The organism is Microbacterium sp. TPU 3598 (assembly GCF_002356155.1).
Classification (GTDB): domain Bacteria; phylum Actinomycetota; class Actinomycetes; order Actinomycetales; family Microbacteriaceae; genus Microbacterium; species Microbacterium maritypicum_A.
Window position 1 is genome coordinate 1421245 of record NZ_AP017975.1, and the last position, 226914, is coordinate 1648158.

Below are 226914 nucleotides of genomic sequence, written 5' to 3' on the forward strand. Positions count from 1 at the left end.
GGTGGCCCTGCAGCGGCTCGGCGAGCAGAAGTACGAAGACGTCTACGCGTCGACGGTCAAGGACCGGCTCCCCACGCGCGTCACATAGGCCTCACGCGGATCTGGGTGGTACCCGCGACCACTAGGCTGGAACGCATGCTCCCGCACCACATCGAAGCCCTTGATGCATGGCGCTCGCTTCCCATCAAGCAGCAGCCGCAGTGGCCCGACGCGGACCGCGTCGCCGACGTCTCCCAGCAGATCGCGACCCTTCCGCCGCTGGTCTTCGCCGGCGAGGTCGACAACCTGCGCGACAGGCTCGCCCGTGCGGCGTCCGGCCAGGCGTTCCTCCTCCAGGGTGGTGACTGCGCCGAGACCTTCGCCGGGGCGACCGCCGAACAGATCCGCAACCGCATCAAGACGGTGCTGCAGATGGCTGTCGTGCTCACGTACGGCGCCTCGATGCCCATCGTCAAGATGGGGCGCATGGCGGGTCAGTTCGCGAAACCGCGCTCGAGCGACTCCGAGACCCGCGGTGACGTCACTCTGCCCGCCTACCGCGGTGACATCGTGAACGGCTACGACTTCACCGAGGGGTCCCGCACCGCCGACCCCGGCCGGTTGCTCCAGGGCTACCACACGGCCGCGTCGACCCTCAACCTGATCCGCGCGTTCACCCAGGGTGGTTTCGCCGATCTCCGCGAGGTGCACTCGTGGAACAAGGGCTTCGCGCAGAACCCCGCCAACCAGCGCTACGAGCGCATGGCCGCGGAGATCGACCGCGCGATCAAGTTCATGGAGGCTGCAGGAGCGGACTTCGATGAGCTCAAGCGCGTCGAGTTCTTCACAGGGCACGAGGGTCTGCTCATGGACTACGAGCGCCCGATGACGCGCATCGACTCGCGCACGGACACGCCGTACAACACCTCTGCGCACTTCCTGTGGATCGGAGAGCGCACGCGCGAGCTCGATGGCGCACACGTCGACTACTTCTCCAAGATCCGCAACCCCATCGGCGTGAAGCTCGGACCGACCACGTCGCCCGACACCGCGCTCGCGCTGATCGACAAGCTCGATCCCGAACGCGAGCCGGGACGCCTCACCTTCATCACCCGCATGGGCGCCGGAAAGATCCGCGACGCTCTGCCGCCGCTGCTCGAGGCCGTCCGTGATTCCGGCGCGCAGCCGCTGTGGGTCACCGACCCGATGCACGGCAACGGCATCACCACGCCGACCGGATACAAGACCCGTCGCTTCGACGACGTCGTCGACGAGGTGCGCGGCTTCTTCGAAGCGCACCGTGCGGTCGGGACCTTCCCCGGAGGCATCCACGTCGAGCTCACCGGTGACGACGTCACCGAGTGCCTCGGTGGGTCGGAGCAGATCGACGAGGCCGCGCTGGCCACGCGCTACGAGAGCCTGTGCGACCCGCGACTGAACCACATGCAGTCGCTGGAGCTCGCCTTCCTGGTGGCCGAGGAGCTCGAGAAGCGCTGAGACATAAGCGCTGAGACACAGACGAACAAGGCCGCCCTCCCGGAACACGGGGAGGGCGGCCTTCTCTTTGCTCATGACGTCTCGCGGAGGTTCCCCGACGGAGCGCTCAGCCGCTGAGCTGAATCGAGAGGTTCACGGTGCCTCCACGGGGGAGCGACTTGTCCGGGCCGGGATCCTGCCCCGTGACCTTGGCCATCTCCGCGAAGCCCGGCAGATCGCCCCAGGCGGCATAGGTCGACTTGAACCCCTTGTCGGAGAGGATCTTCTTTGCTTCGTTCAAGGTCTTGCCCGAGACATCCGGCACGGGGAACAGCTCCGGGCCTTTGGAGACGATGAGCTGCACGCTGTCGCCCGGCCGCCAATTGCCTTCTTCCGCACGATCGGCCACTCCGATGACCACATCCTTGGCGACGCTGTCGCTGAAGGTGTACTGCGGGTCCGCGGTCACGGTGAGGCCCTTGTCCGTGAGCGTGGAGGTGGCCTCGCCGACCGACATACCCGCGACGTCGGGGAAGTCGCCGGCGGAGACGTAGAGCTCCACCGTGTCGTCCTCGAAGACCTCGCAACCGTCCCCGCAGATGTAGGAGTCCCCGCCGGCCCGCGGTGTGACGTACGCGTTGATGACGATGCCGGCGTCGGCATCGGAGAAGAGCAGGAGAGATTTGTCCGTGACGTTGACCTTGAGGCTGGCGAGGTAGTCGCGCGCATCCTGCTCGGCGCGGCCGTTCAACGGGTCGAGCGTGTGCGTCGCCGGCCCCGCGGAGACGATCACCGTGACCGAGGCGCCCTTGTCGAGTCGCGCGCCCTCCGCCGGATCGGTCTCGATGACGGTCCCCGCGGGGATGTCGATCGAGAATTCGTCCTTCTGTGACGGCACGAATCCGGCATCCGTGAGCGTCGCCGCGGCGGCGTCGTACGTGCCTCCGGCGACCGCGGGCACGGCGATGAGAGAGCCGGGTCCGGAACCGAACCACCAGCCGACCCCGCCGGCGAGCACCGCCAGCAGCAGCACGAGAGTGAGGAGGAACGCCCCGCGCGCGCGGCGTTTGGACGCTCGTCGTCGCAGGAGGGTCGCGTTGTCGAGGGCGGCGGGTGCCGGAGCCGTGGGGTCGGCGATGACCATCGTTCCCGGCATCACCTTGGTGAGGTCACCGGAGTCGCCTTGGCTGTGCTGCGGCGCGGTGGCTCTGGCCGCAGTCGGGGCGATGCCGAGGTCTCGTTCGATCTCCCGCAGGCGCTCGAGCATCTGCTGCGCGTCGTCGGGTCGGTCGTCCGGCGACTTCTCCGTTGCCCAGAGCACGAGCTCGTCGAGCTGCTCCGGCACGGCGGGGTTGCGCACGCTCGGTCGGGGCACCGATTCCGTGGCGTGCTGGAAAGCGATCTGCATGGGCTGCTCGCCCTTGTAGGGCTGCTCACCCACGAGCATCTCGTACAGCATGATGCCGAGGGCGTAGATGTCGCTGCGGGCGTCGGCGGTTCCGCGCGTGACGAGTTCGGGGGCGAGGTAGGCGATCGTCCCGAGCAGCTGCTGTCCGGTCGCGGTGTTCGCGGTGGTCGCTCGCGCGAGCCCGAAGTCGCCGATCTTGATGCGACCGTCTTCGGCGAGGAGGACGTTCTCGGGCTTCACGTCGCGGTGCACGATCCCGGCACGATGCGCGGCCGAGAGACCGGCCAGGATCGCATCCATGATGGTGATGGTCTGCGGGATCGTGAGGCGCTTCTGCTCGCGGAGGAGCTCGCGCAGCGTGATGCCGGGCAGATACTCCATCACGAGGTAGGCGAGCTCGCCGTCCTGGCCCTGGTCGAACACGTTCACGACGTGGGGGTCCGCCAGCCGGGCAGCGGCTCTGGCCTCCTGGATGAACCGGCTCTGGAAGGCGGAGTCGTCGCTGAGGTGCGCGTGCATCACCTTGAGGGCGATGCGCCGCTCCAGGCGGAGGTCGGTTGCGACGTACACGGTCGCCATCCCGCCGCGGGCGATGCGGGCACGCACCCGGTAGCGGCCGTCGACAAGCCGCCCGATGAGGGGGTCGGCCTGCTGATTGGTCGTCACGTCAGAATTCTATGGAGAACTGCCTGAAAGACAGGGGAGCGGCTCACCCCTCGGGCCTTCGGGTTTTCCCGGATGTCGTCAGCCGTGCAGAGCGAGCCAGGCATAGGCTTGCGTTTCCCACTGGCCGTACTTGTCCGGATAGGCGGAGATCTGCACCGCCTGGGCCGCCTCGGTGAAGGGCATGCCCTCCCAGCCCGGGATGTCCAGGAGCCCGCGCGTCACCTGCCCGTTGGGGTCGGCCTGCCCTCCGTAGAACACGCGTGTGCTCCGCTCGGCGTCCATGATCTGCGCGGGCGTTCCCCAGCCGGTGCTGGGGCGCTGCTGGAAGATGCCGAGCGAGTCACGGTCGCCCCAGTCGAGGTTGCGCAGCCCGGACTCGACCATCCCCGTCGCGAGGGCGATGGCGATCGCCCGGTCCGAGACGCCGAGCTCGCGACCGACGCGGATGATGAGCGCAGCGTTCGCAGCCTGTTCCGCGGTGAGCGTCGCCGTCTGCTGGCCGCCGGCCGAGGCGGAAGTGGTGGTGGGGGCGGGAGCCGCTACCGGCGTCGCCTGCAGAGAGAGTGTCTGGCCGGGATAGATGATCGACGAGGGGCCGAGGCCGTTCGCGGCGTACAGCGTCTGCGTCGTGGTGCCGTACTTCTGCGCGATGCCGAACAGCGTGTCTCCGGCCACGACGGTGTGCGTCGCGGCGGATGCGGGAGCGACTGCGGGGACAGCTGCCGGTGTCGGCGCGGCTGCCGGTGCTGCGGTGCCGGCGACGACGAGACTCTGGCCCGGAAGGATGATCGAAGCGCGCGTGAGGCCGTTCGCCGACAGGACGGCGTCGACGGTGGTGCCGTATCGCTGCGCGATGGCGTAGACGGTGTCGCCGGCGACGACCTGATGCGTGGCCGAGGCCGGGGGCGCCGGCGCGGCGGTGGGCGTGGCTGCGGGTGTCGCTGCCGGGGCCGCAGGCAGCAGCGTCAGGGTCTGACCAGGGTAGATCACGGAACGCCAGGAGAGGCCGTTCCAGGTCAGGACATCGACCGCTCGAAGACCGAAGCGCGTGGCGATGGCGGAGACGGTGTCGCCGGGGCGGACGACGTAGCTGGGTGGAGCGGCCTCGGTGGGCACCGCGCGCGCGGGGAGAAGACGTGGACGCTCGACGGCGGCAGCATCCGACGGAGAAGCCGCGTGGGCCGGTGCCGCCGTGAGCGTGGTCGCCAGGGCTCCGAGCACCGCCGCAGGCACTCCGATAGGCAGGTATCGCGTTCGACGCGTGGCGGTCTTGACTGTCAAGGCTTGCCCCCTTTTCGAGTTTTTCACGCTGACACGGATGTAAACAGAAGTCAACAGAAGTGACGCAAGTGACGGATGTGACTGATGGGTCGATATGCGTCGGCCAGGCGGAGGTGAGATAGTGGGCAACGTGTCTGAGAACGTTGCTGGAACCCCTGCCGCTGCCGATGTCGAGTGGTTGACGATGCCCGACCTCGTCGAGGTGCTCGACGAGCCCCTCGGCCGAGTGCGTCGTCTGATCGATGAGCACTACCTCGTGGGGTCGCGTCGCAACGGGACGTTCGCCGTGCCCTCGGTGTTCATCGTCGACGGCCACCCGCTGAGTTCTCTGCGCGGAACAGTTATCGTCCTGCAGGACGCCGGTTTCACCGACGACGAGCTGATCGACTGGCTGCTCGCGGAAGAGGAGAGCCTGGGGCGCTCGCCGATCGCCGCCCTGCTGGCCGGGCACAAGAGCTCGGTCCGGCGTCTCGCGCGCACTCTCGCCTGACGAAGCCCGTCAGGACGCGCGCACGGTGGCCGCGCGTGCGAGATCACGCAACTCGCCGACGGCGGCGTTGTCGAGCCGGGCGCCTGAGAGCGCACGGTCGGCCTCGAGGGCATAGTCGGCGATCATCGCCTCGACCTGGTCCAGCGCGCCCGAAGCAGTGATCGTGGCTTGCAGGGACGACACCTGCGGCGATGTCAGAGCGGGGTCGCCGAGCATCTCGTCCAGGAGATTCCGTGCGGAGGCGTCGAGAGCCTGTCGGGTGAGGGCGATCAACACCGTGCGCTTGCCCTCCCGAAGGTCGTCGCCCGCCGGCTTGCCGGTGACGGATGCGTCGCCGAACACGCCGAGCACGTCGTCGCGGAGCTGGAATGCCAGGCCGATCGGATGGCCGAAGCGCCGCAGTGCGGCGACCTGGTCCTCGTGGGCTCCGCCGAAAGCGCCACCCAGGACGAGCGGCTGCTCGATGCTGTATCTGGCGGACTTGAGGGATGCCACGCGCAGCGCCCTCTCGGCGTGGAGACTTCCGTCGTTCACGCTCCAGGCCGATTCCTCTGCGATGTCCAGGAACTGGCCGGTGGTCACATCCCTTCGCATCCGCGCGTACTCGGCGCGCACGGCTCGCGCATGCGGCTGGCCCTCGAGTGCGTATTCCAGAAGGTCATCGCTCCATGCGACGAGCAGGTCGCCGAGGAGGATCGCGGATGCCCTGCCGAACTGCTCTGCATCTCCGGACCACCCGGCCGCGCGATGAGACGTCTCGAGCGCACGATGCGCGGCGGGGCGACCACGGCGGGTATCGGAGTTGTCGATCAGATCGTCGTGGACGAGCGCGGCCGACTGGAAGATCTCCAGCGCGGTGCACATGTCCCACAGCGCATCGGTCTCCGCCGCGTCGCGGTCATCGAACTTCGCGACGGCACGCCACCCCGCATGGCAGAAGCGGGCTCGAAGGCGCTTGCCGCCGTCGAGCGTGCCGGCGGCGGCGTCCAGGAATGCTGCCGCGTCAGGGCCGTAGTCCGAGGCTTCCTCACGCATCCGCGCGAGGAAGCGTGCGAGGTGCGTGGCGACGGCGTCGGGGACGGGGGAGGATGACGGCACGACTCCCAGCATACGTAAAGCAAGGGGACGTCGAACTGCTAGCCCCGGACGCCTCGGCGCGCGTAGAATGGGAGGCACGATACCCGAGGGGGACGAAATGCCACTCTCCGAACAGGAGCAGCGTCTGCTCGACGAGATGGAACGCCATCTCCTCCACAACGATGCCGACGTCGTGACCGCGCCGTCCGGCGATCGAGCATTGAGCTACCGAAATCTCGTCTACGGAGCACTCCTCCTGCTCGCCGGTGTCGGCGGTCTGGTCGCCGGAGTCATTCTCGGTGGCGTCTGGGGCATCGTCGTCGGTGTCGTCGGATTCGCCGCGATGCTCGCCGGTGTCATGGTCGCCGTCACGCCAGTGCGACGCACCACCGCGACTACGCCCCGTGAGCGTTCCGCCCCGAAGCGGCAGGAATCGGCCTCCTTCATGGATCGGATGAACGATCGATGGGATCGCCGCCAGGACGGTCACTGACCTCCCCACACACTTCACGACAGAAGCCCGGATGCTGAGCATCCGGGCTTCTGTCGTTTGACCGCGTTCGCCGCCGGCCGGCTCGCCGCGTCCGTCCCCCACTCGCCCTCCACTCACCCTCCACCTTCCTCCACCCCGGAATTCCGGGGTTGTTCGGCGTACTTGTCGGCATAGACCCTGATTTCCGAAGGATTGGTCGTAGGCATGTGGAGGAAAGTGGAGTAAAGTGGGGCGCACCTCGAGTTGGCCGGACGCAGAGGGGGTGGTGGCCGATGTTGCTGGGTACGCACTCACCGAAGCTGGACGACAAAGGACGGGTCATCCTTCCTGCGAAGTTCCGCGAAGACCTCGGCGGCGGCATCGTCGTCACCCGAGGCCAGGAACGGTGCCTCTACGTGTTCAGCACGGCCGAGTTCGAGGCGATGCACGAGCGGATCCGTCAGGCGCCGCTCGCGAACAAACAGGCGCGTGACTTCATGCGACTGTTCCTCTCCGGAGCCAGCGCGGAGATGCCAGACAGCCAGAACCGCATCACCATCCCGGCGCACCTGCGTCAGTACGCAGGTCTGCAGAAGGAACTCATCGTCACCGGAGTCGGCGCCCACGCCGAGATCTGGGATGCCGAGAGCTGGAACGCCTACCTCGCCGCCGGCGAGGAGACCTACTCCGACCTCGAGCAGGAGGTGATTCCGGGACTCTTCTGACCACGGCTGTGATGCCCCGCCGCTCCCGCCCCGACACACTTCCCCGGTGCCGGGTCGAGAAGCGGAGGGGGATCAGAGCCGAAGGTCACCCCGAGAAAGATCATGAACCTCCGAGACATCCACACCCCCGTACTGCTCGACCGCTGCGTCGAGCTGCTCGCTCCCGCCCTCCAGGCGGACGGAGCGGTGCTCGTCGATGCCACCCTCGGCATGGGCGGTCACTCCGAGGCGCTGCTCGAACGCTTCCCGAACATCCGTCTGGTCGGACTCGACCGCGACACCGATGCGCTGCGCATCGCGGGGGAGCGGCTCGCCCGCTTCACGGACCGCGTCACGCTCGTGCACACGGTGTACGACGAGATCGGACTGCACGCCCAGGGCGCAGCCGGCATCCTCTTCGATCTCGGCGTCTCGTCTCTGCAGTTGGACGAAGCCGACCGCGGCTTCGCCTATTCGAAGGATGCCCCGCTGGACATGCGGATGGATCAGACCAAGGGCGTCACGGCCGCAGAGGTCATCGCGACCTACAGCGAAGGCAATCTCCGCCGCATCTTCGAGCGCTACGGCGAGGAGAAACTCGCCGGTCGGTATGCACGGTTCATCATCGACGCGCGGCAGAAGCAGCCGATCACGCGGTCGGGTGAACTCGTCGAGATCCTGATCGCCGCCACACCCGCGGCTGCCCAGCGCGCGGGTCACCCGGCCAAGCGCGTGTTCCAGGCGCTGCGCATCGAGGTGAACACCGAGCTCAACGTGCTCGCCGACGCGATCCCGTCGGCGATGGACGCGCTCGCAGTCGGCGGGCGCATCGTCGTGATGTCGTACCAGTCGCTGGAGGATCGTCTCGTGAAGCAGGCGTTCGCTGCGGCCTCCGCCTCGACCGCTCCTGCCGGGCTCCCGGTCGAGCTCCCCGAACACGCTCCGCGTTTCCGCATCCTGACCAAAGGCGCCGAGCTGGCCGACGACGAAGAACGCGCGCGCAACCCGCGGGCGATCCCGGTGCGCCTGCGCGCCGCCGAGAAGCTGCGGGAGAGCGCATGAGCCTGAATGCCGTCGTCCGGAAGCCGGTGCAGCCGGTCGCCCCGGAGAGGACGCCCCAGCGGAAGCTGCAGCCCGTCACCCGCCCTGCAGTCCGCCGCAAGCCGAAGCTCGCCTACGCCCTCATCGCGCTCGGCGGAGCACTCGCGATCGGAGCCGCGCAGATCGGGCTGTCGCTCGCCATCACCCAGGACTCGTTCACTCTCGCGAGTCTCTCGTCACAGCAGCGCGAGCTCAACCTGAAGACGCACGCCCTCCAGGAAGAACTCACCGGCGTCAGCTCGCCCCAGGTGCTCGCCAGCAGCGCAGCCGGACTCGGGATGGTCGTCGCCGGATCGCCGTCGTATCTGCGTCTCAGCGACGGTGCCGTCTTCGGCACCGGTGCGGGGGCCGACTGGACATCGACCGTCAATCCCGCCGGTGTCGGCGCCGTGAGCAACTCCCTCATCGTGGAACCGCCGCCCCCTCCGGCGGAGACCGAGGAGGGGACGGCGACCGATCAGCCCACCCAGGACCTTCCGCCGTCGATCACCGACGGCCTCCCCAGCCCCACGACGCACTGACACCCACGAGCGACGGAGAGATCCCATGACGACACGAGCCACCCGCGGTCCGCGGCGACGCACCGTCGTCGCTCTCGCCGTCATCCTCTCGGTGCTGGTCGCGTTCGTGGTGCGCCTCGTCGACATCCAGGTGGTCAGCGCTGACGAGCACGTCTCCGAGTCCCTCGAGCACCTCGGTGCGAGTTCGGCGATCCCGGGCCAGCGCGGGTCGATCGTCGACTCCGGCGGCACGGTGCTCGCTTCCAGTGTGATGGTCTACGACGCGCAGCTCAGCCCGCAGGTCATCATGCTCGTCGAGGAGAAGAAGCCGAAGCTGCCGTGGGCCGAGGCCTCCGACAAGATCGCCGCCATCACCGGCCAGACCGGCGACGAGGTGCGGGCTCTGGTCTCGAACGCCCTCGCCGAGAACCCCGACAGCCAGTACGCGCCTCTCAAGAAGGGCTTGAACACGGAGCAGTACATGGCTCTGCGGGATCTCGGAGTCGGTTCGTACCTGTCGCTGAAGGCGCGAGAGACACGCGTATACCCGAACGGCGCGGTCGCCGGAAACATCCTCGGCTTCCTCGACAACTCTGGTGAGGCGCAGGCCGGTGTGGAGAAGCTCGACGACTCCTGCCTGGCGCCCATCGACGGCGAGGAGACCTACCGCAAGGGCAAGGACGGCGTCGTGATCCCCGGCAGCGAGCGTACGGTCGATGCCGTGAACGGCGGATCCGTGCAGCTGACCATCAACAGCGACCTCAACTGGTACCTGCAGCAGATGATCGCCGAAGAGGCACAGGCGCAGGGCGCCAAGGGCGGGACAGTCACGGTCGTCGAGGTCAAGACGGGCAAGATCCGCGCCGCGGCCGAGTGGCCCGCGCTGGACCCGAACGATCTCGATGCGTCGACACCGGCGACCAGGGCCAGTCAGATCTTCCACCACGACTTCGAGCCCGGATCGACGTTCAAGGCCGTCACCGCGGCTGCCGCCATCGAAGGAGCGGGCCTGACCCCGCTCAGCACGGTGAGCGCGGCCTCTCGGGAGAAGTTCCCGAACGGCGCCGTCGTGAACGACGCGTTCACCCACCCGGCGTACAACTACACGCTCGCCGGGGGCCTCATCGACTCGTCGAACGTCGCCCTGTCGAAGTTCGGGACCATGGTGAGCCCCGATGTGCGCTACGACTACCTCCAGCGCTTCGGGGTGGGGGACAAGACGCTCGACTTCCCCTCGGAGGTCGGAGGGATCCTGCACCCGGTCAGCGACTGGGACAACCAGTCGCTCTACACGACGACGTTCGGGCAGTACTTCACCGTGACGGCCGCCCAGCTCGCCGGTGCCTACCAGGCGATCGCGAACGGCGGCGAGAAGATCGACCTCTCGCTCGTCGAGTCGTGCACCGCCGCGGACGGCACCGTGACCGCGCCAGCCGACCCGAAGCGCGAGCAGATCATCAAGGAGCAGACCGCAGCGGAGCTGACACGCATGCTGGAGAACGTCGCAGTACAGGGCGGCAACGCCGAGCGCATCCAGGTCCCCGGCTACCGCGTGACCAGCAAGACGGGTACGGCGCAGGTGTCGGACGGCAACGGCGGCTACAAGGCCGGGGTCTACTACACCAGCATGGTGGGCTTCGCGCCGGTCGACGATCCGCAGTACGTCGTCGTGGTCACCCTCGACGAGCCGACTAAGGTTGTATCGTCCGCGGCCACCGCATCCGCCTTCCAGAAGGCGATGACGCAGGTGATGAAAACGTATCGCGTGATGCCGTCCTCTGTCCCGATGGACGAGCTCCTCCCCAAGTTCGGATAGTCGGCGAGAGCCGCGCATGGAGATGACATGATCGCCCTGACGCTCGCTGAGATCGCCGCTGCACTCGGCGGTGATCTGCGCGTGGCCGGTGAAGACACGGCCGAGACCGTGGTCGACGGAATCGTCGACACCGATTCACGCACGATGGGGCCTGGATCGATCTTCGTGGCCAAGCCCGGAGCCGAGACCGATGGACACCGCTTCGTCGGGTCGGCTGTCGCCGCGGGAGCGGCCCTGGCGATCGTCGAGCACCCGGTGGACGTCGCCGTGAGCCAGATCGTGGTTCCGGACGCTGTCGCCGCCCTCGGTGCACTCGCGAGGGAGGTCGTCGCGCGTGTCCGTGCCGACGGCGCGCTCCGGATCGTCGGCATCACCGGGTCGAACGGCAAGACCACCACCAAGAACTTCCTCGCGCGCATCCTCGAGGGGGAAGGCGAGACCGTCGCCCCCGTGAAGTCGTTCAACAACGAGGTCGGCGCCCCCGTCACCATGCTCCGGGTGACGGAGAGCACCCGCTTCCTCGTGAGCGAGTTCGGTGCCGCGGCTCCGGGGAGCATCGCTCACCTCGCAGGACTCGTCGAGCCGGACGTCGCCGTCGTGCTGATGGTCGGCATGGCGCACGCCGGCGGATTCGGCGGCATCGAGGAGACGGCGAAGGCGAAGGCCGAGCTCGTCGCCGCCGCCCGCGTGCCCGGGACCGCCGTGCTCAACGTCGACGACCCGCGTGTCGCGGCCATGCGCGAACTCGCGGACGCTCGCGGACTCCGCACCGTCGGCTTCGGTCAGGGGCCCACAGCGGACGTGCGCGCGCATGAGATCGAGGTATCCGCTTCCGGCACGTCCTGCGTCATCGAGGTCGACGCCGAACGGATTCCCCTGCGGCTGCGCGTGCTCGGGGCGCACCACATCTCCAACGCTCTGGCGGCCATCGCCGCAGCACGCGTGCTCGGGGTCTCGGCGGCCGACGCCGTGGCCCGGTTGGAGACGGTCGAGATCGCCGAACGCTGGCGCATGCAGCCCCTGGGCAGCGATCGGGTGCGGATCATCAACGACGCCTACAACGCCAGCCCGGATTCCATGGCGGCGGCCCTGCGCACGCTCGCACAGATCACCGGTCCCGACGAGCGCACCGTCGCGGTCCTCGGAGCCATGAGCGAACTCGGTGAGAGCGCGGGGGAGGAGCACGACAGGATCGGGCTGCTCGCCGTGCGTCTGAACATCCAGCGGATCGTCGTCGTCGGCCCCGAGGCGAGGCGCCTCTACCTCGCCGCGGTCGGGGAGGGCTCCTGGGACAGCGAGGCAGTCCATCTGCCCGACCAGGACGCCGCGTTCGAGTATCTCCGCACCGAGCTCCGCGACGGCGACCGCGTGCTCGTGAAGTCATCCAATTCCGTGGGCCTCCGGCATCTCGGCGATCGTCTGGGAGAATTGTTCTCGTGAGGTCTCTCATCATGTCGGCGGCGATCTCGCTCGCCTTCACCCTGTTCCTGACCCCCGTCTTCCTGCGGCTCTTCCGGAAGTGGGGCTGGGGGCAGGTCATCCGTACCCCGGAGTCCGTCCACAACCCGAGTCACGAGGCCAAGCGCGGCACTCCCACGATGGGCGGCGTCATCTTCATCGTCGGCTCGATGGTCGGTTACTTCACCGGTGTGCTGGTGAGCGGTGAAGTCCCCGCACTCTCCGCGCTGCTCGTGATCTGGCTGATGGTCGGATTCGGCGCCGTCGGATTCATCGACGACTACATGAAGGTGCGCAGCCAGCGCAGCCTCGGGCTCTCGGGCTGGCGGAAGGTGATCGGCCAGCTGCTGGTCATCATCCCCTTCGGCATCGTCGCGCTGAACTTCCCGAACAAGTGGGGCCAGACACCGGCGAGCTCCGCGATCTCGCTGTTCCGCGACATCACCTGGCTCAACCTGTTCGCCTTCGGCGTGGTGCTCGGATGGATCCTCTATCTCGTCTGGATCTCGATCATCGGGGTCGCGACCTCGAACAGTGTGAACCTCACGGACGGACTCGACGGGCTCGCTGCCGGAGCCGGCGTCATCGTCGTCGGCGCCTACAGCGTGATCGCGTTCTGGCAGTTCAAGCAGCCGTGCATCGGCGGCGATCCCGATGCCCTCGGCGGCTGCTACGAAGTGCGCGACCCGTTCAACCTCGCCATCATCGCGGCGTCGTTCGCGGCGAGCCTCATCGGATTCCTCTGGTGGAACGCGCCCAAGGCGAAGGTCTTCATGGGGGACGTCGGGTCGATGGCGATCGGCGGCGTCATCACCGCGATGGCGATCCTGACCCGCACCGAGCTCCTCCTGCTCGTGATCGCCGGCGTCTTCGTGCTTTCGTCGGGTTCGGTCATCCTGCAGCGCGCGTACTTCAAGATCACTCGTGGCAAGCGGCTGTTCCTCATGAGCCCGTTCCACCACCATCTCGAGATGCGCGGGTGGTCCGAGGTCACGATCGTGGTGCGCATGTGGATCATCGCCGGGCTGCTCGCCGTCTCGGCGGTCGGACTCTTCTACGTCGAATGGCTCACTCGTGTCGACTGATCGTCTCGCCGGACTGACGAGCTGGAACGCCGACTGGAGCGGTCTACGGGTCGCCGTGCTCGGCCTCTCGATGACAGGATTCTCGGTGGCGGACACGCTCGCCGAACTGGGCGCCGACGTTCTCGTGCTGAGCGAGTCGGCTGAGGATGAGTACGAGCGACTGCTCCCGGTGATCGGCGCCCGACTCGAATTGGGCCCGCTCGCCGAGGTTCCGCCCGTGCTCGTCGAGTTCGACCCCGAGGTGGTCATCGCCTCGCCGGGATTCTCGCCGTCGCATCCACTTATCCGGTGGGCGCAGGAATCCGCTGTCACGATCTGGGGTGACGTCGAGCTCGCCTGGCGCGTGCGCGACAAGGTCGTCCGTGCCGACGGCACGCCGGCGGACTGGGTGCTCATCACCGGGACGAACGGCAAGACGACGACCACCCAGTTGACCGCCACGCTGCTCGTGGAAGGCGGACTGCGGGCGGCCCCCTGCGGGAACATCGGCGTGCCGGTGCTCGACGCCGTACGCGACCCCGCGGGGTTCGATGTCCTCGTGGTCGAGCTCTCCAGCCATCAGCTCTGGTATCTGGGACAGTCGAGGCCCGAAGGGGAGCTGTTCCCCTACGCCTCCGTGTGCCTGAACCTCGCCGACGATCACCTCGTCTGGCATGGGAGCGCGGACGCCTACCGGGACGCGAAGGCCGTCGTATACCGGAACACCCGGATCGCCTGCGTCTACAACAAGGCGGACGAGGCCACGCGTCGCATGGTGGAAGAGGCGGAGGTGGTCGAGGGAGCCCGTGCGATCGGCTTCGATCTCGGCATCCCCGGCCCGAGCGATCTCGGCGTGGTCGAGGGACTGCTCGTCGACAGGGCCTTCCTCGACGATCGCTCGCGCAGCGCCCTCGAGCTGACGACGGTCGCCGATCTCGATGCGGCGGGTCTCGCCGCTCCTCACATCGTGCAGAACATCCTCGCCGCGAGTGCCCTGGCACGCTCGCTCGGCGTCGAGCCGGAGGCCATCCACACGGCCCTGCAGTCCTTCCGCCTCGATCCGCACCGCATCCAGGTGATCGCCCGGCATCGCGGCATCACCTGGGTCGACGACTCCAAGGCGACGAACCCGCACGCCGCGGCGTCGTCGCTGCGCGCGTACCCCGGTGCCGTGTGGGTGCTCGGCGGGGATCTGAAGGGGGTCGACATCTCCGACCTGGTCGCCGAGGTCGGCACGACGGCGCGTGCAGCCGTCGTGATCGGGGTCGAACGCTCCGTGGTGGTCGCGGCATTCCGACGACACGCGCCCGGGGTGCCGGTGTTCGAGGTGGATGCTGGCGAGACTGGACAGGTCATGAACCGTGTCGTGGAGATCGCCGCGGGAATCGTCGACGACGAGGGCACAGTCCTGCTGGCCCCGGCGGCGGCATCCTTCGATCAGTTCTCCGGCTACGCGGAACGAGGCCATCGCTTCGCCGAGGCGGTGCGGGACTGGATCGACCGGGGGAGCGCCGATGACACAGGTATCCCGCCCTCCGCGCTCTGAGTCCGGCGGTCTCGCGGCCAGGGTCTCGCTCGGTCGCAGATTCACCCCGGTGTCGACCGAGTTCCTGCTCATCGCCTCGACCGCGCTGCTCCTCACCCTCTTCGGTCTCGTCATGGTGCTGTCTGCGACCAGCGCGACAGCCGTCTCCAAGGGGGTCAACCCGATGGATGGCGTGCTGCGCCAGGGCGTGTTCGCGCTGCTCGGCATCCCGCTGATGTTCCTGATCAGCCGTCTGCCGGTGGACTTCCTGAAGAGGATGGCGTGGCCCGCACTGTTCGGGGCCGTGGCGCTGCAGATGCTCGTGTTCACTCCGCTGGGTATCGAGGACGGCGGTAACCGGAACTGGGTCAAGATCGCGGGCTTCACCCTGCAGCCTTCCGAGTTCCTCAAACTGGCCCTCGCGCTCTGGATCGCTGCGGTGCTGCTGCGCAAGCGCACGATGCTCGGCACCTGGCATCATGTGTTCATCCCCGTGATCCCGGTCGGTGCACTCGCGATCGGCACCGTGCTCGCGGGCAAGGACCTCGGTACCGCGATGGTGCTGGTGCTCATCCTCCTCGGGTGCCTCTTCTTCTCGGGCGTCAAGCTCCGGCTGTTCATCATCCCGCTGATCCTCGGCGTCATCGCGGTGCTCGCCTACGCGCTGTCGAGCGAGGACCGCATGCGGCGCATCACCGCGACCTGCGACAACATGGCGCTCTACTACACGGACTGCTACCAGTCGATCCACGGGATCTGGGGTATGGCCACCGGAGGCATCTTCGGCCTCGGCCTCGGCAACTCCCAGGAGAAGTACGGGTGGCTTCCCGCCGCGGGCAATGACTTCATCTTCGCGATCGTCGGCGAGGAGCTCGGCCTGATCGGCTGCATCGTCGTGCTCGCCCTGTTCACGTTCTTCACGATCGGCGCCTTCCACATCATCCGCAAGACACCGGATCCGTTCATCCGCGTGGCAGCCGGCGGCATCACCGTGTGGATCGTCGGCCAGGCCGTCATGAACGTCGGCGTCGTGATCGGCGTCTTCCCGGTGATGGGCGTCCCGCTTCCGTTCATGTCCCAGGGCGGCACGGCCCTGCTCGCGGTGCTCATCGCCTGTGGCGTGCTGCTGGCGTTCGCACGGACGATCCCTGTGACCGAGAAGCAGTCAGCCGAGCGGGGTAGGGTCACCAGGTGACTTCGTATCTCCTCGCCGGCGGTGGCACCGCCGGTCATGTCAACCCCCTGCTCGCCGTCGCGGACGGTCTCCGCGCACGTGATGCCGAAGCCTCCGTGCTCGTGCTCGGCACGGCCGAGGGACTGGAGTCCCGTCTCGTCCCCGCGCGCGGCTACGAACTGCTGATCGTCGACAAGGTGCCCTTCCCGCGGCGGCCGAACAGGCAGGCCCTGTCGTTCCCGGGGCGGTTCCGTCGGGCCATCGCCCAGGTGCGCGACCACATCCGTCGGCACGGCATCGACGTGGTGGTGGGCTTCGGTGGATACGCGTCTGCGCCGGCATACGTCGCCGCGCGCCGTGAGGGCGTGCCGTTCGTGGTGCACGAGGCCAACGCGAAGCCAGGGCTGGCGAACGTGCTCGGGGCACGCCGTGCGGCCGCGGTGGGGGTTGCCTTCGAGGGCACTCCGCTCCGTGGTGGCGAGGTCGTCGGAATGCCCCTGCGGCGGGAGGTGATCGCCCTCGACCGCGCGGCTTCGCGCGCGGAGGCGGCGGAGTACTTCGGCCTCGACGCCGACCGCCCCGTCCTTCTCGTGTTCGGCGGCTCGCTGGGAGCGCAGCGGCTCAACGAGGCGCTCGCGGACTCGTGGCGCGACGTCCTGGGCACCGGTTGGCAGCTGCTGCACGTGACGGGTGAGCGCAGCGACCTCGCCGATCCGGGCGTCGACGGCTACGCGCTGCACCGCTACGTCGACCGCATGGATCTCGCGTTCGCTCTGGCCGATCTGATCGTCTCCCGTTCCGGGGCGGCGACCGTGAGCGAGATCAGTGCTCTGGGGATCCCCGCGCTGTATGTCCCGTATTCCGTGGGCAACGGCGAGCAGCGTCTGAACGCCGCCTCGGCCGTCGCTGCAGGGGCCGCAGAGCTGCTCGACGATGCGTCCTTTGACGGTGACGCGGTGCGGCGCATCGTCGTCCCTCTGCTCGGAGACGGAGAGCGCATCGCACGGATGGCCGCCGCTGCAGAGACCGCCGGAACCCGCGCCGGAACCGAGAACGTCATCACCCTCATCGACCGCGCACTCGTCGCCGTCTGACGCGGTCGACGAGACCGAAGAAAAGTAGACTGAAGCGGAAATGATCAGACCCGACCTCTCCCTCCCCATTCCCGAGACGATCACCTCCGCGCACTTCATCGGCATCGGCGGTTCCGGTATGAGCGGTCTCGCGAAGATGTTCCTCGACGCCGGCATCCGCGTCTCCGGTAGCGACCGCGCGGACAGCGACAATCTGCGCGCGCTGGCGGCCGCCGGCGCGACGGTGCACGTGGGTCACGACGCCGCTCACCTCGGTGACGCCGACACCGTCGTGCACACCGGAGCGATCTGGCCGGAGAATCCCGAGTTCGTGACCGCGAAGGCCCGTGGACTCCACGTGATCCACCGGTCGCAGGCCCTGCACTGGCTGATCGGCACACGCCGTCTCGTCTCCGTCGCCGGCGCCCACGGAAAGACGACGTCGACGGGCATGATCGTGACCGCCCTGCGTGAGCTCGGCGCGGATCCGCACTTCGTCAACGGCGGCGTGATCGAGCAGCTCGGCACATCCAGCGCGACTGGATCGGGAGAGCTGTTCGTCATCGAAGCCGACGAGTCCGATGGCACGTTCCTGCTGTACGACACCGCTGTCGCATTGATCACCAACGTCGATCCCGACCACCTCGATCACTACGGCTCGGATGAGGCCTTCCACCAGGCATTCGTGCAGTTCGCGGACGCCGCGACGGAGGCGGTCGTGATCTCCAGCGACGACGCGGGTGCGCTGCGGGTCGGTGCCGGTCTCTCTCACCCGAACGTGCTGACGTTCGGTCAGGCCGAAGGAGCGGATGTACGCGTCACCGACATCGTCGCCGCGGGTCCGGTCGCCGCCACGCTGACGCACGGTGAGGAACAGGCGCGTATGCAGCTCGCCGTTCCCGGTGTGCACAACGCGATCAATGCGGCGGGGGCCGTGACGGTGTTGCGTGCGCTCGGCTACTCGCTCGCGGAGGCCGTTCGCGCCGTCGAAGGCTTCGCGGGAACCGTGCGTCGACTGGAGCAGCACGGTGTCGAGCGCGGCGTGACCGTGTACGACGACTATTCGCACCACCCCACGGAGGTGCGGGCTGCACTCGAGGCGATGCGCAGCATCGCAGGAGCGGGACGGATCATCGCGATTCAGCAGCCCCACACCTACTCGCGCACTCAGCACATGTACCAGGAGTTCGCCGACGTCCTCGAGGAGTTCGCCGATCACACCGTGATGCTCGACGTGTACGGCGCCAGGGAGGACCCCGTGCCCGGTGTCACCGGCGAGTTGGTGAGCGGCGCGTTCCAGGACCCGTCGCACGTGCACTACGTCGCGGATTGGCAGCAGGCCGCCGACTACACCGCTGCCGTCGCACGGGAAGGTGACTTCATCGTCACGCTCGGCTGCGGAAACGTCTACCAGATCATCCCGCAGGTCCTGGATTCGCTGCGTCGGACCGACGGGGCATAGCCGATGCGTCGGCCTGCACCGCTTCCGACGACCCCGGAGAGTCCGGGGGAGAAGGACGCCGCGCCGGGGGCGAAGCCCCGCAGGCGGCGACGCGATGCTGAAGCGGAGGTGGAGTTCTCGGCCTCCGATGACGTGACGCCCGATGACGTGACGAGCGAAGAGCACAGGGGTGAAGCGTCGACGGACGATCCGCAGCCGACGTCGACGAGGGACGTCTGGCGCGCAGCCCGCGCACGACGCAAGGCGCTTCGCGCCGAGATCCGTCGTTTCACGCAGCGCTCCAGACGGCGCAGGATCGTGTGGCTGAGCAGCATCGGCGCCGCACTCCTGCTCGTCGGGGGCAGTGTCGCCGCGGCCTACAGTCCGCTCTTCGCCGTTCAGAAGATCAGCGTCGCCGGGGCCACGACTCTCGACCCCGCAGCCATCGAGGCCGCGCTCGGCGACCAGCTCGGAACCCCGCTCGCGCTCGTCGACTCCAGCAAGGTGAAGGCCGCGTTGCTGGCCTTCCCCCTCATCGAGACCTATTCCCTCGAAGCACGTCCACCACATGACCTGACCGTGCGCATCGTGGAACGCACTCCGGTCGGCGTCATCCGTTCGGACGCCGGGTACACGCTGGTCGATGCCGCCGGTGTCGCCCTCTCCACCACCTCGGATCAGCCTGCGGGGCAGCCGGTGATCGACGTCCCGGGCGGCGTCGACTCGGCGGCGTTCCGCAGCGCAGGTCTCGTGGTGCGCTCGCTCCCGGCCGACATCCGTGCGGCGCTGACGGGGATCAGCGCGCGCACCGCCGATGACGTGACTCTCACGCTCGACAGCGGGTTGAGTGTGGTCTGGGGGAGCGCGGAGGAGTCCGCGCTGAAGGCCGTCGTCCTCTCGAAGGCGATGGCCTCGAACCCCGAAGCCGCGTCGATCGACGTCACTTCCCCCGAAGTCGCCGTCGTCGGCTGATCCCTTTCGCGGGGAATGGGGCGACACGCCCGTGTCTTCGCGCGAACGCGGCCGGGCGGCGCTTACCTTCGATCAAAGAGAACGCAATACCGGGAAATACTTTACACCTCTACTTGAGGTTTAAGGTTCACCCACTTCCAGGCTCGAATAATCGGAGGCCGGCCATGAGCCAGAACCAGAACTACCTCGCCGTGATCAAGGTCGTCGGCGTCGGCGGTGGCGGCGTCAACGCCGTGAACCGCATGATCGATCTCGGCCTTCGCGGAGTCGAGTTCATCGCCGTGAACACCGACGCGCAGGCGCTGCTCATGAGCGACGCCGACGTCAAGCTCGACGTGGGTCGCGAACTCACCCGCGGCCTCGGTGCCGGCGCCGACCCCGAGGTGGGCCGACGTGCCGCAGAGGACCATGCCGAGGAGATCGAGCAGGCTCTGACCGGTGCGGACATGGTCTTCGTGACGGCCGGCGAGGGCGGTGGCACCGGAACCGGTGGCGCGCCCGTCGTGGCACGCATCGCGAAGTCCATCGGCGCCCTCACCATCGGTGTCGTGACGAAGCCGTTCTCCTTCGAGGGTCGCCGCCGCCAGAGCCAGGCCGAAGCCGGTGTCTCCAAGCTCAAGGAAGAGGTCGACACCCTCATCGTGGTGCCGAATGACCGCCTCCTCGAGATCAGCGACCGCGGCATCTCGATGATCGAGGCCTTCGCCACGGCCGACCAGGTGCTCCTCGCCGGTGTGCAGGGAATCACCGACCTGATCACGACTCCGGGTCTCATCAACCTCGACTTCGCCGACGTGAAGTCGGTCATGCAGGGTGCGGGATCCGCGCTCATGGGCATCGGCTCCGCTCGTGGGGCCGACCGTGCCATCAAAGCCGCAGAGCTGGCCGTGGAGTCTCCGCTCCTGGAAGCGAGCATCGAAGGTGCGCACGGCGTGCTGCTCTCGATCCAGGGCGGCTCGAACCTCGGGATCTTCGAGATCCACGATGCGGCCGACCTCGTCAAGGAAGCCGCCCACCCCGAAGCCAACATCATCTTCGGTACGGTCATCGACGACACGCTCGGCGATGAAGTGCGGGTGACGGTGATCGCGGCCGGCTTCGACGGCGGCGAACCCTCCCTCCGGCTGGACCCGATGGTCGTTTCGCGGCCGTCCACGACGTCGCTTCCCGAGGTCGCGCTCACAGACGAACCCGAGAGCAAGAGCGAGACGGCTCAGCCTGAGCCCGTGCAGCAGCGCGTTCCGGCCACCAGCATCGAGCCGGCATTCGCCGATGACGACATCGACATCCCCGAATTCCTGAAGTGACGTCCTCGGTCGACGCGGCCGAGCCTTCCGGCCTGGCTGCGCGGCTGTCGGCGATCGACGAGAAGATCGCCGCCGCCGCGCAGGCAGCCGGACGGAGCTCCGAGGAGATCACCCGGATCGTGGTGACGAAGTTCCACCCGGCGTCATTGGTCCGTGCCCTGCACGGGCTGGGCGTGAAGGACGTCGGCGAGAACCGCCAGCAGGAGTTGTCGGCGAAGGAAGCAGAAGTCGCAGCACCCGATCTGCGCTGGCACTTCATCGGCCAGGGGCAGACGAACAAGGCGGCGGCGATCCGCCGGAGTGCGGACGTCGTGCACTCGGTCGATCGAGACCGGTTCGCGGATGCTCTGCACCGCGCAGCGGACGATGACGGTCGGCTCGATGTTCTCGTCCAGGTCAATCTCACCGACGACCCCGGTCGTGGCGGAGCCGTGCCGGCTCAGGCAGTCGCCCTCGCGGAGCATGTCCTGGCCTTGCCGTCGTTGCGGCTGCGCGGCGTCATGGCCGTGGCGCCCCTCGATGAGGAACCCGCTTCCGCTTTCGCTCGCCTGCACGACATCGCCGACAGCGTGCGTGCGGTCGACCCATCCGCGTCGTGGATCTCAGCCGGGATGACCGGAGACTTCGCCGAGGCGATCGCCGCCGGCGCGACACACCTGCGGATCGGTTCCGCAATCACCGGCCCCCGGCCCGACCGGGGTTAACCTGTGAAAAGACCAGCCCGACACGTTCGAACCGGAGGACACGATGGGTAACCCACTGAAGAAGACCATGGTGTATCTCGGCCTCGCCGATGAAGAAGAGGTCTACGAGGAAGAGACGCAGGCGCCGGCCCGCGCTCACCGCGAGCGTGACCGTGACCGCGAGGAGCCGGCACCGGCCCCCGTCACGCCGTTGCGCCGCCCCGTCGCCGTCCGCCAGCCGTCTGCAGGAGCCGTGAACGAGATTCTCACCGTCCACCCGAAGCAGTACCGCGACGCCCAGCTGATCGCGGAGAGCTTCCGCGAGGGTGTCCCGGTCATCATCAACCTCTCCCAGATGAGCGATGCCGACGCGCGCCGCCTCATCGACTTCGCGAGCGGGCTCTCCCTCGGCCTCTACGGCCGGATCGAGCGCGTGACCTCGAAGGTGTTCCTGCTGTCGCCGGAGAACATCGCCGTATCGGGTCACGGGGGCATCGCACACGCAGACGCCGAGTCTGCGGGCTTCGACCAGTCGTAGCCCGTGCAGCTGGTCTCCGTCCTCGCGAGCATCGTCCATCTGGTGCTCCTGCTGTACGTCTTCGTGCTGTTCGCGCGCCTGATCCTGGACTACATTCCGATGTTCAATCGCGAATGGCGTCCGAAGGGATTCGGGCTCGTGCTCGCCGAGGCCGTCTACACCCTCACCGATCCGCCCATCCGGTTCTTCCGGCGGATCATCCCGCCACTGCGGATCGGCTCGCTCTCGCTCGACTTCGGCTTCGCGCTGACTCTGCTGATCGTCCTGATTCTGATGAACGTCGTCGGGCTGTTCATCCGCTGAAATCCCGGCGTGTCCCCTGATTCGGTGGCTGCGACTTCTCCCACTCTGGGTGTCGTGACATCGCGGCGCCAATGCTCGGGGGCTATGCTGGCACCCAGGTGCGCGCCCCGGGTTCGCGCCACATCACGACCACGCCATACATCGATACTGGCAATCGAACTCATCGAAAGAGGAGCCACCCATGGCACTTACCCCGGATGACGTCGTCACCAAGCAGTTCCAGCACGTCCGCTTCAAGGACGGCTTCGACCCGGACGAGGTGGACGACTTCCTCGACGAGATCGTCATCGAGTGGCGCAAGGCTCTCGAGGAGAACGTGGAGCTGAAGGCCAAGCTGGCCGCGTACGAGTCCGGTGCTGCTCCTGAAGCCGCCGCGCCCGCCGCTGTCGAGGCTCCCGCCCCCGTGGCCGAGGTCCCGGCGGAGCCCGCTCCGACCGGTTCCGCGACCGCGACCGCTGGCATCATCGAACTCGCACAGCGTCTGCACGACGAGCATGTCGCCGAGGGCGAGGCGAAGCGGAACGCGCTCATCGCGGAGGCCGAGACCGAGGTCGCCCGCATCCGCACCGAGGCCGAGGCCAAGCAGCGCGAGGAGTCCGCACGACTCGAGCGCGAGCGCAACACTCTCGAGGCTCGTATCACCGAACTCCGCAACTTCGAGCGCGACTACCGCTCGCAGCTGCGCGGCTACATCGAGGGTCAGCTCCGCGAGCTCGACGAGAAGTCGACCTCCACGGACTCGACACCCGTTTCCGCGATCGGTCTGTAAGGCGCCCTCTTGTCAGGACGCCGTCCCCTTCGTCGGTCGGCGGCCGGTGCGGTCGTTGCGATTCTCGCAGCGCTCGTACTGGCCGCCGATCAGTTTGTGAAGTACCTCACGATCGAGAACCTCCCCTACCAGGAGCCGGTTCCGGTCCTGGGGGAGTTCCTTCAGCTGTACTACGTTCGCAACCCCGGGGCGGCGTTCTCCCTGGGATCCGAGGTCACCTGGATCTTCACGATCGCCCTCGCGGTCGTAGCGTGCGTGATCGTCTGGAAGGCGTTCGGGCTCAAGTCCCGCCTGTGGGCGGTCGTGCTCGGCTGTCTCCTCGGCGGAGTCCTCGGCAACCTCAGTGATCGTCTGTTTCGTGAGCCCGGTTTTCCGGTGGGGCACGTCGTCGACATGATCTCGATGCCGTGGATGATGCCGGCGATCTTCAACGTCGCCGACATCTTCATCGTGACCGGGATGATCTCGGTCGCGTTGCTCGTGGTCTTCGGCCTGCGCTTCGACGGTACGCGCGAACGCGATCACGAGATCGTCGAGACCGAGGAAGAAGCCGAAGCCGCCGCGACGGCGGCTGTCCTGGCGACAGACACCGATGACGACATGCTCGACGCCGATGCTCCCGTGCCGGTGCGTTCGACCGATGACGATTCTCCCTCGGAGGATGCGGCTCCCGCATCGGAAGGACGTTGACCGTGGAATCGCGGTCCCTGCCGGTTCCGGACGGTTTGGACGGTACCCGCGTCGATGCAGCCTTGGCGAAGCTGATGGGGTTCTCCCGCACCTTCGCTGCTGACGTCGCCGCAGCAGGGGGAGTACGACTCGACGGCGTGACACTCGACAAGTCCGACCGCCTGCGCGCGGGCGGCTGGCTCGATGTCGAATGGCAGCCGAAAGAGGCGCCGAAGATCGTTCCCATCGCCGTGCCGGAGCTCGGCATCGTGTACGACGACGATGACATCATCGTGGTGGACAAGCCGACGGGGGTCGCCGCCCATCCATCGGTCGGCTGGGAGGGCCCGACGGTCGTCGGAGCGCTGGAGGCCGCCGGCTTCCGCGTCGCGACGAGCGGAGCTTCCGAGCGTCAGGGGATCGTGCACCGGCTGGACGTCGGCACCAGCGGCCTCATGGTCGTCGCCAAGTCCGAGCACGCGTACACGGTCCTGAAGCAGGCGTTCAAGGACCGTACCGTCGAGAAGATCTATCACGCCGTCGTCCAAGGTCACCCCGATCCGCTTGCCGGGACCATCGATGCGCCGATCGGGCGTCACCCCAACCACTCCTGGAAGTTCGCCGTCGTGCCCGACGGGAAGCCGTCTGTCACGCACTATGAGACGCTCGAGGCGTTTCCTGGCGCGTCGCTGCTCGAGATCCACCTCGAGACGGGCCGCACGCATCAGATCCGCGTGCACATGGCTGCGCACCGCCACCCCTGTGTCGGCGACCCGCTCTACGGAGCAGACCCGACGATGTCCGCGCGGCTGGGGCTCACCCGCCAGTGGCTGCACGCGCATCAGCTCGCCTTCGCGCACCCGACGACGGGGGACTGGGTGACGTTCGAGTCCCCGTATCCCGAGGACTTCCGGCACGCACTGGACGTGCTGCGCGGAGAGTAGCCCGCGCTTCGATCGCGCGATGTCGGCCCTGTGCGCCACACTGAACCCATGACCATCGAGGTTCTGCCCGCGACGGATTTCGACGATGTCGCGACTCTCGTCGGGCCGAAGAAGCCGACGTCGAACGTGTGCTTCTGCCTGAGCTACCGCATCGGCAGCAAAGAGAACGTGGCACTGAAAGGGCAGGAGCGTTCCGATCGGGTCCGGGAACTGTGCCACCAGGATCCACCTCCTGGCGTGATCGCGTACCTCGATGACGAACCGGTGGGATGGGCGGCGCTGCATCCGCGTCGCGGCACCAGTTTCGCGCGGAATCGGCTGATCCCACACGTCGACGACCTCGACGTGTGGTCGCTGTGGTGCTTCCGCGTGCGACCGGGGTTCCGCATGCAGGGGGTCTCGCACGCGCTGATCGATGGCGCGATCGCGTACGCGCGGGAGCGAGGAGCGCCGGCGATCGAGGGGTATCCGGTCGACAACGGCGGGGAGAAGGTGAATCTGACGATGGCGTACGTCGGCACGCGGGCTCTGTTCGAGAGCGCGGGGTTCGTGAAGGCGGCAGACACCGGATCGGTTCTCGACGGATTTCCGCGGGTGCTGATGCGGCTCGATCTGGGTGCATCGCAGAAGTCGTCAAAGAAAGCGTGAACCGCTCGACGGCGCCCGGCAAATACATATTCACGCTGACGATCGAGATGTCAACCGGGATCATCACCGAGAGCACGACCACGCGCGAGGTCGGAGACGGGCTGATCCCGGGTGACGTTCCGGACACGCGCATGACCTTCGGCATGAGCGTTGTCGACACCTGCCATGACTAGTTTCGAACCGTCCTCGCGTTCTGGGGCAATACATAGTGTGAGCACAGACAGCGAGATCATTCAGCGCTCGCTCGGGCAACCCCGAGCCTTCGCCGAATTGTTCGATCGGCATGCCAGAACGGTGGGCGGCTACGCCGCCCGCCGTCTCGGCCCCGATGCGGGCGAGGACATCCTCAGTGAGACGTTCCTGGTCGCGTTCGCACGACGGAAGTCGTTCGATGCGGCCTGGGACTCGGCGCTTCCCTGGTTGTACGGGATCGCTTCTCGTCTGATCAAGAAGCATCGGGCGCGCGAAGCCAAGCATCTGCGGTCGAGTGCGGCATCGGCCGCGCGGGACGAGCACATATCCCACGGAGATCTCGACAAGACCATCGCCAGGCTCGATGCCGAGATCTCCACACGCGAACTGGCGCCCTCGATCGCTTCGCTCTCTGCGAAGGATCGCGAGACTCTGCTCCTCTACGCGTGGGGCGACCTCACCTATGAGGAGATCGCCATCGCCCTCGGTGTCCCGGTGGGGACCGTCCGATCGCGCATCAACCGCGTGCGGACGCGGTTGAACCCGGGCCGTGTGAGCAGCCGGGAACGAGTCGTGAATGAGAAGGAAGGAGAGGTCGATGGACGTTTTCGAACAAGTGCGTGAGGTCCATGCGGGAGTGAGCCTGACGGAGGAGCGGATCTCCGGCGCTCGTGTCCGGCTTCTGGATGGGATCGACGCAGATCGCGGACGAAAGCGTAGAAGACTCGCCCGTCGATCACTGGTGATCGTGGGTGCGCTGGCCGGAGCGGCCGCGGCGACAGTGGCAGTCGTGGTCCTCGACCACCCAACCACTCCGCCGCCGCGCGTCGAGGCGGTGCCGCCAGTCGCGACGAAGGAACCCATCGCTCCAGAACCGACAGCGCCTGCCCCCATGACCGCATCTTCTGTGCTGAGCGCCGCAGCGCGAGCGTCGGGCGCGAACACAGCTCCAGCGCCCCAGCAGGGCCAGTACCTGAAGATCGAACGCGAGGTCAACGATCTCGTCCTGTATGGAACCACGAACCCTTCCTCCATGTTCGATGCTTCTCGCGCAGATGCCACCGCCGCGTGGATAGCGCAAGGACATTGGACGATCTACGTTCCTGCCGATAGATCAGCGGAGTGGGTCCAGGAGTTCGCGAATCAGTCTCAGTTGACGGCGTTCTACGGGGTCGACGCCGAGGCACACGCTCAGGAGTGGCTCGGCGGCGATCGCCAACCGTTCTATAACCGGACCCCGGGCGGGCTAGGGGAGTCCGGACCCGGTGAGTTGTCCCGAGCGTCGGATGCCTACTACGCGGCGTTTCCCCGCGACCCGCAGGCACTCCTGGAATGGATTCGTGTGAAAAACGGGGCGACAGACGGTTCCGAGTGGTCGAACGGCACGGTTACGGAAGTGCTGCTCGAAGAGCTTCAGTACAACACGGCGCCCGCCGACTTGCGAGCTTCGATGTACCAAGTGCTGGCACTCCTCCCGAACGGGACGATCGCCGCTGTGGACGGAGACATCACCACCATCTCGTTCGCGTCGAACGCGGGTCGATGGGTGACCAACGGCATCTCGATCGATATGTCGACAGGGTTGGTCGTCGGATCCGCAATCCGGCAGGACGCAGGCGCGGGGATAGTGCCGGAGGACGTCCCGGATTCGTGGATGACCATCACTGTGAGCGTGGTCGACTCCGCGCCGTAGCGAGTTGCCGGAGCCCCGACACCGGCCTCCGGTGTCGGGGCTCCGCCGTAGAATCGGAGGCATGGCATCCGACTCCTTCGTCCACCTGCACGTGCACAGCGAGTATTCGATGCTCGACGGAGCGGCGAAGATCAACGCGATGACCCAGGCGGCCGCCGACTACAAGATGCCGGCCATCGCCGTGACCGATCACGGCAACACTTTCGCGGCTTTCGAGTTCTACAAGGCGGCCAATGCCGCGGGTGTCAAGCCGATCATCGGACTCGAGGCCTACGTCACCCCGGGAACTCACCGCAGCGACAAGACCCGCGTGCAGTGGGGCTCTCCCGATCAGAAGAGCGACGACGTCTCGGGTTCCGGTGCGTACACCCACATGACCATGTGGAGTCAGAGCACCGAGGGCATGCACAACCTGTTCCGGCTCAGCTCCCGGTCGAGCATGGAGGGCTACTACTTCAAGCCGCGCATGGACCGCGAGCTGCTGCAGACCTATTCCAAAGGACTGATCGCGACCACCGGATGCCCGTCAGGCGAGATCCAGACGCGCCTGCGTCTCGGACAGTACGACGCTGCGCGCGCGGCCGCAGCCGAGTTCCAGGACCTGTTCGGCAAGGAGAACTACTTCGCCGAGATCATGGACCACGGTCTGTCGATCGAGCGGCGCGTGATGACCGATCTCCTCCGTCTCTCGAAGGACCTGAACATCCCGCTGGTCGCCACCAACGACTCGCACTACACGCATCAGCACGAGGCCGACGCGCACGAGGCGCTCCTGTGCGTGCAGTCGGGATCGACGATGGACGACCCGAACCGGTTCAAGTTCGACGGCGACGGGTACTACATCAAGACCGCGGCCGAGATGCGCCAACTGTTCCGCGACCACCCCGAAGCCTGTGACAACACCCTGCTGATCGCCGAGCGCTGCGAGGTCGAGTTCAACACCTCGGCCAACTACATGCCGCGCTTCCCTGTGCCCGACGGCGAGACCGAGGACAGCTGGCTCATCAAGGAGGTGGAGGCCGGCCTGCACTACCGATATCCCGGCGGCATCCCCGACAAGGTGCGCAAGCAGGCCGAGTACGAGACCGGCATCATCCTGCAGATGGGCTTCCCGGGGTACTTCCTCGTCGTCGCCGACTTCATCAACTGGGCCAAGGACAACGGCATCCGCGTGGGGCCGGGCCGTGGCTCGGGTGCCGGGTCGATGGTCGCGTACGCGATGAAGATCACCGACCTCGACCCACTCGAACACGGCCTGATCTTCGAGCGCTTCCTCAACCCCGACCGTGTCTCCATGCCCGACTTCGACGTCGACTTCGATGACCGGCGCCGCGGCGAGGTCATCGACTACGTCACGGAGAAGTACGGATCCGAGCGCGTCGCGCAGATCGTCACGTACGGAACGATCAAGTCCAAGCAGGCGTTGAAGGACGCCGGCCGCGTGCTCGGCTTCCCGTTCAGCATGGGGGAGCGCCTCACCAAGGCGATGCCGCCGCCCGTGATGGGCAAGGACATGCCGCTCGACGGCATGTTCGACTCCGCGCACCCGAGGTACAAGGAGGCGAGCGAGTTCAGGACCCTGATCGAGACGGATCCCGAGGCGAAGACGGTCTTCGACCGCGCGCTGGGTCTCGAAGGGCTGAAGCGCCAGTGGGGCGTGCACGCCGCCGGCGTGATCATGTCGTCCGATCCGCTCCTCGACATCATCCCGATCATGCGCCGCGAGCAGGACGGGCAGATCGTCACGCAGTTCGACTACCCGTCGTGCGAGTCCCTCGGTTTGATCAAGATGGACTTCCTGGGGCTCCGGAACCTCACGATCATCTCGGATGCGCTCGACAACATCCGCACGAACCGTGGCGAAGAGCTCGACCTCGAACATCTCGGTCTCGACGACCCCGGCGTGTACCAGCTGCTCGCGCGCGGCGACACCCTGGGCGTCTTCCAGCTCGACAGCCCGCCGCTGCGTTCGCTCATGCGTCTGATGAAGCCCGACAACTTCGGTGACATCTCGGCCCTCATCGCCCTGTATCGGCCGGGTCCCATGGGAGCCAACTCGCACACGAACTATGCGCTGCGCAAGAACGGGGTGCAGGAGATCACGCCGATCCACCCCGAGCTGGAGGCGCCGCTCGCCGAGATCCTGGAGGAGTCCTACGGGCTCATCATCTACCAGGAGCAGGTCATGGCCATCGCCCAGGCGGTCGCGGGGTTCAGCCTCGGACAGGCAGACATCCTGCGTCGAGCGATGGGCAAGAAGAAGAAGTCCGAGCTCGACAAGCAGTACGAAGGCTTCGCGGGCGGTATGACCGAGCGCGGATTCGGCGAGGCGGCCATCAAGGCGCTGTGGGACATCCTGCTGCCCTTCTCGGACTACGCCTTCAACAAGGCCCACTCCGCCGCATACGGTCTCGTCTCGTATTGGACCGCATACCTCAAGGCGCACTACCCCGCCGAGTACATGGCGGCGCTGCTCACCAGCGTCGGCGACTCCAAGGACAAGATGGCGCTCTACCTGAACGAGTGCCGCCGCATGGGCATCAAGGTCCTTCCGCCCGATGTCTCCGACTCGATCAACTTCTTCGCGGCCGTCGGCGACGACATCCGCTTCGGCCTCGGCGCCGTCCGCAACGTCGGCAGCAACGTCGTCGAGGGGATCGTGCAGGCCCGCAAGGACGAGCGCTTCACCTCGTTCCATCATTTCCTCGAGAAGGTTCCGCTGCACGTCTCGAACAAGCGCACGGTCGAGTCGCTGATCAAGGCCGGCGCCTTCGACTCGATGGGCGACTCCCGTCGAGCGCTCATGGAGGTGCATGAAGACGCGGTGGAGGCCGCCGTCGATCGCAAGCGCAACGAGGCACAGGGCGCCATCGGGTTCGACTTCGACAGCCTCTACGACGGCATGGACGAGGTCGCTCCCGCCAAGGTCCCCGCCCGCCCCGAGTGGATCAAGAAGGACAAGCTCGCTTTCGAACGCGAGATGCTCGGTCTCTACGTGTCCGACCACCCCTTGGCCGGGCTCGAGGTGCCTCTCGCGAAGCATGCATCGATCTCGATCCACGACCTCAACAACTCCGAAGACCTGCAGGACGGCGACCAGGTGACGGTGGCCGGGCTCGTCACCAGCGTGCAACACCGCGTCGCCAAGGCGAGCGGAAATCCCTACGGCATGATCACCGTCGAGGATTTCAACGGTGAGGTCACCGTGATGTTCATGGGAAAGACCTACACCGAGTTCCAGCACACGCTGCAGCAGGATGCGATTCTCGCAGTCCGCGGGCGCGTGTCCCGGCGCGATGACGGGCTCAACCTGCACGCGCAGTCGGCTTTCGCGCCGGATGTGGGGTCCTTCGACGCGGCGGGTCCCTTGGCCCTCGTCCTCGCCGAGCAGCGCGCGACAGAGCGGGTGATGATGGAGCTCGCAGAGGTGCTGCGACGGCACAACGGCGACACCGAAGTGCTGCTTCGGGTGCATCGCGGAGGCACCGCGAAGGTGTTCGAGGTGCCCATGCCGGTCAAGGTGTCCGCAGACCTGTTCGGTGACCTCAAGTCACTGCTCGGACCCACCTGTCTGGGGTGAGCGGGTAGGATCGTGAGCCGTCGGCAGCACGACGAATCCACCCGTCGAGCCCTGTGACGAAAGGACCACGCATGAGCACGGATCTCCCCGGATCGGACACCGAGGACATCGTCTTCGGCGACGATGACGGCGTCCTCTACGACGAAGAGGTCACGCCGGAGTTCGGCATCCTCGGCTTCACACTGCGTGAGCTGCTGATCGTGGGCGTCTGGTTGCTGTCCTTCGTCTTCTCCTTCTTCCCGCTGATCGGCGACCTCTCGCTGTGGGGCGTCGGCATCCAATGGATACTCCCGATCGCGCTCCCGACTGTCGCCGTCTTCCTTCTCGTGCTGCGCCGCTTCTCGCCCGACGGCATCCGCAGGGTCGGTTCGCTGGGCATCGATCAGTTCGCCTCGGTCGCGTTCTCCGTGTCAGCGGTGGTCTGGGCCGGCAGCCTGTGGCTCGCGATCTCCGCACTCGTCTCCGGAGGCACGTGGAGCCTTCCGTGGAACGGGGTCGCCATGGTGATCACCTCTCTGGCCCTCGTCGTCCTCACCGTCTTCGCTCCGATCATCCCGGGGCTGAAGGAAGACTTCCACGGTCGTCTGGTGACTCTCGCGCACCGCAACGCGAATCCGGTGCGTCCGGTCATCGCGCGGCCGCGTCCTGAGCCTGCGCCGGCAGCGGAAGAACCGTCCGGCGAGTCGGCCGAGGCATCGCCTGCGGGGTCCGACTCGTCCGCATCCCTCGAGGGGGCAGAGGCGCAGGCCGACGGCCGGACAGATGTCATCGTCGATGGTGCGACACCAGCGCTCGTGATCCCGATCGATGTCGAGCCCTCCGGGAGGCAGGCGACCGACGAGATCGCCCGATTCGACCTCGCCGAGCAGGTGCCGCTCACTGCCCACGCCTCGGGCGGCGGCATCGGTACCGAGCAGGAGTCCTCGGATGAGGATTACGTGCCCGCCTACTCGCGTCGTTCGCGCGGTCAGGAACCCGAGATCGTCTCGGACACCGGGAGCATCGAGTCGCTTCTGGAGACGGCGGCGACGTATGAGACCGACGTCGTTGCGGAAGAGCTGGCGCCGCTGGTGTTGGAGGGCGTCTCCGACGCCGACCTCGAAGCGACCAACCCTCGCGAGGCAGCCCCCGCCGCTCAACCGTTCTGGATCCTCGCTCCCTCGGAGCGCGATGTCCACGACGAGCGTGGTGAACCGCTGTTCCGCATCGGCCCGAGCGCGTGGGCACTGGTGATCGAAGATCGTGGGGGTGCGTTCGTCGTGCGACATGACGACGGACGGATCGGCTACCTCCACGACATCTCCGACATCACGAAGGGCTGAAATGCGCACCATAGACCTGCGAGGGCGCGAGCTCTCGCCCGCAGGCATGCTCGCCGCGGTACCCCGGGCCACCCAGGCGCGTGCCGAAGCGCTCGAAACCGCTGCGCGGATCGTCGAGGACGTGCGCGACCGTGGCGAGGACGCTCTTCGCGAGCAGGCCGAACGATTCGACGCCGTCACGGATCACGCCGTACGAGTGCCCGCCGGACACATCACCGCAGCGCTGGCTGAACTCGCTCCCGAGGTCAGGGGCGCGCTCGAAGAGGCGATCCGCCGAGTGCGTCTGGCCTCCGCCGCGCAGGTTCCGGCAACACAGGTCACCCGGATCGGGGACGGGGCCGTGATCACGCAGCGGTGGCAGCCGGTGCACCGCGTGGGGGTCTACATCCCCGGCGGCAAGGCCGTCTACCCGTCCAGCGTGATCATGAACGTCGTGCCCGCGCAGATCGCCGGGGTCGAGCAGATCGCATTGGCATCCCCGCCGCAGGCGGATCAGGGCGGGCGGATTCACCCGACCATCCTCGCGGCGGCGGCTCTGCTGGGGGTGACGGAGGTATACGCGATGGGCGGTGCCGGAGCGATCGGCGCCCTGGCCTACGGTGTGCCGTCACTGGATCTCGATCCCGTCGATGTCGTCTCCGGTCCCGGCAACAACTACGTCGCGTCCGCGAAGCGCGCGGTCGCCGGTGTGGTCGGCACGGACTCGGAGGCCGGGGCGACCGAGATCCTCGTCGTCGCGGATTCCCACGCGGATCCGCGACTCATCGCCGCCGATCTCGTGAGCCAGGCTGAGCACGACGAGCAGGCGTCCGCGGTGCTGGTCACCGATGCGGACGAGCTCGCCGAGCAGGTCGCCGTCGAGGTGGAGCGCATGGCCGCGAGGACCCGCCACAGTGAGCGTGTCGCCGCCGCTCTCTCGGGACCGCAGTCCGCGATCGTCCTCGTGGATGACAGGGCCATGGCCACGGCGTTCAGCAACGCCTACGCGCCGGAGCACCTCGAGCTGCACCTCGTCGACGCCGAGGATGCCGCCGCCGACTTCACCAGTGCCGGTGCCGTGTTCGTCGGCGACCAGACGCCGGTCAGCCTCGGAGACTACATGGCGGGCAGCAACCACGTGCTGCCGACCGGGGGACAGGCGCGTTACGCCCCGGGTCTCGGGTCGTACACGTTCCTCCGTCCGCAGCAGGTCATCTCTTACGACAGGGCTGCGCTGGCTGCCGTGCGTGCCGGAGTCGTCGCCCTCGCCGACACCGAGGTGCTCCCCGCGCACGGTGAAGCGATCGAGGCCCGTTTCACCGCGTAGGATCGGTCAGATGCACTGCCCCTTCTGTCGACACCCCGACTCCCGCGTCATCGATTCACGCACCAGCGACGACGGGCTCTCGATCAGGCGCCGTCGACAGTGCCCGGAGTGCGGTGGCCGTTTCACGACGACCGAGACCGCGAGCCTCAACGTGATCAAGCGTTCCGGCGTGATGGAGCCGTTCAGTCGCGAGAAGGTCATCACGGGCGTGCGGAAGGCATGCCAGGGCCGTCCGGTCACGGAGGGCGACCTCGCCGTGCTCGCACAGCGCGTGGAAGAGGCCGTGCGCCAGACCGGTGTCTCGCAGCTCGACACCAACGAGATCGGTCTCGCGATCCTCGGCCCGCTGCGTGAACTCGATGAGGTCGCGTTCCTGCGCTTCGCCAGCGTCTACCAGGCGTTCGACTCCCTCGAGGACTTCGAGGCCGCGATCACCGATCTGCGTGCCGACCACACGAAGAGGGAGTCCGAGGAGCGGTAATCTGGCAGGGATGTATCCGCTGCTCTTCCGCGCTGTCCTCTCGCGCTTCGATCCCGAGTTCGCCCACCACGCCGGCATGGCGGTGATCCGCGTTCTCGGCGTGCCCCCGTTCTCGTGGGCCACGCGTGCGATCACCCATCCCGACCCGTCGCTGCGCGTCGAAGCGCTCGGTCTCACGTTCCCGTCACCGTTCGGCGTCGCCGCAGGTTTCGACAAGAACGCGGTGGGTGTGCGGGGACTCGCGGCTCTCGGCTTCGGGCACGTGGAAGTCGGCACCGTGACCGCGATACCGCAGGATGGCAACCCGAAGCCGCGGCTCTTCCGTCTCATCGCGGACCGTGCCGTGATCAATCGGATGGGCTTCAACAACGCGGGTGCGGATGCAGCGGCACGTCGTCTCGCACGCCTGCGTCGCGGGGCTCCCGACACGATCATCGGCGTCAACATCGGCAAGAGCCGAGTCGTCGAGGTAGAGGATGCGACGGCCGACTACGTGGCCTCGGCGGCGCGGCTGGCTCCGCTCGCCGACTATCTGGCCGTGAACGTGTCGTCTCCGAACACCCCGGGCCTTCGGGGACTGCAGGCCGTCGAAACGCTCGCGCCGCTGTTGCGTGCCGTGCGCGAGGCAGCCGGGGCCACTCCGCTGCTCGTCAAGATCGCACCGGACCTCTCTGACGAGGAGATCACGGCGATCGCGCAGATGGCGGTAGCCGAGGGGCTCGCAGGAATCATCGCTCACAACACCACGATCAGCCGAGACGGGCTGCTCACGGATGCCGCCACAGTCGAGGCTGCCGGAGCGGGAGGTCTGTCCGGAGCGCCGTTGAAGAAGCGCTCGCTCGAAGTGCTCCGCGTGGTGCGCGAAGCGGTTCCTTCCGACTTCTGCGTGATCGCCGTCGGGGGAGTAGAGACGCCGTCCGACGTGCAGGAGCGCCTCGATGCGGGGGCGACCCTCGTGCAGGGCTACACCGCTTTCCTGTACCGCGGTCCGTTCTGGGGCCGCGAGATCAACAGGGGACTGCTCAGTCGGGGTACTGGCCGCGCTTGACCTGCGGCTTCGGCAGACGCATGAAGCGCATCTGGAGCGCGCGCATCGCGGCGTACCATCCGAGGCCGCGCTCGAGGCGATCCTTGCCGAACTTCGCCGCGGCCTTGCGCTTGACCCGCATGCCGAGCAGGACCATGCCGCCGATGGCGATGACGAGGTAGCCCATCATGACGATGTAGGCGTAGAACGAGATGACCGTGTTGGCCGGAACGAGCGAGGCGAGGATGACCAGCACCATCACTCCCATCACGAACTCGGCCGGGTGCCAGCCGGCGTCCACGTAGTCGCGCGCCCAACGGCGCTGCGGGCCCTTGTCGCGGACGGGGAGGTACTTCTCCTCGCCGGCGGCCATGCCGGCCTGGGCGCGGGCACGACGTTCGTTGAGGTCCGCCTTCGCGGCCGCCTTCGCTTCCTTGGTGTTGGCGACCAGGGGGCGGCGACGTGCTGCCTCTTGCTCCGCACGGGTCGGCGTCGCGCGCCCCTTGCCGACGGCAGTCGTCTCGGGGGCGTCGTCGTTCGTGGAAGGGGAGGTAGGGGTAGTGGACACGGAGTTCCTCGGTTCGCCGGCGGGGGATCACCTTAAGATTACTCGCATGACCTCTCCTGTTCCTCCCCGTGAGTCCGATGCCGCCGTCCTCGAGGCGGTGGCGACCGGAATCCCCGCAGCGCTGTCGGATCTCGGTCACCTCGTTCGCATTCCGGGTATGGCCTGGCCCGCGTTCGATCAGACCCAGCTGCAACGCAGTGCGGATGCCGTGGCGGCCCTGGCATCGGACACGGGGGTCTTCGACGAGGTGCGCGTGCTCCGCGCAGCGATCCCGGGCACCGAGGAGCAGGGACAGCCGGCCGTCCTCGCCACCCGCGCGGCACGCAACGGCAAGCCCACCATCCTGCTCTATGCGCACCACGACGTGCAGCCTCCTGGGGATGACGCCCTGTGGGAGACGCCGCCGTTCGAGCCGACCGTACGCGACGGGCGTCTCTACGGGCGTGGAGCGGCAGACGACAAGGCCGGGATCATGTCGCACATCGCCTCGATCCGTGCGGTGAGCGAGGTGCTCGGCGATGACCTCGAGCTCGGTATCGCGATGTTCATCGAGGGCGAAGAGGAGTATGGATCCCGTTCATTCGCCCAGTTCCTCTCCGACAACAAGGATGCGCTCCGCGCTGATGCCATCGTGGTCGCCGATTCCGGCAACTGGGATTCCGTGACTCCTGGTCTCACCGTCTCCCTCCGCGGCAACGCGCGCTTCACGATGCGCGTGCGCACCCTGGACCACGCCTCGCACTCCGGGATGTTCGGTGGCGCGGTGCCCGACGCGATGATGGCGACCGTCACGCTGCTGTCCACGCTGTGGAACGCCGACGGCTCGGTGGCGGTCGAGGGGATGACGGAGCGCGATGCGCCGACGCCGGACTACACCGAGGCGACTCTGCGCGATGAGGCCGGACTTCTGCCCGGCACCACTCCGATCGGTGACGGGACGATCCTCAGCCGCATCTGGAACAAGCCGTCGGTCACGGTGATCGGTATCGATGCCACGAGCGTCGCGGCGGCGTCCAACACGTTGCTCCCCGAGGTGACCGTCGTGATCAGCGCTCGCGTCGCCCCCGGGCAGACCGGTCAGGAAGCCTACGACGCACTCGAGGGTCATCTTCGCGCGCATGCGCCGTTCGGAGCAGAGCTCACGTTCTCGGATGTCGATCTCGGCGACGGCTTCCTGGTGGACACGAGCGGCTGGGCGGTCGCTCTGACCCGCGACGCCATGCGTGACGGCTACGGAGTCGCTCCGGTCGATCTGGGCGTGGGGGGATCGATCCCCTTCATCGCCGATCTGGTGCGAGAGTTCCCGGCCGCACAGATCCTGGTCACCGGTGTCGAAGATCCCCATTCGCGGGCACACAGCCCGAACGAGTCGCTGCACCTCGACACGTTCCGTCATGCGGTCGCGACCGAGGCGCTGCTGCTGGCCCGCATGAATGAGGCGGAACTCTGAGCCTCACAGCATCTGCGGCGGTAGAATCATCCGAGAAGCCGTGCATCTGCGGCCCGTCACAAGGAGCGACATGAGCGACACCACACTCTCCCCAGAGACCACCCGCGCACACGGCGTCACCCTGACCGACGCTGCTGCCACGAAGGTGAAGAACCTCCTCGAGCAGGAAGGCCGCGACGACCTGCGTCTGCGTGTCGCCGTGCAGCCGGGCGGATGCTCGGGCCTGATCTACCAGCTGTACTTCGACGAGCGCTATCTGGAGGGCGACGAGACGGTCGACTTCGACGGCGTCGAGGTGATCATCGACAACATGAGCGTCCCGTACCTCGACGGTGCGGCGATCGACTTCAAGGACACGATCTCCGAGCAGGGGTTCACGATCGACAACCCCAATGCAGCGGGCAGCTGCGCCTGCGGCGACAGCTTCCACTGATCCTCGCTCTGCCGACTCGGCCGCCGTCACCATCGGTGACGGCGGCCGTTCTGGTTCCACAACCTGCGTGGATGGCATGAATCAGGTGTGAGGTTGCCCTAGACTTGGGTGTGCTCTGTTCGCGATCTGAAAGGTGCATCGTGCCCTCGAAACGCAGCCTTCGTTGGGCCGCCCTCCCTGTGGGAGTTGCGGCAGCCTTGGCCCTGGCGGGATGCTCTCCCACCGAGCTGAACGGCTTTCTTCCGGGCTTCGTGGAGGGTGGACCCGCTGCCACCAACCAGACCGAGCGTGTCTCGTCGCTCTGGGTCAACTCGTGGATCGTGCTTCTCGCCGTCGGCATCATCACCTGGGGCCTGATGGCTTGGGCGGCGATCGCCTACCGCCGTCGCAAGGGCCAGACTGGTCTCCCGGTGCAGATGCGCTACAACATGCCGATCGAGATCTTCTACACGATCGTGCCGCTCATCCTGGTTCTGGGCATGTTCTTCTTCACCGCCCGCGATCAGACGGAGATCGAGGCCAAGTGGGACGAGCCCGACGTCGAGATCACCGCCATCGCGAAGCAGTGGGCGTGGGACTTCCAGTACGACGGTGACGAGAAGGACAACTCCGACGCCGTGTGGACCATGGGCATCCAGGCCCAGCCCGACAAGGACGGCAACATCGATCAGGCGCAGCTGCCGACACTGGTGCTGCCGGTCGACAAGAAGGTCACGATCAACCTTCAGTCGCGCGACGTCATCCACTCCTTCTGGATCATCGACTTCCTGTACAAGAAGGACATGTTCATCGGGAAGGACAACTCCTGGTCGTTCATCCCCACCCGTGAGGGCGAGTACGCCGGCAAGTGCGCCGAGCTCTGCGGTGAGTACCACTCGATGATGCTCTTCAACGTGAAGGTCGTCTCGCAGAGCGAGTACGACTCCTACCTCGCGTCGCTCGAGGAGCAGGGCAACACCGGTGACATCACCGGCGCCTACGACCGTCTCTCGAACCTTCCGGGGACCACCCCGAAGACCGACACCGAGGAAGGAGGGGAGTAAGCCATGTCGACCACAGAAGCTCCCCGTACCGACGAGTCTCCCCGCTCGCGTCCCCAGACTCTGCCCGCACGCCAGGCCGCTCTCATGAGCTCCTCGCGCGTCGAGCAGAAGGGCAACATCGTCGTCAAGTGGATCACCTCCACCGACCACAAGACCATCGGGTACATGTACCTGATCGCGTCGGTGATGTTCTTCCTCCTCGGCGGTGTGATGGCACTCGTCATCCGTGCCGAGCTGTTCGCGCCGGGTATGCAGATCATCCCGACCAAGGAGCAGTACAACCAGCTGTTCACGATGCACGGCACGATCATGCTGCTGATGTTCGCGACGCCGCTGTTCGCCGGCTTCGCCAACGCGATCCTGCCCTTGCAGATCGGCGCCCCTGACGTCGCCTTCCCGCGTCTGAACGCCTTCGCCTTCTGGCTCTTCCTGTTCGGCTCCACGATCGCGGTGGCCGGCTTCCTCACCCCGCAGGGCGCGGCATCCTTCGGGTGGTTCGCCTATCAGCCGTTGGCAGGGGCATCGTTCTCGCCGGGTGCGGGTGGAAACCTCTGGATGGTGGGTCTCGGCATCTCCGGATTCGGAACGATCCTCGGTGCCGTCAACTTCATCACCACGATCATCACGATGCGTGCCCCCGGCATGACGATGTGGCGCATGCCGATCTTCTCGTGGAACACGCTCATCACGAGCCTCCTGATCCTGATGGCGTTCCCGGTGCTTGCCGCAGCCATCTTCGCCGCGGCAGCCGACCGCATCCTCGGTGCTCACATCTACGACCCGGCCAACGGCGGCGTTCTGCTCTGGCAGCACCTGTTCTGGTTCTTCGGTCACCCCGAGGTGTACATCATCGCGCTGCCGTTCTTCGGTATCGTCTCCGAGATCTTCCCGGTCTTCAGCCGCAAGCCGATCTTCGGATACAAGACCCTCGTCTACGCGACGATCGCCATCGCCGCTCTCTCGGTCGCGGTGTGGGCTCACCACATGTACGTGACGGGCTCGGTCCTGCTGCCGTTCTTCGCGCTCATGACGATGCTGATCGCCGTGCCGACGGGTGTGAAGATCTTCAACTGGATCGGTACCCTCTGGCGAGGGTCGGTCACCTTCGAGACTCCGATGGTCTTCGCTCTCGGGTTCCTCGTGTCGTTCGTCTTCGGTGGTCTGACCGGTGTCATCCTCGCGGCTCCGCCGCTGGACTTCGCCCTCTCCGACTCGTACTTCGTGGTCGCCCACTTCCACTACGTGGTGTTCGGAACCGTGGTGTTCGCCATGTTCGCCGGTTTCTACTTCTGGTGGCCGAAGTGGACCGGACGCATGCTGAACGAGCGTCTCGGCTACGTGCACTTCTGGCTTCTGTTCATCGGTTTCCACATGACCTTCCTCATCCAGCACTGGCTGGGCGTCGACGGCATGGTGCGTCGTTACGCCGACTACTCGGAGGCCGACGGATGGACCTGGCAGAACCAGGTCTCGACGATCGGTGCCATCATCCTGGGCGCTTCGATGCTGCCGTTCTTCCTGAACGTCTGGATCACCGCCCGCAAGGCGCCGAAGGTCACGGTCAACGACCCGTGGGGCTACGGCGGATCGCTCGAGTGGGCGACGTCCTGCCCGCCCCCGCGTCACAACTTCACGTCGATCCCGCGCATCCGCAGCGAGCGGCCTGCGTTCGACCTGAATCACCCGGAGGCTGCGGAGTTCGCCACGACGGCTCCCGGCGAGCGAGAGGCCCACTAAGTCATGCGCGACAACGTCATTCTCTGGTGGATCCTGACGGCGTTCTTCGCTCTCGTCGGAGTCGTCTACACCGGTTGGCACATCCTGGCCACACCGAACGACAACTTCGCGATGCGAATCGAGTGGGTCGGTACGGTCGCCCTGTTCTTCGCCGCCTTCATGGCAGCGATGATCGCGTTCTATCTCGATCGCACTCACAAGGCGCAGCGTGGTGAGCTGCCCGAAGACATCCTGACCTCCGACATCGACGACGGTGACCCGGAGCTCGGCGAGTTCAGCCCGTGGTCCTGGTGGCCCATCGTCCTCGCTGCCTCGGCGGGAGTCTTCGTGGTGGGGCTCGCGGTCGGGCACTTCCTCCTGCCCATCGGCCTCGCGATCTTCGTCGTCGCGATCGTCGGCTGGGTGTACGAGTACTACCGCGGCAACTTCGCCCGCTGACCCAGCTGCACGGAAGAAGGCCCCCGGAGGAATCCGGGGGCCTTCTTCGTGCGCCGGGGCCGTGATCAGGCGTGGGCGCGGATGCGTGCGATGCCGGTCAACGGATCCACGGGGCGGTGGTGGACGCCATCGCTGTCTTCGACCGCGTAACCCTCCCGGACCCAGTACTCGAAACCGCCGATCATCTCGCGTACGGCGTATCCGAGGCGGGCGAACTCGAGCGCGCCCTTGGCGCCGGCGTTGCAGCCGGGGCTCCAGCAGTAGACGACCACGTCCGTACCCTCGGGGATCTCGGCGGCAGCACGCGAGGCGATCTCGCTGTAGTGCATGTGCACGGCACCAGCGATCCGCCCCTGGGCCCACGCCTCGTCGGAGCGGACGTCGACGACGACGATGTTCTCGCCGGCCTTGAGCGCCGCGTGCACATCGCTGGGGTCTGTCTCATAGGTCAACTTGGCTGCGTAGAACTCGGCACGATCGATCATGATTCCAGCCTACGGAGACACGCGAGAACCATCCGGTGGAATCCAGCCGCTCAGCGACGGATTGCGGTCAATGCCGGAGCCGGGGGTATACGCCAGCCAGGGCGGCCCGGCGAAGTCAGCGGCAGAAGTGCCGTCGTCGATCGCGGCGCGTTCGACGATCGACGTACTGCTACCGATCAGAGCACATCCGTGGATCAGAGCACAGCCGTGAATCAGAGCACAGCCGTCATCTGCGTGCGCGGTCCGTGCTCGAAGAGGCCCAGCGCGGATTCGACCTGGACCAGATCTCGGAGCAGTGGGGTGTCCGGCTCGCTCACGACGAAGCCGCAGGACGTGTAGAAGGGGGCGTTCCAGGGCACGTCGATGTAGGTGCGAAGGGTGATCTCGGTATGACCCCGGTGGCGCGATTCCGTGAGCGCGGCCGTGACCAGCTCACGACCGATGCCCTGGCGTCCGTAAGAGGGAAGCACCGAGAGCTGCTCGAGATGCGCGTGGCCGTCGAGCTCCAGCACGTGCACGAAGCCCACGACGACCGGCGTCGTGGTGGTCCCGTCGTCGTGTTCGGCGACGAGGACGAAGCCCGGCATCGATGCGCGCTCCTGCGGGGGCGTCGGGGGAGGCCAGTCGACGGCTCCGAACCGTTCGATGAGGAGGGCATCGGCGGCCACTTCGATCTGTTCCGTCGCCGCGTCATCGTCGGGCGCGGCCGGGCGGACGACGACGTTGATGCTCATTCGGCGACAGCCGCGATCGCTTCGATCTCGACCAGCTGGTCGTCGTAGCCGAGCACCGTCACGCCCAGGAGCGTGCTGGGCACGTCGTGCGCGCCGAAAGCCGCATGGATGACATCCCAGGCCGCGACGAGGTCGGCCTGCGATGAGGAGGCCACGAGTACCCGCGTGCTGATGACGTCGGTGATGGTCGCGCCGGCGATCTCGAGTGCCCCCTGGAGGGTCTCTACGCACTTGGCAGCCTGAGCGGCGTAGTCACCGGGTGCAGTAGTCGTGCCATCGTCGTTCAGCGGGCACGCGCCGGCGAGGAAGATCAGGCGTGAGCCGGCCGGTGCGGTCGCGGCGTAGGCGTAGGGGACTTCGGCGAGGGCGGTGCCGCGGATCAGCTGGACGACGGACGACATGGATCGATCCTCTCATTAGGGGATTAACGATGAAGGCCCCGTCCGCAGGGACGAGGCCTTCATCAGTGGGGGAGTGGCGACTACTCGCCATCCTCCGACTTCTTGCGAGGCTTCTTCACCGGCTCGGTCGCGATGACCGTGCTCGGCGTGTTCGGCGTCTCGTCGACGTGGGTCTCATCGACCGTGAGCGGGGCGTCAGGGAATCCTGCGCGCTCGTGGGCGCCCTGGATCTCTGCAGCCTCGGTCTCGTCGTTGTGAGCCGTGACGTGGTGCTGGTGAGCATCCGCCGCCTCGACCTCGGCCTGCGTGAGCGGGGCGAGACGGTCCTCGAAGAACCAACGGGAGATCGAGGAACGGAGGTTCTCGGTCCACGGGATGCGGCCCTTGTCATTGGGGCGCACCACGAGGGGCTCGTAAGTGTCGACGTCGATCAGCTTCCAGCGGTCGTACTTGTCGACCGGCTGGTGCACCTCGATGAACTCGCCACCGGGGAGGCGGACGATGCGACCGGACTCGAAACCGTGCAGCACGATCTCGCGGTCCTTCTTCTGCAGCGCGATGCAGATGCGCTTCGTGACGAAGTAACCCAGGATCGGCCCGAGGAAGAGCAGGGCCTGCAGCGTGTGGATCACGCCCTCCATCGTGAGCATGAAGTGCGTCGCGATGAGGTCGGACGATGCCGCAGCCCAGAGGACGGCGTAGAAGATGACGCCGGCCACACCGATCGCCGTGCGCGTCGCGGCGTTGCGCGGGCGCTGTGCGATGTGGTGCTCGCGCTTGTCTCCGGTGACCCACGCCTCGATGAAGGGGTAGATCGCCACCGCCACGATGAACAGGCCGAGGACCAGAACCGGGGCGATGATGCCGAACGACCAGGTGTGGTCGAGGAAGACGATGTCCCAGTTCGACGGTGCCAGACGCAGGGCGCCGTCGGCGAAGCCGATGTACCAGTCGGGCTGGGTGCCGGCAGAGACAGGGGACGGGTCGTACGGACCGTAGTTCCAGATCGGGTTGATCTGGAAGAACGTCGCGATCAACACGATGGTGCCGAAGACGATGAACAGGTATCCGCCCATCTTGGACATGTACACCGGCATCATCGGGTAGCCCACGACGTTGTCGTTCGTGCGGCCCGGGCCGGCGAACTGCGTGTGCTTGTTGATGATCATGAGCATCAGGTGCACCACGATCAGCGCGATGACGAGCATCGGCAGCAGCAGGATGTGCAGCGTGTACAGGCGTCCGACGATGTCGGTACCCGGGAACTCGCCACCGAAGAGGAGGAACGAGGTCCAGGTGCCGATCAGGGGGAGACCCTTGATCATGCCGTCGATGATGCGGAGGCCGTTGCCCGAGAGCAGGTCGTCGGGAAGCGAGTATCCGGTGAAGCCCTCGGCCATCGCGAGGATGAAGAGGATGAAGCCGATCACCCAGTTGAGCTCACGCGGCTTGCGGAAGGCACCGGTGAAGAACACGCGGAGCATGTGCACGCCGATGCCGGCGATGAACACGAGGGCGGCCCAGTGGTGGATCTGCCGGACCAGGAGTCCACCGCGCAGATCGAAGGAGATGTGCAGCGACGACTCGAGCGCCGCGGACATCTCGATACCCCGCATCGGAGCGTAGGCGCCGGTGTAGTGGGTCTCGACCATGGACGCCTGGAAGAAGAACGTCAGGAAGGTTCCGGAGAGGAACACCACGACGAAGCTCCAGAGCGCGATCTCGCCGAGCATGAACGACCAGTGGTCGGGGAAGATCTTGCGTCCGAGCTCCTTGACGAAGCCGGAGAGGCTGGTGCGCTCATCGATGTAGTTCGACGCGGCACCGACGAAGCGACCGCCGAGGGGCGCCTTGGTGTCCTTGTCCTCTTTGGACAGCGTTGCGGTGCTCAATGGCGCTCCCAGAAGCTCGGGCCGACGGGTTCCTTGAAGTCGCTGCGTGCGACCAGGTAGCCCTCGTCATCGACGGTGATGGGCAGCTGCGGCAGCGGACGAGCCGCCGGGCCGAAGATGACCTTTGCATGGTCCGTGACGTCGAACTGCGACTGGTGGCACGGGCACAGCAGGTGGTGGGTCTGCTGCTCGTACAGAGCCACAGGGCATCCGACGTGCGTGCAGACCTTGGAGTACGCGACGATGCCGTCGTAGGACCAGTCCTTGCGGTCCTCGGCCTCGATCAGCTGCTCGGGGCGCAGACGCATCATCAGCACGATGGCCTTGGCCTTCTCTTCGAGGTAGCCGTCGCTGTGGCTGAGGGTGGCGAGTTCCTCCGGGATCACGTGGAACGCCGAACCCAGGGTGACGTCAGCCGCGCGGATCGGGGTGCCGTCGGGATCGCGCACCAGGCGCGCGCCCTCTTCCCACATGGTGTGCTTGAGCAGCACGACCGGGTCGCCCGCGGTGGGGTCTTCCGGAGTGGAGTGCGGCGCCAGGCCACGGAACAGCGTCACGCCGGGGATGATCGAGGCGACGATCGCGGCGAAAAGCGAGTTGCGGATCATCGAGCGACGGCCGAAGCCCGACTCTTCATTCGCGTCGGAGAAGGCCTTGATGGCCGCTTCGCGCGTGGAGTCCTTGCCACGGGTGGGGTGGCGGTGCTCGATGAACTCCTTGTCGGACATGAGGGCCTTGGACCAGTGGATGGCACCGATGCCGAGGGCCAGCAGCGCGAGCGCGATGCCGAGACCGATGAAGAGGTTGTTCTGCCGGATGTCGATGAGCGCGCCGCTCTCGATCGGGAACAGCATGTAGGCGGCGACCGCCCAGATGCTGCCGGCGAGCGAGAGATAGAACAGCGTGTAGACAGTGCGGACAGCGGCCTTCTCGGCGCGCGGGTCCTTATCGGTCATCCGCTCGCGGTGCGGCGGAAGCCCGGGGTTCTGCACGGGATCGCTGACTGCGACACCCAGCCCCGGAGAGGGCTGGTAGGCCCTGTCAAGAGCCTGCGAGTCGTCGTCGTGTGCCATGGTGCTCCTCGTACGTTCCTCTTCGATGATTAAGCGTCAGTTGGACTTCGCCGTGATCCACACGGTGACGGCGACGAGCGCGCCGATACCGAAGATCCACACGAACAGGCCTTCGGAGACCGGACCGAGCGAGCCCAGCGAGAAGCCACCGATCTGCACGGACTGCTGCTGGAAGAGCAGCGCCGAGATGATGTCTCGCTTGTCCTCGTCGGACAGGTTCATGTCGCCGAAGACCGGCATGTTCTGGGGGCCGGTGACCATGGCGGCATACATGTGCAGCGCGCTGGTCTCGCTGAGTCCGGGGGCGTACTTGCCCTCGGTGAGCGCTCCACCCGCGGCGGCCACGTTGTGGCACATCGCGCAGTTGACGCGGAACAGCTCGGCGCCGTTGGAGACATCGCCCTTGCCGTCGAGGATGTGGTCCGACGGGAACGTCGGGCCGGGAGCCTCGGACTGGACGAAGGACGAGATCGCGAGGATCTGGTCCTCGGTGAACTGCGGGGCCTTCTGCGGCGCCTGGGGGCCCTGCATCTGCAGAGGCATGCGGCCGGTCGAGAGCTGGAACTCGGTCGCCAGCTCACCCACGCCGTAGAGGCTGGGGCCGTTGGCGGTTCCCTGCAGGTCGAGACCGTGGCAGGTGGCGCAGTTGGCCGTGAACAGCTTCTTGCCGTCCTCCACGGTCAACTGCGAGGTCGCCGCGGACTGGGTGTCGGTCGCGGCGAACGCAGCGGTCGCGCCGGCGTACACGGCGCCGGTGATCATGAGGCCTGCGCCGATGAGCGCGGCCGCCGCCAAAGGGCTGCGACGACCGCTGGAACGGCGCTTCTTCTCTCGTGCCATCTCGGGGATCAGCTCCGCTCTTATTTCAGGAAGTAGATAACGAGGAACAGCACGATCCAGACGACGTCGACGAAGTGCCAGTAGTAGGACACCACGATCGAGGAGGTCGCCTCCTTGTGCCGGAAGTTCTTGACGGCGTATGCGCGTCCGATGACGAGCAGGAACGCGACCAGTCCGCCGGTGACGTGCAGGGCGTGGAAGCCCGTCGTCAGGTAGAACGCGGAAGCGTACGAGTCAGCGCTGATGGGCATGCCCTCGGCAACGAGCTGGGCATACTCCCAGACCTGGCCGGAGACGAAGATCGCGCCGAGGGCGAAGGTGAGGAAGAACCACTCGACCATCCCCCATCCGAACAGGCGACGGCGTCCGGCGCCGTTCTTCTGTCCCTTGCCGATCTTGTAGGGCTGCAGGTCCTCTGCCGCGAACACGCCCATCTGGCACGTGAACGAGGAGAGTACGAGGATCGCAGTGTTCACTGCGGCGAACGGGACGTTCAGCAGCTCGGTCCGGGCCGCCCACAGCTCCGGGGAGGTGCTGCGGAGGGTGAAGTAGATCGCGAAGAGTCCCGCGAAGAACATCACCTCACTGCCGAGCCACACAATGGTGCCGACAGCTACCGGGTTGGGCCGCTTAATCGTTCTCGCCGCCGGGGCATACGTCGCTGAGGTCGTCACCCCTCCATTATGGCCGATCCGCGGGCGTGATTCTTGCACCGGCGACCTTCGAGTTGCCGGTCGACGACTTAGGAGACCCTAAGAAAACACTGCGAATACCCGGTGAATCCGCGGGAAACAAGGGGTGGGGGTGGGGTGCACGTGTGTTCGGAAGCATCTGCATGTTTTCTCTGCGCCGATAGGATCGCACACATGGCTGATTCCCTGACCTGGTCCGACGTGCTCACCTCTCTTCTGGAGCGTCGCGATCTCAGCGTGTGGGAGTCGACGTGGGCTATGCGGCAGATCATGCAGGGCAGCGTCACGGAGGCCCAGCTGGCAGGATTCCTCGTCGCTCTTCGTGCCAAGGGGGAGACGATCGACGAGATCGTCGGCTTCCGCGACGCGATCCTCGAGGCCGCGGTCCCTCTTCCCGTCTCTCCTGATGTGCTCGACATCGTCGGGACGGGCGGCGACCGCGTCGGCACGGTGAACGTCTCGACCACGGCGGCGATCATCATCGGCGCCACCGGCGTGCCCGTCGTCAAGCACGGCAACCGTGCGGCGAGTTCGGCTTCCGGCTCCTCAGACGTGCTCGGTGCTCTCGGCCTCGAGCTGTCACTCGACCCCGCCGCCGTCGCTTCCATCCTCGACCGCACCGGGATCACCTTCGCGTGGGCGGGCGCGTTCCACCCCGGCTTCAAGCACGCAGGATCCGTCCGCGCGGAGCTCGGGGTTCCCACCGTCTTCAACATGCTCGGGCCGCTGTGCAACCCTGCGCGCGCCGAAGCCAACGCCGTGGGTGTCGCGCAGATCGAGCGCGTACCGCTGATCACCGGCGTCTTCCGGACCCGCGGCGCGACCGCGCTGGTGTTCCGAGGCGACGACGGACTCGACGAGCTCACCACGACCGGCCACAGCCGCATCTGGGAGGTCACCCGCGGGGACATCCACGAGCACGACCTCGACCCCCGTGACCTCGACATCCCGATCGCCGACCTGGCCGACCTGATCGGCGGATCGCCGCAGCACAACGCGGAGGTGCTGCGACGGACGCTGGCGGGGGAGACCGGGGCGGTGCGCGACATCGTGCTGCTCAATGCGGCGGCGGGCATCGTCGCGTTCGAACTCTCCCAGGACGCCATGCAGGTGCAGCGCCCGATCCTCGAACGACTGCGCGAGGGGTACGACAAGGCATCGGCGGCCGTCGACGACGGCCGTGCCCTGGCCAAGCTCGACCAGTGGATCTCCGTCAGTCGCGAGCTGGCGGCCCCGAAGGAGTGACCGTGGATCCCGTCGACGCCCTGCTGGAGATCGCCTCTCTTCTGGAGCGCGAGCGGGCCTCACGGTACCGAGCGAAGGCTTTTCGTCAGGCTGCCGCGACCCTGCAGGATCTTCCGGACGACGTCCGGGCCGATCCCACCCGCCTGAGAGCGGCGAAGGGCATCGGAGAATCCACCTTCGCGGTGATCCGTCAGGCGCAGGCCGGGCAGGTGCCGGACTACCTCGTCGAGCTGCGTGGCGACGTCGAACCTGAGCGTGTCTCGCTGCTGCGCACGAAGCTGCGCGGCGACCTGCACGCTCACACCGACTGGTCCGACGGCACTACTCCCATCTCTGTCATGGCAGCGGCAGCTCGCGCGTTGGGCCATGAGTATCAGGCGATAACGGATCACTCGCCGCGTCTTCGGGTGGCCAGAGGGCTCTCGGCCGAGCGGCTTCGGGAGCAGATGCCCTTGGTGCGTGCGGAGTCCGGTGACGGTTTCACCCTGCTCGCCGGCATCGAGGTCGACATCCTCGAGGATGGCGCTCTCGACCAGGAGGACTCCCTGCTCCGCGAACTGGACATCGTCGTGGCATCGGTGCATTCGAAGTTGCGGATGGACTCGCGTCCGATGACCGCACGCATGATCGCCGCGGTGTCGCACCCCAGGGTGAACGTGCTCGGGCACTGCACCGGGCGCCTGGTGCAGGGGGAACGAGGGACCCGCCCGGAGTCGGCGTTCGACGCGGCTGCGGTTTTCGCCGCCTGCGCGGACAACGGGGTGGCGGTCGAGATCAACTCGCGCCCCGAGCGTCAGGATCCGCCGGACGAACTGATCGCTATCGCGCTCGAAGCCGGATGCCTGTTCTCCATCGACTCGGATGCGCATGCTCCCGGTCAGCTCTCGTTGCTGGATCACGGCGCGGAGCGAGCCGAGCGCGCGGGGATTCCTGCCTCCCGGATCGTGACGACCTGGGGACTCTCCCGGCTTCTCGCCTGGGCGGAATAGGTGCAGCTGCGGTTGACCGGGGGTCAGCCGGACGCGAGGGCGGCCTTCGACACCGCTGCCACCGCGCGCGTCATCGAGCCGCCGAGGTTCCACTTCTCGGCGAGAGCCGTCGCCGCATCGACCTCCGCGGGATCGAGCACCCGCAACGGGATATCGGGCGTCGTGATGGGAAGCGACGTGGCGACCGCGACCACGGTGGGGGCCACATCGAGGTAGGCGGATGCGGCCAGCACCTTCGCCCGCACCCCGGCGCTCATGCCCTCTCCGGCCTCGGCGGCCGCGCGGATGCCCTCGAGATCGGCGTGGGTCTGCAGCAGCGTCGCGGCGGTCTTCTCACCGACCCCGGCCACACCGGGAAGACCGTCTGAGGCGTCGCCGCGCATGGTGGCGAAGTCGGCATACTGCGAGGGGAGCACCCCGTACTTCGCGACCACGGTCGCATCGGTCACGACCTCGAGATTGCTCATGCCGCGCGCGGTGTAGATGACCCGCACATCGCGGGAGTCGTCGACGAGCTGGAACAGATCGCGGTCTCCGGTGACGATGTCGACCGGCATCGTCGCTCCGGTCGCGAGCGTGCCGATGACGTCGTCGGCCTCGTGCTCCGCCACCCCGATGATCGGGATCCCGATCGCGGCGAGCGTCTCCCGGATGAGGGGGATCTGCGCTTCGAGGGGGTCGGGGACCTCTTCGATGTCAGGTCCGACCTCGACGACCTCGACGACACGGTGCGTCTTGTAGCTGGGGATCAGATCGACGCGCCATTGCGGGCGCCAGTCGTCATCCCAGCAGGCGATGACATGGGTGGGCTCGTAGAGCGTGACGAGCTTCGCGATGATGTCGAGCAGACCGCGCGCCGCGTTGATCGGAGCGCCGTCGGGCGCCGTCACCTTGTCGGGGACGCCGTAGAAGGCGCGGAAGTAGAGGCTGGCGGTGTCGAGCAGCATGAGGCGATCGGTCACCAGCACAGTCTGGCACGGGCGTGCGACACGGGCCGGTGGTCGCGCGCCGGAGAGTGAGACGATCCGCGCGGTTGCGACACTCACGGGTATGACAGCTTCTCTTCGCACGTTCTCGTCCCTCGCCCTGGGCGGGGTGGTGCTCGCTGCGGCACTGAGCGGATGCGCCATGTCGGCGGGGACCTCTCCTGTCCCGGAATCGACGTCCGCTCCGGACACCTCCGACACGACGTACGCACCGCAGGCGGCATGGCTGGATGCGACGTCGTTCGTCGTGAAGACGTGGGGCGATGCGTGCGCTCCGCAGATCGGGGACGTCGTCGCGGGGGACCAATCGCTCGAGCTCGTTCTCGTCGACGGCACGGATGAGGTGTGCGCGGCAGTGCAGACCGCTCACGGAATGTACGTCGGGCTGCCGGCGGCGTTCGATTCCTCGCGACCTGTCGAACTGACAGTGACGGATCCCGGGGGAGAGACCACGGAACTGACGCTTCCCGGACTTGTCTCAGGGGAGATCATCCCGGCCGATCGGATGCCCGAGCAGACACCCGCAGCGGCATGGATCGACGCGCATGAACTCGCGGTCCTCACCTGGGGATCGTCGACCTGCATGCCTGCCTCCGGGGCCGTCGAGGCCGTCAGCGAGAACGAGGCGATCGTTCGGCTCGAGGAGAGTGCGAACGAGGTCTGCACGATGGATCTGGTTCCGCAGATCACGTTCGTGACGGCGGAGGGCATCGACCAGGACGCGAGACTGACGCTCGCCGGGTACGTCGATGCGGACGGCGCCCCGGTCGTCGTGACCGTCGCGCGCTAGCCCTTCTTCGATGTCGCTCAGCAGCCTGGGGCCGATGGGCGCTGTTCGCAGGTGAAGGCCACGAGTGCGGTGTGAGCCTCGAAGATGCGTATTTCCCGCGCGGGACCCGGGATCGCGAGTGTGCCGGCGACCGGGAACCAGCCGCCGCCGAGGTCGACCTCCGCGGCGTAGCGGACGCTGACATGCGCCTGGTACGTGCCGCGCTCGCGATAGACGTGGCTCGTCGCGGTCGGGGTGAACGGCGCCTGACCGAGCGCCGACCATGTCTGTCCGCCGGTGGTCGATGTCGCAGAGGTGCCGTCGCCGTGCACGAACTCATAGTCGACAGGTGTGAACCGCACCGAGAGAGGGGCGCCGAGAAGGGTGCCCGAGCGCGTGTGCGCGGACGCCGCCGCGACGAAGTTCGTCGGCATCCCGGCCACACCGACGTTGTCGGGCTCGCCGACGTTCGCGACCGGATCGGGAGCGAATTGTGCGAGGTCGTCGATCGTGATCGCCGGGGCGGCGGGCTCATCCGTCGCCGGTGGCCGGGGTGACGTCGGTTTCTCGTCGACCGCGGCGCGAAAGCAGCTGCGGGAGCTGTTCCAGTCGTCGAGACACGAATCGAAGTCGAACTCGTGCACCGGGAAAGCCGGAGAGGTCGGGGTGGACGGGGACCCTCCGCCCGGGACGTTGTTGTGTGGGCTGCCGGAAGAGGGCTGGGTCTGGGTGCCGGAGATTACAACCGTATTCCCGTCCGTGCCTGTTAGTAGATCACTTCCGCCATCGCTGCTGCCAGAGCTCGCCGAGGTATACAAGGCAAGGCCCACGGACACCGTTGCTAAAGCCCGGAGCATGTAGTGCCCTCGACACTCTCGACTTCGTCGACCCGAAAGTGGTCACCATCCCATTTGAAGGTTGTCTCGATCTCGTACATGTCAGGGCGGTCGGAATTGACTACGGAGGTGCCAGTTGCGTCGACTACCGTGACGCCGCTGACATCGACACAAATGATTGCCTCTACGACCTCAAGCGCCTCCCTGGCGGCTTGTCCAACAAAACGGGTCACCACCGCGTCGCCGCTGATCGAATAACCTTCGGCGTGCATCGTCGAGAAGTTCTCTCGGTCAGCTCTTTGGACTCCGCCACTTGAAAAGGCGTACGTGTCGTCGAACGTGTCAGGGTTTGCGGGTTCCACAGCGTTCAATGCGTCCGTGTAGGCCCGGTACGTCGCCTCCGCGGCGGCGAAGGCTTCTTCTTCCGAGGCGAAGGCTGCGGTCGGCGTGGGCGTCGGAGCCGGAGTCGGCGCGCAGCCCGCGAGTGTTATGGCAACGGCGACCATCATGAGAGCGCCGAGGCGACGGGAAGTGGCGAGGGGAGGAGTCGGCGAGATCACCCCGTCACGGTAGCCCGGAGCGCGTCGGGCCCGGGGGAGTTATCCACAGGTCGGCGCCCATCGGAATCCGACTCCTGCAGTATCCGAACTTCTGATAGCCTTAACCGTCACTCGTGGCATGCATGCGCGTGCCCTCGTGACGAGAAAACCAAAATCCAACTGCTGTGAAGCATGCAGTCGGCCGTGCGCGGTCGTTGCCTCCCAGCCCGAGTCTCCATTCAACAAGGACAACCCACTACATGACTACCGCAACGACCGCCCCGGCCACCAAGCAGGTCGCCATCAACGACATCGGATCTGCTGAGGACTTCCTGGCCGCGGTCGAGAAGACCCTGAAGTTCTTCAACGACGGCGACATCATCGAAGGCACGATCGTCAAGATCGACCGCGATGAGGTACTCCTCGATGTCGGCTACAAGACCGAGGGTGTCATCCCCTCTCGCGAGCTCTCGATCAAGCACGACGTCGACCCCAACGAGGTCGTCGCTGTCGGCGATCTGGTCGAGGCCCTCGTTCTCCAGAAGGAGGACAAGGAAGGCCGTCTGATCCTCTCCAAGAAGCGCGCACAGTACGAGCGTGCCTGGGGAGACGTCGAGAAGATCAAGGAGAACGACGGCGTCGTCACCGGTACGGTCATCGAGGTCGTCAAGGGTGGACTCATCGTCGACATCGGCCTCCGTGGCTTCCTGCCGGCTTCGCTCATCGAGCTGCGCCGCGTCCGCGACCTCACGCCGTACCTCGGCCAGGAGATCGAGGCCAAGATCCTCGAGCTCGACAAGAACCGCAACAACGTCGTCCTGAGCCGCCGTGCGCTGCTCGAGCAGACGCAGTCGGAGTCGCGCACCACGTTCCTGAACAACCTGCACAAGGGTCAGGTCCGCAAGGGTGTCGTCTCGTCGATCGTCAACTTCGGTGCGTTCGTCGACCTGGGCGGCGTGGACGGCCTCGTGCACGTCTCCGAGCTGTCCTGGAAGCACATCGAGCACGCCTCCGAGGTCGTCGAGGTGGGCCAGGAGGTCACCGTCGAGATCCTCGAGGTCGACCTCGACCGCGAGCGCGTCTCCCTGTCGCTGAAGGCGACGCAGGAGGACCCGTGGCAGGTCTTCGCCCGTACCCACGCGATCGGACAGGTCACGCCGGGTAAGGTCACCAAGCTCGTCCCGTTCGGTGCGTTCGTCCGCGTCGCAGACGGCATCGAGGGCCTCGTCCACATCTCCGAGCTCTCCAGCAAGCACGTCGAGCTGGCTGAGCAGGTCGTGTCGGTCGGCGAAGAGGTCTTCGTCAAGGTCATCGACATCGACCTCGAGCGTCGTCGCATCTCGCTGTCGCTGAAGCAGGCCAACGAGTCGGTCGACCCCAACGGCACCGAGTTCGACCCGGCCCTGTACGGCATGCTCGCCGAGTACGACGAGAACGGCGAGTACAAGTACCCGGAGGGCTTCGACGCCGAGACCGGTGCGTGGAAGGAAGGCTTCGACGCCCAGCGCGAGGCATGGGAGCAGGAGTACGCTGCAGCCCAGGCTCGCTGGGAAGCGCACAAGGCTCAGGTCGTCAAGGCGGCCGAGGCCGAGGCTGCGGCCGGAGACGACTTCGGTGGTCAGACCTTCACCAGCGAGGCTGCCGGCGCCGGCACCCTCGCGGACGACGAGGCTCTCGCCGCTCTGCGCGAGAAGCTCTCGGGCGGCAACGCTTAAGCAGCATTCGGGAACGGGTCGTCACCTCGCCTTCGGGCGGGTGTGGCGGCCCGTTTCGCATATCCACACCACGGAATCCCGCTCGTGACGCAACATTACGACGGCATTCGTGACAACCGATCCGCTCGGCCAGCATGGGCGTATGACCACCCTGCTGCCCGCACCGCGCACCACCGTCGCTCCGACGACGGTGGGTACGGCACAGGCCGTTCGGCTCGAAGGCATCGAACGATCGTTTCCTCTGCCGCACGGCCACCGCGAGGTGCTGCGGGGCGTCGACGTCGACATAGCCGCCGGTGAGATCGTGGCCGTCGTCGGGCCCTCCGGCTGCGGCAAGTCGACCCTGCTGCGCCTCGTCGGAGGTCTGGACGCGCCGACACGAGGCGGCATCCGACTCGACGATACGCCCGTCGCCGACGTGGACGAGCGCACGGCCGTGGCGTTCCAGGAGCCGAGGCTGCTCCCGTGGCGCACGATCGCACAGAACGTCGAACTCGGCCTCCCGCGGGGCACCGCACGCCGCCTCGGCCGCGAACGCGTCCGTGAGCTGCTGCAGCTGGTCGGCCTCGATCATGCGGCGGATCAGCGTCCTCGCGAGGTGTCCGGCGGCATGGCCCAGCGCGCATCCCTTGCCAGGGCTCTCGCCCGGAACCCCGGCGTGCTCCTCCTCGACGAGCCTTTCGGAGCGCTCGACGCGCTCACGCGCCTGCGCATGCACGATCTGCTGCTGAAGATCCACTCCGCGGAGCCCACCACGATCCTCCTCGTCACGCACGATGTGGAAGAAGCCCTCTATCTCGCCGACCGTGTCCTCCTGCTGCGCACGCTGGGCGCGGCCGACGGCGACGAGTCCTCCATCGCCCGCACGATCACCGTTCCGGGCACCCGCCCCAGAGACCGCGCCGATCGCGGTCTCGCCGACCTGCGCGCCGACCTTCTCGAGGGCCTCGGCGTCGACACCCACCACCGCACCGCCGAGGAGACCCGATGAGCATCACCACCCGCCGAATCGTCCCCGCGATCGCGATCGCCGGGACGATGATGCTCGTCGCGACCGGTTGCGTCGCGGGAGAGAACGCCGCGGCCACCGACACGAAGCCCACCTCCGGGACCACCGAGTGGTCGTCCGACACGCTGTCGATCGACTTCGCGACGTACAACCCGCTGAGCCTCGTGATCCGTGACCAGGGCATCCTCGAAGACATCCTCGGCGATGACGTCGCCGTCGAGTGGGTGCAGTCCGCCGGCTCCAACAAGGCCAACGAACTGCTGCGCTCCGGCTCGGTCGACGTCGGCTCGACCGCGGGATCCGCGGCGCTCCTTGCCCGTGCCAACGGCTCGCCCATCCAGGTCATCGACATCTTCTCGCAGCCGGAGTGGGCGGCCATCGTCGTCGGACCGGACAGCGACATCACGTCGATCGAAGATCTGAAGGGCGCCTCCGTAGCTGCCACCAAGGGCACCGATCCCTACTTCTTCCTGCTGCAGGCGCTCGAAGAGGGCGGCCTGTCGCTCTCGGACGTCGAGGTGCAGAACCTGCAGCACGCCGACGGCCGGGCGGCTCTCGACGGCGGTTCGGTCGATGCGTGGTCGGGTCTCGATCCGATCATGGCCGCGGCCGAGGCAGAGTCGGGTGACAAGCTCGTCTACCGCAACGTCGACTTCAACACGTACGGCTTTCTCAACGCCACCGAGGACTTCATCACGAACCACCCCGACCTCGCGCAGGCGGTCGTCGACGCCTACGAGCAGGCACGCGAGTGGGCGCTGGAGAACCCCGACAAGACTGCGGCGCTCCTGGCCGAGGTCGCCGGCATCGACCTCGGCGTCGCCACCACCGTGATCGAGGAGCGCTCGAACCTCGACGTGAGCGGCGTCCCCGGCGACGACCAGATCGCCGTGCTCGAGAAGATCGCCCCCGTGCTCGTGGAGTCCGGCGACGTGCAGGGCGGCAAGGACTCCGTCGACAAGGCGCTCTCCTCGATCGTGAACGCGACCTTCGCCGAGAAGGCGGTCGACGGCGAGTGAGTGAACTCGACCAGCGCGTGATCGCGCCCGCCGACTCGCGGGACGCGCTCGACTTCGCGAAAGGCGACCTCAGGCGGCCCGATGCCGCTGCCCGGCGCACCTGGGACCGTCCGGTCGTTCGCATCGTCGCCGGCCTCCTCCTCCCGGCGATCATCCTGATCGTCTGGCAGGTCGTCACGACGAACGGGCTCATCCCGCCCTACCGCCTGCCCACGCCCGCCTCGGTCTTCCAGGCCGGTGTCGAGCTCGCAGAGAGCGGTCAGCTCTGGACCCACATCGCCATCTCCGTGCAGCGCGTGCTGCTCGGATTCGCGATCGGCTCCCTGATCGGTCTCGCCGCGGCGGGAGTGGTGGGGCTGTCCCGGCTCGGCGACGTGCTGCTGAGCCCGACGCTCGCCGCCATCCGCGCCGTGCCGTCGCTGGCCTGGGTGCCGCTGCTGATCCTCTGGATGCAGATCGGGGAGGAGTCCAAGGTCACGCTCATCGCGATCGGGGCGTTCTTCCCCGTCTACACCACGGTCGCCTCCGCACTCCGGCACGTCGACCCGCAGCTCGTCGAGGCCGGACGCTCGTTCAGCCTGCGCGGATGGTCGTTGTTCCGCATCGTGCAGCTGCCCGCGGTCGTGCCGTCCGTCGTCTCCGGCCTCCGTCTCGCGCTGGCCCAGGCGTGGTTGTTCCTGGTCGCCGCTGAGCTCATCGCTTCGTCCATGGGGCTCGGCTTCCTGCTCACGGATTCTCAGAACAGCGGTCGAGTGGACCGCATCCTCCTCTCGATCGTGCTGTTGGCTCTGCTCGGCACCATCACCAACGGCATTCTCGTGCTGGTGGAGAAGTACCTGCTCCGTCGGTGGGTGTGAGCATGGCCGAGGTGCGATTGCAGGAGGCTCGTGTCTACGAGCCGTCGGACCACTTCCCACACGCGAACGTGACGGCGGAGGCGTACGCGCGCGCCGCGGCGGACCCCATCGCCTTCTGGGAGGAGGCGGCTCGACGGCTCGACTGGGCGAAGCCCTGGCACACACCCCATGAGTGGGAGCCGCCGAGCGGAGATGCGGTGCCTGCGGCGCGCTGGTTCACCGGAGGCACGCTCAACGTGGCCGTCAATTGCGTCGACCGGCACGTGGAGTCCGGCCGAGGCGACAAGATCGCCCTGCACTTCGAGGCGGAGCCGGGCGACCGTGTCGCGGTGACGTACTCCGACCTGCGGCAGCGCGTGTGCCGCGCCGCCAATGCCCTCGTGGCGCTCGGCGTCGAGGCGGGCGACCGTGTCGTGATCTACCTTCCCGTGCTCGTCGAGACGATCGTGATCACGCTGGCCTGCGCGCGGATCGGCGCCGTGCACTCGCTGGTCTTCGGGGGCTTCTCCGCCGAAGCCGTGCGCTTCCGCCTCGAAGACACCGGTGCGAAGCTGCTGGTCACGAGCGACGGGCAGTACCGACGCGGCGCTGCCACCGAGATCAAGTCCACGGCCGATGTCGCCGCCTCCGGTCTTCCCGCCCTCGAGCACGTGCTGGTGCTCCGGCGCACGGGCCAGGACGTGCCGTGGACGGACGGGCGCGATGTCTGGTGGCACGACGTCGTCGATACTGCGTCGCCCGTGCACGACGCGCAGCCGTTCGATGCCGAGCATCCGCTCTTCATCATCTACACCTCCGGCACCACCGGGAAGCCGAAGGGCCTCGTGCACACGTCGGGCGGCTATCTCACGCAGGCGAGCTGGGCGCACTGGGCGCACTTCGATGCGAAGCCCGACGACGTGCACTGGTGCACCGCAGACCTCGCCTGGGTCACCGCGCACACGTACGAGATCTACGGACCGCTCTCGAACGGGCTCACCCAGGTCATCTACGAGGGGACCCCGGATTCCCCGCATCGGGAACGCCACCTCGAGATCATCGAACGCTACGGGGTGACCGTGTACTACACGGCCCCCACCCTCATCCGCACCTTCATGACCTGGTTCGGCACGCAGCTCCCCACTAGGCACGACCTCTCGGCCCTTCGTCTGCTCGGCACGGTCGGCGAGGCGATCAACCCCGAGGCCTGGGTGTGGTTCCGGCGGAACTTCGGCCGTGACGAGCTGCCGGTGATCGACACCTGGTGGCAATCGGAGACCGGCGCCGCGATGATCGCGCCGCTGCCCGGGGTCACACGACTCAAGCCGGGCTCGGCGTCGGTGCCCCTGCCGGGGATCGACGTCGCGGTGGTCGACGAGGACGGACGCGAGGTCGAACCCGGCCGCTCCGGAACGCTCGTGGTCCGCCGCCCGTGGCCCGGGATGGCTCGCACGGTGTGGGGTGACCCGAAGCGCTACCGCGACGCCTACTGGTCGGCGTATGCCGGTCACGGCGAGTTCGGTGGCTTCTACGTCGCCGGAGACGGTGCGACCCGAGACGTCGACGGGTACATCTGGATCCTCGGCCGACTCGACGACGTCGTCAACGTCTCCGGACACCGGCTCTCCACCATCGAGATCGAATCGGCTCTCGTCGCGCATGCCACCGTCGGTGAAGCCGGCTCCGCCGGTGTCTCCGACCCGATCACCGGGCAGGCCGTCGTGGCGTTCGTGACGCCGTCGGGCCGCGCAGAAGTGACGCCGGCCGACCTGCGTGCGCAGGTCGCGCAGTCGATCGGACCTGTCGCCAAGCCGAAGCACATCGTGGTGGTACCGGACCTCCCCAAGACACGCTCGGGCAAGATCATGCGGCGACTCCTGGCGCAGCTGTGGGAGGCCGAGCAGGACCGCCGGGCAGGTCGCGATGCCCAGCCGCTCGGAGACACCACCTCGCTGCAGAATCCCTGGGCCGTCGATGACATCGCCGACGTGCTCGCCGCGTCCGAACTCGCGCCACCCCTGAACTGCCACCCCGCTGAACTGAGGACAACATGACGGAAGAACACCGCTTCGGGTTTCGCACCAGAGCACTGCACGCCGGCGGAACCCCTGACGCCTCGACCGGCGCGCGGGCGGTGCCGATCTATCAGACGACATCGTTCGTGTTCGACGACGCGGCGGATGCCGGCAACCTCTTCGCGCTGCAGAAGTACGGCAACATCTACTCCCGGATAGGCAACCCCACGGTCGCGGCCCTCGAGGAGCGTCTGGCGTCACTCGAAGGCGGGATCGGCGCCGTCGCCACCGCATCCGGGATGAGCGCGGAGTTCATCACGTTCGCAGCCCTCGTCGGAGTGGGTGACCACGTCGTCGCCGCTGCGCAGTTGTACGGCGGCACCGTGACTCAGCTGGACGTGACGCTGCGCCGCTTCGGTGTGGAGACCACATTCGTCGCCTCGACCGATCCTGCCGACTTCGCCGCCGCTATCCGTCCGGAGACGAAGGTCGTCTACGTCGAGATGATCGGCAACCCCTCGGGAGAGATCGCCGACGTCGAACGACTGGCGGCCGTCGCCCATGCGGCCGGTGTGCCGCTCGTGGTCGATGCGACGCTGGCGACCCCGTACCTCGCGCGTCCCCTCGAGCACGGCGCCGACATCGTCATCCACTCCGTGACGAAGTTCCTCGGCGGACACGGCACCACGCTCGGCGGCGTCGTCATCGAGAAGGGCACGTTCGACTGGGGGAACGGCAAGTTCCCGCAGATGACCGAACCCGTCGACTCGTACGGCGGCATCAAGTGGTGGGACAACTTCGGGGAGTACGGCTTCCTCACCAAGCTCCGATCCGAACAGCTGCGCGACATCGGCCCCGCGCTCAGCCCGCAGTCGGCATTCAATCTGCTCCAGGGGATCGAGACCCTGCCACAGCGCATCGACGCCCACCTCGCGAACGCCCGCATCGTCGCCGACTGGCTCGCCTCCGACCCGCGAGTGGCGTACGTCACCTGGGCCGGACTCGAAGGGCACCCGCATCATGAGCGCGCAGCCAAGTACCTGCCGCTCGGCCCCGGGTCGGTGTTCGCCTTCGGAGTCGCAGCAGACGACGGGCGGGCGGCGGGGGAGACGCTGATCGAGAACCTGCAGCTGGCCTCCCACCTCGCGAACATCGGGGACGCCCGCACCCTGGTCATCCACCCGGCGTCGACGACACATCGCCAACTCACCGAGGAGCAGCTGGTCGCGGCAGGCGTGCGTGCGGATCTGATCCGTATTTCGGTCGGGCTGGAAGACGCCGATGACATCATCTGGGACCTCGACCATGCCCTCACCACGGCGACAGGAGTGAACCGATGAGCGCGACCACCCCGGGCGATGCGTGCGCGCTGCCCACCGTGACGGATGCTGCGGCCTGTGCGCTGCCCGGCTCGACGGCGACCATCCCCGGGCGCACCTGGATCGGGCCGAGCCAGCAAGAGCGCTTCGGTCTGCTGCGACGCGCGAAATCCATCGCGATCGTCGGCGCCTCGAACAATCCTGCACGCGCGTCGTACTTCGTGGCGACATACCTGCTCTCCAGCACGGCCTACGACGTCTACCTCGTGAACCCTCGAGAGACCCAGATCCTGGGACAGCCCGTGTACGCGACGCTGAGCGACCTCCCCGTGGTGCCCGACATCGTGGACGTGTTCCGTCGGCATGATGACCTTCCCGGCATCGCTCAGGAGGCGATCGAGGTGGGTGCCCAGACGCTGTGGCTGCAGCTGGGGTCCTGGAACGAGGACGCGGCGGCCATCGCGGAAGGTGCAGGTCTCTCGGTGGTCATGGACCGGTGCATCAAGATCGAGCACGCGCGGTTCCACGGCGGCCTGCATCTGGCGGGCTTCGACACGGGCGTGATCAGCTCGCGCCGTCAGCTGCTCGCGAGGTGAGGAGCGGCCGCAGCGAACCTTAGACTGGCGGCATGCCCCTCATCGCGCTCACCGGCGGCATCGCCTCCGGGAAGTCGACCATCGCCCGGCGTCTGGCGGAGCACGGCGCCATCGTCGTCGATGCCGATCAGATCGTGCGTGACGTGCAGTCGCCCGGGTCGCCTGTGCTCGTGCGGATCGCCGAGACCTTCGGTGCCGATGTCATCGCGCCCGACGGCTCTCTCGACAGGGCGGCGCTGGGTGCGAAGGTCTTCGGCGACGCCGACCTCCTCGCGCAGCTGAACGCGATCGTGCATCCGGCGGTGCGCGAAGAGTCGCAGCGCCGCTTCGACGCGGCCTTCGCCGACGATGCCGACGCGGTCGTCGTCTACGACGTGCCCCTTCTGGTCGAAGCACGGGTGGACGACCCCTGGGACCTCATCGTGGTCGCGCATGCCCCGGCTGCTGTGCGTCGGCAGCGACTCGTCGAGCTGCGCGGGATGGACGAGCGCGCGGCGCAGGATCGGATCGACGCCCAGGTCTCCGATGAACGACGTCTCGCGATCGCCGATGTGGTGATCGACACGTCCGACTCTCTCGAGCGCACACGCGCGCAGACGGATTCCCTCTGGGAGCGGATCAGCGCACGGTGACCTTCTCCGGTCACGCCCCGGGCTCCCGCGAGTATCGGCGTCTCATCGTCGGTCTGTTCTTCGCGGGGATCGCGACGTTCGCACAGCTCTACTCGGCCCAGGCCGTGCTGCCGCAGATCTCCTCCGATCTCGCGGTCGCCCCGGCGACGGCAGCCCTGAGCGTGTCTGCCGCGACGCTCGGCCTCGCGCTCGCGGTCATCCCCTGGTCGGTGGTCGCTGATCGCATCGGTCGTGTGCCCGCCATGGCCACGGGCGTGCTCACAGCCACGGTGTTCGGTCTCACCGCCCCGTTGAGCGGCGAGATCGGGATGCTTCTCGTCCTGCGTTTCGCGGAAGGGGTGGCGCTGGGAGCTGTGCCGGCTGTGGCGCTCGCCTATCTCAGCGAGGAGGTGGAGGCCCGCCACGCCGCCGCTGCGGCGGGAAGCTACATCGCCGGGACCACGGTCGGTGGTCTGCTCGGCCGCATCGCGTCGGGGATCGTCGGGGAGGCCGGCGGATGGCGCGCCGGCATCCTGTCGGTCGCCGTGATGTGCGCGGTCGCCGCCGCGCTGTTCCTCTGGCTCACTCCGCGCGCCAGGGGGTTCGTCCCCGGTCGTCTGCGCGTCGATCGCGGGCCCGGCATCCTGGAGAAGCTGCGTGCGCCGTTGCGCTCGCCCTTGCAGTGGGCGCTGTACGCGCAGGGATTCCTGCTGATGGGCGCTTTCGTGGCGGTCTACAACTACCTCGGCTTCCATCTGTCGGCCGAACCGTTCGTGCTGCCCGCCTGGGTGGTCACGCTGCTCTTCCTCGCCTACCTGGCCGGCACGGTCTCGTCTCCCTGGGCCGGGGCGCTCGCCTCGCGGGTCGGGCGCTTCCCCGTGCTGCTCGCCTCGATCGCTGTGATGGCCGCGGGCGCCGGCCTGCTGCTCGTGCCGGTGGCGACGATCGTGCTGGGCGGTCTCGTGCTCTTCACGGCCGGGTTCTTCGGAGCCCATGCCGTCGCCTCCGGATGGACGCCGGTCGCGGCAGGCCCCGCGAGTCGGGCCCAGGCGTCGTCGCTGTACTACTTCGCCTACTACGCCGGGTCGAGCCTGTTCGGGTGGATGCTCGGCCTCGTGTTCGGCGCCGCGAACTGGGGCTGGTTCGTCGCCGTCATCGTCGCGATGTGCGGCGTGGCTGCTCTCGCGGCCGTCTCGGCTCTGCGCGGCGCACCCACCGGGCAGTCGTCTTCCTGAAAGGAACTCCTCATGCTGTCGCGGCGGGCGACGCCGTGCGCATGGATGCGACCGGGGCGGATCCCTCTCGACGGCCTCGATGTCGGAGGGGCGGCATACGCTGGAGGTATGCAACCCACGCGCAGTGTCCGACCTTTCGAGGTCATCAGCGAGTATGAGCCCGCGGGCGACCAGCCGAAGGCCATCGCCGACCTGGCGGCGCGCATCAACGCGGGAGAGACCGACGTCGTGCTGCTCGGTGCGACCGGTACCGGAAAGTCCGCGACGACGGCGTGGTTGGTCGAGCAGGTGCAGCGCCCGACGCTCGTTCTCGCACACAACAAGACGCTCGCCGCACAGCTCGCGAACGAGTTCCGCGAGCTCATGCCGAACAACGCCGTCGAGTACTTCGTGTCGTACTACGACTACTACCAGCCCGAGGCCTACGTGCCCCAGACCGACACCTTCATCGAGAAGGACTCCTCGATCAACTCCGAGGTCGAGCGACTGCGCCACTCCACGACGAACTCGCTGCTGAGTCGCCGCGACGTCGTCGTCGTCTCGACCGTGTCCTGCATCTACGGACTCGGGGCTCCCGAAGAGTACCTGCGCGCCATGGTCGCCCTTCAGGTGGGGGAGCGCTACGACCGTGACGCCCTCATCCGCCAGTTCATCGCGATGCAGTACAACCGCAATGACGTCGACTTCTCGCGAGGCAACTTCCGGGTGCGCGGCGACACCATCGAGATCATCCCCGTCTACGAAGAGCATGCGATCCGCATCGAGCTGTTCGGCGACGAGATCGAGGCTCTGTATTCGCTCCACCCGCTCACGGGAGAGGTCATCGAGAAGCTCGACGCCGTGCCGATCTTCCCCGCCTCGCACTACGTTGCCGGCACCGATGTCATCCAGCGTTCTATCGGCACCATCGAGACCGAGCTGGAAGAGCGCCTGGCCGAGTTCGAGCGGCAGGGCAAGCTCCTCGAGGCGCAGCGTCTGCGCATGCGCACCACTTTCGACCTCGAGATGCTGCAGCAGTTGGGCTTCTGCTCCGGCATCGAGAACTACTCGCGCCATATGGATGGACGCGCGCCCGGCGAGCCGCCGCACACCCTGCTCGACTTCTTCCCCGACGACTTCCTGCTGGTGATCGACGAGTCGCACGTGACCGTCCCGCAGATCGGAGCGATGTACGAGGGTGATGCATCGCGCAAGCGCACACTCGTCGACCACGGGTTCCGGCTGCCGAGCGCCATGGACAACCGCCCGCTGCGCTGGGACGAGTTCAAGAACCGCATCGGTCAGACCGTCTACCTGTCCGCCACTCCCGGCAAGTACGAGATGGGCATCGCCGATGGCATCGTCGAGCAGATCATCCGCCCGACCGGTCTCGTCGACCCGGAGATCGTGGTGAAGCCGTCGAAGGGGCAGATCGACGACCTGCTCGAGGAGATCAGGGTACGGGTCGAGCGCGACGAGCGCGTCCTCGTCACGACTCTCACCAAGAAGATGGCGGAGGAGCTCACCGACTTCCTCGGTGAGCACGGGGTGCGGGTGCGCTATCTGCACTCCGACGTCGACACCCTGCGTCGCGTGGAGCTGCTCAGCGAGCTGCGCGCCGGCGTGTACGACGTCCTCGTGGGCATCAACCTCCTGCGTGAGGGACTCGACCTTCCCGAGGTCTCCCTCGTCGCGATCCTCGACGCCGACAAGGAGGGGTTCCTGCGTTCGGGGACCTCGCTGATCCAGACCATCGGTCGTGCGGCCCGAAACGTGTCCGGCGAGGTGCACATGTACGCCGACAAGATGACCGACTCGATGACGAAGGCGATCGAGGAGACCGACCGGCGTCGCGAGAAGCAGGTCGCGTACAACAAAGAGCACGGCATCGACCCGCAGCCGCTCCGCAAGCGCATCGCCGACATCACTGAGGTGCTGGCGCGTGAGGGTGCCGACACGGCAGAGATGTTGTCCGGTCGCGGTCGCGCCACCGGCAAGGGCAAGTCGCCCACGCCGAACCTGCGCCGCACGGGCATCGCGGCCGAGGGGGCGCAGCAGCTCGAAGCCACGATCCAGGATCTGTCCGATCAGATGCTCGCGGCAGCGGCCGAGTTGAAGTTCGAGCTCGCCGGGCGCCTGCGTGACGAAGTGCAGGACCTCAAGAAAGAGCTCCGTGCCATGGAGCGCGCCGGGCACGCGTAGGAGGCGGGCTGATGGACGCTGCGGGGAACGAACTCGCCGATCGGGTGCGTGCGTTGCTGGGCGTGGACACCGAGATCGAAGAGCGTCGGATGTTCGGTACCAGGGCGTTCCTCGACGACGGCCGCATCCTCGTCGGCGCGCGTCCGGGTGGCGTCCTTCTGGTGCGCATCGATGACGAGAACGGTGCCGCGCTGCTCACGGAGCCCGGAGCAGCGCGGGCCGTCATGGGTGCGCGCACGATGAGCTCCGGCTGGCTCGACGTGGCGGCCGGGGCCATCGAGGACGACACCGCGCTCATGTTCTGGCTCGACGTCGCTCGGGAGTCGACGGGTTCGGCGAACGAGGCTCCAGAGGAGAACTGACGCGACGGGCGGGACCGTCGCCAAGGTCGAGGCCGCTACGGGCAGTGCACCAGGGTCTTCGGCCCGGTGCGGTCGATCTCGTGCTCCGTCATCGGTGCGCCGCAGAGAGGGCAGGCGCGCTCGGCGCGCTCTGCGGCGCTCGGGGGCGGAGTCTTCTCGTAGGGGCCGACGGATGCGGGTCCCGCGAACCGGATGAGGTTCGTGTTCACCCAGGAATACAGCCCTCCGGCGTCGCGGATGCGAGTACGGAGGGGCGGGCGATCGGAATCCTGTGCCATGTTCATTAGTGTACTAACTATTAGTGCAGATGTATAGTCTCCCTTGTGACAGCATCCGATGACCTGCTCCGGCTCGAGAACCAGCTCTGCTTCGCCCTGGTGACCGCGGCGCGCAATGTCGTCGCCCTGTACCGTCCCATCCTCGAGCCGCTGGGGCTGACTCATCCCCAATACCTCGTCATGCTGGCACTGTGGGAGCGGTCGCCGCGGACTCTCAACGACCTGGCGATCGATCTCGCCATGGAGCCGGCGACGGCTTCGCCGCTCGTGAAGAGGCTGGAGACGGAGGGGCTGGTCGTGCGTCAGCGCAGCAGCGAGGACGAGCGGCGCCTGGAGATCACGCTCACGCCGGCGGGAACGGCGTTGCGTGACCGGGCGGTCGACGTTCCGCACCAGGTCATGGCGGCGGTCGGCATGGGCGTCGACGAGATCGCGGCGCTTCGGGACGGTCTCGGACCTTTCGCGGGGCGTCGTCCTGACCTCGGCTGACGCGTCGTGCGCTCACGGCTCGCGGGAATCGACGACCACGAGGTGGGGGAGCAGCCCCCTAGGGTGGAGGCATGTCGCGCCCCGAGCCCTCGATCCCGGGGCGGGAGCGTGCCGGGACAGACCGGCCGCGGGGGCTTCTGCTCCCGCTGATCGCGATAGCCGGCTTCTTCGCGACGATCATGTTCGCTGCCTCGGCACAGGGCCTTCCGCAGTTCGGAGGATGGTTCACCGCTACCGAGGAACGGGCAGGTGACGACGTCCTGCCGACGGCGCCGACGGAGACCGCGCCACCGCCGTTGGATCCCCCTGAGGATTCGCCGTTGCTCGCGATCATCGGCTACGTCCTCGCGGCGGTCGTCGTCGCCGTCGTGCTCGCGATGGTGTACCTCGGTCTTCGACTCCTGATCCGCTACCTCGTGGGTCTCTGGCGTGACCGTCCGCTCGCGCGTCGCGAGGCGGCGCGGGTCGATGCCCGGGTCGTCATCGCACCCGCGGCCCACGTCGAACCGGACGAGGCGACGATCCTGCGTGGAATCGCGGAGGCGCTGAGGACGATCGACGGTCGGACTCTGCCCGGCGACAGCATCGTGGCGGCGTGGGTGGGCCTGGAGGAATCGGCGGCGGATGCCGGCGCCGGCCGCGGCGTCAACGAGACGCCGTCGGAGTTCACCGTTCGCATCATCGGCCGACGTGCGGGGATCGCCGACGATGTCGTCGCCCTGCTGGGCCTCTACGAACAGGTGCGCTTCGGCGGGCACGACGCCGACGAGCGCGATCGGGCCCGAGCCGCCGAGTGCCTCCGCGGCATCCAGAAGGGCTGGCGATGAAGAGACGGATCCTGGTCCTGGGCGTCGGTGCCGCCGTCGCTGTGATCGTCCTGCTCCTGCTCGGCCAGGTGGGCTTTCCGGTTCCGTTCGTCTTCGCCTGGATGATCCTCGCCATCGCGGTGGTGTGCGCCTGCCGACAGGAGTTCATCGAGGTCGGGCCTGTCTGGCCCCCCGAGAAGCCGAGCCGCAAGACGCGCGGCTCGGAGGTATCCCGCATGGCCTGGGCGATCAACACGCGCACGGGAGTCGCCGGGCACGTCGTCGTGCGCCGGGTGCAGAGCGTGTTGAGACGACGACTCGCCCTGCGTGGACTCGACCTCGACGATCCCACGCATCACGCGCGCATCGACGCGCTGCTCGGCGGGGGAGTGCGCGACGCCCTGCACGGTCGTGAAGTGCGGAGCACTGACATCGAGATCGTGCTCGACGCGATCGAACGAATCCCGAATGACACGGAGGAGACCGGATGAGCAGCCAGGAGACCACGCAGATCGCCGCCACGGGGCGTCGAGTGCTCGACAGCGTACGCGGCGCCGTCGTCGGGATGGACGAGCCCCTCACGATCGCCCTCGCTGCGATCCTCGCGGGTGGCCACGTGCTCTTCGAAGACGTTCCGGGGTTGGGGAAGACTCTCGCGGCGAGGAGCCTGGCGTCCGCGCTCGGCCTCGGTTTCCGTCGCCTGCAGTGCACGCCGGACATGCTCCCGGGCGACGTCACCGGCTCCTACGTGTATGCACCGGCCTCCGGTGAGTTCGTGTTCCGACCCGGCCCCATCTTCACCGGCCTGCTCCTGGCCGATGAGGTGAACCGCACCACTCCCAAGACCCAGTCGGCGATGTTGGAGGCGATGGCCGAGCATCAGGTCACGGTCGAGGGCAACAGCTTCGCCCTACCGCGTCCGTTCCACGTGATCGCGACCTCGAATCCGATCGAGTACGAGGGCACGTACGCGCTTCCCGAGGCGCAGCTCGACCGGTTCATGGTACGGCTCGCCGTCGGCTACCCCGGGCCGGACGATGAGACGCGCATCATCCTCGACCGCGTACGCCGACAGAGCCCCGATGCGTCCGTCGATCCGGTCATCGACGAACGGGGGCTCCTCGCGATCCAGGAAGCCGTCGAGAGGATCCACGTCGATGCCGATGTCGCCCGGTACTGCGTGGAGCTCACGAGGTCGACGCGGGATGCGACGCATGTCGCGGTCGGCGCCTCGCCGCGCGGATCGCAGGCTCTCGTCCTGCTCGGCCGCGCACTCGCGGCGCTGGACGGTCGCGATTACGTGCGGCCGGACGACATCAAGCGCATCGCGGAACCCGTGCTCGCGCACCGGCTGACCCTGACGCCGCAGGCCTGGGCGCAAGGAGTGGATCCCCGGTCCGTCGTGGCGACGGTGGTCGAGGCCACGCCGGTGCCGCCGACCGTGGCCGCGGTGCGATGACCGAGCAGGTCCGTGTCACGGCACGTGCCCCCGTGCACTGGAGTCGGACGCCCGTGATCGCGATCGGACTCGCCGGCTCGACGATCCTCGCTGCCGTGGGGCTCGTCTTCTCGCGACCCGACGTGATCGGCATCGGGCTTCCGCTCGCGCTCGCGACGGCATGGATGCTGCTGCGTCGGCCCGGTGACGATGTGCTGTCGATCGAGCTGCGTGCACGTCCGGAGCGCTCGGACGGCTCATCGGAGGTCATCGCCGCGGCAGATGCGGTCCTCGACGGCGACTGGCTCCAGATCGCGGTCGATCAGGAGGAGCAGCGGTCGGGGGTCGCCGACGTGAAGGTCGGGAGCTCCGTCCTCACGTCGCGCAACCGCCTGCAGCACTCCGGTCCTCTGGAGCTGCTCGGAGTGACCGTGCGCGGGGTCGCTCTCGACGGCGCGTGGGTCACCGAGGCTGCTCCTCGCGTCGCACTGGGGTGGAACACACCGCCGCGGCATGTCCGGATCGGGCGTCTCCCGGTCGCGCCGCGATTGAGGGGTCTGCACGGTGCCCATGAGGGATCGCGGCCCGGCCAGGGCGGAGACTTCCGTGACATCCATCCGTTCGCCCCCGGCGACGAACTGCGCCGCGTCGACTGGCGGGCGACCGCGCGCGCCGCTCGCCGACCGGGTGAACTGCTCGTGCGACGCACTGCCACCCTCAGCGATTCCTCGGTGGTGATCGCGGTCGACACCGCGGAGGATCTCGGGACCGTCGTCGCCGCCTGGGGAGCGCACGATGCCGACCGGACAGGCGTCACCTCGCTGGACCTCGCGCGGGAGGCCGCGCTGTCCATCGCCACTTCGGCGGTCGGCGTCGGTGATCGGGTGGCGTACCACGCGCTGTCGCCCGGAGGTCTCAGCCTTCCCTCCGGTGGAGGTGCACGTCATCTCGCGCGGGTGCGGGACGTGATCGCGGCGACGGGTCAGAGTGACGAGGACTCCCGGTACCGCCGGTCGCCGGTCGTGCCTGCGGGATCCATCGTCTTCGTGCTCTCCACGTTCTTCGACGGTGTCGCCGCCCAGCTCGCCATCCGTTGGCGGGCGGCGGGGCACGCCGTGGTCGCCGTCGACGTGCTCCCGGCTCCGGACGAGAGCCGGCTCAGCCGTGAGCAGCGCATCGCGCTCCGGACCTTGCTCGCGGAACGCGCGGACATCCTCGTCGAGCTCCGGCATGCCGGCGTAGAGGTCGTCGCGTGGACGGATCAGGACGTCGACGTCGCGATGCGGCTCGCGGCGCTCCGTCAGCAGCGGGTGCGGACGGTGCGGCGGTGAGACGCGGTCTCCGTTCGTTCCGGGTGCGGGCGGCTGTTCCCGGCGTCACGGTGCGGCTCCTGCTCGTCGCGATGGTGTGGGCAGGGGCGGTCGTGCTCGTTCCATTCCCGTTGTGGCAGGGCGTGGCGGTGATCGCCGCGGTCCTCGCTGTCGTGCTCCCGCGGTCCCTGGCGGCGTGGTTCGCGGCGGCGTGCCTGGTGTTCGGAGTCCTCCTGACCCCACCCGATCCGGGACGCACAGCCCTCGCCGTCCTGCTCGTCCACGCGATCCACGTGCTCGCATCGTTGAGCCTCGTGATCCCGATCTCCTCGCGTGTCGCCCTCGCCGTCCTGGGGCCGAGCCTGTCGCGCTTCTGCATCATCCAGCTGCTGGCGCAGCCCGTCGTCCTCGCGGCATGGTTGCTGGCGCCGTCGAACGTCGAGCAGGGGATCACGGTGCTCGCCCCGCTCGCCGCAGTGATGCTCGTGCTCGGTGTCGGGCTGGCGTTGAGAGCCGTCCGGAGCTCGGATGTGCCGCGGCCGGCACGATCGGCGGGAGAGGAATCGGTCGCTGAGCGTCCTCGCGGAGCCAATGTCCGTGGCCCCTCGTAGACTTGTTCGGTGCCCATCGTCCCCGTTGCCTCCTCCGGAAAACTCAGTGTCCGCGGTGCCCGCGTCCACAACCTCAAGAACGTCGACATCGACATTCCCCGCGACTCCCTCGTCGTGTTCACCGGCCTGTCCGGATCGGGGAAGTCCAGCCTCGCGTTCGACACGATCTTCGCCGAGGGGCAGCGTCGCTACGTCGAATCGCTGAGCGCGTACGCGCGCCAGTTCCTCGGCCAGGTCGACCGACCGGACGTCGATTTCATCGAGGGCCTCAGCCCTGCCGTCTCGATCGACCAGAAGTCGACCAACCGCAACCCGCGATCGACCGTCGGCACGATCACCGAGATCTACGACTACATGCGCCTGCTCTGGGCGCGTATCGGTATTCCGCATTGTCCTGAATGCGGCGAACGCATCCAGCGTCAGACGGTGCAGCAGATCGCCGATCAGTTGATGGAGCTCCCCGAGCGCACGCGCTATCAGGTCGTCGCGCCGATCGTCTCGCAGAAGAAGGGCGAGTTCGTCGACCTGTTCCGCGAGCTCGGTGCCAAGGGATACTCGAGGGCCATCGTCGACGGCGATCTCATCCAGCTCGCCGAGCCGCCCACGCTGAAGAAGAGCTACAAGCACGACATCGCGGTGGTGGTCGACCGTCTGGTCGCGTCCGACGACATCCTCGGGCGCGTCACAGATTCGGTCGAGACCGCGCTCGGGCTCGCGGGCGGCGTGGTGCAGATCAACTACGTCGACGGCGAGGGCGACGACGCGTGGCAGACCTTCTCCGAGAAGCTGGCCTGCCCGAACGGGCACGCCCTCACTCTCACCGAGATCGAACCGCGCACGTTCTCGTTCAATGCGCCGTTCGGCGCCTGCCCTGCATGCTCGGGGCTCGGCACGCGCATGTCCGTCGACGTCGATCTGATGCTCGGCGACGAAGACCTCTCGATCCGCGAGGGCGTCATCATCCCGTGGACGACTCAGGGAAAGGGCCTGTTCCAGTACTACGAGCGTCTGCTCGAAGGTCTTTCCAATGATCTCGACTTCTCCTTGGACACCCCCTGGCGCGAACTCCACTCCGACGTGCAGAACGCCGTGCTGCGCGGCGAGAACTACAAGGTCTCCGTCAAGTGGAAGAACCGCTACGGACGCGAGATGCGATACACCTCCGGTTTCGAGGGTGTGGTTCCGTACATCGAGCGGCAGTACCTGCAAGCCGAGTCCGACAACCAGCGCAACCGCTGGGGTGAGTACCTCCGCGAGGTGCCCTGCCCCGTGTGCGATGGCAACCGACTCAAGCCCGAGGTCCTGGCCGTGCAGGTGCACGGTCATTCCATCGCCGAGGTCTCGCATCTGAGCCTCGCCGACGCGCGCGCTTTCATGGAGACCCTCACCCTCACCGACCGTGAAGCGAAGATCGCGGCCCAGGTGCTCCGCGAGATCCGCCTCCGCCTCGACTTCCTTCTGCAGGTCGGTCTCTCGTACCTGAACCTCAGCCGTTCGGCGGGCTCCCTCTCCGGTGGAGAGGCGCAGCGCATCCGGCTGGCGACGCAGATCGGCTCGGGGCTGACCGGCGTGCTCTACGTGCTCGATGAGCCGTCGATCGGACTGCACCAGCGCGACAACCGCCGCCTGATCGAGACGCTGCTCACCCTGCGCGACCTCGGCAACACCCTGATCGTGGTGGAGCACGATGAAGAGACCATCGAGGCAGCGGACTGGGTCGTCGACATCGGTCCCGGTGCCGGAGTCAACGGTGGCGAGGTCGTGCATTCGGGTCCGTATTCGGCGCTGCTCAATGACAGCGCATCGATGACGGGGGAGTACCTCTCCGGTCGCCGCGAGATCCCGATGCCGACGAAGCGGCGGAAGATCGACAAGAAGCGGATGCTCAGCGTGGTCGGGGCCCGTGCGAACAACCTCCGCAACGTCACCGCCGACTTCCCGCTCGGCGTCCTGACCGCGGTCACGGGGGTCAGCGGCTCCGGCAAGTCGTCGCTCGTCAATGACATCCTCTACCAGGTGCTGGCGTCGCGCTTGAACGGTGCACGCACCGTTCCCGGCAAGCACACGCGGGTGACCGGGCTCGACAACCTCGACAAGGTCGTGCACGTCGATCAGGCACCGATCGGCCGCACCCCGCGATCGAACCCGGCCACCTACACGGGGGTGTTCGACCGCATCCGCACGCTTTTCAGCGAGACACCGGAGGCGAAGGTCCGTGGATACCAGCCCGGCCGATTCAGCTTCAACGTCAAGGGCGGCCGATGCGAGGCATGCTCCGGTGATGGCACGATCAAGATCGAGATGAACTTCCTGCCCGACGTGTACGTCGACTGCGAGGTCTGCCACGGCAAGCGCTACAACCGCGACACGCTCGCCGTGCACTACAAGGGCAAGAACATCGCCGAAGTGCTCGAGATGCCGATCGAGGAGGCAGCCGATTTCTTCGAGCCCATCCAGGCGATCCACCGCTACATGAAGACGCTCGTCGACGTCGGGCTCGGGTACGTGCGGCTGGGCCAGTCGGCGACGACGCTCTCCGGCGGCGAGGCGCAGCGCGTCAAGCTGGCGACCGAGCTCCAGCGTCGCAGCAACGGGCGCAGCATCTACGTGCTCGATGAGCCGACCACGGGTCTGCACTTCGAAGACGTCCGCAAGCTCCTCGAGGTGCTCAACGGCCTGGTCGACAAGGGCAACACGGTGATCGTCATCGAGCACAACCTCGACGTGATCAAGTCGGCGGACTGGGTGATCGACCTCGGGCCCGAAGGCGGTTCCGGCGGTGGCCAGATCGTCGCCACGGGCACTCCGGAGCAGATCGCCCGCGTCGAGGCGAGCCACACCGGGCTGTTCCTCGGCGAGATCCTGGGTGAGGGGCGCTCCGCGCGGAAGGCCAGCTGATGGCCGATGTGCTGTCGTACAAGCCGAGGCCGGGGGAGATTCCCACCGACCCCGGCGTGTACCGCTTCCGCGACTCTGCCGGCCGGGTGCTCTACGTGGGCAAGGCGAAGAACCTGCGTCAGCGTCTGTCGAACTACTTCGCACCGCTGCGCACGCTGCATGAGCGCACCCGTCGTATGGTCACCACCGCGTCGTCCGTCGAGTGGACGGTCGTCCCCACCGATGTCGATTCGCTGCAGCTCGAATACATGTGGATCAAGGAGTTCGATCCGCCCTTCAACGTGCGCTACAAGGACGACAAGTCCTACCCGTTCATGGCCGTGACCCTCGCGGACGAAGCACCCCGAGTGATCGTCACCCGCAACCGCAAGATCCCCGGCGCACGGTACTTCGGTCCGTTCCCGAAGGTCTGGGCGGTGCACGAGACCATCGACCTGATGATCAAGGCCTTCCCGATCCGCACGTGCAGCGACTCCAGCTACCGGCGTGCCATGCAGACAGGCCGTCCGTGCTTCCCCGGGCAGATCGGCAAGTGCGGGGGCCCCTGCTCGATGACAGTGAGCATCGAGGAGCACCGTGCCATGGTCGACGACTTCGTCGCCTTCATGGCAGGTGGCGACGAGCGTTTCACCCGCGAGCTCACGAAACGGATGCTGGCGGCATCCGCGGCGATGGACTATGAAGCAGCGGCCAAGTACCGTGACAAGCTCTCGGCGATCGAAGCCGTGCTGGGCAAGAGCGCACTGGTCCTCCCCAGCGACGAGGACGCCGATCTGTTCGGGATCGCGGAAGACGAACTCGCCGCCGCAGTCCAGCACTTCGTGATCCGTGGCGGCAGGGTGCGTGGTGTGCGCGCCCTGACCATCGAGAAGGAGATCGACATCTCCAGCGGCGAGCTCGTCGAGCAGGTGCTGCAGCAGGCCTACGGAGAGGCGCAGGACGTTCCGCGTCGGATCCTGGTTCCGACACTGCCCGATGACGCCGCGGAACTCGAGGTGTGGCTGCGTGAGCGCCGCGGCAAGAAGGTCGAGATCGCGGTCGCGCAGCGCGGCCAGCGTGCCGACCTCATGCGGACCGCCACGCTCAACGCGCAGCAGGCACTGATCCGGCACAAGACGCGACGCACGACCGACTATGTCGCTCGAACCCAGGCGCTGACCGACCTGCAGGAGGCGCTCGGCATGGACGAAGCACCGCTGCGCATCGAGTGCTTCGACATCTCCCACCTCGGTGGCACGAATGTCGTCGCGTCGATGGTGGTGTTCGAAGACGGGCTTCCCCGTAAAGACCAGTACCGGTCGTTCAACATCGCCGAGACGACCGATGACACCGATTCCATGTACCAGGTGCTCCGTCGCCGTCTGGCCTACCTCGATCGTCCCGAAGAGCCCGAGGCCATCGACCCGACGACCGACGAGGTCGTGGCGGAAGACGTCGGGGAGGCGACGGTGCGACGCAAGCCCCGATTCGCCTATCCGCCGCAGCTGCTCCTCGTCGATGGGGGACAGCCGCAGGTGGAGGCCGCGGCCCGAGCGCTCCGCGACGCCGGACACACTGAGATCGCGGTCTGCGGCATCGCCAAGCGTCTCGAGGAGGTCTGGCTCCCCGGAGAGGACTTCCCCGTGATCCTGCCCCGTACGAGCGAAGCCCTGTACCTTCTGCAGCGCCTGCGCGACGAGGCGCACCGGTTCGCGATCACGCATCAGCGCAAGAGGCGGCGCAACGACATCGGCTCGGTGCTCGCCGAGGTACCGGGACTCGGGGCCTCCCGCATCAAGGTGCTGCTCAAGCACTTCGGTTCGGTGACCGCTCTCCGCGCCGCCGAGCCGGAACAGATCGAGGAAGTCCAGGGAATCGGTCCCGTGCTCGCTCAGAACATCCACACGCACCTGTCCACTCGCTAGGCTGGAGGCCGAGGGGGAGAGGGAGCACTGAGCAATGAATGACGGGGAGAAGGGCGAGTTCCTCATCGTCACGGGAATGTCCGGCGCAGGTCGGACGACGGTGGCGAACGCACTCGAGGATCTCGGCTGGTACGTCGTCGACAACCTGCCCCCGCAGATCCTGCGTCCGCTGCTCGATCTGACCGATATGGGCGGCACTGCTCTGCCGAAGGTCGCGGCGGTCGTCGATGTGCGCGGACGCAACCTCTTCGACGACTTCCCCGGGGTGGCGCGCGCACTGCGCTCCCGCGGTTCCGTTCGCGTGCTCTTCCTCGACGCGTCCGACGACGTCCTGGTGCGTCGGTTCGAGTCCGTGCGGAGACCGCACCCTCTGCAGGGCGAAGGCACACTGCTCGACGGCATCCGCATCGAGCGCGCCCGGCTCGCGCCGATCCGCGAAGCGGCCGACCTGGTGATCGACACGTCGACGCTCAACATCCACCAGCTCGCCACCCAGGTCTCCGACATCTTCTCCGAGGAGGGGGAGGCGCGACACCGGGTCACGCTGCTCAGCTTCGGGTTCAAGTACGGCCTGCCGACGGATGTCGACATCGTCGCGGACATGCGATTCCTGCCGAACCCGTTCTGGAACGAGGAGCTGCGGGGTCTGACGGGGAAGGACGAGACTGTTCGCGAGTACGTGCTCTCCCGGGATGGCGCGATGGAATTCCTGGACGCCTACTCCGCGGCGCTGGTGCCGGTGCTCGAGGGATATCAGCGCGAGAACAAGAGTCACTCGACGATCGCGATCGGCTGCACGGGGGGAAAGCACCGCTCCGTCGCCATGTCGGAGGAGCTGTCGCGCCGCCTCGCCGCGATCCCGGGCGTCGCCGTGAACGTCCGTCACCGGGACCTGGGCCGAGAGTAGCGGGCCGTCCGGCCGAGTAAGCTGGACGTTTGCGTCGCGATCCGGCGCGTGAACGTGAAGGAGTGTCGTGGCACTAACCACCGACGTCAAGGCCGAGCTGGTCAGCATCCGCAATGCACCCCCGACGGTGCGAGTCGCGGAAGTGACCGCCATCCTCCGGTTCGCCGGTGGTCTGCATTCGATCGCCGGTCGCGTGGCCGTGGAGGCCGAGGTCGACGCGGAGACCCTTGCGCGCCGCGTCGCTCGTGACCTCGCCGAGATCTACGGTGTGCGACCCGAGATCGCCCAGGTCCAGTCGAGCACCGCGAACGACGGCGCACGCTGGGCGGTGCGCGTGATCGCGCAGGGGGAGACCCTCGCCCGTCAGACCGGGCTGCTCGACCAGCGTCGGCGCCCCGTGCGCGGATTGCCCAACCGGCTCACCACCGGCTCGCGGGCCGAGGTCGCCGGACTGTGGCGCGGTGCCTTCCTCGCCGCAGGATCCCTGAGCGAGCCCGGACGCTCGGCCATGCTCGAGGTCGTCTGCCCCTCGTCGGAGGCCGCGATGGCCCTCGTCGGTGCGGCGCACCGCCTCGGAGTCGCCGCCAAGGCGCGCGAGGTGCGCGGGATGCCCCGCGTGGTCGTGCGCGAGGGCGAGGCGATCCGCACCATCCTCAACGAGATGGGTGCACAGAAGACCGCCATCGCGTGGGAGGAGCTCCGCCAGCGCCGCGAGGTGCGGGCCGGCGTCAACCGTCTCGTGAACTTCGACGACGCGAACCTTCGCCGTTCCGCACAGGCCGCCGTCGCGGCGTGCGCACGTGTCGAGCGCGCACTGGAGATCCTGGCCGACGAAGTCCCCGATCATCTCAAGGTGGCCGGCGAACTCCGTCTGGCGCACCGCGACGCCAGCCTCGATGAGCTCGGCCACCACGCCGACCCGCCCCTGACGAAGGACGCCGTCGCCGGCCGCATCCGCCGTCTGCTCGCGATGGCCGACAAGCGCGCGCAGCAGGAGGGCATCCCCGGAACGGAAGCCGCGGTCCCCGTCGGACTCGACGTCTGATCCACCTCTCGACCAAGACCCGCCGACCGGCACCCGGACGGCGGGTCTTTCGTCATACGACGGAAGGATCGGGGGCGCCGCCGCGTTGTCGTCAGTAGGATGAATCACGTCCGCTCTACGCCGCACATCGGCGGCGCGGAGGATCGGCAAGCGCCGCGGCGCGGCGCGGATTGGATGAAAGCGATATGGCGACCTACACGCTCCCCGACCTTCCCTACGACTTCGCAGCCCTGGAGCCGCACATCAGCGGCAAGATCATGGAGCTGCACCACGACAAGCACCACCAGGCATACGTGACGGGTGCGAACACCGCGCTCGACCAGCTCGCCGAGGCGCGCGAGAGCGGAAACCTCGCGAACGTCAACAAGCTCGAGAAGGACCTCGCGTTCAACCTCGGCGGTCACGTGAACCACTCGATCTTCTGGACGAACCTGTCGCCGAACGGCGGCGGTCAGCCCGAGGGCGAGCTGAAGGCGGCGATCGACGAGTACTTCGGCTCGTTCGAGAAGTTCCAGGCGCACTTCACGGCAGCGGCGACCGGCATCCAGGGATCCGGGTGGGCGGTCCTCAGCTGGGATTCGATCGGCTCGCGTCTGATCATTCAGCAGCTGTTCGACCAGCAGTCGAACACCGCGCAGGGCACGATCCCGCTGTTCCAGCTCGACATGTGGGAGCACGCCTTCTACCTCGACTACCTCAACGTGAAGGCTGACTACGTCAAGGCCGCGTGGAACATCGCGAACTGGGAGAACGTCGCCCAGCGCCTCGAAGTCGCCCGCAAGCAGACGAACGGCCTGCTGGTACTGTCGTAATCGGGTCGCGTCCCGACGGGCCACGGCTCGTCGGGACGCCCTCTCAGCCAAAAAACCCCGCGCTTCACGCGTGCTGGAAAGCAGCGTGCAGTGCACGAGAAACAGGGAGACCTGAGTGTCTGTCAAGATCGGTATCAACGGCTTCGGCCGCATCGGACGCAACTACTTCCGCGCGGCTCTCGCGCAGGGAGCGGACCTTGAGATCGTCGCCGTCAACGACCTCACCGACAACAAGACCCTGGCGCACCTGCTGAAGTACGACTCGGTGGGCGGCGTCCTCGACGCCGAGATCAGCTACGACGATGAGAGCATCACCGTCAACGGCAAGACGATCAAGGCGTTCGCCGAGCGCGACCCCGCCAACCTCCCCTGGGGTGAGCTGGGCGTCGACATCGTCATCGAGTCCACCGGCTTCTTCACCAAGGCTGAACTCGCCAAGAAGCACATCGAGGCCGGCGCGAAGAAGGTCCTCATCTCGGCCCCGGGCACCGGTGTCGACGGCACGTTCGTCATGGGCGTGAACGAGGACACGTACAACCCGGAGACCGATCACATCATCTCCAACGCCTCCTGCACGACGAACTGCCTCGCGCCGCTCGCCCAGGTCTTCAACGACGCTTTCGGCATCGACCGCGGCTTCATGATGACGGCTCACGCGTACACCGCGGACCAGAACCTGCAGGACGGCCCGCACAGCGACCTGCGTCGTGCACGTGCTGCCGCGATCAACATCACGCCGGCGTCGACCGGTGCTGCCAAGGCCATCGGCGAGGTGCTCCCGGAGCTGCAGGGCAAGCTCAGCGGCTCGTCGTACCGCGTTCCGGTTCCGACCGGCTCGATCGTCGACCTCACCCTCATCACCGACCGTGAGAACCTGACGGTCGACGAGGTCAACGAGGCGTACAAGAAGGCCGCTGCCGAGGGTCGCCTCGCCGGCTACCTCCAGTACAACGAGGACCCGATCGTCTCGAGCGACATCGTGCACAACCCGCACTCGTCGATCTTCGACTCGACGCTCACCAACGTGAGCGGCAACCTGATCAAGGTCTCCAGCTGGTACGACAACGAGTGGGGCTACTCCAACCGTCTCGTCGACCTGACCGAGTACGTGGCCGAGCGCCTCTAAGCTCAGACACATGACTCTGCGCACCCTGGACACTCTGGGGTCGCTCGAGGGCAAGCGCGTCATCGTCCGTTGTGATCTCAACGTCCCCTTGCGGGATGGGATCATCACGGACGATGGCCGTGTCCGCGCCTCGTTGCCGACCCTCAACGCACTCATCAATGCGGGCGCCCGCGTCGTCGTGTGCTCTCACCTCGGGCGGCCGGACGGCGCGCCCGACCCGAAGTACAGCCTGGAGCCGGTGGCCCAGCGCCTGTCCGAGCTGCTCGGTGCCCCGGTCGCGTTCGCACGCGACACGGTCGGCGAGTCGGCGAAGGACGCCGTGGAGTCCCTCGAGGACGGCGGAGTCGTCGTCATCGAGAACCTGCGGTTCAACCCGGGGGAGACCTCGAAGGACGACGCCACCCGTGCGGCTTTCGCGGCCGAACTCGCGGAGCTCGGCGATGTGCTGGTCTCCGATGGGTTCGGGGTCGTGCACCGCAAGCAGGCGAGCGTCTACGAGCTCGCCGAGCTGCTCCCGTCCGCGGCCGGTCTGCTGATCGCGACCGAACTCGACGTGCTCGACCGTCTGACCGAGAATCCCGAGCGTCCGTACGCGGTCGTGCTCGGCGGCTCCAAGGTCAGCGACAAGCTCGGCGTCATCTCGCACCTGCTGCCGCGCGTCGACAAGATCCTCGTCGGCGGCGGCATGCTGTTCACCTTCCTCAAGGCACAGGGTCACGCCGTGGCGTCGAGTCTCCTGGAAGAGGACCAGCTCGAGACCGTTCGCGGCTACATCGCGGAGGCGGCGGAGCGTGGCGTGGAGCTCGTGCTCCCCACCGACGTCGTCGTCGCCGCATCCTTCGGCGCCGATGCCGCGCATGAAGTCGCTGCAGCCGATGCCATCGAGTCCACGCCGTTCGGTGCCTCCGGCATCGGCCTCGACATCGGCCCGGAGACGGCGGCACGTTTCGCCGAGGTCATCCGCGAGTCGAAGACCGTGTTCTGGAACGGCCCGATGGGCGTGTTCGAGTTCCCGGCGTTCGCGGCGGGTACCAAGACCGTGGCGCAGGCGCTCACCGAGGTCGACGGCCTCAGCGTCGTCGGCGGTGGCGACTCCGCGGCAGCCGTGCGGCAGCTGGGCTTCTCCGACGACCAGTTCGGTCACATCTCGACCGGCGGCGGCGCGAGCCTCGAATTCCTCGAGGGCAAGAAACTACCTGGGCTGGAGGTCCTCGGATGGGCGTGAACTCCCGTACCCCGCTGATCGCGGGAAACTGGAAGATGAATCTCGACCACCTGCAGGCGGTCGCGTTCGTGCAGAAGCTGCACTGGACGTTGAAGGACGCGAAGCACGAAGACGGATCGGTCGAGGTGGCGGTCTTCCCGCCGTTCACGGACATCCGCAGCGTGCAGACGCTCATCGACGCGGACAAGATCCCGTTCGCGCTCGGAGCGCAGGACGTCTCGGCACACGACTCCGGTGCGTACACCGGTGAGGTGTCGGGGGCATTCCTGGCGAAGCTCGACGCGAAGTACGTCATCATCGGTCACTCCGAACGCCGTGAGTACCACTCCGAGGGCGACGACATCGTGGCTGCCAAGGTGAAGGCCTCGCTCAAGCACGGACTGGTCCCGGTGATCTGCGTCGGCGAGACAGCGGGCGACCTCGAGAAGTTCGGCGCCAGTGCGGTCCCGGTGTCCCAGCTCGAGGCCGCGCTCGAGGGCGTCTCGCCGAAGGCGGACATCGTCGTGGCGTACGAGCCCGTGTGGGCGATCGGCTCCGGCCAGGCAGCGACCCCGCAGCAGGCACAGGATGTCTGCGCCGCACTGCGAGCCGTCATCGCGAAGGTCCTGGGCGACGAAGCGGCTGCGCGCACGCGCATCCTCTACGGCGGCTCGGTGAAGTCGGGCAACATCGCCAGCTTCATGCGCGAACCCGATGTGGACGGCGCTCTGGTCGGCGGGGCGAGCCTCGTCGTGGACGAGTTCGCCGCGATCATCCGCTTCGAGAAGCACGTCGGCGTGTGAGTGCAGCGGGGCTTCGGCCCCGCTGCACCGTATACTTGACCGTTACGGGGGCGCTCCGGCCCCAGCGAAAGGCTCTTTCTCGTGGCAATTCTCGAGTTCGTCCTGCAGGTCGTGCTGGGCATCACCAGCGTTCTGCTGACCCTCCTCATCCTCTTGCACAAAGGCCGCGGCGGTGGCCTGTCCGACATGTTCGGTGGAGGCATGACCTCAGCGGTCGGCTCTTCCGGGCTCGCGGAGCGGAACCTGAACCGCTTCACCGTCGTCCTGGCTCTGACGTGGTTCGTCTCCATCGTCGCGCTGGGCCTCATCACGAAATTCGAGGTCATCTGATGGCTACCGGTGGAAACGCGATCCGCGGCACCCGTGTCGGCTCGGGCCCCATGGGCGAGCAGGACCACGGTTATCACGCCGACCGCATCGCAGTCTCGTACTGGGACGGTCTCGGCAACGAGACCGTGCGCTACTTCGCCGCCGGTCTCCCCGAAGAGGAGATCCCGGAAACGATCGATCACCCGCAGTCGGGTCTTCCTGCCGGCCGCGACAAGGAGAATCCTCCTGCGCTCGCGAAGGCGGAGCCGTACAAGACGCACCTCGCCTACGTGAAGGAGCGTCGTACCGACGAGGAAGCCGTCCAGCTTCTGGACGACGCACTCACGCAGCTGCGCGAGCGCAGGGGCCAGTGACCTCGGTCTGACATCGAAGAAGCCGCCGCGAGTAATCGCGGCGGCTTCTTCCGTACCCTGACACCGTCTTCAGCGGCAGCCCGCTGCGGCGTCGATGTAGTTCTGCGGGGGATAGCCGTACGCCCACACCCCGTTGGCGTCGTCGGTGTAGCCCATGCTGATGGCCCACGCGGTCGCCCACTTCTCGATGCTGTCCTGAGTGGACGAGTCGTACATGCTCTGGCACTTCACGCTGATCGCGTGCCCCACCTCATGGGCGACGAGCGCCTTGCTTCGGATGCCCGGCCACTGCTCGGCGACCGAGTTCGAGAGCTCGATCGTTGCGCGCCCGGACTCGCCCCACCACCAGGTCGTGTACCCGCCCATGCTGCCGTTGTAGCCGGCGCCGCTCACGACCGGCGACCAGTCGAAGTCGAGGAGCACGCCGGGCGCGAGGGATCGGGCGAACGCCTCGATCTCGAGCCGGGCGTTCAGCAGCGGCCCCGCTTTCTCCGCCAGCTCTTCGCTCTCGGTGGCGACGACTTGCGCGGCCGCGTCCTGCAGCGAGAGGTAGGAGGTTGCCTCGCTGTCATCCATGGTCGTCGCGGCGGTCGCATCGGCGGCTGCTGCGCGCAGGGCGATCACGGCCTCGTTGCGGGCGGAGAGGTGCGCGGCCTCGAACGCCGGAGCGGCCGCGCCGGCGGCGTTGATCACGGCCACCCCACTCTCCGCCACAGCCTCATGCGCGTCTGCCGTCTCGGTGGAGGCGACGGCGAGCTCATCGGACAGCACGTCGAGATCGTGCCGTCGCTGTTCCAGCTCCGACGTGGCGCCGAACAGTTCCCAGAACCAGCCCGGCTTCGTGCCCACCCCGGCGATCTCCGTCGCGACCACGGCGTCGGCCTCCGAGGCGGCGGTGGTGCCGTCGGCGAGCGCTGAGGCGAGCCCTGCCTGGACCTCCTCGGGCACCGCGATCGGCTGGTTTCCTCCGGCGAGGATCTGTTCCGCCGCGCCGGTGACCGCGCGGAGGTCCGCGATCGCCTCACGGACCTGCGTCTTCGTGGTCGACGTCGCCTCGGCGGTGCTCTCGTATCGCGACAGCGCGTTGTCGTACCCGAGGTTCGCCGTCACCTGAGTGAGTGCCAGCCCTGCGATCACGGCCGCTCCGCCGATCAGACCGACGCCGATGCCCGTGCGTCTCATCCGACGTGGCGTCGCCGCTGCAGCAACGGCGGGATCAGCGGAGAACACGACGGGCAATACGTGCCCACCGGGGAGCGGCGCCGTGCGCGTGTCGGCGTCCGGCCGGGACTGGTCGGTCACGTCGTGCCCATTCGATGATGCCTTCCGGTCGGAGACTGCGTGCAGCGATGCTCACAGCGTATTCGACGGGCGGACGCGAGCCGGAGAAGGTCACGGGGAATGAGAGAAGGCCCCCACCGATGGTGGGGGCCTTCTCGAGCGGAGGGGCTGACGGGAATCGAACCCGCATCATTAGTTTGGAAGACTAAGGCTTTACCACTAAGCTACAGCCCCGGATCCGGACCTTCGGAAAGGTTCGGTACCGACTCATCGACTATACCGGACTCTGGCGCATGCTCCGGTCCGTTAGACTCGGTGGGGCTGAATCCGCGTGCGGATTCCCCGGGGCGTAGCTCAGTTTGGTAGAGCGCCCGCTTTGGGAGCGGGAGGTCGCAGGTTCAACTCCTGTCGCCCCGACACAGCCCCCACGGACCTTACAGCCGCGAATCGAAGCGGAAATCACAAGGAGAACACACCAGCATGGCGAACAGCACCGTCGAGAAGCTGACCCCGACCCGGGTCAAGCTCACCATCACGGTCACCCCGGACGACCTCAAGCCCAGCATCGCTCACGCGTACGAGCACATCGCTCAAGACGTGCAGATCCCCGGCTTCCGCAAGGGCAAGGTCCCGGCTCCGATCATCGACCAGCGCATCGGTCGTGGCGCCGTCATCGAGCACGCCGTCAACGAGGGCCTGGACAAGTTCTTCCGCGAGGCGACGGTCGAGCACAAGCTGCGCGTCGTCGGCCGTCCGGCTGCCGACATCACGCAGTGGCCGAACGAGAAGGATTTCTCGGGTGACCTGCTCGTCGACATCGAGGTGGATGTCCGCCCCGAGATCGAGCTGCCCTCCTACGACGGCATCACCGTGACGGTCGACGCCGTCGAGGCCGATGACGCCGCGCTCGACGCCGAGCTCGACAACATGCGCGCGCGCTTCGGCACGCTGGTCCCGGTCGACCGTCCGGCCGCCAAGGGCGACTTCGTCGAGCTCGACCTCGTCGCCACGATCGACGGTGCCGAGATCGACCGCGCCGAGGGCGTCTCCTACGAGATCGGCTCCGGCGAGCTGCTCGAGGGCATCGACGACGCGATCGAGTCGCTCACCGCCGGCGAGGACACCACCTTCCGCTCCGCTCTCGTCGGTGGCGACCACGCCGGCTCCGAGGCCGAGGTCTCCGTGACCGTCAAGGCCGTCAAGGAGCGCGAGCTCCCCGAGGCCGACGACGACTTCGCGCAGATCGCGAGCGAGTTCGACACGATCGCCGAGCTCCGCGAGAGCCTGGCCGAGCGCGTCGCTCAGCAGGGCGTCTTCACGCAGGGCTCCGCCGCGCGCGACAAGCTCGTCGAGGTGCTGCTCGAGCAGATCGAGATCCCCGTTCCGCCGCAGCTCATCGAGGACGAGGTGCACAACCACCTCGAGGGCGAAGGCCGTCTCGAGGACGAGGTGCACCGCGCCGAGGTCACCGAGGCGAGCGAGAAGCAGTTCCGCACGCAGGTGCTGCTCGACACGATCGCCGAGCAGGCCGATGTGCAGGTCTCGCAGGAAGAGCTCAGCCAGTACCTCATCCAGTCGGCTGCGCAGTACGGCATGGCTCCGCAGGAGTTCGTCGAGGCGCTGCAGTCCTCGAACCAGCTCCCGGCGCTCGTCGGAGAGGTCGCGCGCAACAAGGCCCTCGCGATCGCGCTCGGCAAGGTGAAGGTCGTCGACAGCAACGGCAAGGCCGTCGATCTGTCCGACTTCATCGTCACCGACGACGAGGCGGAGTCCACCGACGCCGAGTCCGCCGAGGCCGAGGAGAAGCCGGCCAAGAAGGCTCCGGCCAAGAAGCCCGCCGCCAAGAAGGCTCCGGCCAAGAAGGCCGATGACGCTGACGAGGCCGAGAAGCCGGCTGCCAAGAAGCCCGCCGCCAAGAAGGCTCCGGCTGAGAAGGCTCCGGCTGAGAAGGCTCCGGCCAAGAAGGCTCCGGCGAAGAAGGCGGCCGACAAGGCCGAGTGATCGGACACGATCCAGTGAAGAGGGCGGGTGCTGCGGCATCCGCCCTCTTTTCCATCCAGGGAGGGCAATCATGAAGACGTGGGATGAGCGCATCGACGAGGTGTGGGACGACGCGACGGGTGAGGAGGTCGGTGACGACACCATCGCCCGCATCGACGCCCTCGCCGCCGAGCGCGGAGCAGGTGACGCCCGCGCCGAGTTCGAACGCGCGGGCGCGCGGGATTCCGCGGGAAGGCCCGCGGAAGCCATCGTTCTGTATCGGCGCGCGCTGGCATTGGGGTTGGATGCTGAGCATCGCCCGCAATGCGTGATCCAGATGGCGAGCTCGCTGCGGAATCTGGGCGAATACGACGAGGCCCTCGCCGTGATCCGCGCCGAGGAGCAGCTGTCGGCCGACGGTCCCTACCGTGACGCCATCGCGTGCGTGCACGCCCTCATCCTCGCAAGCGCGGGGCGACCAGCGCAGGGTCTCTCGGTGGCGCTGCTCGCCCTGGTCCCGCATCTGCCGCGCTACCACCGGTCGATGACGGCGTATGCCCGCGAGATCGCGGACGCCGACACCTGATATGCCGACGGCGAACACGGCCTGGGTGCCGCGTTGTCGCCGGTAGATTCGAATCACTGAAACACGGAATCAGGAGCTGACATGGCTGCAGAACCCCTCCTCGCAACGAGCGTCTTCGACAGGTTGCTGAAGGACCGCATCATCTGGCTGGGGTCGGAGGTGCGCGACGAGAACGCGAACGAGATCTGCGCGAAGATCCTTCTTCTCGCCGCAGAAGACTCCGAGCGAGACATCTACCTCTACGTGAACTCGCCCGGCGGTTCGATCACCGCGGGCATGGCGATCTACGACACGATGCAGTTCGTGCCGAACGACATCGTCACGGTCGGCATCGGAATGGCCGCATCGATGGGTCAGCTGCTGCTGACCGCCGGCACCAAGGGCAAGCGCTACATCACGCCCAACGCCCGGGTGCTGCTGCATCAGCCGCACGGCGGCTTCGGCGGCACGTCGAGCGACATCCAGACCCAGGCGCAGCTCATCATGTCGATGAAGAACCGCCTCGCGGAGATCACGGCGGCGCAGACCGGCAAGTCGGTCGAGCAGATCAACGCCGATGGTGACCGCGACCGCTGGTTCACCGCCGAGGAAGCCCTCGAGTACGGCTTCGTCGACCACATCCGCGAATCGGCCTCCGACGTCATCGGCGGCGGCGGAACCGACCAGGACACCGAGTAACGGAAAGCGAAAGGACGCTCATGTACACACCCACCTTCCGCTCAGCCGGTGACCTGCCTTCCAGCCGCTACGTGCTCCCGCAGTTCGAGGAGCGCACCGCCTACGGATTCAAGCGCCAGGACCCGTACAACAAGCTGTTCGAAGACCGCGTGATCTTCCTGGGCGTGCAGGTCGACGACGCGTCGGCCGACGATGTCATGGCGCAGCTCCTCGTCCTGGAGAGCCAGGATGCCGAGCGCGACATCACCATGTACATCAACTCGCCCGGTGGCTCGTTCACCGCTATGACGGCGATCTACGACACGATGCAGTACGTCGCGCCGCAGATCCAGACCGTCGTGCTCGGCCAGGCGGCCTCCGCTGCGGCCGTGCTGCTCGCGGCCGGCGCGCCGGGCAAGCGCCTCGCGCTCCCGAACGCCCGCGTGCTGATCCACCAGCCCGCGATGGGTGAGGCGGGCCACGGCCAGGCCTCCGACATCGAGATCCAGGCCGCGGAGATCCTCCGCATGCGGACCTGGCTCGAGGAGACCCTCGCCGGCCACACGAAGCGCACGCCGGAGCAGGTGAACCGCGACATCGATCGCGACAACATCCTCTCCGCCGCACAGGCGCTGGAGTACGGCATCGTCGACCAGGTCCTGACGACGCGCAAGCGCGTCTGACCCGATCGATCCCGAAGGGCGTCCGTCATCACGACGGGCGCCCTTCGTCGTGCCCGGCGGATGTGCAGAGCCCCCACGCTCGAGTGCGCATATGAGCATCATGATGCGCGAACGCTGATGAGGGCCTACTCTGGGAGAGGAAGGAGGATGCCGTGGAAGAAGATCTGCTCATGGTTCGCGTCGCCGAGCTGTACTACGACGAGGACAAGACCCAGGACGAGATCGGCGGACTCCTCAAGATCTCCCGCTGGAAGGTCGGCCGCCTGCTGACGCAGGCTCGCGAACGCGGAATCGTGCGCATCGAGATCGTGCATCCCCGCGCCCGCAGGCTCGGCCTCGAGCGGCTTCTGGTCGACCGGTTCGGACTGACGGACGCCGTCGTCGTGCCGGCCCCGGAGGGCGATGACGGCACGCTCGAGCGGGTGGCGCAGGCCGCGGCCGACTTCCTGACCGCACTGCGGCCGGTGCCCCGCACGCTCGGGGTGAGCTGGGGGCGCACGCTCCGCGCCGTCGCCGAGGCCCTCCCGGATGGATGGGCGAACGGCGTGACGGTCGTGCAGCTCAACGGGGGAGTGAGCCTGAATCGGCGCTCCGGCGGGGCGGCAGGCCTCGCTGTCACGATCGCTCAGCGCGCGTCTGGCCAGGTCTCGCTGCTGCCGAGCCCGGCCATCCTCGAGCGTGTGGAGACGAAGCAGGCGATCGAGTCCGACCGCACCGTCGCTGCCGTGCTCGAAGAAGCAGCGGAGGCGCAGGCATTCCTGTTCACCGCAGGGCCGTGCGACGCTTCATCCGCGCACGTCGAGAACGGCTACCTCAGCGCTGAGGACGTGGAAGAGCTCGCGCGTCGCGGCGCCGTCGGAGACGTTCTCGGCCGCTACGTCGACGCCGAGGGGAACATCGTCGACTCGCAGCTCGATGCGCGAACGGTCGGCGTCTCGCTCGATCGTCTGCGCGGAGCCGCCCGCGCGATCTTCGTCACGGCGGGCCCCGCCAAGCACGACATCGCACGAACCGTGGTCACCAGCGGCCTGTGCGGCGTTCTGGTGACCGATGAGACCACAGCACGAGCATTGTTGGAGGAACAGTGACGACCAAAGAACTCAGCCGCAGGACGGCGGTGGACGTTCTGGGCGGAGAGCCCGACGACGCCACCCTCCGACGTTTCCTGCACGGACTCCCCGGTGTGGATGCCGTCGGTCTCGAGCAGCGCGCTGCCGGGCTCGGCACCCGCTCCATCAAGACCACCTCGAAGGCGTGGGCCCTCGACACGATCATCAAGCTGATCGACCTCACGACGCTCGAGGGTGCGGACACCCCCGGCAAGGTGCGCTCGCTCGTCGCCAAGGCGAAGACCCCCGACGCCGCAGACCCCTCGACTCCACGGGTCGCCGCGGTCTGCGTCTATGGCGACATGGTCGGCGACGCCGTCGCCGCGCTCGGCGGCCTGCACGGCGACCCCGACGACGGAATGATCTCCGTCGCCGCGGTGGCCACGGCGTTCCCGAGCGGGCGCTCGTCTCTCGCGATCAAGCTCGCCGACACCGCTGAGGCGGTCGCCGCCGGAGCCGACGAGATCGACATGGTCATCGACCGTGGGGCGTTCCTCTCCGGCCGCTACGGCCTCGTGTTCGACCAGATCGCCCAGGTCAAGGAAGCATGCCGCCGCGAGGACGGTTCGTACGCCTCGCTCAAGGTGATCCTGGAGACCGGCGAGCTGAACACGTACGACAACATCAAGCGCGCCTCGTGGCTGGGCATCCTGGCGGGAGGGGACTTCATCAAGACCTCGACCGGAAAGGTGCAACCCGCCGCGACGCTTCCGACGACTCTTCTCATGCTGGAGACCGTGCGCGACTGGCACCGCGGCACCGGCGAGAAGATCGGCGTGAAGCCGGCCGGTGGCATCCGCTCCTCGAAGGACGCGGTGAAGTACCTGGTGACCGTCGCCGAGACGGTGGGCGAGGAGTGGCTGCAGCCGCACCTCTTCCGGTTCGGCGCATCCAGCCTCCTCAACGATGTGCTCCTGCAGCGTCAGAAGCTCAGCTCCGGCCACTACTCGGGCCCCGACTACGTCACGATCGACTGACGGGAAGACGAACATGTCATTTCTGGAATACGCTCCCGCACCGGAGTCCACCGCGATCCTGAACCTCAAGGACAGCTACGGCCTGTTCATCGACGGCGAGTTCGTCGACGGTTCCGGCACCCCGTTCCACACGATCTCGCCGGCGACGGAGAAGCACATCGCCGAGATCGCCTCGGCCAGCGACGAGGATGTCGACCGCGCGGTCGCCGCCGCCCGTCGTGCCTACGAGAAGACCTGGTCGAAGATGAGCGGTCGCGACCGTGGGAAGTACCTCTTCCGCATCGCCCGCCTCGTGCAGGAGCGCGCTCGCGAGCTCGCCGTCGCCGAGAGCCTCGACAACGGCAAGCCGATCAAGGAGAGCCGTGACGTCGACGTGCCGCTCGTCGCCTCCTGGTTCTTCTACTACGCGGGTTGGGCGGACAAGCTCGACCATGCGGGTCTCGGCGCCGACCCCCGCGCGCTCGGCGTCGCCGGTCAGATCATCCCCTGGAACTTCCCTCTGCTGATGCTGGCGTGGAAGATCGCTCCCGCCCTCGCCGCGGGCAACACGGTCGTGCTCAAGCCCGCAGAGACCACGCCCCTCACGGCGCTGATCTTCGCGGAGATCCTGCAGCAGGCCGACCTGCCGGCGGGTGTCGTGAACATCGTGACGGGTGCCGGAGCCACCGGTTCCACCCTCGTGCGCCACCCGGACGTCGACAAGGTCGCCTTCACCGGTTCGACCGGTGTCGGCCGTGACATCGCACGGGCCGTGGCGGGCACCCACAAGAAGCTGACGCTGGAGCTCGGCGGGAAAGCGGCGAACATCGTCTTCGACGACGCCCCCATCGACCAGGCGGTCGAAGGCATCGTGAACGGGATCTTCTTCAACCAGGGTCACGTGTGCTGCGCCGGCAGTCGTCTGCTCGTGCAGGAGTCGATCCACGACGAGGTCGTCGACAGGCTCAAGACGCGTCTGTCGACCCTGCGTCTGGGCGACCCCCTCGACAAGAACACCGACATCGGTGCGATCAACTCCGCTGCGCAGCTGGCCCGTATCCGCGAGCTCAGCGACATCGGCGAGGCCGAGGGCGCCGAGCGCTGGACCGCCGACTGCGCCATTCCGGAGCAGGGTTTCTGGTTCGCACCCACCATCTTCACCGGTGTCGAGGCATCGCATCGCATCGCCCGCGACGAGGTCTTCGGCCCGGTGCTCTCGGTGCTCACCTTCCGCACGCCCGCCGAGGCGATCGCGAAGGCGAACAACACGCCCTACGGTCTCTCCGCCGGGATCTGGTCCGACAAGGGATCGCGCATCCTCGCTGTGGCTGACCGCCTGCGTGCCGGCGTGATCTGGGCCAACACCTTCAACCGCTTCGACCCGTCGAGCCCGTTCGGCGGGTACAAGGAGTCCGGATTCGGCCGCGAGGGCGGTCGCCAGGGTCTCACCGCCTACCTCAAGGGAGCCGCAGCATGAGCAAGCGACTGACTGTTCCGAAGACGTACAAGCTGGCGATCGGCGGGGCCTTCCCGCGGAGCGAGTCCGGCCGCACGTACGAGGTGCTCACGCCGAAGGGGGCCTTCCTCGCGAACGCCGCGAAGGGCTCCCGCAAGGACGCCCGCGACGCCGTGGTCGCCGCCCGATCCGCCGTCAAGGGCTGGTCCGGTGCGACCGCCTACAACCGCGGCCAGGTTCTGTACCGCGTCGCGGAGGTGCTGGAGGGGCGTCGTGCGCAGTTCATCGACGAGATCGCGGCCCAGGAGGGCGTGTCGTCCGCGGCCGCGGCCTCGCAGGTCGATGAAGCAATCGACCTCTGGGTCTGGTACGCCGGATGGTGCGACAAGTACGCACAGGTGGCGGGCAACGCGAACCCCGTGTCGGGGCCGTACTTCAACATCTCCGTGCCGGAGCCGACCGGTGTCGTGGCGATCGTCGCCCCGCAGGACTCGGCGCTGCTCGGTCTGGTGTCGGTCGTGGCTCCGGCTCTCGTCGCCGGGAACACGGTTGTCGTCGTCGCGAGCGAGCAGCACCCGCTCTCGGCCATCAGCCTCGCCGAGGTCCTCGCCACCAGCGACGTCCCGGGCGGAGTCGTGAACGTGCTGACGGGTTCGCCCGCGGAGATCGCTCCGTGGCTGGCTTCGCACCAGGACGTGAACGCTCTCGACCTGGCCGGAGCCGGCGCTCTCGACTGGGTCGACATGCAGATCGCCGCGGCGGAGACGCTCAAGCGGGTGCTCCCCCCCGGAGACGTCGTCGCCTCGCCGGAGCGGATCGGCGCCTTCACAGAGGTGAAGACCGTCTGGCACACCAAGAGCATGGTCTGACCGTCCTGACGACCTCATGAAGGGGGTCGGGAGCCTTCGCCCACGACCGGGCAGCTGAAGGCTCCCGGCCCCTTCATCGTTTCGCGATCCGATGTCGAATGCCCTCAATGCGGCCCGGTGTCGTATGCAGAGGTTAGGCTCGAAGAACGATCTCTGATCCCCCCTAGGAGGACGCGCATGGCCCGCATCGGTGAAAGCGCTGACCTGTTCAAATGCTCTTTCTGCGGAAAGAGTCAGAAGCAGGTCCAGCAGCTCATCGCCGGCCCCGGCGTGTACATCTGCGACGAGTGCGTCGAGCTGTGCAACGAGATCATCGAAGAGCGGATGGCCGAGTCGTCCGCAGACGGGGTCGCCGAGTTCGAGCTCCCGAAGCCGCGTGAGATCTTCGCCTTCCTCGAGGAGTACGTGGTCGGGCAGGAGCCCGCCAAGCGCGCTCTCGCCGTCGCCGTCTACAACCACTACAAGCGGGTGCGGGCACACGGCACCCTGCAGACGGCCGAGCAGAAGGCCGAAGAGGTCGAGATCGCCAAGAGCAACATCCTGCTCATCGGGCCGACCGGCTGCGGCAAGACCTACCTCGCGCAGACGCTCGCGAAGCGTCTCAACGTCCCCTTCGCGGTCGCCGACGCCACGGCGCTGACCGAGGCCGGCTACGTCGGAGAAGACGTCGAGAACATCCTCCTCAAGCTCATCCAGGCCGCGGACTACGACGTCAAGCGCGCCGAGCAGGGCATCATCTACATCGACGAGGTCGACAAGATCGCCCGCAAGGCCGAGAACCCGTCGATCACCCGCGACGTCTCGGGCGAGGGCGTGCAGCAGGCCCTCCTGAAGATCATCGAGGGCACGGTCGCCTCGGTCCCTCCGCAGGGCGGTCGCAAGCACCCGCATCAGGAGTTCCTGCAGATCGATACGTCCAACGTGCTGTTCATCGTCGCCGGGGCCTTCGCCGGTCTCGAAGACATCGTGTCGGCGCGCGTCGGCAAGCACGGCATCGGCTTCGGTGCCCCGCTGCACGACAAGGGCAAGGACCTCGACCTGTTCAGCGAGGTGCTCCCGGAAGACCTGCACAAGTTCGGGCTGATCCCCGAGTTCATCGGGCGTCTGCCGGTCGTCACCAATGTGTCGCCGCTCGACCAGGATGCACTGATCGACATCCTCACCGGGCCGCGCAATGCGCTGGTGAAGCAGTACCAGCGCATGTTCGAGATCGACGGCGTGCAGCTCGAGTTCGAAGAAGATGCGCTGCGATCCATCGCCGACCTGGCCGTCGAACGCAAGACCGGTGCCCGTGGACTCCGGGCGATCCTGGAGGACGTGCTCGGACCCATCATGTTCGAGATCCCCTCGGCGGAGGACGTCGCCAAGGTCATCGTCACCCGTGCAGCCGTCGATGAAGGCGCACCGCCCACGATCGTGATGGAGCGCAAGCGCAAGAGCGCATGAGCGCGGAGCCGGTTCCCTGGAAGACGGTGGCGAGGAAGACTCTCGTCGCCGACCGATGGATCCGACTGCATGAGGACAGCTGCGAAGACGTGAGCGGGCGCTCGATAGCCCCGTACTACGTGCTGGAGTACGGCGACTGGATCTCGGTCCTCGCCCTCGACCGGAACGACGATGCCATCCTGGTGGAGGAATATCGGCACGGTGCCCGCGTCGTGGCGCTCGGCACGATCGGCGGGGGAGTAGAGCCTGGCGAGGCTCCGGAGGATGCGGCCGCCCGCGAACTCCTGGAGGAGACGGGCTTCGTGGCAGATGAGCTCATCGACCTCGGTGCGACGTGGGCGAACTTCGGCAACCACACCAACCGCGTGCATCACTTCCTCGCTCGCGGATGCACGCGCATCGCGGAGCAGTCGCTCGACGACAGCGAGTCGATCGCCGTGCACGTGCTGTCACTGGACGGACTCGGCGACCGCCTCTCGCAGAGCTACCACCAGCTCACCTGGTACAAAGCGATGGAGCAGCTCGGACGATGCGTCCCGCCGATCCCGTAGACGTCTGATGACCTCAGGCGGTCGGCATGACGAGATCGGTGCGCAGCTCTGACGGGGTGGTGCTCGGGTCGGACACGTAGATCTCGATCCAGACGCCGCCGGGACGGAGCCCCTGGGCGCCTGCACGCTCGACGAGACCACCCCAGGCGCCGCCGAGCTCCTCGTAGGAGCCGAACAGGGTCGTCGCGACCGCAGGGCCTGCGGGCAGCCTTGAGGCGACGATGACGCGCCCGCTGGCCGTGGGGATCGGGTTCTCCGGGGGAGTCTGCACGGGGAAGCCGAGTTCGAGGTCGAAGACGTCCATCGGATCTCCGTGATAGATCGCGAGCGCGGGGCCGGTCGGGACCAGCACGTCTCCGGCGAAGGTGAGCGCGATCGCCGAGTAGCCGGCGTCGAATGCCTCCTGGATGTCGGCCAGACGGATGCCGTTGTGGCGGATCACCGCGAGGGGGACGGCGTCGAGGTCGAGGCGGTCCGCGGGACCGAATGGGGACTCAGGGAATGCGTTCATGCGCTCAGAGTCTCACGACTCCGTCGCCCAGTCCACGGCGCTTCAGGAGCGGTTCGATCTCGGCATCGCGGCCACGGAAGTCGCGGTAGGCGTCGAGCGGATCCTTCGAGCCGCCCACCCCGAGCAGACGCCGACGGAACCGGTCGCCGTTGCCCCGGGTGAGGCCGCCGTTCGTGCGGAACCACTCGACCGTGTCGGCGTCGAGCACCTCGCTCCAGATGTACGAGTAGTAGCCCGCGCTGTACCCGCCGGAGAAGACGTGGGCGAAGTACGTCGACGAGTACCGTGTCGGGACGGCAGGGTCGTCCAGGCCGATGTCCGCCAATGCGGCAGCCTCGAACGCGGCGACGTCGGTGACCTGCACGTCGGTGCCGAGGCGATGCCAGGCCTGATCCAACCAGGCCGCCGCCAGATACTCGCTGGTGGCATGCCCCTGGTCGAACGTCTCGGTCGCTCGCAGGCGCTCCACGATCGCGGGGTCGAGCGGCGCACCGGTCTCTTGGTGGCGTGCGTAGTTGTCGAGCACCTCAGGCCACAGGATCCACATCTCGTTGACCTGGCTCGGGAACTCCACGAAGTCGCGGAACACATTCGTCCCGGCGAAGTGTGGGTAGGTCACGGTCGCGAAGAGTCCGTGCAGCGCATGCCCGAACTCGTGGAACAGCGTGGTCACCTCATCGAGAGTCAGCAACGTCGGCTCGCCATCTCCCGGAAGCGGCACGTTCAGGTTGTTGACGACGACGGGAGCCGTGCCGCGCAGGCGCGATTGGCTCACGATCGCGTTCATCCACGCGCCGCCACGCTTCGAGTCCCGGGTGTACAGATCGAGCACGTACAGGCCGACCGCGGTGCCGTCCTCATCGCGCACCTCGAACACGCGTGCGCCGGGATGGTACGCGGCGAGGTCGTCTCGCTCGGAGAAGGTGACGCCGTAGAGTCGGGTCGCCGCGAAGAAGACACCTTCCTGCAGGACGCGCTCTGCCTCGAACCAGGGGCGCAGCGCACTGGAGTCGATGTCGTACCTGGCTGTACGCACTCGTTCGGTGTAAAAAGCCCAGTCATGCGCCTCGACCGGGAAGGGTGCTGCCTCGGTCTCGTCGACGATCGCCTGGAGGGCCGCGTGCTCGGCACGGGCGTTGCGCGCGGACGGGGCTGCGAGGCGACGGAGCATCTCTTCGACGGCATCCGGAGTTCCAGCGGTCTCGTCGGCGGTGATGTAGGCGGCGTGCGAGTCGTAGCCGAGCAGTGTGGCGCGTTCCGCCCGCAACCGCACGATCTCGAGGAGCACCCCTCGGTTGTCGTTGGCATTGTCCCTGGATCCGCGCGCGAGCGAGGCGGCCATGATGCGCCGCCTCGAATCCCGTACGCGCAGCTGTGCCAGTGCAGGATGCCCGGTGAAGAGCGGCAGGGTGATCAGGTACCTGCCGTCGAGGCCCCTGTCCGCTGCCGCGCGCGCGGCGGCTGACAGCTCTCCCGCGCTCAGCCCGTCGAGCTCGTCGGCGGTGTCGAAGACCACGGCGAGGTCGTTGGTGTCGTTCAGGAGGTTGCGTTCGAACGTGTTCGTCAGCGTCGAGAGCTTCTGGTTCAGTGCGGTCAGCTGCGCCTTGGCCTCGTCGTCGAGACCCGCACCCGCGTGGGTCATCTCGCGGTGGTGGCGCTCCACCAGGTAGCGCTGCTCAGGGTCGAGATCCAGGGAGTCACGCTGGTCGTACACGTGCTGCACCCGCCAGTAGAGCTGGCCGTCGAGCGTGATCGCGTCCTGATGCGCGGCCATGAGCGGTGCCAGCTGCTCATCGATCGCCTGGATCTCGGGCGTCGCATCGGCCGAACTCACGGTATAGAAGGTGTGCGCCACGCGGTCGAGGAGCTCGCCGGATCGTTCCAGCGCCTCAAGCGTGTTCTCGAACGTCGGCATCGAGCGCACCATGGTGATGCGCGCGATCTCGCGACGCTGCTCCTCGAAACCCGCCTGGAACGCGGGGAGGTAGTGCTCGGGCCGGATCGCGCCGTAGTCCGGGAGGCCGTAGGGGAGCGTCGACGGCTGCAGCAGCGGATTCGTGGCGTCGGTCATCTTCCGAGCCTATCCACCCCGGCTGTCCAGGCTCAGGAACCGTCCTCGCTCAGGCGCGTCATCACTCCGCGCAGCGCTTCCACCACCACGCGGACCGATCGACGACGCAGGGTCTCCGGGCGGGCGAGCAGATCGATCATCCGGTGCGTGCTCACCCCCTCGAGCGGGATCCGCACGATCTCGCGATCATCGACGCTCCGTGAGGTGAAGCGCGGCAGCATCCCGATCACCCCACCTGCCGCCACGACCGCCGACACCGCGCCGTAGTCGTTGATGCGGTGCTGGATGTCGACAGGGTGGTGGGCTACGGCCGACACCGCACGAAGGACATCGTCGGGGGAGTAGCCGATGCGACTGGTGACCCATCTCTGTCCTGCGACGTCGGCCGGAGTGAGGCTGGCGCGGCCGGCGAGAGGGTGGGAGATCGAGACGGCGACATCGAGGGGCTCACGTATGAGGGTGAGACTGCGCACGCCTTGCGTGGGCCAGGGGTCGGAGTGCTCCATGCGGTGCGCGAGCACGAGGTCGTAGCGGGCGGTGAGCGCGGGGAACTCGCTCTGCGCGACATCCTCGTCGGTGAGCTGGACCGTCGGCGCATCCTCTGCGGACGCCAGTACCCGCACCAGTGCGCCGAACAGGGCCTGCCCGACGCTGTGGAATCCGCTGATGCTCACGACTCCCGTCGCGGCTCCCTCGAACTCGTCGAGGGCATGCCGTGCTGCGGCCATCGCGTCGATCGCCTCGGCGCCGGCCGTCGCCAGCACTTCACCGGCGGGCGTGAGGGCGAGGGTCCGGCCGATCCGGCGTGTCAGCGGTGTCGGAACACCCCTCTGCAGGGCTGCGAGTTGCTGGGACACCGCAGACGGAGTGACTCTGAGCGCGTCGGCCACGGCGGTCACGCTGCCGAGGGCGCCGAGCTCCCTCAGGATCTGCAGTTGATGGAGTTCCACGACCACAGTGTAGCTCTCGCTACATCGACGGTGCAGACGATGCCGATTGTTCTACAACGTCAGGTGCGGTGTGATCGAGATCATGAAGGCACTGTTCAAAGCCGCAGCCGGTGCGGGACTCGAGCTCGTCGAGCGCCCCGACCCGACCGCCGGAACTGACGACGTCGTCATCCGCGTGCTGCGCACGGGGATCTGCGGCACCGATCTGCACATCCTCCGCTGGGACGAATGGGCGGCGTCCGCGATCGCCGCACCGCTGATCCCCGGTCACGAGTTCTACGGGGAGGTCGTGGAGGTCGGCCCTGGCGTGCGCGACATCGCCGTCGGCGATCGGGTCTCCGGCGAAGGACACATCGTCTGCGGCACCTGTCGCAACTGTCGAGCGGGTCGCCGCCAGATGTGCATCCGCACGATCGGTCTCGGTCTGCAGCGCGACGGCGCCTTCGCGGAGTACCTCGTGCTGCCCGCGGCGAACGTCTGGGTCCATCACTCGGAAGTGACCCCCGAGCTGGGGGCCATCTTCGATCCCCTGGGCAATGCCGTGCACACAGCGCTCACCTACCCACTCGTCGGAGAGGACGTGCTCGTCACCGGCTGCGGACCCATCGGGCTGATGGCGATCGCCGTCGCCCGGCATGCGGGAGCACGGTTCATCACGGCGACGGACGTCAGCGCGCCGCGTCTGGAGATGGCCCGCCGGATGGGCGCCGACGAGGTCGTCGACGTCTCGGTCCGCGACATCCGCGAAGCGCAACAGGCGCTCGGCATGCGGGAGGGCTTCGACATCGGATTCGAGATGAGCGGTGCGCCGTCGGCCCTCCCCGCCATGATCGACAACATGAACCACGGCGGTCGCATCGCGATGCTGGGTCTGCCGAGCGCGGGATTCGGCATCGACTGGGGCAAGCTCGTCACCCACATGCTCACGATCAAGGGCATCTACGGGCGCGAGATGTTCGAGACGTGGAACGCGATGGGGGCGATGCTGCAGACCAGCGCGACCCTGCGGGACGCCATCGGCCGCGTGATCGCGGAGCTCGTCCCCGTTCGCGACTGGGAACGCGGATTCGCCGCGGCCGAGTCTGCGGGAACAGGCAAGATCATCCTCGATTGGACGGAGCTGTGATGTACGGGACTTTTCAGAAGCATGTGTCGGATGAGCTGGCGGGCATCGAGGAGGCCGGGCTCACCAAGCATGAGCGCGGCATCCGCGGCCCCCAGAACGCGGAGATCACCGCCGATGGCGCAGAGGTGCTGAACTTCTGTGCCAACAACTACCTCGGGCTCGCCGACGACCCGCGCATCCTCGACGCGGCGACGACGGCCTTGCAGGAATGGGGCTATGGGCTTGCGAGCGTGCGCTTCATCTGCGGCACCCAGGAGCAGCACCTCGAGCTGGAGCGTCGGCTCGCCGACTTCCTCGGCGCGGACGAAGCCATCCTGTACTCTTCATGCTTCGATGCCAATGGCGGCGTGTTCGAGACGCTCTTCTCCGCCGAGGACGCGATCATCTCGGACGAACTGAACCATGCGTCGATCATCGACGGGATCCGGCTCTCGAAGGCGCAGAGGCTTCGCTATCGAAACCGCGACATGAGCGATCTCGAAGAGCAGCTGAAGGCGGCGGAGAAGGCCCGATTCCGGGTGATCGTGACGGACGGCGTGTTCTCGATGGACGGGTACATCGCGCCGCTCGCCGAGATCTGCGACTTGGCCGAGCGCTATGACGCACTGGTCTTCGTCGACGACTCGCATGCCGTCGGCTTCGTGGGGGAGAACGGTCGGGGGACGCCGGAGCTGTGCGGGGTCGCCGATCGCGTCGACATCTACACCGGGACGTTCGGCAAGGCGCTGGGCGGTGCATCGGGCGGGTACGTCGCCTCGCACGCCGAGATCGTGGCCCTGCTGCGTCAGCGCTCTCGTCCCTATCTGTTCTCGAACACACTCGCTCCCGCGATCGTGGCAGGAACCCTGACCGCCCTCGATCTCGTCGAGGGGTCCGCCGACCTTCGTGCGCGTCTGCGACGCAATGCCTCCCTGTTCCGCGAGCGCATGACCGCCGAGGGATTCGACCTGCTCCCCGGGGAGCACCCCATCGTGCCCGTCATGTTCGGCGATGCGGCGAAGACGGCGAGGATCGCCAGGGAGATGCAGGAGCGCGGCGTGTACGTGACCGCATTCAGCTTCCCCGTCGTGCCGCGCGGGCTGGCGCGGATCCGCGTGCAGCTGTCGGCGGCTCACACACCCGAGCAGGTCGAGCGCTGCGTGGAGGCCTTCGTCGCCGCGCGCGCTGTCGTCGACTGACCCTGCAACTGACCCTGCAACTGACCCTGCGACGGGCCCTGCACCTGACCCTGCGACAGAACCGGGACTCGTTGCAAAGTAACCCTTGCAAAGAAATCTTTGCAAGGGTATCTTTGCATGCATGACGAACGAGACGCAGGTCAGGACTCTCGATGCCAGCGCCCTGAAGGCGCTGGCGCACCCGCTCCGGGTGAAGATCTTCGACATCCTCGCCGCGCGCGGTCCGCAGACCGCCAGTTCGCTCGCTGCACTCGTAGGGGAGACATCGGGGTCGACCAGCTATCACCTCCGCGCGTTGGCTGCTCACGATCTCATCCGCGAAGTCGAGGGGCGGGGCACGGCGCGTGAGCGGTGGTGGGAACGCCCCAAGGGGCGCATCGACGTGCCCGGTCCTGACGAGATGACTTCGCCGTCGAATCGGGCGGCTGCCCAGATCGTGACGTCGGAGTTCTTCCGTCTGCGGCACGAGACCTTGATGTCGTACCTCAACCGACCCCAGTCCGAGGTCCCGGAGGCGTGGCGCGATGTGGGGATCACCATCACCACGCACCTCGATATGACGCCGGAGCAGGCCATGTCGCTCCGCGAGGAGCTCGAGACCATCGTCGAGAGGGCCATCGAGCGCTACCGGGGCCAGACCGGACCCGATGTGCGACGCGTCTCGCTCCGCACCGAACTCTTCGACCTGCCGACGCCGCAGCACGCGACGCACGGATCCGGCGACGACATCCTGGAGGAATCATGACCAGCGCGACGCTTCACCTGGTGGCTCCGACGCAGACCGAACGCGGGCTGCTGCGACTCGCCGACCATCTCACCGCGTACGTCGAGCACCGCATCTCCCGACGTGCCGAGCGACGTGAGATCGCCCTCGACCTGCTGCGCGAGCAGCACACCCGCAGGCAGGATCCGCGCGCAGTCGATCACGCACTCGCACAGCTCGGCCTGACGCGGCGCTGAGGCGCAGCGCGGTCCCGGCCGGGACTCAGTCCTGGAAGGGACGGGCGACGATCTCGCCGGTCGCGGTCTGGAAGACCTCCCAGCCCGCGTCGAGCTCCGCGATCGCACGACCCTCCAGCCACGTGAGCGTCCAGTGGCCCGTGAGGCCCCGGGACTCGACCTCGGCGATCGCCGGCCGGAGGGATGCCGGGACGGAGGCCGGAGCCTCGGACCCGGCCGCCCAGCGCGTGCCCAGCTGCATCAGGAGGCCTCGACCGGGGCGAGCTCGATCGCGGTGACCGCGAACGCCTCGGCCTCGGTGAACTCGAGCTCGGCGATGCGGCCGACGGCGCGGAGGTCATCGGCTGCGGCACGGAGGGCATCGAGCTTCGCTGCGGGGGCGGCGATCGCCGCACGTGAGACCGGAGTCTTCTGCGAGGCCTTCGCCTCGGTCTTCGCGCGACGGATGCCGATCAGCGCCTCGCTGGCCGCGGCGAGCACGGCCGGGTCACCGTCGATACCGAGAGGCGTCGGCCACGCGGCGGTGTGCACGGACCCCTCCTCGAACCAGGACCACGACTCCTCTGCCGCGAAGGACAGCACGGGAGCCAGCAGGCGCAGCAGCGTCGACAGGGCCAGACGCAGCGAGAGCGCCGCGGATGCCTGCCCCACATCGGCCTGGTTGTAGGCGCGTTCCTTCACGAGCTCGAGGTAGTCGTCGCAGAACGTCCAGAAGAAGGCCTCGGTGAGCTCCAGAGCACGAGCGGCGTCATACCGCTCGAATGCCTTGGTCGCCTCGACCACGACGCCGTCGAGGGCTGTCAGCATCGACGCATCGAGGGCGTGCGTGACCTGTGCGCCGTCGGGCACGGGGAACGACAGCACGAACTTGGCGGCGTTGAGCACCTTGATGGCCAGACGACGACCGATCTTCACCTGCGTGGGGTTCTGCGGGTCGAATGCCGCGTCCATGCCGAGGCGGCTCGATGCGGCCCAGTAACGCACCGCGTCCGAGCCGTGGGCGTCGAGCACGTCGGCCGGGGTGACCACGTTGCCCTTCGACTTCGACATCTTCTTGCGGTCGGGGTCGACGATGAAGCCCGAGATCGCGGCGTTGCGCCACGGCGTCCTGTCGTCTTCGAGCGTCGAACGCAGCATGGTGGAGAACAGCCAGGTGCGGATGATGTCCTGGCCCTGCGGGCGCAGGTCGAACGGAGCGGTGAGCTGCCACAGCTCCTCATCACGTTGCCAGCCGCCCGCGAGCTGCGGTGTGAGGGACGAGGTCGCCCAGGTGTCGAGGATGTCGGCCTCGGCGTCGAAGCCACCCGGCACGCCGCGCTGGTCCTCGGTGTACCCGGCGGGCACGTCGGTGGTCGGATCGATCGGGAGTGACGCCGCATCCGGGGTGAGCACGCGGTCATAATCGCGCTCGCCGTTCTCGTCGAGGGCATACCACAGGGGGATCGGCACACCGAAGAAGCGCTGACGCGACACGAGCCAGTCGCCTGTGAGACCGCCCACCCAGTTCTCGTAGCGCACGCGCATGAATTCGGGGTGCCAGGAGAGTTCCTCGCCGTGGGCGATGAGCTTGTCGCGCAGTTCGCCGTCGCGGGCACCGTTGCGGATGTACCACTGGCGCGTGGAGACGATCTCGAGCGGACGGTCTCCCTTTTCGAAGAACTTCACGGCGTGGTTGAAGGGCTTGCCGACCGCGGTCATGTCGCCGGTCGCCTGCAGCTTCTCGACGATGGCCTTGCGCGCGCTGAAGACGGTCTTGCCCGCGATCTCCTCGGCGTACCAGGTCGCGGCCTCGGGATTCTCGACGGACGCCGGAGCCTCGGGCAGGAATCGCCCGTCCAGACCGATCGCCGTCATGTTCGGCAGGGACTCGCCGGCGGTGGTGCGCAGCTCGCGCCACCAGATGATGTCGGTCACATCGCCGAAGGTGCAGACCATCGCCGCACCGGTGCCCTTGTCGGGCTGGGCGAGGTGGTGGCCGTGGATCTCGATCTCGGCGCCGAAGTACGGCGTGCGCACCTTGGTGCCGATGAGGTGCTTGTGCGGCCCCTCGGGGTGGGTCACGATCGCGATGCACGCCGGGAGGAGCTCCGGGCGCGTGGTGTCGATCGCGATGGAGCCGGAGCCGTCAGCGAAGCGGAACTCGATCGTGTGGTACGCGGCCTGCTGGTCGCGGTCCTCGAGCTCGGCCTGCGCGATCGCGGAGCGGAAGTCGATGTCCCACAGCGTCGGCGCGAGGGCCTGGTATGCCTCGCCGCGCTCGATGTTGCGGAGGAACGCGAGCTGGCTCTGCCGGATCGTGTCGTCGGAGATGGTGCGGTAGGTCTGCGTCCAATCGACGCTCAACCCGAGCTGACGGAACAGGGCCTCGAACTGCTTCTCGTCCTCGATCGTGAGGCGCTCGCACAGCTCGATGAAGTTGCGGCGGCTGATCGGCCGCTGGTCGGCAGCCCGGCTCGACTTGTTGTCGCCGCCCTCGAAGGGAGGGGTGAAGTCGGCGTCGTAGGGGAGCGAGGGGTCGCACCGCACGCCGTAGTAGTTCTGCACCCGTCGCTCGGTCGGCAGGCCGTTGTCGTCCCAACCCATCGGGTAGAACACGGTCTTTCCGCGCATGCGCTCGAACCGGGCCTTCACATCGGTGTGCGTGTAGGAGAACACGTGCCCGATGTGCAGGCTGCCCGATGCCGTCGGAGGCGGGGTGTCGATCGAGTACACGCCCTCGCGGCCGGACTGCGCCGCGCGAAGACGGTCGAACAGGTACGTGCCCTGCTCGGCCCAGGCGGCGTCCCACTTCGCTTCGAGGCCTTCGAGTGCGGGCTTGTCGGGAATCTGGTTCTGCGACGGTTCGGAAGCAGGCATGAAGGTCTCCTCGAGCGATGTATGCGGCACTGTGTGAGCGTGCCTGAGTGTGGGTTGTGCCGAACAGTCTACCGAGCATCGGGGCATCGGCAGGCCGTCGCAGATCGACCCCGTCCAACAATCGGCCGTAGGATGGGATGTCCCGACCCGTTCGTCCAGAGGAACCGTCATGCCCGCAAGACCTGTGCGTCGTCTCCTGCCCTTCGCGGCGCTCGCCGCTGCCACTGCGCTGGTGCTCAGCGCATGCGCGGCTCCCGGCTCGGACGGCGAGGGCGGAGAGCTCGTGTGGTCCATCGAGGGCGCGAACCTCTCGGCCGGGCACATGGACCCGCAGGTGAGCCAGCTCGACGTCTCCGGCATGGTGCAGCGGGCGGTGCTCGACTCGCTGGTGTTCCAGGAGGCGGATGGAACGTTCAGCCCGTGGCTCGCGAAGAGCTGGGAGGTCTCGCCGGACAGCACGGAGTACACGTTCGTGCTCCGTGACGACGTGACCTTCACCGACGGCGAGAAGTTCGACGCCGCCGCGGTCAAGGCGAACTTCGACCGCATCGTCGATCCGGAGACGGCATCCGCGCAGGCGGCCAGCATGCTCGGCGCCGACTTCTACGAGGGCACCGAAGTCGTCGACGACTCCACGGTCACGGTGACCTTCACGCAGCCGTACGCACCGTTCCTGCAGGCGGCGAGCACGCCGCAGCTCGGCTTCTACTCGCCGGCCGTCCTCGCGAAGTCCGCGGACAAGCTCAAGGCGGGGGGACCCGACGTCACCGTCGGTACCGGTCCGTTCGAGCTCACCGAGTACACGCCGGACCAGGAGATCGTGTACACCCGCAACGACGACTACGCGTGGGGTCCGCATGATGCGAAGGCCCCGAAGTTCGAGACGCTGCGTGTGGAGATCCAGCCGGAGGCCTCGGTCCGCACGGGCGTGGTGACGAGCGGGGAGGCCGACCTGGCCAGCAACATCCCGCCGAACCTCGCGAAGGATCTCGGCGACGGCATCACGGTCGATTCGATCGAGTACCCGGGTCTGCCGTACTCGCTGTACCTGAACGAGAAGTACGGGGTGTTCGCGGACGAGAAGGTGCGTCAGGCCTTCGCGCGCGGCGTCGACATCGACGCGGCGGTGGAGGAGATCTACTTCGGCCAGTTCCCGCGCGCATGGAGCATCCTCGGCTCGACGACCCCGGGCTACGACGCGTCGCTCGAGGGCAGCTGGCCGTTCGACCAGGACGCCGCGAACGCGCTCCTCGACGAGGCGGGATGGACCGCACGCGACACCGACGGCATCCGTATGAAGGACGGCAAGCGGCTCTCGGCGCGATGGATCGCCTGGACTCCCGTTCCGGATGACCGCGCCGCTCTCGCGAACGCGATCCAGTCCGACCTCAAGGAGATCGGGTTCGAGGTCCAGCGCGAGGTGCTCGAACCCGGGGCCTACAACGAGCAGTACGAGCCCAAGACGTTCGATCTGACGGACTGGGGCTTCTCCGGCGTCGACCCCGATCTGCTGCGCAGCCACCTGCACACCGACGGGTTCCAGAACGCGTCGCAGGTGAGCGATCCCGAGATCGACGCATTGCTGGAGAAGGCCGTCGCGACCAGCGACCAGGACGAGCGCAACGAGCTCTACACCCAGCTGCAGCAGTGGAACGCGACGTATACGGCGATCGTGCCGCTCTACAGCCCGTCGGCGATCACCGCCGTCGGCGATCGCGTCGAGGGGCTGCAGTACGACCTGTACGGTCGACCGCTGTTCTACGATGTGACCGTCGGCTGAGCCGCCGGCTGAGCGGAGGGCAGGGGTGGTGAGGGCTGCTCTCGTCCGTATCGCCGGCCTCGCCGCGTCCGTCGTGATCGTCCTCTGGGGCGCGGCGACCGTCGCCTTCCTCGCCTTCCGGGTGATCCCGGGGGATCCGGTATCGGTGATGCTGGGGCCCCAGGCGCAGGTGAGCGAGGCGGTCAAAGAAGGAATCAGAGCCGATCTCGGGCTCGATCGCCCGCCGTTCGAGCAGTACCTCGGTTTCATCGGTCAGCTCGCCCGGGGAGACCTGGGAGAGTCGTACCAGCTGCGGATGCCCGTGACCGAGGTGATCGGGCGTCAACTCGGTGCGACGGTCCAGCTTTCGGTGCTCGCGCTCGTGATCGCCCTGGTGCTCGCGCTGTCCGTGGCGGTGCTCGTTCGCGGCAAGGCGGGTCGGACGGTCGCGGCGGCGGTCGAACTGGTGGTGCTCTCCTCCCCGGTCTTCTGGATCGGGCTCGTCCTGCTGAGCGTCTTCGCGTTCGGTCTGGGCTGGTTCCCGGTGTCGGGTGCTCGCAACCCCGCCACGATCGTGCTGCCGGCGATCACGCTCGCGCTTCCGGTGGCGGCGCTGCTCAGCCAAGTGCTGCGCGACGGGCTGATCCAGGCGGAGCGGATGCCCTTCGCCGAGACGGTGCGGGCTCGTGGGGCCAGTCCCTCGTGGTTCACGCTGCGGCATGGGCTGCGCCACGGCGCCGCCTCTGCTGTCACGCTCGCCGCCTACCTGACCGGATCCGTCCTCGGTGGGGCGGTGCTCGTGGAGACGGTGTTCGCCCGTCCTGGCCTCGGCCGGGTCACACTCGCCGCGATCAGCGACCGCGACCTTCCGGTGATCACGGGGATCATCCTCTTGAGCGCCCTGGTCTTCGTGGCGGTGAACCTCGTCGTCGAACTCGTCCATCCGCTGATCGACCCGCGCATCAGGGCTTCGCGATCGGGAGGTGTCCGATGAGGCGCGCGCAGCGGATGCTGCTGTGGGTCGCGATCCTGGTCCTCGCGGTGATCGCGTTCGCGGCGCTCTGGCCCGGTGTCCTCGCCACGCACGATCCGCTGCAGACGGATGTCCGCTCCGCCCTGCTTCCCCCGAGCGCCGAGCATCTGTTCGGCACCGACCAGAGCGGACGCGACGTGTACTCGCGGGTCGTCTACGGTGCGGCGCGCTCGCTGGGCATCGGGCTCCTCGCCACCGGGGTGGCGCTCGTCGGCGGACTCGTCATCGGCGCGCTCGCCGGGGTCGCGCCGAGGAGCGTCGACACCACGGTGATGCGGGTGAACGACGTGCTGATGGCTTTCCCCGAGTTTCTCGTCGCACTCGTCGTCGTCGCCGTGCTGGGCCCGGGACCGGTGAACATCGCGATCGCGGTGACGCTGGCCGCCGTGCCCGTCTACGTCCGGCTGGCCCGAGTGCAGACGCAGACTCTCCGCGTCGCCGAGCACGTCGAGGCGGCGCGCATCCTCGGGGTGCCACGGATGCGCGCATTCACCCGGCACGTGGTTCCGGGAGTCCTCGGCGCGCTGAGCGTGCTCGCCACCATCGGCATCGGCTCCAGCATCCTGGCAGCGGCCGGGCTCAGCTTCCTGGGGCTCGGCCCGTCGGAGCCGACTCCCGAGTGGGGACTGATGCTCGCCGGTGGGCGCAACGTCCTCGGGCAGGCCTGGTGGATCTCGCTGTTCCCCGGCATCGCGATCACGCTCACCGTGGTGGCGGCGACCGTCGTGGGGCGTATCCTGCGCGCTCGCGGAGACGGGAGGATCGCATGAGCGTCGCCCTGGAAGTGCGCGGGCTGCGGATCGCATTCGACGGGAACCCGGTCGTCGATGACGTGTCCTTCGCCGTCGACCGCGGAGAGTGCATCGCGATCGTGGGGGAGTCCGGCGCCGGCAAGTCGCTCTCGGCTCGTGCGCTGCTGGGACTGACTCCCACGGACGCCGACGTCTCGCTGGACGGGCTGGTCGTGGACGGGACGGATGCGGCCGGGCTGTCCGAGCGCGCGTGGCGCGAGCTGCGCGGGGCCGGGATCGCGCTCGTCTCCCAGGACGCCCTGGTCTCGCTCGATCCCCTGCGACGGATCGGGGCAGAGATCGCCGAGCCGCTGCTCTTGCACCAGATCGTCCGAGGACGGGCGGCGCGGGCGGAGCGGGTGCGGGAGCTCCTGGCACGGGTATGGATGCCCGACCCCGAACGCCGCTCCCGACAGCACCCGCACGAGCTCTCCGGCGGACTCCGACAGCGAGCACTCATCGCCTCCGCGCTCGCCGCGGATCCCGCCGTGCTGGTGGCGGACGAGCCGACGACCGCTCTCGACGCGACCGTGCAGGCACGGATCCTCGGTCTGCTGCGCGAGATCGTCGATGCAGGTACCGCGCTGGTATTCATCAGCCACGACTTCGCGGCGGTGCGTCGGATCGCCGACCGCGTCCTGGTGATGAAGGACGGGATCGTGGTGGAGTCCGGCCCCGTGGCTGCGGTCCTGGAGAGCCCTCAGCACGACTACACGAAGCGGCTCATCGCGGCGACGATCCACGAACCACGGGCCTCAGCTCCTGCCGATTCCTCGGCGCTGCTGATCGCCGACGAGGTCTCCAGGAGCTTCGATGCCGTGCCCGCGGTCGTCGATGCCTCCTTCGCCCTGAAAGACGGACGGACGCTCGGCATCGTCGGGGAGTCGGGGTCCGGTAAGACGACGCTGGCGCGCATGATCGTCGGAGTCGACGCTCCGGACGCCGGTACGCTGCGGTGGACATCGCAGCGCCGGGTGCAGCTCGTGCACCAGAATCCGCTCGGAGCGTTCGACCCGCGATGGACGATCGGCCGTTCGTTGCGAGAGGGGCTGGAAGCGGGCGGGGTGCCTCGCGCTCAGCGGGCTGCGGGCGTCGCCCGACTCCTCGCCGAGGTCGACCTCGCCCCGGAGCTCGCCGACCGGCGTCCGAGCGCGCTCTCCGGCGGACAGCGGCAGCGGGCGGCCATCGCCCGCGCGCTCGCCGCCGACCCGGAGGTGCTGGTCCTCGACGAACCTGTCTCGGCCCTCGACCCCTCGGTGCGGGAGCGGGTGCTGCGGCTGCTCGCGCGGGTGCAGCAGGAGCGGCAGTTGACGATGATCCTCGTCTCCCACGACCTCGATGTGGTCGGAGCGGTCGCCGACGAGGTGCTCGTGATGCAGGACGGACGGATCGTCGAGCAGGGCACCACTGCAGAGGTGTTCGGGGCGCCGCAGCATGCGTTCACCCGTGAGCTGCTCGCCGCGAGCGGCCCTGCCGAGCTCTGATCAGATGTCAGTCCTTGATCTGGATGCCGATGCCCGCCGCGATGACCGGCGCGAGCTGCTGCACCTGGAATGACGTGAGAGTCGCTCCGCGGAGGCTGTTGGCATCGAGGAAGGCGACAGTGTCGAGGCCACGCAGGTCGAGGTCCTTCGCCCGCATACCCCGCGAATCGACCTCGTCGGTCGACGTGGCGGTGAATCTCGCGCGCGTCAGCTCGGCCTGCGGCATGTCGATCGTGCGGATGGCGCAGCCGGAGATCCCGAGATCGGTGACCTTCGCCGCACCGAGGTTCAGGTAGTCGATGCGCACGTCGCGCAGCTCGAGCTCCGAGATGCGCGACTCGCTCAGGTCGAGCGTGCCGATACGGCCACCGCTGATCCGCACCCGCCGCACGCCGGCATCGCGCATGCGGAGCGAGGCGATGCGCACACCCGGCATGTCGACGTCGACGACCGTCGCTCCGGTGAGATCGACCGTGTCGGCGTCAGCGCTCACCACGCACTGCTCGAGCGTCGAGTAGGCGAGATCGACGGTGCCGCTCAGGTCGAGCCGGGCGGCGATCAGGTCGGCGCTGCGTCGGGGAACAGCGGGCTCGAGCACGGGCGGGAGGTCGGGGTCGGTGATGCGGGGAGGAGCGGGGGACTCGGGGGTGCGGGCCATGGTCCGAGCGTAGGGCGCGCCGACGACATCGCGAACCGGGAGCGGGGCGCCGGGCGCCGGAGAGGAGAGCGGCGTCCTGAGGGGATGCGCACGCGTACACTGGGGGGAAGAGCATCGATCCGGCCATCACCGGGGAGCTCTCGGAAGAACGGCGCGGCCCTCGGGCGGTGCTCAGTAGAACCGAGCGGGGCAGGCCCGTCACAGCCGCAGTGAGAGTGGTCGCGTCGCAAGGCGCGGCACGCGAGGTGGTACCGCGGTCCGTGAGGGTCGTCCTCGCAGGAGCATCCGCCACGACGACCACTGCGAGACACGATGACCTACCCCCGTTCCTCCTTCGGCCCCGCCGCCGACTCCGTCGCGCCCAGCCCCCGCTTCCCGCAGATCGAGGAGGAGGTGCTCGCGTTCTGGAAGACGGACGACACCTTCCGCGCCTCGATCGCGCAGCGTGAGGGCGCGCCCGAGTGGGTGTTCTACGACGGCCCTCCCTTCGCGAACGGCCTGCCGCACTACGGCCACCTGCTCACCGGATACGCGAAAGACGTGTTCCCGCGCTTCCAGACCATGACGGGTCATAAGGTCGACCGTGTCTTCGGCTGGGACACGCACGGCCTGCCTGCAGAGCTCGAGGCGATGAAGCAGCTCGGCATCACCGAGAAGGCCGAGATCGAGGAGATGGGCATCGACGTCTTCAACGCGAAGGCGAAGAGCTCGGTGCTCGCCTACACGCACGAGTGGCAGGACTACGTCACCCGTCAGGCGCGCTGGGTCGACTTCGACCGCGGCTACAAGACGCTCGACCTCGGCTACATGGAGAGCGTCCTCTGGGCGTTCAAGACCCTGTACGACAAGGGCCTCGCTTACGAGGGATACCGCGTCCTCCCGTACTGCTGGCGCGACGAGACCCCGCTCTCGGCGCACGAGCTGCGCATGGACGACGACGTCTACCAGATGCGCCAGGACCCCTCCGTGACAGTGACCTTCCCGCTCACAGGCGCCAAGGCCGAGGCGCTCGGCCTCACCGGTGTGCGCGCCCTCGCATGGACCACCACGCCCTGGACCCTGCCGACCAACCTCGCGCTCGCCGTCGGTCCCGACATCGAGTACGTGGTGCTGCCGGCCGGACCCCACGGTGCGGCGGACGTGCATCAGGCCGCGGGGACGACGGACGCCGCCGTCGAGGCGTCGGCCCACCGATACCTGCTCGCAAAGCAGCTCATCGGAGGCTATGCCAAGGACCTCGGCTACGAGAGTGCCGATGACGCGCTGGCCGCCGTCGATGCGACCGTGCGCGGTGCCGAGCTGCAGGACGTCACCTACGACCGGCTGTTCGACTACTACGCCGACACCGAGACGTACGGCACCGAGAACGCCTGGCGCATCCTGGTCGACGACTACGTCACGGTCAGCGACGGCACCGGCATCGTCCACCAGGCTCCGGCCTACGGTGAGGACGACCAGCGGGTTGCCGGTGCTGCCGGAATCCCGACGATCCTGTCGCTCGACGACGGCGGCAAGTTCCTCCCGAACGTCACCGACGTCGCGGGTCAGCTCTGGATGGACGCGAACACGCCGCTCGTGCGCCTGGTCCGCGAGAACGGTCGGCTGATCCGCCTGCAGAGCTACGAGCACTCGTACCCGCACTGCTGGCGCTGCCGCAACCCCCTGATCTACAAGGCCGTGTCGAGCTGGTTCATCCGCGTCACGGACATCAAGGACGACATGCTCGCGAACAACGAGCAGATCACGTGGGTGCCGGAGAACGTCAAGCACGGACAGTTCGGCAAGTGGCTCGAGGGCGCGCGCGACTGGTCGATCAGCCGCAACCGCTACTGGGGCTCGCCCATCCCGATCTGGAAGAGCGACGACCCCGCGTACCCGCGCGTGGACGCGTACGGGTCGCTGGAGGATCTGGAGCGCGACTTCGGCACGCTGCCGCGCAACCCCGAGGGCGAGGTCGACCTGCACCGGCCGTACATCGACGACCTCACGCGTCCGAATCCGGACGACCCCACGGGGAAGAGCACGATGCGCCGCATCGAGGACGTCTTCGACGTGTGGTTCGACTCGGGCTCGATGCCCTACGCGCAGGTGCACTACCCGTTCGAGAACCAGGAGTGGTTCGACTCGCACGCGCCGGCGGACTTCATCGTCGAGTACATCGGCCAGACCCGCGGCTGGTTCTACGTCATGCACGTGCTGTCGACCGCGTTGTTCGATCGTCCGGCCTTCACCGGCGTCAGCTGCCACGGCATCGTGCTGGGCAGCGACGGCTATAAGATGTCGAAGTCGCTGCGCAACTACCCGGACGTGTCCGAGGTGCTCGACCGCGACGGCTCCGACGCGATGCGCTGGTTCCTGATGTCGAGCTCGGTGCTGCGCGGTGGGAACCTCGCGGTCACGGAAGAGGGCATCCGCTCGGGGGTCCGCGAGTTCCTGCTGCCGCTGTGGAACTCGTGGTACTTCTTCGCCACGTACGCCAACGCCTCGGGTGCCGAGGGCTACCAGGCCGAATGGCGCACGGATTCCACCGACGTGCTCGACCGCTACATCCTGGCGCGTCTGGGTGACCTGGTCCGGGAGGTGCGCGCCGATCTCGAGGGGCTCGACTCCACCACCGCGTCCGCGCGGCTGCGCGACTTCGCCGAGGTGCTGACGAACTGGTACATCCGTCGCTCGCGCGACCGCTTCTGGACGGGCGTGACGGAAGACCCGAAGAGCCGCGAGGCCTTCGACACCCTCTACACCGTGCTCGAGACGCTCACCCGTGTGGCGGCGCCTCTCGTGCCGCTCGTCAGCGAGCGCGTGTGGCAGGGCCTGACCGGCGGTCGCAGCGTGCACCTGACCGACTGGCCGGACGACACGCAGTTCCCGGCAGCGGACGAGATCCGTGACGCGATGGACGCGGTGCGCGAGCTGTCGAGCGTCGGCAACGCGCTGCGCAAGAAGGAGAAGCTGCGCGTGCGCCTGCCCCTCGCCCGCTTCACGGTGGTCTCACCGCTCGCGGCGTCGCTCGGACAGTTCGAGGACATCCTCCGTGAGGAGCTCAACGTGAAGTCGGTGGAGCTCGTCACACTCGCCGATGACACGGCGGCGGAGTACGGCATCGCGCACCGCTTGAGCGTCAACGCCCGTGCGGCGGGTCCGCGCCTCGGCAAGGAGGTGCAGAAGGCGATCCAGGCGGCGCGCTCCGGTGACTGGAGTGAGGTCTCCGGTGTCGTGACGGCAGGTGGCATCGTCCTCGAGCCGTCGGAGTACGAGCTCGTGCTCGAGACGACCGGCCGCCCGGAGGGGGAGGCCCTGGCCATCGTCCCGACCGGTGGCTTCGTGCTGCTCGACACCAGGACGACACCGGAGCTCGAGGCCGAGGGACTCGCACGCGATGTCATCCGCGCCGTGCAGGAGACGCGCAAGAACGCCGACTTCGACGTCAGCGACCGCATCCAGCTGGTCCTCCGGTTCCAGGACGACGTGGACACCCAGGCTGTCGTCTCGGCCTTCGACCTGGCCGGCATCGCGGCAGAGACCCTCGCCGAGGAGTACTACGTGATCGACGCGCAGGGAGACTCGATCTTCGGACACGGAGCGGTCCTGGCCGCGGCTGCGGGAGTGACGCCCGAGTTCTCCGCGGTCATCCCCGCCGGGACATATGCCAATGCCGGCGACTTCACGATCGCCGTCACCAGGATGGGAGCGGGAGCATGAGTGACAAGGACAGGGCGGATGCCGTCTACGAGGCCCTGCTGAGCCGCGCCGGAGAGCGCTGGGTGCAGCCGCGCAAGGAGCGCACCGCCCGCATCCTCGCGTTCCTCGATGACCCGCAGCGCACGTATCGCGTCGTACACATCACGGGTACGAACGGCAAGACGTCGACCGCGCGGATGATCGAGAGCCTCCTGCGGGCGCACGATCTGCGCACGGGACTGTTCACGAGCCCACATCTGGAGCGCTTCACCGAGCGGATCATGATCGACGGCGAGCCCATCGCCGATGAGGCCGTCGCGGATGCGTGGGACGAGATCGAGCCGTTCGTCGACATCGTCGATGCCGAGCTCGACGCCGCGGGTGATGCTCCGCTGACGTTCTTCGAACTGCTGACCGTGCTGGCGTTCGTCGCCGTGGCCGATGCGCCGATCGACGTGCTCGTGCTCGAGGTGGGCATGGGTGGGGAGTGGGACTCCACGAACACCGCCGACGGCGACGTCGCGGTGTTCGCGCCGATCGACATCGACCACGCCGACCGTCTCGGCAGCACGATCGCCGAGATCGCCGAGGTCAAGGCCGGCATCATCAAGGAGGGCGCGGCCGTGGTGTCCGCCCAGCAGCCCGCGGAGGCGGCCGAGGTGCTGCGTCGCGTGGCGGCGGAGCGCAACGCGACCATCGCGTTCGAGGGCGAGGAGTTCGGTCTCACCGAGCAGAAGCTCGCCGTCGGCGGCCAGTTGCTCACGATCCGTGGCCTGGCGGGGGAGTACACCGAGGAGTACCTGCCGCTGTACGGCGCTCACCAGGGGCATAACGCCGCTCTCGCAGTGGCCGCCGTCGAGTCGCTGATCGGCGGTGCCACCCAGCGCATCGCCGCGGACATCGTGACGGCGGGTCTGCAGGAGAGCACGTCACCGGGCCGGCTGCAGTTGCTCGGCATCGCCCCGACCGTGATCGTCGACGCGGCTCACAACCCGCACGGCGCCAAGGCACTCGCGCAGGCTCTGGACGACAGCTTCGACTTCGACGAATGGGGCCTGGTGCTCGGTGTGCTCGCCGACAAGGACGCCGCCGGCATCGTCGCCGAACTGGCACCGGGAGCGGCGCACGTGTTCGCCACCGCTCCGGATTCGGATCGCGCGAGCGATGCGGATGCGATCGCCGACCTCGTCGAGCAGGCCGGACAGCGGGCGACCGTGCACCACTCGCTGGCCGACGCCGCCGACGCCGCGCGCGAGTGGGCCGCATCCTCCGATCGACGCGCGGTCATCATCGCGGGCTCCGTGGTGCTCGCCGGAGAGGCGATCGCCCTGGCGCAGGACGAGGACTGGAAGGCGGGGTGGCGCGCATGAGCGCCGACGCGACACCGGCTCGCCGTACCCGCCGGCCGCGCCCGCCGCGCACGCTCGTGCAGAAGCTCGCACCTGTCGTGCTGGGTTTCGAGGCCATCGTGGTCTTCCTCGTGGGCCTGACGATCTTCGGGCTGCGGCAGCTTCCCGACGGTATCGAGCAGTGGTGGGCGATCGTCGCCGGGGCGGTGGTCGCGCTCGCCTGCATCGCGATCGCCGGGATGATCACGAAGCCCTGGGCGATCACCGCCGGGTGGGTCGTGCAGGCACTCGTCGCCCTATCGGCGTTCTTCGTTCCCTCCATCCTGCTCGTCGTCCTGATTTTCGGCGGCATGTGGGCGTATGCGACCATCGGAGGGGCCCGATTGGACGCACGACGCCCGGCCGGACCCACGACCGAGACTCAGACCACGCAGATCTCAGACACAGAGAGTGAATGACATGGCCACCGAAGAAACCCTCGTCCTCGTCAAGCCCGATGGCGTCGCTCGCGGCCTCACCGGCGCGATCCTCGCCCGCATCGAGGCGAAGGGCTACGCCCTCGTCGATATCCGTCTGGTGGAGCCCGACCGCGACCTGCTGGCCGAGCACTACGCCGAGCACGAGGGCAAGCCGTTCTACGAGCCGCTGCTCGAGTTCATGCTCTCCGGCCCCTCGGTCGCCATCCGTCTCGCGGGCAACCGCGTGATCGAGGGCTTCCGCTCGCTCGCCGGCACCACCGACCCGACGACCGCTGCGCCCGGCACGATCCGTGGCGACTTCGGTCGCGACTGGGGCCTCAAGGTGCAGCAGAACCTCGTGCACGGCTCGGACAGCCCCGAGTCGGCCGCGCGCGAGCTCGGCATCTGGTTCGACTGAGAACCCGTCCGCACGCGAAAAGCCCGCACGCCGAGTCTCGGCGGGCGGGCTTTCCTCGTCTCCGCCGTCGGCGGAGCGGAGGATCAGAAGATCATGCCGATGACCTCGCCGAGGAGATCGAGGCCACGCAGCTGAGCGAGCAGGATGACGACGGCGTACGCGAGGATCGTCGCGAGCGGGACCCAGGCCATCAGCCTCTCGGCGCGGGCCTTCGTCTTCTCGTTGCTGGTGAAGGTGCCGTTGCGGGTGAGGTGCAGCATCGTCGCGAAGAATGTGGGGATGGTGACCGACCAGGTGAGCATGCACCAGGGGCAGAGAACGCCGAGGTTGGGGGCGTAGATGCTCTGCCAGATCAGCCAGCACACGAGGCCGAAGGCGAAGGTGACCCCGGCACCGAAGGTCAGCCAGAACCACCGCGGGAAGCGGGATCCCGCGAGCAGGGCGACGCCGACGAACAGCGGCGCCATCCAGCCGGCGATACCGAGAATCGGGTTGGGGAAGCCGAAGACCTCGCCCTGCCAGGATTCGAGGTTCTTCCCGCACTGGATCATCACGCTCACGTTGCAGCTGAGGACGGCGTCAGGGTTGGCCGCCAGGACGAACTTCTCGACAGTGAGCTGGAAGGCGGCGAACCAGCCCACCACACTCGCGATGATCAGCCAGACGGCGTAGATGACGGGGCGGGTGCGCTGCTCGCTCATACTGGGGATTATCCCAGCGACTGCTATGGATGCGGCGAGAACAGGCCGGAGAAATGTCCGGCCCGGATGACGGGATGCCGCGAACGGAGCCACTTGGTGCGATAATGGCCTGTGATGCGATGAACGGCGTTGCCGCGACACGCGTCGAGCAGACTTCGGGGTCCAATGCCCCACGCGATCAGAGCTATGAGCCGGTCGCAGACCGAGTGAGTTCGCGGCACCTGCGGGTACCGCATGAGATTTCACGGAACACCGAGTGTCCCGTGCAGGGAGTAAGCCAGAGATGGCCGATGAGAACAATGACAACAACGCCCCTACCCTCGACTTCCCGGCTGACGCCGCGGGAGAGCTGACGGAGCCCACGGCTCCCGGCGCGGACGACCGCGCGGGGTCTTCGGGCGAGGGCGAAGAGCCGTCCACTGCTGCAGAAGCCGCCGAGGCTGCTGAAGTGGCTGAGGCTGCAGAGGTGGCCGAGGACGCGGCCGCCGATGACGTCGCGGCCGGGTACGCGGCGGCGGATGACGCTGCTGCGGCTGCCGACGACGCCGCTGCTGCGGCCGAGTCGATCGCAGAGGCCGTCGCCGAGGCGAAATCGGAGGCGGAGAACGAGGCCGCTGACGAAGAGCCGGCTACGGACGAAGCCCCCGTCGCGGACGAAGCTCCCGTCGCGGACGAAGCTCCCGCTGCGGACGATGCCCCCGCGGTCGAAGAGGCTCCTTCTGCTCCCGAGGCTCCGGCACCGGTGACCGCCGTGTCGCTCGGTCTGCTCCCTGAGGTGTTCGTCTCCCAGGTCTCCACGCAACTGCACTTCTATGCGCCGGAGATCGTGCCGCTGCCCGCACGTCCGGGTCGCGAGCGCATCTTCGACCGCATCGCCGAGCGCGACCAGCCGCAGGACGATGCAGCCGGCCGAGGCCGCGGTCGTCGTCGCCGGGGCGGTTCCGAGGGTGACGACCAGCGCGAAGAGCCGCGTCAGCGTCAGCGCGTCGTCGAGTACATCACCGAGCCGAAGGCGATCAAGGGTTCGACCCGTCTCGAGGCGAAGAAGCAGCGTCGCCGCGACGGTCGTGACGCCGGCCGCCGTCGCCCTGTCGTCACCGAGGCCGAGTTCCTCGCACGCCGTGAGTCCGTCGACCGCAAGATGGTCGTCCGTTCCAAGAACGGCCGCACTCAGATCGGCGTCCTCGAGGACGGCGTGCTCGTCGAGCACTACGTCGCCCGCAACCAGGACGCGTCGCTCATCGGAAACGTCTACCTGGGGCGCGTGCAGAACGTCCTCCCCAGCATGGAGGCCGCGTTCGTCGACATCGGGCGCGGGCGCAACGCCGTGCTCTACTCCGGTGAGGTCGACTGGGACGGCGTCGAGACCGGCAACCAGCCGCGTCGCATCGAGCTGGCGCTCAAGCCCGGCGACCGTGTTCTCGTGCAGGTCACGAAGGACCCCGTCGGCCACAAGGGTGCCCGTCTCACGAGCCAGATCTCGCTTCCCGGCCGCTACCTGGTCTACGTGCCGGGCGGGTCGATGAACGGCATCAGCCGCAAGCTCCCCGACAACGAGCGGGCGCGCCTCAAGCGCATCCTCAAAGAGGTGCTGCCGGAGTCCTCCGGCGTGATCGTCCGCACCGCGGCAGAGGGTGCGACCGAGGACCAGCTCACGCGCGACGTGCAGCGGCTCACCTCGCAGTGGGAGCACATCCAGAAGCAGGTCGAGAACCAGCAGGCGCCCGCGCTCCTGCACGCCGAACCCGACCTTCTCGTCAAGATCGTCCGCGATGTCTTCAACGAGGACTTCACGAAGATGCTCATCCAGGGCGAGGACGCGCAGCAGACCATCCGGGCCTACCTCGAGAGCGTCGCCCCCGACCTCCTCGAGCGCGTCGAGGCCTACGAGGACGAGACCGATCCGTTCGATGCATTCCGTATCACGGAGCAGATCGAGAAGGCTCTCGACCGCAAGGTATGGCTGCCCTCCGGCGGCTCGCTCGTGATCGACCGCACCGAGGCCATGACGGTCGTCGACGTCAACACCGGCAAGTTCGTCGGCTCCGGCGGAAACCTCGAGGAGACCGTCACCAAGAACAACCTCGAGGCGGCGGAGGAGATCGTCCGCCAGCTGCGTCTGCGCGACATCGGCGGCATCATCGTCGTCGACTTCATCGACATGGTGCTCGAGTCGAACCGCGACCTCGTGCTGCGTCGACTGATCGAGTGCCTGAGCCGCGACCGCACCAAGCACCAGGTGGCCGAGGTCACCTCGCTCGGCCTGGTGCAGATGACGCGCAAGAAGCTCGGTCTCGGCCTGCTCGAGACCTTCAGCGAGGCGTGTGAGGTCTGCGCCGGTCGCGGTGTCATCGTGCACCACGACCCCGTGGTGAAGCACCGTTCCAGCAGCAACGGCGGCGGCAGCAACGGTGGCAACGGGCAGAGCGGTCGTCGTCAGCGCGGCAACGGCGGCAACGGGAACGGACAGAGCCAGAGTGCTCCCTCCGCTCCTCCGGTCACCCACAGCATCACCGAGGGCGCGAAGTCGGCCCTCGCGCAGATCGCCGCCTCCACCATCGCCCCGGCGGCGGATGGCGCGCCCGCAGTCGAGTCGGTCGATGTCGCGGCTGAGGCGCCCGTGGCTTCCGAACGTCCGAAGAAGGCCCGCAAGAAGCGCGGCGACCGCAAGGGGCCGAAGTCTCCGGCCGAGCAGCTCCTCGACTCGGTCCTCGACGCTCTTCCGGAGCCGAAAGCTCCCGGTCAGGGGCGAGGGCGCCGTCGGGTGAGCACTGCTGCGCTCACCGGCACTCCCGTCTCGGTGAACAACGAGCCGTCAGCGCCGGTCGCGGCTGCGGATTCGGAGTCCTGAGGCGATCAGCCGGCGCACCAGTTCCTTGCCCTGCACGTGGTGGGCGCCGGCGGCGACGAGCCGGGGGATGATCTCCTCCGGCACGTCGTAGTGGTCGAGGTCGAACGCGCGTGCGGGGACGTCGTTCGCGCGCGCGAACACGTGCAGCTCGTCGAGGCTCTCATCGCTGACCAGGTGCGCCCAGAGGCGTCCGTGGGCGGGCCAGAGGGGTTCGTCGACGAGTACGGTCACCCGGTCAGCCTACGACCGCCTCGACAGGGCAGGGCGGGAGCGGGATGTGAGACGCCTCGGAGCCGCGCCGCTTTGCGACACCGACCCGCATCCGGTAAAGTAGTCCCTTGGTGCGTATGCCGCGTCGTCCTCGTTGGTCGAAGCGGAGAGTCTTGCGTTCGCGCCCGCCGTTCTGCGGCGCATGCAAGCAACAGTCTTCCCGTGAGATCTCGGAGCCGCGAGCTCCCCAACGAAACAGGTATGAAGTGGTTTACGCAGTAGTGCGCGCCGGTGGGCGGCAGGAGAAGGTCGAGGTCGGCACGATCGTTCAGCTCGACCGTGTCAAGGCTGCCCAGGGCGAGAAGATCGAGCTGGCCGCCGTGCTGCTCGTCGACGGCGCCACGGTGACCACCGACGCTGACTCGCTGGCGAAGGTCAAGGTCACGGCAGAGGTCATCGGCAACCTCCGCGGCCCGAAGATCATCATCCAGAAGTACAAGAACAAGACCGGCTACAAGAAGCGTCAGGGCCACCGCCAGGAGCTCACGCGCGTCAAGATCACCGGCATCAAGTAAGCCCGAGGGGACTAGGACATGGCACACAAAAAGGGCGCAAGCTCAACCCGTAACGGTCGTGACTCCAACGCTCAGCGCCTCGGCGTGAAGCGCTTCGGCGGTCAGCAGGTCCTCGCCGGCGAGATCATCGTTCGCCAGCGCGGCACGCACTTCCACCCCGGCGTCAACGTCGGTCGTGGTGGCGACGACACGCTGTTCGCTCTGGCCGCCGGTGCGGTCCAGTTCGGCGCGAAGGGCGGCCGCAAGGTCGTCAACATCGTCGCCGCAGCTGAGTGATCACAGCGCGACACTAGATATCCGGTTCGGGGCGGGCTTCGGCTCGCCCCGTCCGTGTATCTACCCTCCGAAAACGCACAGCAACCCTGAGGACTAGCAAATGGTCACGTTCGTCGACACCGTCACACTGCACCTGCGTGCGGGTAAGGGCGGCAACGGCTGCGTCTCCGTGCACCGCGAGAAGTTCAAGCCGCTCGGTGGTCCCGACGGCGGCAACGGTGGCGACGGCGGCGATGTCGTGCTCGTCGCCGACCCGCAGACCGGCACGCTGCTCTCGTACCACCACTCGCCGCATCGTTCCTCCGGCAACGGTGGGCCGGGCATGGGCGATCACCGCTCCGGATTCCTCGGCGAGACGCTCGAGCTGCCCGTTCCGGTCGGCACGGTGGTGAAGAACACCGCGGGCGACGTCCTCATCGACATGATCATCCCCGGCGAGCGGTTCGTCGTCGCCAAGGGCGGTATGGGCGGGCTCGGCAACGCCGCTCTCGCCACCCCCAAGCGCAAGGCGCCCGGTTTCGCTCTGCTCGGCACGCCCGGCCACGAGGGCGACATCGTCCTCGAGCTGAAGACCGTCGCCGACATCGCCCTCGTGGGGTACCCGTCGGCCGGCAAGTCGAGCCTGATCGGCGCGATCTCCGCCGCCCGCCCCAAGATCGCCGACTATCCGTTCACGACGCTGCACCCGAACCTGGGTGTGGTGCAGGTCGGTGACTTTCGCTACACGGTCGCCGACGTGCCCGGTCTCATCGAGGGTGCGAGCGAGGGCCGAGGGCTCGGCCTCGAGTTCCTCCGCCACGTCGAGCGCTGTTCCGCGCTGCTGCATGTGCTCGACTGCGCGACGTTGGAGCCCGGACGCGACCCGATCTCCGACCTCGACGTCATCCTCGCGGAACTCGGCGCCTACGAGGTGCCCGAGGGACAGACGCCGCTCCTCGAGCGCCCGCAGTTCATCGCTCTGAACAAGATCGACGTCCCCGAGGCACGCGACCTCGCTGAGCTCGTGCGTCCCGATCTCGAGGCTCGCGGCTTCCGGGTGTTCGAGATCTCCACGGTCTCGCACGAGGGTCTGCGTCCCCTCACCTTCGCGCTGGGCGAGCTCGTCGAGAAGGCTCGCGCCGAAGCCGCGCTCGAGACGCCGCCGGAGCGCGTCGTCATCCGCCCGCGAGGCTCCAAGAAGGACTTCACCATCCGGGTCGAGGGTGGCACGTACGGCAACGTCTATCGCATCATGGGCGAGAAGCCGGTGCGCTGGGTGCAGCAGACCGACTTCCAGAACGAAGAAGCCGTCGGGTATCTCGCCGATCGTCTCGAAAAGCTCGGCGTCGAGGACGAGCTCTTCCGCCTCGGTGCGGTGCAGGGGTCGACCGTCGTGATCGGCGAGGGCGACAGCATCGTCTTCGACTGGGAGCCCACCATGACCTCGGCGGCAGAGTTGATGAGCGCGCCTCGGGGTACGGACCCCCGTCTGGCGCCGAATTCGCGCCGCACGACGTCGGAGCGACGCGAGCAGTATTACGAGCGAATGGATGCCAAGGCCGAGGCTCGCGCCGAGGTGGAGACGCAGCGTCTCGCCGCGTACCGCGAGGACGGCGAGTGACAGCACGCACACGCGCGGATCTGGCCACCGCGTCCCGCATCGTCGTCAAAGTCGGATCCTCCTCGATCAGCGGAGACTCGTCGTGGCGGATCCCCGTCATCGTCGAAGCTCTGGCCGCGGCGCATGCACGCGGAGCCGAGGTGGTCCTGGTGTCGTCTGGTGCGATCGCGTCCGGAATCCCGTTCCTGCGGCTCGACGCCCGCCCGACCGACCTCGCGACCCAGCAGGCCGCGGCGGCCGTTGGTCAGAACATCCTGATGTATCGCTACCAGGAGTCGCTTCGTCCCTTCGATATCGTCGCGGGGCAGGTGCTCCTCACCACCGGCGACCTCGAGAACCCGACATCGCGCTCCAACGCCCGTCGCGCGATGGAGCGGCTGCTCGGGCTTCGCACCCTGCCGATCGTGAACGAGAACGACACCGTCGCGACGCAGGAGATCCGCTTCGGCGACAACGACCGGCTCGGCGCGCTCGTCGCCCAGCTGATCGAAGCCGACGCGCTCATCCTTCTCAGCGATATCGAATCGCTGTACACGCGACCTCCGACGGACCCCGGCGCCGAACCGATCGATGTCGTGGCTCCCGATGCCGACCTGACCGGCCTCGAGTTCGGGGCGACCGTCGTCAACAGCGTCGGCACGGGAGGAGCGGCCACGAAGGTCTCGGCCGCGCGTCTCGCGGCGGCATCCGGCATCGGCGTCCTGGTCACCAGCGCCGACCTCGTCGAACAGGCCCTCGCCGGTGCGGAAATAGGAACCTGGTTCGAGCCGGCCACCTCATAAACTGGGCGGATGACCGACCAGACCCCACAGGTGCGCCTGGAGCGCGCCAAAGAGGCCTCCCGCGCCGCTGCCGCGCTCACGAGCGACGACAAGGCGCGGGTGCTCGAAGCGATCGCCGTCGCCCTTCTCGACGCCGCGCCGCGCATCATCGAGGCGAACGCCCGCGACATCGTCCGTGGGCGTGACGAGGGCATCGGGGAGTCGCTCATCGACCGGCTGCGTCTCGACGAGAAGCGCGTGGCGGCCCTCGCCGCCGCTGTGCGCGAAGTCGCGGCCCTCGCCGACCCGGTGGGCCGCGTCGTCGGCGGGCACAGGATGCCCAACGGTGTCGCCCTCGAGCAGGTGCGCGTGCCGTTCGGAGTGGTCGGCGCCATCTACGAAGCCCGGCCGAACGTGACGGTCGACATCGCCGCGCTCGCGCTGCGTGCGGGCAATGCCGTCGTGCTGCGCGGGGGGAGTGCCGCGCGCGAGTCGAACACCGTGCTCGTCGACGTCATGCGGCGGGCGGTGGAGAGCGCGGGACTCACGAGCGAGGCGATCCAGACCGTCGATGACTTCGGTCGCGAGGGCGCGAAGGCGCTCATGCACGGTCGCGGCTTCATCGACGTGCTGGTGCCACGGGGGAGTGCCGGTCTCATCGAAGCCGTCGTCACGGAGTCGACCGTGCCTGTCATCGAGACCGGAGCGGGCAACGTCCACATCTTCCTCGACGAGACGGCCCCGGACGATTGGGCGAGCGACATCGTCGTGAACGCCAAGGTGCAGCGCCCCAGCGTGTGCAACGCGGTGGAGACGGTGCTGGTGCATCGTCAGGCGGCTCCGCGTCTGATCCCGCTCGTGGCCAGCGCTCTGCAGAGTGAGGGCGTCGCGATCCACGGTGACGACATGGTCGCCGGCATGGTGTCGAACGTGATCCCGGCGGTCGAGGAGGACTGGGAGACCGAGTATCTGAGTCTCGACATCGCGATCAAGGTCGTCGACTCCCTCGACGAGGCCCTCGACCATATTCGTCGCTACAGCACGGGACACACGGAGTCGATCATCACGACCGACTCGCGCAACGCGGAACGCTTCCTCGCCGAGGTGGATTCCGCCGTCGTGATGGTGAACACGTCGACGCGCTTCACCGACGGCGGCGAATTCGGATTCGGCGCGGAGGTCGGCATCTCGACCCAGAAGCTGCACGCTCGCGGGCCCATGGGGCTGTCCGAGTTGACCAGCACGAAATGGCTCGCGCGTGGGTCGGGGCAGACCCGCGGCTGAGGGCTAGACTGGGGGACGCTGTACCTCACAGGATCCCGAACAGCACGCCACGAAACGGAGTCAGGATGAACCTCGTCGCACAGATCGCGATGGCCGCTGCCGAAACCGAGCACCACGGCAACGTCGCGCTCGAAACGGTGATCTTCGGAGCCATCGCTGCGGTCGTGTTCGCCTTCCTCGGGCTGGTGACCTTCTCGTACAAGAACGTCGCCAACCGTCACTCGGCGAAGGCCGAGGCATGGGCAGCGCAGCACGGCAAGGACGGCCACGAGGCGGGACACGGCCACTAGGCCCCCATGAACGACGCTGCGACCACGCGCCCCCCGCGCATCGGCGTGATGGGCGGTACGTTCGACCCCATCCATCACGGCCACCTCGTCGCAGCCAGCGAGGTCGCGAACTCCTTCGGGCTCGACGAGGTCGTCTTCGTGCCGACCGGTCACCCGTGGCAGAAGTCGGGAGTCTCGCCGAGCGAGCACCGCTACCTCATGACGGTCATCGCCACCGCCTCGAACCCGCAGTTCACGGTGAGCCGGGTCGACATCGACCGCGAGGGCCCCACCTACACGATCGACACACTGCGCGACCTGAAGCGTGATCGACCGGATGCCGACCTCTTCTTCATCACCGGAGCCGACGCCGTAGCGCAAATTCTCAGTTGGAGGGACCATGATGAGTTGTGGGAGTTGGCACACTTCGTCGCGGTCTCACGCCCTGGACATGTCCTGAGCACAGACGGCCTCCCGAGCGACAACGTCAGCCAACTGGAAGTGCCGGCGCTGTCGATCTCGTCGACGGACTGCCGTGAACGCGTTCGCGACGATCAGCCGGTCTGGTATCTGGTCCCTGATGGGGTCGTTCAGTACATCGCGAAGCATCATCTGTATCGGAGCAAGGCATGAGTACATCGGATCAGCAGGAGCAGGGTCCGCTGACGCGAAAGCAGCTGCGGGAGATTCGATTGACGGGTTCGACCCCGGTCATCTCCAGCGAGGAGGCTGCCGCGGCGGCTGAGGCGGCACCGCCCGCACCGCCGCTGCCCCGTGCCGCCGAGCCCGTGGAGATCCCGCCCGCGCCGACTTCCGTGCCTGACGACGTCAGCGGCGATGCGCCGTTGACGCGCCGCCAGGCGCGCGAGCTCGAGAAGGTGCGCACGGCCTCGGTGCCCGTGATCGCCGGAGAGCAGTCCGAAGAGGCGGAGGTCGAGCAGCCAGCCCCCGACGCGCCGGCGGAACCGACCGACGAGGAGTCCGCCGCGACGCACGACCCCGCGGAGATCGTGTCGGGGGTCCCGAACTTCACACGGAACGAAGAGCCGGGCGACGCCGACGATGATGACGTCGACGACGAGGTCGCCGTCGCTCCCGTGCGTGCATCCGTCGTCGCGGATTCCGTGGGAGATGTTCCGCTGGAGTCCGTCGATGGTGCCGGTGACGAGTCCGACGAGGACGATGTTGACGTGGCTTCGGCTCTGGGCCTTCCGGCCGAGAGCACCGGTGACTCCGAGACCGACGGTGACGACGTGCTGGCAGATGTCGGTGACGCCGATGATGACGATGACGACGCCGCAGCCCGCCCCACCGTCAACCCCGCGTTCGGTGAGGGGATCCTCGCCGATGCTCCCGACCCGCACACCCCCTTCCGCCCGTCGTTCGACGAGCTGCTCTCCGTCGGTGACTCGACCGGGTCGCAGCACTCCGCACCGAACGCCCTGATCTTCACGCCGTCCCCGGGCGAGGGCTCGCTCTCCGGCCCTGTCGCTTCCACCGGTGAGATCCTCGTCACCGGGTCTTATGAACTGCCTCAGGGCATGGGCTCGCAGGGCCACGCCCTGGGAACCGCCGACGGCAAGGACGTCGACGCCGTTCTCATCGACGGCGAGCTTCCCCCCGCGTCGTCGCCTACGCCGATCGCCGCCAGCTCGGCGGTCAGCACCATCAAGCCCGCCGGCGAGGTGATCCGTCCGCCGGCGCCCGAGAAGGGCAACCGGCTGATGATCACCCTGGCGATCGTCGCCGGAGGCCTCGCCCTCGCTGTCGGTGTCGTCGTCATCATCGCCATCACCACGAATGTGTTCTGATGCAATCACCTGAAACTGCCGAAGAGATGCTGCGTCTCGCAGCACAAGCCGCCATCGACAAGGGCGGTGAAGATCTCGTCGCACTGAACGTGTCCGAGCCTCTTCCGCTCGTCGACATCTTCCTGCTCGTCACCGGAAACAGCGAGCGCAACGTCGCCGCCATCGCCGATGAGATCGAGGACCGGCTGATCGAGTCGGGCCACAAGCGCGTGCGGCGCGAGGGGCGCGCGGAGGCCCGATGGGTGCTCCTCGACTTCGGCGACCTGATCGTGCACGTCTTCCATCAGGAGGAGCGCGTCTACTACGGCCTCGAGCGACTGTGGAAGGACTGCCCCGTCGTTCCGATCGACGTGGCAGAGCCCGCCACCACAGACCCGAGCTGACATGCCCACGCACCTGATCACCGGTGCGGGTTCCGGCATCGGTGCAGTCCTCGCGCGCCGTCTGCTGGACCGTGGCGATGACGTGGTGGTGCTTGCCCGCGACGCCGGACGCGCCAGGCAGATCGCAGAGAGCCTTCCGGGAGCATCCGTCCTGGTCGCTGATCTGGCTCAGCCGGGTCGTCTGTCGTGGGCGCTGTCGAAGCAGCACCTGCCCGACCGGATCGACTCGCTCGTGCACGTCGCCGGGGTCGTCGACCTCGGTGACGTGGCCGACCTCGCTCCCGCGTTGTGGGAACAGCAGCTGGCCGTGAACCTCGTGGCTCCTGCCGAGCTCACGCGCCTTCTGCTGCCCGTTCTGCGCGTGTCGCAAGGGCAGGTCGTATTCGTGAACTCGGGGGCGGGACTGCGTGCCAACGCCGGGTGGGCGGCATATGCGGCGTCGAAGCACGGTCTCCGGGCCCTCGCCGATGCGTTGCGGGCCGAGGAGGCGCCGCACGGCGTGCGCGTGACGTCGATCTATCCGGGTCGCACCGCCACCCCGATGCAGGAGCGTGTGCACCAGCAGGAGGGGCAGGACTACGACGCCGGTCGCTTCATCACGCCCGATGCCGTCGTCACGACCATCCTCACCGCCCTCGATCTTCCGCGCGACGCGGAGATCACCGACCTCACGGTGCGGCCGGGTCGCTGATCCGGCCTCGTCGTACCGGACGGTCAGGCGGTCACACGCGTTCGGCGTGCGAGCATGCCGCGCTCCGCGCGCGTCTGCGGCGGAATCGCGGACAGCAGCGACCGCGTATAGGGATGTTCGGGGTGGCGGTAAACGTCTTCCGTCTCCCCGATCTCGACCATGTTCCCCAGGTACATGACCGCCACGCGATCGGCGATGTGACGCACGAGGGACAGGTCGTGCGCGATGAAGACGATCGACATGCCCAGCCGTTCGCGCAGGTCGCACAGCAGGTCGATGATCTGTGCGCGGATCGACACGTCGAGCGCCGAGACAGGCTCGTCGCACACCAGAACGTCCGGATCGAGCGCGAGCGCCCTGGCGATGCCGATGCGCTGGCGCTGGCCGCCCGAGAACTGGTGCGGGAAGCGCGAGCCCATCTCGGGGGTGAGGCCGACGAGATCGAGCAGATCGGCGACGCGCTCCCGTCGCGTCGCCGGCGTTCCGGAGTGGGTCGCGGCGAGCGGTTCGGAGATGATCTGCTGCACGGTCATCCGCGGGTTCAACGACATATACGGGTCTTGGAAGACCATCTGCACGCCACGACGCAGGATCTTCCGATCGCGGAGCCGACCGCGCGTCACGTCCTGATCGCGGTAGCGCAGGGTGCCGGCATCGGGTGAGTCGAGTCCGACCAGCATCCGCGCCAGCGTCGATTTGCCGCTGCCCGATTCGCCGACGATCGCCAGGATCTCGCCCTGGCGGAGCTCGAGATCGACACCCGCGACGGCGGCGACTCGGTGCGCTCGTCGCCCGCTCCCGGAACGGAACGTGCGCTTCAGGCCGCGGCCTTCGAGGATGGGCACCGTCCCGTCGTTCTCCGCGGCGGCGCTCACATCTCGCGGCATGGAGTTCAGCAGACGCATGGTGTAAGCGTGCTGCGGCTTCGTGAGCACCTCGTCGGCGGGCCCTGACTCCACGATGCGGCCAGAGCGCATGACGGCGACCTGATCGGCGACCTCCATCACCACGCCCAGATCATGCGTGATGAGCAGGATTCCCATGCCCAGCCGGTCGCGCAGGGACAGCAGCAGGTCGAGGATCTGCGCCTGCACCGTCACATCGAGCGCGGTGGTCGGCTCATCCGCGATGATGAGATCAGGATCCAGCGCGATCGCCATGGCGATCAGGATGCGCTGGCGCTGACCGCCGGAGAACTGGTGCGGATAGTCGTGCACGCGCTTGTCGGGGGTGGGGATACCGACGAGGGTCAGCAGCTCGACCGCGCGCGCTTCGGCGGCTCGGCGGCCGATGCTGCCATGAGCGCGGATGAGGTCGATGATCTGGTCGCCGATGCTGAGGACCGGGTTCAACGCGGAAAGGGCATCTTGCATGACCAGGCTGACGCGCACGCCTCGCAGGCGTCGATGCTGCTCGGGGGAGAGGGCGAGGAGGTCGGTTCCGCTCAGTGACATCGTCTCCGCCTCGACGTCTCCTTCGTCGATCAGACCCATGATCGCGCGGGCGGTCATCGACTTGCCCGAGCCTGATTCGCCGAGCAGCGCGAAGACTTCGCCGCGGCGAACGGCGAGATCGATGCCGTCGACCACGCGGCTGCGGCGTCCATCGCCGGTGAGGGTGACGGTGAGTCCCTTGACGTCCAGGACGACGGCGTTCCGGGGGGCGGATGTGTTCTCCATGGATGCCATCATGCCAGCTTCTTTGTTCTGAATTGTTTCGAACAGGAAACATTTCAGCCGAAGATAATCACAATGGTTGACATCTGCGCCGAAATCCTCCAGATTCGAGGAATCTCCCGCTCGTCGACCGGGAGGGGCACCCGCATCATCGAACCGAAGGAGCGCATCCGTGCTCGAACAAGCTGGCCGGTACACCGGCTACACCGCGTACGACTACCTGGAAGCCGGCAAGGACTACCGCGAGTTTCGCTACGCCAAGCAGATCGGCCGTGTGCCGGCCTACGACCTCGGGCTCAGTGCCGCGCAGCAGGAACGCACCGAACGTCTGCTTCGCGAAGAGACCGTGATCTCCCTGCACGAGCACGTGCAGGTCTTTCCCGAGGACATGGGCGAGCTGCGCGACCACATCCGCCAGGGCCGCGAACCCACCGGCTACCAGGGCCTCGCCCGCTCCGGGTTGACCGCCGTGTTCGACAACGGCATGGATGGCACCTGCTGCATCTCGAGCGATGCCGGCTGGAAGTACCAGGACGTGCTGTTCGACCTCGGCGTGCGCATGGCCGACCTCGCACACCAGGATTACGTGATCAAGGCCGAGTCGATCAAGGACATCCGTCACGCCGCCGAGACCGGACGGGTCGCGCACATCTTCGCGCTCGAAGCCTCGACCATGATCGAGAACGAGGTCGACCGCCTCGACGTCCTGTACGGCTTCGGCGTGCGGCAGATGGGCATCGCATACTCCGAGGCGAACATGCTCGGCGGCGGTCTCAAAGAGCGCGGAGACGGCGGGTTGACCTACTTCGGCGAGCGCGCGGTCGAGCGTATGAACAAGCTCGGCATCGCGATCGACATCTCCCACTCCGGTGACCAGACCTGTCTCGATGTGATCGCCCACTCGACCAAGCCGGTATTCATCACGCACGCCGGTGCGCGCGGCCTGTGGCCGACGAACCGCATGAAGACGGATGAGACGATCATCGAATGCGCCAAGCGCGGCGGCGTGATCGGAATCGAGGCCGCCCCTCACACGACGATCTCCCCCCAGCACCCGAAGCACTCCCTGGAATCGGTCATGGACCACTTCCAGTACTGCGTGGACCTGGTGGGACTCGAGCACGTCAGCTTCGGTCCTGACACGCTGTTCGGCGATCACGTCGGCCTGCACGACGCGTTCTCGTCGAACCTGTCGCTCGGGCAGGCACATGCGAACGTCGACTACGAGAAGCAGCCGTACGTCGACGGCATCGAGAACCCGGCCGAGGCCTTCTACAACATCATCGGCTGGCTCGTGAAGCACGACTACTCCGACGACGAGATTCGCGCCGTCGTCGGAGGGAACACCATGCGCGTACTCGAGGAGGTTTGGGTCTGATGAAGTACAGCAAGTTCCTCGCCCTCGGTGCGGCCGCGGCTCTCGCCGTCGGCCTCGCCGCGTGCGCCCCGTCCGCGCCGGAACCGGGGGAGTCATCCGGCTCCACCGGCCCGAGCGACGAGACGATCAGCATCGGCACGACGACAGATGTCGTGAACTTCAATCCGGTCCTCGGCAACAGCCGCACGGACTCGTGGATCACGAACCTGATGTATCCGCATCTGCTGAGCATCAGCGACGACGGCACCAAGGAAGCCCACGTGGCCACCGACTGGGGCTACGTGGACGACACCACCGGCTTCTACGAGATCCGCGACGATCTCACCTGGAGCGATGGTGAGCCCCTCACCGCCGAGGACGTCGCCTGGACGCTGAACGCCGTCAAGCGCGATCAGGCTCCCGGCACGTTCTACGGGCAGCTGGGCAACCTCGACACCGCGACCGCGGTGTCGGAAACCCGCGTCGAGCTCGCCCTCACCCAGCCCGACTCCTCGATCGTCGAAGAGATCGGCTTCTGGGGCGTCGTCGTTCCGAAGCACGTGTTCGAGCCGCAGGGGTCGATCGCCGAGTTCGCGAACGACGGCAGCGCCGGAGGCTGGGTGGGCATGGGGCCGTTCATCATGAGCGACTTCCAGGTCGGTCAGCACTACACGCTGAAGCGCGTCGAGGACTACCCGCTCGTCAAGGGCGGCGTCCCCGGGCCCGCCGAGGTCGTGTACCGCGTGTACCCGGACGTGAACACCGAGATCCTGGCGCTGCAGAGCGGCGAGATCGACGTGATCGCGAACGCGCTGCCACCCGCACAGGTCGATCAGCTCAGCAGCACCGACGGCCTCCAGGTCGTCGAGGCGCCCGGGCTCGGCTACGCGCACCTGGTCTACAACATGGACAAGCCCGACCTCGCGAAGACCGAGGTGCGACAGGCTCTGGCCCATGCGGTCGACTATGACGCGATCCGCACCGTCGTGCTGCAGGGGCAGGCCGTCTCGACAGGTTCCAGCGCTCTGATGCCGGTGCTCGCGAAGTACTACGACAAGTCGGTGAAGGAGTACGAGTTCGATCCCGAGAAGTCGCGCTCCCTCATGGAGAAGGCCGGTTACACGGCAGACGCGAACGGGAATTTCCCCGTCTCGTTCCGGCTGATCTACTCGCTGCAGGACAGCGTGACCAGCCAATGGGCGCAGATGGTGAAGGACAGCGCGGCGGAGGCCGGCATCACGATCGAGCTGCAGGGCACCGAGCGCAACACATACCTCTCGATGACCAGCGAGGGCGACTACGACATCTACGCGGGCAACTTCGCGATCATGGACGATCCGGTGACGAACTTCTCGCTGTCGTACCTTCCCGGCGGTGCGATCAACTACACCCATGTCGACGACGCCGACCTGAACGCGCTGATCGAGGAGGGCATGGTCACGTTCGACGAGGACGAGAAGATCTCGATCATGCGCGAGGCGAACAAGATCGTGCACGAGCAGGTCTACGACAACATCATGTACACGCAGAACCTGTTCTTCGCGGCCAGCGACGAATGGGCCGGCTTCATCTCGAAGCCGAGCGAGCTGCTCTCGATCGTGAACCCGCTCTCGCTCGCGAGCGCGCACCCGGTCGAGTAACAACCACTGAAATCTCGAGGAAGGTCGCCCGGGTGTCCCGAGCATCGTTCATTCTCCGTCGCGTGGGTCGAGGTCTCCTCACGATCTGGTTCGCCGTGACCGTGACGTTCCTGCTCCTGCGTCTGCTTCCCGGCGACCCGGCCCTGGCGCTGGCGAGTCCGAACATGACGGACGACATCCGGGCGACCATCCTCGAGCAGTACGGGCTGGACCAGCCCCTGATCGTGCAATACGGGCTCTACATGTGGCAGCTGCTGCAGGGCAACCTCGGCATCTCGTTCACGCAGTCGATCCCGGTCACCGATGTCCTCATGCAGCGGCTGCCGTGGACCCTTCTCCTGACGATCACGGCACTGGTGCTCACGATCCTCATCGGCGTTCCACTCGGCGTCGCGGCTGCGTCCCACAAGGGGCGCTTCATCGACAGGGCGGTGCAGGTGGTCGGCGTGACGGGGCAGTCCCTGTTCGTCCCGAGCGTCGCCATCCTCCTGCTCTTCGTGTTCGGGTTGAACCTCGGATGGTTCCCGATCGGAGGTGCCTACACCAACAACACCTACGGCTTCGAGTGGTACCTCAGCGTCGCGCAGCACCTCGTCCTCCCGGCGGTGTCGCTCATGCTCATCCAGGTCGGCTCCTACGTGCTCACGATGCGTTCGACGCTGATCGAGACGCTCGGCGAGGACTACATCCTCCTGGCGAAGGCGAACGGCATCCGTGGCAGCCGCATCCTCTGGAAGCACGCCCTGCGCAACGCCCTGCTCCCCACCACGACCCTGATCGGCCTGCAACTCGGATTCCTGGTCGGCGGTGCAGTACTCACCGAGACCGTGTTTGCCTATCCGGGCATCGGGCGCGGGATCTACGAGGCCGTCACACAGCTCGACTTCCCCGTGCTGCAGGGCGCCTTCCTCATGCTCGCCATCACCGTCGTGGTCGCCAACACGATCACCGACATCATCTACGGCTACCTGGACCCGAGAGTGAAGACCTCATGACCGCTCCGATGCCCGCCTCAGAGACCCTCGCTCCGAGCGAGCCGACCGCCGCCGGCAGCGAGCGGGCGAGCGCGCACACCTGGCGCGCTTTCCGCCGGGACCCGCTCGGCATGATCTCGCTCGGGCTGCTGATCCTGCTGGTGATCGTGGCTCTCGCGGCGCCGCTGATCGCGCCCTATCCCGCCAGCTACGGACCGGACGTCCTGCGTCCGCCGAGCGGCGACCACTGGTTCGGTACCGACGCACTGGGCCGCGATGTCTTCTCCGAGGTGATCTGGGGAACGCAGCAGAGTGTGCTCGTCGCGGTGGCCGCCTCGCTGATCGCGATCGTCTTCGGCACGATCATCGCTGTTCTCGGCGCCTACTTCCGCAAGCTCGACAGCTTCATCAGCGTGATCGTCGACATGACGCTCTCGCTGCCGGTGCTCCCGCTCATGATCCTGATCGCCGCGCTCGTGGGGCCGAGCACGTCGACGATCATCTTCGTGGTCGCCGCGTTCTCCTGGCCGGAGGTCACCCGTCTCGTGCGCTCGCAGGCGCTGACCGTGGTCGGGCTGCCCTATGTCGATGCCTCGCGCCTGATGACCACCTCTCCGGTCTGGATCATCACGAAACACGTCCTCCCCGCCGTCACGCCGGTGGTCGTGGTGTCCGTGGTCGTGACGGCCTCGCGGGCCGTGCTCTCGGCCGCCGGACTCGCCTTCCTCGGCCTCGGCGACCCGACGACCTGGTCCTGGGGTCGCATCCTCTACGAGGCGCAGCAGGCCGGCGCGATGGTCAGTGCCTGGTGGCTGACACTGTTCCCCTCGATCGCGATCCTCATCCTGGTGCTGTCCGCGACCCTGTTGTCGATCGCCTACAACGATGCGCGCAACCCGCGCCACCTCGCCCGATAGGAGCCGGAGATGACCGAGTTCGATCAGCGGCTCGCGCCCGAGTTCTTCGATCGCGTGCAGACCGGTGTCCGCGACCGGATGGGGGCGCAGGGCTTCGACGCCTTCCTCACCGACCATCCGGAGGACATCGCGTACCTCACCGGCTTCTTCCACCACCCTTCCGAGCGTCCGGTGGCGATCTGGATCGAGGCGAACGGCAGGGTGGTGATGCTGTTGCCCGAACTGGAACGCGAGTACGCAGAGTCGCAGTCCGCGAGGGCAGAACTGGTGGCGTTCTTCGAGTTCCCCGGAGTCGTTGCACCGTTCGAGGCTCTGGCTCGCGCGGTCTCGCCGCGGGGGCGGGTCGGGTTCGCGTCGTCCATGCCGTTCTCCCGTCTCTCGGCGGTGAGGGAGGCGATGCCCGGAGCCGATCTCGTCGCCTCGGATCTGTTGACCCGCGCCCGTTTCGTGAAGTTCCCCGAGGAGGTGACCCTGCACCGCGAGGCCGCCCGCGTGACGGATCGGATGCTCGAGGCCGGGGTTTCGCTGGTGGTCGAGGCCGTCGCAGCCGGGGGAGAGCTCCCCACCGAGGCCGAGCTCGAGCGTCACGTCACGGCGACGGGTACCGGCATCATGTACGCAGAGCACCGCAACGTGGTGGTGGCCTCCCTGCTCGCCGGCGGGCTGGTCTACTCCGGCGCGAACTCCGCCTTCCCGCACGGGCTCCCTTCGGTGAACCGCCTCAAAGCCGGCGACACCTTCATGCTGTCGTTGGGCTGCGCGGTGGGCGGTCGCTTCATCGAGGGCGAGCGCACCTTCGTGCTGGGCGAGCCCACGGCGGAGCAGCGGCGCTACCACGACACGATCAACGCGGCGCAGCAGCTCGGGCGTGAGACCATCCGCGCCGGGCTCGAGTGTCGCGAAGCCAACCGCCTCTGTCTCGACGTGATCCGCGGTGCCGGACTCGGCGCGTTCATCCGGCATCGTCAAGGACACGGAATCGGTCTCGGCATGCACGAGGCGCCCTGGCTGGAAGACGGCGATGCGACGCTGCTGGAGGCGGGCATGGTCGTCTCGAACGAGCCGGGCATCTACGTCCCACGGCACGCGGGGTACCGCATCAGCGACAGCATGCTCGTGACGGACACCGGCGCCGAACCTCTGACCACCTACCCCCGCAGTCTCGACGACTGCATCATCGCGCTCTGACGCCCCGGAATCCGAGAGAGAGAAGAGAACATGACATCGACACCGCCGGTATCGCCGGAGTTCGCCGCAGCCACCAGCACCCACGAGTGGGTCGAGATCAACGGCAACCACCTGGCCGTCGAGGTGCTCGGTCCTGAGGGGGCGCCCGTCATCATCACCCACCACGGTGCTCCTGGTCTCGGTTCCCGTGCGGAACCGCGTGCCAGCTTCGGGCGCCTGGCCGACGAGTACCGCGTCGTGGTGTTCGATGCGCGCGGGAGCGGCCAGAGCGACGGGGAAGGCGTCTACAGCCACGAGCAGTGGGCGGCGGACATCGATGGTCTGCGGGAATGGATCGGCGCCGAGAAGATCGTGATGGCGGGGGGCTCGTACGGCGGCTTCATGGCCATGGAGTACGCGCTGCGATACCCGGAGCGGGTGGCGGCCATCGTGCTGCGCGACACTTCGCCGGACAACTCCAACGCCCATCTGGCTCGCGAGAACGCGCTCGCCTCCGACCGCGTGACGATCGACATGGAGAAGTTCGATCGCATCGACGTGGGACAGGTCCACGACGACGAAGACCTCAAGGACTGCTGGCGCGAGATCCTGCCTCTGTACGACTTCGTCTACGATCCGGAGGCGACCGAGCGCAAGGTGCAGGCCACGCCGTACCGCTACCGCGCGCACAACTACGCCTTCTCGGTGAACCTTCCGAATTATGACCTCAAGCCACGGCTGCACGAGATCGGTGTGCCGACACTCATCACCGTGGGCCGGACGGACTGGATCACGCCAGTATCGTGTAGCCAGACGATCGCCGATCTCATCCCGGACTCCGAGATGGTGGTGTTCGAGAAATCGGGGCACTCCCCGCAGATCGAGGAGGCAGAGGCGTGGACGAAGACCGTGCGCACGTTCCTGCACCGGGTGTACCCGCCGACCCGATGAGCAGTGTTCACCTGACGAGAGAAGTGAACGACCTCGACCGACGGATCGTCGTAGCGCTGCAGCAGGACGGGCGCGCAAGCTGGACATCGATCGCGGAGTTCGCCGGAGCATCGGTCTCGACCGTCACGCGACGCGGCCAGCAGCTGCTGGCGGAAGGGCTGGTGCGTGTAGGGATCGTGCCGACCCTGGGCAGCGAAGGGCACGTGGAGACCTTCTTCGTGCGCATCAACTGCACACCGGGGTCGCAGTTGAGTGTCGCGCAGGCGCTGATCGGCTCGCCCTACGTGCGCTTCGTGACCTTGGTGACCGGCAAGTTCGACGTGTTCGCCGAGGTCGTCATCCCGGGCGACTCCGCGACGTATGCGCATGTCCTCACCGATCTGCAGGCGATCCCGGGCGTCGAACGGTGGCGCAGCGACCTGGTCGTGCACACGTACAAGGTGAGCTTCGACTGGGGGCGGCAGCTCTACGACGCCCATGCCGAGGCTGCAAGCGACCCGCAGTCGTACATGCCCGCGCCGAACACTTGCGATCCCACGCACTTCGATGACGCCGACCGGGCCATCGTCGAAGAGCTGCGTCACAACGGCCGTGCGTCGTTCCAGTCGATCGGCGACACGCTCGACATGAACGAGAGCAGCGTGCGCCGTCGCTACGAGCGGATGCGCAACGCCGGATGCCTGACCACCGTGACGATGGTGCCGGCATCGGCACTGGGGATGAGTGCCGAGACACTGTTGATCCTGCGGGTAGAACCGTCGCGGATCGCCTCCGTCGCCCAGACGCTCGCCCATCACGTGTCGGTGCGATTCCTCGCCGCGGCGTTGGAGGAGAACTCGCTCTATTGCGAGATCATCCTTCCGAGCACCGAGACCCTGCACGACTTCCTCACCGGGACCATCGCGCACCTCAAGGGAGTTCGCGGATGGAATGCGGCGATGGAGCTCGTCTTCATGAAGCGCGGCTTCATCGAGACGCCGTGGTGGCGGGCCCAGGTGGCCTCGGCAGGGGCTGTGGACGCCGGGTCGTAGCCCCGGGTTTCCGTGACGGCACCCTCCGCGCGTGGTGTCAAGGGGCTTTCCCGGGCGCGGTCTGTGTCGCACTCTCTAGGGAGAGAGAGTCCTGGAGGGCCCCACATGTCTGAACTTCCGGATCCGCGTTTCATGCTGAATCGCATCACGGCGTCGGAATGGGTGATCAACGACCTTCGATACTCGCCCAACGACCCGCGCCATGTCGTCGCGTGCGTGTACGAACTCGCCGAGACCGAGGTCGAGGTGACCTGGCTGCGTGACCTGCCGCTCGCCACGCGTTATGGAACCGCATTCGAGGTGCTCGAGGATGTCGAGAGGATGCGTGGTTCGAGCAGGGCCACACGTCCGATCTCCATCCCCCATCGGCCGCCGCTGCTGGCGACCTAGTCGTCCCGCGGCACGGACAGCGAACGAAGAAGCGCACCTCCTCGATCTCCGAGGGGGTGCGCTTCCTCCATGCCGCGTTGCGGAGCTCAGGCGGCCACGTGCGGGATCACAGCAGCTGCAGATCGGTCACGCACGTGCGATCGTCCGGCGACGTGGTCGACAGCGGCACGGTGCCCGTCAGGCCGGCGCTCTCGACGGTCAGCGTCGCCTCGATTCCCCGAGGCACCCAGACGCCGGTGAACCCGTTGTCGTGGGTGCGGCGCATCTCGTCGATGAGCACCGTCCCGTCGTCGGCGGTGAGGACGATGCGCATCTCGGTGTCGGAGAGCTCGCCGACGCACGTCGTGAGGCTGTGGAAGTGGCACTCATGGGTCTGTTCGCGGAATGGTGCGACCGAGATGTACACCGCGTCGTCGGGCATCGGCAGCCTACTCTCCCGGCCGGTGGTGTCACGCAGCAGGAGCGCGTCGGGTTCGACGGATGCGAGGAGATCGTCCGGGCGGTCCGCCACGGGCATCGCGTCGAGTCGTTCGATCACCTCGCCGACGTCGAGCCCCACGAGATCGTGCGCGGCGAGCAGGTCCCGCGCCGACGCCACCGAGTCGACGTCGGCGGGGGAGACGGCGGGCGCGCACCCGGACAGGGCGATTCCGGCGACGGCCAACGCGGCGAGCCCTGCGGACAGCCTCCGTCGTCGGGGTGATGCGGAGACCGACGGAGAGGCGGGAGACGTGGTGGAGGGGAGGGGATGGTTCATGGGGACGGTCCTTCGTGCGAGGTGGGGCCGGTGTGGGCGGGGATACGCCGACACCGACCCCGAAATGGGTTCAGAGGGTGGAGAGGAGGTCCTTCATCTCCTGGATCTCCTCGGTCTGCGCGTCGATGATCGTCTGGGCGAGTTCGATCGCTTCCGGATCGCTCCCGCCGTCGACCTCCGCCCGCGCCATCTCGACGGCTCCCTCGTGGTGCACGATCATCTGGTCGAGGAACAGGCGCGACGCTTCGGGACCGTCGGCGGAGCGGAGCGCGGCGAGGTCGTCGTCGCTCATCATCCCGTCGCCGTGGTCCATCCCGTTCGCGTCGCGGTCGTCGGAGCCGATGCCCCAATCGTCCAACCAGCCCTCGAGCTGTTCGATCTCCGGGCCCTGCGCGGCCTTGATCCGCTGGGCGAGTTCGGCCACCTCGGGGTCGATCCCCTCCACTCCGAGCACGATGTCGCTCATCTCGATCGCCTGCTCGTGGTGCACGATCATCATCGAGGCGAACATGACGTCGGCATCGTTGACGTCGGCATCGCTCATGCCGGCCGATGGTGACGACGAGCTGTGGTCCATGCCGGGCATGGAAGCGTCGTCGGTGCCGGTCGCGCAGCCGGACAGCAGCAGAACGGCGGACAGGGTGAGTGCGGCGGTTGCCGCAGCACGAATCTTCATGGGTGTGTTCTCCAAATACGCATAGTCGTTGCGCACACGCCGGACGGCGGCGCGCGAGGGTGAGAGGCCTGGAGCCGTGGCGCGAGAGCGCGGGCTCGACGGCTGCTCAGGTGCGACTGATGCAGAGAACGTGCAGAGAAGGGGCGCGGGGGAGGACCCGCGCGGCCAGGACCTCGAGAAGGGGCGAGCGGAGGAGCATCGCCGTCCAGCCGCGAAGCACTCCGGGCGCGATGAGGAGCACGAGGGCGAGGAGGAGCGCGAGGACGCACATCATCGCCATGCCGGCGTGATCATCGGTGCCGCAGCCTGCGCAGGACATCGCGGTCGTGCCGGACGGGTCTTCGGACGGGTGCGCCTGCGCCTCTGCGGTGCCGTGATGCGCGGATACCGGCTCGGACACGGTCATCGCCGCCGAAATCGCCGCCGCCGGAGTGTCGGCCGCCGCAGTGCCGTGCAGATTCAGGGTGTGCATCCCCAGCAGCCCCAGGATGACCGCGGCGACGAGGAGCGCGCCCGACAGCACACCCCGGAAGACGCTCGATGAGCCTCTTCCGGACCACGTCGCCGCCACCGGTGCCATGAGAGCAAGTCTACGGGGCGCGGGTGGCGGCGACCGGTGCGCTGCGGGCCGGCGAGGGTGTGCGGTCAGGCGTCGGGGCCGTCGTCGTGCTCGTCCGCGCCGGCAGCGACGCGGTCGGCCTCGGCGCTGTCGACGAGCGCGTCATCGACATCCGGATCGAGAACACGCTCGCCGTCGACCTCCCTCGTCGGCACACCCGTCGGGTCGGTCGGGTCGTCGTCATGGGGGAGCGGGGGAACCGGGGGAATGATCGGGTTCGACATGATCGCATCCTTTCGTCGAGATGGGTTCACGGTAGAACGCGGGGCGTGCGGTCGGAATCGGGTTGACGCTCGTGCAGACGCGCGCTAGCGAGCCGACGCGACGCGGTCATCCGGCGGATCGAGGGTGATAGACCGATTGGGCCTCTACGGCTGCGGTGCCGAAATCACCGTCTGCATTGATGACGTGGCCGCGAGCCAGCGCGAGTCCGGTGGCCCGGCCTCGTCCTTTGAGCACGGCGCCGCGCAGGTCAGGATCGGGGTCGCGGTGGCTCCCGCCGCTCGTGAGCGCGACGTTCACCGCCGTGACATCGCCGAGGATCTGCGATCCATCGCCCAGAGTGGAAGCGCCGGCGAGGTCGATCCTCCCGATCAGACGCACCCGGCTGCCGATCGTGATCACGGAATCGGAACGGTTCGCGAGCAGAGCCACCGCATGCGGGCCGAACTCGTTGTCGGTGCCGATGCTCACGCGTCCGCCGCCGGTCGCCTCGATTCGGGTGCCCTCGAAGAAGCGGTTGTCGTCACCGATGAGGAGAGTGCCGGGGTCGGCGTCGATGCGGACGTTCGGACAGAACACATTGCCGGTCCCGATCTCGGCGTGCGCGGAGAGGAGGGCGGAGAAAGGGTCGAGGAAGACGTTGAGGTCGTCCGCGATGAGCTGGCTCACCGTCCGATATCCCCGCGACGCACGCACACGATCCGCGTAGCCCAGGGGCGTGTGCGTCATCGTGCCTCCTGGTCACTACCGCGTGAAACGAAGAAAGCCCCCGGAGAACCGGGGGCTTCTTCTGTGGACCTGAGGGGACTCGAACCCCTGACCCCCTGCATGCCATGCAGGTGCGCTACCAGCTGCGCCACAGGCCCAGACGCTGTTCCGGACCAGCCGGAGCAACTTGAAAAGAGTACTACACGAATCGACGCGAACACCAATCGGGGAGGGCATCCCGGGCGCGTCACCGTGGAGTGCGGAGGGGAGGAACAAGCGCGCGGCGCCGGGCGTTGAAACCGGCGTGAGCATCCTCGACAGTCTGGTGATCGGCGCAGGGCAGGCCGGCCTCTCGGCATCCTTCCACCTCTCGAGGCTGGGTATCTCGCATGTGGTTCTCGACGCCGACGGACAGCCCGGCGGCGCCTGGCAGCACCGGTGGGACGCGCTGACGATGCGCGATGTGCACGGCGTCGCCGAACTGCCCGGCGACACGCCGCCGCCCCGCGACGGTGCACGCGCCAACGAGGCCGTGCCCGCATACTTCGCGCGATACGAGAAGACGCACGAACTCCCTGTGCTCCGCCCCGTGCACGTCGAGCGCGTCGAGGACCACGACGGTCTTCTCGTCGTGCGGGCGCGTGAGGGGGAGTGGACGACCCGCACCCTCGTGAATGCGACCGGCACCTGGACGCATCCGTTCCTCCCGCACTTCCCCGGCATGGAGACGTTCGTCGGTGAACAGCTGCACACCGTGGACTACCCGGGGCCCGAGCACTTCATCGGCAAGCGGGTGCTCGTCGTGGGCGGGGGAGCGTCGGCCGTGCAGTTCCTCGGGGCACTGGCGCCGATCACCGACACCCTGTGGGTGACCCGGCGCGAACCGGTGTGGCGCCATGACGACTTCACGCCGGAAGCGGGAGCCGCAGCCGTCGCCCTCGTCGAGCGGCGCGTCGCCGCCGGTCTCCCTCCCGAGAGCGTGGTCAGCGTCACCGGACTCATGCTCCGCCCGCAGGAGCGGGAGGCCGAGCGTCTGGGTGCCTACGCCGACCGGCGCCCCCTGTTCGAACGGATCGAACCCGACGGCGTGCGCTGGGCAGACGGCAGCTTCGAGCAGGTCGACGTCATCCTGTGGGCCACCGGCTTCCGCCCCGCGATCAGTCACCTCGCACCTCTGCACCTGCGCAGTGCGGCCGGGGGCATCCAGCTCGACCGGAACGGTCGAGGTACGACGGCGGTCGCAGACCCCCGCGTGCAGTTGGTCGGCTACGGGCCGTCGGCGAGCACGATCGGCGCCAATCGTGCTGGTCGCTCGGCGGCGAAGGGAGTGCAGCGCGCGCTGCAGTCTGCAGGCGTGCGCATCACCAGCGGTTGAGCACCTCCTCCGCGAATCCCTCGATGCCGTCGACGCGCACCCGCGTTCCGTTCTCGTCGCGCACCCAGCCGGTCCAGACACCGAACAGTTGATCGGTCCGGCTCGAGATCACCAGCGCGTTCGTGTGCGAGTGCTTGTCGTAGAACGGGGTGAACACGAGGTCGGCGCTCGTCCCGTGCACGTGCCACGGACGCATGAACTGCTCGGAGTCGTAATCCCACACGAGCTCTTCACTGATCTTCGACAGCCGCCCGTCGACGAGCAGCGCGTTCTCCGTGGCACCCGAGCCGTCGGTCCACTTCGCACCGAGCTGCAACCCGATGACGCGGCCGTCGACGACACCGCTGGCCGCAGCCCAGTTCCAGCGCACGCGATACGGCCAGCGCCCGCGACCGTGGTCCAGTACGGCCCAGCTTCCGGTCGGCACCTCGTGCGCCGCTCCGTCCACCGTCACTGTTCCGGTGGCCGGGCGTGCGACATCTTTGACCGTGTACTGGAAACGGGGGATCTCGTCGCCGAGGCGCCACGGCACGACGACACCGAGCGACTCGTGTGCCTCCGGACGACCGGCCAGCAGGTCGATCGAGACGCGGGGGGTGGAGGCGCGCAGGCGTGTTCCGTCGAAGGTCTCGTCGATGTCGACGGTGATCCGACGCGTGCGCGCTCGGGTGGGCCCCGCGCCGAGAGACGACGGGAGCGTCGCGCTGCGCCCTCCCGGCGAGATCACCGTCGTGTCGATGTCGTCACCGGTCGCGCGATCGAGCACCCACAACTCGTGCAGAGCCATGTAGTCGACGCACGAGACCGTGACGGCGACGATGTGCGACGGCGTCATCACGTTCCAGTACTCCCACCGCTTGTTGCGCCCCCAGTGGCCGCGGCCGGGGATACCCGAGGTGTCGTGAACCGGTGTGCGCGACCAGCCGAGAGCCTCCCGGTTCAGCATCCCGGTGGGCGTGGTGAGAGATACGTGCGCGGTGATCTCGCGCTCGATCAGCGGTGTGGGCATCGTCGTCCTGCTGTCCGGAGGAACACCGTCTCGGGTCGGTGTCGTTGCCCTGAGTGTAGAGGACCGGGTGCGGAGGACCGAGCGCAGAGCACCGAGTGTCGAACAGGGGAGACCGCCGCGGATCGGTATGTCGTGGTGCTCGTCTTGGCGTTCGTCCGTGCTGAGACACCCGGTTGGGTAGTCGATCACGCCGGACGACAACCAGAGCACGACCAGCGTGAGCGTGCCGTCGAGGTGGCCGGACCCGAGTGCCTTCCCCATACGGGGCCCAGCGAGATGAAGCGGGCCGTCCGGCGCACCGCCGGCTCGAAGCTGAGACGGCGAGAGGAGGTGAGGCGCCGGGGCGGCGCCTCACCTCCTCACGATGCGCCGGCTTCAGCGCTTCTGCGCGGATACGGTGCTTTCCCCGGAGAAATCGTCCTCGTCGTTGTACTTGCGCCCCCTGGGGACGGTCGTGACGATCGAAACGATCGCGATCACCAGGAAGATCAGGTTCACCCCGCAGGCCACCATTGCGGCCTCACGCACGGCGACGTTCCCCTGCTCGCCGTGGAAGCTGATCAGATCCCGCAGCCAGGGGACGCCACCCGCCTCTGTGATCGATGTGAAGATCGTCAGTGAGATCGCGGCGCCGATGGCGGCGCCGAGCGACGATGCCATCTTGTAGATGCCCGCACCAGAGCCGGCCTGGCTCGCAGGCAGATTCGAAAGCGCCGCATCGGTCGACGGCGTGGCATAGAAGGCCAGGCCCACGCCGAACAATGTGTACGCGATCACGGCGAGAATCTCATATTGGCCGAGCATAAGGTTGGTCGGCATCAAGAGAACTGCGGTGAGAGCGACGACGAGGGTGCCCCAGACCATCGGCTTGCGTGGGCCGAAGCGACGCAGCATCTTTTCGCCCACGCGGATCAGAGCGATGATCGAGACCGCGTAGCCGAGAGTGAGCAAGCTGGCTTGGAGCGAGCCCAGCCCATTCGGTTCGGCAGCACGAAACAGCTGCTGCGAGACGAGGAGCAGGCCGATGGTCATATTCAGGATGAAGTTGGACAGCGTCGCACCTGTGAACGTAATGTTCTTGAACAGCGCCAAGTCGATGAACGGATTGTCGGTGTTACGTCGCTCGATGAGGATGAATGCCACAGCGGAAACTGCCACCACCGCCATGAGCGCCAGCGTTACCGGCGCGGTCCAGCCGATCTGACGGCCGAACGTGATGATGATCATCAGGGCCAGCGTCATCACCATGAAGGCCACGAGTCCGGGGACGTCGAACTTCCGGTGTCCTGTGGTCGGCGCCTTGCTCTCTGGCGTTCCCCAGATGAGAACGGTCGAAGCCAGCGAGACGACGATCGATGCGATGAAGATCCAGCGCCAGTTCTGCTCGGCCAGAAGCCCTCCGACGATCGCGGAGAGTCCTGAACCGCCCCACGAGCCGATCGACCACATCGAAACGGCGCGCTGCCGTCCTGGACCTTCCCAGTACGTTCGAACGAGGGCCATCGTGGCCGGCATGACAAGGGCGGCTGAGAAGCCCTGCAGTGCACGTCCGCCGAGCATCAGCGGAAGCGCGACGGGACCAGCTGCGGATACGACCAAGACCGAACCGACAATCCCGATGATGTTTCCGATGATCGCGATCCTCACCCGCCCTACCCGATCTGCCACTCCGCCCATGAGGACGATGAACAGCCCCGAGAACAGGGCAGTGATCGATACGGCAAGGTTCATCTGATCGGCGGTGATGTAGGTCTGATCGACGTTGATGTCTGCCAAGACCTCCTGCGCGACCGTTCCAAGGGACCCGGCGAACAGCCAGAAGGTGAAGACGCCGAGGACGATACCGATGAGCAGTTTCGGTGTGCCGCGGTAGTCGGGCGCCGCGGTGGCGCTGGTGCTGGCGCTCATCGTGTCGCCTCCGAGTTCTCACCGAGGTATGCCAGGGCCGCAGTCACCAACGCCTCAGTGCCCGTTCTCAGCGTCGGCTGCATCTGGGGAGCGAAGAGAGGGGAGTGGTTCGGCGGTGCGACGACCCCCGATGGGAACCCGCCGAGTCCCCAGTACGTGTAGGGAATGCCGAAGGCCTCCGGAATCCGAGAGAAATCCTCGCTCGCGGCCAATGGTGTGAGGGCACCCACCCGCGTGTCGCCGAGGCGAAGGCGCATCGCATTGGCCACTCGTTGCGTCGTGGCAGGGTCGTTGTCAGTGAGCGGGAATTGATCGTAGTACTCGAACTCCGGCTCTCGAGGGCAGGCGGACGCTGCGCATTCCGCACGTACGATCCGTTCGATCGCTGCGACGATCTGATCGCGGATATCGGACGAATACGCGCGGGTGTTCACCAGGAGCTCCGCGTGATCGGAGATGACGTTGCTCTTCGAGCCTGCGTGCACAGCGCCGACGGTGACGACGGCTCGCTCGCCGGGTGGCAACTCACGGGACACGATGCTCTGCAGCCGTTGGATCACGGCCGCGGCGACGATCACGGGGTCGACGCCGAGATTCGGCATCGCACCGTGGGAACCCTGACCGTGGATCATGATGCGGATGCTGTCCGCGCAGGCCAGGCTCGGCCCAGCGACCACTGCGATGGTGCCCGTCTCGATTCCGAGCACATGCTGGGCGAGAGCGACATCCGGGCGAGGGATCGCGTCGAGCAGCCCGGCGTCGATCATCGCCTGTGCTCCAGCGGCAGTCTCCTCCGCCGGCTGGAACACGACGATGAGTGAGCCATTCCACGCATTCTGCCGTTCGGCCATCAGCCGCGCCGCACCGAGCAGAGCAGCGACATGTATGTCGTGCCCGCACGCGTGCATGACGCCGACGGCATTCCCGTCCCCATCCTGAGCCGTCACCGTGGACGCGTAGGGCAACCCGGTCTGCTCCGTCACCGGGAGCGCGTCCATATCGGCACGCAGCAGCACTCGCGGCCCGTCCCCATTTGCAAGAACTCCGACGACCCCACCACCGATGTGATGCACGTCGTAACCGAAGCCGTCGAGGTGGTGTGCGGTCACCCCGACTGTGCGCTCTTCGTGGGAGCTCAGTTCAGGGTGGCGGTGAAGATCGAGGTAGATCAGTTCCTGCCAGTCTCGTATCGCATCGAGTTCGACGAGAACTCTGTCCGCGGATGTCATCGTTCGTGACCTTTCATCGTGGGATTCTGGACAGTCATCACGGTAGATATTCACGGGCTTGCGGCCGTCCCGGATGTCGAGTTCGACGTCAGACTGGGGTCACGATGAAGAATGATGCCCTCGACGCCCTGGACTTACGGTTGATCAGCGCACTCCAGGCACGCCCCCGGGCGTCGTGGTCGTCACTCGCGCAGGCACTGGGATCAAGCGATGCAACGCTCGCGCGCCGGTGGGAGACGCTGAAGGACGAAGGCGTCGCATGGATGACCGTCGCACCGAACCTCTCGCTCGGGCATGGCTCGCTGGCGATGGGGATGGCACTCGTCGAGGTGCGTGTCAAGAGCGGATGCCTGACGAGCACCGCAGCCTCACTTGCCGCGCACCCCGAGATCGCGACGATCGAGGTCACCGCTGGGGCGCGGAGTCTGATGCTCACCGTGATAGCCGGAAGCCCTCAGGCGTTATCCGACTTCCTCCTCGATTCGCTCGACGCGCATCCCTTCGTCGATGGCATCCGCTCGTACCCTGCGAGCTGGACATACCGAGATGCGAGCAGATGGCGCGTCTTCGCCGGCGCCGCCGGCGACCAGCACGACAGGCGTGCGAGGCCAGGTGCCCGCACCCGTCCCCGACTCCCGCACCGCGATCTTGCCGAGTCCATCGCGGCGGTGCTTGCGCAGGATGGTCGCGCCACGGCGGATCATGTCGCCAAGGCGTTGGATATTGGCATCCGCACCGCGCGGACTGGTCTCGCACAGCTCACCGCATCCGGGGAGATCCGCTTCCGCACAGAGGTGTCGCGGGCTTTGGCCGGCTGGCCTGTATGCGCGTGGTTCCTTGTCTCGTCGTCAGCGGCCCACAGGGAGAGAGACGTTCGCACGCTGGCCGCTATGCCGGAGTGCCGGGCGGTGATGCACACCATCGGCCCGTTCGACCTCGCCGCGGTGACCTGGATGCGCGAGCTCGCAGACGTGGACGTCATCGAGGCAGCAATCGAGGACAACGTGCCGCCGGCGCGGATTCACGATCGAGTTCTCGTGCTCCGCACCGTGAAGTTGATGGGGCGTGTACTGGACACCGTAGGCCGCAGCGAGAAGCACATTCCGCTCCCCGTGTACTTGAATCTACGCGGCTGAGCACCAAAAATGCTCGCCGGAGCAACCGTGAGCAGGAACACGAGCGTAGCCAGCCACCTGCCTGTGGTGGCTGGCTACTCGGCCAATGCGACCTCGCACGGGTGCGATGACGTGGAGGACGGGCCGCTCGCCTGGAAACTCCCATCCGGGCGCTAGCAAAGCGTCAGGTCGTTGCAGTGCTCCTCGCAACGGAGAGGGCCCGCAGTGCCCACCCGAACAGTGCCGACAGCGCGCCGATGCCTATGGCGAAGGCCGCGACGCCGAAAGAGACGACGGAGGTGAACAGCGACGCACGCAAGAACGAGGCGTTCATCACGGTCGCTCGGACCGGATCATCGGTGGCCAGCTCTGAGTAGGTGCTACCGTCCGACGCTGCAAGCGCGTGGTGCTGGATGATGTCGGCTTGAACGAATGCGGTGAAAGGGCCAGCGACAGTCTGCCCCTGGAACGCGATCGCGTCGTCTGGAATCGTGATGTTCTCGGCACGCAGTTGCACGGAGACCATGACCCACACCACTACGCCGACGATGATGAGCGCGATGCCCCCGATGATGCCTAGCGTTCCGATGAGCTTCACGCCCTTCATCGCGCGACCTGATGGTGCGACAGAGCCTTCGGACTGTTGTGCGTGTTGCGACACGACGAACTCCTTCTCATTCGGAACGTACATCCTCACGCTAGATCCGTCCGCGATCGAGTGCCGGGTCGGTAGGCCAGAAATAAGCGGGTTCTGAGAGTCGACGTCAGCTCGGACCCACCTCACCAGCATCACCGAGCATCGGTGCGTCCGCTTCATACGCATCAGCCGTCGACTTGCCTCGCGGTCTCGCGACTGGTCATACCTAATCCACCGCGTCTCTCCCCCCAAGTCGAGACGAAACGACACATCCCTGTCGGGTGACTTCCTTAGCGTGGACGGCGAAGCCGACCGTCGGCCCCCGCTCAATGTTCAGGACCGCATCATCAGACCCGCCGTCAACACCCCATGCGAAGTGCCCTCTACCGTCCGCATCTCGGACATCGTCGTGAGCGGATGCGGGCGGGTCTACGCATTCCCTCCGGATCTGCCCCAAGCGGCCCGCGTGGCGGGCCTCGGCCACCCACGCTACAGAGTCGGCTATGTGGATCGCGTCGGCGCCGGCTGGCTCCCGCGGGACTTGGGTAACCGTATCGCCGGACACCGGACACGGTCGCGCTTGCACGCTGTCTGCTCGGTCGTAGCGAAGGCTGGCGTATCGATCAGTACCCGATCCGATCTCCGGAAAGCTGCTGTCTTCAGAGTGGGCGTCGCTGACGCGAATGAGAGCTCCTTCGTGATCCATTTGGATCCCCTCGGAACCGTCAAGCTCGGCCACCGGACCCCGGATGATCGCATCCGATTCGACAGGGAGCTGGGAGCCGTGTGGGCCACAGGGACTCAGTATGCGGCGCTCGGCTTGGGCCAGTACAGCGACACCCGAACGCTGCACCGAACGATCGGTGCAGCGGTCCATGCACTCCGACGACTCGACACCGCTACAGGTGCTCTTACCCACGCCGAGCCGTGACGTCCCGTTTCCGCAGCCCGCGAGCAAACGGTCCGGACCGGCGAGAAGGACAAGGATTCACACCATCATGGACGTCTTCTCCCGCCGCACGCGGCCCTCGAACGCACACTGCGTGACTGAGGTCACCCTGGCGCCTCGCGAGGTCGATGAGAAGGAACTCGACTTCCTGTTCGGACGGCCAGCACAGTTGCCAAAGCGCCGCTCGACCCGCCGCACCGCGAAGCAGGCGCCGGAGGTCCACGCCGTGACGCAGAGCACGTCGGTGAGCCTGGGCAAGGTGGTGCCTTTTCGTGTTTCTGGCGCCGCTGCCGTCGTGAGCATCGCTCGAACGGCCGATGCGCTCTATGCATTCGCGGAACAGTGTCCTCATGACCGGGCGCCGCTCTCGGACGGCCTGCTCACCAGGCGTTTCATCATGTGTCCTGCCGAGGGATCGCTGTTCGACTTGGCGTCTGGGGCCGTCGTTGCGGGGCCAGCATCGACCTCACTCGTCGTATTCGAGGTGTGGGAACGAGATGGCACGATCTTCATCCGCGACAACCAGCGGGTGCTCGCGAACGCCTGACGGTGAGAAGATCGCGTCCGCTTCGCGTCTGCTGTTCAACTGATGGGTTCCGCAATCGAAGAGGGGCTGTCACACTGAGGACCGCGACGCAGTCGGTCGTGCCGAGTTCGATCGAGAACTGCATGTGCTGGAGGAACGATGAACGTCTCCGCAATCCAAGAGCAAGAGCCGGCCCGATTCCGCCGCGGGATCGTCAGCGTCGTCGTGTTATCACTGGCCGCTGCAGCAAGCCTGTTCGGTGCTGCTCCGGCTTCGGCAGCACCTGGTGTCCTGACAAGCGTCGCGCTCTCCGTGACATCCGATGGAACAGCCCCTTTCTCGGCATCGGACGGTCCGGGTCTGGATTCGTCAGCCTCGAACGGTGTGGTGCGAACGAACGACTCGGTCACCTACCGGTGGGAGTACGCGATCGCCACGGCAGGTGATGTGACATTCATTCAAGCGCTTCCTGCCGGCATGCGTTGGGAGCCGAGTTCCACGGCCTCATGCCTCGAAGGGGCAGGTGCGATCGACACGTCCGGGTCAACGCTCACATGCACGCTCCCCGAGCTGGCGTCCGGTACCGGCGCGTACCCCGTGACGGCGACCGTCCTGACCGTCCCGGATTCATCCCTCCTGGAATCCGTTGTCACCTCTGGAGCCTTCCAGTCGGCCCCCGCCATCGTCACAGCGTCCGCGGCGCCGCGACTGGCACCCGATCTGCAGACCTCCGGTGCCACGGCGGCGGCCAACGGTCCGGGGGATTCCAGCGACATCGCGGGATACAACATCGCGATGACGGCGGATTTGTTCATGCCGATCGACTCTGCGACGGGAACCCGCGGTCTCGAACCCGGTGCGACGCCCTTGACGTTCCAGATCGTGCTTCCGGGTAACTTCGCCGGCGGGCTGCTTGCGGCGGGGACGAATTGCACCACGAACACAGGTGAAGCGCCGCTGGGTGGTGGAGGTGGTAGTTCCGCTGTCGTGGACTCCGGGGCAGTCGTATGCGCCCAGGCCGGGGGCGCCGGCTCGCCGATCACCGTCACGTTCGAGAGCCCGGACCAGACTCTCTCCAGCTACCCCACGAACATCGGATCCCATAATCCCGGCGCGTACTTCGCCGCGTCCCGGATCGTGGTGTGGTTCCCGGCCTCATCGTTCCCCGTGGGCGTCGTGACGACCGGGACGTTCCAACTGACGGGCTTTGCGCCGCTCGGCGCCACAGGAGCTGCGAACTACGGTGGCTTCGCGCCCGGACAGGAACCTGGGGCTGCTTGTGAGACGGTGCCCGCTCGGAACTGCGTCTCCGTGAATGTCCTGCGGGCGGGAACTCCGCAGCTCTCAGGCGGGACTGCTTTGACGACGAGTTCCACCGCCTTCTCGGCTCCGCTCCCCGACGCTTCCAGCGCTACCTCGAATGATGGTCCCATCTATTTCGGCCAGGACTACTACGGGGTCGCGGCGATGAACACCACAGCGGCGAGCCCGGACGCGTTCAATGCGCGAAGCTGCATCACCTGGGATCCCGCGCTTCACACAATCGACGCGGAACGTGCTCCGAACGCGACGCGCAACGGCGGCTCGACGACCAACGTGGTTCTCGAGTACGGCAACACGGCCTACCCGGATGATGCGGCGCGTCGGGGACCGAACTGCGGCTCAGCCGGTGATGCCGCGGCGGGCTGGTTCGCGAACATCGCCGAGGCGGGAGGACCCGGCGCTGTCACGGCAGTGCGAGTGCGTTTCCTGGACCCTGCCCCGGGAAGCACGGGAATGAACCTGTTCGTGCCTTTCACCCGGACAGAGATCGACACTGCCCCCGGGACGCCGATACCGATCTTCAGCAACTTCACCGCAGATGATGCCCCTATCGCCAACTCGTCGTGCAACCCCGCGACGAAGACGGGAGCGAACGGAGCCCGCGGCCTTGCCGCTGACGCCAAGGTCCGTGCAAACACGACCTGGGACACCGAATCGGCCCAACCGGGCGAAGCGCACGAGATCACCATCACGCCCACTGTCACCAATGACTACGTGGTGCGCACCGCCGTCGACGTCGTGATCACCACCACTCTCAGTACTCCGTGCGCATCATTCCAGACGGGATCCGCATCCCGCCCTCCCTCGTCGATCACACCTGCGACGGTGAACTGCGCCGGCGGCGGGGTCGGCCAAACCATCACCTGGAACCTCGGACCTGTCCCCACAGGGACAGCGCTGGCGCCCATCACTTTCACGGCAGTCCTCGATCCGGCCACCCCGTTCCCGGCAAGCGGTGATGCCACCACCGTGATCGCGAGCCCCTCCGACCCGGCCAGAGAAGCTGTACGCACGAGCAACGATGAGCTCATCGTCAACGCCGTCGCAGAGTTCACCGTAACGAAGACGGCATCCGTCGCCGCCGTCGCACCAGGAGTGCCGTTCACCTACACGATCGGCTGGGCGAACAGGCTCGCGACTTCTGTAGGGACTGCATCCTTCGTGGACGTCCTCCCCTTTGCCGGCGATATCCGAGGCACCGCGGGGCTGGGAGACCTCTCTGTCGAGTCGGTCGAACCACGTGACGGCACCACTGGCGTGGCCGTCACATACACCGAAGACCCCTCAGCGAATGTCGAAGCCGCTATCGCCGTCGATCCATCCGGGGCAACCGGCATCAACTGGGTATCAGCTCAACCTCCTACCGTCACAGCCATCCGCTTCATAACCCCGGAGCTGACGCCCGGTACGGTCCAGGCGATGGACATAACGCTCACCGCTGTGGCGCTCTCACGCAGCGGTGTCATGGTCAACGACGTGTGGGGCGAAGTCACCGAGATCCCGATCCCCATCACCGCCGCCGCCGCAATCGAACTGGAGTCCGCAGCATCAGAGGTATCCGGATTCGTGTTCCACGACATCGATCGCTCAGGAGACCTCTCCGCAGGCGACACGCCCGTCGTGAGCCCTGTCGTCCAGATCATTGACGGATACTCCTACGGCGCCAACGGAATCGACGACGGCGGAGGCGGGGATGACATCGCCCTCGCGTCGGTGTTGACCGCCGACTCCAGCGCTGACGGCACCTACCTGTTTCCAAGCGTGTCGGCCGGAAGCTACGCGGTCACCGTCGTGCCGCCCACCGGTACGAGCCTCGCAATACTCCCACCGCTGCCGGTGCGGGTCGCCCCGAACACCAGCATCACGGATGTCGATTTCGGCGTCCGCGCGAACGCGGATGCGGGGTCGTCGAGGATTGTCGCGGATCCTGTCGTGATCATCGCGGATGGGGTGTCGACCTCGACTATCACGGTGAGCTTGCTCGACGAGAACGGGAACCCGGTGACCGACGCGGGGGATGTCGTGACGATGTCTACGGACGCTGGCACGCTCGGTCCCGTGACCGACAACGGAGACGGCACCTACACGGCCACGCTGACCTCCTCGACGACCGTCGAGACCGCGACGATCGGCTTTGCCGTGGATGAGGTCGCTGGTGACGCGACGGCGACCGTCGACTTCATCGCCGGACCGCCGGCACCTCCGAACCCACCAGCACCCCCGGGACCGCCCCTCCCTGCGACCGGTATCGAGATCGGGGGAGGTTTCGTCACCGCGCTTGCTCTCGTACTGCTCGGACTCGTCTTCTTGCTCCGTCGCCGAAACCTCCGCGTGGGAACCGGGGATCTGGTGTTCGTGCCCTCCCTGACCGAACTGATTCCAGGTGATGGTGATCAGCGCTAGGTGCGAAGAGCACACCGGAAACCATGCACGGGAGCAGATCGGCTCCTGGCTACGCTGAGGGCATGCTCCGCATCCTGTTCTTCGTCGTCTGGCTGCTGCTGTCCGCCTGGCTCGTGGTCTGGGTCGGGGAGGGGCTGTTCGGCATCGATCAGAGACAGTCGATCCTTCCGTTCTCGGGAGAGGACACACTGGGCGCTCCGATCATCATCGGCGTGGCGTGGGGTCTGCTGCTGACCTTCGGCGGGATCCTGTCGGGGCTCGGGCGCCGTAAGCGGGTGCGCGGAGAGACGCAGATCGGAGTGGGCACGATCGTCGAGGTCGCCCGCACCGGTCTCACCGTCAACGACGTGCCGCAGTACGACCTGTTCATCCGGGTGACACCGAGCACCGCAGAGGAGTTCATCGCGCAGCTGCGCACGCTGGTCGACGCCTCTGATCTCGCCGGCCTGCAGGTCGGGCTCCCGGTACCCGTGCGGTACAGCCTCACGGACCAGGACACGGTGGAGCTCGCCGACCTGAACGACCCCACGGTGCGGGACGCGATGCTGCAATGGCGGATCGAACGGGGGCTGATCGATCCGCGGCAGGTGCGGGCGCGCACGAGCGGCACCCCGGTGACGGCATCCGTGCTCGAGGTGCGACCGACGGGGCGGCGTCGTGAGGGGCAGAGCGAGCTCGCCCTGCGCGTGCTGATGGCGCCGGAGGGGGCGGCGACCTGGGAAGCGGACACCACGGTCTTCGTGTACCCGCAGGCCATTCCGCACCTGCAGGTCGGAGCCCCGGTCTGGGCGTTCTATCGGCGTGAGGACCCGCAGACCGTCGCCGTGACGATCGAGAAGGAGGAGGGGCGATGAACCCGATGGACACGCTCATCTGGCTCGTGAACTTCCCGGCGTCGCACGGATACGCGATGGTGTTCATCGCCGGTTTCTCGATCCTCGGCCTGTTCGCGCTGTCGGCGCGGGGAGCGATGCCCGGCGGGGAGCTGCGGGCCATCCGCGAGCGGGAGGGACTGCTGCGTGCGGATCAGCGTCCGCGAGGCCGCGTCGGGGGAGGAATCGTGCGCATCGGCGCGCGCATCCTCGCTTTCCTCATGCTCGCCTCCCTGGTGATCGGCATCCTCAGCCTCGCCGGCGTGCCCCTCACCCGTGCGTACATCTATGACAACGGTCGACCGACGGCGGCGACTCTGGATGGTGACTGGGTGACGTTCACGACGGCCGAAGGCGTCGAATACACGCTGGAGAGCAACTTCTTCACCCCCGCTGTGTACCCCGACCGCGACGCGTACATACCCGGCGGTCAGCTGATCGTCGTGCGCTACCTTTCGAGCCATCCACAGGCGTTCGTGATCGACAGCGACCAGACCCCGCGCTGAGTGCGGAGGGGGCGCGTAGGGTGAAGGCATGTCGCGAATCATCGTCTTCGGCGGCCACGGCCGCATCGCCCTCCTGCTCGCGCCGCTCCTCGTCGCACGGGGAGACGAGGTGACCGGGGTGATCCGCAACCCTGACCATTCCTCCGATGTCGAAGCCGGCGGTGCGAAAGCGCTCGTCGCCGACATCGAGAACATGGATGTCGAGGCGCTCGCCGAGATCATCCGCGGTCATGACGCCGTCGTCTGGTCGGCCGGCGCCGGTGGCGGATCGGCCGAACGCACCTACGCGGTCGACCGCGACGCCGCGCAGCGTTCCATGGACGCGGCAGAACGCGCGGGCGTCCGACGGTACGTGATGGTGTCATGGCTCGGGTCCACCGCTGATCACGGTGTGCCGGAAGGCGACTCCTTCTTCCCCTATGCAGACGCGAAGTGGGCTGCCGACGAGCACCTGCGTGGCACCGGTCTGGAGGGCACGATCCTCGCGCCGGGCACGCTCACCTTCGACGATCCCACCGGTCGGATCCAGCTCGATCCGGACGGTCGTGGAGCTGTCGCGCGTGCCGACGTCGCTGCCGTGATCGCTGCGTCCCTGCACGAACCGTGCACGGTCGGCCGGACCATCCGCTTCGGGAACGGCGACGCCGACTCGGCGGTGCCGATCGCCGAGGCGCTGTCCTGCTGAGACACGCCACTTCGCGCGACATGGAGAATCGGCGCCGGGGACGGACGGCGAGCGCACTCGCGCTCGCCGCGGTGATGGGGCTCTTCGTCTCGTCGGCCGCCTCAGCGTCGGCGGTGGGCGCACCCTCGACGTCGGGCATCCCCGAGTCCACGGTGTCGACCAGCGGATCTGACCTGCTCACCGCACGTGCGAAGGCGCGGGTGCAGGAGATGTCCGTGGCGGAACAGGCAGCGACGGTGGTCATGGGGCACGTGGCAGGAACGGACCCGTCCGCCCTTCGGTCGTACATGGAGTCCGGACTGGGAGGATTCATCCTCATGGGGGCCAATATCCCCGCGACCGAAGCGGAGTTGCAGGCGCTCACGACGGCGCTGACGGTCGATCCCGGTCTGCCACCGCTCATCGCCGTGGACCAGGAGGGCGGCTTCGTCTCCCGACTGCACGGTGACGGCTTCCCTGCCTCCCCCTCCCTGAAGAGGCTTCCGGTCGCCGAGACGTCCGCGGCGTTCACCGCGCGGGGCTCTCTGGTGGCGCGAGCGGGCATCACCGTGAACTTCGGAACGGTCGCCGACTACACGGACGATCCCGGCTCGTTCATCCACGGTCGCGCGCTCGGCACAGACCCTGCCGCGGCGGCGGAGCGCGTGGCGGCGGCAACCGTCGCGCAGGAGCAGTTCGTCGCCTCGACCCTCAAACATTTCCCCGGCCACGGCGCGGCTCCGGGTGACTCTCATCACGTGATCCCGAGCACCACGATGGGAATCGAGGAATGGCGCGCCACCGCGGCCGTGCCGTTCGCCGCCGGTATCGACGCCGGGGCCTCGCTGCTGATGTACGGGCATCTCGCCTACGCGGCGGTCGATCCGCTGCCGGCATCCCTCTCGCCGCGGTGGCATGAGATCGCGAGAGACGAGCTCGGCTTCACCGGGGTGGCGGTGACCGACGACCTCGGCATGCTGCTGTCTTCGGGAGATCCGGCCTATGCCGACCCGGTCACGAACGCGGTGGTGGCGATCGCTGCGGGGAACGACCTCGTGTTGATGATCGCGGGGTCCGACGCGCAGACAGCCGGATCGATGGTCGCCGGCATCGCAGCGGCGGTCGAAGCGGGGACGCTTCCGCCCGAGCGGCTCGAGGAGGCGGCGACACGCGTGATCGCGCTCCGGATGCAGAGCGCCGCGGCCACCGCCCGCTGGTCGATCTGCGAGGACTGCGAACCGGTGGGCTGACGCTCAGGCCGCCTCGCGAGCTCCGTCGCCGAGCCAGGCGTTCAGCAGCGCTGCGCGCAGAGCGGCACCCCGGTCCGCGAACCCTCGCTGCCGACGGACGTACTCGGCCTTGCCCTCGGTCGTCTCGATGCGGACCGGGGCCACGTCCCATGCCGAGAGATCGTACGGCGCGGCCTGCATGTCGAGCAGTCGGATGTCGCGGGCGAGCTCGAACGAATCCAGGAGGAGTTCGCCGGGGATGAGGGGCCCGAGTTTCGTCGCCCACTTGTACAGGTCCATCCCCGCGTGCAGGCAACCGGGCTGCTCGAACAGGGGCTGGTCGTCGCGGCTCAACGGCGTGCGGTTGCGGGGGACCGCTTCGGGGGTGAAGAAGCGGAATGCGTCGAAATGGGTGCAACGCAGCTCATGATTCTCGACGACGGCATCCGTGCCCGCCTGCCCGAGTCGCAACGGCACCGCGTGGCGATGCTCGTCCGCGCGGTACACCATCGCCCACTCGTGCAGGCCGAAGCAGCCGAACTGTCCGGGGCGGGATGCGGTGCGGCGGAGCATGCGCTCGATGAGCGCGGCCAACTCCGTCTTCTCTGCGCCGAAAGTCGCCGCATCCGGCACGACGCTGCCGGGCGATCGCCCGGGGGAGTACCACCGCCAGTCGCGGCGTTCCGGCGCATCGGCGAGTTCGACACCGGCCCCCGGATGCCATCGACGCAGGTGCGCGGGCTTGTACGAGTAGTAGGTGAAGAGGAAGTCCCACACCGGATGCTTCTCCGCCCGCGTCGCCCGTTCGCGGTGCGCCGCGGTGAGGGCGTCGGCTCGTTCACGATGCGCCTCCTCGCGGAGGGTCCAGTCCGGGCGGGCGATGGTCATGTCAGTGCAGGATGCCGGCTTCGCCGAGCAGATCGCGAAGACCGGCGCCGTCCTCGGCGCTCACCCACGGGGCGGCATCTTCGGAGTGCGGTTCGTGACCGGCGCGTCCACCGGCGAGCACGGCCTCGGCGGGAAGCAGACGACGGATCGCGACGCCGGCGACGGAATCGGGGTACTCGTCCATGAACTGGCTGTAGATCGACTCGTCGTGCTGGCCGTCGTCTCCGATCAACAGCCATTTCACGTCGGGGAACTCGGTCGCGAGGCGACGCAGGTTCGTGAGCTTGTGTTCACGCCCGCTGCGGAACCACCGTTCGTGAGTGGGACCCCAGTCGGTCAGGAGCATGGAGCCGGCGGGGAAGAGGTGGCGACCGAGGAAGCGCCACAGAGTGGGGGCGACATTCCACGCACCGGTGGAGAGGTACACCATGGGTGCACCCGGGTGCTGGCGGAGCAGCTGGTCGAGGAGGACGGCCATCCCCGGGACGGGAAGGCGTGCGTGCTCGTCGAGCACGAAGGAGTTCCAGAAGGCGATGAAGGGACGAGGCAGCGCCGTCACCATCACGGTGTCGTCGACATCCGACACCACGCCGAACGAGGTGCCCTCGGCCACGATGAATGCGCGAGCCTCCACCGGCGCCTGACCCTCGACGGAGAACGTGAACGTCTGCCAGCCGGGTTCCAGATCGACACGGATCATGGCATCGACCACGCCGCCGCGGTCGGCGGCCACCTGGTGGGTGGTCTCGCCGAAGTGCACGCTCACAGCGGCGAATCCCACCGGGATGCCGACGAAGCTGCGCCATCCGCGGACGCTGGCCGGTTCACCGTCTCGGGTGCGACGCTGCGGCGGGACGATCAGCACCCGGCCGACGACGCGGACCCAGCCCGGACCACCGTAACCGGGGAAGGGAAGGATCGTCGCGACACGGCCACGACGGCGCGCACGACCTTCGCGCCAGACATGGAAGCGGTGTTCGAGTCGGGCGAACCAGTGGATCCGGGGGGCTGGGGGAGCCGATGCCATTGCCTCAGTCTTTCACGTCGGCGTCGGCCTCTGCCTCCGGGGACTCCAGGTGACGGGCTTCGATGCGCTGCAGCAGCTTCTTGCCCAGGAAAGCCAGAAGCAGGAACAGGGCGATCACGCCGACGAAGATGTACCCGGCGAAGTGCACGCGATCGACCAGCTCGCGGAAGCTGCCGGCGGCAAGCGACGTGACACTCACATAGGCGGTGGCCCAGAGGACACAGGCGGGAGCCGTCCATGCCAGGAACTTGCGGTACGGGTACTCGCTCATCCCGACGGTGAGGGGAACCAGAGAATGCAGCACGGGGAGGAAGCGGGAGAGGAAGATCGCGATCCCCCCGCGGCGCTCGAGATAGTTCTCGGCACGCACCCAGTTGTGCTCGCCGATCCGCCGCCCCAACCAGGAGACGCGGATGTGCGGGCCCAGCCAGCGTCCCAGCCAGAACCCGATGCTCTCCCCGATCAGCGCCCCGATCACGACCGCGACACCCATCGCGATGCCCTCCAGGGGAGTGGCGACACCCATGGACGCGATGATCACGATCGTGTCGCCGGGAACGATGAGGCCGATCAGGATGCTCGTCTCCAGCATCACGGCGAGCCCGGCGATGAGCGTGCGGGCGACCGGATCGATCGACTGCACGGTGTCGAGGAGCCAGATCAGGAGGTCGTCCACCCCATGAGGATACGGGAGCCACCCGGTCCTAGGCTGGAAAGGTGCCCGAACAGCTGAGTGCTCGTCCGCTTCCCGACTGGGTGGAGCCGTCGTCGGTGTTCGGGATGCTGGAAGCCGTGACCGCCGATGTGTTCTGGCTCGACGCCGGGGCTGACGCGCTCACCGGATGGAGCTTCGTCGGGACGGGGGAGCGGTCGACGCTTCCGCGCGAGGTGCGCGTCGACGTCGTCGCTGCCGACCCTGAGCTGCCGCCGTTCACAGGGGGCTGGGTGGGGTGGCTCGACTATGAGAGCGGTGCCGCCGCCGCCGGTGCACCGGTCGCGGGTCCGGAAGACGGCTCGGGCGGTTCCTGGCTGCGTGCCACCCGCGTCGTCGCCTTCGACCACGACATGCAGCGCGTCTGGGCGCTCGGGGTGGAGAGCGACGTCGCGGACTGGGCGGCAGTTGTCCGGGCACTGGTGGGGGTCCCGGAAGCCGTGCCCTCCGCGATGAGCGACCCCGAACACCCGCCGCGTATCGCCGTCGCCCGACACGACCCCGGCGAGTACGCCGCACTCATCGAACGCTGCCGCGATCTCATCCGTGCGGGCATCGCCTACCAGCTGTGCCTCACCACGCGCTTCACCGTGGCGGGCGCCCACGACCCGGTCGAGGTCTATCGTCGGCTCCGCGCCGCCACGCCCGCCCATCATGGCGGATTCCTGCGCATCGGCGATCGCACCCTGTTGAGTGCCAGTCCCGAGCAGTTCCTCCATGCCGCGGGCGGAGTCATCCGTACCCGTCCCATCAAAGGCACCAGGCCCCGAAGCATCGATCCGGTCGAAGACGCCGCGCTCGCCGCAGAACTGGCGACGGACCGCAAGGAGCGCGCCGAGAACGTCATGATCGTCGACCTGATGCGCAACGACCTCTCGCGGGTGTGCGAGCCCGGGAGCATACGTGTGGAGGGTCTCTGGGTGGTCGAGAGCTATCCCGCCGTGCACCAGCTGGTGAGTACCGTGAGTGGGCGGGCGGCCGAGGGGACAACGGTCGAGGCCCTGCTCGAGGCGGCCTTTCCAGCCGGCAGCATGACCGGGGCTCCGAAGCTGTCGGCGATGACCCGGCTGCACGAGCTGGAGGGCGGGCCTCGCGGCGTGTACGCCGGATGCTTCGGGTACATCGGTGACGACGGAACCCTGGATCTGGCGATGGTGATCCGCAGCATCGTGATCGAAGGGGAACAGGCTGTGGTCGGCGCCGGCGGAGGGATCACCTGGGGGTCGATCGCGACCTCAGAGGTCGCCGAGGTCGCGACCAAGGCGAGGGCACCGCTCATGGCGCTCGGTGCCGGAATGCCCGGGCCCTGGCGTTCCGATATCCTGAACTGATCCCGCTTTTTCCATCAGATTGGTCGTGCGTTCGTTGTCTGAGAACCTGTCCACCGCTCCTGCCGACGACGAGACCCCGTCGGCGCACGCCATCCAGAACAAGTGGCAGAAGTACTGGGCGGAGAACGGCACGTTCCTCACGGGTGGCGACGACGACACCCGCCCGCGTCGGTATGTGCTCGCGATGTTCCCGTACCCGTCCGGCGACCTGCACATGGGGCACGCCGAGAACTACCTCTACTCCGACATCGTGGCCCGTTTCTGGCGCCACCGCGGACACAACGTCCTGAACCCGATCGGTTGGGACTCCTTCGGGCTGCCCGCCGAGAACGCCGCGATCCGGCAGGGTGCCGACCCTCGGGACTGGACGTATCAGAACATCGCGCAGCAGAAGGTCGGCTTCGAACAGTACGGCGTCTCGTTCGACTGGAGCCGGGTCCTGCACACGTCCGACCCCGAGTACTACCACTGGAATCAGTGGCTGTTCCTGAAGCTGTACGAGCGGGGCCTGGCGTATCGCAAGAAGAGCCCGGTGAACTGGTGCCCGAACGACCAGACGGTGCTGGCGAACGAGCAGGTCGTCGACGGACGCTGCGATCGCTGTGGTGCGGAGGTCATCAAGAAGAAGCTCACGCAGTGGTACTTCCGGATCACCGACTACGCGGACCGTCTGCTCGACGATCTGAACCAGCTCGAGGGATTCTGGCCGCACAAGGTGCTGCAGATGCAGCGCAACTGGATCGGACGCTCCGTGGGCGCCGACGTCGACTTCCTGATCGAGGGGCGTGAGGAGCCGGTCACGGTGTTCTCGACGCGCCCTGACACGCTGCACGGCGCGACGTTCTTCGTGGTCGCACCCGATTCCGACCTGGCGTCCGAACTCGCTGCCGGTGCTTCCGATGACGTGCGTCAGCGCTTCCAGACGTACCTGGAGCAGGTGCAGAAGGAGACCGATATCGATCGGCAGTCCACGGACCGCCCGAAGACCGGTGTGTTCCTCGAGCGCTATGCGATCAACCCCGTGAACGGCGAGAAGCTGCCGGTGTGGGCGGCGGACTATGTGCTGGCCGACTACGGTCACGGTGCAGTCATGGCGGTTCCTGCGCACGACCAGCGCGACCTGGACTTCGCTCGTGCGTTCGACCTGCCCGTCAAGGTGGTCGTCGACACGACGGCTCCCGTCACGGGCGCGATGCCGGTGATCGAGGTCGACGACGAGGGCGTGCCGATCGACACGGGCGCCGCGCTCGAGGAGCAGAGCCCCGCCACCACGGGCGTTGCACTCACCGGCGAAGGCCGCATGATCAACTCCGGTGCACTCAACGGGCTCTCCAAGCGCAACGCCATCGCGCGTGCGATCGAGCAGTTGGAAGCGACCGGCACGGGTCGTGCCGCCAAGAACTACCGTCTGCGTGACTGGCTGATCTCGCGTCAGCGCTTCTGGGGCACGCCGATCCCGATGCTGCACGCCGAAGACGGCAGCATCATCCCGGTTCCCGAGGACAAGCTCCCCGTGAAGCTGCCGAGCGTCGAAGGACTCGACCTCAAGCCCAAGGGCACCTCGCCGCTGGGCGGTGCCGAGAGCTGGGTGCGCACGACCGACCCGCAGACGGGCGACCCCGTGCTGCGCGACCCCGACACGATGGACACGTTCGTCGACAGCTCGTGGTATTTCCTGCGTTTCCTCTCGCCGAACAGCGACACGGTGGCTTTCGATCCGGCGCAGGCGGCGCGCTGGGCACCGGTGGACTCGTACATCGGTGGTGTCGAGCACGCGATCCTGCATCTGCTGTACGCGCGCTTCATCACGAAGGTCCTGTTCGACATGGGGCTGATCGACTTCACCGAGCCGTTCTCGAACCTCATCAACCAGGGCATGGTGCTGCTCGACGGGCAGAAGATGTCCAAGAGCAAGGGCAACCTGGTGCTCTTCCAGGAGGAGCTCGACGCCCACGGCGCCGACGCCCTGCGTGTGGGGCTGGCGTTCGCCGGTCCCGTGGAGGACGACAAGGACTGGGCCGACGTCTCGACGACCGGCGCCCAGAAGTTCCTGGCGCGCGCGATGCGCATCGCCGGCGAGGTGTCGAGCCCGGTCGACGTGGTGTTCGACGGCGGTGACTCCGCGCTGCGACGTGCGACGCACAAGCTGCTCGCCGAAGCGCCCGCTCTGGTCGAGCAGACGAAGTTCAACGTGCTGGTCGCGCGCCTGATGGAGCTCGTGAACATCACTCGCAAGACGATCGACGGTGCCGCCGGCGCGGCTGACCCTGCCGTCCGCGAAGCCGCGGAGACGATCGCCGTGATGCTCGACCTCATCGCTCCGCACACGGCGGAGGAGATGTGGGAGATCCTCGGACACGAGCCTTCCGTCGGCCTGGTGACGTGGCGTTCCGCTGACCCGGCACTGCTGATCGAGGACACGATCACCGCCGTCGTGCAGGTGGGCGGCAAGGTGCGCGCCCAGCTCGAGGTCTCGGCGCGTATCGGCGAGTCGGAGCTCGAGGCTCTGGCCCGCGCCGACGAGCGCGTGATCCGGTCGATCGGCGACCGCGAGATCGTGAAGGTCGTCGTGCGTGCTCCGAAGATCGTGAGCTTCGTCGTCAAGGGCTGATCGACGTACGGGCTGATCGCCTGTCCTCCACGGAAGTCTCCTTTCACGGGGTTGTCCCCGGCAGGGGCGAATGCCGCCCGGCCGGAGGATCGACCGCGCCTAGCGTGGCCGGATGGAATCTCCGCAGGCACCCCTCCCACCTCGGCGCCGACTGCGTCTGAGCATCGGAGCGGCGGTGGTGCTGGCTCTCGTCGTGCTGTCGGCTGCCGTGGGGCTCGGGATCATGCGGGGGCAGGCCGCGCCTGTCGAATCGGTGCCGCTCGAAGACACGAGTACGGGAACAGGCGCAGGCCCCGAAGCGACCGATGACCTTTACGTGCACGTTCTCGGCGCTGTCGAGAAGCCCGGACTCTATGTGCTCGATCGTGACGCACGGCTCGTCGATGCGCTGGCGGCTGCAGGGGGAACGACCGTCGAGGCCGATCTGGCCGCGGTCAACCTCGCTCGAATGCTCGAAGACGGAGAGCAGGTCGTCGTGCCGGCAGCCGGAGCCATGGCGGGTGGGCCCGGCGAAGTCGCACCGCCACCGGACGATGACCGGATCGACCTCAACACCGCGGATCAGGCGGCGTTGGAGACGCTCCCGCGTATCGGTCCGGCACTCGCGGAGCGGATCATCTCCTGGCGGGAGGAGAACGGCCGGTTCGCCTCGGTGGACGACCTCCTGGCGGTTCCCGGCATCGGGGAGAAGCTGGTCGCAGGCCTGCGCGACGGGGTCAGGGTGTGAGGGGACGAGACCTCCGGCTCGTGCCGCTCGCGGTGGCGGTGTGGTGCGTCGCGCTGCTGTGTGTGATGTTCCCTGCGGTCGCGTGGGGGTGCGCCGCCGTGTGCGGACTCGGGGCGGTAGGCGTGCTGGCATCGGTCGTGCACCGTCGAAACCGCCATGGAGAGTCCTGGGCGCTCGGGGGCCTCGCCGTCGTCGTGCTGGCCGCGATGGCGGCTGCGGCGGTATCGGTCGGGTTCGCCGTGCCCGAGCGGGAAGCGGCGAAGGGGTGGGACGCTCGCGTGGTCGAGATCACGGCCGAGGTGACGTCCTCCGCATCGATCGGACGCGATGGGCGGCTGTGGTTCGAGGCGGTGACATCGACGCTCGGGCCGCCGGGCCGTGCGGTGGCGTCCGCCGCCCCGGTGCGCCTGGGGGTCGCCCCCGCCGAGGGCTTCGACCTCGGCGCGACGGTTCGGGTCGTGGGCGAGTCATCGGCGACGGATGCCGTGGAGCGCTCAGCGTTGGTCGTCTTCGCGAGCGACGCCGAGGTCATCTCGCCCGCGCCTGGTGTCTTCGGTGCGGCGGCGACGATCAAGAGCGTGTTCGTCGAACGGTCTCTACGCCTGCCGGAACCGGGCAACGGGCTGCTTCCCGGACTCGCGGTCGGCGACACGCGCGCCGTCACCGCCGAGCTGAACGACGACATGCGCACCAGCGGGCTCAGTCACCTCACCGCGGTCAGCGGAGCGAACTGCGCGATCGTGGTCGGCGCGATCTTCTGGCTGACGGCACTGTGCGGAGGCGGCCGCCGGTTGCGTGTCGTCCTGTCACTCGTGGGCCTGGCCGGGTTCGTGGTTCTGGTGACTCCCGAGCCGAGTGTGATCCGGGCGGGGGTGATGGCGGCCGTGGGGATGCTCTCCGTGCTGTCGGGGAAGCCGAGCGCCGGGGCCGGGATGCTGTCGCTGTGCGCCACAATCATTCTGGTTGCGGACCCCTGGCTCGCGGCGACGCCGGGGTTCGCGCTGTCGGTCGTCGCCTCGGGTGCGTTGATCCTGCTCGCCCCGCCTCTTGCGCGCGGCTTGGCTCGGGGGATGCCGCGCCCCGTCGCGCTCGCTGTCGCGGTCCCGCTCTCCGCGCAGCTCGCGTGCGGCCCGATCATCGCCCTGTTCGCGGAACAGCAGTCGTTGGTCGGTATCGCCGCGAACCTGATCGCGGGGCCCGCAGCCCCGGTCGCGACGGTGATCGGGCTCCTCTCCTGCCTCGCCGCTCCGTTGCCGGTGCTCGCTGACCTGCTGACGGCCTCGGCGTGGCTTCCCGCGGCGTGGATCGCGACGACCGCGACCACCACGGCCCAGCTGCCGGGCGCGCAGGTCCTGGTACCGCCTGGCCTCGGCAGTGCCCTGGTGGTGGCGGTGGTGAGTGCGGCGATCGCCATCGTGCTGATGCGTGCTCCCGCGTATCAGCCGGGCTCACGTGTGGAGCGGGCGGCTGCCTGGGGACGTCGCGGTGCGGCGGTGATCGTCGTCGTGGTACTGTCGCTCGCCGGTTCTCGTGCGCTTCTCGACGGCCCCCTCGCCACGGCGACGACCCCCGACGCCTGGGCCGTCGCGGCGTGCGATGTCGGGCAGGGTGACGCGGTGCTCGTGCGCTCGGCGACTCAGGTCGCTTTGATCGACACGGGGCCGGAGCCCCAGCCACTGGCCTCATGTCTGCGGTCGCTCGGCGTCGAGCGCATCGACCTTCTCGTCCTCACCCACTTCGACCTCGATCACGTCGGCGGGGCTGAGGCGGTGCGCGGTCGTGTCGACGTGGTCATGCACGGTCCGATCGCCGAGGACGCCGATCGACGTCTCCTCGATGACCTCGTCGATGGAGGCGCACGCGTCCACGCGGCGTCGGAAGGTCAGCAGGGGATGCTCGGCGAGGCGGCGTGGCGTGTGCTCTGGCCGCTGCGCCGATCCGCTGCCTTTCCCGATGGCAACGATGCGAGTGTGGTGATGGAGTTCGACGGGGGAGAGGTGCCCCGCTCGATCTACCTCGGCGACCTCTCGGCCGCGCCCCAGCGCATGCTGCAGCGCACGGCGAGGATGATGCCGTACGCCGTGGTCAAGGTGGCGCACCACGGCAGCGCCGACCAGGATCCCGGTCTGTACGAGGCGATGCGGCCCCGGGTGGCGCTGTTCAGCGTCGGAGCGGACAACGACTACGGGCACCCACGTTCCGAGACCCTCGATCTCCTGGCGGCGACCGGTGCACATGTGCTGCGCACCGACGAACGGGGGCGCATTCTGCTCGGTCTTCGCGACGGCGAACTGCAGGTCTGGACGGAGAAGCCTGCCGGATGAGCCGCTCGGATCAGCCTCGAAGGAGCGGAACCATGTCGGCGACCGCCGGTAGGCTGGATCCATGGCAGCTTCGCGAACCCCTTCCCGCGGCGGCGCGAAGCCCACCAAGATCCCGCAGGTCTCCTGGCGTGAGCCGCACCCCGCTCCGATCGTGCTCGTGTCGGGCCCGGAAGAGGTCTGCGCCGAGCGCGCGATCGCCGGCGTTCGCGACTACCTCCGTGCCGAGGACCCCGCGCTCGAAGTGAGTGACGTACGGGCCGATGATTACGCACCCGGAACGCTGCTCTCCCTCACATCGCCGTCCTTGTTCGGGGAACCACGTCTCGTCCGCGTCTCCGGCGTGGAGAAGTGCTCCGATGCCTTCATCCAGGAGGCGGTGTCGTATCTCGACAACCCGCAGGAGGGCGCGACCGTCATCCTTCGCCACACGGGCGCCAGCGTGCGAGGCAAGAAGCTGCTCGACGCTGTCCGTGCCGGGAACGGCGGCGGTATCGAGATCGCCTGCCCTGCCATCAAGCGCGACAGCGACCGAGTCGACTTCGCCGCCGGCGAGTTCCGCGCGGCGAAGAAGCGCATCGCGCCTCCGGCTCTTCGAGCCCTGGTCTCGGCCTTCGCCGACGACCTCACCGAGCTCGCCGCGGCCTGCCAGCAGCTCATCGGAGACGTCGAGGGCGACATCTCCGAAGACATCGTCACCAAGTACTACGGAGGTCGGGTCGAGGTGTCGGCGTTCGTCGTCGCCGACACGGCCATCGCCGGACGCTACGGCGAGGCCCTCATCGCCCTCCGTCATGCTCTCTCGTCGGGCGCCGACCCGGTTCCGATGGTCGCGGCCTTCGCCATGAAGCTCCGCACCATGGCACGAGTCGCCGGCAACCGCGAGCCGAGCCGCCAGCTCGCTCAGCGTCTGGGAATGAAGGATTGGCAGGTTGACCGCGCACGCCGCGATCTCGCCGGCTGGAACGAGCGGTCACTCGGAATGGCGATCCAGGCCACTGCCAGGGCCGATGGCGAGGTCAAGGGTGCGGCACGCGACCCGATCTTCGCGCTGGAGCGCATGGTCACCGTCATCGCCACTCGCCAGCCGTTCGGCGAGTGATCGAGCGAGAGTGGCCAGTCGGATTCGACTGCCGGGACGCTCCGAGGCAATGAAGAAGGCCCGCCCCGAGGAACGGGACGGGCCTTTCTCAGAAGCTTCGGCTCAGAGGGAAGCGACCTGCTTGGCGAGAGCCGACTTGCGGTTCGACGCCTGGTTCTTGTGCAGGACACCCTTGCTGACGGCCTTGTCGAGCTTGACGGCAGCCTTCTTCAGGGCGGCCTCTGCGGCGGCCTTGTCACCGGCGGAGACGGCCGTGCGAGTGGTGCGGATGACCGTCTTGAGCTCGCTCTTCACGGCCTTGTTGCGCTCGCGCGCCTTCTCGTTGGTCTTGTTGCGCTTGATCTGCGACTTGATGTTTGCCACGTGTGGACGCTTTCTGTACAGGAGTGTTCGGAATGCCGGCAGCAGAAGAGGGCTGCTGCACAGCGGTCGTGAGGGAAGAACCCACACGCAAGCCAAGAGTCGAGTCTACCAGCAGAGGGGCTGTTGACGCGAAACGACGAGGAGAATGCGAGACGCAGTCGCGCATTCGATGGTACTGGGTGCAGAATCATCACTATCTCGACACTGATGTCAAGGAGCCCCATGACCCCCGCGTTCCCTCGCCTGTCTGCGCCTGCCGGGCTCCGCTGGTCCGCCGCGACCTCAGCGTTCCAGATCGAGGGGTCGCGCCCCACCGGGATATCCGGTCGTTCCATCTGGGATGACTTCCTCGAGAGACCGGGAGCGATTGTCGACGCATCGACGGCGGATCCCGCGTGCGACAGCTACCGGCGCTCCGAGGATGATGTCGCCCTTGCGGCGGGCCTGGGTCTCGACCGCTACAGGTTCTCGATCCCGTGGGCTCGCGTGCAGCCCGACGGCCTCGGCCGCGGTGACGCGTCGGCCCTCGATCACTACTCGCGCCTGGTCGATCTCCTCCTCGATGCCGGGGTCGTCCCGTTCCCCACCCTGTTCCACTGGGAGATGCCGAGTCTCATCGAAGCAGGCGGCGGCTGGCTCGAGCGCGATGCCGCGGAGCGCTTCGCCGACTATGCGGCCATCGTGGCTGATCGTCTCGGCGACCGGGTGCAGCACTGGTACACCCTGAACGAGCCCGCCATGATGACGCTTCAGGGATACGCGGTCGGCGCGCTGGCGCCCGGGAAGCAGCTCCTCTTCGGCGCGCTGCCGACCGCTCACCATCAACTGCTCGCCCATGCTCGCGCGGCAGCCGCTCTGCGGGAGCGTGGTGCCGCATCGGTCGGACTGGTCAACAACCACACTCGGGTCCTGCCGCTGGGCGACACCGCTGAAGACCACCAGGCCGCAGCGGTCTACGATCTGATCCACAACCGGATCTTCAGCGAACCCCTCCTCGCCGGAACATACCCCGACCTGGAATCACTCGGCCTGCCCCCGATGCCTGTGCAGGACGGCGACCTCGAGGCCATAGGACGCTCGATCGACTTCTACGGCATCAACTTCTACAACCCGACCACGGTGACCGCCGCCGAGCAGGAGAGCCCGATCCCGTTCGACATCGTGCCCACTCCGGGAGTCCCGGTCACCGGGTTCGGTCCGGAATGGCCGATCATGCCGAGCGCGCTGCGCGATCTCCTGATCGACCTGCACACCCGGCATCCGCAGATGCCGCCCGTGATCATCGGCGAGAACGGTGCGTCGTTCCCGGAACCCGAGCGCGCCCTCCGCGTGGATGACGCCGATCGGATCGCCTATCTGGCGGAACACATCGCCGCGGTAGGGGAGGCGATCGATGCGGGGGTGCCGGTGGAGGAGTACACGGTGTGGTCGCTGCTCGACAACTGGGAGTGGGCTGACGGCTACACTCAGCGCTTCGGACTCGTCCACGTCGACTTCGAGACGGGGGAACGGACCCCCAAGGCGTCGTACGACTGGTACCGCGGGATCATCGAGAGCGCGCGGACGGATGCGACCGCTGCCACGACGGAGGCGGCGAGATGACCGAAGCGACCGGAACGCGCCCGGTCCGCGCGGGTGCGCGCTGGATGTCGCTGTTCACGCTCGCGTGGCTGGCGATCTGGACCGTGCAGCTCACGCCGGTGCAGCTGCTCCTGCCGCTGCAGCTCGACACCCCGCAGGACGACTGGATCCGGGGCGTCGTCTCCTCGGGACTGGTTCTCGGAATCGGCGGGCTCGCCGGGATCATCGCGGGACCGGCGGCCGGCGCGCTCTCGGACCGCGCGGCTGCGGGCCGCCACCGTCGGCGTCCGTGGGCGCTGGGCGGTGTGCTGTTCACCGCGGTCTGCCTCGTCCTCACCGGCTACGCGCAAGGGCCATGGGCCGTGGGCGCCGGTTGGGTCGGGGTGTCGATCGGCGTGGCGGTGTCGTCCGCCGCCTTCACCGCGCTGATCGCCGACCAGCTGCCGACGACACAGCGCGGGGCCGCCTCCGCCGCGGTCGGGTCCAGCCAGGCTGTCGGCATCGTGGTCGGGGTCGGCCTCGTTGTCCTGCTCGGTCTCGAGCTCCGGGAAGGCTATCTCCTGCTCGCCGGGATCATCGCGGTGGTCGGTACGACGGCGGCGCTGCTGCTGCCCGATCCACCGACCACGGAGGCGATGCGGCCGAAACGGATCGGACGCCGCCACCTGGACTCACTGCGCGATCGCGACTTCGCCTGGATGCTGTCCGGGCGCCTGGTGACGAACGTCGGCAACGCACTCGGGACCGCGCTGTTCCTGTTCTTCCTGCTGCACGGCCTCGGTCAGCCCAGCGCCATCGCCCAGGACAACCTGCTGCTGCTGATCGTCGTCTACACGGTGTTCGTCGTCATCGCCTCGGTGATCACGGGGATCGTCTCCGACCGGACAGGGAATCGCCGGACGCTCACGGTGGCGGCGACGGTCGTGCAGGCGGCCTCGGGGGTGGCGATCGCGCTGGTACCGACGTTCGAGATGACGATGGTCGCTGCCGCGCTGATGGGCCTCGGCTATGGCGCGTTCTCGACGGTGGGCCTCGCATTCGCCGCCGACCTGCTGCCGGACGAGCAGGACCATGCGAGGGACCTCGGGATCGTGAACGTCACAGCCGCGCTCGGGCAGCTCATCGGCCCTGTGCTGGGGGCGGGACTGGTCGCGCTGGTCGGCGGCTTCTGGCTCGTGTTCGTCGCGGCGGCGGTTCTCTCCCTCGTCGGCGGGCTGCTCACGGCGTTCGCGCGGCAGCCGGCCAGGGCGTCATGAACTCGAGGGGTCAGGCGCCACTCCCTGCGCGGCGTCACGCTCCACGGTCGCGATGGCGAGCTGCAGCACGGCGTTGAAGATCTGCGGCCGCATCGCGGTGACGAGGTGCGTCGTGCGTGGCACGATGATGAGCTCGGCATGCGGGGCGAGCCGTTGGAACAGTGACTCGTTGAGCCGCAGCTGGTCGTACTGCCCGTTCACGAACCAGAGCGGAATCGTGATGCGAGGGATCGCCGCGGCGATGTCGAGCGCGGCCAGACTGCGCAGCGCGGCGTCCTGGGTGTCGAGCGCGTAGCCGCCGGCGGCGAAGTCGGACCGGGTCTCCACAGGCACGGTGGCTTCGAGGATCCGGCCGGTCAGCCACATCCCGCGGTCGGGAAGGGCATCGACGGCTCGAGTGAAGAGACGGTAGGCCGCGAGCCCGGCACCGTGGGGGATCGAGGTGCAGGACGCCGCGATCAGCCCCGCGACGGGAGGTTGCTCCGCGCCCCCGACATACGCGAGGCAGAGCAATCCGCCCATCGAATGCCCCACCAGCAGGACGGGGCCCTTCTCGGCCGCGGCGCGCACCGCCTCATCTATGGTGTGCAGCGCCTCGTGGAGGGTGAAGTCCTCCTGCATCCGCGTACCGTGCCCCGGGAGGTCGACGGCGGTGAAGGCGTAGCCGCGCTCCTCGAGGTAGGCCGCCTGGGACCGCCACATGGTGGCGGACGTGCGGATACCGTGCACGAAGACGATCTGGACACTCACGGGTTCAGCATAAGGAAAGCGGGGCCGGTGGATGAACCACCGACCCCGCTTCGACACCATGTGTGTCAGAGAGTGTTACTTCTCCCAGCCGACGTTCTCGACCGGCTGGATGTTCGAATTCTTGGTGAGCGCACTATCTCGGGCAGATGTACGCCTGGCCCCCGGGGTGTAGCACCGACTGAATCCGCCTGTCGCGGCGCCGGTATGTCCTCCAGGGTTCTCGATCTCCCAACTCGCTGAGGCTGAAGCAGCCGTCGCGAACGAAATCATGAACGCGAGACTGACTCCGCTCACGGTGATCCCGATGTTCTTCTTGGCCTTCGACATGACACTCCGATCTGCTCGATCCATGAACTGAGTACATAGAACATTGCATTCGCGACGATCCGTACGGAAGTCTCCCGGCAACGGTGTATTGAGATACCAATAGAGCGGGTGTGAAGTCCTGGTTCGTCGTCGGAGGGGGCCGTCTACGCAACTGAAGCGGGGCCGGTGGATGAACCACCGACCCCGCTTCGACACCATGTGTGTCAGAGAGTGTTACTTCTCCCAGCCGACGTTCTCGACCGGGGTGATACCGAACAGGTCCAGACCGACGTAGGGCTCGGGCGTGAGGTTCGCCAGGCCTTCCTTGACGGTGTAGATCTGCGGGCCGTTGTACAGCGGGATGAGGCCCCAGCGCTTGTAGATCTCCGGCTCGAGCTTCATCGCGGCAGCGGTCTGTGCCTCGGGGTCGGTCTGCGACTCGACCTTGTCCTTGATCTCGGCGTCAAGTTCGGCATCGCCGACACCCGACAGGTTGAGACCGGAGTCCGAGCAGTACAGCTGGCAGAACCATGCCGCACCGAACGGGTCGGAGGCGGTGAAGCGGAGCCCGGAGACATCCCAGTTCTTCGACGTGTAGTCGTCGGAGAACTGGCTGGAGGGCCGCACCTCGACCTTGACGTCGATGCCGATCGCCTTCTCCTGAGCCTGCAGCGACTGCGCGAGGGCCTTCTGCGTGGCGGAGTCACTCCAGATCGGGTACACGACGGAGAGCTTGACGCCGTCCTTCTCGCGGATGCCGTCGGAGCCTTCCTTCCAGCCGGCCTCGTCGAGCAGCTTCTTGGCGCCCTCGACGTCGAACTTCCAGCCGGCCTCCTTCATGGAGTCGCTGTAGCCGGGCTGGAACGAGTACAGGGTCAGCGAGCCGGCCGGGTCCTCGGAGTAGCCGAGACCGTTCCAGGCGATCTGCTTCTGCTGATCGATGTTGACGGCCTTGAAGAACGCCTCGCGAACCTTGACGTCCTCGAACTGCGGCTTGGTCGAGTCGACCTGCAGGATCGTGTTGGCGGTCTGCTGCGCGCGGTATACCTTCGCACCGTCGACGTCCTTGACCTGGTCGATGAGCTCCTGGGAACCCGTCTCGACCATGTCGACCTCGCCGTTCTTGAAGGCGTTGACGCCGGCCTGGGCGTCCATGCCGGTCATCGTGACCTTGTCCAGCAGCGGTGCATCGCCCCACCACTCGGGGTTCGGCTTGAACGAGATGTAGTCCTTATTGGCATCGAACTCGTCCACGGTGTACGGACCTGCGCCCCACTCAGGGTGCGGGTTGTCGATCATCGCTTCGTTGAAGTTCGTCGGGTCGGCGAGAGCCGGGTGCAGGACGCCGCTGTTGAACGGCATCTGCGGCCACGCGAACTCGCCCTTGAAGGTGACGATGGCCGTCTTGGGGGTGTCACCCTGCTCCACGGACTCGATGTCCTTGTAGCCGTCGGTCGCGTTGGGGTTGAAGCCCTCGTCGTAGGAGCGGTTCGCCTTCCACGTGGCGTCGATGGCGGTCCAATCCATGTCGGTGCCATCGTTCCAGTGCGCCTCATCGGTGAACGTGAACGTCAGAACGGTCTTGCCGTCCTTCACTTCGTTCTTCCACTCGGAGAGGTAGTTGTCGTTCTTGTACTGCGTGCCGTCCGGCTTCATCAGGATGATCTGCGGCGTGTACCAGGCGGCGACGCGAGCCGTGTCGGCGCTGCCGTCGCTGTTGAACGCGTTGAGCTGGTCCGGAACCTCGCGGATGGCGAAGTTGACGTCACCGCCCTCCTTGAGGTTCTCGCGGGGCTGCGGGTTGTAGTTCGCCATCTCGACCTCGGCTGCTTCGCCGTTGTCGCCCTTGTCGCTACTGCCGGTGTTGCCGGTAGCGCACCCGCTGAGCGCGAGTGCGAAAGCGCCGGTGAGTGCCAGCGCTCCCATCAGCTTGTACTGCTTCATGGTGCTCCTTTCGCCTTGCGGCGTGTCATAAGGGGAGAATAGTTCGCCGGATCCTCGAATGTCCGGGCGGCGAGTGAATATCGGCTAACCGTTATCGGACGGTGATCCGTGGTCTGCTCATGAGGCCGCAGGCCGCGCTGTCACCGTGGCGGGATCGAACACGATCCGTTCACGCGTGCGCTCGATGTCGGGGTCCGGGACCGGGATCGCGGACAGCAGCGCCTTCGTGTAGGGGTGCTGCGGGTTGTCGAAGACGTCGTCGACGTCGCCGTGCTCGACGAAGTCGCCGAGGTACATCACGGCGACCCGGTCGGCGATGTGACGGACGACCGACAGGTCGTGCGCCACGAAGAGGTAGGACAGTCCGAGCTTGACCTTCAGATCGTCGAGCAGGTTGATTACACCGGCCTGGATCGACACGTCGAGCGCCGAGACCGGCTCATCGAGCACCAGGATCTTCGGGTTCGTCGACAGCGCCCTGGCGATGCCGATGCGCTGACGCTGGCCTCCGGAGAACGCCTGCGGGAAGCGATCACTGTGCGCCGGGTTGAGTCCGACGAGGTCCATCAGCTCCTTCACACGGCGGTGCGCCTCGGCCTTCGGGGTGCCGATGGCCGAGAGCGGCTCCGAGATGATGTCCGCGACCGTCATACGCGGGTCGAGGGCTCCCATCGGGTCCTGGAACACGATCTGGATGTCGCGGCGCAGTGCCCGCTCCACCTTGTGGCTGTGGATGTCGTTGACGCTTGTTCCCGCGATGACGATGTCGCCGTCGGTCTGCTTCACCATGTCCATGATCTGCAGCAGCGTCGTCGTCTTGCCGGAGCCGGATTCACCGACGATGGCCAGGGTCTCACCTTCGCGCACGTCGAAGCTGATGCCCTTGATCGCGTGCACCTCGCCGACCTTGCGCTTCAGGAAAGCCCCCTTGAGCAGAGGGAACGTCTTGGTGAGGTTCTTCACCTCGAGCGTGATCGGTCGTTCTTCGCGGGGGAGTCGAGTCAGTTCGCTCTCCGGTGCCTCGCGCACCGGGTACACCGGGAGACCACCGAGCAGGCCGCCGTCGGTGATCTCGTTCGCGCGGATGCACGCGGCACGGTGCTCTTCGCCGCCACCGGTGAGCACGGGCAGCAGCTCGGGCTCACGGGTGCGGCACGCGTCCATGACGATGGGGCAGCGGTCCGCGAACGGGCACGCGTCCGGAAGGTTGATCAGCAGCGGCGGGTTGCCCTTGATAGGGGTGAGCGGTTCCTTCTCGGCCTTGTCCACGCGAGGGATCGCGCCGAGGAGACCGATCGAGTACGGCATCCGGGTCTGGTGGAACAGCTCGCGGACGGGCGCCTGCTCGACGGGCTTGCCGGCATACATGACCATCACGTCGTCGGCCGTTCGGGCGACGACACCCATGTCGTGGGTGATCATCATGACGGCGGCACCCGTCTCGGCCTGCGCCTTCTCGATGAGGTCGAGGATCTGCGCCTGGATCGTGACGTCGAGAGCCGTGGTGGGCTCGTCGGCGATGATCAGCTTCGGATCGTTCGCCATCGCGATCGCGATCACGACGCGCTGGCGCATGCCGCCCGAGAACTCGTGCGGGAACGACTTCATCCGCTTCTCGGGCTCGGTGATGCCCACCAGCTTGAGAAGGTCGATCGAACGTGCGGTCGCCTCCTTGATGCTGAGATTGCGGTGCACCGTCAGCGCCTCGATCAGCTGGGCGCCGATCGTGTAGACCGGGGTGAGCGAGGTGAGCGGATCCTGGAAGACCATCGAGATGCCGTTGCCGCGGATGGCGGAGAGCTGCGTGTCGGTCTTGCCGAGAAGCTCCTGGCCGTCGAACACGATGGAGCCGGTGACCTTGGCGTTCTCGTCGAGCAGACCCATCACAGCGAGAGAGGTGACGGACTTTCCGGAGCCGGACTCGCCGACGATGCCGAGGGTCTTTCCCGCTTCCAGGTCGAAGGAGACGCCGCGGACGGCGTCGACACGGCCGGCCTCGGACGCGAAGCTGACCCTGAGGTCGCGGACGGACAGTACAGGGCTCATGCGCGGCCTCCTGCAGCCGAGGTGGGATCGAGAGCATCGCGCAGTCCATCGGCGATGAGCGCCATCGAGACGGTCAGCAAGGTGAGGACCAATGCGGGGAAGTAGAACAGCCATGGTGCGCTGACGATGGACGAGCTGCCCTCGCCGATCAGCGAGCCGAGCGACACGTCGGGAATCTTCACGCCGAAGCCGATGAACGACAGGCCTGTCTCGGTCGTCACAGCGGCGACGATGCCGAGGGTGAAGTTGATCACCAGCAGCGAGCCGATGTTCGGGATGAGATGACGCGTCACGATGCGCAGTCCCCGGACACCCATGTACCGAGCGGCCTGTACGTACTCGCGTTCACGCAGCGACAGGGTCATGGTCCAGATGATCCTCGCGGGGAAGAACCAGCTGACGAAGATCATCACGAACGCGATGACCCACCACACTCCGCCGGAGTCGTTCGAGACGATCGACAGCAGGAGGAAGGTGGGGACCACCATCATGAAGTGGATCACCAGGAGAGCGATGCGCTCGAACCAGCCGCCGAAGTACGCGGCCGCGGTCCCGACGAGCGCCGAGAGGATCGTCGTGCCCACCGAGACGGTGATCGCGATCATGAGGGATCGCTGCAAGCCGACGGCGGTCTGCACGTAGGTGTCGTTGCCGGCGCCGTTGGTGCCGAACCAGTGCGCAGCGGACGGCGGCTGGCTCAGGGCGAGGAAGTCCATGCTGTCGACCTGGTACTGCGAGAGGAGCGGTCCGAGCGTGGAGAAGAGGATCAGCACGAGCAGGACGACGACGCCACCCACGGCCGGTTTGTTGCGCATGAACCGGCGGGTGTAGAGCGTCCACTTGGACAACGACTTGCCCGAGGCGCGGTCGGCGGTCGGCGGCGCGGCCGGCGGCTCGACGAGGGGGTCGATCATATCGGTGGTCATAATCAGCTCACCCTCACTCGCGGGTCGAGAACGACGACGACGATGTCGGCGAGCACCGCGCCGATCGCCGTCAGCACGGCGCCGAAGGCGGCGACGGCGACGACGCCGTTGATGTCGTTGTTGTTGATGGTGTCGAGGAAGTACCGTCCCATGCCCTGCCAGGCGAAGATCCGCTCCGTCAGGATCGCGCCGGTGAAGATCGTCGGGATGGTGAAGGCGACCTGCGTCGCGACCGGGATGAGCGACGTCCGCAGGGCGTGCTTGCGCACGGCCTGCGCCTTCGTGAGACCCTTCGCGCGTGCGGTGCGCACATAGTCGGCGTTGATGTTGTCGAGCAGGAGCGAACGCTGCAGGAAGTGGTACTGGGCGTAGCCCACGATCACGAGGGCGATGGTCGGCAGCGTGAGGTGCTGCAGGGTGTCCACCAGCACCGGGAAGAAGCCGGTGACGCCCGGGCTCGAGGAGCCGGTGACGTAGAAGATGCGGACCCCGGTCCACTCGTTGAGGGCGATCGCGAGAAGAACCACGGCGAGACCCGCGACGATGATGTTCACGTTCATCGTGATGATCGAGGTCGCCTGACCGATGCGGTCGGCGAGCTTGTACTGGCGGGAGGCGGTGTAGACACCGAGCCAGATGCCCAGCACTGCGGCGATGATCGTCGCGCCGAGGACGAGCTCCGCGCTGACCCACATGCGATACGAGACCTGCTCGTTGACGGACTGACCCGTGGGACTCACGCCCCAGTCCCAACGGAACAGGATGCTGCTGAACCAGTTCCACCACCGCTCGATCAGGGGAACGGTGTCGCTGAGGTTGCGCGGGGTGAGGACGTTGTCGATCTGCTCGGGGGAGAGCGGGGGACGCCGTCCCACGTAGTTGCTGCGCGGATCGAGGAAGCCCCACGCCAGGAAGAACGTGAGATTCGTGGCGACCACGATCATCAGCAGCCAGCCGAGTGCTCGGCGCAGGAGGTACTTGATCAAAAGGGGTCAGTCTTTCTCTTCTACAGACGCGCTCGGGATCTGCCGACGCAACGCTGAGTCAGTTGGATACACAATCGCCATCCACCGAACTCTGCGATGCGACGACCATCACGGGGTATGTGACGGAGTCTTATCGCTTGCGGGATCCGGTGTCACGGATTTTCCCTGGCAACTTCGGGAGACTATCACCGGTATGGCCGAATCGGGGATTAGCCTCCCCTGACCGTACAATCGAGTGGACATGTCCCCACGCGCTCTCACCCCTCTTCAGCCTGCTGCGACGCCGGCTGCGCAGATCCGTAATTTCTGCATCATCGCCCACATCGACCACGGCAAGTCGACGCTCGCCGATCGCATGCTCCAGATCACCGGAGTCGTCTCCGATCGCGACATGCGTGCGCAGTACCTCGACCGCATGGACATCGAGCGTGAGCGCGGCATCACCATCAAGAGCCAGGCGGTCAGGATGCCATGGGAACTCGATGGCCAGACCGTCGCGCTGAACATGATCGACACCCCCGGCCACGTCGACTTCACGTACGAGGTCTCGCGTTCGCTCGCGGCCTGCGAGGGAGCGATCCTGCTCGTCGACGCGGCACAGGGCATCGAGGCGCAGACGCTCGCGAACCTCTACCTCGCGCTCGAGAACGACCTCCACATCATCCCGGTGCTGAACAAGATCGATCTGCCGGCCGCCGACCCGGAGAAGTACGCGAAGGAGTTGGCCTCGCTCATCGGCGGCAAACCCGAGGATGTCCTTCGCGTCTCCGGCAAGACCGGCGTCGGCGTCGAGGATCTGCTCGACCGACTGGTGCAGGAGATCCCCGCCCCGACCGGAGACGCGGATGCTCCGGCCCGCGCGATGATCTTCGACTCCGTGTACGACGCCTACCGCGGAGTGGTCACGTACGTACGCATGGTGGACGGCAGCCTCTCGCCGCGCGAGCGCATCCAGATGATGTCGACCGGCGCGAACCACGAGGCCCTCGAGGTGGGCGTGTCGAGCCCCGAGCCGACCCCGACCAAGGGACTCGGCGTCGGCGAGGTGGGCTATCTCATCACCGGTGTGAAGGACGTGCGTCAGTCGAAGGTCGGTGACACGATCACCACGTCCCGGAAGCCGGCCTCCGAGGCCCTTCCCGGTTACACCGACCCGAAGCCGATGGTCTTCTCGGGCCTGTACCCGATCGACGGCAGCGACTATGCGGAGCTGCGCGAGGCGCTCGACAAGCTGAAGCTCTCCGACGCCTCGCTCGTCTACGAGCCGGAGACCTCGGTCGCGCTCGGCTTCGGCTTCCGTTGCGGGTTCCTCGGGCTGCTGCACCTCGAGATCATCACCGAGCGTCTGGCCCGCGAGTTCAACCTCGACCTCATCACGACAGCGCCCAGCGTGATCTACGAGGTGCTCACGAGCGACACCGGCGAGACGGTCACCGTCACCAACCCCAGCGAGTACCCGGACGGGCGCATCGGCTCGGTGTCGGAGCCGATGGTCAAGGCCGCGATCCTGCTGCCGAAGGACTACGTCGGCACCGTGATGGAGCTGTGCCAGTCGCGCCGCGGAACGCTGCTCGGCATGGAGTACTTCTCGGAGGAGCGCGTCGAGCTGCGCTACAACATGCCCCTCGGCGAGATCGTGTTCGACTTCTTCGACCAGCTGAAGTCGAAGACCCAGGGCTACGCGTCGCTCGACTACGAACCGTCCGGTCAGCAGGAGGCCGACCTCGTCAAGGTCGACATCCTTCTCCAGGGCGAGAAGGTCGACGCCTTCAGCTCGATCGTGCACCGCGACAAGGCCTACGCCTACGGCACGATGATGGCAGAGCGCCTGCGCAAGCTCATCCCTCGCCAGCAGTTCGAGGTGCCGATCCAGGCGGCGATCGGTGCGCGCATCATCGCCCGCGAGACCATCCGTGCGATCCGCAAGGATGTGCTCGCCAAGTGCTACGGCGGTGACATCACCCGCAAGCGCAAGCTTCTCGAGAAGCAGAAGGAGGGCAAGAAGCGCATGAAGATGGTCGGCCGCGTCGAGGTCCCTCAGGAGGCGTTCATCGCCGCGCTCTCGGGCGACGTCGAAGGCAAGGACAAGAAGTAGCGACGTCTGATCGCGCCCGGGGATGTGACGTCCCGCGGCGCGTGGGGGGTGTTCGCTCAGGTAACGCGAAGTAGGGTGGAAGTCATGCGGCGCGGGACTTTCCGAGACGACACGGTGGACTATGCGGCCGTGGGTGCGACCCATGCGCCCGACCTGATGCAGTACCCACCGGAGCGCAGCATCCCGGCGGAGGAATCCTGGCGCATCGGCAGTGGGGTCGAACGGTTCCAGACGGCTGGCGAAGCGCTTCTGTCGTGGACGGCGCAGCGTGCGGCCGGCCTCTCGGTCGAGGACGTGCGACCCGCGCCGGGACCTGCCTACGCCGGAGTGAGCTTCGACGCGGAAGGCAACCCGATCGCTCCGAGCAAGCGAGACGTCGAGCCGCGGTACGACGCCGAGGGGATGCCGTTCGTCGGGGCGGGGATGACCCTGCACCTTCGCGGACGCGTCGCCGGCATGCGCGCCGATTCCGAGCTGCGCGTGATCTCCGTCACCGAGGAGACCCGACGTGTCGGGTTCGTCCTGGGCACGGTCGGCGGATCGGTCGTCAGCGGCGAGGAGTCGTTCGACGTGGACTGGCGTGAAGACAACGACGAGGTGTGGTTCACCGTCCGGGCCTTCGATGCGCCCAACGGTCTTCTCTACCGCACGATTCCCGCGCTCGTGAAGCGTCGTCGTCGTGAGCTCTTCGCACGCTACCTCCGGGCGATCTCTCCGCTCTACGCGACCCCGCTCTGATGGCGGGACCGCTTCCCCTCGGAGATCCCGCGCCAGCGGACGGGCGCCTGCCGTCCGACCTCGCGATCGACACGGCCGTTCCGTTCTCGGCATACCTGCACATTCCGTTCTGCACGGTGCGCTGCGGGTACTGCGACTTCAACACGTACACATCCACCGAGCTGCGCGGGGCGAAGCAGGAGGACTACGCGTCCACGTTGATCTCCGAGATCGCCCTCGCCCGTCGCGTGCTGGACGACGCCGGGGCACGGCGGCCGATGGACACGGTCTTCTTCGGTGGAGGTACGCCCACCCTTCTTCCCGCGGGTGACCTCGCACGCATGCTCGACGCGGCGACCGACGCGTTCGGCCTGGCCGAGGGTGCGGAGGTCACGGTGGAGGCGAACCCCGACACCGTGACACCTGAGGTGGCCCGCATTCTCGCGGATGCCGGGGTGACGAGGATGTCGGTGGGGATGCAGTCCGCCGTTCCCCACGTGCTCGCCGCGCTCGATCGCACCCATCGCCCCGAGAACGTGCGCACCGCTGTCGCCGCCGCGAAGGATGCAGGTCTCGCCGTGAGCGTCGATCTGATCTACGGCGCACCGGGGGAGTCGCTCTCCGACTGGGAGGCCTCTCTCGATGCTGCCCTCGCGCTCGAACCCGATCACATCTCCGCGTACGCGCTCATCATCGAGGACGGTACGAAGCTGGCCCGCCAGATCCGTCGCGGCGAGGTGCCGACGCCGGACGACGACCTGCAGGCCGACATGTACGAGCTCGCCGATGCGCGCCTGGCCGACGGTGGCTTCGACTGGTACGAGGTGAGCAACTGGGCGCGCACGCCTGATCGCCGGTCGCGGCACAACCTCGCGTACTGGCGGGGGAGCGACTGGTGGGGCTTCGGTCCTGGTGCGCACAGCCACGTCGCCGGCCTGCGGTGGTGGAACGTGAAGCACCCGGCCGCGTACGCGCAGCGTCTCTCGGCATCCGAGTCTCCGGCAGCCGGCACCGAGCGCCCGGACGAGGAGTCGCGCACGCTCGAGCGCATCCTGCTGCTCAGTCGTATCCGTGAGGGCATCGCCGTCGACGACGTGCCGAGTGCGAACCGGAGCAGGGTCGCCGGGCTCATGGCCGACGGGCTCGTCGACCCCGTTGCAGCGCTGCAGGGGCGCATCCAGCTGACACTGCGGGGCCGTCTTCTCGCGGATGCCGTGGTCCGCCAGCTGACCGACTGATTCCTTCTCGGAATCATTCGGGAAGCAGATCCATGCCCGCTGTCCGCCGCTGCGTCACCGTCGCGCTGTCCGCATCGAAGACACGCGTCCGGCGGTCCGGCCCATAGGCGGGCCACCCGGGGTCTCCGGCGGTCGCGAACCCGACCCAGGCGGCGTTCATCTCGGCGGCGAGCCGGCGCGGAGCATCGGGACCCGCCAGTCGCTCGGCCTCGGCATCATCGAGCCGGTCGAACACGAACTCGAGCTCGAGTGCGTGGGCCGCCCGCAGGTCTCGCACCGGACTCGGCCAGGCGAACTCGTAGACGTAGGTCGTGTCCGGGCGGGCCGCCGCCACGCGGCTGAGGGGCGCACGCAGCATCATGTCCGTGACGAGCTGCCCGAAGATCTCCCCGGTGCTCGCGTCGGGGAATGCGGATCGGTACGCGGTCACCGCGCGCCGGGGGATGCGTGACAGCAGCCGTGCGGCCTGCAGCTTCATCCCGCCGATGGCGGCCAGCGCCTCCGGCGGGAACCAGAGCCGATACTCGTCGGTGTTGCTGCCGATGACGAGCGGGGTGTCGATCTCCCCGAGCACCTCATGCGGCGAGCGGGGAAGGCTCTCGGCGTCGATCGCGAACTGGAACCCCGGTGCCCCGCCGAGGGGTGACGATCCCGCCGATTGCGCCGTGCGTGCGTCCAGCAGCTGGTCGGGTGTCAGCGCGGCGAAGGCCTCACGGTCGGCCCGCACACCGAGTCGCTTCGCGATCTGCGCGGTCACTCTTCCTGCCTTCCGCGCGGTCTGGGCGCGAAGTGGGCCGGACTCGATGATCGCGCGGCCGATCAATTCACGGGAGGTGTCCCGCGCGAGGAGACCGGCCACGATCGCGCCACCGGCCGACTCGCCCATGGCGGTGATCTGCGCCGGGTCGCCGCCGAACGCCTGGACCTCTCGGTGCACCCACTCCAAAGCGGCGGCGGCATCGCGCAGGCCGAGATTCCGCGGGGCGCCGTCCAGCACCGAGAAGCCCTCCGAACCGAGTCGGTAGTTGATCGAGACGAAGACGAGGCCTGCCGCGGCGAACACGGTGCCGTCGTACAGCGGTAGCGCGGCGGTCCCTCGCTCGAGCGCGCCGCCGTGGATCCAGAGCAGGACGGGCGCGCCAGAGGCATCAGCGGGAGCCCACACGTTCGCGGTGAGGATGTCGTCGCCGTCGATGCGCACAGATCCCAGCAGCTCGCCGATCGCTCCGGCGTAGGGGACCTGGGGTGGTGTCGGCCCGAACTGCGTCGCCTCTCGCACGCCCTCCCAGGCCGGGACGGGTTGCGGTGCGCGGAAGCGGTTCTCCCCGAACGGAGCCTGGGCATAGGGAATGCCGAGGTAGCGGACCACCCCGGCCTCCTCGGTGCCGCGGACGAGGCCGTTCGACAGGGTGGCCTGGGGCGAGGTGGTCATGAGCGTCATCCTAGGGTCGTGCGCCCGCGGTACGGAGAATCCCGAGCTGCACGGGGTAGGATTGGCACTCTGAACGTCCGAGTGCCAGCGGAAGGGAAGGGCGATGGTCACAGAGCGAGGACTCCAGGTTCTCCGAGCGATCGTGCAGGACTACGTCGAGACCCACGAACCCGTCGGCAGCCGCTCCATCGTCGACCGGCACTCGTTCGGCGTCTCGGCGGCGACGATCCGCAACGACATGGCGCTGCTCGAGGACGAAGAGCTCATCACGGCTCCGCACACCTCGTCCGGCCGTGTGCCCACCGACAAGGGCTATCGCGTCTTCGTGAACCACCTCGCCCAGCTGCGACCGCTCTCGTCGGCTCAGCGCTCGGCGATCGAGTCCTTCCTCGGCGAGCCGGCCGACCTCGACGACCTGATGGCGCGAACGGTGCGGGTGCTGACACAGCTGACCGGCCAGGTCGCGCTCGCCCAGTACCCCTCGTTCGCCCGCGCGCATGTCACGCACGTCGAGCTGGTCGCGCTCGCGCCGAACCGGCTTCTGATCGTGCTCGTGACCGATGCCGGCGGGGTCTCGCAGCGTATGGCCGTCCTCCCGGAGCCGATCGACGACGCTGACATGGCTGTGCTGCGCGCACGGCTGTCCGCGTCGATCACCGGTCAGGGCATCGGGGAGGCATCCGATCGGCTGCAGGCGTTGCTGGTCGCCGAGGAGAAGCCCCAGGATGCCGTGCTGCGCACGCTTGCTGCGGTGATCGTCGACGAACTCGGCGGCTTCCGCCAGGAGCGACTGGTGATGGCGGGAGCGGCGACCCTCGCGCGCCGGGAGCAGGACTTCCGCGGCAGCATCCACCCCCTCCTCGAAGCCATCGAGGAACAGGTGACGCTCCTGCGTCTGATGAGCGAGATGGTGACCGACGAGCACGGACTCGCCGCGAGCATCGGCACGGAGAACGCCCCGTTCGGCCTGGGCGAGGCGTCGATCGTCGCCAGCAACTACGCCGCCCCGAGCGGCACGGCGCGCGTCGGAGTGATGGGACCGACGCGCATGGACTACCCGAGCAACCTCGCCGCAGCGCGGGCCGTGGCCCGCTACCTGTCGCGGATGCTCGATGAAGACGAGGCCGGCCGCTGACGCGGTCGCCACCGAGACACACGCAAGAAAGGCGATTGTGGCGGACCACTATGAGGTTCTCGGGGTGTCCCGAGACGCTTCCACCGATGAGATCAAGAAGGCGTACCGGCGCCTCGCCCGGCAGCTGCACCCGGATGTGAACCCGGGAGAGGACGCGGCGGAGAAGTTCAAGCTCGTCACGCATGCGTACGACGTGCTCAGCGACGACGACTCCCGCCGGCGCTATGACATGGGCGGCGGAGACGGTGCGGCAGGGAACTTCGGCGGCTTCGGCGGTTTCGGCGACATCTTCGAGACGTTCTTCGGGGCCTCGCAGGGCGGCGGACGTGGCGCGCGTCCGCGTTCGCGTCGCGAGCGTGGCCAGGACGCCCTCGTCCGCGTGACCCTCGACCTCGGCGATGTGGTGTTCGGTGCGCACCGCGACATCGACGTCGACACCGCGGTGCTGTGCGAGACGTGTCAGGGATCCTGCTGCCAGGAGGGCACCTCTCCGGTCACCTGCGACATCTGCGGTGGCTCCGGTCACGTGCAGCGTCAGGTGCGCAGCCTGCTCGGCAACGTCGTGACCTCTCAGCCCTGCGGCACGTGCGAGGGCTACGGCACGACGATCCCTTACCCCTGCGGCACGTGCGGTGGCCAGGGCCGCGTGCGTTCGCGCCGTACCGTGTCGCTCGACATCCCGGCCGGCGTCGAGACGGGGCTCCGTCTGCAGCTTCCCGGTTCCGGCGAGGTCGGCAAGGCGGGCGGACCGAACGGAGACCTGTACGTCGAGGTGACGGTCAACCCGCACGCGGCGTTCAGCCGTGAGGGCGACGACCTGCTCGCCACGCTCGAGGTGTCGATGACGGATGCGATCCTCGGCACGGAGACGAAGATCCAGGGACTGGACGGTGAGGTGGACCTCGAGATCCGTGCCGGTGTGCAGTCCGGCGACGTGCTCACGATCAAGGGTCGCGGCATCACGCCGCTCCGAGGGACGCAGCGCGGCGATCTGCGGGTCGGCGTGCAGGTGCTGACCCCGACCAGGTTGGACTCCGCGCAGCGGGCCCTGATCGAGGACTTCGCCAAGAAGACGAAGTCGCCGGAGCCCCAGCTCGCGCAGTTCCAACAGGGACTGTTCTCGAAGCTCCGCGACCGCTTCCGCAGCCACTGACCATGGCCCTGCATTTCCTCGTCGACTCGTCGACCGATGCCGGAGTCGGCGACATCGTGTCGTTGACCGGAGCCGAAGCCAAGCACGCGGCCGTCGTACGACGGCTTCGCGTCGGCGAGGCCGTCACGGTCGGCGACGGTGCCGGAGTGTGGTTGGCCGGTGTCGCCGAGGAGGTGTCGCCCGCTCGCGTCGACGTGCGCATCGCAGAGCGCGTCGAGCGTCCCGCGCCCCGTCCGCGGATCGTCCTGGTGCAGGCGCTCGCGAAGGGCGATCGCGATGAGCTCGCCGTACAGGCCGCGTGCGAGCTCGGCGTCGACGAGATCGTGCCCTGGCAGGCGAGTCGCAGCGTGTCGCGCTGGGAAGGTCCGAAGGCGGTGAAGGGGAGGGAGCGCTGGGCGAGCATCGTGCGCGAGGCCGCGAAGCAGGCGCACCGCGCGTGGGTCCCGGAGGTGGCCGCGCCGGTCTCGACGAAGCAGCTCGCCGAGCGCGTCAGCTCGCAGCGTGTTCTGCTCCTCGACCCGACGGCCCCCGAGCGGTTGTCCGAGATCGTGACGGACGGCCGAGACCTGGTGCTCGTCGTTGGGCCGGAAGGCGGGATCTCCGAAGAGGAGCTCCACCGCCTGACGGAGGCGGGGGCCGAGCGCGTGCTCCTGGGCGACACCGTGCTGCGCACCTCGACGGCAGGGCCTGCCGCGATCGCCGTGCTGTCGGTCGCACTCGGCCGATGGTGAACGCGACTCGCCCGCCTGCCCACGCGCACCGGGCTGCGAGCGCGCTGTGGTCAGTAGACTTGACGGCATGACGGAACCCTCGATCTTCACGCGCATTCTGAACGGGGAGATCCCTGCCGAGATCATCGGCGAGACCGACCGCCTCTTCGCTCTGCGCGACATCGCGCCGCAGGCACCCGTGCATCTGCTCGTGGTGCCGAAGACCGAGGAGTACCGCGACGTGACCGAGCTCGCTGCCGGGGATGCCACTCTGCTGGCCGACATGATCGCCTTCGCGGGGGAGCTCGCCGCGGAGCACACCGAAGACGGCGACTTCCGCCTCGTCTTCAACACCGGCGCGAACGCCGGGCAGACCGTGTTCCACGTCCACGCGCATGTGCTGGGCGGCGGATTGACCGAGAAGAGCGTCGGTGCCTGAGAACCACGAACCCCAGGAGCGCAGCCGGGGAGGTCAGCCTCCCGAGGCCGTCGAGAAGATCTACGCCGACGGCGTCGCGATGGTGCAGCTGCTCGGGCCCCAGGACCGGCTTCTGCGGATGCTCGAGAAGGAGCACCCCGGTGTCCAGGTGCTCGTGCGCGGCAACGAGATCACTCTCGGCGGCAGCACCGATGCGGTCGCGAAGGCGAAAGCGCTGGTCGACGAGCTCCTCGCCATGACGAGGGCGGGGCACGACCTGGCCCCGAGCGATGTGTCGAGCTCCGCGCGCATGCTGCGTCAGGAGGGCGGACCGCGTCCGAGCGAGGTGCTGGGCGAGGCGATCCTGACCACCCGCGGCAAGGTGATCCGTCCGAAGACCCTCGGTCAGAAGGAGTACGTCGACGCGATCGAGGAGAACACGATCGTGTTCGGCATCGGTCCCGCCGGCACGGGCAAGACCTATCTCGCGATGGCGAAGGCGGTGCAGGCCCTGCAGCGCAAGGAAGTGACCCGCATCATCCTCACCCGTCCCGCCGTCGAGGCGGGGGAGCGGCTCGGGTTCCTCCCCGGCACCCTCACGGACAAGATCGATCCGTACCTGCGCCCGCTGTACGACGCGCTGAACGAGATGATGGACCCCGAGATCGTGCCGCGACTGATGGCGACGGGCACGATCGAAGTCGCCCCGCTCGCCTACATGCGCGGCCGCACCCTCAACGACTCCTTCGTGGTGCTCGATGAGGCGCAGAACACGACTCCCGAGCAGATGAAGATGTTCCTCACGCGCCTCGGCTTCGGCACGCGGATGGTCGTCACCGGCGACATCACGCAGGTCGATCTTCCGCAGGGTGCATCCGGTCTCCGTCTGGTCACCCGTGTGCTCGACGGAATCGACGACATCCATTTCTCCCGCCTCACCAGCGATGACGTGGTGCGCCACTCGCTCGTCGGCCGCATCGTCGACGCGTACAGCGAGTACGACGAGAAGCGCACCGCGCAGCGGTTCGAGCGCGAACAGGCGGCCGAGTTCGCCAATCGTGCCGAGCGCCGAGGAGCGCAACGACCAGGACCGCGTGATCGCGCCCCGAAACGAGGACTCTCATGATCGAGATCAACAACGAGTCGGCCATCGACGTCGATGAGACCGTGCTGCAGCGACTGACCGACTTCAACCTCGCACAGCTCCACGTGAGCCCGGACGCCGAGGTGGCGATCGTTCTCGTCGACGAGGGCGCCATGGAGGCTCTTCACGTGCAGTGGATGGATGAGCCCGGTCCCACGGACGTGCTGAGCTTCCCGATGGACGAGCTGCGCCCCGGTACCGAGGATCGCCCGACCGCTCCCGGTCTGCTCGGCGACATCGTCCTCTGCCCGCAGGTCGCGGAAGCGCAGGCGCAGGCCGCAGGACACACTCTGATGGACGAGCTGATCCTGCTGACCACGCACGGGTTGCTTCACCTTCTCGGATTCGATCATGCCGAACCTGACGAGGAGCGTGAGATGTTCGGGCTGCAGAAGGAACTGATCCAGGGCTTCGCCGCAGCTGAACGCCGGCGATGACCGCGGCTCTCCTGCTGATCGCCGCCGTGCTGCTGGTGGCCTTCGGCGGTCTCATGTCCGCGATCGATGCGGCATACGGTGTCACGTCACGGGCGGGTCTGGCCGACATGGCGACGGAAGGGCGCAGGGCCAAGGCGCTGGGTCGCATCGCCGCGGACCTCGATGCGCACGTGAACGCCGTGGCGTTCATCCGCGTGCTGGCAGAGGTCACAGCCGCCGTGCTCGTGACGGTGGCGTTCACCATCCTGATCGAGAACAACTGGTGGGCGATGCTCGCCGCCGCCCTGTTGATGACCGCGATCACCTTCGTTCTCGTGGGGGCGAGCCCGCGCTCGTTCGGGCGCCAGCACGCTGAGGGCATGATCCGCGGCACGGCCTCGGTCGTGCGTGGACTCCGTATCTTCCTGGGCCCCCTCGCCCAGGGACTCGTCGTGCTCGGCAACCGCGTCACGCCGGGTACCGGCCGCAGCTCCTTCACCAGTGAGGACCAGCTGCTCAGCATGGTCGACGAGGCGGCGTCGAACGACCTCATCGAGGAGGACGACCGCGATCTCATCCACTCGGTGTTCGACTTCACCGATCAGTTCGTCCGCGCCGTGATGGTGCCCCGCACCGAGATGGTGACCGTCGATGCCACGGCGACGACGGATGAGGCCATGTCGCTGTTCCTGAACCGGGGTGTGTCGCGCATGCCCGTCGTCGATGACGATGCGGACGACGTCGTCGGCGTGCTCTATCTCAAGGACCTCGTGCAGTTCGCCTATCGTGACGACAGCGCGTGGCGCGCGGCCTCGATCCGGCCGATCGCGCGCCCGGCGACCTTCGTCCCCGAGTCGATGCGCGCCGAGACCCTTCTCCAGCAGATGAAGCGCGACGCCGTGCATGTGTGTCTGGTGATCGACGAGCACGGCGGGATCTCGGGCTTGGTGACGCTGGAGGACTTGATCGAGGAACTCGTCGGCGAGATCTCCGACGAGTACGATCAGGTGTCGGCGGAGTTCGTCGATCTCGGTCACGGACGATACCGCGTGAGCTCCCGTCTCTCGCTCGAGGACGTCGGCGATCTCTTCGGTCTCGAGCTCGAGGACGAGGATGTCGACTCGATCGGTGGGCTGCTCGGCAAAGCGCTGGGACAGGTTCCGCAGCCCGGTGCAACGGCCACCGTGGAAGGTTTGGTTCTCACGGGTGGCGCATCGCGCGGCCGTGGCAGAGGTATCGCGACGGTGTTCGTGGAACGTGCGGCGGGGGAACCCGACGCTTCGCAGGATGAAGGAGATCGAGACGATGACTGACGACACTCGAAGCGGGTTCGTGACATTCGTCGGCCGCCCCAACGTCGGGAAGTCGACGCTGACGAACGCCCTCGTCGGCGAGAAGATCGCCATCACCAGCGAGAAGCCGCAGACCACGCGTCGGGCGATCCGCGGCATCGTGAACCGTCCCGAGGGTCAGCTCGTCATCGTGGACACCCCTGGAATCCACAAGCCGCGCACGCTGCTCGGCGAGCGGCTGAACGATCTCGTCGAGCAGGTGCTGGGCGACGTCGACGTCATCGGCTTCTGCGTGCCCGCGAACGAGAAGGTCGGTCCGGGGGATCGACGGATCGCCGCCTCGCTCGATGGCTACCCGCGTGCGAAGAAGATCGCGATCGTGACGAAGATGGACGCTGCCGCTCGTGATGAGGTCACCGAGCGGCTCCTGGAGGTCGATTCGCTGCGTGAGGACTGGGCCGCTGTCATCCCGCTGTCCGCCCTGACGCGCGAGCAGCTCGACGTGCTCTCGGACGAGATCCTGACGCTGATGCCCAAGGGGCCGGCACTCTATCCGGAGGGCATCACGACGGACGAGTCGCAGGAGGATCGGATCGCCGAGATGATCCGAGAGGCCGCCCTGGAGGGGGTGCGTGACGAGCTCCCGCACTCGATCGCCGTCGTCATCGACGACATCGCGCCCCGTGAGGGCACGGACCTCACCGACGTGCACGCCTCGATCGTGGTCGAGCGCGACAGTCAGAAGGCGATCATCATCGGGCATAAGGGCAAGCGACTCAGCGAGGTGGGGGCGCGAGCGCGCGTCGGCATCGAGGAGCTGCTCGGCACGCGCGTCTTCCTGGGGCTGCATGTGAAGGTCGCGAAGGAATGGCAGCGCGATCCGAAGCAGCTCGGCAGGCTCGGATTCTGAGATGACATCCGGTATCACGTCGATGGCGGCGGGCAGGCCGCCGACCCCGGCGACATGAGTGGTCGCAGCGAAGACCCGAATCCGCTGCGCAACGAGGTCTTCACCCGAGTGTTCGATGAGCACTGGGCAGCAGTGCGGCATCACATCGAGGGCGTCGTCGGCGCGGAGGACGAGGTCACCGAGATCGTCTCCGAGGTGTTCCTGCTCGCCTGGACCAAGCTCAGACCTGCACGACCGCCGAGCCGTGTCTGGCTGTTGCGGGCGACGGATCGGCGGCTGCGGGCTCGTTCCGGCCGGGCGTCCACGCCCTACGGTGCGCTCGACGCTGTGCATCTGGGGCTCTCCGGCGAAGACGGCGGACCGGATCAGCACAGTCGCGTCGCGGTCCTGCGGGCTTTGGCTGTCCTCACTCCAGGTCAGAGGCGTATCATCATGCTCACGTACTGGGACGGACTCACGGTGGGGGAGATCGCGGAGTTGTTGCGCGCTTCCGAGTTGCGAGTGCGGAAGACGCTGGGACGCGCGCAGGATCGCCTGTGTGCGGAGCTGGGCCTGGAGGGGCGGACGACGGGTGATGACTGACAACGCCGTGCTCGAACGGATGCTGAGCGATGCCGATCCCGCACCGACTCCGCGAGACGCTGCGCCCGACGCGCGGGCCCTCGCGACTCGCGACCGCATCCTCCGCACGAGCACCGCACCGAGGCGTCGCCGTCGGCGTGCACTCGGCTGGGCCTCCGGCCTGACCGCGGTCGCAGCCTCGACGGCTCTGGCCTTCGCCGTGCTCTCCCCGCAGGGGGCGGCGGTGGCCGGGATGCCGTCACCGCTCGAGTTCGACGGCTCGGTCACTGTCGCTCAGGTCGTCGACGGGGCCGAAGCGAGCCTCGCCGAGAGCCCCGGTCCCGGTGAGCCGGTGCGATCGGTCAGGACCGCCTCCTGGGGGTTCAACGTCGAGGTCGATTCGAAGACCACGACCGTCGTTCCCCAGCTTTCGACGCTCACGTGGGAACCGGACGGTTCCGGACGTGCGACCACCATCGACGGTGTTCCGTACGACCCCTCGGACGCGGCGGCGAGCAATGCTGCAGAGGTCACCAGCAGCGGAAGAGTGGTCAACGATCTGGTGATGGCACCGGGGGACTTCACCACTCCCTGGACCGCTGTGCCCGGCGAGACGCACGACGACATGGTGGCGATGCTCCGTGCGTTCGGCATGCCGGACGACCCGACGGCATTCGACGTGGAGACCGCATTCACCTCCGTCCTCGGCCAATGGACGTTGACGAATGCGCAGCACCGCGAGCTGCTGCTCCTCCTCGAGGAGGCCGGCGGCGGTCAGGCGCTCGGAACGACGACGGATCGGCTGGGGCGACCCGTCGACGGCATCCGTGTGCAGTCGCCCGATGGGGCGGTGAGCGACGTGGTGCTGGTGTCCCGCGACACGGGAAGGATCGTCGGAGTGGAGCGCACCGTGCTGATCGCCGACGAGCTCTTCGCTGCGGGCTCGATCATCTCGTATCAGATGTGGGACGTGGAGGAGGATGTGTTCCGATGAAGCGCTCGACTGCTCTCGCGGCGATCGTCCTCGGGCTGCTCGTCGCCTTCGGAGCGACTCCGGCGATGGCCGCAGACCCGGGCGATCGTGAGGTCGATCCTGCCGTCACCGCGATGCTCGAAGAGGTGCCGGGCGGCATCGTCATCGATGCGACGCGAGCGGTGTGGCCCGACCTCGGCATGGAGCTGCAGATCCGCGGCGCGTCCAGCATCTCCGCGCGCACAGTCGGCGGCTGCGCGACCGGCAAGACCTGCGCATTCAATCTCGCGTCACTCGGCGGGAGCATTCTGAGCTTCAGTTCGTGCACCGTCAACGCCGTGCCAGCGAGCTTCGTGACCAGGTCAGCCGCGAATGCACGGACCTCCGGCTACATGCAGGCGCGAAACGGATCATCGGTGCTCGCCACCATCTACGCGGGCAACTGGTCCAACGTATCGGGCACCGTCACGAACCTGCGTTGCGTCCTCTGAGAAGCATCGCGCACCGTGGCCTCGACTGATCCGTTCCGCGCGTGGCAGTGGACCGCGCCGGTGTGGGGCCCGCCCGAGACCTGGGCGTTCGTCGAGCATGAGCTGCGCACTCCCGAACCCGGCGAGGTCACGATCCGTGTCCGCGCCGCGGGGGTGAACCCCGCAGACGCGAAGCATGTCGCGGCTCCCCGCACGGGCATCGAGCTGCCCGTCCCGATCGGGTATGAGGTCTCGGGGGAGATCTCGGCCATCGGCGCGGACACCAGGACAGGCTCGGGGGCCGTCGACATCGGCGACGAGGTCATCGCCTTCCGCGTGCGCGGGGGCTACGCGACCGAGATCACCGTGCCCGCCGAGAAGGTGTTCGCCAAGCCGTCGACGCTCACGCACCCCGAGGCCGCGAATCTGCTGCTCGTCGGCACCACGGCCGCAGAGATGCTCGCCGTCACCGCTGCGGCACCAGGGGAGACGATCCTTCTCCACGGCGCGTCCGGCGCCGTCGGCGTGAGCGTGCTGCAGCAGGCGCGGCTCCGCGGCATCCGCGTCATCGGAACGGCGAGCCCAGCCCGCTTCGGCGAAGTCCGAAGGTTCGGGGGCGTCCCTGTGGAGTACGGCCCCGGGCTCTCCGGCCGAGTCCGCGACCTTGCGGATGTTCCGATCGCTGCGGCCTTGGACACGGCGGGAACGCGGGAAGCCGTGGACGCGTCCCTCGAACTCGTCACCGACCGTCGACGGATCGTCACGATAGCCGCCGCGGGTCGCGCGGAGGGTGACGGCATCCGCTTCATCGCCGGGTCGATGCCTCAGAGCGCCCGCTTCCGCGACGAGGTGCGGGGAGAGTTGGTCGCGCTGGCGCAGAACGGCGATCTCGTGGTCCCTCTGGCCCGCACCTTCCCCCTGGCCGACGCACCGGCGGCGCATCGGCTTCTCGCCACCGGCCATCCCGGCGGCAAGATCGCTCTGATCCCCTAGTGCAGGGGCGTTGTCTGTCCGATGTGTGTCCGCTGCTTCAGCGTCCTCCGGCTCAGGCCCGCAGGTAGAAGATGATCCCGGCCGCAGAAATCAATGCGGAGACGACGAAGATCCAGATAGCGAACGTCAACACGATCATGCGGGCACTCCTCTCCGCTTGATCGCCCTCATAGATCTCAGCACCATTCACCTTCAACCGTTCGGCGGCAAGGGCGGTGAGGCGGCGTCGTGAGGCGAGGACGCCGAGCCCGAAGGCTCCCAGAACACCCGAGGACACGAGCGGCAGGATGAGCTCCCACTGCTCAGCAGGAGCGGGGCGGGGACCAGGCGCGTCATCGACGCCGTACACCACGAGGGCTGCTCCGACGATCACGAAAACGATGCCGATCAGTCGTGTCATCCATGGTCGTTGCGTGGCATTCGCCACGGATCCGCGATGTGATCCGATCACGTAGTTCCCCGCGACGATGAGCTCGGTGGTCTGCCGGGACAGGATCGACGCGAGGATGCCGATGAGGATGGCGAACCCGCCGATGAGCAACTCGATTCTCATCGCATCGCGACCGGAGGTCTATGCATGTGGAAATGATCGCACACGACGGCGGGCGCTCAGTCGATCTCCCGGAGCGCGGACGTCACGATCACGACACCGTCTCCGTACTCCGCGTCCGCGGCATCCTGGATCGTCCCGTCATCCCAGACGACATCGAGCCACACGTAACCGCGATCGGTGCGGAGCGTGACCGCCTCATCCCCGAGGCGGGCCGAGATGTCGTCCTGGATGCGGCTGAGTTCTCCGGGCGGCGTCGTGCCGTCGACACCGTCCGTCGGATCCTCCGGGGCGATCGGGTCGAAGAGTGCGAGCATGATCGGCGGATCGGTGTTCGTGAGTCGCTCGCCGTCGTAGGTGGCATACACGGCGTATGCACCCCACGTCGTCTCCCCGCTGGACTCGCGACCCTCCACGTCGTCCCAGGACCAGCCGTCGACGGGGACGCCGTCGCATTGCGGAGGAGACGACTCCATGATCGCTCCCATGCACAGCTGCACGTCGCCACCCACGTCCAGCACCGTACCCACCCCGATCACGCGCCCTTCGGGGAGATCGGGCCGGGCGTCCTCGATGCGCTGCTCGGATGACGCCGTCGTGCTCGTCGGAGCCGGCGAGGTGCCGGGGCCCGTCGTGCATGCGCTCAGGAACAGGAGGGCGACGCCTGAGGCGGCGGCGATGGACAGGCGACGCTGCGATGTGCTCATACCGACGAGTGTCGGTGGGATCCGGATCGTCTCAGACACGTCGGTACCGCGATCGCATCCCTGCTAGCATGACCTCATGCCTTTCGGCGGTCTGCTTCTTCTTAGCTGCCGCGACGAGTCCTAAAGCTAGGGCCTTCCTCGTCGCGGCGCTTGTGTTGGCCCGTTCATCTTGACGAAGAGAAGAAGCCCCATCATGCAGAACACTCAGCGCCCGTCCGCTATGCCGATCCACAAGTACCGGCCGTTCCACGAGCAGATCAACGTCCACCTGCCTGACCGCACCTGGCCCGACGCCCGCATCACCAAGGCGCCCCGTTGGTGCGCGGTCGACCTCCGTGACGGCAACCAGGCCCTGATCGACCCGATGTCGCCCGAGCGCAAGCGCGTGATGTTCGAGCTGCTCGTCAGCATGGGGTACAAGGAGATCGAGGTCGGCTTCCCCTCGGCGAGCCAGACCGACTTCGACTTCGTCCGTCAGCTCATCGAAGAGGACCTGATCCCGGACGACGTCACCATCCAGGTGCTGACGCAGGCGCGTGAGCACCTCATCGCGCGCACCTATGAGTCGATCGCCGGCGCCAAGCAGGCCATCGTTCACCTGTACAACTCGACGAGCGTGCTGCAGCGCGAGGTCGTCTTCCGCACCGACAAACAGGGCATCATCGACATCGCGCTCGAGGGGGCGCGCCTGTGCCGGCAGTTCGAGAAGACCATCCCCGACACGAAGGTCTACTACGAGTACTCGCCCGAGAGCTACACCGGCACGGAGCTCGAGTTCGCCGTCGACATCTGCAACCAGGTGATCGAGGTCTTCGAGCCCACTCCCGACCGCAAGGTGATCATCAACCTGCCCGCCACGGTCGAGATGGCCTCGCCCAATGTCTACGCCGATTCGATCGAGTGGATGAGCCGTCACCTCGCGCACCGCGAGAACGTGATCCTGTCGCTGCACCCGCACAACGACCGCGGTACCGCGATCGCAGCGGCTGAGCTCGGCTACATGGCCGGCGCCGATCGCATCGAGGGATGCCTGTTCGGCAACGGCGAGCGCACGGGCAACGTCGATATCGTCGCGCTGGGCATCAACCTCTTCACGCAGGGTATCGACCCGCAGATCGACTTCAGCGACATCGACCAGGTCAAGCGCACGGTCGAGTACTGCAACCAGCTGCCGGTGCCGGAGCGCAGCCCGTGGGCGGGCGACCTCGTCTTCACCGCTTTCAGCGGATCGCATCAGGACGCGATCAAGAAGGGCTTCGAAGCCATGGCCGTGCGTGCCGAGGCCGAGGGTGTGACGGTCGACGACATCGAGTGGGCCGTACCGTACCTGCCCGTCGACCCGAAGGACCTCGGTCGCTCCTACGAGGCCGTCATCCGCGTGAATTCGCAGTCCGGCAAGGGCGGTGTCGCCTACCTGCTGAAGGCCGACCACGCGATCGATCTGCCCCGCAAGCTCCAGATCGAGTTCTCGGGCGTCGTGCAGGCGAAGACGGATGCCGAGGGTGGAGAGGTCACGAGCGAGCAGATCTGGTCGATCTTCAACGACGAGTACCTTCCGGCGGTCGACACGGCGGCGAAGTGGGGACGCTTCGAGCTCCTCGCCACGCAGACCCGCAGTGACATGTCCGGCGACGTCGCCCTCGACGTGGTCCTGCGCGACGACGATCAGCAGGTGTCCGTCACCGGCAACGGCAACGGGCCTGTCGCCGCTTTCGTCGAGGTGCTGCGTGGGCAGGGCTTCGACATCACGGTGTACGACTACGTCGAGCATGCGCTCAGCGCCGGTGGCGACGCGCAGGCGGCAGCCTACGTCGAGCTGCAGGTCGGCGATCAGCGTCTGTGGGGCGTCGGCATCGACGGCGACATCTCGACCGCGTCCCTCAAGGCGATCGTGTCGGGTGTGAACCGTTCGATCCGCACGCGTCAGCAGGAGCTCGCGGCGGTCTGATCGACGCGTCTCGACGACGGCGGCCGGAATCCCCCGAGGACCCCGGCCGCCGTCGTCTGTGTGTGCACCTCTGGTCAGGGGGCTATGCGACCCATTGCACCAGCTGCCAGACGAGACCGTTCGGATCGGCGAACTGGCAGTAGCGCTCACCCCACGGCTCGGTCTCCGGGGGAGTGATGACCCGCGCTCCGGCGTCGGAGATGCGCGCGAACTCCCGGTCGATGTCGTCGACGACGAACACGACCAGGGTGCCTTCCCCTGCGGAGCCGGAGATCTCCTGCGGGCGGAACGTGCTCAGTCCGGTCTCGAGGAAGATGATGTTCGGTGGCGAGTCCGGGTGCTGCAGGGAGACGAATCCCTCGGCGGACATCGCCTCCTCGAAGCCGAAGTGGGTCTTGGCGAAGGACGCCGAGGCGGCGACGTCGGGAACGTTGAGCGAGATGGCGGTCTGAGTGATGTTCACAGTTCTCCTGTCATAAACTACGTACAACGTATAGAGTTAAGTCGTCGACGCGGGAGGGTATTCCGAAATGGCCAAGAATCTCGTGGACCTGCTCTGGCGCAAGGACGCGTCCGAGCGAGCGGACGGGCATCGCGGGCCGCGTTCTCGCGTATCCGTCGACGCCGTGGTCTCCGGGGCGATCGAACTCGCGGACGCCGGTGGGGCCGAGGCGATGACGATCCGTGCGCTGGCGCAGTCGCTCGACCTCACGGCGATGTCCGTCTACACGCACGTCAACAGTCGGGCGGACCTGCTCGTCCTGATGGTCGACGAGGCGCACGCGAGGATGGCGACGTCGCCGGCGGACGGAGCGGGGTGGCGAGCCCGCGTGCGTCGCGTGGCCGATGAGAATCTCGCCCTGTTCCGCGCCCATGCGTGGTTGCTGGACGTCGATGATGCTCGAGTCGTCGTGGGTCCGGGAACGATAGCGAAGTACGACCGCGAGTTGCGGGCATTCGATGACGCCGGACTGTCTGCTGTCGAGCGTGACGCGGCGTTGTCCTTCGTCCTCGACTTCGTGAGGGCGACGGCGGCGAGAATGCGCGGGAGTGCAGAGCGGGAGCGCTTCGGGCCGTTCTGGGCCGACGCCGCGCCGCGCGTGACGGGATATCTCGGCGCGGACTTCCCCCTTGCTCAGGCGGTCGGTCAAGCAGCCGGCGAAGCGATGGACGGCCCCTACGACGCCGACGTCGCATGGGACTTCGGTGTGGCACGGGTGATCGACGGGCTCGCCGGCATCGTCTCGGATTCCTCGCCGCGCTGAGAGCGTGTCGTGCTGGTTCTCAGAGGTCGGCGCTGGGCTTGACGATCGCGATCGCGCCGGTCTCTGCGGCCACCTTGCGGCGGTAGATGCGCCGCTGCTCGGGCAGGGAGACGTCGAACGTGACGGCGAGGACCCGGATGACGGCGGTGACGGCGATGCCGATGACCGCCGCGAGAGTGATCGGCATTCCGAGGGCGACGGCGATCACGATGAAGGTGCATCCTGCCCCCGCGGCGACCGCGTAGAGCGAACCGACGTGCATGATCGCGGTCGGAAGCCCCATGAGCATGTCGCGGAGCACGCTGCCACCGACCGCGGCGCAGACGCCGATGAAGACCGCCGGGACTTCGGGGATCCCGAATGCGAGGGCCTTGCTCGTCCCGAAGGCGCCGAACATGCCGATCACCACGGCATCGAGGACCACGATCACGGTGTTCAGCCGGGTGAAGAGGCCCGCGAGCAGCATGCCGAGCAGGGCCGCCCCGCCGGCGGTGACCAGATACCACTGATTCTGCAGGGTGGCGGGCGTCTGTCCCAGCAGGATGTCGCGGATGAGACCGCCACCCATCCCGATCATGATGCCGATGATCGAGACGCCGAGCCAGTCGAGTCGACGCTGCCCCTGGAACCCCGATGCGAACATCGCGCCCTGGACGCCACCGAGGCCGACGCCGAGGAGGTCCGCCCACAGCGGAATGGTGAAGAGCGGTTCGGTCACGCCTCCATTCTCGCGCACGGAGGATAATCGGAGGGTGCCCACCTATCGAGACGAAGCGGTGATCCTGCGCACCCACAAGCTCGGTGAGGCGGATCGCATCGTCATCATGCTCTCGCGGCGTCATGGCAAGGTTCGCGCGGTCGCGAAGGGCGTGCGCCGGACCTCGTCGAAGTTCGGGGCCAGACTCGAGCCGTTCATGGTCGCCGACGTGCAGCTGTATCAAGGCCGCTCGCTCGACATCGTGCAGCAGGCCGAGTCGCTCGGTTCCTACGGAACGGACATCGCCGCGCACTACGACCGGTTCACGGCGGCCAACGCGATGGTCGAGACGGCCGATCGCCTGAGCGACTCGGAGGCGACGCCCGACCAGTACCTGCTCCTCGTCGGCGGGCTGCGTGCGCTGTCCCGCGGAGAGCATGTCGCCCGCAGCATCCTCGACTCGTATCTGCTGCGGGTGATGTCCCTCTCCGGATGGGCGCCCTCCCTCGACGAATGCGCGCGCTGCGGCACTCCGGGTCCGCACTCCCGGTTCGTCGCGCAGCTGGGCGGACTGGTCTGCCAGAACTGCGCCCCTGCCGGGAGCCCCCGCGTCGCCGAGAAGACCCTGGCGCTGCTCCGGGCGCTGATCGCCGGCGAGTGGGACGTCATCGACGGGTCTTCGCCCGCCGACACGGCCGCTGCGTCCGGCCTGGTCTCCGCCTACGCTCAATGGCATCTGGAACGCGGGATCCGCTCCCTCGCCCACGTGTCCGACATCCCTTCGGAAGGAGAACGGTGAGCCCGAAGCCGTATACGCACAAGGACGCCGTGGCCTATCGCCCGCTGGACTGGACCGGCGTGCATCCCCCTGCGTTCCGGGCCGTGCCGGAGCACGTGGCGATCGTCATGGACGGCAACGGCCGCTGGGCCAACCGCCGGGGTCTCAACCGGATCGAAGGTCACAAGGCAGGGGAGGAGGTGCTTCTCGATGTGGTCGCCGGCGCGATCCAGGCCGGGGTGAAGCATCTCTCCGTGTACGCGTTCTCGACCGAGAACTGGGCGCGCTCTCCCGAGGAGGTCCGCTTCCTGATGGGATACAACCGCGACGTGCTGCACCGACGCCGTGATCAGCTCAACGAATGGGGCGTGCGGATCCGCTGGGCCGGACGCAAGCCGCGTCTGTGGGGAAGCGTCATCAAGGAGCTCCAGCACGCCGAGCAGCTCACTCGTGGCAACGACGTGCTCACCCTCACCATGTGTGTGAACTACGGCGGCAGGGTGGAGCTCGTCGATGCGATGCGGGCGATCGCCGAGGATGTCGCCGCCGGGCGGGTGAAGCCGAAGGCGATCACCGAGAAGATGATCCGCCGGAACCTGTATGTGCCCGACATGCCGGACGTCGACCTGTTCCTGCGCAGCTCGGGGGAGCAACGCACCTCGAACTTCCTGTTGTGGGAGTCGGCCTACGCCGAGATGGTGTTCCTCGACACCCTCTGGCCCGATTTCTCGCGTGAGGAGCTGTGGCGCGCCATCGGTATCTACCTGTCGCGCGATCGTCGTTTCGGCGGCGCGATCGACACGCCGGAGGCCTCGGCCTGAGCCCGGAGCCACCTCTCGGCTTCCCGCGGATGGCGCAGCCTCACGACGACGAGGTGGGGGAAGTGTTCCTGCAGGGCCGGAAACCGCTCGCTCCATTTGTGGAGCGTCGCCGTCTGCCACGCGAGGATGTTCTCCTCGGGATCGCGGTTCAGCAGGTTCCACGGTCCCTTCTCGCGGTTCCCGTTCCAGAGCTCGAGTCGCAGGATGCCGCGGGCGAGCGTGCGCCGGATCAGACGGGCGCGCACGACGCGGTGGGGATAGTCCAGCCAGACGGCGAGCTGCGCGCGCGGCGTGAGGATCGCATCCGTGCCCTTGCTCGTGTACTGCCACTCGGTGACCCAACGGTCGTCGGACGCGAAGGCGCGCACGTCGTCGAGGAACTCGGGGCGAGGAGTCCAGTTCGGTCCGTGGAACAGACCGTCGATCTCGACGTGGCGCAGGCTCCACATCGTGCCGATACGCCGCGACAGGGTCGTCTTCCCCGAGCCGGAGACGCCCGCCACCAGAACCCGCTCCGGCCGGAGCGGCAGCGGGTCGTCGGCGGAGAGCATCCGAGAAGCCTACCCGCGAGCTGTGGCTGCCTCGGAATAGCTCATAGGCGCATGCGGTTGCATGAGAGTGTGACTGAACCCATCTCCATCGACATCTGGTCCGACATCGCCTGCCCCTGGTGCTACATCGGCAAGCGCAACCTCGAGAAGGGTCTCGAAGCGGTCGCCGCCGACGAGGACGCACCGCAGGTCAACATCACCTTCCACTCCTTCGAGCTCTCGCCCGACACCCCCGTCGACTTCGACGGCGACGAGATCGACTTCCTCGCCGGGCACAAGGGAATGCCGCGCGAGCAGGTCGAGCAGATGCTGTCGAATGTGACCGGTGTCGCCGCGAACGCGGGACTCGAGTACCGCTTCGACCTGCTGCAGCACACCAACACGGTCAAGGCTCATGAGCTGCTGCATTTCGCGAAGGCCGAGGGCCTGCAGCACGAGCTGGAGGAGCGGCTCATGTCCGCCTACTTCACCGAAGGCAAGCACGTCGGCCGTATCGACGACCTGGTCGAGCTCGCGACCGAGGTCGGCCTCGACGCAGATCGCGCTCGCGCGGCGCTCGAGAGCGAGCAGTACCTGCCGGCGGTTCGTCAGGATCAGGCCCAGGCCCGCGCCTACGGCATCCAGGGTGTGCCGTTCTTCGTCGTCGACGGCCAGTACGGCATCAGCGGGGCGCAGCCACCGGCGGCGTTCGAGAACGTCCTCCGCGACCTCTGGTCGAAGCGCGGAGAAGCCGAGACGGAGACGGCAGCCGTCTGACCGTTCGGCGCCGGTCCGACCGCTCGGCTCGATCTAGCGGGTCAGCGCGGCTTCGATGGCGCTGACGATCTCGGGGGCGTCCGGCTTCTGCTTCGGGCGGAAGCGCAGGACGTCCCCATCCGGCAGCACGAGGAACTTCTCGAAGTTCCACTCGACCCGTCCGGCTTTTCCGCCGGCGTCCGGGGTCTCCTTGAGTGCCTTGTAGAGCTCCGCGGCGTTCTTGCCGTTCACCTTGACCTTGTCGTTGACCGGGAACGTGACGCCGTACGTCGTCGAGCAGAACTCGAGGATGTCGTCCACCGAGCCGGGCTCCTGGCCGAAGAACTGGTTGCACGGGAAGCCGACGACCGTGAACCCGCGGTCGCCGTACAGACGCTGCAGCTCCTCGAGCTGCTCGTACTGCGGCGTCAGGCCGCACTTGGAGGCGACGTTCACGACCAGCACCACGTCGGCACCGAGATCGTCGAGCGTCTTCTCCTCGCCCTTCGCGTCGGTGAACGGGATCGTGCGGAGCGCGGATTCGGTCATATTCACAGCTTAGATCGCCGCATCCCCGTGGGCTCCGCGTCTGGGAGAATAGAGGGGACATGACTCTCGCCACCGCACCTGCCCGCCCCCTTCGCATCGGTCCGATCGATCTCGACGTGCCGGTCGTCCTCGCACCCATGGCGGGGATCACCAACACCGCCTTCCGGCGACTGTGTCGTGAGTACGGCGCCGGGCTGTACGTCAGCGAGATGATCACCTCGCGCGCTCTCGTCGAGCGCAACGAGACCACCATGCGACTGATCCGCCACCACGAGTCGGAGACGCCGCGGTCCATCCAGCTGTACGGCGTCGACCCGAAGACCATCGCCGAGGCCGTCCGCATCATCGTCGCCGAGGACCACGCCGACCACATCGACCTCAACTTCGGGTGCCCGGTGCCGAAGGTCACGCGCCGCGGCGGGGGAGCGGCGCTGCCGTGGAAGTCGAAGCTGTTCGCCGACATCGTCGACCAGGCGGTGAAAGCCGCAGGCGACATCCCGCTCACGGTGAAGATGCGCAAGGGCATCGATAAAGACCACCTCACCTTCCTCGATGCCGGGCGAGCGGCTGAAGATGCAGGGGCGGCCGCGGTCGCGCTGCACGCCAGGACCGCTGGCGAGTTCTACTCGGGGTTCGCGGACTGGAACGCGATCGGCGAGCTGAAGCAGGCGGTCACGAGCATCCCGGTGCTCGGCAACGGCGACATCTGGTCGGCCGACGACGCCGTGCGCATGATGGCGCAGACCGACTGCGACGGTGTCGTGGTCGGGCGTGGCTGCCTCGGACGCCCGTGGCTGTTCGGCGAGCTGGCCACGGCCTTCGGTGGGGAGGGGAAGACCGTCGATGCGACACTCGGCTTCGTCGCGAACGCCTTCCGTCGCCACGCCGAGCTGCTGGTCGAGTTCTTCGAGGATGAGGACCGCGGGTGCCGGGATATCCGCAAGCACGTGTCCTGGTACTTCAAGGGCTACCCGGTCGGGGGCGACATCCGCACCGGACTCGCCACGGCATCCAGCCTCGCCGAGATCGACGACCTCCTCGGCCGGCTCGATCACACGGCGCCCTATCCCGGTGCGGACGCCGAGGGGCAGCGCGGTCGAGCGGGACACCCGAAGCGCACCGCCCTGCCGGAGAAGTGGTTGGAGTCGCGGGAGATCGCATCCGACACCTCGGAGATGATGCGTGGAGCGGAGATCGAGAACAGTGGCGGTTGACCCCAAGGCAGGCCTGCGCGCCGACGGCTACGACGCGCGAGACGCCGAACGCTTCTTCGCCGAAACCCATCGTTCCGAGCGCAACGATTTCGCTCGCGATCGTGCCCGTGTTCTGCACTCCGCCGCGCTGCGCCGACTCGCCGCGAAGACGCAGGTGCTCAGTCCCGCCAGCACCGCGGATTTCGCCCGCAACCGGCTGACGCATTCCCTCGAGGTGGCTCAGGTCGGGCGCGAGCTCGCTGTCGCCCTCGGCGTCTCGGCGGATGTCGTCGACACGGCGTGCCTGAGCCACGACCTGGGGCATCCTCCCTTCGGTCACAACGGCGAACGAGCTCTCAACGAGTGGGCAGAGCCCATCGGGGGCTTCGAGGGGAACGCCCAGTCCCTGCGCATCCTCTCGCGGCTGGAGGCGAAGGTCCTCGACGACGACGACCGTTCCGTGGGGTTGAATCTGACCCGTGCCAGCCTCGACGCCACGTGCAAGTACCCGTGGACGGTCGACAGTCCGGTGCCGGACCCGGGTGGTCGGCTGAAGTTCGGGGTGTACCCCGAGGACGAGGCTGTCTTCCGTTGGATGCGCGAAGGGGCGCCGGGGCGTCTCCGCTGCATCGAAGCCGAGATCATGGATCTCTCCGACGATATCGCGTACTCGGTCCACGACTTCGAGGACGCCATCGTGAACGGCTATGTCGACGTCGCTCAGCTCGCCGATCCCCGTCAGCACGACGCTCTCGTCGGACGGATCCAGCAGTGGGTGGGATACGACTTCACTCGCGATGAACTCGCCGATGCGCTCTACCGCCTCGCGTCGCAGCCGATGTGGCTCTCGTCCTTCGACCGCTCTCGCCAGGCACTGGCCCGTCTCAAGAACCTCACGAGCGATCTGATCGGACGCTTCGCCCGAGCCTCGGTCTCCGCGACCACGGAGGCCTACGGCACGACAGCACTCGTCCGCTACAACGCCCATGTCGTCGTCCCGCGAGTGATCGAGGTCGAGATCGCCGTGCTCAAGGGCATCATGGGGCAGGCGATCGTCACGATCGAAGCCCGCAAGGGCGTCTACAAGGAGCAGCGGCGGGTGCTGAAGAGACTCGCCGACGCCCTCTGGTCGACCGACGCGCTGTGGTCCGCCGGGTCCGATGTGCTCGAGCCCGCGTTCGCCGCGGACTTCGTCGCGGCGGAGAACGACGCCGAACGCGCCAGAGTCGTGGTGGACCAGATCGCGAGCCTCACCGACCAGAGCGCGATCGACTGGCACAACCGCCTCGTCGGCGAGATCGATCCGGCCGAGGTCGGGATCTGGACTCCCCGTCACGCCCGCCCTGGAGCCCAGGCGCACGCCGAGCGGCTGCCCGTCGCCGAAAGGGCGCACTGATGCCGCGGATCCGGCAGGCCGATGTCGATGAGGTGAAGGCGCGTACGAACATCGCCGACATCATCGGGGAGCGTGTCGCTCTCAAGTCGGCGGGTGTCGGGTCGCTCAAGGGGCTGTGTCCTTTCCACGATGAGAAGAGCCCGAGCTTCCATGTGCGCCAGCAGGTGGGGTACTACCACTGCTTCGGATGCGGGGAGTCGGGGGACGTCTACTCCTTCCTGCGGGAGATGGATCACGTCAGCTTCACGGAAGCGGTCGAGCGTCTCGCCGGGCGTATCGGGTACACACTGCACTATGAAGACGGGGGAGCAGCCCCCGAGACGAGCGGCCGCAGCCGGCTGTACGCGGCGAACACCGCGGCGGCGGAGTTCTTCCGTGCGCAGCTGCTCACCCCCGATGCGGAGGCAGGACGGCGCTTTCTCGGTGAGAGAGGATTCGACGCCGGAGCTGCGGCGCATTTCGGAGTCGGCTTCGCTCCGCGCGGCTGGGACGGGATGCTCAAGGCGCTGACCGCACAGGGGTTCACCCGTGAGGAGCTGAGCAATGCGGGTCTCGTCTCCACGGGGCAGCGCGGGGTCTACGACCGCTTCCGCGGGCGTCTGGTGTGGCCGATCCGGGATGTCTCGGGGCAGACCATCGGATTCGGCGCGCGCAAGCTCTTCGACGACGACCAGGGACCCAAGTACCTGAACACCCCGGAGACGCCCATCTACAAGAAGGCGCAGGTGCTGTACGGACTCGACCTCGCCAAGCGCGACATCGCTCGCGGCGACCCTCGCCGTGTGGTCGTGGTCGAGGGATACACCGACGTGATGGCCTGTCACCTCGCCGGTCTCACGACGGCGATCGCGACATGTGGCACGGCCTTCGGCACCGATCACATCAAGGTGCTGCGCCGGGTGATGGGTGACGACAACGCATCCGGTGAGGTCGTCTTCACGTTCGACGGTGACGAGGCGGGGCAGAAGGCCGCGCTGCGTGCCTTCACGGAGGACGACCGTTTCAACGCGCAGACCTTCGTCGCCGTCGCGCCCGACGGCCTCGACCCGTGCGATCTGCGTCTTCAGCGCGGAGACGCCGCGGTTCGCGGACTGATGGACGCGAAGCAGCCGATGTTCGAGTTCGCGATCGACCGCAAGCTGAGTGGCTTCGACCTCTCGACGGTCGAGGGTCGGGTCGGGGCTCTGCGGGCCGCCGCTCCGATCGTGGCCGAGATCCGTGACCAGCTCCTCCGGCCGGGATACGAGCGTGTGCTGGCGCGTCGGCTCGGGATGGATCCCACCGAGGTGCGCAGTGAAGTCGAACGCGCGGCTCGTGGGGGACCTGCACCGCATCAGGTGCGTCGGGAGGCTCCGCAGATCGACTCGGTGACCGGCGCTCCCCTCGTCGCTCCGGTCACTCTCGCGACCCTGCCCCGCAGCCCCGACGTCGCGGTCGAACGCGATGCGCTGATGGGAGCCCTGCAGTACGGGCATCAGGTTGATCAGGCCCTCCTCAACAGGGCTCTGGAGGCGCCGTTCCGCACCCCGGCACTGGATGCCGTGCGCGAGGCCGTCGCCGCGGCTCCCGACCGCACCAGGGCCGGCTGGGTGACCGAGGCCGTGAACGGCGTCCGCGAGCCCTACCGCTCGCTCGCGGGGGAGCTGCTGATGACGCCGTTCCCGGAGCGGACGGAAGAGCGGGCCGTCGCCACCGTGGCCGACCTCGCCCGCAGGCTCGTGCTCCGCCAGCTCGAGCACGAGAAGCAGGAGCTCCTCGGTGCGGTGCAGCGCGTGCCCGCCGATTCCGACGGTGGTCGCGCGCTGCGGATGCGTCTGCGCGACATCGACGCAGAGCGTCAGCGCTTCGCCGAGTCGTAACGCGTACCGGCATCGCCCAGAGGGCAGGATGGAGTCATGTCCCGCAGGCCCGTATCCACGAACGCGATCGATTGCTCCGATCTGGTGATCGACCGCATCGGCCACGGGATCCCGACTCGGGCAGTCGACGGCGTCACCTTCTCCCTTGCCCCGGGCGGACTCATCTGCGTCGCGGGCCCCACGGGTTCGGGCAAATCGACATTGGTCGCCGCTCTCGCCGGTTCCACCGATCCCTCGGTCAAGGTCGTCGGCGGGCGCGCCGAGGTGTGCGGGGTGGATGTGCGTCGCCCGGGTCGCAAGCATCGGATCCTCACCTACCGCACCGGATTCGTACCGCAGGGCGCCGGCGCTGATCTGCCGCCGCGACTCACCGTGAACGAGGTGATCGCGGAGCCCATCCTCATGCGCGAGCGGCGGGTGAACACGAAGGCGCTCTCGATCCGCGTCGCCACTCTGCTCGACGAGCTGCACCTTCCTCTCGGAACAGCCGCGAAGTTCCCCTACGAGCTCAGTGCGGGCATGCGTCAGCGCGTGGCGATCGCGCGGTCGTTCGTCCTGGAGCCGAAGGTGCTCATCGCCGACGAGGTGCTCGCGAATCTCGACCTCGAGGTGCGGCCGGTCGTGTTCGATGCGATCACCCGTCGTCGCAAGGAGCAGTCGATGGCGGCTCTCCTCGTCACCAATGACGCCGACTTCATCCGCGAGCTGAACGCCGAGACGCTCATGCTCCGCAACGGACATGTCGTCGCGCGCGGCGTGGGCAAGGACCTGCTGTGGGTGCCGAACGCGGAGTCGGATTCGCGCCACTGACCCCGACACGCCCGGCATCCGCGAACGGCGCCCCGGTGTCGTGAACAGGTCCGGGAGTTTGCTAAGCTTGTCGAGTTGCCCGCTCAGCGGTGCACATTCCTCGGTAGCTCAATTGGCAGAGCAGCCGGCTGTTAACCGGCAGGTTCTTGGTTCGAGTCCAAGCCGGGGAGCCAACGAGAGAAGCCCCCTCCACGGAGGGGGCTTCTCTCGTTTTCCCGTGCACCGAGCGGGCACCGTCGAGCAGGCACCGTCGAGCAGGCACCGTCGAGCAGGCACCGTCGAGCAGGCACCGTCGAGCAGGCACCGTCGAAGAGCCGACGTCGATCAGCCGAGGGACGAGAAGAGCCCCTTCATCGGAAGGGGCTCTTCTCGTCCGAGGAGGTCGGATCAGCCGACGCCCTCCATCGCGCTCGTCTCGGTGTTGCCGATGCGGGCGATGACGTCGGGCCGACGGCGGGCCAGGTAGGCGTACCGGGTGAGGGCCAGGGCGACCGTCACGAGGAACACGTAGGGGATCACGTTGTAGGGGAAGACCGGTACCGGCCAGACGTTCGCGAAGAAGACGTAGGCCATGGTGACGACGGCGACCGTCGCGCAGACCCTCACGAGTCCATTGCGCATCTTCGCGCGCTGCGTGTAGACGACACAGGCGATCGCGACGAGTGCGTAGGCGACCATGTAGCCGTAGGTGCCCCAGGTGTTCACCCAGACGAGGATCTCGCCGGTCGCCGCGCCCGAGAGCAGCAGCACGATGTCCACTGCCACGGCTGCAGCGCCGGCGATGATCAGGACGCGGTGAGGCGTCAGATGCTGCTCGTGGGTGCGTCCGAATCGTTCGGCGACGACGCCCTCCTTGCCCATCACGTACACGATGCGACCGATCACGTTGAGCGGAGCGACGACCACGGCGAAGAACGACGCGGAGACACCGAACGTGAGCACGGCCGCGAACCAGCCGGGCATCCCGATCAGTGCGGACATGCTCTCCAGGGGACTGGACGAGGTGGCGAGGTCGTCACCGAGTACCGTGATCTGGGTGTAGGCGGCGAACACGTACAGCACCCCCACACCGAGGGCGCTCCACATGATCGCGCGGGGGATGGCCTTGTACGGCTCCTTGGCCTCGCGACCGAGCGCGTCGGCGGAGGAGAAGCCGACGAAACCGAGGATGCCGAGGACCATGCCGGACGCGACCCCCTGGAACGACGATCCGGAAGCGAGCACCTGCGCGGGGTCCCACGCGGCGGGGCCGGCCCACACGAGCGCGGCGACCAGGAGAACGAGGATGATTCCCACCGAGACGAGCTCCAGCACGAGCGAGACCCGGGCGGACAGGCGGATCCCGCGGATCGTGAACAGCGTCGCCAGGCCGCCGAGGACGACGGCGAGGCCGATGTCCCACCCGAGGCCCTGGGCGGGGAGGCCCAGCATGGTGAGGAACTGCGCCATGTAGCTGACGGAGCCGCTGAGCGAAGCCGCAGCGATGCCGAAGCAGCCGATCAGCAGTGTGACGCCGGCGAGGAATGCGCCGAACGGACCGAGCCCCTTGGAGACATAGGTGTAGAGCGATCCCGCAGAGGCGTGCTTGCGGGCGAACACGACAACGCAGTAGCCGACGCACAGGATGACGATGGTCGCGAGTGCGAAGGCGTAGATGGTGCCGTTGCCGGCACCGAGGAAGATGGCCGCAGCGGTGAACGCGATGACGGCGCTGGGGGCGATGTTCGCGATGGCCTGGGCGGCGAGTTCCGGTCCGCTCATGACGCCGGTGCGAAGACCGGCATCGGTGGGCGTGCCGGGTGGGGCGACGACGGTGTCTGACATGGTTCTCCTGGATTCGGGTTTCCGGGGATGGGGTGAAGGCTGCGGGTGGCGTGCGGTCAGGGGATGAGAAGCGTGCGGAGCGCGGAGCCGGTCTCGAGATCGTCGAGCGCCGCAGCGGCCTCGGCGAGCGGGCGTCGACCGGAGATGAGCGGATCGATCTTGAGCTGGCCGTCCATGTAGCGGTCCACCAGCGCCGGGACATCGATCGAGGGACGCACGGAGCCGTAGTTGGATCCCAGGATGCGCTGGTCGGCCTCGGCGAGGACGAGGGGTTCGAACGAGGCACGGGCACCCGTGGGAGGGAGGCCGACGATCACGGCGGCACCGCCGAGGCCGAGCATCTGGATCGACTGCTCGGTCGTCGATGTGCGGCCGATCGCGTCGAACGCGTAGTCCACGCCGTCCAGGATGAGTTCGCGCAGCTGGGCGACGGGGTCGCCCAGCGAGGCATCGATGCGATCCGTCGCGCCGAACTGCAGCGCCATCTGCGTCTTCTCCGGACGCACGTCGATCGCGATGATGCGTTCGGCGCCGGCCAGGCGCGCGCCCTGCACGACATTGAGGCCGACGCCGCCGCAGCCGATCACGACGACGGTGGAACCTGGCTCGACCGCCGCCGTGTTGAGAACGGCGCCGACGCCCGTGGCCACCGCGCAGCCGACGACGGCGATGACATCGAGCGGCGCATCGTCACGGACCTTGACGGCCCCCGAGGCGGGAACGACGACCTCCTCCGCGAACGAGGAGACTCCGAGATAGTGGTGCAGCGGTTCGCCGTCGAGGCTGAGGCGCGAGGTGCCATCGAACAGCACGCCGAGGGGAGCGACCACGGTCGCGACCTTCTGGCAGCGGGCCTCGTGGCCGGCGCGACAGTAGCGGCACTCTCCGCACGGGGGCACCCAGCTCAGGACGACGTGATCGCCGACGGCCAGTGTGGTGACACCTTCACCGAGTTCGGTCACGACACCGGAACCCTCGTGTCCCATGACCAGGGGAGCGGCCGCATCCCATTCACCGCGCTTGACGTGGAGGTCGGAGTGGCACACGCCGGCAGCGGCGATGCGTACTCGAACCTCACCTGCACGCGGCGGGGCGAGGTCGACGTCGACGAACTCGATCGGGGACTGCGGATCGCGGAAGACAACAGCTTTCATGACATCCTTCGGGTGGAGGGGGCTGCCGACGATGCTAGGAGAGTGCGGGACCGCAGGCATCCGACAAATATGTGGATTGCAGAGCACGTGTTCACACTTTGTATGATCAGGAGGTGGCTCGTGATGTCGCCTCCGTGGCGCGATACCTCCAAGGGGAGCTGCTGCACGGGCGCGTTCCGAGTTCGCGACATGTGAATTCCATCGTCGCGCTCGAAGTGTTCGGCGCCCCGACCGACAGTCTCTTCACCACTCTCGTCACCGTCGACGCTTGGCAACTGGACCGGCTCGCCGACGATGCGGAGCGGGTCGCCCTGCTCCGGGACGTGGTCGTCGTGACGGATGCGGACACGCCCTCTGTCCGACGTCTGCTCGAGGACGGAGGCATCACGGCGATCGTCGGGGCAGGAACGTCGCGCGAGCTGCTGACGCCGATGCTGACGGCCCTGCTCGCTGTCGACCAGGCAGCCGAGGCCCGAGCGATCACTTCGGCGATGCGGGTGCTGACCCTGGCCGCACGCCGCAGCGGCATCACGGGGGTCATCGCCGAGCTCGCGCATCGGATCGATGGATGGGCGGTGCTCCTCGACCGCCACGGGGAGGTGATCACGACGGCGGGAGCGGGAAGCCTGCACATCGACGACGCCGTGGCGGTCGCCGTGGGGCGCCCGGTTCGCGTGCGCCATCGCGCGCTCCAGGTGCATCCGGTCGGCCCGGGGCAGGACATCACCGCCCAACTCGTCACCGCACCCCGCAACGACAGCTCGGGTCGGGGGAGGGAGCTCAGCTCGCAGGCCGCGGCACTGCTCGATCTTCTGATGCGCACGCGGGACAGCAGCCACCTCGAGCGTCTCGGCCGATCCATGATGCTGGAGACCGTGCTCGAGGGAGGGGAGGAGGCGACGCGTCTCCTGCGTCGCTGGGGCGTGCACGAACGAAGCCTGGTGGGATTCGTCCTGACCTCGCGCACCAGTGGCGTGGACGTGGAGCATCTGCTGGCGCTGTGGCTGGATGAGCTCGGGGCGGAGCATGTCTTCGCCGCGCAGCGTGGTCTGATCCGCGGCGTCGTGCGCGAGGAACATGCGGAGGAGATCGCGCATCGGGCGCGGTCCTTCGCCTCGACGCTCTATCTCGGGCTCGGTCGGCCCGCCACGACGGATGCGCTCGCCCGCAGTGTCGATGAAGCCCGTCAAGCCTGCGAGACGGCTCGCGCGGGAGGGGAGCGCGTCGTCCGCTATGCGTCGATCCCGACGGTGTCGTTCGTGCTCGGGCAGTTGGATGCGGACCAGACGCAGAGGATCGCGCGGCTTCTCGATCCGCTGAGGGCCGTCGAGCAGCGGACCGAGCTCATCGAGACCCTGCGCGTGTTCCTCGCCACGAACGGCGCCTGGGGCGAGAGCGCCACGCGGTTGCGGATCCACCGGCAGACTCTGGCAGCGCGCATCCGACGGATCGAAGACCTGATCGGGCTGTCATTCGCCGATCCCGATGATCGGGTGGCCGCCTGGCTTGCGATACGTGCCTCTGACGACTGATGCGCGCGTGCACGAAGGAGGGCCCCGCCGATTGGCGAGACCCTCCTTGATGGCTGTCGGTCAGCGTGCGGCGCCGGCCAGCGATCCGGTGGTCTGTCCGGCCGGATCGAAGATGATGCACTGGATCACGCGGTCGTTGTTCTGCTCCCAGGAGTCCTTGGTGGGAACGAGCGTGGTGACGTCGAGGGCCGAGTCCTGGTAGGCCACACCGACGAAGGTCGTGTAGGCATCGCCGATGCACTCCTGCGTCGCCGCGTCGACGTCGGAGTCGGAGAACTCGCCGTCGGGCATGGTGATCTCGTAGTACACCTCCTGGTCGTGCGGGTCGGTGCACGGGAGGACGTTGGCGTCCGTGAGCATGCCGGAGCCGGTGTCGAGCATGCAGTCGCCCAGCTTCACCGAGAAGACGCCGACGTTCGCGCTCTCCGTGACCTGGCCGGTCTCCTCATCGCGGTTGGCGTCGCCGGAGCCGCTGCCGAGAAGGCTGTTGAGAGCACTGCAGCCGCTCAGGGCGACTGAGAGTGCCACTGCGGATCCTGCGAGCATCAGAGCGCGTCGCGTGCGCATCTTCATCATGATTGGTTCCCCTCCGAAGCGTGATGTGGAGGCATGCGAAAAGCCCCCGCCGCGAACACGCTAGCCGTTCGCGAGTCTGTGATGCAACTTCGAGGAGCCTGTGGTTCGGCTGAGAGCGGTTCAGCCTTCGAGGTCGTCGACGCCGGGCATCCAGCTCGATCCCGGGCGGCCCCAACCGCGCTTGCGGGCGACCTTCTGGGCTGTCTTCCAGTCGCCGTCGGAGAGGCGATCGACGTAGAGGATGCCGTCGAGATGATCGAACTCATGCTGCATGATGCGTGCGCGCCAGCCGTCGACGTCGATCGAGACCGGCTGGCCTTCCAGGTCGGTCGCCGTCACGCGGACCCGCTCCGACCGCCGCAGCGGGAACCGCTCGCCCGGGAAGGAGAGGCAGCCTTCGGACTCGAGGTCGGGGTCCGGATCGCCGGGCTCGAGGGGCACCATCCAGAGCACGGGGTTGATGAGAACGCCACGCCAGGGCTGGTCGTCGTCATCGACGTACGCGTAGGTGTAGATCCGCAGGGGAACGCCCACCTGCGGAGCGGCGAGGCCGACTCCAGGCGCCGTGTCCATCGTCTCGAACATGTCGGCCACGAGGGTGCGGATGTCCTCCGTGATCTCGTCTACGGGGGAAGCAGGGGAGTGCAGGACGGGGTCGCCCATGATGCGAATCGGAAGTACAGCCACGTCACAACCCTAGTCGGCGGCAGTCGGCAGGTAGGGTCGTACTGTGAATGCCGGGGTATGGATGAACGCGGTCGAGGATGTCGGCGATCAGCTCGTCGGCGCCTTCCAGAACCCGGGCCTTCTGCTCGGAATCCCCCTCGCTCTCGCCGGTGCCGTCTTCATGTCGCTCGGAGCGCAGTACCAGCACCGCGGGGTCGAGAAGGTCGAGCGTCTCAGCGGTGCCAACGGCGCGTCGGGCTTGAGCTTCGATCAGCTCAAACGGCTTCTCACCCGCCCATCATGGCTCATCGGCACACTCATGCTCGGGCTCGCCGTGATCTGCCAGCTCGCCGCGCTCGTGAAGGCGCCGCTCATCGTGGTGCAGCCGCTGGGCGCCATTGCGCTCGTCATCACTACTCTGCTCAACGCCCGCGTCTCCGGTCATACGCCCACCAAGCAGTCGCTCACCGCGATCGTGGCCTGTGTGGGCGGCATCTTCCTCTTCGTCTTCTTCGCGGCGATCTACGCGACCGAGCAGGACGTCACCGATCGCGAGCTGTTCGTGATCCTGGCGCTCATCCTGGTCGTGATCATCGTGCTCGGCGCGTGCTGGCTCATCCTGCGCCATCGCATGCGCGCGCTCTTCTACGTGATCGGCGCCGGCATCCTCTACGGATTCGTCGCCACGCTCGCGAAGGTGGTCATCAAGCGCATCGAAGCCGGTCAGTTCGAGTGGATCACCGGCATCTGCGTGCTCGCGCTCGTCTCGGCAGCCGCGGTCGGTGCGTACTTCGTGCAGACGGCGTACAGCTCAGGTCCACCCGACCTCGTGATCGCCGGGCTCACGGTCGTCGACCCTCTCGTCGCGGTGCTCATCGGCATGGTCGTGCTGGGCGAGGCCGCTGCGGCACCGTGGTGGGTGCTCGTGATCTTCGCGGTCGCCGGAGCCATCGCCGTGTGGGGTGTGGTCGGCCTGGCCCGCTACCATCCTCAGGTGCTCAGCGACAGCCAGGACTTGGGCATCCAACGCGGCAGCACCCCGGGCGGAGCTGGGCAGGGCGGGACGGAGGGCGCAGCATCATCGAGTTCCTCCTCCACGGCTGCGCCTGAGCGCTCGAGCGGGTCGGTGAGCCCGGAGACTCCGCCGCCGTACGACGGCTCCGCTGACCGGCCCTAGCGCCGCTCCGCTCGTCCGTGGAGGTGTGCCGGTCGCCCGTGGCGATACGGACTCAGTACGCCTGATCGATCAGGTCGACCGACACCTCGGCGGCCGCAGCCTCGTCCACGAAGAACACCGTGCGCTTGCGCCCCTTGGCCCCGGCAGCGGGCACGCTCGTGTAGCTCGCTCCCGCGAGAGCGAGCCCCAGGGCTGATGCCTTGTCCGCACCCGTCAGCACGAGCCACACGCGCTTCGACGAGTTGAGCACGGGGCGGGTCAGCGTGACGCGCTCGGGCGGCGGCTTCGGTGAGTCGCGGACGGCGAGGACGGCCGCATCCGTCACCGTGACCTCTTCCCGATCGGGGAAGAGCGACGCGATGTGGCCGTCGGGACCGACGCCGAGGAAGCACACGGCGAACGAAGGCCAGGCATGCTCCTCGGTGCCGAACCGCGCGAGTTCGGCGGCGTAGGCCGCCGCGGATTCGTCCAATGTCAGACCGCTGTCTGGCCCCGCGACCTCATGCACGTTCTCGACGGGCACCGGGATGTGGTCGAGGAGGGCCTGTCGTGACTGCAGCGAGTTGCGGTCGACGTCGTCGCGCGGCACGAACCTCTCGTCACCCCACCAGAAATGCACGAGTGACCAGTCGATCTCCGTCGCCCGCGGGTGCTCGGACGCCGCACGCAGCACCGCTCCACCCATCGAACCGCCGGTGAGGGCGATGTGTGCGATCCGACCGTTGCGGGTGCGCGCGCGCACCCGCGTGAGGAATCGGTCGGCCACACGGGTGGCGAGGGCGGCGGGCGTGGCTTCCACCACGACCCGCTTCTCGGCGGACGATGTCGTCATCGACGTCACTCTCCTGTCTCGGGCGGACCCAACTTCTCCCAGCCCTCGGTGATGACTCGACCGTACAGGACGTCGGGGTCGAGTCGACGCAGCTCCTCCGCCAGGCACTCGCGAAGAGTGCGTCGCGGCAGGTGCAGATCGTGGTTCGGCTGCCCGGGCTGCGTGAGCACGGCCACGCCGGGAGTCGGACGCTCCAGGAGGATGTCCCCGGACTCGCGCGTCAGGCGCACCGATTTGATGCCCTCCGCCCAGTGCTCGGGGTCTTCGTACGACCAGCGCACCGGAACGTCGAGGGCCATCTGCAGCCAGGCGGCCAGCAGAGCGGTCGACGGCGATGCCGCGGCTCCGCGCACCTCGACGCCGGTGATCGGCTCGTACGGCGGCTGGTCGAGCACGGCCGCGAGCTGTTCGCGCCAATGGGTCAGACGGGTCCACGCCAGATCGGTGTCGCCAGGGGCGTGGGTCTCGCCGAGCAGGGCGAGCCGGTCGCGGACGTCGGTCGCCGTCGCGGCATCGGTGATGCGGCGCTGGGCGATCTTGCCCAGCGGTGACTGGGCGGGTGCCACGGGGGCGGCTTCGGGCCACCAGGCGACCACGGGAGCATCCGGCAGCAGGAGTCCGGTGATCAGGCTCTCCTCGTTGCTGGCGGCGTCCCCGAAGGCGCGGAGGACCACGACCTCGCTGGCGCCGGCGTCTCCGCCGACGCGGATCTGCGCGTCGAGACGAGAGTCGCCCTCGCCCGTCGTGATCACGATCACGCGCATCGGGTGCTCTCGTGAGGCGTCGTTCGCCGCGTCGATCGCCGCTTCGGCGACGCCGTTGCGTGCGGCGATCACAAGGGTGAGCACACGCCCGAGGGCAACGGCGCCGCCCTCTTCGCGCACCTTGACCAGCTGCTTCGCGACCTGGCTGACGGTGGTGTCGGGAAGGTCGATGATCACGGGCGTCTCCAGACTCGTCCATCGCGGGCCAGCAGGTCGTCGGCGGATGCCGGTCCCCACGAGCCGGGCGCGTACTGCTCGACCGGACCGCCCTCGGCTGCCCAGTACTTCTCCACGGGGTCGAGGATCTTCCAGGAGAGCTCGACCTCCTCGTGCCGCGGGAACAGCGGCGGATCGCCCAGGAGGACGTCGAGGATCAGGCGTTCGTAGGCCTCGGGGCTCGCCTCGGTGAAGGCGTGACCGTATCCGAAGTCCATGGTCACGTCGCGCACGTTCGTGCCGTTGCCCGGCACCTTGGAGCCGAAGCGGATCGTCACGCCCTCATCCGGCTGCACGCGGATGACCAGAGCGTTCTGTCCGAGCTCCGAGGCGTTGCCGCGCCCGAAGAGGTGCTGCGGTGCGCGCTTGAAGACGACGGCGATCTCGGTCACGCGCCGTCCGAGGCGCTTGCCCGTGCGCAGATAGAACGGCACGTCCGCCCAGCGGCGCGTATCGATCTCGAGCTTGATCGCGGCATACGTCTCCGTGGTCGACTCGGGGTTCATCCCCTCCTCTTCCAGGAAACCGGTGACCTTCTCGCCGCCCTGCCACCCACCCGCGTACTGACCGCGCGCGGTCGCGAGGGAGAGGTCGTCCGGAACGTGGACTGCGGCGAGGACCTTCTCCTTCTCGGCGCGCAGGTGCTCCGCCGAGAGACTGATCGGCTCTTCCATCGCGGTGAGGGCCAGCAGCTGCAGAAGGTGATTCTGGATCACGTCGCGTGCCGCGCCGATGCCGTCGTAGTAGCCCGCGCGTCCACCCACACCGATGTCCTCGGCCATGGTGATCTGCACGTGGTCGACGTAGTTGCGGTTCCAGATCGGCTCGTACAGCTCGTTCGCGAAGCGCAGCGCCAGGATGTTCTGGACCGTCTCCTTGCCGAGGTAGTGATCGATGCGGAAGATCGAGTCGGCCGGGAAGGCCACCTCGAGCGCGGCGTTGAGTGCGCGCGCCGATTCGAGGTCGTGCCCGAAGGGCTTCTCGATCACGACACGGCGCCAGCGCTCGTCGTCGTCGCTGTTCTCGCCGACGAGGCCGGAGTCCTTCAGCTGCTTGGCGACCAGCGGGAAGTCCTTGGGCGGGATCGACAGGTAGAACGCATGGTTGCCCATCGTCCCGCGTTCGACATCGAGCTTCTCGATGGTCTCGCGGAGCTTGCGGAACGAGTCCGGATTGTCGAACTCACCCGAGACGAACCGGATGCCCTGCAGCAGCTGGGTCCACGTCTCCTCACGGAACGGCGTGCGAGCGTGCTCCTTGACCGCATCGTAGACGACCTGCGCGAAATCCTGGTCCTCCCAGTCTCGGCGGGCGAATCCGACCAGGGCGAACCCGGGAGGGAGAAGGCCGCGGTTCGCGAGGTCGTAGACCGCGGGCATCAGCTTCTTGCGTGACAGGTCTCCGGTGACGCCGAAGATCACCAGGGCGCTGGGCCCGGCGATCCTGTTGAGACGGCGGTCATCGGGGTCACGCAGCGGGTTGTGCCCGCGCGAGATGGGAACAGACATCGGTGGGGGATTCTCCTGCTGTTACTTCTGTGCGGCTTCGAAGAGGGCGAGCACGTCGTCGGAGGACTCCGTGATCGTCAGCGTGACGACGGGGCGGCCGTGCTCGGCGAGCACAGCAGCGTCACCGGCGGCCTGGGCCTGGATGAGCTGCCCGAAGGTGAAGGGACGGTCCGGGATCTCGAGGTCGACCTCGGTGCGCTCCAGGATCTGCAGGAACACGCCCTGCGCGGGGCCGCCCTTGTGATACTGGCCGGTCGAGTGCAGGAACCGCGGCCCCCATCCGAACGTGGTGGGTCTTCCGGAGTCTGCCGCGACCAGCTCGCGCAGGCCCTGGAGCTGCGGCACCTCGAGACGGTTGACGTAGGCCTGGATCGACACGTAGCCGTCTGCCGGAAGCTGGGCCCAGAGAGCATCGAGCACGCCCTCGACGTTGCCGGACACGGCGAGAGCCGGATCCGACACGCGGACCTCGACGCCGTTCTCGACGAATGCGGGAGCGGTCGGCTCCGGACGCGCGTCGAGGAGGCCGCGAGCAGCGACCTTGGCCGACTCGACGTCGGGCTGGTCGAACGGGTTGATGCGCAGCAGATGTCCCGCGATCGCCGTGGCGTATTCCCACACGATCAGCTGCGCGCCCAGCGTTCCGCTGACGAGGATCTCGCCCTCGTGACGCTCGTGCAGGTGGAACTCGTTGGCGTCATCGACCAGTCGGACGATCTGCAGGTCGGCGGGCACGGGATCGAGCTCGGGGGAGACCGGGAGCAGGACGACCGGGAGGATGCCCGTGCCTTCCTTGCCGGTGGATTCGGCGATGAGCTGCTCGATCCAGTCCGGGAGACCCTTGATGTGCGTGCCGTCGGTGATCAGCCCGAGCTTGTCGCGGCGGGGGTTCGTCGCGGCGATCGCCGCGCCCAGGCGCAGGGCGGGATTCTCGGCCGAGTCGACGGCGACCTCGAGCAGCGAGGCCTCGGCCTCGTTCAGCAGCTCATCGATGTCGACTCCCGCGAGCCCGGACGGCACCAGGCCGAAGGCGGTGAGCGCCGAGTAGCGTCCGCCGACGTTCGGGTCCGCGTTGAAGACGCGGTAACCCGCCTCGCGAGCCGAGGCGTCGAGCGGTGAGCCGGGATCGGTGACGACCACGATGCGCTCGACGGGGTCGATGCCGAGGTCGCGGAACGCCGCCTCGAACGTGCGCCGCTGCGAGTCGGTCTCGACCGTGGAGCCGGACTTCGACGAGACGACGAGCACGGTGTCGGCGAGGCCCTCGTCGAGAGCGGCGAGCACCTGTCCCGGAGCCGTGGAGTCGAGGATCGTGAGGGGGACGCCCGCGGTCTGCGCGATGACCTCGGGCGCGAGCGACGAACCGCCCATGCCCGCCAGCACGACGCGGGTGACGCCCTTGGCCTCGAGATCGGCGCGCAGGGCGACGATCTCGGCGACGAGCGGACGGGAGACCGAGACGGCCTCCACCCATCCGAGGCGCACGGAGGCCTCGGCTTCGGCCGCGGGGCCCCAGAGAGTCGCGTCTCCGCCGGTGATGCGCGAGGCGATCAGATCATGGACGAGGCTGGGTACCGTCTCATCGATCGCGGCGCGGGGCGCGCCGGATGTGTGGATCGAGAACGTCATCGCTGCGACTCCAGTCCTTCGGCGACCTGCGTCAGCAGATCGTGCCACGAGTCGATGAACTTCGATACACCCTCGTCTTCCAGCACCTGGGTGACATCGGCGAAGTCGATGCCGACCTCGGCGAGCCCGGCGAACACGGCGCGGGCCTCTTCGTAGCCACCGGTGATGGTGTCGCCCGTGACGACACCGTGGTCGAACGTGGCCTCGAGCGTCTTCTCGGGCATCGTGTTGACGACACCCTGGGCGACGAGCTCGGTGACGTAGAGCGTGTCGGGCAGGGCCGGGTCCTTGACGCCGGTGGACGCCCACAGCGGACGCTGCAGGTTCGCGCCCGCGTCGAGGAGAGCCGTGGCACGCTCGCCGGCGAACGACTTCTCGAACAACTCGTAGGCGAGGCGTGCGTTGGCGAGCCCAGCCTTGCTCTTGAGGGCCTTTGCAGCCTCCGTGCCGATCGCGGTGAGGCGCTTGTCGGTCTCGGTGTCGACGCGCGACACGAAGAACGAGGCGACGGAGTGGATCGTCGACAGATCGATGCCCGCGGCCTTGGCGGTCTCGAGGCCGGTCAGGTATGCCTCGATGACCTCGGCGTAGCGCTCCAGGCTGAAGATCAGCGTGACGTTGACGCTGATGCCCGCCCCGATCGCCTCGGCGATGGCGGGGAGACCGGCCTTGGTCGCCGGGATCTTGACGAGCAGGTTCGGGCGGTCGACCTTGGCCCACAGCTCCTTGGCCTGTGCCACGGTGCCGGCGGTGTCATGCGCCAGGTCGGGGGAGACCTCGATGGAGACGCGGCCGTCGACGTGGTTCGATGCCTCCCAGACCGGGCGGAACACGTCGAGGGCGGCAGCGACGTCCTGGGTGGTCGCGGCGAAGACCGCTTCCTCCGCAGTGGCGCCGGAGGCGGCGAGCTCGGTGACCTGAGCGTCGTACGACGTGTCGTTCTTGTCGGTGATCGCGTTCGCGAAGATCGTCGGGTTGGTCGTCACGCCCACGACGTTGCGCGACGAGATCAGGTCGGCGAGGTTACCCGAGGAGATGCGCGTGCGGGAGAGGTCGTCGAGCCAGATGCTGACGCCGGCGGCGGCGAGCTGTGCGGTGGGGGTGCTCATGCGTTCTCCTTGGTGCTGTTGGCCGCGATGGTCTCGCGGGCGGCCGCGATGACGGCCTCGGTGGTGATGCCGAACTTCTCGAAGAGGGTCTTGTAGTCGGCGGAGGCGCCGAAGTGGTCGATGCCGACCGAACGGCCGCGGTCGCCGACGATGCCGCGCCAGCTGAGCACGGATCCCGCCTCGACCGAGACACGGGCGGTGACGGAGGCGGGAAGCACGCTCTCGCGGTACTCCGCATCCTGCTCGTCGAACCACTCCAACGACGGAGCGGAGACGACCCGCACGTTCACGCCTTCCGCGGCGAGTGCCTCGCGGGCGTTCACCGCGAGCTGCACCTCCGAGCCGGTGGCCACGATGATGACGTCCGGGGTGCCGTTGGGGGCCTCGGCGAGGACGTAGGCGCCCTTGGCGGCGTTGTCGGCCGACGCGAAGGTGTCGCCGGAGGCTGCGCCCTCGCCGCGTTCGAACACCGGGATGTTCTGGCGAGTCAGGGCGATGCCGGCGGGTCCTTCGTGGCGGCGGAGGATCTCCAGCCACGTCGCTGCCGTCTCGTTCGCGTCCGCGGGGCGCACGACCGTGAAGTTCGGGATCGCGCGGAGCGTCGCGAGCTGCTCGACGGGCTGGTGGGTCGGACCGTCTTCGCCGAGGGCGACCGAGTCGTGGGTCCAGACGAAGATGCTGGGCACGTTCATGAGCGCCGCGAGACGCACGGGCGGGCGCATGTAGTCGCTGAAGATCAGGAAGGTCCCGCCGAAGGCGCGCGTCGGGCCGTGGAGCACGATGCCGTTGATGATCGCGCCCATGGCGTGCTCGCGGATGCCGAAGTGGAGCACTCGACCGTAGGGGTTGCCCGACCACTCGTGGGTCGACCACTCCGCCGGGATGAACGAGGGCACGCCCTTGATCGTGGTGAGGTTCGACTCGGCGAGGTCGGCCGAACCGCCCCACAGCTCGGGGAGCTCGGCAGCGAGGGCGTTGATGACCTGGCCGGACGCGGCGCGGGTCGACACCTCCTTGCCGGCTTCGAAGACGGGCAGCGCGCTCGTGATGTCGCCGGGCAGCTGGTGCGCCTCCAGGCGGTCGAGCAGGGCCTTCTTCTCGGGGTTCGCGGCGGCCCAGGCATCGAACGACTCCTGCCAGGCGGCACGGACATCGGCGGCGCGAGCTGCGAGTCCACGGGTGTGTGCGAGCACGTCATCAGCGACCACGAAGTTCTGCTCGGGGTCGAAGCCGAGCACCTTCTTGGTCGCGGCGAGCTCGTCGGCGCCGAGAGCGGAGCCGTGGATCTTGCCGGAGTTCTGCTTGCCAGGCGACGGCCAGCCGATGATGGTCTTGAGGATGATCAGCGACGGCTTCGAGGTCTCGCCCTTGGCGGCTTCGATCGCAGCGAACAGCTCGGCGACGTCTTCGACGTATTCGCCGGTCTTCTTCCAGTCCACGACCTGCACCTGCCAGCCGTAGGACTCGTAGCGCTTCGCGACGTCTTCGGTGAAGGCGACGTTCGTGTCGTCCTCGATGGAGATCTGGTTGGAGTCGTAGATCGCGATCAGGTTGCCGAGCTGCTGGTGGCCCGCGAGCGAGGAGGCCTCGCTGGTCACGCCCTCCTGCAGGTCGCCGTCACCGGCGATCACGTACACGAAGTGGTCGAAGGGGCTCGTGCCGGCCGCAGCCTCGGGGTCGAAGAGACCGCGCTCGTACCGGGCGGCGTACGCGAAGCCCACGGCCGATGCGAGGCCCTGGCCGAGGGGGCCGGTGGTGATCTCCACACCCTTGGTGTGGCCGTACTCCGGGTGGCCCGGCGTCAGCGAGCCCCAGGTGCGCAGCGCCTTGAGGTCGTCCAGCTCGAGACCGAAGCCGCCGAGGTACAGCTCGACGTACTGGGTGAGGGAGGAGTGCCCGGCCGAAAGGATGAACCGGTCGCGACCGAGCCAGTCGACATCGGTCGGGTCGTGACGCAGCACCCGCTGGTAGAGGAGATACGCGGCCGGAGCGAGGCTCATGGCTGTGCCGGGGTGACCGTTACCGACCTTCTCCACGGCATCGGCCGCCAGGATTCGAGCGGTGTCCACCGCGCGTCGATCGATCTCATCCCACTGCAATTCCGACACGTTCATGCCCTTTCCGACAGTTTCGAGGGCGCCCGTATTCCCTGGCGCATCCGCATCATCACGGAGAAGTGTGCACATCGCCGGGCGCGCGAGTGTTTTCAGCATAGCGGTGACGTGCCTTGCGCTACGCGGGCCCGCGAGCCGGAACACGTCATCCCGTGTCATACACTGGACAGGTTGTCCGGTCACACGTGCGGAGGAGGCGATCGAGATCTCGACGATGTCTGATCAGACCGTGAGGAAGTCGTCCATCGGTCGCACGGTGAAGGCCTACGTCACGCTGACCAAGCCGCGTGTCCTCGAGCTGCTGCTCGTGTCGACCGTGCCGGTGATGTTCCTGGCGCAGGGCGGACTCCCGAACCTGTGGCTCGTGCTGGCCACCGTCATCGGCGGCTCGCTGAGCGCCGGTTCCGCGGCGTCCTTCAACATGTACCTCGACCGCGACATCGATGCGCACATGCACCGCACCGAGAACCGCCCGCTGGTGACCGGCGAGGTCAGCCCGCGCGGCGCCCTGATCTTCTCGTGGACACTCGCCGTCGCCTCGACCGTCTGGCTCCTCGTCACGACGAACTGGCTCACGGCGGCCCTCTCGGCGACGGCCATCTTCTTCTACGTCGTGATCTACACGATGATCCTCAAGCGCCGCACCGAGCAGAACATCATCTGGGGCGGGATCGCCGGTTGCTTCCCGGTGCTCATCGGATGGTCCGCGGTCACCGGTTCGCTCGACTGGCCGGCGTTCATCCTGTTCCTCCTCGTCTTCCTGTGGACGCCGCCGCACTACTGGCCGCTGTCGATGAAGTACAAGGACGACTACGAAGACGTCGACGTTCCGATGCTGGGCGTCACGCGCAACGCCTCGCAGGTCGGCCTCCAGGTCATCCTCTACGCGTGGGCCACCGTCGCCTGCTCGCTTCTCCTCATCCCGATCGCGAACATGGGGCTGGTGTACACCGTGTCTGCGACGGTGTTCGGCGGATGGTTCATCTACGAGTCGCACCGCCTCTACAACCGTGCGGTCCACGGAACCGAACCGCGTCCGATGCGTGTCTTCCACGCGTCGATCACTTACCTCACGCTGATCTTCGTGGCGGTTGCGGTCGACCCGCTGCTGCCGTTCTGACCCGGGTTACGTCTGAGACGACGGAGCGGCGCCGAGGAATTCCTCGGCGCCGCTCCGTCGTCATCCGTTCCGACGATCAGCGGGTGATCGGCGGAGTGCTGTCCGGCTCGGCGTCGGTCGCGGGCGCGCCGTTCGTGGCCGCGTCATTCGTGGCGGTGTCGTTCGTGGCCGTGTCGTTCGTGGCCGCGGTCTCGGGAACGGCGTCGGTCGCCACGTCCTCGGACACAGGAGTGGCGTCGGTCGGCGGCGTGGTGCCGACCGAAGGGGCGACCGCGACAGGGGCGGGCGTCTCGTCGGTCTCGACGGTCCAGTCGATCGCTTCGACGACGGCCGGGGCGGGCGTGGGGACGAGTGAACGTGCAGCGACGAGTCCGAGGGTCAGCAGGATGCCGACGATTCCGGCTGCGAGCACGCCGGCACCCACCACGACGAGCGACTGACCGACGTATACCTCGACGCCGGTGGCGGTGCCATCGAGCAGCGTGGTCGTCATCGTGCCGATCTGACCGGAGATCAGCCAGGCGCCGACCGCCGTCGTGGCGAGGGACACGACCAGGAGGAGCCAGAATCCGATGCTTCGTGTGAGTGACTTGTTCATGCGGACCATCATCGCCGACATCCTGATGAGTCGACGATGCGCCGCCTGTGGATCGCCTGTGCGGGGTCAGTCCGCGGCTGCGGCCGTGCGCTTGAGGTGCAGCACGACCACGGTGTAGGTCGCGGCGGAGAGCGAGGCCAAGACCATGTGGATGCCGACGAGGAGAGGCGGGAGGCCCTCTCTGGCCTGCCAGACGCCGACGCCGACCTGCACGAGGATCGCGAGGACGAGGACGAGCAGCCACCGGCGCGGCTCGAGTCGCAGCACCCACGCCGCGACCGTGAGGAACAGCACTAGCGCCGCCAGGATGTAGCCCGGCCACGAGTGCACGTGTGCCAGCACGGTCGCGTCGAACCCGTGACGCAGCACATCGGCGTCGCCCGAGTGCGGGCCGGAACCGGTGGTCAGCACGCCGAAGACGATCGTGACGGCCAGAGCCAGGCCGGTCACGTGCGTGACGACGGCGAACCAGGAGGGCACCGCACGCTCGCGCGGTCCGGGGGAGGTCTTCAACCGCACGAGGAAGGCCGCGGTGATGCACACGAGCAGCAGCGACGAGGTGTAGTGGAAGCCCACGATGAACGGGTTGAGTCCGGTGAGGACCGTGATGCCGCCGACGAGCGCCTGCGCGACCACGCCGATCAGCGTGAGCCAGGCGAGCAGGACGAGGTCCCGTCTCGCGGGAGTCGTGCGCACGGATCGGACAGCCGCGGCGATGACCGCGATGAGCAGGACACCGGAGGCGATCGGGAAGGCGGGGATGTGGAACGGAGCGGCGATGGCGTAGGCGACACCCGCGGCGACGAGGCCGCCGGCCGCGAACCAGAGCGCGTTGACGAGGCCGCGCTTCCCGCTGAACAGACGCAGCACCAGCAGCACCACGACCAGCGCGATGATCCCGACCACGCCGGTCATCAGACGGTTGCCGAACTCGATGATCCCGTGGATGCCCTGCACCTCGAGGATCGGCACCAGTGAGTCCGGCGTGCACAGGGGCCAGTCCGAGCATCCCAGGCCCGATCCGGTGAGACGGACGGCGCCGCCGGTGCCGATGATGATGGTCTCGCTGATGAACGACAACCACGCGAAGACCGTCAACGCGCGCCCCCAGGACGAGGAACGGGCGGGGACCGCCGGCGTCGTCGAGCTGGCGGGGATCATCGTCTCGGGCATAAGTCCTCCGGACCGCACGGGACGCGGCGGGCATGGCCCGTCTGTCAGGCGGAACCTGTAGAATCGGATTGTTGCGATGAGCGCTGACAGCGCTGAAGCATCGTCAACAGTTTAGGCGCGATGGAAGCGCCGGTGATGAGGGCCCACCAACGGCACCCGCTCCCGCAGACTCGACGGGGATCAGGTGTGTCGGGGCGGATGACACCGTTTGGGACCTGTGAGGAGAGTGTTGGATGTCGGATGTGCTGATCGACCGCCCGGAGCTTGACGGTCTGGGGGTGTACGAATTCGGCTGGCACGATGAGGATGCTGCGGGTGCCATCGCGAAACGCGGCATCTCCGAAGACGTCGTCCGTGGGATCTCGAGCCTCAAGAATGAGCCCGAATGGATGCTGAAGACCCGTCTCAAGGGGTACCAGCTCTTCGGGCGCAAGCCGATGCCGACCTGGGGTGCAGACCTCAGCGAGATCGACTTCGACAACATCAAGTACTTCGTCCGCTCCACCGAGAAGCAGGCGCAGACGTGGGAAGACCTTCCCGCCGAGATCCGCGAGACCTATGAGCGCCTCGGCATCCCCGAGGCCGAGCGTCAGCGCCTCGTGGCCGGCGTCGCGGCTCAGTACGAGTCCGAGGTCGTCTACCACCAGATCCGCGAAGACCTCGAAGCCCAGGGCGTCATCTTCATGGACACCGACACGGCACTGCGCGAGCACCCCGAGTTCTTCGAGGAGTACTTCGGCACCGTCATCCCCGCAGGCGACAACAAGTTCGCTGCGCTGAACACCGCCGTGTGGTCTGGCGGTTCGTTCGTGTACGTCCCGAAGGGCGTGCACGTCGAGATCCCGCTGCAGGCCTACTTCCGCATCAACACCGAGAACATGGGGCAGTTCGAGCGGACGCTCATCATCGCCGACGAGGACAGCTATGTCCACTACATCGAGGGCTGCACGGCTCCGATCTACAAGTCGGACTCCCTGCACTCGGCCGTCGTCGAGATCATCGTGAAGAAGAACGCCCGCGTTCGGTACACGACGATCCAGAACTGGTCGAACAACGTCTACAACCTGGTCACCAAGCGCGCCGTGGCGTACGAGGGCGCGACCATGGAGTGGGTCGACGGCAACATCGGCTCCAAGGTCACGATGAAGTACCCGTCGATCTATCTGATGGGCGAGCACGCCAAGGGCGAGACCCTGTCCGTCGCCTTCGCCGGTCCCGGTCAGCACCAGGATGCCGGCGCCAAGATGATCCACATGGCGCCCTACACGCAGTCGTCGATCGTCTCGAAGTCGATCGCTCGTGGTGGCGGACGTGCCGGATATCGCGGCGAGGTGCGCGTCGACGCAGCGGCGCACCACTCCGCCAACACGGTGCGCTGCGACGCTTTGCTCGTGGACACCAAGTCCCGCTCCGACACCTACCCGGCCATCGACATCCGCGTCGACGACGTGCAGCTCGGCCATGAGGCCACGGTCTCGAAGGTGAGCGAGGAGCAGCTGTTCTACCTGCAGTCCCGCGGCATGCCCGAGGACGAGGCGATGGCGATGATCGTGCGCGGCTTCATCGAGCCGATCGCACGGGAGCTTCCCATGGAGTACGCGATGGAACTGAACAAGCTCATCGAGATGGGCATGGAAGGATCGGTCGGCTAGTGACGGCCTCGACGACAGCGCCCGCCGAGGCGCAGAACACCGACGCGCCCGCGAGCGCGCACATCGATCCGGCGGCACAGGTCGCCGCCGCGGGATTCGTCCCCGTGCAGACCCGCTCGGAGCGCCCGCACTCCTTCGACCCCGCTGATTTCGGCGCCCCGACCGGGCGCGAGGTCAACTGGAAGCACACGCCGGTCGCGAAGTTCAGCGGACTCTTCACCGACGAGCAGGGAGACGAGGACGCGGTGACCTATGGTCTCGGCGCGGCCGAAGCGTTCCTCGAGCCGTCTGCGGACGAGAAGGGCCCGTACGGCGAGTTCTTCCGCCCCGAGGATCTGCCGAGCGCCCTCGCGTGGAAGCACAGCCCCCGCGGTCTGCACATCCAGATCCCTGCCGAGGCCGAACTCGACGAGCCGATCATCGTCCCCGTCGAGGGGAAGGGTGCAGACAAGCGCGCTTTCGGACAGATCCTCATCGAAGCTCTCCCGCATTCGCGCGGCACCATCGTGCTCGCGCACTCCGGTTCCGCGCAGTATGCGCAGAACGTCGAGATCATCGTGCGCGACGGAGCCAAGCTCACCGTCGTCAGTCTCCAGCGCTGGGAAGACGACGCGGTTCACGCGTCCGCTCACCAGGCGACGGTCGGAGCAGACGCGACTCTCCGGCATTTCGTGATCAGCTTCGGCGGCGGAGTGGTCCGCGTCAACCCGAGCGTCGAGCTGACGGGCGCCGGGTCCGAGGGGTACCTGTACGGGCTCTCGTACGCGGATGCCGGGCAGCACCTCGAGAGTCAGGTCTACCTGCATCACAAGGGACCCCACACCAAGGGCGATGTCCTCTACAAGGGCGCGCTGCAGGGTGAGGGCGCGCACAGCGTGTGGATCGGCGACGTGTTGATCGGCGCCGACGCGACCGGAACCGACTCCTACGAGGCGAACCGCAACCTGGTGCTGACGGAGGGTGCGCGTGCCGACTCCATCCCGAACCTCGAGATCGAGACCGGTGACATCCTCGGTGCCGGACACGCGAGTGCCACCGGTCGGTTCGACGACGAGCAGCTGTTCTACCTGCAGGCTCGCGGCATCACCGAGGAGGAGGCGCGACGTCTGGTCGTGCTCGGGTTCCTCACCGACATCGTGCAGCGCCTCGGCATCCCTGCCCTCGAGACCGAACTGCTGGCAGCGATCGAGACGGAGCTCGCCGAGGTGAGCGCATGACCGCCGAGCGCGTCTGCGGCGTCGCCGACCTCGAACAGGACATGCCGCTGCGCGTGGACCCGGGCGGCGTCCCCATCACGGTGATCAAAGACGGCGAGGGCGTCATCCACGCCATCGGCGACACCTGCACCCACGGCGACATCTCGTTGTCCGAGGGCTTCGTCGAGGGTGACACCGTGGAGTGCTGGGCCCATGGCTCCGCCTTCTCGCTGCTCACCGGCAAGCCCCAGAATCTCCCCGCATATGAGCCCGTCCCCGTCTACGTCGTCCAGATCGACGGCGACGACGTGCTCATCGATCCGACTGTGATTAAGGAAGTCTGAAGAATGTCTGTTCTCGAGATCCGCGACCTGCATGTGACGGTCGAGACCGATGCGGGGACCACCCCGATCCTCAACGGAATCAACCTCACCATGAACACGGGTGAGACCCACGCCATCATGGGCCCCAACGGCTCTGGCAAGTCGACGCTGGCCTACACGATCGCCGGGCACCCCAAGTACACGGTGACCTCCGGTTCGATCACGTTCGACGGCCAGGATGTCCTGGAGATGAGCGTCGACGAGCGGGCCCGCGCCGGCCTCTTCCTCGCGATGCAGTACCCGGTCGAGATCCCCGGCGTCACGGTGACGAACTTCCTGCGCACGGCCAAGACGGCACTCGACGGCGAAGCGCCGGCGATCCGCGGCTGGACCAAGGACGTCAAGGCGGCCATGTCGAACCTGCGCATGGACCCGAAGTTCGCGCAGCGCAACGTCAACGAGGGCTTCTCCGGTGGCGAGAAGAAGCGTCACGAGATCCTGCAGCTCGAGGTGCTGAAGCCGAAGTTCGCGATCCTCGACGAGACCGACTCCGGCCTCGACGTCGACGCGCTCAAGATCGTCTCCGAGGGCGTCAACCGTGCGAAGGAGTCCACCGGGCTCGGCGTGCTGCTGATCACGCACTACACCCGTATCCTCCGCTACATCCGGCCCGACTTCGTCCACGTGGTGGTCGCGGGCAAGATCGTCGAAGAGGGTGGCCCCGAGCTCGCGGACCGGCTGGAGAACGAGGGATACGA

At 67.5% G+C, this 226914-nt stretch carries 215 protein-coding genes and 4 tRNA genes (2 of these 219 cut by a window edge); 155 read left to right on the forward strand and 64 right to left on the reverse strand.

All coding sequences use genetic code 11. From position 1 onward, the window contains the following. Positions 1-88: the 3' end of a lysophospholipid acyltransferase family protein gene (locus MST3598_RS06700; RefSeq protein WP_021199324.1), read on the forward strand. The gene continues 602 nt to the left of window position 1, outside the view; the window shows 88 of its 690 coding nt (coding positions 603-690); its start codon lies beyond the left edge, outside the window; the stop codon is at positions 86-88. Between the two features lie 47 nt (positions 89-135). After that, positions 136-1476 carry a class II 3-deoxy-7-phosphoheptulonate synthase gene (locus MST3598_RS06705; protein WP_017830214.1) on the forward strand — a complete coding sequence of 447 codons (1341 nt, stop codon included), beginning with the start codon at positions 136-138 and terminating at the stop codon, positions 1474-1476. A 106-nt stretch (positions 1477-1582) separates the two neighbouring features. Here the strand turns inward: MST3598_RS06705 and pknB are convergent, their stop codons facing one another. Both pknB and MST3598_RS06715 read right to left on the reverse strand, forming a co-directional pair. After that, positions 1583-3529, reverse strand: a complete 1947-nt coding sequence (gene pknB / locus MST3598_RS06710) for a Stk1 family PASTA domain-containing Ser/Thr kinase (RefSeq protein ID WP_029258361.1) — start codon at positions 3527-3529, stop codon at positions 1583-1585. A 78-nt stretch (positions 3530-3607) separates the two neighbouring features. Beyond that, positions 3608-4810: a muramidase family protein gene (locus tag MST3598_RS06715; protein ID WP_172889135.1), complete on the reverse strand. Its 1203-nt coding sequence runs from the start codon at positions 4808-4810 to the stop codon at positions 3608-3610. Positions 4811-4931: 121 nt separating this feature from the next. On the opposite strand from MST3598_RS06715, the gene MST3598_RS06720 reads away from it, so the two are divergent. After that, on the forward strand, positions 4932-5300 hold the full coding sequence (locus tag MST3598_RS06720) for an Rv2175c family DNA-binding protein (RefSeq protein ID WP_021199327.1): 369 nt from the start codon (positions 4932-4934) through the stop codon (positions 5298-5300). A gap of 9 nt (positions 5301-5309) precedes the next feature. On the opposite strand, the gene MST3598_RS06725 is transcribed toward MST3598_RS06720, so the two are convergent. Continuing rightward, positions 5310-6398 (reverse strand): polyprenyl synthetase family protein, encoded by a 1089-nt coding sequence (locus tag MST3598_RS06725; protein ID WP_029258358.1) that lies wholly within the window; start codon positions 6396-6398, stop codon positions 5310-5312. A gap of 97 nt (positions 6399-6495) precedes the next feature. Here MST3598_RS06725 and MST3598_RS06730 point away from each other — a divergent pair, with 97 nt between their 5' ends. The 28 genes from MST3598_RS06730 (at position 6496) to MST3598_RS06860 (ending at position 35160) form a co-directional block, all read left to right on the forward strand. Further along, positions 6496-6870 carry a DUF3040 domain-containing protein gene (locus MST3598_RS06730; protein ID WP_029258357.1) on the forward strand — a complete coding sequence of 125 codons (375 nt, stop codon included), beginning with the start codon at positions 6496-6498 and terminating at the stop codon, positions 6868-6870. Positions 6871-7142: 272 nt separating this feature from the next. Then, entirely contained in the window at positions 7143-7574 is a 432-nt protein-coding gene (gene mraZ / locus MST3598_RS06735) for a division/cell wall cluster transcriptional repressor MraZ (RefSeq protein ID WP_017830220.1), read from the forward strand. Between the two features lie 102 nt (positions 7575-7676). After that, positions 7677-8615, forward strand: coding sequence for a 16S rRNA (cytosine(1402)-N(4))-methyltransferase RsmH (gene rsmH, locus MST3598_RS06740; protein ID WP_029258356.1), 939 nt, complete (start codon positions 7677-7679; stop codon positions 8613-8615). Further along, positions 8612-9175, forward strand: a complete 564-nt coding sequence (locus MST3598_RS06745) for a hypothetical protein (protein WP_029258355.1) — start codon at positions 8612-8614, stop codon at positions 9173-9175. The genes rsmH and MST3598_RS06745 overlap by 4 nt, the downstream gene beginning before the upstream one ends. Positions 9176-9200: 25 nt before the next feature. Beyond that, a complete protein-coding gene (locus MST3598_RS06750) occupies positions 9201-10970 on the forward strand; it encodes a peptidoglycan D,D-transpeptidase FtsI family protein (RefSeq protein ID WP_029258354.1) in 1770 nt (589 codons plus the stop codon). A 27-nt stretch (positions 10971-10997) separates the two neighbouring features. After that, positions 10998-12410: a UDP-N-acetylmuramoyl-tripeptide--D-alanyl-D-alanine ligase gene (locus tag MST3598_RS06755; RefSeq protein WP_096359496.1), complete on the forward strand. Its 1413-nt coding sequence runs from the start codon at positions 10998-11000 to the stop codon at positions 12408-12410. Further along, positions 12407-13513: a phospho-N-acetylmuramoyl-pentapeptide-transferase gene (gene mraY / locus MST3598_RS06760; RefSeq protein WP_029258352.1), complete on the forward strand. Its 1107-nt coding sequence runs from the start codon at positions 12407-12409 to the stop codon at positions 13511-13513. The genes MST3598_RS06755 and mraY overlap by 4 nt, the downstream gene beginning before the upstream one ends. Beyond that, entirely contained in the window at positions 13503-15038 is a 1536-nt protein-coding gene (gene murD, locus MST3598_RS06765; protein ID WP_029258351.1) for a UDP-N-acetylmuramoyl-L-alanine--D-glutamate ligase, read from the forward strand. The genes mraY and murD overlap by 11 nt, the downstream gene beginning before the upstream one ends. Further along, positions 15007-16212, forward strand: a complete 1206-nt coding sequence (ftsW, locus tag MST3598_RS06770; RefSeq protein WP_029258350.1) for a putative lipid II flippase FtsW — start codon at positions 15007-15009, stop codon at positions 16210-16212. Before murD ends, ftsW begins: the two co-directional genes overlap by 32 nt. Further along, the gene (locus MST3598_RS06775) at positions 16209-17285 is read left to right on the forward strand and encodes a UDP-N-acetylglucosamine--N-acetylmuramyl-(pentapeptide) pyrophosphoryl-undecaprenol N-acetylglucosamine transferase (protein WP_029258349.1); all 1077 of its coding nucleotides are present in this window, start codon (positions 16209-16211) and stop codon (positions 17283-17285) included. The genes ftsW and MST3598_RS06775 overlap by 4 nt, the downstream gene beginning before the upstream one ends. Positions 17286-17325: 40 nt before the next feature. Further along, complete coding sequence (murC, locus tag MST3598_RS06780) at positions 17326-18726, forward strand: UDP-N-acetylmuramate--L-alanine ligase (protein WP_029258348.1); 1401 nt, start codon at positions 17326-17328, stop codon at positions 18724-18726. A gap of 3 nt (positions 18727-18729) precedes the next feature. Further along, positions 18730-19677 carry an FtsQ-type POTRA domain-containing protein gene (locus MST3598_RS06785; protein WP_029258347.1) on the forward strand — a complete coding sequence of 316 codons (948 nt, stop codon included), beginning with the start codon at positions 18730-18732 and terminating at the stop codon, positions 19675-19677. A 164-nt stretch (positions 19678-19841) separates the two neighbouring features. Beyond that, complete coding sequence (gene ftsZ, locus MST3598_RS06790; RefSeq protein ID WP_029258346.1) at positions 19842-20984, forward strand: cell division protein FtsZ; 1143 nt, start codon at positions 19842-19844, stop codon at positions 20982-20984. Beyond that, on the forward strand, positions 20981-21688 hold the full coding sequence (locus tag MST3598_RS06795) for a YggS family pyridoxal phosphate-dependent enzyme (RefSeq protein ID WP_029258345.1): 708 nt from the start codon (positions 20981-20983) through the stop codon (positions 21686-21688). The genes ftsZ and MST3598_RS06795 overlap by 4 nt, the downstream gene beginning before the upstream one ends. A 43-nt stretch (positions 21689-21731) precedes the next feature. Beyond that, a complete protein-coding gene (locus MST3598_RS06800) occupies positions 21732-22205 on the forward strand; it encodes a cell division protein SepF (protein ID WP_017830233.1) in 474 nt (157 codons plus the stop codon). Between the two features lie 3 nt (positions 22206-22208). After that, the gene (locus MST3598_RS06805; protein WP_029258344.1) at positions 22209-22508 is read left to right on the forward strand and encodes a YggT family protein; all 300 of its coding nucleotides are present in this window, start codon (positions 22209-22211) and stop codon (positions 22506-22508) included. Between the two features lie 181 nt (positions 22509-22689). Further along, a complete protein-coding gene (locus tag MST3598_RS06810; protein WP_021201570.1) occupies positions 22690-23277 on the forward strand; it encodes a DivIVA domain-containing protein in 588 nt (195 codons plus the stop codon). Between the two features lie 9 nt (positions 23278-23286). Continuing rightward, a complete protein-coding gene (gene lspA, locus MST3598_RS06815; protein ID WP_046399048.1) occupies positions 23287-23967 on the forward strand; it encodes a signal peptidase II in 681 nt (226 codons plus the stop codon). A 2-nt stretch (positions 23968-23969) separates the two neighbouring features. Beyond that, a complete protein-coding gene (locus MST3598_RS06820) occupies positions 23970-24890 on the forward strand; it encodes an RluA family pseudouridine synthase (protein ID WP_029258343.1) in 921 nt (306 codons plus the stop codon). A gap of 48 nt (positions 24891-24938) precedes the next feature. Next, on the forward strand, positions 24939-25538 hold the full coding sequence (locus tag MST3598_RS06825) for a GNAT family N-acetyltransferase (RefSeq protein ID WP_029258342.1): 600 nt from the start codon (positions 24939-24941) through the stop codon (positions 25536-25538). 47 nt (positions 25539-25585) lie between these two features. Further along, positions 25586-25711: a hypothetical protein gene (locus MST3598_RS18760; protein ID WP_269320224.1), complete on the forward strand. Its 126-nt coding sequence runs from the start codon at positions 25586-25588 to the stop codon at positions 25709-25711. Continuing rightward, the gene (locus MST3598_RS06830) at positions 25704-26354 is read left to right on the forward strand and encodes an RNA polymerase sigma factor (protein ID WP_081860071.1); all 651 of its coding nucleotides are present in this window, start codon (positions 25704-25706) and stop codon (positions 26352-26354) included. The genes MST3598_RS18760 and MST3598_RS06830 overlap by 8 nt, the downstream gene beginning before the upstream one ends. Continuing rightward, a complete protein-coding gene (locus MST3598_RS06835) occupies positions 26329-27423 on the forward strand; it encodes a hypothetical protein (RefSeq protein ID WP_136053540.1) in 1095 nt (364 codons plus the stop codon). Before MST3598_RS06830 ends, MST3598_RS06835 begins: the two co-directional genes overlap by 26 nt. A gap of 61 nt (positions 27424-27484) precedes the next feature. Beyond that, positions 27485-31003 carry a DNA polymerase III subunit alpha gene (dnaE, locus tag MST3598_RS06840; protein WP_021201562.1) on the forward strand — a complete coding sequence of 1173 codons (3519 nt, stop codon included), beginning with the start codon at positions 27485-27487 and terminating at the stop codon, positions 31001-31003. 71 nt (positions 31004-31074) lie between these two features. After that, on the forward strand, positions 31075-32325 hold the full coding sequence (locus MST3598_RS06845) for a hypothetical protein (protein WP_029258339.1): 1251 nt from the start codon (positions 31075-31077) through the stop codon (positions 32323-32325). Between the two features lies 1 nt (position 32326). Then, entirely contained in the window at positions 32327-33631 is a 1305-nt protein-coding gene (gene hisD / locus MST3598_RS06850) for a histidinol dehydrogenase (RefSeq protein WP_029258338.1), read from the forward strand. Positions 33632-33641: 10 nt separating this feature from the next. Next, positions 33642-34112: a transcriptional regulator NrdR gene (nrdR, locus tag MST3598_RS06855; RefSeq protein WP_021201559.1), complete on the forward strand. Its 471-nt coding sequence runs from the start codon at positions 33642-33644 to the stop codon at positions 34110-34112. 10 nt (positions 34113-34122) lie between these two features. Then, positions 34123-35160 carry a quinone-dependent dihydroorotate dehydrogenase gene (locus MST3598_RS06860; RefSeq protein ID WP_029258337.1) on the forward strand — a complete coding sequence of 346 codons (1038 nt, stop codon included), beginning with the start codon at positions 34123-34125 and terminating at the stop codon, positions 35158-35160. Here the strand turns inward: MST3598_RS06860 and MST3598_RS06865 are convergent. Next, positions 35135-35707, reverse strand: a complete 573-nt coding sequence (locus MST3598_RS06865; protein ID WP_021201557.1) for a DUF3043 domain-containing protein — start codon at positions 35705-35707, stop codon at positions 35135-35137. The two genes, MST3598_RS06860 and MST3598_RS06865, sit on opposite strands and share 26 nt — an antisense overlap. Before the next feature lie 46 nt (positions 35708-35753). Here MST3598_RS06865 and MST3598_RS06870 point away from each other — a divergent pair, with 46 nt between their 5' ends. From MST3598_RS06870 to ctaF, 5 genes are all read left to right on the forward strand, one after another. Continuing rightward, on the forward strand, positions 35754-37157 hold the full coding sequence (locus MST3598_RS06870) for a dipeptidase (RefSeq protein WP_029258336.1): 1404 nt from the start codon (positions 35754-35756) through the stop codon (positions 37155-37157). Positions 37158-37227: 70 nt separating this feature from the next. Next, positions 37228-37590, forward strand: a complete 363-nt coding sequence (erpA, locus tag MST3598_RS06875; RefSeq protein ID WP_017830247.1) for an iron-sulfur cluster insertion protein ErpA — start codon at positions 37228-37230, stop codon at positions 37588-37590. Between the two features lie 140 nt (positions 37591-37730). Continuing rightward, positions 37731-38633 (forward strand): aa3-type cytochrome oxidase subunit II, encoded by a 903-nt coding sequence (gene ctaC / locus MST3598_RS06880; protein WP_029258335.1) that lies wholly within the window; start codon positions 37731-37733, stop codon positions 38631-38633. A 3-nt stretch (positions 38634-38636) separates the two neighbouring features. Beyond that, positions 38637-40370, forward strand: coding sequence for an aa3-type cytochrome oxidase subunit I (gene ctaD / locus MST3598_RS06885; RefSeq protein ID WP_021201554.1), 1734 nt, complete (start codon positions 38637-38639; stop codon positions 40368-40370). Positions 40371-40373: 3 nt separating this feature from the next. Further along, positions 40374-40808, forward strand: coding sequence for an aa3-type cytochrome oxidase subunit IV (gene ctaF, locus MST3598_RS06890; RefSeq protein WP_021201553.1), 435 nt, complete (start codon positions 40374-40376; stop codon positions 40806-40808). Between the two features lie 65 nt (positions 40809-40873). Here ctaF and MST3598_RS06895 read toward each other — a convergent pair whose 3' ends face one another. From MST3598_RS06895 to ctaE, 7 genes are all read right to left on the reverse strand, one after another. Next, positions 40874-41293 (reverse strand): rhodanese-like domain-containing protein, encoded by a 420-nt coding sequence (locus MST3598_RS06895; RefSeq protein ID WP_029258334.1) that lies wholly within the window; start codon positions 41291-41293, stop codon positions 40874-40876. Between the two features lie 212 nt (positions 41294-41505). Then, positions 41506-42027: a GNAT family N-acetyltransferase gene (locus MST3598_RS06900; RefSeq protein WP_029258333.1), complete on the reverse strand. Its 522-nt coding sequence runs from the start codon at positions 42025-42027 to the stop codon at positions 41506-41508. After that, complete coding sequence (locus MST3598_RS06905) at positions 42024-42428, reverse strand: RidA family protein (protein ID WP_029258332.1); 405 nt, start codon at positions 42426-42428, stop codon at positions 42024-42026. Before MST3598_RS06905 ends, MST3598_RS06900 begins: the two co-directional genes overlap by 4 nt. An 80-nt stretch (positions 42429-42508) precedes the next feature. After that, positions 42509-44320 carry a cytochrome bc1 complex cytochrome b subunit gene (gene qcrB, locus MST3598_RS06910; protein ID WP_021201549.1) on the reverse strand — a complete coding sequence of 604 codons (1812 nt, stop codon included), beginning with the start codon at positions 44318-44320 and terminating at the stop codon, positions 42509-42511. After that, complete coding sequence (qcrA, locus tag MST3598_RS06915) at positions 44317-45393, reverse strand: cytochrome bc1 complex Rieske iron-sulfur subunit (RefSeq protein WP_021201548.1); 1077 nt, start codon at positions 45391-45393, stop codon at positions 44317-44319. Before qcrA ends, qcrB begins: the two co-directional genes overlap by 4 nt. 36 nt (positions 45394-45429) lie before the next feature. Next, positions 45430-46233 (reverse strand): cytochrome bc1 complex diheme cytochrome c subunit, encoded by an 804-nt coding sequence (qcrC, locus tag MST3598_RS06920; protein WP_029258331.1) that lies wholly within the window; start codon positions 46231-46233, stop codon positions 45430-45432. 20 nt (positions 46234-46253) lie between these two features. Continuing rightward, entirely contained in the window at positions 46254-46907 is a 654-nt protein-coding gene (gene ctaE, locus MST3598_RS06925; protein WP_029258330.1) for an aa3-type cytochrome oxidase subunit III, read from the reverse strand. A gap of 192 nt (positions 46908-47099) precedes the next feature. Between ctaE and trpD the strand changes: the two genes are divergently transcribed. Both trpD and MST3598_RS06935 read left to right on the forward strand, forming a co-directional pair. After that, positions 47100-48170: an anthranilate phosphoribosyltransferase gene (gene trpD / locus MST3598_RS06930; RefSeq protein WP_029258329.1), complete on the forward strand. Its 1071-nt coding sequence runs from the start codon at positions 47100-47102 to the stop codon at positions 48168-48170. Between the two features lie 2 nt (positions 48171-48172). After that, complete coding sequence (locus MST3598_RS06935; protein WP_029258328.1) at positions 48173-49159, forward strand: PHP domain-containing protein; 987 nt, start codon at positions 48173-48175, stop codon at positions 49157-49159. Between the two features lie 23 nt (positions 49160-49182). Here the strand turns inward: MST3598_RS06935 and MST3598_RS06940 are convergent, their stop codons facing one another. Then, positions 49183-50121 carry a 5'-3' exonuclease gene (locus MST3598_RS06940; RefSeq protein ID WP_029258327.1) on the reverse strand — a complete coding sequence of 313 codons (939 nt, stop codon included), beginning with the start codon at positions 50119-50121 and terminating at the stop codon, positions 49183-49185. A gap of 88 nt (positions 50122-50209) precedes the next feature. Here MST3598_RS06940 and MST3598_RS06945 point away from each other — a divergent pair, with 88 nt between their 5' ends. Then, a complete protein-coding gene (locus tag MST3598_RS06945; RefSeq protein WP_029258326.1) occupies positions 50210-50935 on the forward strand; it encodes a hypothetical protein in 726 nt (241 codons plus the stop codon). Positions 50936-50952: 17 nt separating this feature from the next. Here the strand turns inward: MST3598_RS06945 and MST3598_RS06950 are convergent, their stop codons facing one another. Beyond that, positions 50953-51558, reverse strand: coding sequence for a hypothetical protein (locus tag MST3598_RS06950; RefSeq protein ID WP_231494417.1), 606 nt, complete (start codon positions 51556-51558; stop codon positions 50953-50955). A 197-nt stretch (positions 51559-51755) separates the two neighbouring features. After that, positions 51756-52310: a hypothetical protein gene (locus MST3598_RS06955; RefSeq protein WP_051670922.1), complete on the reverse strand. Its 555-nt coding sequence runs from the start codon at positions 52308-52310 to the stop codon at positions 51756-51758. A gap of 239 nt (positions 52311-52549) precedes the next feature. On the opposite strand from MST3598_RS06955, the gene rpsA reads away from it, so the two are divergent. The 11 genes from rpsA to MST3598_RS07010 all read left to right on the forward strand — a co-directional run bounded on the left by rpsA (position 52550) and on the right by MST3598_RS07010 (position 65187). After that, positions 52550-54004, forward strand: coding sequence for a 30S ribosomal protein S1 (rpsA, locus tag MST3598_RS06960; RefSeq protein ID WP_021201539.1), 1455 nt, complete (start codon positions 52550-52552; stop codon positions 54002-54004). 142 nt (positions 54005-54146) lie between these two features. Next, a complete protein-coding gene (locus MST3598_RS06965; protein ID WP_029258323.1) occupies positions 54147-54995 on the forward strand; it encodes an ABC transporter ATP-binding protein in 849 nt (282 codons plus the stop codon). Continuing rightward, a complete protein-coding gene (locus MST3598_RS06970) occupies positions 54992-56032 on the forward strand; it encodes an aliphatic sulfonate ABC transporter substrate-binding protein (RefSeq protein ID WP_029258322.1) in 1041 nt (346 codons plus the stop codon). The genes MST3598_RS06965 and MST3598_RS06970 overlap by 4 nt, the downstream gene beginning before the upstream one ends. Continuing rightward, positions 56029-56889: an ABC transporter permease gene (locus tag MST3598_RS06975; RefSeq protein ID WP_029258321.1), complete on the forward strand. Its 861-nt coding sequence runs from the start codon at positions 56029-56031 to the stop codon at positions 56887-56889. The genes MST3598_RS06970 and MST3598_RS06975 overlap by 4 nt, the downstream gene beginning before the upstream one ends. 2 nt (positions 56890-56891) lie before the next feature. Then, a complete protein-coding gene (gene acs / locus MST3598_RS06980) occupies positions 56892-58922 on the forward strand; it encodes an acetate--CoA ligase (RefSeq protein WP_051670921.1) in 2031 nt (676 codons plus the stop codon). Next, entirely contained in the window at positions 58919-60223 is a 1305-nt protein-coding gene (locus MST3598_RS06985) for an O-acetylhomoserine aminocarboxypropyltransferase/cysteine synthase family protein (protein WP_029258319.1), read from the forward strand. Before acs ends, MST3598_RS06985 begins: the two co-directional genes overlap by 4 nt. Next, complete coding sequence (locus tag MST3598_RS06990) at positions 60220-60798, forward strand: CoA-binding protein (protein WP_081860070.1); 579 nt, start codon at positions 60220-60222, stop codon at positions 60796-60798. Before MST3598_RS06985 ends, MST3598_RS06990 begins: the two co-directional genes overlap by 4 nt. Before the next feature lie 32 nt (positions 60799-60830). Continuing rightward, positions 60831-61430 (forward strand): dephospho-CoA kinase, encoded by a 600-nt coding sequence (gene coaE, locus MST3598_RS06995; RefSeq protein ID WP_021201532.1) that lies wholly within the window; start codon positions 60831-60833, stop codon positions 61428-61430. Beyond that, entirely contained in the window at positions 61427-62644 is a 1218-nt protein-coding gene (locus MST3598_RS07000) for an MFS transporter (protein WP_081860069.1), read from the forward strand. The genes coaE and MST3598_RS07000 overlap by 4 nt, the downstream gene beginning before the upstream one ends. A gap of 108 nt (positions 62645-62752) precedes the next feature. Continuing rightward, on the forward strand, positions 62753-64825 hold the full coding sequence (gene uvrB, locus MST3598_RS07005; RefSeq protein WP_029258316.1) for an excinuclease ABC subunit UvrB: 2073 nt from the start codon (positions 62753-62755) through the stop codon (positions 64823-64825). Positions 64826-64836: 11 nt separating this feature from the next. Next, a complete protein-coding gene (locus MST3598_RS07010) occupies positions 64837-65187 on the forward strand; it encodes a TfoX/Sxy family protein (protein WP_036271443.1) in 351 nt (116 codons plus the stop codon). A 35-nt stretch (positions 65188-65222) separates the two neighbouring features. Here MST3598_RS07010 and MST3598_RS07015 read toward each other — a convergent pair whose 3' ends face one another. Beyond that, the gene (locus tag MST3598_RS07015) at positions 65223-65465 is read right to left on the reverse strand and encodes a hypothetical protein (protein WP_172889137.1); all 243 of its coding nucleotides are present in this window, start codon (positions 65463-65465) and stop codon (positions 65223-65225) included. 45 nt (positions 65466-65510) lie between these two features. Between MST3598_RS07015 and MST3598_RS07020 the strand changes: the two genes are divergently transcribed. From MST3598_RS07020 to MST3598_RS07095, 16 genes are all read left to right on the forward strand, one after another. Continuing rightward, positions 65511-65954: a MarR family winged helix-turn-helix transcriptional regulator gene (locus MST3598_RS07020; protein ID WP_021201527.1), complete on the forward strand. Its 444-nt coding sequence runs from the start codon at positions 65511-65513 to the stop codon at positions 65952-65954. A 71-nt stretch (positions 65955-66025) separates the two neighbouring features. Next, entirely contained in the window at positions 66026-66781 is a 756-nt protein-coding gene (locus MST3598_RS07025; protein ID WP_029258314.1) for a DUF4129 domain-containing protein, read from the forward strand. Further along, positions 66778-67251, forward strand: a complete 474-nt coding sequence (locus MST3598_RS07030) for a hypothetical protein (protein WP_231494416.1) — start codon at positions 66778-66780, stop codon at positions 67249-67251. The genes MST3598_RS07025 and MST3598_RS07030 overlap by 4 nt, the downstream gene beginning before the upstream one ends. After that, a complete protein-coding gene (locus tag MST3598_RS07035; protein WP_029258312.1) occupies positions 67248-68219 on the forward strand; it encodes an AAA family ATPase in 972 nt (323 codons plus the stop codon). Before MST3598_RS07030 ends, MST3598_RS07035 begins: the two co-directional genes overlap by 4 nt. Next, positions 68216-69529 (forward strand): DUF58 domain-containing protein, encoded by a 1314-nt coding sequence (locus MST3598_RS07040; protein WP_029258311.1) that lies wholly within the window; start codon positions 68216-68218, stop codon positions 69527-69529. Before MST3598_RS07035 ends, MST3598_RS07040 begins: the two co-directional genes overlap by 4 nt. Further along, the gene (locus MST3598_RS07045) at positions 69526-70119 is read left to right on the forward strand and encodes a hypothetical protein (protein WP_029258310.1); all 594 of its coding nucleotides are present in this window, start codon (positions 69526-69528) and stop codon (positions 70117-70119) included. Before MST3598_RS07040 ends, MST3598_RS07045 begins: the two co-directional genes overlap by 4 nt. 9 nt (positions 70120-70128) lie before the next feature. Next, positions 70129-73017, forward strand: coding sequence for an excinuclease ABC subunit UvrA (uvrA, locus tag MST3598_RS07050; protein ID WP_021201521.1), 2889 nt, complete (start codon positions 70129-70131; stop codon positions 73015-73017). Continuing rightward, positions 73017-74921, forward strand: coding sequence for an excinuclease ABC subunit UvrC (uvrC, locus tag MST3598_RS07055; protein WP_029258309.1), 1905 nt, complete (start codon positions 73017-73019; stop codon positions 74919-74921). Before uvrA ends, uvrC begins: the two co-directional genes overlap by 1 nt. A gap of 34 nt (positions 74922-74955) precedes the next feature. Continuing rightward, positions 74956-75828: an RNase adapter RapZ gene (gene rapZ, locus MST3598_RS07060; protein ID WP_029258308.1), complete on the forward strand. Its 873-nt coding sequence runs from the start codon at positions 74956-74958 to the stop codon at positions 75826-75828. A gap of 67 nt (positions 75829-75895) precedes the next feature. Beyond that, complete coding sequence (whiA, locus tag MST3598_RS07065) at positions 75896-76873, forward strand: DNA-binding protein WhiA (protein WP_017830285.1); 978 nt, start codon at positions 75896-75898, stop codon at positions 76871-76873. A gap of 185 nt (positions 76874-77058) precedes the next feature. Next, positions 77059-77685 (forward strand): superoxide dismutase, encoded by a 627-nt coding sequence (locus tag MST3598_RS07070; protein ID WP_021201518.1) that lies wholly within the window; start codon positions 77059-77061, stop codon positions 77683-77685. Between the two features lie 115 nt (positions 77686-77800). Then, positions 77801-78811 (forward strand): type I glyceraldehyde-3-phosphate dehydrogenase, encoded by a 1011-nt coding sequence (gene gap / locus MST3598_RS07075; protein ID WP_021201517.1) that lies wholly within the window; start codon positions 77801-77803, stop codon positions 78809-78811. Positions 78812-78821: 10 nt separating this feature from the next. After that, entirely contained in the window at positions 78822-80036 is a 1215-nt protein-coding gene (locus MST3598_RS07080) for a phosphoglycerate kinase (protein WP_021201516.1), read from the forward strand. Continuing rightward, on the forward strand, positions 80027-80818 hold the full coding sequence (tpiA, locus tag MST3598_RS07085) for a triose-phosphate isomerase (protein WP_021201515.1): 792 nt from the start codon (positions 80027-80029) through the stop codon (positions 80816-80818). Before MST3598_RS07080 ends, tpiA begins: the two co-directional genes overlap by 10 nt. An 81-nt stretch (positions 80819-80899) precedes the next feature. Next, positions 80900-81148 (forward strand): preprotein translocase subunit SecG, encoded by a 249-nt coding sequence (gene secG, locus MST3598_RS07090; RefSeq protein WP_017202783.1) that lies wholly within the window; start codon positions 80900-80902, stop codon positions 81146-81148. Then, on the forward strand, positions 81148-81501 hold the full coding sequence (locus MST3598_RS07095) for an RNA polymerase-binding protein RbpA (protein ID WP_017830291.1): 354 nt from the start codon (positions 81148-81150) through the stop codon (positions 81499-81501). The genes secG and MST3598_RS07095 overlap by 1 nt, the downstream gene beginning before the upstream one ends. A gap of 69 nt (positions 81502-81570) precedes the next feature. Here the strand turns inward: MST3598_RS07095 and MST3598_RS07100 are convergent, their stop codons facing one another. Together MST3598_RS07100 and MST3598_RS07105 are read right to left on the reverse strand one after the other, a co-directional pair. Then, positions 81571-82803 carry a hypothetical protein gene (locus tag MST3598_RS07100; RefSeq protein ID WP_157749860.1) on the reverse strand — a complete coding sequence of 411 codons (1233 nt, stop codon included), beginning with the start codon at positions 82801-82803 and terminating at the stop codon, positions 81571-81573. Between the two features lie 142 nt (positions 82804-82945). After that, positions 82946-83016: transfer RNA gene (locus tag MST3598_RS07105), tRNA-Gly, on the reverse strand. 109 nt (positions 83017-83125) lie between these two features. Here MST3598_RS07105 and MST3598_RS07110 point away from each other — a divergent pair. From MST3598_RS07110 to MST3598_RS07160, 11 genes are all read left to right on the forward strand, one after another. Next, a tRNA-Pro gene (locus MST3598_RS07110) sits at positions 83126-83199 on the forward strand. A gap of 63 nt (positions 83200-83262) precedes the next feature. Beyond that, a complete protein-coding gene (gene tig / locus MST3598_RS07115) occupies positions 83263-84783 on the forward strand; it encodes a trigger factor (RefSeq protein WP_096359500.1) in 1521 nt (506 codons plus the stop codon). Between the two features lie 70 nt (positions 84784-84853). Further along, positions 84854-85348 (forward strand): tetratricopeptide repeat protein, encoded by a 495-nt coding sequence (locus MST3598_RS07120; protein WP_021201512.1) that lies wholly within the window; start codon positions 84854-84856, stop codon positions 85346-85348. An 81-nt stretch (positions 85349-85429) separates the two neighbouring features. Further along, on the forward strand, positions 85430-86026 hold the full coding sequence (locus tag MST3598_RS07125; protein ID WP_017830295.1) for an ATP-dependent Clp protease proteolytic subunit: 597 nt from the start codon (positions 85430-85432) through the stop codon (positions 86024-86026). A gap of 20 nt (positions 86027-86046) precedes the next feature. After that, positions 86047-86688, forward strand: a complete 642-nt coding sequence (locus tag MST3598_RS07130) for an ATP-dependent Clp protease proteolytic subunit (RefSeq protein ID WP_021201511.1) — start codon at positions 86047-86049, stop codon at positions 86686-86688. Positions 86689-86840: 152 nt separating this feature from the next. Continuing rightward, positions 86841-87776 (forward strand): sugar-binding transcriptional regulator, encoded by a 936-nt coding sequence (locus tag MST3598_RS07135; protein ID WP_021201510.1) that lies wholly within the window; start codon positions 86841-86843, stop codon positions 87774-87776. Then, positions 87773-88774, forward strand: coding sequence for a deoxyribose-phosphate aldolase (deoC, locus tag MST3598_RS07140; protein WP_029258199.1), 1002 nt, complete (start codon positions 87773-87775; stop codon positions 88772-88774). The genes MST3598_RS07135 and deoC overlap by 4 nt, the downstream gene beginning before the upstream one ends. A gap of 13 nt (positions 88775-88787) precedes the next feature. Beyond that, entirely contained in the window at positions 88788-90230 is a 1443-nt protein-coding gene (locus MST3598_RS07145; protein ID WP_021201508.1) for an aldehyde dehydrogenase family protein, read from the forward strand. Then, complete coding sequence (locus MST3598_RS07150) at positions 90227-91078, forward strand: aldehyde dehydrogenase family protein (protein WP_029258198.1); 852 nt, start codon at positions 90227-90229, stop codon at positions 91076-91078. The genes MST3598_RS07145 and MST3598_RS07150 overlap by 4 nt, the downstream gene beginning before the upstream one ends. A gap of 177 nt (positions 91079-91255) precedes the next feature. Beyond that, on the forward strand, positions 91256-92524 hold the full coding sequence (gene clpX / locus MST3598_RS07155) for an ATP-dependent Clp protease ATP-binding subunit ClpX (protein WP_021201506.1): 1269 nt from the start codon (positions 91256-91258) through the stop codon (positions 92522-92524). Further along, complete coding sequence (locus MST3598_RS07160; protein WP_021201505.1) at positions 92521-93075, forward strand: NUDIX hydrolase; 555 nt, start codon at positions 92521-92523, stop codon at positions 93073-93075. Before clpX ends, MST3598_RS07160 begins: the two co-directional genes overlap by 4 nt. Before the next feature lie 13 nt (positions 93076-93088). Here MST3598_RS07160 and MST3598_RS07165 read toward each other — a convergent pair whose 3' ends face one another. Genes MST3598_RS07165 through MST3598_RS07175 form a run of 3 tightly spaced genes read right to left on the reverse strand, consistent with a single transcriptional unit; the run spans position 93089 to position 96607 of the window. After that, complete coding sequence (locus tag MST3598_RS07165; RefSeq protein ID WP_021201504.1) at positions 93089-93586, reverse strand: GyrI-like domain-containing protein; 498 nt, start codon at positions 93584-93586, stop codon at positions 93089-93091. Positions 93587-93590: 4 nt separating this feature from the next. After that, positions 93591-95657 (reverse strand): M3 family metallopeptidase, encoded by a 2067-nt coding sequence (locus MST3598_RS07170; RefSeq protein WP_029258195.1) that lies wholly within the window; start codon positions 95655-95657, stop codon positions 93591-93593. A gap of 32 nt (positions 95658-95689) precedes the next feature. Then, positions 95690-96607: a LysR family transcriptional regulator gene (locus MST3598_RS07175; protein WP_029258194.1), complete on the reverse strand. Its 918-nt coding sequence runs from the start codon at positions 96605-96607 to the stop codon at positions 95690-95692. Between the two features lie 82 nt (positions 96608-96689). Between MST3598_RS07175 and tdh the strand changes: the two genes are divergently transcribed. The 4 genes from tdh (at position 96690) to MST3598_RS07195 (ending at position 99871) form a co-directional block, all read left to right on the forward strand. Next, positions 96690-97733 carry an L-threonine 3-dehydrogenase gene (gene tdh, locus MST3598_RS07180; RefSeq protein ID WP_029258193.1) on the forward strand — a complete coding sequence of 348 codons (1044 nt, stop codon included), beginning with the start codon at positions 96690-96692 and terminating at the stop codon, positions 97731-97733. Next, positions 97733-98911 carry a glycine C-acetyltransferase gene (locus MST3598_RS07185; protein WP_029258192.1) on the forward strand — a complete coding sequence of 393 codons (1179 nt, stop codon included), beginning with the start codon at positions 97733-97735 and terminating at the stop codon, positions 98909-98911. The genes tdh and MST3598_RS07185 overlap by 1 nt, the downstream gene beginning before the upstream one ends. Positions 98912-99032: 121 nt before the next feature. After that, a complete protein-coding gene (locus MST3598_RS07190) occupies positions 99033-99656 on the forward strand; it encodes an ArsR/SmtB family transcription factor (protein ID WP_029258191.1) in 624 nt (207 codons plus the stop codon). Then, positions 99653-99871, forward strand: a complete 219-nt coding sequence (locus MST3598_RS07195; protein WP_029258190.1) for a hypothetical protein — start codon at positions 99653-99655, stop codon at positions 99869-99871. The genes MST3598_RS07190 and MST3598_RS07195 overlap by 4 nt, the downstream gene beginning before the upstream one ends. A gap of 25 nt (positions 99872-99896) precedes the next feature. On the opposite strand, the gene MST3598_RS07200 is transcribed toward MST3598_RS07195, so the two are convergent. Continuing rightward, positions 99897-100112, reverse strand: coding sequence for a hypothetical protein (locus MST3598_RS07200; RefSeq protein ID WP_029258189.1), 216 nt, complete (start codon positions 100110-100112; stop codon positions 99897-99899). Then, a complete protein-coding gene (valS, locus tag MST3598_RS07205) occupies positions 100112-102727 on the reverse strand; it encodes a valine--tRNA ligase (RefSeq protein WP_029258188.1) in 2616 nt (871 codons plus the stop codon). Before valS ends, MST3598_RS07200 begins: the two co-directional genes overlap by 1 nt. Before the next feature lie 169 nt (positions 102728-102896). Between valS and MST3598_RS07210 the strand changes: the two genes are divergently transcribed. Genes MST3598_RS07210 through MST3598_RS07225 form a run of 4 tightly spaced genes read left to right on the forward strand, consistent with a single transcriptional unit; the run spans position 102897 to position 107794 of the window. Beyond that, positions 102897-104507 (forward strand): ABC transporter substrate-binding protein, encoded by a 1611-nt coding sequence (locus MST3598_RS07210; protein ID WP_029258187.1) that lies wholly within the window; start codon positions 102897-102899, stop codon positions 104505-104507. A 25-nt stretch (positions 104508-104532) separates the two neighbouring features. After that, positions 104533-105480: an ABC transporter permease gene (locus MST3598_RS07215; RefSeq protein WP_029258186.1), complete on the forward strand. Its 948-nt coding sequence runs from the start codon at positions 104533-104535 to the stop codon at positions 105478-105480. Next, on the forward strand, positions 105477-106289 hold the full coding sequence (locus MST3598_RS07220; RefSeq protein WP_029258185.1) for an ABC transporter permease: 813 nt from the start codon (positions 105477-105479) through the stop codon (positions 106287-106289). Before MST3598_RS07215 ends, MST3598_RS07220 begins: the two co-directional genes overlap by 4 nt. Next, a complete protein-coding gene (locus MST3598_RS07225) occupies positions 106286-107794 on the forward strand; it encodes an ATP-binding cassette domain-containing protein (RefSeq protein ID WP_096359502.1) in 1509 nt (502 codons plus the stop codon). The genes MST3598_RS07220 and MST3598_RS07225 overlap by 4 nt, the downstream gene beginning before the upstream one ends. 7 nt (positions 107795-107801) lie before the next feature. Here MST3598_RS07225 and MST3598_RS07230 read toward each other — a convergent pair whose 3' ends face one another. Next, complete coding sequence (locus MST3598_RS07230) at positions 107802-108452, reverse strand: pentapeptide repeat-containing protein (protein WP_029260165.1); 651 nt, start codon at positions 108450-108452, stop codon at positions 107802-107804. 312 nt (positions 108453-108764) lie between these two features. Here MST3598_RS07230 and ileS point away from each other — a divergent pair, with 312 nt between their 5' ends. The 4 genes from ileS to ndk are packed head-to-tail and all read left to right on the forward strand — an operon-like array spanning position 108765 to position 114358. After that, the gene (gene ileS, locus MST3598_RS07235; RefSeq protein ID WP_029260166.1) at positions 108765-112154 is read left to right on the forward strand and encodes an isoleucine--tRNA ligase; all 3390 of its coding nucleotides are present in this window, start codon (positions 108765-108767) and stop codon (positions 112152-112154) included. Next, positions 112151-113503: a bifunctional folylpolyglutamate synthase/dihydrofolate synthase gene (locus MST3598_RS07240; protein ID WP_029260167.1), complete on the forward strand. Its 1353-nt coding sequence runs from the start codon at positions 112151-112153 to the stop codon at positions 113501-113503. Before ileS ends, MST3598_RS07240 begins: the two co-directional genes overlap by 4 nt. Next, a complete protein-coding gene (locus tag MST3598_RS07245) occupies positions 113500-113940 on the forward strand; it encodes a DUF4233 domain-containing protein (RefSeq protein WP_208323550.1) in 441 nt (146 codons plus the stop codon). Before MST3598_RS07240 ends, MST3598_RS07245 begins: the two co-directional genes overlap by 4 nt. Before the next feature lies 1 nt (position 113941). Then, positions 113942-114358 carry a nucleoside-diphosphate kinase gene (gene ndk, locus MST3598_RS07250; RefSeq protein ID WP_017830321.1) on the forward strand — a complete coding sequence of 139 codons (417 nt, stop codon included), beginning with the start codon at positions 113942-113944 and terminating at the stop codon, positions 114356-114358. Between the two features lie 83 nt (positions 114359-114441). Here ndk and MST3598_RS07255 read toward each other — a convergent pair whose 3' ends face one another. Next, entirely contained in the window at positions 114442-115059 is a 618-nt protein-coding gene (locus MST3598_RS07255) for a vitamin K epoxide reductase family protein (protein ID WP_029260169.1), read from the reverse strand. A 283-nt stretch (positions 115060-115342) separates the two neighbouring features. Here MST3598_RS07255 and MST3598_RS07260 point away from each other — a divergent pair, with 283 nt between their 5' ends. Next, positions 115343-117910 carry an Rne/Rng family ribonuclease gene (locus tag MST3598_RS07260; RefSeq protein ID WP_029260170.1) on the forward strand — a complete coding sequence of 856 codons (2568 nt, stop codon included), beginning with the start codon at positions 115343-115345 and terminating at the stop codon, positions 117908-117910. Here MST3598_RS07260 and MST3598_RS07265 read toward each other — a convergent pair. Further along, positions 117875-118141, reverse strand: a complete 267-nt coding sequence (locus MST3598_RS07265; protein ID WP_021198518.1) for a DUF4031 domain-containing protein — start codon at positions 118139-118141, stop codon at positions 117875-117877. The two genes, MST3598_RS07260 and MST3598_RS07265, sit on opposite strands and share 36 nt — an antisense overlap. 245 nt (positions 118142-118386) lie before the next feature. Between MST3598_RS07265 and rplU the strand changes: the two genes are divergently transcribed. The 10 genes from rplU (at position 118387) to MST3598_RS07315 (ending at position 125770) form a co-directional block, all read left to right on the forward strand. After that, positions 118387-118695, forward strand: coding sequence for a 50S ribosomal protein L21 (gene rplU, locus MST3598_RS07270; protein ID WP_028501602.1), 309 nt, complete (start codon positions 118387-118389; stop codon positions 118693-118695). Positions 118696-118713: 18 nt separating this feature from the next. Beyond that, positions 118714-118971, forward strand: a complete 258-nt coding sequence (rpmA, locus tag MST3598_RS07275; protein WP_028501603.1) for a 50S ribosomal protein L27 — start codon at positions 118714-118716, stop codon at positions 118969-118971. A 100-nt stretch (positions 118972-119071) separates the two neighbouring features. Beyond that, positions 119072-120571, forward strand: coding sequence for a GTPase ObgE (gene obgE / locus MST3598_RS07280; RefSeq protein WP_029260171.1), 1500 nt, complete (start codon positions 119072-119074; stop codon positions 120569-120571). Further along, entirely contained in the window at positions 120568-121353 is a 786-nt protein-coding gene (gene proB, locus MST3598_RS07285; RefSeq protein WP_021198520.1) for a glutamate 5-kinase, read from the forward strand. The genes obgE and proB overlap by 4 nt, the downstream gene beginning before the upstream one ends. A gap of 9 nt (positions 121354-121362) precedes the next feature. Then, entirely contained in the window at positions 121363-122616 is a 1254-nt protein-coding gene (locus tag MST3598_RS07290) for a glutamate-5-semialdehyde dehydrogenase (RefSeq protein ID WP_029260172.1), read from the forward strand. A 65-nt stretch (positions 122617-122681) separates the two neighbouring features. Continuing rightward, the gene (locus MST3598_RS07295; protein WP_021198522.1) at positions 122682-122906 is read left to right on the forward strand and encodes a hypothetical protein; all 225 of its coding nucleotides are present in this window, start codon (positions 122682-122684) and stop codon (positions 122904-122906) included. Between the two features lie 6 nt (positions 122907-122912). Then, complete coding sequence (gene nadD / locus MST3598_RS07300; protein WP_021198523.1) at positions 122913-123518, forward strand: nicotinate-nucleotide adenylyltransferase; 606 nt, start codon at positions 122913-122915, stop codon at positions 123516-123518. Further along, on the forward strand, positions 123515-124696 hold the full coding sequence (locus tag MST3598_RS07305) for a hypothetical protein (RefSeq protein ID WP_029260173.1): 1182 nt from the start codon (positions 123515-123517) through the stop codon (positions 124694-124696). Before nadD ends, MST3598_RS07305 begins: the two co-directional genes overlap by 4 nt. Then, a complete protein-coding gene (gene rsfS / locus MST3598_RS07310; protein WP_029260174.1) occupies positions 124696-125079 on the forward strand; it encodes a ribosome silencing factor in 384 nt (127 codons plus the stop codon). Before MST3598_RS07305 ends, rsfS begins: the two co-directional genes overlap by 1 nt. 1 nt (position 125080) lies before the next feature. Beyond that, positions 125081-125770 (forward strand): SDR family oxidoreductase, encoded by a 690-nt coding sequence (locus tag MST3598_RS07315; protein WP_029260175.1) that lies wholly within the window; start codon positions 125081-125083, stop codon positions 125768-125770. Between the two features lie 23 nt (positions 125771-125793). Here the strand turns inward: MST3598_RS07315 and MST3598_RS07320 are convergent, their stop codons facing one another. Next, a complete protein-coding gene (locus MST3598_RS07320; RefSeq protein WP_231924913.1) occupies positions 125794-127644 on the reverse strand; it encodes a dipeptide ABC transporter ATP-binding protein in 1851 nt (616 codons plus the stop codon). Between MST3598_RS07320 and MST3598_RS07325 the strand changes: the two genes are divergently transcribed. The 8 genes from MST3598_RS07325 to MST3598_RS07360 all read left to right on the forward strand — a co-directional run bounded on the left by MST3598_RS07325 (position 127619) and on the right by MST3598_RS07360 (position 135873). Next, positions 127619-128824 carry a dipeptidase gene (locus tag MST3598_RS07325; RefSeq protein ID WP_021198528.1) on the forward strand — a complete coding sequence of 402 codons (1206 nt, stop codon included), beginning with the start codon at positions 127619-127621 and terminating at the stop codon, positions 128822-128824. The genes MST3598_RS07320 and MST3598_RS07325 overlap by 26 nt on opposite strands. Continuing rightward, positions 128824-130443, forward strand: coding sequence for an ABC transporter substrate-binding protein (locus tag MST3598_RS07330; RefSeq protein ID WP_029260177.1), 1620 nt, complete (start codon positions 128824-128826; stop codon positions 130441-130443). The genes MST3598_RS07325 and MST3598_RS07330 overlap by 1 nt, the downstream gene beginning before the upstream one ends. 32 nt (positions 130444-130475) lie before the next feature. Next, entirely contained in the window at positions 130476-131438 is a 963-nt protein-coding gene (locus MST3598_RS07335) for an ABC transporter permease (RefSeq protein WP_021198530.1), read from the forward strand. Continuing rightward, positions 131435-132334: an ABC transporter permease gene (locus MST3598_RS07340; protein WP_021198531.1), complete on the forward strand. Its 900-nt coding sequence runs from the start codon at positions 131435-131437 to the stop codon at positions 132332-132334. Before MST3598_RS07335 ends, MST3598_RS07340 begins: the two co-directional genes overlap by 4 nt. A gap of 9 nt (positions 132335-132343) precedes the next feature. Then, on the forward strand, positions 132344-133522 hold the full coding sequence (locus MST3598_RS07345; protein WP_029260179.1) for a M24 family metallopeptidase: 1179 nt from the start codon (positions 132344-132346) through the stop codon (positions 133520-133522). A gap of 30 nt (positions 133523-133552) precedes the next feature. Continuing rightward, the gene (locus MST3598_RS07350; protein WP_021198533.1) at positions 133553-134452 is read left to right on the forward strand and encodes an alpha/beta fold hydrolase; all 900 of its coding nucleotides are present in this window, start codon (positions 133553-133555) and stop codon (positions 134450-134452) included. A gap of 23 nt (positions 134453-134475) precedes the next feature. After that, positions 134476-135483, forward strand: coding sequence for an Lrp/AsnC family transcriptional regulator (locus tag MST3598_RS07355; RefSeq protein ID WP_021198534.1), 1008 nt, complete (start codon positions 134476-134478; stop codon positions 135481-135483). Positions 135484-135588: 105 nt separating this feature from the next. Further along, a complete protein-coding gene (locus MST3598_RS07360) occupies positions 135589-135873 on the forward strand; it encodes a hypothetical protein (protein ID WP_021198535.1) in 285 nt (94 codons plus the stop codon). A 106-nt stretch (positions 135874-135979) separates the two neighbouring features. Here MST3598_RS07360 and MST3598_RS07365 read toward each other — a convergent pair whose 3' ends face one another. From MST3598_RS07365 to MST3598_RS07390, 6 genes are all read right to left on the reverse strand, one after another. Beyond that, positions 135980-136630 carry a CueP family metal-binding protein gene (locus tag MST3598_RS07365; protein ID WP_051671188.1) on the reverse strand — a complete coding sequence of 217 codons (651 nt, stop codon included), beginning with the start codon at positions 136628-136630 and terminating at the stop codon, positions 135980-135982. Positions 136631-136700: 70 nt separating this feature from the next. Then, positions 136701-137306 carry a DUF305 domain-containing protein gene (locus tag MST3598_RS07370; protein ID WP_029260183.1) on the reverse strand — a complete coding sequence of 202 codons (606 nt, stop codon included), beginning with the start codon at positions 137304-137306 and terminating at the stop codon, positions 136701-136703. 106 nt (positions 137307-137412) lie between these two features. Then, complete coding sequence (locus MST3598_RS07375) at positions 137413-137886, reverse strand: DUF6153 family protein (RefSeq protein ID WP_051671189.1); 474 nt, start codon at positions 137884-137886, stop codon at positions 137413-137415. 65 nt (positions 137887-137951) lie between these two features. Then, entirely contained in the window at positions 137952-138149 is a 198-nt protein-coding gene (locus MST3598_RS07380; RefSeq protein WP_029260185.1) for a hypothetical protein, read from the reverse strand. A 106-nt stretch (positions 138150-138255) separates the two neighbouring features. Beyond that, on the reverse strand, positions 138256-138876 hold the full coding sequence (locus tag MST3598_RS07385; RefSeq protein ID WP_029260186.1) for a hypothetical protein: 621 nt from the start codon (positions 138874-138876) through the stop codon (positions 138256-138258). A 64-nt stretch (positions 138877-138940) separates the two neighbouring features. Continuing rightward, positions 138941-139013 (reverse strand) — tRNA-Ala (locus tag MST3598_RS07390). Between the two features lie 146 nt (positions 139014-139159). Between MST3598_RS07390 and MST3598_RS07395 the strand changes: the two genes are divergently transcribed. Beyond that, positions 139160-140230 carry an NAD(P)-binding domain-containing protein gene (locus MST3598_RS07395; protein ID WP_029260187.1) on the forward strand — a complete coding sequence of 357 codons (1071 nt, stop codon included), beginning with the start codon at positions 139160-139162 and terminating at the stop codon, positions 140228-140230. On the opposite strand, the gene MST3598_RS07400 is transcribed toward MST3598_RS07395, so the two are convergent. The 3 genes from MST3598_RS07400 to MST3598_RS07410 form a co-directional block, all read right to left on the reverse strand. After that, positions 140217-141239 (reverse strand): DUF2804 domain-containing protein, encoded by a 1023-nt coding sequence (locus MST3598_RS07400; protein WP_029260188.1) that lies wholly within the window; start codon positions 141237-141239, stop codon positions 140217-140219. The two genes, MST3598_RS07395 and MST3598_RS07400, sit on opposite strands and share 14 nt — an antisense overlap. A gap of 375 nt (positions 141240-141614) precedes the next feature. Continuing rightward, entirely contained in the window at positions 141615-143147 is a 1533-nt protein-coding gene (locus MST3598_RS07405; RefSeq protein WP_051671190.1) for an MFS transporter, read from the reverse strand. Then, positions 143144-144376 carry an amidohydrolase gene (locus tag MST3598_RS07410; RefSeq protein ID WP_029260190.1) on the reverse strand — a complete coding sequence of 411 codons (1233 nt, stop codon included), beginning with the start codon at positions 144374-144376 and terminating at the stop codon, positions 143144-143146. Before MST3598_RS07410 ends, MST3598_RS07405 begins: the two co-directional genes overlap by 4 nt. Before the next feature lie 104 nt (positions 144377-144480). Here MST3598_RS07410 and MST3598_RS07415 point away from each other — a divergent pair, with 104 nt between their 5' ends. After that, positions 144481-145512, forward strand: coding sequence for an Lrp/AsnC family transcriptional regulator (locus MST3598_RS07415; RefSeq protein ID WP_029260191.1), 1032 nt, complete (start codon positions 144481-144483; stop codon positions 145510-145512). Between the two features lie 163 nt (positions 145513-145675). Here the strand turns inward: MST3598_RS07415 and MST3598_RS07420 are convergent, their stop codons facing one another. Then, positions 145676-146182, reverse strand: coding sequence for an aromatic ring-opening dioxygenase LigA (locus MST3598_RS07420; protein WP_231479818.1), 507 nt, complete (start codon positions 146180-146182; stop codon positions 145676-145678). A gap of 989 nt (positions 146183-147171) precedes the next feature. Between MST3598_RS07420 and MST3598_RS18380 the strand changes: the two genes are divergently transcribed. The 6 genes from MST3598_RS18380 to MST3598_RS07450 all read left to right on the forward strand — a co-directional run bounded on the left by MST3598_RS18380 (position 147172) and on the right by MST3598_RS07450 (position 154621). Beyond that, positions 147172-147624, forward strand: coding sequence for a Rieske (2Fe-2S) protein (locus tag MST3598_RS18380; RefSeq protein WP_157749861.1), 453 nt, complete (start codon positions 147172-147174; stop codon positions 147622-147624). A 138-nt stretch (positions 147625-147762) separates the two neighbouring features. After that, complete coding sequence (locus tag MST3598_RS07430; RefSeq protein WP_096359504.1) at positions 147763-151329, forward strand: Ig-like domain-containing protein; 3567 nt, start codon at positions 147763-147765, stop codon at positions 151327-151329. A gap of 62 nt (positions 151330-151391) precedes the next feature. Continuing rightward, positions 151392-152183 carry a hypothetical protein gene (locus tag MST3598_RS07435; protein WP_029260196.1) on the forward strand — a complete coding sequence of 264 codons (792 nt, stop codon included), beginning with the start codon at positions 151392-151394 and terminating at the stop codon, positions 152181-152183. Then, positions 152180-152707, forward strand: a complete 528-nt coding sequence (locus MST3598_RS07440) for a hypothetical protein (protein WP_021198544.1) — start codon at positions 152180-152182, stop codon at positions 152705-152707. Before MST3598_RS07435 ends, MST3598_RS07440 begins: the two co-directional genes overlap by 4 nt. A 28-nt stretch (positions 152708-152735) precedes the next feature. After that, the gene (locus MST3598_RS07445) at positions 152736-153392 is read left to right on the forward strand and encodes an NAD(P)H-binding protein (protein ID WP_021198545.1); all 657 of its coding nucleotides are present in this window, start codon (positions 152736-152738) and stop codon (positions 153390-153392) included. Between the two features lie 20 nt (positions 153393-153412). Continuing rightward, positions 153413-154621, forward strand: coding sequence for a glycoside hydrolase family 3 N-terminal domain-containing protein (locus MST3598_RS07450; protein WP_029260197.1), 1209 nt, complete (start codon positions 153413-153415; stop codon positions 154619-154621). Between the two features lie 3 nt (positions 154622-154624). On the opposite strand, the gene MST3598_RS07455 is transcribed toward MST3598_RS07450, so the two are convergent. Genes MST3598_RS07455 through MST3598_RS07465 form a run of 3 tightly spaced genes read right to left on the reverse strand, consistent with a single transcriptional unit; the run spans position 154625 to position 157191 of the window. Continuing rightward, positions 154625-155488 (reverse strand): hypothetical protein, encoded by an 864-nt coding sequence (locus MST3598_RS07455; protein WP_036271798.1) that lies wholly within the window; start codon positions 155486-155488, stop codon positions 154625-154627. Position 155489: 1 nt separating this feature from the next. Beyond that, positions 155490-156515 carry an App1 family protein gene (locus tag MST3598_RS07460; RefSeq protein WP_029260199.1) on the reverse strand — a complete coding sequence of 342 codons (1026 nt, stop codon included), beginning with the start codon at positions 156513-156515 and terminating at the stop codon, positions 155490-155492. A gap of 4 nt (positions 156516-156519) precedes the next feature. Beyond that, complete coding sequence (locus MST3598_RS07465; RefSeq protein WP_029260200.1) at positions 156520-157191, reverse strand: DedA family protein; 672 nt, start codon at positions 157189-157191, stop codon at positions 156520-156522. 41 nt (positions 157192-157232) lie between these two features. Between MST3598_RS07465 and MST3598_RS07470 the strand changes: the two genes are divergently transcribed. The 5 genes from MST3598_RS07470 to holA all read left to right on the forward strand — a co-directional run bounded on the left by MST3598_RS07470 (position 157233) and on the right by holA (position 165319). After that, a complete protein-coding gene (locus tag MST3598_RS07470; protein WP_029260201.1) occupies positions 157233-158558 on the forward strand; it encodes an anthranilate synthase component I family protein in 1326 nt (441 codons plus the stop codon). Between the two features lie 34 nt (positions 158559-158592). Then, entirely contained in the window at positions 158593-161169 is a 2577-nt protein-coding gene (leuS, locus tag MST3598_RS07475; RefSeq protein WP_036271824.1) for a leucine--tRNA ligase, read from the forward strand. A 112-nt stretch (positions 161170-161281) separates the two neighbouring features. Then, entirely contained in the window at positions 161282-161896 is a 615-nt protein-coding gene (locus tag MST3598_RS07480; protein WP_021198552.1) for a helix-hairpin-helix domain-containing protein, read from the forward strand. Further along, positions 161893-164220, forward strand: a complete 2328-nt coding sequence (locus tag MST3598_RS07485; protein ID WP_036271800.1) for a ComEC/Rec2 family competence protein — start codon at positions 161893-161895, stop codon at positions 164218-164220. The genes MST3598_RS07480 and MST3598_RS07485 overlap by 4 nt, the downstream gene beginning before the upstream one ends. Before the next feature lie 61 nt (positions 164221-164281). Further along, the gene (gene holA / locus MST3598_RS07490; protein WP_021198554.1) at positions 164282-165319 is read left to right on the forward strand and encodes a DNA polymerase III subunit delta; all 1038 of its coding nucleotides are present in this window, start codon (positions 164282-164284) and stop codon (positions 165317-165319) included. A gap of 102 nt (positions 165320-165421) precedes the next feature. On the opposite strand, the gene rpsT is transcribed toward holA, so the two are convergent. Then, entirely contained in the window at positions 165422-165682 is a 261-nt protein-coding gene (gene rpsT / locus MST3598_RS07495; protein WP_017830351.1) for a 30S ribosomal protein S20, read from the reverse strand. A gap of 222 nt (positions 165683-165904) precedes the next feature. Between rpsT and MST3598_RS07500 the strand changes: the two genes are divergently transcribed. Together MST3598_RS07500 and MST3598_RS07505 are read left to right on the forward strand one after the other, a co-directional pair. After that, positions 165905-167284, forward strand: a complete 1380-nt coding sequence (locus tag MST3598_RS07500) for a glycoside hydrolase family 1 protein (RefSeq protein ID WP_036271802.1) — start codon at positions 165905-165907, stop codon at positions 167282-167284. After that, entirely contained in the window at positions 167281-168519 is a 1239-nt protein-coding gene (locus MST3598_RS07505; RefSeq protein ID WP_021198556.1) for an MFS transporter, read from the forward strand. The genes MST3598_RS07500 and MST3598_RS07505 overlap by 4 nt, the downstream gene beginning before the upstream one ends. Here MST3598_RS07505 and MST3598_RS07510 read toward each other — a convergent pair. The 5 genes from MST3598_RS07510 to MST3598_RS07530 form a co-directional block, all read right to left on the reverse strand. Then, positions 168514-169269, reverse strand: coding sequence for an alpha/beta fold hydrolase (locus MST3598_RS07510; protein WP_029260205.1), 756 nt, complete (start codon positions 169267-169269; stop codon positions 168514-168516). The genes MST3598_RS07505 and MST3598_RS07510 overlap by 6 nt on opposite strands. A 540-nt stretch (positions 169270-169809) precedes the next feature. Then, positions 169810-171519 (reverse strand): ABC transporter family substrate-binding protein, encoded by a 1710-nt coding sequence (locus MST3598_RS07515; RefSeq protein ID WP_029260206.1) that lies wholly within the window; start codon positions 171517-171519, stop codon positions 169810-169812. Between the two features lie 117 nt (positions 171520-171636). Then, a complete protein-coding gene (locus tag MST3598_RS07520; RefSeq protein ID WP_029260207.1) occupies positions 171637-173565 on the reverse strand; it encodes an ABC transporter ATP-binding protein in 1929 nt (642 codons plus the stop codon). Then, positions 173562-174491: an ABC transporter permease gene (locus MST3598_RS07525; protein ID WP_029260208.1), complete on the reverse strand. Its 930-nt coding sequence runs from the start codon at positions 174489-174491 to the stop codon at positions 173562-173564. Before MST3598_RS07525 ends, MST3598_RS07520 begins: the two co-directional genes overlap by 4 nt. A 2-nt stretch (positions 174492-174493) precedes the next feature. Then, on the reverse strand, positions 174494-175477 hold the full coding sequence (locus MST3598_RS07530) for an ABC transporter permease (protein WP_029260209.1): 984 nt from the start codon (positions 175475-175477) through the stop codon (positions 174494-174496). A 241-nt stretch (positions 175478-175718) separates the two neighbouring features. Here MST3598_RS07530 and lepA point away from each other — a divergent pair, with 241 nt between their 5' ends. The 3 genes from lepA (at position 175719) to hemW (ending at position 179527) form a co-directional block, all read left to right on the forward strand. Further along, positions 175719-177572 carry a translation elongation factor 4 gene (gene lepA, locus MST3598_RS07535; RefSeq protein WP_021198562.1) on the forward strand — a complete coding sequence of 618 codons (1854 nt, stop codon included), beginning with the start codon at positions 175719-175721 and terminating at the stop codon, positions 177570-177572. A gap of 84 nt (positions 177573-177656) precedes the next feature. Continuing rightward, on the forward strand, positions 177657-178310 hold the full coding sequence (locus tag MST3598_RS07540) for a DUF1990 family protein (protein WP_017830360.1): 654 nt from the start codon (positions 177657-177659) through the stop codon (positions 178308-178310). Continuing rightward, positions 178310-179527 carry a radical SAM family heme chaperone HemW gene (gene hemW, locus MST3598_RS07545; protein ID WP_021198563.1) on the forward strand — a complete coding sequence of 406 codons (1218 nt, stop codon included), beginning with the start codon at positions 178310-178312 and terminating at the stop codon, positions 179525-179527. The genes MST3598_RS07540 and hemW overlap by 1 nt, the downstream gene beginning before the upstream one ends. Before the next feature lie 13 nt (positions 179528-179540). Here hemW and MST3598_RS07550 read toward each other — a convergent pair whose 3' ends face one another. Continuing rightward, the gene (locus MST3598_RS07550) at positions 179541-180959 is read right to left on the reverse strand and encodes a carboxylesterase/lipase family protein (RefSeq protein ID WP_036271827.1); all 1419 of its coding nucleotides are present in this window, start codon (positions 180957-180959) and stop codon (positions 179541-179543) included. A gap of 103 nt (positions 180960-181062) precedes the next feature. Here MST3598_RS07550 and hrcA point away from each other — a divergent pair, with 103 nt between their 5' ends. From hrcA to MST3598_RS07610, 12 genes are all read left to right on the forward strand, one after another. Then, on the forward strand, positions 181063-182094 hold the full coding sequence (gene hrcA / locus MST3598_RS07555; RefSeq protein WP_029260211.1) for a heat-inducible transcriptional repressor HrcA: 1032 nt from the start codon (positions 181063-181065) through the stop codon (positions 182092-182094). 37 nt (positions 182095-182131) lie between these two features. Next, positions 182132-183247 (forward strand): molecular chaperone DnaJ, encoded by a 1116-nt coding sequence (dnaJ, locus tag MST3598_RS07560; RefSeq protein ID WP_029260212.1) that lies wholly within the window; start codon positions 182132-182134, stop codon positions 183245-183247. A gap of 2 nt (positions 183248-183249) precedes the next feature. Beyond that, positions 183250-183978, forward strand: coding sequence for a 16S rRNA (uracil(1498)-N(3))-methyltransferase (locus MST3598_RS07565; RefSeq protein ID WP_029260213.1), 729 nt, complete (start codon positions 183250-183252; stop codon positions 183976-183978). A gap of 67 nt (positions 183979-184045) precedes the next feature. Further along, positions 184046-184396, forward strand: a complete 351-nt coding sequence (locus MST3598_RS07570; protein ID WP_029260214.1) for a histidine triad nucleotide-binding protein — start codon at positions 184046-184048, stop codon at positions 184394-184396. A 79-nt stretch (positions 184397-184475) separates the two neighbouring features. Beyond that, positions 184476-185501, forward strand: a complete 1026-nt coding sequence (locus MST3598_RS07575; protein ID WP_208323627.1) for a PhoH family protein — start codon at positions 184476-184478, stop codon at positions 185499-185501. Further along, positions 185498-185956, forward strand: coding sequence for an rRNA maturation RNase YbeY (ybeY, locus tag MST3598_RS07580; RefSeq protein ID WP_021198570.1), 459 nt, complete (start codon positions 185498-185500; stop codon positions 185954-185956). Before MST3598_RS07575 ends, ybeY begins: the two co-directional genes overlap by 4 nt. Then, positions 185953-187248 carry a hemolysin family protein gene (locus tag MST3598_RS07585; protein ID WP_021198571.1) on the forward strand — a complete coding sequence of 432 codons (1296 nt, stop codon included), beginning with the start codon at positions 185953-185955 and terminating at the stop codon, positions 187246-187248. The genes ybeY and MST3598_RS07585 overlap by 4 nt, the downstream gene beginning before the upstream one ends. Beyond that, entirely contained in the window at positions 187241-188137 is an 897-nt protein-coding gene (gene era, locus MST3598_RS07590) for a GTPase Era (RefSeq protein WP_029260215.1), read from the forward strand. The genes MST3598_RS07585 and era overlap by 8 nt, the downstream gene beginning before the upstream one ends. Positions 188138-188191: 54 nt before the next feature. Then, complete coding sequence (locus MST3598_RS07595; protein WP_029260216.1) at positions 188192-188719, forward strand: RNA polymerase sigma factor; 528 nt, start codon at positions 188192-188194, stop codon at positions 188717-188719. Then, positions 188712-189692, forward strand: coding sequence for a hypothetical protein (locus MST3598_RS07600; protein ID WP_029260217.1), 981 nt, complete (start codon positions 188712-188714; stop codon positions 189690-189692). Before MST3598_RS07595 ends, MST3598_RS07600 begins: the two co-directional genes overlap by 8 nt. Further along, the gene (locus MST3598_RS07605) at positions 189689-190162 is read left to right on the forward strand and encodes a hypothetical protein (protein ID WP_029260218.1); all 474 of its coding nucleotides are present in this window, start codon (positions 189689-189691) and stop codon (positions 190160-190162) included. Before MST3598_RS07600 ends, MST3598_RS07605 begins: the two co-directional genes overlap by 4 nt. Positions 190163-190177: 15 nt before the next feature. Then, positions 190178-191134, forward strand: coding sequence for an NADP-dependent oxidoreductase (locus MST3598_RS07610; RefSeq protein ID WP_029260219.1), 957 nt, complete (start codon positions 190178-190180; stop codon positions 191132-191134). Positions 191135-191186: 52 nt separating this feature from the next. Here the strand turns inward: MST3598_RS07610 and MST3598_RS07615 are convergent, their stop codons facing one another. Beyond that, positions 191187-191687 carry a hypothetical protein gene (locus MST3598_RS07615; protein ID WP_029260220.1) on the reverse strand — a complete coding sequence of 167 codons (501 nt, stop codon included), beginning with the start codon at positions 191685-191687 and terminating at the stop codon, positions 191187-191189. Positions 191688-191743: 56 nt separating this feature from the next. Continuing rightward, positions 191744-192391 carry a hypothetical protein gene (locus MST3598_RS07620; RefSeq protein WP_029260221.1) on the reverse strand — a complete coding sequence of 216 codons (648 nt, stop codon included), beginning with the start codon at positions 192389-192391 and terminating at the stop codon, positions 191744-191746. Between the two features lie 193 nt (positions 192392-192584). On the opposite strand from MST3598_RS07620, the gene leuA reads away from it, so the two are divergent. Continuing rightward, positions 192585-194339 carry a 2-isopropylmalate synthase gene (leuA, locus tag MST3598_RS07625; protein ID WP_029260222.1) on the forward strand — a complete coding sequence of 585 codons (1755 nt, stop codon included), beginning with the start codon at positions 192585-192587 and terminating at the stop codon, positions 194337-194339. Between the two features lie 82 nt (positions 194340-194421). Here leuA and MST3598_RS07630 read toward each other — a convergent pair whose 3' ends face one another. Beyond that, on the reverse strand, positions 194422-194802 hold the full coding sequence (locus MST3598_RS07630; RefSeq protein WP_029260223.1) for a VOC family protein: 381 nt from the start codon (positions 194800-194802) through the stop codon (positions 194422-194424). Between the two features lie 67 nt (positions 194803-194869). Between MST3598_RS07630 and MST3598_RS07635 the strand changes: the two genes are divergently transcribed. Continuing rightward, positions 194870-195604, forward strand: a complete 735-nt coding sequence (locus MST3598_RS07635; RefSeq protein ID WP_029260224.1) for a TetR/AcrR family transcriptional regulator C-terminal domain-containing protein — start codon at positions 194870-194872, stop codon at positions 195602-195604. 19 nt (positions 195605-195623) lie between these two features. On the opposite strand, the gene MST3598_RS07640 is transcribed toward MST3598_RS07635, so the two are convergent. Further along, positions 195624-196322: a trimeric intracellular cation channel family protein gene (locus tag MST3598_RS07640; RefSeq protein WP_021198582.1), complete on the reverse strand. Its 699-nt coding sequence runs from the start codon at positions 196320-196322 to the stop codon at positions 195624-195626. Between the two features lie 34 nt (positions 196323-196356). Here MST3598_RS07640 and recO point away from each other — a divergent pair, with 34 nt between their 5' ends. Together recO and MST3598_RS07650 are read left to right on the forward strand one after the other, a co-directional pair. Then, entirely contained in the window at positions 196357-197100 is a 744-nt protein-coding gene (gene recO / locus MST3598_RS07645; protein WP_021198583.1) for a DNA repair protein RecO, read from the forward strand. Then, positions 197097-197900 carry an isoprenyl transferase gene (locus MST3598_RS07650; RefSeq protein ID WP_021198584.1) on the forward strand — a complete coding sequence of 268 codons (804 nt, stop codon included), beginning with the start codon at positions 197097-197099 and terminating at the stop codon, positions 197898-197900. Before recO ends, MST3598_RS07650 begins: the two co-directional genes overlap by 4 nt. Here the strand turns inward: MST3598_RS07650 and MST3598_RS07655 are convergent. Beyond that, entirely contained in the window at positions 197840-198451 is a 612-nt protein-coding gene (locus tag MST3598_RS07655) for a hypothetical protein (RefSeq protein WP_021198585.1), read from the reverse strand. The genes MST3598_RS07650 and MST3598_RS07655 overlap by 61 nt on opposite strands. Before the next feature lie 69 nt (positions 198452-198520). On the opposite strand from MST3598_RS07655, the gene MST3598_RS07660 reads away from it, so the two are divergent. Next, entirely contained in the window at positions 198521-199207 is a 687-nt protein-coding gene (locus MST3598_RS07660; protein ID WP_021198586.1) for a DsbA family oxidoreductase, read from the forward strand. 33 nt (positions 199208-199240) lie between these two features. Here the strand turns inward: MST3598_RS07660 and MST3598_RS07665 are convergent, their stop codons facing one another. Further along, a complete protein-coding gene (locus tag MST3598_RS07665) occupies positions 199241-199735 on the reverse strand; it encodes a glutathione peroxidase (RefSeq protein ID WP_021198587.1) in 495 nt (164 codons plus the stop codon). 59 nt (positions 199736-199794) lie between these two features. On the opposite strand from MST3598_RS07665, the gene dusB reads away from it, so the two are divergent. The 5 genes from dusB (at position 199795) to MST3598_RS07690 (ending at position 205166) form a co-directional block, all read left to right on the forward strand. Continuing rightward, on the forward strand, positions 199795-200949 hold the full coding sequence (gene dusB / locus MST3598_RS07670) for a tRNA dihydrouridine synthase DusB (protein ID WP_021198588.1): 1155 nt from the start codon (positions 199795-199797) through the stop codon (positions 200947-200949). After that, entirely contained in the window at positions 200939-202324 is a 1386-nt protein-coding gene (locus MST3598_RS07675; RefSeq protein WP_096359506.1) for a deoxyguanosinetriphosphate triphosphohydrolase, read from the forward strand. The genes dusB and MST3598_RS07675 overlap by 11 nt, the downstream gene beginning before the upstream one ends. Continuing rightward, complete coding sequence (dnaG, locus tag MST3598_RS07680) at positions 202324-204183, forward strand: DNA primase (protein ID WP_029260226.1); 1860 nt, start codon at positions 202324-202326, stop codon at positions 204181-204183. Before MST3598_RS07675 ends, dnaG begins: the two co-directional genes overlap by 1 nt. 36 nt (positions 204184-204219) lie before the next feature. Then, a complete protein-coding gene (locus MST3598_RS07685; protein ID WP_029260227.1) occupies positions 204220-204993 on the forward strand; it encodes an ATP-binding cassette domain-containing protein in 774 nt (257 codons plus the stop codon). Positions 204994-205090: 97 nt separating this feature from the next. Beyond that, a tRNA-Asn gene (locus tag MST3598_RS07690) sits at positions 205091-205166 on the forward strand. Positions 205167-205380: 214 nt separating this feature from the next. Here the strand turns inward: MST3598_RS07690 and MST3598_RS07695 are convergent. Both MST3598_RS07695 and MST3598_RS07700 read right to left on the reverse strand, forming a co-directional pair. Next, positions 205381-206817 (reverse strand): APC family permease, encoded by a 1437-nt coding sequence (locus MST3598_RS07695; RefSeq protein ID WP_029260228.1) that lies wholly within the window; start codon positions 206815-206817, stop codon positions 205381-205383. A gap of 56 nt (positions 206818-206873) precedes the next feature. Then, complete coding sequence (locus MST3598_RS07700; protein ID WP_029260229.1) at positions 206874-207971, reverse strand: alcohol dehydrogenase catalytic domain-containing protein; 1098 nt, start codon at positions 207969-207971, stop codon at positions 206874-206876. 113 nt (positions 207972-208084) lie between these two features. Between MST3598_RS07700 and MST3598_RS07705 the strand changes: the two genes are divergently transcribed. Then, positions 208085-209503, forward strand: coding sequence for a PucR family transcriptional regulator (locus MST3598_RS07705; protein WP_029260230.1), 1419 nt, complete (start codon positions 208085-208087; stop codon positions 209501-209503). A 60-nt stretch (positions 209504-209563) separates the two neighbouring features. Here MST3598_RS07705 and MST3598_RS07710 read toward each other — a convergent pair whose 3' ends face one another. Both MST3598_RS07710 and def read right to left on the reverse strand, forming a co-directional pair. Beyond that, positions 209564-210031 (reverse strand): septum formation family protein, encoded by a 468-nt coding sequence (locus tag MST3598_RS07710; protein ID WP_231479813.1) that lies wholly within the window; start codon positions 210029-210031, stop codon positions 209564-209566. Between the two features lie 168 nt (positions 210032-210199). Then, positions 210200-210766: a peptide deformylase gene (gene def / locus MST3598_RS07715; protein WP_081860182.1), complete on the reverse strand. Its 567-nt coding sequence runs from the start codon at positions 210764-210766 to the stop codon at positions 210200-210202. Between the two features lie 61 nt (positions 210767-210827). Between def and MST3598_RS07720 the strand changes: the two genes are divergently transcribed. Further along, on the forward strand, positions 210828-211922 hold the full coding sequence (locus MST3598_RS07720; RefSeq protein ID WP_096359508.1) for a DMT family transporter: 1095 nt from the start codon (positions 210828-210830) through the stop codon (positions 211920-211922). A gap of 52 nt (positions 211923-211974) precedes the next feature. Here the strand turns inward: MST3598_RS07720 and pgl are convergent, their stop codons facing one another. The 6 genes from pgl to tkt are packed head-to-tail and all read right to left on the reverse strand — an operon-like array spanning position 211975 to position 220088. Further along, positions 211975-212754, reverse strand: coding sequence for a 6-phosphogluconolactonase (gene pgl / locus MST3598_RS07725; RefSeq protein ID WP_029260233.1), 780 nt, complete (start codon positions 212752-212754; stop codon positions 211975-211977). Positions 212755-212759: 5 nt separating this feature from the next. Next, complete coding sequence (locus MST3598_RS07730) at positions 212760-213695, reverse strand: glucose-6-phosphate dehydrogenase assembly protein OpcA (RefSeq protein ID WP_029260234.1); 936 nt, start codon at positions 213693-213695, stop codon at positions 212760-212762. Beyond that, complete coding sequence (gene zwf, locus MST3598_RS07735; RefSeq protein WP_021200766.1) at positions 213692-215242, reverse strand: glucose-6-phosphate dehydrogenase; 1551 nt, start codon at positions 215240-215242, stop codon at positions 213692-213694. The genes MST3598_RS07730 and zwf overlap by 4 nt, the downstream gene beginning before the upstream one ends. 21 nt (positions 215243-215263) lie before the next feature. Beyond that, on the reverse strand, positions 215264-216871 hold the full coding sequence (locus tag MST3598_RS07740) for a glucose-6-phosphate isomerase (protein WP_021200765.1): 1608 nt from the start codon (positions 216869-216871) through the stop codon (positions 215264-215266). After that, a complete protein-coding gene (gene tal, locus MST3598_RS07745; RefSeq protein ID WP_029260235.1) occupies positions 216868-217980 on the reverse strand; it encodes a transaldolase in 1113 nt (370 codons plus the stop codon). The genes MST3598_RS07740 and tal overlap by 4 nt, the downstream gene beginning before the upstream one ends. Further along, positions 217977-220088 carry a transketolase gene (gene tkt / locus MST3598_RS07750; protein WP_029260236.1) on the reverse strand — a complete coding sequence of 704 codons (2112 nt, stop codon included), beginning with the start codon at positions 220086-220088 and terminating at the stop codon, positions 217977-217979. Before tkt ends, tal begins: the two co-directional genes overlap by 4 nt. Positions 220089-220308: 220 nt before the next feature. Between tkt and MST3598_RS07755 the strand changes: the two genes are divergently transcribed. Continuing rightward, entirely contained in the window at positions 220309-221214 is a 906-nt protein-coding gene (locus tag MST3598_RS07755) for a heme o synthase (RefSeq protein ID WP_021200762.1), read from the forward strand. 76 nt (positions 221215-221290) lie between these two features. Here MST3598_RS07755 and MST3598_RS07760 read toward each other — a convergent pair whose 3' ends face one another. Together MST3598_RS07760 and MST3598_RS07765 are read right to left on the reverse strand one after the other, a co-directional pair. Further along, entirely contained in the window at positions 221291-221812 is a 522-nt protein-coding gene (locus MST3598_RS07760; RefSeq protein WP_029260237.1) for a hypothetical protein, read from the reverse strand. 66 nt (positions 221813-221878) lie between these two features. Continuing rightward, on the reverse strand, positions 221879-222985 hold the full coding sequence (locus MST3598_RS07765; protein ID WP_021200760.1) for a COX15/CtaA family protein: 1107 nt from the start codon (positions 222983-222985) through the stop codon (positions 221879-221881). A gap of 233 nt (positions 222986-223218) precedes the next feature. Between MST3598_RS07765 and sufB the strand changes: the two genes are divergently transcribed. The 4 genes in view from sufB to sufC are tightly spaced (at most 3 nt apart) and all read left to right on the forward strand, a layout consistent with a single transcriptional unit that may run on beyond the window. Then, complete coding sequence (gene sufB, locus MST3598_RS07770) at positions 223219-224637, forward strand: Fe-S cluster assembly protein SufB (protein WP_021200759.1); 1419 nt, start codon at positions 223219-223221, stop codon at positions 224635-224637. Then, complete coding sequence (sufD, locus tag MST3598_RS07775; protein WP_029260239.1) at positions 224637-225854, forward strand: Fe-S cluster assembly protein SufD; 1218 nt, start codon at positions 224637-224639, stop codon at positions 225852-225854. Before sufB ends, sufD begins: the two co-directional genes overlap by 1 nt. Then, the gene (locus tag MST3598_RS07780; RefSeq protein ID WP_017830403.1) at positions 225851-226177 is read left to right on the forward strand and encodes a non-heme iron oxygenase ferredoxin subunit; all 327 of its coding nucleotides are present in this window, start codon (positions 225851-225853) and stop codon (positions 226175-226177) included. Before sufD ends, MST3598_RS07780 begins: the two co-directional genes overlap by 4 nt. Before the next feature lie 3 nt (positions 226178-226180). Further along, positions 226181-226914, forward strand: the 5' portion of a protein-coding gene (sufC, locus tag MST3598_RS07785; protein WP_021200757.1) for a Fe-S cluster assembly ATPase SufC. Its footprint extends 37 nt past the window's final position; 734 of the gene's 771 nt are visible here — the first part of the coding sequence; its start codon is at positions 226181-226183; its stop codon lies off the right edge, out of view.

What these genes read in the sequence shown, in the direction of transcription:
- MST3598_RS06705 (WP_017830214.1), top strand. Translation starts at nt 136, where the DNA reads ATGCTCCCGCACCACATCGAAGCCCTTGATGCATGGCGCTCGCTTCCC.
- MST3598_RS06730 (WP_029258357.1), top strand. Translation starts at nt 6,496, where the DNA reads ATGCCACTCTCCGAACAGGAGCAGCGTCTGCTCGACGAGATGGAACGC.
- mraZ (WP_017830220.1), top strand. Translation starts at nt 7,143, where the DNA reads ATGTTGCTGGGTACGCACTCACCGAAGCTGGACGACAAAGGACGGGTC.
- rsmH (WP_029258356.1), top strand. Translation starts at nt 7,677, where the DNA reads ATGAACCTCCGAGACATCCACACCCCCGTACTGCTCGACCGCTGCGTC.
- MST3598_RS06745 (WP_029258355.1), top strand. Translation starts at nt 8,612, where the DNA reads ATGAGCCTGAATGCCGTCGTCCGGAAGCCGGTGCAGCCGGTCGCCCCG.
- MST3598_RS06750 (WP_029258354.1), top strand. Translation starts at nt 9,201, where the DNA reads ATGACGACACGAGCCACCCGCGGTCCGCGGCGACGCACCGTCGTCGCT.
- MST3598_RS06755 (WP_096359496.1), top strand. Translation starts at nt 10,998, where the DNA reads ATGATCGCCCTGACGCTCGCTGAGATCGCCGCTGCACTCGGCGGTGAT.
- ftsW (WP_029258350.1), top strand. Translation starts at nt 15,007, where the DNA reads ATGACACAGGTATCCCGCCCTCCGCGCTCTGAGTCCGGCGGTCTCGCG.
- murC (WP_029258348.1), top strand. Translation starts at nt 17,326, where the DNA reads ATGATCAGACCCGACCTCTCCCTCCCCATTCCCGAGACGATCACCTCC.
- MST3598_RS06785 (WP_029258347.1), top strand. Translation starts at nt 18,730, where the DNA reads ATGCGTCGGCCTGCACCGCTTCCGACGACCCCGGAGAGTCCGGGGGAG.
- ftsZ (WP_029258346.1), top strand. Translation starts at nt 19,842, where the DNA reads ATGAGCCAGAACCAGAACTACCTCGCCGTGATCAAGGTCGTCGGCGTC.
- MST3598_RS06800 (WP_017830233.1), top strand. Translation starts at nt 21,732, where the DNA reads ATGGGTAACCCACTGAAGAAGACCATGGTGTATCTCGGCCTCGCCGAT.
- MST3598_RS06810 (WP_021201570.1), top strand. Translation starts at nt 22,690, where the DNA reads ATGGCACTTACCCCGGATGACGTCGTCACCAAGCAGTTCCAGCACGTC.
- MST3598_RS06825 (WP_029258342.1), top strand. Translation starts at nt 24,939, where the DNA reads ATGACCATCGAGGTTCTGCCCGCGACGGATTTCGACGATGTCGCGACT.
- MST3598_RS18760 (WP_269320224.1), top strand. Translation starts at nt 25,586, where the DNA reads ATGTCAACCGGGATCATCACCGAGAGCACGACCACGCGCGAGGTCGGA.
- MST3598_RS06830 (WP_081860071.1), top strand. Translation starts at nt 25,704, where the DNA reads ATGACTAGTTTCGAACCGTCCTCGCGTTCTGGGGCAATACATAGTGTG.
- MST3598_RS06835 (WP_136053540.1), top strand. Translation starts at nt 26,329, where the DNA reads ATGGACGTTTTCGAACAAGTGCGTGAGGTCCATGCGGGAGTGAGCCTG.
- dnaE (WP_021201562.1), top strand. Translation starts at nt 27,485, where the DNA reads ATGGCATCCGACTCCTTCGTCCACCTGCACGTGCACAGCGAGTATTCG.
- MST3598_RS06845 (WP_029258339.1), top strand. Translation starts at nt 31,075, where the DNA reads ATGAGCACGGATCTCCCCGGATCGGACACCGAGGACATCGTCTTCGGC.
- hisD (WP_029258338.1), top strand. Translation starts at nt 32,327, where the DNA reads ATGCGCACCATAGACCTGCGAGGGCGCGAGCTCTCGCCCGCAGGCATG.
- nrdR (WP_021201559.1), top strand. Translation starts at nt 33,642, where the DNA reads ATGCACTGCCCCTTCTGTCGACACCCCGACTCCCGCGTCATCGATTCA.
- MST3598_RS06860 (WP_029258337.1), top strand. Translation starts at nt 34,123, where the DNA reads ATGTATCCGCTGCTCTTCCGCGCTGTCCTCTCGCGCTTCGATCCCGAG.
- MST3598_RS06870 (WP_029258336.1), top strand. Translation starts at nt 35,754, where the DNA reads ATGACCTCTCCTGTTCCTCCCCGTGAGTCCGATGCCGCCGTCCTCGAG.
- erpA (WP_017830247.1), top strand. Translation starts at nt 37,228, where the DNA reads ATGAGCGACACCACACTCTCCCCAGAGACCACCCGCGCACACGGCGTC.
- ctaD (WP_021201554.1), top strand. Translation starts at nt 38,637, where the DNA reads ATGTCGACCACAGAAGCTCCCCGTACCGACGAGTCTCCCCGCTCGCGT.
- ctaF (WP_021201553.1), top strand. Translation starts at nt 40,374, where the DNA reads ATGCGCGACAACGTCATTCTCTGGTGGATCCTGACGGCGTTCTTCGCT.
- MST3598_RS06895 (WP_029258334.1), bottom strand. Translation starts at nt 41,293, where the DNA reads ATGATCGATCGTGCCGAGTTCTACGCAGCCAAGTTGACCTATGAGACA.
- MST3598_RS06900 (WP_029258333.1), bottom strand. Translation starts at nt 42,027, where the DNA reads ATGAGCATCAACGTCGTCGTCCGCCCGGCCGCGCCCGACGATGACGCG.
- MST3598_RS06905 (WP_029258332.1), bottom strand. Translation starts at nt 42,428, where the DNA reads ATGTCGTCCGTCGTCCAGCTGATCCGCGGCACCGCCCTCGCCGAAGTC.
- qcrA (WP_021201548.1), bottom strand. Translation starts at nt 45,393, where the DNA reads ATGGCACACGACGACGACTCGCAGGCTCTTGACAGGGCCTACCAGCCC.
- qcrC (WP_029258331.1), bottom strand. Translation starts at nt 46,233, where the DNA reads ATGGCACGAGAGAAGAAGCGCCGTTCCAGCGGTCGTCGCAGCCCTTTG.
- trpD (WP_029258329.1), top strand. Translation starts at nt 47,100, where the DNA reads ATGGCTGATTCCCTGACCTGGTCCGACGTGCTCACCTCTCTTCTGGAG.
- MST3598_RS06945 (WP_029258326.1), top strand. Translation starts at nt 50,210, where the DNA reads ATGACAGCTTCTCTTCGCACGTTCTCGTCCCTCGCCCTGGGCGGGGTG.
- rpsA (WP_021201539.1), top strand. Translation starts at nt 52,550, where the DNA reads ATGACTACCGCAACGACCGCCCCGGCCACCAAGCAGGTCGCCATCAAC.
- MST3598_RS06965 (WP_029258323.1), top strand. Translation starts at nt 54,147, where the DNA reads ATGACCACCCTGCTGCCCGCACCGCGCACCACCGTCGCTCCGACGACG.
- MST3598_RS06970 (WP_029258322.1), top strand. Translation starts at nt 54,992, where the DNA reads ATGAGCATCACCACCCGCCGAATCGTCCCCGCGATCGCGATCGCCGGG.
- acs (WP_051670921.1), top strand. Translation starts at nt 56,892, where the DNA reads ATGGCCGAGGTGCGATTGCAGGAGGCTCGTGTCTACGAGCCGTCGGAC.
- MST3598_RS06985 (WP_029258319.1), top strand. Translation starts at nt 58,919, where the DNA reads ATGACGGAAGAACACCGCTTCGGGTTTCGCACCAGAGCACTGCACGCC.
- MST3598_RS06990 (WP_081860070.1), top strand. Translation starts at nt 60,220, where the DNA reads ATGAGCGCGACCACCCCGGGCGATGCGTGCGCGCTGCCCACCGTGACG.
- coaE (WP_021201532.1), top strand. Translation starts at nt 60,831, where the DNA reads ATGCCCCTCATCGCGCTCACCGGCGGCATCGCCTCCGGGAAGTCGACC.
- uvrB (WP_029258316.1), top strand. Translation starts at nt 62,753, where the DNA reads ATGCAACCCACGCGCAGTGTCCGACCTTTCGAGGTCATCAGCGAGTAT.
- MST3598_RS07010 (WP_036271443.1), top strand. Translation starts at nt 64,837, where the DNA reads ATGGACGCTGCGGGGAACGAACTCGCCGATCGGGTGCGTGCGTTGCTG.
- MST3598_RS07015 (WP_172889137.1), bottom strand. Translation starts at nt 65,465, where the DNA reads ATGGCACAGGATTCCGATCGCCCGCCCCTCCGTACTCGCATCCGCGAC.
- MST3598_RS07025 (WP_029258314.1), top strand. Translation starts at nt 66,026, where the DNA reads ATGTCGCGCCCCGAGCCCTCGATCCCGGGGCGGGAGCGTGCCGGGACA.
- MST3598_RS07030 (WP_231494416.1), top strand. Translation starts at nt 66,778, where the DNA reads ATGAAGAGACGGATCCTGGTCCTGGGCGTCGGTGCCGCCGTCGCTGTG.
- MST3598_RS07035 (WP_029258312.1), top strand. Translation starts at nt 67,248, where the DNA reads ATGAGCAGCCAGGAGACCACGCAGATCGCCGCCACGGGGCGTCGAGTG.
- MST3598_RS07040 (WP_029258311.1), top strand. Translation starts at nt 68,216, where the DNA reads ATGACCGAGCAGGTCCGTGTCACGGCACGTGCCCCCGTGCACTGGAGT.
- uvrC (WP_029258309.1), top strand. Translation starts at nt 73,017, where the DNA reads ATGGCCGATGTGCTGTCGTACAAGCCGAGGCCGGGGGAGATTCCCACC.
- rapZ (WP_029258308.1), top strand. Translation starts at nt 74,956, where the DNA reads ATGAATGACGGGGAGAAGGGCGAGTTCCTCATCGTCACGGGAATGTCC.
- MST3598_RS07070 (WP_021201518.1), top strand. Translation starts at nt 77,059, where the DNA reads ATGGCGACCTACACGCTCCCCGACCTTCCCTACGACTTCGCAGCCCTG.
- MST3598_RS07080 (WP_021201516.1), top strand. Translation starts at nt 78,822, where the DNA reads ATGACTCTGCGCACCCTGGACACTCTGGGGTCGCTCGAGGGCAAGCGC.
- tpiA (WP_021201515.1), top strand. Translation starts at nt 80,027, where the DNA reads ATGGGCGTGAACTCCCGTACCCCGCTGATCGCGGGAAACTGGAAGATG.
- MST3598_RS07095 (WP_017830291.1), top strand. Translation starts at nt 81,148, where the DNA reads ATGGCTACCGGTGGAAACGCGATCCGCGGCACCCGTGTCGGCTCGGGC.
- tig (WP_096359500.1), top strand. Translation starts at nt 83,263, where the DNA reads ATGGCGAACAGCACCGTCGAGAAGCTGACCCCGACCCGGGTCAAGCTC.
- MST3598_RS07120 (WP_021201512.1), top strand. Translation starts at nt 84,854, where the DNA reads ATGAAGACGTGGGATGAGCGCATCGACGAGGTGTGGGACGACGCGACG.
- MST3598_RS07125 (WP_017830295.1), top strand. Translation starts at nt 85,430, where the DNA reads ATGGCTGCAGAACCCCTCCTCGCAACGAGCGTCTTCGACAGGTTGCTG.
- MST3598_RS07130 (WP_021201511.1), top strand. Translation starts at nt 86,047, where the DNA reads ATGTACACACCCACCTTCCGCTCAGCCGGTGACCTGCCTTCCAGCCGC.
- MST3598_RS07145 (WP_021201508.1), top strand. Translation starts at nt 88,788, where the DNA reads ATGTCATTTCTGGAATACGCTCCCGCACCGGAGTCCACCGCGATCCTG.
- MST3598_RS07150 (WP_029258198.1), top strand. Translation starts at nt 90,227, where the DNA reads ATGAGCAAGCGACTGACTGTTCCGAAGACGTACAAGCTGGCGATCGGC.
- clpX (WP_021201506.1), top strand. Translation starts at nt 91,256, where the DNA reads ATGGCCCGCATCGGTGAAAGCGCTGACCTGTTCAAATGCTCTTTCTGC.
- MST3598_RS07160 (WP_021201505.1), top strand. Translation starts at nt 92,521, where the DNA reads ATGAGCGCGGAGCCGGTTCCCTGGAAGACGGTGGCGAGGAAGACTCTC.
- MST3598_RS07165 (WP_021201504.1), bottom strand. Translation starts at nt 93,586, where the DNA reads ATGAACGCATTCCCTGAGTCCCCATTCGGTCCCGCGGACCGCCTCGAC.
- MST3598_RS07170 (WP_029258195.1), bottom strand. Translation starts at nt 95,657, where the DNA reads ATGACCGACGCCACGAATCCGCTGCTGCAGCCGTCGACGCTCCCCTAC.
- tdh (WP_029258193.1), top strand. Translation starts at nt 96,690, where the DNA reads ATGAAGGCACTGTTCAAAGCCGCAGCCGGTGCGGGACTCGAGCTCGTC.
- MST3598_RS07185 (WP_029258192.1), top strand. Translation starts at nt 97,733, where the DNA reads ATGTACGGGACTTTTCAGAAGCATGTGTCGGATGAGCTGGCGGGCATC.
- MST3598_RS07190 (WP_029258191.1), top strand. Translation starts at nt 99,033, where the DNA reads ATGACGAACGAGACGCAGGTCAGGACTCTCGATGCCAGCGCCCTGAAG.
- MST3598_RS07195 (WP_029258190.1), top strand. Translation starts at nt 99,653, where the DNA reads ATGACCAGCGCGACGCTTCACCTGGTGGCTCCGACGCAGACCGAACGC.
- MST3598_RS07200 (WP_029258189.1), bottom strand. Translation starts at nt 100,112, where the DNA reads ATGCAGCTGGGCACGCGCTGGGCGGCCGGGTCCGAGGCTCCGGCCTCC.
- valS (WP_029258188.1), bottom strand. Translation starts at nt 102,727, where the DNA reads ATGCCTGCTTCCGAACCGTCGCAGAACCAGATTCCCGACAAGCCCGCA.
- MST3598_RS07210 (WP_029258187.1), top strand. Translation starts at nt 102,897, where the DNA reads ATGCCCGCAAGACCTGTGCGTCGTCTCCTGCCCTTCGCGGCGCTCGCC.
- MST3598_RS07220 (WP_029258185.1), top strand. Translation starts at nt 105,477, where the DNA reads ATGAGGCGCGCGCAGCGGATGCTGCTGTGGGTCGCGATCCTGGTCCTC.
- MST3598_RS07225 (WP_096359502.1), top strand. Translation starts at nt 106,286, where the DNA reads ATGAGCGTCGCCCTGGAAGTGCGCGGGCTGCGGATCGCATTCGACGGG.
- MST3598_RS07230 (WP_029260165.1), bottom strand. Translation starts at nt 108,452, where the DNA reads ATGGCCCGCACCCCCGAGTCCCCCGCTCCTCCCCGCATCACCGACCCC.
- ileS (WP_029260166.1), top strand. Translation starts at nt 108,765, where the DNA reads ATGACCTACCCCCGTTCCTCCTTCGGCCCCGCCGCCGACTCCGTCGCG.
- MST3598_RS07240 (WP_029260167.1), top strand. Translation starts at nt 112,151, where the DNA reads ATGAGTGACAAGGACAGGGCGGATGCCGTCTACGAGGCCCTGCTGAGC.
- MST3598_RS07245 (WP_208323550.1), top strand. Translation starts at nt 113,500, where the DNA reads ATGAGCGCCGACGCGACACCGGCTCGCCGTACCCGCCGGCCGCGCCCG.
- ndk (WP_017830321.1), top strand. Translation starts at nt 113,942, where the DNA reads ATGGCCACCGAAGAAACCCTCGTCCTCGTCAAGCCCGATGGCGTCGCT.
- MST3598_RS07255 (WP_029260169.1), bottom strand. Translation starts at nt 115,059, where the DNA reads ATGAGCGAGCAGCGCACCCGCCCCGTCATCTACGCCGTCTGGCTGATC.
- MST3598_RS07260 (WP_029260170.1), top strand. Translation starts at nt 115,343, where the DNA reads ATGGCCGATGAGAACAATGACAACAACGCCCCTACCCTCGACTTCCCG.
- rpmA (WP_028501603.1), top strand. Translation starts at nt 118,714, where the DNA reads ATGGCACACAAAAAGGGCGCAAGCTCAACCCGTAACGGTCGTGACTCC.
- obgE (WP_029260171.1), top strand. Translation starts at nt 119,072, where the DNA reads ATGGTCACGTTCGTCGACACCGTCACACTGCACCTGCGTGCGGGTAAG.
- MST3598_RS07290 (WP_029260172.1), top strand. Translation starts at nt 121,363, where the DNA reads ATGACCGACCAGACCCCACAGGTGCGCCTGGAGCGCGCCAAAGAGGCC.
- MST3598_RS07295 (WP_021198522.1), top strand. Translation starts at nt 122,682, where the DNA reads ATGAACCTCGTCGCACAGATCGCGATGGCCGCTGCCGAAACCGAGCAC.
- nadD (WP_021198523.1), top strand. Translation starts at nt 122,913, where the DNA reads ATGAACGACGCTGCGACCACGCGCCCCCCGCGCATCGGCGTGATGGGC.
- MST3598_RS07305 (WP_029260173.1), top strand. Translation starts at nt 123,515, where the DNA reads ATGAGTACATCGGATCAGCAGGAGCAGGGTCCGCTGACGCGAAAGCAG.
- rsfS (WP_029260174.1), top strand. Translation starts at nt 124,696, where the DNA reads ATGCAATCACCTGAAACTGCCGAAGAGATGCTGCGTCTCGCAGCACAA.
- MST3598_RS07315 (WP_029260175.1), top strand. Translation starts at nt 125,081, where the DNA reads ATGCCCACGCACCTGATCACCGGTGCGGGTTCCGGCATCGGTGCAGTC.
- MST3598_RS07330 (WP_029260177.1), top strand. Translation starts at nt 128,824, where the DNA reads ATGAAGTACAGCAAGTTCCTCGCCCTCGGTGCGGCCGCGGCTCTCGCC.
- MST3598_RS07340 (WP_021198531.1), top strand. Translation starts at nt 131,435, where the DNA reads ATGACCGCTCCGATGCCCGCCTCAGAGACCCTCGCTCCGAGCGAGCCG.
- MST3598_RS07345 (WP_029260179.1), top strand. Translation starts at nt 132,344, where the DNA reads ATGACCGAGTTCGATCAGCGGCTCGCGCCCGAGTTCTTCGATCGCGTG.
- MST3598_RS07350 (WP_021198533.1), top strand. Translation starts at nt 133,553, where the DNA reads ATGACATCGACACCGCCGGTATCGCCGGAGTTCGCCGCAGCCACCAGC.
- MST3598_RS07360 (WP_021198535.1), top strand. Translation starts at nt 135,589, where the DNA reads ATGTCTGAACTTCCGGATCCGCGTTTCATGCTGAATCGCATCACGGCG.
- MST3598_RS07365 (WP_051671188.1), bottom strand. Translation starts at nt 136,630, where the DNA reads ATGAACCATCCCCTCCCCTCCACCACGTCTCCCGCCTCTCCGTCGGTC.
- MST3598_RS07370 (WP_029260183.1), bottom strand. Translation starts at nt 137,306, where the DNA reads ATGAAGATTCGTGCTGCGGCAACCGCCGCACTCACCCTGTCCGCCGTT.
- MST3598_RS07375 (WP_051671189.1), bottom strand. Translation starts at nt 137,886, where the DNA reads ATGGCACCGGTGGCGGCGACGTGGTCCGGAAGAGGCTCATCGAGCGTC.
- MST3598_RS07380 (WP_029260185.1), bottom strand. Translation starts at nt 138,149, where the DNA reads ATGTCGAACCCGATCATTCCCCCGGTTCCCCCGCTCCCCCATGACGAC.
- MST3598_RS07385 (WP_029260186.1), bottom strand. Translation starts at nt 138,876, where the DNA reads ATGACGCACACGCCCCTGGGCTACGCGGATCGTGTGCGTGCGTCGCGG.
- MST3598_RS07400 (WP_029260188.1), bottom strand. Translation starts at nt 141,239, where the DNA reads ATGCCCACACCGCTGATCGAGCGCGAGATCACCGCGCACGTATCTCTC.
- MST3598_RS07405 (WP_051671190.1), bottom strand. Translation starts at nt 143,147, where the DNA reads ATGAGCGCCAGCACCAGCGCCACCGCGGCGCCCGACTACCGCGGCACA.
- MST3598_RS07410 (WP_029260190.1), bottom strand. Translation starts at nt 144,376, where the DNA reads ATGACATCCGCGGACAGAGTTCTCGTCGAACTCGATGCGATACGAGAC.
- MST3598_RS07415 (WP_029260191.1), top strand. Translation starts at nt 144,481, where the DNA reads ATGAAGAATGATGCCCTCGACGCCCTGGACTTACGGTTGATCAGCGCA.
- MST3598_RS07420 (WP_231479818.1), bottom strand. Translation starts at nt 146,182, where the DNA reads ATGTACGTTCCGAATGAGAAGGAGTTCGTCGTGTCGCAACACGCACAA.
- MST3598_RS07430 (WP_096359504.1), top strand. Translation starts at nt 147,763, where the DNA reads ATGAACGTCTCCGCAATCCAAGAGCAAGAGCCGGCCCGATTCCGCCGC.
- MST3598_RS07435 (WP_029260196.1), top strand. Translation starts at nt 151,392, where the DNA reads ATGCTCCGCATCCTGTTCTTCGTCGTCTGGCTGCTGCTGTCCGCCTGG.
- MST3598_RS07440 (WP_021198544.1), top strand. Translation starts at nt 152,180, where the DNA reads ATGAACCCGATGGACACGCTCATCTGGCTCGTGAACTTCCCGGCGTCG.
- MST3598_RS07445 (WP_021198545.1), top strand. Translation starts at nt 152,736, where the DNA reads ATGTCGCGAATCATCGTCTTCGGCGGCCACGGCCGCATCGCCCTCCTG.
- MST3598_RS07450 (WP_029260197.1), top strand. Translation starts at nt 153,413, where the DNA reads ATGGAGAATCGGCGCCGGGGACGGACGGCGAGCGCACTCGCGCTCGCC.
- MST3598_RS07455 (WP_036271798.1), bottom strand. Translation starts at nt 155,488, where the DNA reads ATGACCATCGCCCGCCCGGACTGGACCCTCCGCGAGGAGGCGCATCGT.
- MST3598_RS07460 (WP_029260199.1), bottom strand. Translation starts at nt 156,515, where the DNA reads ATGGCATCGGCTCCCCCAGCCCCCCGGATCCACTGGTTCGCCCGACTC.
- MST3598_RS07480 (WP_021198552.1), top strand. Translation starts at nt 161,282, where the DNA reads ATGGAATCTCCGCAGGCACCCCTCCCACCTCGGCGCCGACTGCGTCTG.
- holA (WP_021198554.1), top strand. Translation starts at nt 164,282, where the DNA reads ATGGCAGCTTCGCGAACCCCTTCCCGCGGCGGCGCGAAGCCCACCAAG.
- MST3598_RS07500 (WP_036271802.1), top strand. Translation starts at nt 165,905, where the DNA reads ATGACCCCCGCGTTCCCTCGCCTGTCTGCGCCTGCCGGGCTCCGCTGG.
- MST3598_RS07505 (WP_021198556.1), top strand. Translation starts at nt 167,281, where the DNA reads ATGACCGAAGCGACCGGAACGCGCCCGGTCCGCGCGGGTGCGCGCTGG.
- MST3598_RS07515 (WP_029260206.1), bottom strand. Translation starts at nt 171,519, where the DNA reads ATGAAGCAGTACAAGCTGATGGGAGCGCTGGCACTCACCGGCGCTTTC.
- MST3598_RS07520 (WP_029260207.1), bottom strand. Translation starts at nt 173,565, where the DNA reads ATGAGCCCTGTACTGTCCGTCCGCGACCTCAGGGTCAGCTTCGCGTCC.
- MST3598_RS07525 (WP_029260208.1), bottom strand. Translation starts at nt 174,491, where the DNA reads ATGACCACCGATATGATCGACCCCCTCGTCGAGCCGCCGGCCGCGCCG.
- lepA (WP_021198562.1), top strand. Translation starts at nt 175,719, where the DNA reads ATGTCCCCACGCGCTCTCACCCCTCTTCAGCCTGCTGCGACGCCGGCT.
- MST3598_RS07540 (WP_017830360.1), top strand. Translation starts at nt 177,657, where the DNA reads ATGCGGCGCGGGACTTTCCGAGACGACACGGTGGACTATGCGGCCGTG.
- hemW (WP_021198563.1), top strand. Translation starts at nt 178,310, where the DNA reads ATGGCGGGACCGCTTCCCCTCGGAGATCCCGCGCCAGCGGACGGGCGC.
- MST3598_RS07550 (WP_036271827.1), bottom strand. Translation starts at nt 180,959, where the DNA reads ATGACCACCTCGCCCCAGGCCACCCTGTCGAACGGCCTCGTCCGCGGC.
- hrcA (WP_029260211.1), top strand. Translation starts at nt 181,063, where the DNA reads ATGGTCACAGAGCGAGGACTCCAGGTTCTCCGAGCGATCGTGCAGGAC.
- MST3598_RS07565 (WP_029260213.1), top strand. Translation starts at nt 183,250, where the DNA reads ATGGCCCTGCATTTCCTCGTCGACTCGTCGACCGATGCCGGAGTCGGC.
- MST3598_RS07570 (WP_029260214.1), top strand. Translation starts at nt 184,046, where the DNA reads ATGACGGAACCCTCGATCTTCACGCGCATTCTGAACGGGGAGATCCCT.
- MST3598_RS07575 (WP_208323627.1), top strand. Translation starts at nt 184,476, where the DNA reads ATGGTGCAGCTGCTCGGGCCCCAGGACCGGCTTCTGCGGATGCTCGAG.
- ybeY (WP_021198570.1), top strand. Translation starts at nt 185,498, where the DNA reads ATGATCGAGATCAACAACGAGTCGGCCATCGACGTCGATGAGACCGTG.
- MST3598_RS07585 (WP_021198571.1), top strand. Translation starts at nt 185,953, where the DNA reads ATGACCGCGGCTCTCCTGCTGATCGCCGCCGTGCTGCTGGTGGCCTTC.
- era (WP_029260215.1), top strand. Translation starts at nt 187,241, where the DNA reads ATGACTGACGACACTCGAAGCGGGTTCGTGACATTCGTCGGCCGCCCC.
- MST3598_RS07595 (WP_029260216.1), top strand. Translation starts at nt 188,192, where the DNA reads ATGAGTGGTCGCAGCGAAGACCCGAATCCGCTGCGCAACGAGGTCTTC.
- MST3598_RS07600 (WP_029260217.1), top strand. Translation starts at nt 188,712, where the DNA reads ATGACTGACAACGCCGTGCTCGAACGGATGCTGAGCGATGCCGATCCC.
- MST3598_RS07605 (WP_029260218.1), top strand. Translation starts at nt 189,689, where the DNA reads ATGAAGCGCTCGACTGCTCTCGCGGCGATCGTCCTCGGGCTGCTCGTC.
- MST3598_RS07615 (WP_029260220.1), bottom strand. Translation starts at nt 191,687, where the DNA reads ATGAGAATCGAGTTGCTCATCGGCGGGTTCGCCATCCTCATCGGCATC.
- MST3598_RS07620 (WP_029260221.1), bottom strand. Translation starts at nt 192,391, where the DNA reads ATGAGCACATCGCAGCGTCGCCTGTCCATCGCCGCCGCCTCAGGCGTC.
- leuA (WP_029260222.1), top strand. Translation starts at nt 192,585, where the DNA reads ATGCAGAACACTCAGCGCCCGTCCGCTATGCCGATCCACAAGTACCGG.
- MST3598_RS07635 (WP_029260224.1), top strand. Translation starts at nt 194,870, where the DNA reads ATGGCCAAGAATCTCGTGGACCTGCTCTGGCGCAAGGACGCGTCCGAG.
- MST3598_RS07655 (WP_021198585.1), bottom strand. Translation starts at nt 198,451, where the DNA reads ATGCTCTCCGCCGACGACCCGCTGCCGCTCCGGCCGGAGCGGGTTCTG.
- MST3598_RS07665 (WP_021198587.1), bottom strand. Translation starts at nt 199,735, where the DNA reads ATGACCGAATCCGCGCTCCGCACGATCCCGTTCACCGACGCGAAGGGC.
- dusB (WP_021198588.1), top strand. Translation starts at nt 199,795, where the DNA reads ATGACTCTCGCCACCGCACCTGCCCGCCCCCTTCGCATCGGTCCGATC.
- dnaG (WP_029260226.1), top strand. Translation starts at nt 202,324, where the DNA reads ATGCCGCGGATCCGGCAGGCCGATGTCGATGAGGTGAAGGCGCGTACG.
- MST3598_RS07685 (WP_029260227.1), top strand. Translation starts at nt 204,220, where the DNA reads ATGTCCCGCAGGCCCGTATCCACGAACGCGATCGATTGCTCCGATCTG.
- MST3598_RS07695 (WP_029260228.1), bottom strand. Translation starts at nt 206,817, where the DNA reads ATGTCAGACACCGTCGTCGCCCCACCCGGCACGCCCACCGATGCCGGT.
- MST3598_RS07700 (WP_029260229.1), bottom strand. Translation starts at nt 207,971, where the DNA reads ATGAAAGCTGTTGTCTTCCGCGATCCGCAGTCCCCGATCGAGTTCGTC.
- MST3598_RS07720 (WP_096359508.1), top strand. Translation starts at nt 210,828, where the DNA reads ATGAACGCGGTCGAGGATGTCGGCGATCAGCTCGTCGGCGCCTTCCAG.
- pgl (WP_029260233.1), bottom strand. Translation starts at nt 212,754, where the DNA reads ATGACGACATCGTCCGCCGAGAAGCGGGTCGTGGTGGAAGCCACGCCC.
- zwf (WP_021200766.1), bottom strand. Translation starts at nt 215,242, where the DNA reads ATGTCTGTTCCCATCTCGCGCGGGCACAACCCGCTGCGTGACCCCGAT.
- MST3598_RS07740 (WP_021200765.1), bottom strand. Translation starts at nt 216,871, where the DNA reads ATGACGTTCTCGATCCACACATCCGGCGCGCCCCGCGCCGCGATCGAT.
- tal (WP_029260235.1), bottom strand. Translation starts at nt 217,980, where the DNA reads ATGAGCACCCCCACCGCACAGCTCGCCGCCGCCGGCGTCAGCATCTGG.
- MST3598_RS07755 (WP_021200762.1), top strand. Translation starts at nt 220,309, where the DNA reads ATGTCTGATCAGACCGTGAGGAAGTCGTCCATCGGTCGCACGGTGAAG.
- MST3598_RS07760 (WP_029260237.1), bottom strand. Translation starts at nt 221,812, where the DNA reads ATGAACAAGTCACTCACACGAAGCATCGGATTCTGGCTCCTCCTGGTC.
- MST3598_RS07765 (WP_021200760.1), bottom strand. Translation starts at nt 222,985, where the DNA reads ATGCCCGAGACGATGATCCCCGCCAGCTCGACGACGCCGGCGGTCCCC.
- sufB (WP_021200759.1), top strand. Translation starts at nt 223,219, where the DNA reads ATGTCGGATGTGCTGATCGACCGCCCGGAGCTTGACGGTCTGGGGGTG.
- MST3598_RS07780 (WP_017830403.1), top strand. Translation starts at nt 225,851, where the DNA reads ATGACCGCCGAGCGCGTCTGCGGCGTCGCCGACCTCGAACAGGACATG.